We start from the raw sequence: 230,686 nt of genomic DNA on the forward strand, positions 1-230,686 counted from the left end.
CACACACAAATGACGATCTATTGCCAAAACAGTGATTTTTATTATAGACTGTTTTTTATCGGTTGTTCATCAAGGGGGAAATGCAATGCATCAAAACAGAAAACAAAAGTCAAACAAGTTAAAGATCCTCTCCAAAGTATTATTGATTATCATAGGGGGATTTATAACGGCATATGGCCTGGAAGCCATATTGATCCCGAATAATGTCTCAGATGGTGGTGTCACAGGTCTGAGTATCGTAGGATCACAGCTGTTCGGATTACCACTGGGGATGCTCATCGGGATTATTAACATTCCATTTGTGTGGCTCGGGTACAAGCAAATCGGAAAAAGCTTTGCGTTATATTCGATCATCGGTATTGCTTCACTCGCAATCAGCACCAGTCTGATGCACCATATACCAACCATCATTGAAGGTGATACCTTGCTTGTTACGGTTGTCGGCGGGATTATCATCGGTTTTGGTATGGGACTTGCATTACGTAATGGCGGGGCATTGGATGGGATAGATATGCTGGCTGTACTCCTTTCGCGAAAAGTACCTTTTGGAACCAGTGATCTCATCCTGTTCCTCAACATGTTTGTATTTATTGTCGTTTCTACCGTGTTTGGTCTGCAAGGAGCGATCTTGTCAGGACTTGCGTATTTTATTGCTTCTAAAGTAATACATATTGTTGAAGAGGGCTTGAGCGGCTCCAAAACGTTTAAAATTATTACGAATCAACCTGAGATTATGGTTGAAACCATTCGGGACCGCTTAGGCCGTGGAGCAACGTATACCGAGGCTTACGGTGGTTACTCTAATGAGCAATTCAAGGAAATTACTTGTGTCATTAACCGGATGGAAGAGAGTAAAATTAAAGATATCATTCACGAAATTGACCCAACTGCTTTTGTAGTCGTATACGATGTAGCTGAAGTGAGAGGCGGCAATTTCAAAAAGAAAGATATTCACTGATTCCGAAAAACAAAATTAACTTATACGTAGTTGGTCAACCAGGAACTTCTGGTTGGCTTTTTTTGTATGTCCACAGCGGAACTTAGAGTTTTAACAGGCGGATTTTCTTATTAGTTTGATACGAATATTTAAATTTGCAAATAAAATAAATATGGTTTATTATTATATCAAATGATACAAATTACTATCATTATTGAATGTGAATGTTGATTACAAAACAACAACATGAATGCAGAAGAGGAGAATGTTTTATGGCGTGGTTATTCCTTATTCTTGGAGGGATTTTAGAGGTAGGTTGGGCATTAGGTTTGTCATTCTCCGATGGTTTTTCGAAAATCGAGATCGTAATCCCCACGGTTATTTTAATGATTGGCAGCTTCTACTTCTTTGCAAAATCCACTAAAGTACTTCCTGTATCAACGGCTTATGCGGTGTTTACTGGACTTGGTTCATTTGGAACCGCAATTGTGGGAATGATTTTTTTGGGGGACTCCGTAAGTGCAATCAAAATCGTGCTGGTCATGATATTAATCAGTTGCATCATCGGTCTGAAATTTGTATCCAATGAACCTAAACCAAAGGCAGGTGTATAGAATATGAGTTGGCTTTTCTTGATCTTAGCTGGTTTATTTGAAGTTGGCGGTGTAATATTTCTGAAACTTTCAGATGGATTCACCAAATTGAAACATACATTGATGTTCGCTATGTTTCTGGGATTAAGTTTCATTTTTCTTTCCCTGTCTTTGAGAGAGATACCAATCAGCATTGGTTATGGAATCTGGACAGGTATTGGGGCATCGGGCAGTGTACTATTAGGGATGTATGTATTCAAAGAGCCCAAAAATGCAAAGAAATTGGCTATCGTTAGTGGGATTATTGTCAGTATTGTGGGATTGAAACTAGTCTCTTAACTGGATAAATTAGCTGTACTAACAACGGAACGATATCCATCTCATCTATATTCATGCATAAGTACAGCTCTCTTATGGAAAACTTCTGTAGTACGAATTAATTGCATGACTTCAAGTATGTATGGGAGGTTAGCATAGTGACAAAGCAGGACCCGCAAGAGCTTTTGAAGCAAAAACATGAACTGGATGAACAAAAAAGACAGTTCACTAATTTTTCCCGAAATATTTCAGGTCATGGTGAGGTTGAAGCTGGTCAAGAGTTCAGTGTTGACCGGGTACCAGATGATCAAAACCGTATGAAATCGGTTGAGAACAGACGCGGCGAAGTCTAAAGCGTTACAACATAAGCCGATCCTTTCATGGATCGGCTTATTCGTGCGTAGCATTTTATCGAATAGGAAGATATATGTTGTAGTTGAGAATGATTATCGATAGAATGGAGAAAAGTGAAAATATCCGCTGATTTTGCTGATGTTTTGCTAACTTAATGGGTTGTGGAAGGTGAAGGAAGAGATGCAGGTAGAAGAGCATGTGAAGTTATGGAATCTGGCCTCAATTAAAATATGGGATGTGCGTCACGTCGTCGTGCGCGCTGGCGAACCCATCCATGCCTATCGATTTCCAATTAGCGGTTTTATATATACAGTTCGTGGCAATGCAACGATTACGCTGGATGACACGATGTACGCGATCGATCAGATGCAAGTCTTACATGGAGGCAAGGGGGTATGGATGAATATCTCCCTGAACGAGGATTCATTCGAATTTTATTTGATGTTTTATCGAGCTAATTTGTCGTTATCCAATACTCGTGAGAATCAAGCTCTGCTCAGGCAACATGTCCCGTTTCATGTGCAATATGCTTTCGCCCCAAGCTATCCCATTGACTTATATGATAAAGTCCAAAGAATAGAGCAACATTGGGAACGGACGGATTCGTTCTCGAAATTTCAGGTGAAGACGTTATTTTATCAATTTATTAATGAATTAATGAGGCAGTTAAGTGCACAAGGGATTGAGACTGCCAAGCCCGATCTGGTAGCTCAAGCCGTTCGTTATCTTCAAGAGAACTACATGTTGCCCGTTATGGTCGATCCGCTCGCAGAACTTCTGGATTGCAGTGCAGGGCATCTGTCGAGAACGTTCAAGAAAGAGACAGGCAGCAGTCTGATTACCTATTTAACTCGGATACGGATGTACAAAGCCAAGGAGCTGCTGTTGCTCACAGATGCATCTCTTCAGAAGATTGCCGAGGCAATCGGCATTCCGGATGTGATCTATTTTAATCGTTTATTTAAAAAGTATGTTGGCCTTTCACCAGGTCGGTTCAAACAAAAATGTATCGCCCTGCCAACCGGTCAGAATAATGCTATCCAAGAATCAGAATTGTCCATTGTCAGTCCCATGCATCGCGGTTATGATCCTATTGATGATGATAATTATTATCAATACAACTCAAAAGGAGAATCACTTACATCTATGAGATCGAGAAAACCCGTTGCATTGCTTTTGATGCTCAGCCTTACATTATTAATATCAGCCTGTTCCCCTTCTCAGGGCAGTTCAGCAACAAGCAGTAATGGAACAAGCGGTAACAATGCTCCAACCACCGAAGTCGCGCAATCCAACGAATCAGCAGTACAGGAGCGTGTTGTTAAACATCCTTGGGGAGAAACTGTCATCAAAGGTGATCCTCAGCATATTATTTCGTTGTTCCCGGCTGCAACTGACTATTTGTTAGCACTCGGTATTGAACCCCAGGCAGCATCCAGTAATGAGGAGGGGAGTGATCAGTTTCCTACCTACCTGTCCGATCAACTACAAGGAAAAGAAAATCTGGGCTGGCAGGTTGATCCCAACTACGAAAGCATATTGGCGGCAGAGCCAGACCTGATTATCGGTCAGGATTTCATGAGTGATGCCTATGACAGCCTCAGCAAAATTGCCCCTACCTTGCTGGCAGAGAAGCTGCAGGACGAGCAAGGTATTATTCGTATGAAGACAAGCCTGTTACATATGGGAGATATGTTAGGGAAGACGGATCAGGCCAAACAGGTCATTGAAGAATACGAAAAGAAGGCCGCAGAAGCCCGTGAGAAAATCAAGCAATCCATCGGAGACGAGACCGTGATGTTCCTGCGTTTATCCGATAAAGAAGTGCGTTATTACAGTAAAAGAAACTATGAGGTTCTGTATGACGATCTAGGCCTGACACCTCCTGTATCCATACCTGACCCGACAGATTCAATGAAAGTAATCTCCATGGAGTCGTTACCATCGATTAATCCGGATCATATTTTCCTGTTGTCATCAGACGAAAATGAAACGACAGAATTGCAAAAAACAGCAGTGTGGAAAAGCCTGAATGCTGTTAAAAACAACAATGTCTACATCGTTGACTACGGCTTGTGGTTCCAAGGTCCGGGAGGACCCATTGGACAGAGCAAGATTATCGACGAAGCGGTAAATTTCCTTACCCAATAAATAAGGAAACTAGACAGGAGGATTAATGCATATGGAAACGTCCGTCGTAGAGAAGCTCATTCGTGAACGAAGAACCATTCGTCAGTTCAATGGCAAACCGCTGGCGAAAGAAACGATCATGCACTTGCTGGAAGCGGCCGTGTGGGCACCTGTTCATTCCCGTAAAGAGCCATGGCGCTTCATATTATTTGTAGAAGAAGGTCGGAAGCAATTTGCTGATGCGGTGCTACATACGTTTTCCAAAGATGAGCGGGAGCGCTGGACAGAGAAGTTGCAAAAGGACTATTGCGAATCTATCCAAGCCCATCTGCTAGTTGTGATTGAGGCTGATCCGAGACAACGGGTATGGGAAGATGCTGTGGGGGCTAGTGCTGCCCTTATTCAAAATATTCAACTCCTGGCATGGGAGCAGGATATCGGCGTAGTGTGGAAGACAAATGAATATAATTTCGATCCTGATTTCTACTTCAAGACCGGTGTGAGACCAGGGGAGAGAATTGTTGGCACACTTCATCTGGGGTATTTTGATACAAACAAGGTTCCCAAACCTCGTCCTCGCACACCCGTAGAAGAATTGATGACCTTTGTCTCCACGGCAAGAGCAGAAGTACAGTAGTAGCGATACTTCATACGGTTCCGAGCTGTGAAACGAACTCATTGTAAGCCGCGAACATAGCGGCTTCTTTGCATAATTGAATATCGATGTTGATTGGATGTCAGACATTGAGGAGTTCAAACTGTTTCTGATTAACGTTATCTCACACTGCCTGCCAAATTATGAACGAAATGAAATACAAATTCGGCGGTCAATAAATGGATGGTTGAGGCCATATAGGTGGTAGTCAATCGTTGTAAAAGGTCGTATATTAATAATATGTCGATTGTGGGAGTGAACATGTACCACATCGCAAAATGATAAACGATTTTACATAGAAGGACGGGAAAAAATGGACTTTAAACCGCTTGCTTCATTTATTGACCGCATTACATCCTGGCGTGTACCGTGGGCAGAGGTGCTGGTGATGCATCGAAATGATACCGTTTTCCATTATCGTAATGGATACGCCAATCTGGAAGAGAAAACACCTATCGGTGATGGAGCGATCTTCAATCTATACTCCATGACCAAAATTATGACCTGCGTGGCAGGATTGCAACTGGTTGAGAGAGGTGAAATGCTGCTAAGCGACCCACTGTCTGATTATCTGCCAGAGTATGCTGAGATGACGGTAAAGAAAACGATGGCGAACGGCGAGATCCGGCTGGAAAAGGCGACAAAAGCCATTACAGTACGTGATTTGTTCACCATGACCGCCGGGTTCTCGTATGACGTGGGTAGTCCAAGCATTCAAGAAGCTGTAAAAAGCACCGACGGAACATTACCAACACGTGACTTCGCGAGAGCGCTTGCGAAAGAACCACTGCTGTTTGAACCAGGGACACACTGGAATTACAGCATGTGCCATGATGTGTTAGGAGCCTTGGTGGAAGTGGTAAGTGGCAAACGCTTTGGTACGTATCTGCGGGACGAAATTACCGGACCCCTTGGCATGAACGATACAGCGTTTAATCTGAACGATGAGCAGCAGACACGCCTGATTCCACAGTATGCTTATAATGATGAGCTTGAAAAGGCTGTACGTTTGGACGGCAATGGATTCCGTGTGGGTACGGAGCTGGAAAGCGGCGGTGCAGGGTTGCTATCAACCGTTAGCGATTATGCACGTTTTCTGAACGCGCTTACTGGGCATGGTACGAGTCCCCAAGGCGTGCGCATTCTGTCACAAGCTTCAGTGGAACTGATGCGAACGGACCACCTGAACGAGATGACTCGTGCTGATTATTCCTGGGATCATATGTATGGATACGGCTATGGACTGGGGGTTCGCACACATATCTCCAAAGCAGCAAGCGGCTCACTGAGTCCAATTGGCGAATTTGGATGGAGCGGCGCTGCTGGTTGTATGGCTATTATTGATCCGGATTCAGAGCTTACAGTTATGTATGCACAGCACTTGCTGAACAGTCAGGAGCCATACGTTCAACGACGCTTACGTAATGTGGTTTACTCCTGTCTATAAATCATATCGTATTCGAAGTTACTTGAAGAGCCGCTAAATAGCGGCTTTTTTATGTTATATGGATCGAAATCTATTAATTAGATTGTTATTTCTTTATTAGAAAGGGTATGTTATCATTCTTAGGAAAATAGTACTAGTAGGAGGATATGCTTATTGAACATGAACTTAAATTCATTACATAGTTTGATCAAGATTACACGCTAGCAAGTACCTGTTTGAATGTTGAGATTGTGAACAATTCTTAATTAGAAAAAGCTGTTAGATTTTATTTTTTTACTCAAAGGAGATTCATCGATGATACACCCTAAACACAATGCAAAATGGGCTTCTCTGGCCGTACTTACCTTAATCGCCTATGTTCTGAGCGCATTGCTTCTGCTACCACCCAATGCTGCTGCCAAAGGAGAGCAAATCTCCGCCAAACAGCTCGAAAGTATGAGCCGGCTTTCATTTACGCTTCGTGATGCCAAACAAACGGCTTACACCGTTTATATTTTCGCTTATGATGAACAGAAGAGAACGCTGACCGAAGAAAATGGCTGGACCAACAATAAAAAAGGAGACAAGAGTTATTCAGGCACGTATCGTGCAGCCTTGCTGAAAAAAGGTGCAACATACGGAACTGTTCAGGCAGCAAAACTGGATCTGAATACGATTATTTTGCCTCAAACCTGGAACTTCGTTGTGAAAAGCAAAGAGGCTAGTACACCAGACATGCTGATGATCACCGATTGGGGAACTTCTAATTTTAATGAGGTGAAAACGTATATTGTTCGTTCCGGGGAATTGCGCCGTGTAACATATGTCGATAATAAGGGGAAAAAAATCGACGATTCCTACTCTGCAAGCAGAGATGATGGAATCCGTACTCTTTCAGGTGCCCGAGTGCAGTTCAAAAATTACAACAACCTTCAATTTGTCTATGGAGTTGATACGTTTAAGCTGAATGTGAACAAATTGGAATTACGCTTGGAAGATACGCGAAACCTTCGTTCAGAAGCTTGGCCAAACTCGGGTGTTGGCGATCGCGCTTACCTGAAAAGCCTAAAGGAAGCTGCTTTAAAGGGTGTGTTGCCAGGCCGGACGGACGTTAAGATTGGCATGACGCTTCAAAATGCGCAAAAAAAGCTGGGGAAACCCAATTCTCGTTCAAACGGGGAATGGGGAGCGTACTATTTTTATTCTAAATTCGGCGTCGGGTTTGATTCATACATGCACGAGCTAACCAATAAATCACGTATTGCCGTTTTTGATTTGTACAATGAAAAGCAGAATCTTTCACCACGGAATGTGAAAATATGGATGGGAAAACCTTCCTCAGAATATTACAATGAAGTCGTGGTTGGTTATGAGATGGTATACCAATTGGGTAATCACGCCATTGTATTCACTTATGAGGAAGAAGAGGACTTGATTGATTTTACGAGTATATATTAAGGTATAGCATTCATCGTAAAGAAATGAAAGCATAGCTTAATCACATTTACAAAAAAAGCCGCTGATTAGCGGCTTTTTTTGTTATCCATGGGAGTGGACGCGTAGTCTATTTCATTGGAGTGTTATTAGAGCTCTGCACAGAACGTACACGATTGACTAAATAAATGCCAACCGACACGAACAGTAATGCAGCCAGATTTTTAAGTTCCAGAATCGTTTCCCCCAGGAATAACGCTGATAATAAAGCTCCAAATACAGGGATTAGGAAGTTATAGACAGACACTCTTCCGACCTTGTTGTACTTGAGAAGCATATTCCATAGACAAAATGCGACAGATGACAGCAAAGCCAGGTAGATTAAGTTACTGGTGGATTCCAGGGTGAAATGGGTGACCCGACCGCCGAGTGATAGACCTAACAGCGTAAGTACCAGTCCCCCGACGAATAAGCTGACACCTGTTATGATCAGAACATCGATGGTGGCGGTGAGACGTTTTGCGTAAAGGGCCGTAACGGAAAAAACAAGTGCCGCTATAATAACGAAGCCTTCGCCTGTGAATGAAAAGGAAAAAGCAAGCAGATCCGTATGGAAGTTTACGATGATTACACCAACGAATCCAAGCAAGCAACCAACGATTTTATTTCTGCTTAATTTGTCGTTTTTATAGATGAAATGGGCCAGAACAACACTGAAAAAGGTCGTAGTTGCGTTCATAATAGAGCCTTTGACACCTGTCGTATTGGCTACGCCAACGTAGAAAAACATATATTGCAAACCGGTTTGCAATATACCTAACATGATGAGACCTGTCCACTGAGGCTTGGTTAATTGGAGCTTCTGTTTTCTAACGATACGAGACAGGAGCAAGAGCAGCATACCCGCCAGTGTAAACCGGTATCCTGCAAATACATACTTGGAAGCAATATCTTCCGGCAGAATGTTAAACGCGATATATCCAAGTTTGATGGATGGGTACGCACTTCCCCATAACAAGCAACACAGGCTTGCCACGAGCATGACAAAAATGGGATCACTAAATTTACTCGGTTTCTCAAGGGTATTTCTCTCTATCACTTTCGATCTTCTCCTCACATTTCATGTACATATGTATGTATGAATCTATTAATATCCTCACTGACCATATCACATATCGTTAATCTTTGTAATGATAATTAATAAACCGCTCTTCAATTGGTCTGATTAAAAGAAGGAACGGTTCATGAGGAGTCTATGTTATAGATTCCTTTCTAATAAAATCCCAACTTGTTCTGCGACAATGTGAGGTTGCCGGGGGAATCCATTTGTGAAATAGGATTCCACGATACCAACGATTGCTGTACCAAAGAACGTGAGAATCACTTCTTTTGTTAGTCCTTTATTTTTCCCCTCCGTCACATTCACCTCATCTTCCAGTTCTTCAATGACAAGAGCCAGGAAGCGATTGCGGAAAAAAGGGGCTCCTTTACTCAGTAACATAGCCGAGAAAAATGAATAATGAACTTCAAAATAGTCGAACCAAAGTACATTGCTTTCTATAAAATCCAGATCGGATGCTTCCTTGCACAATCTTCTTAGTTCATCGATATGTTCTTCAATTAATTTATCCAGCAAGTCAAATTTGTCCGAATAGTGATGGTATATCGTTCTGCGGCCGACATTTGCATGATCAGAGATATCTTGCATCGTAATGGTATCAAAAGGTTTCTCGTTCATGAGTTTGATAAAAGCGGATTTGATCGCTTCCTGAGACTTAAGTATTCTTCGATCTGTGACAGAAACGATAGTAATCACCATTCTTTCCAAAGAGTAATTGCACAAATGTTGTCTTCTTGCGCCATAAGGCACAGATCGAGTTCATTTGATCCTTGCAGAGGCAGTGCAATTACTTTATATTATACACGAATGTGCGATATCGCACGTATGTGTGTAATCATATTTAGGTCAACATAGGGGCAGGACGCATTAATCAATAAGATCACACTGGAGGAAATGAAATGGCTAAACATGAAGAAGTTAAAGATGGAGTGATATTCCCGGTAGGAGAAAAAAACGAAGCATTTTCGCAATATTTCATAGGGCAAAGTTATCTCCAATCCTTGGTTGCTGATCCCAAAGTGAATGTGGGTGTTGGGAATGTAACGTTTGAACCGGGATGCAGAAATAACTGGCATATCCATCGCGGTGGATTTCAGCTGTTGTTAGTGACTGGTGGGGAAGGTTGGTATCAGGAAGAAGGAAAACCTGCTCAATTCCTCAAAGCCGGCGATGTTATTGTGACTCATGATGGTGTAAAACACTGGCATGGGGCCGCTAAAGATAGTTGGTTTGAACACATTGCGATCACTGCAGGTACACCGGAATGGTTGGAACCCGTGACAGATGAAGTATACGAGAAGTTGTAAAATAAAAGCTTTGAATTGATTTTATCGGAAAGCTTACTCCTAATTTGTTAAATTAAAGCTAATTAAGTTCAGCGAGATTGCTGATTTTTATGTTGATCTGGGTGCCATCACTCTGAGTTTTAATCGAGTGATGGCCTCTTTAAGTCTATGAAGTATCGATCTCCCTGGCAGGAAGAAACCATGATATAGATGAATTCTAGTGCACTTTATGTATACTTGGAGAAATTTCCAGAATGAAAACGCTTGTCAAATTGAAAATAATATGATAATTTAATGTCTGTAACCGGTTACACATGGAGGAGAGCAACTTATGACAACAATTAAAGACGTAGCTCAACTGGCTGGCGTATCTGTAGCCACCGTATCCAGGGTCATTAATGATAGAGGTTATGTTCATGCGGACACACGCAAAAAAGTGGAAGATGCAGTGAAGGCGCTTAACTTTTCACCAAATGAAGTGGCCCGCTCATTATATAAACGCAAGTCCAAACTGATTGGCCTGTTGTTGCCGGATATTACGAACCCTTACTTCCCGCAGTTAGCCCGCGGCGTAGAGGATCGGATGCAGGAGCAGGATTACAGACTGATATTTGGAAATAGTGACGAGGAAGAACGGAAGGAGCAGGATTACATCCAGACGTTTATCCAGAACAACGTGGTTGGTGTGATCTCTTCAACGAACTACCCTCATTCTTCGATATATGAAAAACTAAAGATTCCCATTGTGTTTCTGGACAGAACTTCACTGGATCGTCCATCCGTGTATGCGGATGGCAGGGAAGGTGGAAGACTAGCTGCAAGGGAGATTATCAAACGCGGCAGTCGCCGGATCACAGTTATGCAGGGTCCGTCACAGATCAGACCCGCTCAAGATCGTTTTGAAGGGGCGATTGAAATCATCCGTGATGCTGGGTTAGACTACCGGGTGATCCAGACGACCTCATTTTCAATTAACGAGGCAGGTGTATGGGCTGAAGAATTATTCAGGAAATATGCGGACACAGACGGGGTCATTGCCAGCAATGACATCGCAGCCATGGCAGTACTGCATGAGGCATCACGAATCGGAAGAAAGGTTCCTGATGACGTACAAGTGATTGGTTTCGATGATATTCCGATGAGCAGCCTGTTATCGCCGGCATTGTCCACCATCCGTCAGCCAGCATACGAGATGGGAAGAGAAGCGGCGGGATTACTTATCCAGCTTGTGGAACAAGCTGCAATAGAGAATAAAAACATACAGTTGCCCGTAAGTTTCATCGAACGGGGCACTACGAGAAAGGTGAGATCAGATGGCTAAAATATGTGTAATTGGAAGCAGTTCAATGGATCTGGTTGTTACTTCGTCAAGACGGCCGGGAGCGGGGGAAACCGTTCTTGGTGATAGCTTCAAAACAGTTCCTGGTGGCAAAGGAGCCAATCAGGCTGTTGCCGCTGCACGACTGGGTGCCGAGGTTGCGATGATCGGCCGGGTAGGCGACGATGCTTTTGGCAAAGATATTGTAGAGAACTTTAGAGCAAATGCTGTAAATACGCAAAATGTGAAACCGGTTACACATTTAGAAAGTGGTACGGCTCATATCATTCTGGCAGAAGGTGATAATAGTATCGTAGTGGTTGAAGCGGCGAATCGGGAAGTCACTCCTGCATATGTCGATGAAGCAGCTGAAGTGATCCGCGATGCAGATATCGTATTAATTCAGCAGGAAATTCCGGAGGAAACGGTTGTGCATGTGAGTGCATTATGTGCAGAATTCGGAACACCGCTGCTGCTTAATCCCGCACCGGCGAGAACATTGCCGCAAGAAGTGATCGACAACGCTGCATATATCACACCGAACGAGCATGAAGCCGAGATTTTGTTTCAGGGCATGAGTCCTGCACAGGCATTACGTCAGTATCCTAACAAGTTGTTCATTACGGAGGGCAGTAAAGGTGTACGGTACTTTGATGGCACTGACGAAATTCTAGTCCCAACTTATAAAGTTGAGGCTGTTGATACTACGGGGGCAGGGGATACGTTCAACGCCGCATTTGCAGTCGCTTTGGCTGAAGGAAAAGCGTTACAAGAGAGTATACGCTTCGCCAATCGGGCTGCATCGTTGTCCGTCACCAAGTTCGGAGCGCAGGGCGGCATGCCGATGCGTGATGAAGTAGAGGAGAGCTTGTAATGAAAAGAAATGGCATGTTGAATAGTCACATTTCCAAGATTTTGTCTGATCTGGGCCATACGGACATGATTGCGATTGCGGATGCAGGTCTGCCGGTACCGGACGGGGTACTCAAAATTGATCTGGCCCTCAAACTGGGAACACCAAGTTTTCGCGAAGTGGTGGAAGCGATCGCTGAAGATATGGTCATTGAGAAAGTCATTGTGGCTGAAGAGATTTGCGAAGGCAATCCCGTAGCGATGCAATTCATCACAGAGAAATTTGGGGTAGAAGCAATCGATGCTTCCGTCAGCCACGAACAATTCAAAGAATTAACACGGCAGGTGAAAGTGGTCATCCGCACAGGTGAAGCCACACCTTATGCCAATTGCATTTTACAATCGGGAGTCCATTTCGGTTAAAAGGAGGTTGCGTAATGCACATTCAGATGCAAGACATTCATAAAGCGTTTGGAACGAATCAGGTGCTGAGCGGAGTGGATTTTGAACTAAAGGATGGTGAAGTTCATGCCCTGATGGGGGAGAATGGAGCCGGCAAATCCACACTGATGAACATCCTGATTGGTCTTCATCAGCGTGATCAGGGAACCATCACCATAGACGGAGAAGAAAACTATTTTGCAAGTCCGAAGGAAGCCGAGAAACTGGGTATCACATTCATACATCAGGAACTGAATGTATGGCCTGAAATGACGGTGCTGGATAATCTCTTTATTGGTAAGGAAATGACATCATCATTCGGATTGCTCAACACAAGACAAATGAAAGCGCTTGCCAAAGAACAGTTCGCCAAGCTTTCCGTAGACATACCACTGGAACGTCCTGCGGGAGAGTGCTCTGTCGGGCAGCAACAGATGATCGAGATTGCCAAAGCGCTAATGACAGATGCCAAGGTCATCATTATGGATGAGCCAACAGCAGCACTTACGGAGCGTGAGATCCAGAAGCTGTTTGGTGTAATCAGCTCGCTGAAGAAGGAAGGCGTATCCATCGTCTATATTTCTCACCGAATGGAGGAGATATTCACGATCTGTGACCGGATTACCATCATGCGTGACGGAAGAACGGTAGACACACAAGCTATTCCGCAGACAAGCTTTGATGAAGTGGTGCGGAAAATGGTAGGTCGTGAACTTACCGAGCGTTATCCTGTCCGGAATCCTTCTTATGGTGAAGTTGTCCTCGAAGTAAGGAATGCAAGTAGCAAAGGTCTATTCGAGAATATTAACTTCACCGTGAGAGCGGGGGAAATACTCGGTTTCTCAGGACTCATGGGTTCTGGACGAACAGAGATCATGAGAACCATCTTTGGTTTGGATACGTTGGATAGCGGTGAAATCTTCATCCGCGGCAAAAAAGCGAACATTCGTAAACCGGCAGATGCAGTGAAACATGGAATCGGGTTTATTACAGAAGACCGCAAGGATGAAGGGCTGGTATTAGACTTCTCTATTCGCGAGAATATGGCGTTGCCAAATCTGTTCAGTTTCTCAAGCAAAGGTTTCATCTCAACTTCAAAAGAACAAGACTTCGTAGATACACTGATCAAACGTCTACAGATCAAAACGCAATCCTCCGAGACGGCGGCAAGGAATCTATCCGGGGGTAACCAGCAGAAGGTGGTTATCGCGAAATGGGTTGGTATCGGACCGAGCGTGCTTATCCTGGATGAACCTACCCGCGGAGTGGATGTCGGGGCGAAGCGCGAAATCTATGAATTAATGAATGAACTGACTGACCGCGGCGTTGCAATCATCATGGTATCGTCGGAGCTGCCTGAAGTGCTTGGCATGAGCGATCGGATCGCGGTTGTGCATGAGGGACACATCAGTGGCGAGGTTGCAAGGGAAGTAGCAACACAAGAACACATTATGACATTGGCCACAGGGGGACAGTGATATGACAACAATGCAGGAAAACAAAACGGCTAAAAGCGGATTCCGTTTCTCAAACGTGATACAAAAATTGGGACCGCTGCTTGGCTTAATCATTCTTATTCTCATCGTATCGGTGTTGAATCCCAGTTTCTTGGAACCGCTCAATATCTTGAATTTATTGCGTCAAGTCTCGATTAATGCGCTGATTGCCTTTGGTATGACGTTTGTTATCCTGACGGGTGGAATTGATCTGTCGGTCGGCTCAATCCTGGCTTTATCCAGTGCTTTTGTAGCAAATATGATGTTGTCTGGTCTCGATCCGATCTTGTCCATCATTATTGGTGCAGCACTCGGTGGTGTCATGGGTATGGTGAACGGACTAATGATTACCAAAGGTAAAATGGCTCCGTTTATCGCTACATTGGCAACCATGACGATATTCAGAGGACTGACATTGGTGTACACCAATGGTAATCCAATTACAGGACTCGGGGATAACCTGTTGTTCCAACTGTTTGGCCGCGGTTACCTGCTGGGCATTCCGGTACCTGCAATTACGATGCTGATTACCTTCATGATTCTGTGGATTGTTTTGCATAAAACGGCTTTTGGTCGTAAAACGTACGCCATCGGCGGTAATGAGAAAGCTTCCATTATCTCGGGTATCAAAGTTAATCGCGTGAAAATTATGATCTACTCCCTGACAGGTATGCTCGCTGCTCTGGCAGGTGCAATTCTGACATCGCGTTTGAATTCAGCGCAACCAACGGCAGGTACATCCTACGAGCTGGATGCAATCGCAGCAGTTGTATTGGGTGGTACAAGTCTTGCTGGAGGACGCGGACGCATCGTTGGTACACTGATCGGTGTTCTGATTATCGGCGTGTTGAATAATGGATTGAACTTGCTTGAAGTAAACTCATTTTATCAAATGGTTGTAAAAGGTATCGTCATTGCCATTGCCGTCCTGCTGGACCGCAAGAAAACAGCATAAGGAGAGAAGCGAATATGAAAAAGTGGACTGTAACACTCATAAGTATGCTGATGATCATCGTTCTGGCCGGGTGCTCTCTGGAGCCACCGGAATGGGCGAAACCTAACCCAAACAAAAGTAATGGACAGAAGAAAATAGGTTTGTCGATATCTACACTAAACAATCCATTCTTTGTATCACTGAAGGATGGGGTAATGGCTGAAGCCAAAAAACAGGGAATACAGGTCATCGTGGTGGATGCGCAGAACGATTCGGCCAAACAAACCAATGATGTGGATGATCTCATTCAGCAAGGTGTTAGTGCACTTCTGATTAACCCCGCGGACTCTGCAGCGATCTCCACAGCGGTTCAATCCGCTAATAGTGTGGGCATTCCTGTGATCACGCTGGATCGCTCCGCAGATAAAGGCGAAGTGGCGGCACTAGTGGCATCTGATAACGTTAAAGGTGGACGCATGGCAGCTGAATATTTTGTGGAACAACTGGGTGAGGGAGCAAAAGTCATTGAACTTGAAGGTGTGCCTGGTGCTTCCGCAACAAGAGAACGGGGTAAAGGTTTCCATGAAGTGGCTGACAAGCAACTTGATGTGGTTTCCAAACAATCTGCTGATTTTGATCGGTCCAAAGGATTAAATGTCATGGAGAACTTGCTACAGGGTAATCCTGACGTGCAAGCGGTATTTGCCCATAATGACGAGATGGCACTTGGTGCAATTGAAGCGATTCAAAGCTCAGGTAAAGACATTCCGGTCATCGGATTCGATGGTAATGATGATGCAATCAAATCCATTCAGGATGGGAAATTGACGGCAACAGTCGCTCAGCAGCCTATACTGATTGGCCAACTGGCGCTGCAAGCAGCTCTGGATGTGCTCAGTGGCAAGCAGGTGGAGTCATCGATTCCCGCTGAATTGAAGCTGGTAACCAAGGAAAATGTGAATGAGTAAATCATCATAAAACATGTATTTTCGTTTTGGACATGAACATAGAACTAAACCAAGCCGCTAATTTAGCGGCTTTTTTCATTTTGGAAGAAGCGTGCGGGCATCACATCAATCAGATTATTGACTTTTAAAAGCGTATTAAAGGAACCCCAATTGAATTAATGTCTACTTTGTCGTTTTGGACTGTTCCAAAATAGCATTTTTGGATATGTATATCCAATCCATGCGTTGCTATACTAGCATGACGTTCCACACAGTCTTCACAATACATAAGGAGGAGCTAATCTCATTGATTCATTCCTGTTCGGAATAGAAAGAAGGTGGCTGACATGAAACATCTAGTAGAAGAAAATCTTCAATCTGTAAGACAGCAAATGGCATTGGCCTGCCAGGCTTCAGGTCGCAACATAGAGGACATCAAGTTGTTGCTCGCGACCAAAACGGTACCGCTAGAGAAATTACAAATAGCTATTCAAGCAGGTGAGGTCCTGTTTGGAGAAAACAAAGCTCAAGAACTCCGAGACAAATTCCCACTCATGGAACAAAGCAAGCAGGTGGAATGGCATTTTATCGGACATCTGCAAACAAATAAAGTAAAGGACGTAGTTAAATATGTTACTCTCATCCATTCCGTAGATCGTCTAAAACTGGGTCAAGCGTTACATAACCAGCTTCTCAAAGAGAATAAGACCTTAGACATTCTTGTGCAAATTAATACGTCCTACGAAGAAAGTAAATTTGGTGCCTCTCCAGAAACAGCCGTTGAGCTTGTAGAACAGTTGTCTCAATTCGAGACATTAAACGTGAAAGGTCTAATGACCATTGGAAAACTGAATGCGACAAACGAAGAAACACGACATTGTTTTCGATTGTTAAACCAGATCCGTACACAGATTAAAGAGAAAAATATTCCACGCGTAGAAATGGATATTTTATCGATGGGTATGTCTGGTGACTTCCAAGTCGCCATTGAAGAAGGAGCTACAATGATACGTGTAGGGACAAGTGTATTTGGTCAACGCTATTTACCGGACGAGTATTACTGGAATGAAAACACACGCATCGATGATTAAGTGAGAGGTAGTGTTAAATATGAAGACAGCATCCCCTTCGTTACGCGGCCGTGATTTGATATCTCCGGTGATCGCCGCTTTAATATCCGTAATTGTTAATTACGGGGGTACGTTTATCCTTGTTTTTCAAGCTGCAAAAGTGGCTGGTTTAAGCCCGGAAATGACCGCTTCCTGGATTTGGTCCATCTCGATTGGGGTAGGCGTAACGGGAATTTGGCTCAGTTATCGATATAAGGAACCGATTATTACAGCCTGGTCTACACCGGGTGTGGCGTTTCTCGTTTCAGCATTAGCGGTAACCCCTTATCCAGAAGCTATTGGCGCTTACATGATTTCAGCAGTCGGATTTATTATTTTAGGTTTGTCAGGCATGTTTGAACGTTTCGTTCGACTTATTCCCCCAGGCATCGCTTCCGGATTGTTAGCCGGTATTTTACTACAGTTTGGTATTTCGGCCTTTGGAGGGGCGAAGGTAGATCCTTTGCTTGTGATTGTACTGTTTGCAGGCTATATCGTGCTAAGAAGGTTTACTTCCCGTTACGCCATTGTTGGCATATTGGCAATCGGTTTGATTTATTTGATATGCATGGGGAAAACAGACTTCAGTACAATCCAATTGGCTGTAGCATCGCCTGTATTTGTTGTTCCAGCGTTTTCGTTAAACGCCTTACTTGGCGTTGCCTTACCGCTGTTCATTATTACCTTGACGGGGCAGTATATGCCCGGAATGCTTGTTCTGCGTAATGATGGATTCAAGACAAGTGCCAATCCTATTTTAGCTGTAACAGGTTTGGGTTCGCTTCTTGCAGCCCCATTCGGATCACATGCTTTTAATGTGGCAGCTATTACAGCAGCGATTTGTACAGGAAAGGATGCACATGAGGATTCAACGAAGCGGTATATTGCAGGTATTGCTTGTGGTGTTTTTTATATTTTTGTCGGCATTTTTGGCGTAACATTGGCTGCTCTGTTTTTGATTCTTCCTGCTACCTTTATTGCAACATTAGCGGGATTAGCCTTACTTGGAACGATCGGTGGCAGTCTTGCCAATGCATTAACGGACCCTAAGGGACGTGAAACTGCATTGATTACGTTTTTGGCGACAGCAGCGAATGTGACTTTGCTTGGTGTGGGTGGTGCATTTTGGGGACTGTTTGCAGGAATGATGGCACATCTACTGATGAATAGTAAATTTCCCAAAAAACAACTTGGAACGAATAAATAACCGTAATATGGAGAGGAAGATGTTCATGAAACATTTGGAGAAGCAAGATAAAGTAATAGGAATGGCTGTCCAGCAAGAGCTTGGAAGGCAGCGGGATAAGATAGAACTGATTGCATCAGAGAATTTTGTAAGTCAAGCTGTGATGGAAGCAACAGGTTCGGTATTGACCAATAAATATGCGGAGGGGTATCCGGGCAGAAGATATTATGGCGGGTGTGAGCATGTCGATACAGTCGAAGAGATAGCAAATAGCCGCCTTAAAGCACTTTTTGGCGCTGAACATGCGAATGTGCAGCCTCACTCCGGTTCTCAGGCCAACATGGCAGTATATTTTGCCTCGGTTGAGATTGGGGACACAATCCTTGGCATGAATCTATCCCAGGGTGGTCATCTAACACACGGAAGTACTGTTAATTTTTCAGGTAGGTTTTACAACTTTGTTTCATATGGTGTCGATGCACAGACGGGCCGCATTGACTTTGACGAAGTACGTAAACTTGCTTATAAGTATCGTCCACGCATGATTGTTGCAGGTGGAAGTGCATACCCGCGGACCATTGAGTTTGAATTATTTGCCCAGATTGCCGCCGAAGTGGGAGCTCTTTTCTTTGTAGATATGGCGCATATAGCAGGAATTGTTGCGGCAGGTTTACACCCTAACCCGGTACCACATGCCCATTTTGTTTCAACCACCACACACAAGACCTTACGAGGACCACGAGGGGGAGCCATTTTGTGCCGGGAGTCCTGGGCAAAGGCGATAGACAAAGCTGTATTCCCGGGGACTCAGGGCGGGCCATTCATGCACGTTATCGCGGGGAAAGCGGTGGCATTAGGCGAGGCATTGCAAACCGAGTTCACAACATATATTGAAGGTGTTCTGAATAACGCCAACGTATTGGCAGAAACTTTAATGAATGAAGGACTTACCCTTGTATCGGGAGGAACAGATAATCATATCGTGTTGGTTGACTTACGAACTATGGGCCTTACAGGCAAAGAAGCCGAAGCTTTACTGGATGAAGTAGGGATTACGGCGAATAAAAATGCAATTCCTCACGATACGGCAAGTCCTTTGGTTACAAGCGGTATTCGTTTTGGAACTCCGGCTATGACTTCAAGAGGGCTTGGAGCCAGGGAAATGAAAGAAATTGCTCAGCTGATAGGGCTTGCTTTTAAAAATCCAAAGAACTCGGATGTGAAAAATCAAATATTAGGTAGTGTCCGTGAAATCACTTCGCAATTTCCTCTATATGTAGGGCTTAAATAGCTCAACAGCAGACACAAATAGAGCCTGCAATTGTTCCTAATGGATAACAATTGCAGGCTCGTAATGTGCTTGTTTATATTGAAACTTAAGACAGCCCTAGTAGGCTATACCTACACGAGACTGTACATACTCATCAGACATTAATTGCTGATAAGCAAACTCCGCAGTATCGATTACAGATATAGAAGTTCCACCGTCAGGCAAATAGTCGCGCTCAACCCGGTACTTACCAAGAGATTCTCCATCAAATAAGTAGGTAGGACACACGATGGTCCATTCTAACTCTGAAGCCTTCAGAATGTTGTACATCTCCAGATGCTCTTCAGCTGCTCGCGTGGACTTACGTTTGGACTCAGGGGATTGAAAACGAAGCAAGCCAGGATCCGTTCGACTTTCCAATATTCCTGCGGTACCAATGGTAATGATTCTTTTGATACGCTCCTGAGCCATAGCCTCAACAATATGTCCCATGGATTGCGATAATGTAGTCGTTCCATCGGTACTTAAGGAACTAACAACGAGATCCACACCCTGTATGGCGTGATGAATATCCTCTTTGACTAAAGCGTTTCCTTGATGTAGAACGAAATTGTCATCGTTGATTTGTACCTTTTCCGGGCTTCTAACCAGTGCAGTTACATGATGATTGGAACGTAGGGCATTGGAGACGAAATGACCTCCAACCCGTCCGGTGGCTCCTAACACTAAAATTTTCATTACAAAAAACATCCTTTCGAATCCGATTGCAGAGCATGTTCTCCATCATAATACAATCTTTGCAAGCCGATGTATGCCTTCCTCAATCTGCTCCTCATCCACTTTCGCAAAACCTAATATCCATCCTTTTCGATGACTCTCCAAGCAATATCTACTAAGCGGATACACGCGTACACCTTGATCAAGAGCAGCATTTGTCACCGCTTCTTCGTCAAATGACGTTTCAGATTCTAGAAGCATATGTAATCCCGTTTCCACACCACTTAATGTAAATCGTGAGCCTAACCCAGAAGCAACAATGGCTTTGGTCATGACTTCGTGTCTGCGTCGATATATGTTCCGAACTCTTCTCATATGGCGCATAAAATGACCACGCTCAATAAAATGAGTTAGCGTTAATTGTTCCATAATCGGCAGATGACGATAGGTTAATTCATGAACTTGGGTAAGGCGATCGATGGCTATTTTGGGGCCGATGATAGCGGATAGTCGAATGCCAGGTGCAACCATTTTGGAAAAACTCATCATATAAAGCGTATTCTGAGGTTGCTGACTAAATATAGTTGGAAGTGGATCTCCACGGTACCTAAATTCGCTATCGTAGTCATCCTCAACAATCCAATATCGATGATGAGCTGCCAAGTGCATCAATTGTTGCCTGCGTGGCTCCGACATAATAACACCAACGGCGCATTGATGAGAAGGTGTGACAAATACGAGTTTCGTCTGTGGGTGAATATGATCTACACATAATCCATACTCATCAACCGGAACGGGATCGACTTGCATCCGCCGGTATTTCATCGCCATCCAAGCGGCAGGGAAGCCGGGATCTTCAACCGAAACTCTGTCTCCCTCACTTAAGAGAGCCTGGGCAATTAAATCAATGCTATGTTGTGCACCTGAGGTTAACAAGATTTGATCAACATCGATATGAATGCCTCGTTCAAGTGACAAATAACGTTGAATCTGCTCTCTTAACGCCAATAACCCTCTGGCATCACCATAAGCCCAAAGATCCAGATTGGGTTCAGTAGAAGCTTGTAAAAAAGATTGCCTCCAGGCTTTTGTGAAACTTTCATCCAGATAAGGCTCGTGGGGATTAAAATCAATTTCTATTTTGCGATTGTCTCTATTGCCAAACCAACTATGCAGATGACCAATCGATTCGTTTAGTGTAGGCAGATCGGGCGGAATAGGCCCTTGCATCGTGACGCCTTCTGATGAACGAGGTGCATATGTCCAATCACTAACTCTTGTCCCGGCTCGTCGGGAGGTTACCGTATACCCTCGGCTGAATAATTCCTCGTACACAATCTGTATGGTTGAGCGTGAAACACCAATTAATTGAGCAAGTTCACGTGAAGGGAGTAGCAGTTCGCCTGGTTGCCATTTCCCGGTTGTGATATTATGGATCGCTTGATCCAAAAGTTGCTGCCAGATCGGGCGTTGGTCATTCCGATTAACTTTTAGCATTGCTTCAACTCCATTACTCATGGTGAATTATGGATTGCATTTATTTATGTGCTTAGCCATCTTACTGGCACTCCATTGATTGATATACCATTATAGCAAAAGTTTAATTTGCAAACAAAACAAAGCTGAACTAAAGCGATTTTTACCGTGTGTCCAACCTATTTTGGTCGGTCCTGCTTGGTTCATACTCGATTCATATTCAAGCCACAGACAGTTCATCTTCTTCGGTTACACTACGGGAGTACGAACACAGAGATTCCTAATCCATAGACTAGACAGGAGAAGATGAGATTGACACGAAAGAAACGAACGTCTATCGCCGCCATAACTTTGGTGTTTGCAATGATGTCCCCAATGTCGGCCATGGCCACACCCGCTACCAGTAACGGTAGTAGCTCTACGTATGATCTAACTAAAAAGGCAGTAAGTGCAAAGGCCAAGGTACTCACTGAATCATACGCTACGACAAGTGTGCAGTACGCACTGATGGATGAGGGTGAGATTGTGATCTCCGGTCAGGCAGGAAAAAGCGACCTGATAAACAACATCCCGCTTTCTTCAGATACTATGTATGGCATTGGTTCAACCAGCAAAATGATGCTCACAACCGCCGTAATGAAGCTAGTGGACCAGGGCAAGATCGATCTTGATGAGCCTGTCGTGAAGTATATTCCGGACTTTAAAATGAAAGACAAGCGTTACCAACAGATTACACCACGCATGTTACTGAATCATTCATCCGGGCTTCTAGGAACGTCAAGTAACAGTGCAATACTGTTTGGAGATAATGATACCTATGCACATGATACGTTACTGGAACAATTGGCGACGCAACATCTGAAGGCCGATCCTGGCGCATACTCGGTGTATAGTAATGACGGTTTTACATTAGCTGAAATTTTGGTTGAGCGGGTCAGTGGCATGGACTTCACAACTTTCATGCACCGGTACATAACCGAGCCTCTTGGTATGGAGCATACCAAAACACCGCAGGATATTGTAGAGCTTAGCAAGATGGCAGCAACATATGCCCCTTCGGATGAGGAGAAACTTCCATTAGAGACTACAAATATGATTGCCTCGGGAGGCATCTATTCCACCGCTGAAGATCTGGTTCAGTTCTCGAAAATCTTTACAGGTGAGGTTGAAGGTGTTCTTTCGGAGGAATCCGTAGAGGCCATGGAGCAAGAAGAATACAAGAGAGGCATGTGGCCGGAAGAAGGCGATTCTTCTATTGGTTACGGCCTGGGCTGGGACAGCGTGAACCTGTTTCCTTTTAATGATTACGGCATCCAGGCAGTAAGCAAAGGTGGCAATACAATAACCTATCATTCCTCCTTGATTGTGTTACCGGAATATAATATGGCTGCTGCCGTAACCTCTTCGGGTGGTCATAGCTCAACGGATCAATTGCTGGCAACTGAGCTGTTGCTTGGCGCGCTTGAGGAGAAGAATATCATTCCAGAGCGTAAGCCGGAGAAGTCACATGATGCACCGGTGAAAACAAACATGCCGAAGGAACTTAAACAGCACACAGGCATGTACGCGGGTGGGGCAAACATGTTAATGAAGATGGACGTAAAAGATAATGGGCAATTAACGCTATCTAATCTGTCGTCTCCTAACAGTTCTGATCAGTCCTATACGTACACCGCTGATGGCTCATTTGTTAATGATGCGGCTACGGAAAAGCTGAAATTCGTTCAGGAAGTCAACGGGCACACATATTTGTGGTCTCGCTCGTATCAGTCTGTTCCTGGACTTGGACAAGTTGCTTCCTCGGAATATAAAGCAGAAAAGCTTGAAAACAATGAATTGTCTGCAGAAGTAAAGGCCGCATGGCAGAAACGGGAAGGCAAAGCCTACGTCTTGGTCAATGAAAAATACACATCAACACTGTACAACGCAGCGATGCCGATGATTCCCATTCATACTTTTAATGAGCTGCCGGGTTATGTCTACACGAATAAAATCGTTGGAGCTAACCAAGCTGTGAACCAATTGCAAATTCCTGGATTAGCGGGCCGTGACACGATGGAGTTTAATTTCTATGAGGAAAATGGCGTGGAATATGTTACAGCTGGAGGCAACGTTTATGCTGCTCAAGACATCATCAAACCGATCTATGCGGGAAAACAATCGAAGACAACGATTCAGGCAAATGGTCATGCCACATGGTATTCGATTCCTGCATCAGCTGCAGGTAAAGAAATGACGGTCAAGATGTCTGCAAACAGCGCATTTGCTGTATATAACCAAGCTGGCATAGGCATTAATCATACAGTGGTCAGTGGACAAAACGAAATTGTATTGCCTGAGAACGGAACTATTGTATTCGCGGGTGAAGCTGGTTCGAAGTTCGAGATTGTATTGACAACCAGAGCAAATTAATAGATTATAAAAAACTGTACAATAAAAAGTCGCGGAAATCGCGGCTTTTTTGAGTTTTAAATTTTAAATAATACGTTTTAAAGTAAATGTACCTTTTTTCAGATTCACAATGTAATATTGGGTTTCGCGAAGCTTACCTAAAGGGTAAGTATTAAAAGGACTTTTACTGGTTGGAAAAAAATGATGGAGGAAAATGTTGCAAGTGGAAAGGCAAAGCATTGATTGTTAATATACAGTAAATAATAACAATCAAATGGGCAGAAGATCGACAAAAAGCATAACCGTAATACCGATTCCAAAGAAAATAATGATTATTCGGACAATACCGAGACGGGGAGGACACATGAAAACAACGAAGATCTCATTTTTTATACTTTCACTGATGCTGCTCCTGGTGAGCGGTCTATCAGGATGGGTAGGGAACGCTGCCGCAACGTCCGATTCCGGTAAAACCTATGTTATCGGAACTGATGTCACATTTGCTCCATTCGAATATGAAGATGAGAATGGTGATTTTGTTGGTATCGACATGGATTTGCTGGATGCCATCGCCAAAGATCAAAATTTCAAGTATCAAATCAAATCCCTGGGATTTAACGCGGCTGTACAGGCACTTGAGGCCAATCAGGTCGATGGTGTAATCGCAGGGATGAGTATTACGGATGAGCGAAAAGCGAAATTTGATTTTTCAGAGCCATATTATGATTCAGGCGTTGTTATGGGGATTAGTTCCAATAATGATACCATTAAAAGTTACGAAGATCTTCGTGGTAAAAAGGTCGCTGTAAAAACGGGAACAGAAGGGTACAGCTTTGCTGAGTCCATCGCCTCAAAATATGGCTTTACCGTTGTCCCATTCGATGAATCATATCAAATGTATGATGATGTAAAGACCGGTAATTCGGTGGCCTGTTTTGAAGATGAACCCGTTCTAAGGTATGGGGTAAAGCAGAATAATGGTTTAAAAATCGTTACCGCCAAAGAAGACGGGGCTTCCTACGGATTTGCGGTAAGTAAGGGTAAAAATCAGGAACTTCTGGAGATGTTCAATGCTGGTCTTGTGAATATCAAAGCTAACGGTGAGTACAAGCGCATTATCGAAGAATATGTTGGAGAGAATGCCCAAGTCGCAAATCTGGGGCGTTGGGAGTTAATACAGAAATCTCTTCCTGCACTTTTTAAAGGTCTGGGAAAAACACTTTTATACACGATTGTGTCCCTGTTCTTCGCGTTTATCATCGGTCTGATTTTCGGATTTATGAAGGTGGGACAGAACAAATTCCTTCGTGGTGTTGCCACCGTATTTGTGGATATCTTCCGCGGTATTCCGCTGATCGTCCTGGCATTCTTTATCTATTTCGGGATTCCACAGGCGATGGGCTTCACGATGCCATTGTTCCTGGCGGCTATTCTGACACTTAGTCTGAATGCAGGGGCGTACGTAACCGAGATTATCCGAGGCGGAATTCAATCGATTGATCGTGGTCAGATGGAAGCTGCCCGTTCATTGGGCATTCCTTATCGCAAAGCGATGATAAAGATCGTTATTCCGCAGGCAGTGCGGGTTATGATTCCGTCCTTCATTAACCAGATGGTTATCACGTTGAAGGATACGTCAATCTTATCCGTTATTGGTCTCGTAGAGTTGACACAATCGGGTAAAATTGTTATTGCAAGAACGTTCTCCTCTTTTGACATTTGGTTAACGGTTGCGGTTATGTATCTGATTGTCATTATCACATTGACCAAAATTGCTGATTATCTGGAGGTGAAGGTTCGTCGTGGCTAAAATAAAAGTTGAAGGTTTGAAGAAAAGTTTCGGCTCGAATCAGGTCCTCAAGGGAATTGATGTGGCGGTCAACGAAGGAGAAGTTGTCTGTGTCATCGGGCCTTCCGGTTCGGGAAAAAGTACCTTCTTGCGCTGCATTAACCAATTAGATGTGATTACGGCAGGCCGGGTTATTGTGGATGATCAGGATCTGAATGACCCTAAAACCAACCTGAACAAAGCTCGCGAAAATATTGGAATGGTATTTCAACATTTTAACTTGTTCCCTCATTTTAGTGTGCTTAAAAACATCATGTTTGCGCCCAGAGAACTCGGGATATTAAATGCACAGCAGGCTCGTGATACAGCACTCAAATTACTTGAGCGTGTGGGTCTGTCTGATAAAGCAGAGAGCTTCCCAACACAACTGTCAGGTGGACAAAAACAACGTGTAGCTATCGCTCGTGCGCTTGCTATGAATCCGGATGTTATGTTATTTGATGAACCGACGTCGGCGCTTGACCCTGAGATGGTAGGAGAAGTCCTCGGTGTTATGAAGGACCTCGCGAGCGAAGGCATGACGATGATGATTGTTACCCATGAGATGGGTTTTGCTCGTGAAGTAGCTGATCGTGTGATCTTCATGGACGGTGGTTATATTGTCGAGCAGGGCACTCCTGAAGAGATATTTGGAAATCCGAAGAATGAACGGACGATCAGCTTTTTGGAAAAGGTACTCTAGCACTGAATCGAGAATGAATACATTGAAAGTCGCTATTTTAGCGGCTTTTTTTGTTATATTTATGAGGTGATTTAATAGAAAGACCGAACAAACTAAGCCAAGAAAGTGAGGTCTATACTCTATGGAAAACGTGTCACAAGAAGATCAACTGCAATCCATTAAAGCCTTTCAATCAACCATCCGCAAATCGGAAAATGCCTTAGTGAATATGACTCAGAAAAGGAATAACACAACATTGTTACAGAAACGTCTCCAAGCTTTATACATCGGCCTAGCACTGTTGGAAAAGGTATGGAATCAGAAATCTCATCCCTACACGGAGGAAGATATCGCAGAAGCTCGTCTTGTCTTGATGGGATTGTTCCCATCTCTAGAGAGCATGTATGCCAATTCCAAAGAAGGTAGCCCACAAAAGACTCTTCTAGAAAGAAGGATTAAAGCATTTCATCTGGCCGTTCAAGCCATGGATACATACTGATGAAATGAGAGAGAGGTCTGTCTAATGAACGACAGACCTCTCTTTTTCTTTTGCAAGCTTAGGAAAACCGATAGAGACGCACACCGTGCACAGGTACAGTAGTAACTAAGGAATTCTCTGTTAATTGAGCTGCTTCTTGGCTCCACAATTCGGTACCTTCGGTAATGCCGGACAGTCCAACCTCATCAATGGACAGATCCACAGGTAGAGCATTCTCGCCGATGTTAAACACAGCGACGTAAGAGGAACCATCCGTATGCTGGGCAGTCCACACAATAAGATCTTCTTTGTGTAAGGCTTCTCTGGCTCCGTAACTCTCGCGATGCATTCGCAGAACCTCACGATTAGTTAGCAGGGATAGTGTCCAGTCATCGTTATCTCGCAGTTCACCACCAAAGATGAGCGGGGAACGGAAGATGCTCCACAGTGACATCATCGTCAACTGCTCGTCAGGTGTGAACCGAGTCCAGCGATCTGCTCCACCACCGTCTACAGAACGGATACCGATATGACCCAAAGGCAACATATCACAGTCTGGCCAGCAGCCTGCTTTGGGAACGCTCTGCCACGTCCGGCAGCGGTCGAACATATCCAATAACAGTGGCCAGAGGTCCCAGAAGTCGTCCGTGACACGCCACATGTTGGCATGATCAGCCAAGAATTCTGAGTATTCTACTGGAGCAGGGCCAGGAGAGAGACTTAGTACCATGGGCCGACCGGAGCGCTCAATCGCTTTGGATATCATTTCGATCTCAGGCTGATGGGTGTCATAGAGCCTTGAAGCAGCAATATCGTCAACCTTCACCAAGTCAACGCCCCATTGTGCATACAGTTCAAAAAGCGAATCGTAGTAGGCTTGTGCGCCTTCTTTTGAGCTATCAACACCATACATATCTGTATTCCACGGACAGATGGAGTTAGGATGAGCAATATCGCGCGCAGTGGCGGTTGTTCCCAGAATCGGAGTAGCCTCATGTGCAGCTTGACGTGGAATACCACGCATGATGTGAATGCCGAATTGCAGCCCCAGACTATGAACGTAGTCGGATAATGGCTTGAATCCCTGTCCACCTGCAGCGGAGGGAAACCGATTCTCGGCAGGCATAAGTCGCGAATATTCATCCATGATGAGTGGAACGAACGGACGATATTGCGAAGAATTGGCCAAAGGCTCGTACCATTGAATGTCGACCGTAATATAGCTCCAGCCGAAGTCTTTAAGATGTTCTGCCATGTACTCGGCGTTGCCACGAATTTCGTCTTCCGTAACGGCTGCGCCGTAACAATCCCAGCTGTTCCAGCCAAGCGGTGGAGTTGATGCTGCAAGTGTATGATTCATGGGAATGCTCCTTTATGGATTAATTATTGCTCTCGCTCAATTCATCATAATAAAGGATTTTATTAATATCTATAGTAATGTTGAGTGTCGAATAGCAAAATATTGCGGTTAGTCGAAGAACAATTTACGGTACACAAGGCTTTCTCCTCCACTACGAAATTCACCTGGCGTAACGCCTGTTATGCTGCGAAAGGCTTTGATAAAATAACTTCCGCTGGAATACCCAACTTGCTCGGCGATGACTTCAATGCTAAGAGAAGTTCCGCGCAGCAGTTCCATTGCTTTCTCGGTACGTACACGGGTTAGATAAGAACCAGGCGTCAAGCCCGTACTGGAGGAAAAGCGACGTATAAAGTGATATTTGGAAAGGGAAATATGCTCCGCTAGGTGATCGATACTGATCATCTTGGAGTAGTTGTTTTCTATGTATTCAACGGCTATTTGAATGTTTTCAGACCAATTCTCCCTGTTGCGCAATGTTGTTCTCTGTAATCGCGTTAATTCTGTCATGAACTGATATACGCTGGATGATGCGATCAGAGGATCAGTTATTCTGCCTGTTGCCGCATCAGTCACGATCATCCGCAACAGTCGGATGGGTGTACAATCAGCGGGAAGATAGGGAACTTCTCCCGCTTCACGAAGAAATTTTCTCCAATGGGGCAGAATAAGAGTGGGTCTGAACAGCAGGAACAGAAACTCCCAAGGCTCTTTTGATGCTGAATGGTAGTAATAGCGATGTAGCCCTGGAATTTCTGCCAAAAAAGCTTGTCCTGCGGTAACATGATGGATGCGATTATTCGACTCAAATACACCTTCACCCGAGATTGTATATTGGAATAACAGGAGAGGCCCGTCCGAACGTTCGAGTCCATCCCAATGATAAGAAGGATCGGTTATTGAATCACATCCAGCCGCATACAGTACACACAGTTGGAGCTCCTTGTCTTCCGCGAATCGAAACCCATAGGTTCCTCTAGGGATATTCATGTCAGCTCTCCTTGTTGCCCTGAATTTTTACTGCGCTCCGCGAATGAAAATATCTACTAGCTTTTGGCCCAATGAAAGATTGGAACCATATTTATGCAGGTTATCTTCCCGGTTACCCATTAACATCAATGTCGAGAAAGTCTCTGCGAGGAAAAATGGATCGTCCGTTCGCAGTCTGTTTTCATCCATTGCCCGTTGGAAATGGGAGGCTAACACTTCATGAATCTGATGCTCCGCGTTGCGTATATCCTGAATTTGAGCTGGTTCAAGAAAAGGCTCAGCTTCTCTGAGCATGGTTTCAATCTCCGCATGTGGATTGCCCAGTCTGGCCTCTGCCAATCGCACAAGTCCCGACTCCAGATTCTCGGCCTGATCAAGGATATGCGAGGTTAAACGGCTCACATTGTGTAACATCGTTGTAAAGGCAACATTAAAAAGCTCTGGTTTGCTGGTGAAATGATAATAAATGGTTGGTTTTGATACGCTACATGTTTTGCCAATCTGCTGAAGCGTGACTGTTTCGTAGCCATACTCCATGAATAACTGTGAAGCAGTTTGAATAATGGTTTGCTGAATTGAGATATCGTCGTTGCCATGTTTGGGTCTTCCAGGCAATCGTTTGGGTGATTTTTCTGTCATTGGACTTCCCTCCATGAATATTTTATGACAAATAACGATAGTAAGCAAAATCATCTTGTAATTATACTTACCGGTAAGTATAATTATGAAGAGTTAAAAAAGGCATATCATTATCCTCATATTAAGGTGGTTATAAGGTTGAAAACAGCACAACGTACTAACAAATGGAAGAAAATAATTATGTGGACCATCTTGTCCATTGTTATCATCGTGGCCGGGGTTTACGTATATCTCAATTCGGTTACGTATAGTCCGACTGAGCGAGCTGAAACGGCGATGACAAGTGATGCTCAGGTTATTGTCGCCAAGATTAAGGACGGTTACCGATTCGAACCCGTGGGTACAGAGATAACCAAACCGAATATTATTTTTTATCCAGGTGGTCTGGTTGAACCTGAAAGTTATTCTCCACTTGCCAGAGAAATGGCAGAACAGGGTCACCGCGTATATATCGCGAACATGCCAATAAACTTGGCGATTTTCGGTCAGAACAAGGCTGATTCCTTTATCGAGGAACATCCTGACGAAGCGTTTGTTATTGGTGGCCATTCGTTGGGAGGGTCATTTGCATCACGGTATGCTACGGAGCACAATGAGAAGTTGGAAGGTGTCTTTTTCTTGGCTTCTTATGCAGATGAAGGAGGGAGCGTAAAGAATACGGACTTGTCTATCTTACAGATTACAGGCTCGGATGACGGAGTGCTTAACTGGGAAGACTGGGAGAACTCCAAAGCAAATCTTCCGGAAGACACGACATATGTGAGTATTGAGGGTGGAAATCACGGTCAATTTGGCTCATACGGCATGCAAAAAGGAGATAATCAGCCTGCCATTACGGAAGATAAGCAGTTGGAAGAGGTTGTTGTAGCCCTAGAGAACTGGATGGATACATTAAATTAAACTATTAAATGAATGTGTTGAATGGTAATGATCGTGGTACGATTAAAGTCGCTATTTTAGCGGCTTTTTTTGTTGTAGAATAAAAATAATGCTTCAATGGAGCAAGGCAACAGCTTTAATTGATTGAATTTCAACTCCATAATAGGCTTACAGAATTGCTTTAATTACCACAAATCGTTAACATTAGAAGCATTGTCATCGAAATAGCACCAAAACGGAAGACAGCAAGAGCAAGAACATCAAAAGGAGAAAAGATTATGTTTTTCAGAAAATTTGCTTACACGTTAGTGATCATCCTCGCTGCATTATTGTTCTCAGGTTGTACGTCAGAGTCTTTGCGTGATCTCGGATCACCTCAAGTTTCGGAGGATATGGGATTTGATGAGGTTGCCAATTATATCTCGGAACACAATGAACTCCCACCAAATTACATTACCAAGAAAGAGGCCAGAGATCTGGGATGGGAACCAAGCGAAGGTAACCTGCGAGAAGTCGCTCCAGGCAAAAGCATCGGCGGCGACGTGTTCAGGAACCGGGAAGGATTACTCCCCCAAAAAAAAGGCCGGATTTGGTACGAAGCCGATATAAATTACTCAGGAGGACGGCGCGGAAGCGACCGAATTCTATACTCGAATGACGGTCTAATCTACCAGACGACAGATCATTACAAGTCATTTGAACAGTTAAAATAAACGGAGGAAATGATATGAGCATCATTCAGATTAACGGAAACGACTTTCACAGCAAGGAAGAGCTTCATCAAATTTTGCAGAACCAGCTTGAGTTAGACGAAAGTTATGGAGGCAATTTGGACGCACTATGGGATGTCTTAACTGGGGCTGTAAGCATGCCGCTTACTTTTCAATGGATTGGCTTCGAGAAAAGTAAAGAAATTCTTGGAGAATACGCTGATCAAGTCATGGAATTGTTGCGGGAAGTTGAAGCAGAAATCCAAGGATTTACGTTAGAACTATATTATTGAAAAGTAGGTTTGGTTTTATGAGGCGATGGGCAACCATCGCTTTTTTGGTCTTCACATTTTTACTGAGACTCATGTCTAGATCATGCTATTTTCATGGCTTAATAATCAAGGTTGGGGTTATTAGACTTCCTTATACTTTAAACATGGAATAGGGTAGGCAGGGTTGTAGTCGTTTACTAACGGTTGAATATGTAAGCGTATACTATCTCAAAGTGAACCATCGTAATGTCTGGATTGGTTATTACGACTAACATCATTTAGGGGGCAGAAAAATAATGAGAGCCGTATCAAAAGTGCTAGGAGCATGTCTCGTAACAAGTGTTGTGTTAGTTTCCGCCGGTTGCGGAAATGCTGGAGAGAATTCCGAATCCAATACGAGTGACACCAACAGCCCGATCACATTTACCTTCTTCGGCGCAGATGCAAGTCCCAACTGGAACAAAATGCAGGATGCGGTAGGGAAAAAAATTACGGAAGAAACCGGTGTAAGCATTGATGCTGAATTCGATATTTCGAGCGGAGGCGGAAACGACCGTATTTCCTTGATGGCTGCAAGCGGTGATTATCCGGATTTGATTTTCCCCAAAGGTAACTTGACCAGACTCGTTGATGCCGGGGCAATGATTGATCTGACGGATCTGATCGAAGAACACGCCCCCAACTTGAAAAAGATCTACGGTGAGCACTTCAATCGGTTGAAATACAGCAATGACGATCCTTCAATCTATTGGATTCCAACGAATGGTGCGATCGATCAGGTCAGCTTTGATGCGACGAATGGTACTGCCATTCAACATCGTGTAGTCAAGGAACTCGGGTATCCTGAGATCAAAACCTTAAACGATTTCGAAAATGTGCTACGTGAATATTACGAGAAACATCCGACCACAGATGATGGCCAACCCACAATTCCGCTGACGCTTAGTGCAGATGGATGGCGGCGAATGATCACTGTTACTGATCCCGCTGTCATGTCTACTGGAGGACCTGGAGATGGTGAATATTTCATCAATCCGGACACCTACGAAGCCGTTCTGCATTACAAACGTCCCGAGGAGAAGGAATATTTCCGGTGGTTGAACAAGATGTACAATGAAGGCTTGCTGGATAAGGACAGTTTTGTTCAGAAGGATGACCAGTATAAGTCCAAAATCGCCAGTGGTCGCGTGTTATCCTTGCTTGATCCAAGCTGGGGATTCAGTGATGCGGAAAATGCTTTGAAAAGTGCAGGGAAAGACGACATGACCTACGGATTCTATCCGGTCACGCTAGATGACAACTTTCAGCGTAAAGATTTCCAGAATATTGGCTTTGACGGTTATGGCATTGGCATAACTGTAGATTGTGAAGATCCTGTCCGGGCTATTAAATTTTTGGACTGGATGTCTTCTGAAGAAGGGCAAGTATTGAGAAACTGGGGCGTTGAAGGCGAGCAATATAACGTGGAAGACGGTGTTCGCACCATCCCAGCCGATGTACAGGAACGTAAAAACAAAGACAATAACACATTCACCAAAGAAACCGGAGTAGGCTTGTATTACATTTTTGGTGCTCATTACGGGGATGGCGTCAAAGATTCAACGGATAACTACTATACAACGAATTATCCTGAACAGATTCAGCAAAGTTATTCCGATGAGGAAAAAGAAGCTTTGAAAGGTTATGGCATCACCACATGGAAGGACTTGTTCCCTTCCGAAAAGGAGTTTCCGGTGAAAGAGTGGGGTGCTGCTTACAATATGCCGATTCCTTCGGATAGCGGGGATTATAACGTTGTGTATCAGAAAACGCAGGATATTATTCAGAAACGGATCGCCGAAGCGATTACATCCTCTCCGAGTGCCTTTGAAGGCATATACGACAATATGATTACCGAACTTGATAATGCAGGTGCAGTAGCCATGGAACAGCAGTATACGGAGTGGATTAAAGATCGCGTTCGATTGTGGACGGGTAAAGAGATCAATTAACTGGCGTATAATAATAATGAGTTGTTTGCAGATCCGAAGTATATCAAGAACTAAAAAACATCAAGCCATGAAGGATGGCTTGATGTTTTTTAGTTTACATTGAATGAGCTTGTCATTATTTTGGCAAAGCTTCCATTGCATCACGTCTTTGTTTGATATATCTACCAGGGGAGATGCCGACCATTTTGGTGAAACTGCGAATAAAATTGGCATAGTCACTAAAGCCCGATTGAAAGCATGCATCCGTAATACTCATTCCTTCAGACAGGTGAAATTTGGCCCGTTCAATACGACGACCCAAAATGTAGGAACGGATGGTCAATCCAGTATGCTTTTTGAACTGGCGGCTGATATAAGTACTGTTCATGTAGAACACTTCGGCAAGTTTGCGAAGTGTAATGTCTTGATTTAGATGTGTTTCAATATAATCCATGGTTTCACGAACTAGTTCAGGCATAATGTCATTGGGAACAAAGGAATTGTTATGAAACCAGACGTTAATCATGACCAACAATTGGGCTACGGCTGCATTTATTTTGATATCGGTGCCATACGCATCGGAAGCAAGCAATCCTTCCAGTTCGTTTGTACATTGCAGCATCCGCTTCAAGTTATCGTCGTCTAAATGTACGATGTTGCCTGTTCCTTTGGGGCGATGATCAAAACATGACGATAGATTGGTTGATGGTGTGGAAAGCTGAAACAGATATGTTTTTTTGAGATTGATTGTAATTCGCTCATACTCAGATTCATCCAGAATAAAGGCTCGGTGCATCTCCTCGGGTGACATCACAAGCAGATCGCCAGGCTGTACATGGTAACATCGATTTTCTACATAAAAGTGAACGTTACCACGAAGAAACAGGTAGATCTCGTATGCATTATGGCGATGATAGATCGTTTCCAGCTTATACGTCGTTACGCTGTGTAGATATAAGAGCTCAGGCTGGATGGGATCATAAAAACACTCAGAGGATCCATTCATGAAGTACCTCCCGTCATTTCACGCAATAAATAGAGCGGTTAACGCAATGAAATTGTACTCAGCTTACCTTAAAATGTAATCATCCTATCATGTTACCTTTTGTATTGCAAACGCTTTCTCGTAAAAAAACACAACTAAAAACGATTATAGGGGGATTCTTTTGATGAATCATCATTCCACACCACAAGCTGGTGAGCAAAAGCAAGATCAAGTTGCCAATCTGGAGAGTATTCCAGGGGAGATTGGAAAGCTTCGTCCCAACGGTAACCCTCTGGTGGCCCACAAATTCGGAGCGGATCCCTATGCTTTGGTATTTAACAATCGAGTCTACTTATATATGACTAGTGATAAGCTGGAATATGATAAGGACGGTCTTCCTCAGAAAAACAGCTACAGTTCAATCAACCGGATTACGGTCATTTCTTCGGATGACTTAATCAACTGGACCGATCACGGGGAGATCAGAGTTGCTGGACCGCAAGGCGCAGCAACATGGGCTTCGCAATCCTGGGCCCCGGCAGCTGCTCATCGAAACTTGGAGGGCAAGGACTGTTTCTTTCTTTATTTCGCCAACAATGCCAGTGGAATAGGTGTACTGTCTGCACCCACACCTGTAGGTCCATGGATAGATCCTATAGGACAGGCACTTATTACAAGAGAGACTCCGGGAGTGGAGGAAGTAACCTGGCTATTTGATCCGGCTGTCATTGTAGATGATGATCAGCAGGCCTACATCTATTTCGGTGGTGGTATTCCACAGGGGAAAGCAGAAAGACCGGATACGGCAAGAGTTATGCGATTGGGAGACGATATGATCAGCGTTGTTGGCAAAGCGAAGGTTATTCAGGCGCCTTATATGTTTGAAGATTCAGGGATACATAAATATAATAATAGTTACTACTTTACGTATTGTTCCAATTTTATTGAGGGCGATCGGCCAGATGGCAGCCCACCACCTGGTGAGATTGCATATATGACCAGTGTTCAGCCAATGGGGCCATGGACATATCAGGGTACGTTACTCCAGAATCCTGGACACTTTTTTAATATTGGCGGCAACAATCACCATGCTATATTTCAACTATCGGATCAGTGGTACATTGCCTATCATGCCCAGACATTATGCCAAGCCATGAATATCCCAGAAGGTTACCGGTCAACACATCTTAATCGAGTCGAACATGATGAGGCCACGGGTAAGATCAAGAAGGTACATGCCGATTATCAGGGCGTAGATCAAATCAAGTGCTTCGATCCCTATGGGCGGGTAAGCGGTTCGACGATTGGATGGAGTAGCGGAGTATCAACAGAGCAATATTTTGACTCTGGTGAGATGTCTGCATCAGATTCGAATATGATCTCCGCTAAGCTGCATAATGACAGCTGGATAGCTATATCCAAGGTCGACTTTGAAAGTGAAGGACCTACAACCTTCACAGCCACGATTGCGAATCAAGGAACCGAAGGTACGTTAGAACTTCGACTTGATCGTACAGACGGACTGTTAATTGGAGAAATCATTGTTCCACCTGCAACCGAATCTCTTCAATGGATGGAACTAACAACTAATGTTACGGGTGCGAAAGGTGTGCAAGACTTGTATATTAAGCTTAAAAGTTCAACAGACAGCCCAACCATCCTTTTAAGAGAATGGAAGTTTAATAGACAAAATGAGGTGTAATTAAAGCATGTATCCGAATCCGATTATTTGGGCCGATTACCCGGATCTTGATGTTATTCGTGTAGATGACACATATTATATGGTCAGTACAACCATGCATATGATGCCGGGATGTGTCATCCTGCGTTCATATGATCTGATCCATTGGGAAGTAGCCACATATGTATACGACACATTGGACGATACACCTGCACAACGGCTGGTGGATGGTCATCACGTTTATAGTAAAGGCATGTGGGCTGCATCACTCCGCTATCATCAAGGAATGTTCTATGTGATCTTTGTTGCGAATGATACCCGTAAGACATACTTATATACGTCGACCTCCATCTCGGGAGTATGGAAGAAACAGATCGTGGAAGGGTTTTACCATGATTGCTCCTTATTTTTTGACGATGATGAACGAGCATATCTCGTGTACGGTAATACCGAGATCTATCTGACCGAATTAAGCTCTGATCTGTCCGGGCCCAAACCTGGTGGAGTGCATCGCTTGATTGTAAAAGACGAGCAACCTCATCACCTTGGTTATGAAGGAGCACATTTTTACAAGATCAATGGTAAATATATTGTGTTCCTGATTCATATCACGAAAGCTTCCGGACGTAGAACACAGGCGTTTTATATGGCAGATTCTCTGGAAGATGTCTTCACTGGTGGAGAAGTATTTAATGACGATATGGATTATTTCAATTCAGGTGTTGCTCAGGGCGGTATCGTGGATACGCCGGATGGAGACTGGTATGCAATGCTGTTTCAGGATCATGGGGCTGTTGGCCGGGTTCCTGTTTTGGTTCCGCTACACTTTGATCAAGGTATACCGGTCTTTGCAAACAAAGCGCCGAAGCAGATTGATATCCCGAGCACGAGACCAGAGCACCGTTATAACCCGTTAGTAGGTAGCGACAGTTTCAATTATGAACCCGAAGAAGATGGAAGCGTCCGCCTCCGTGATTTTTGGCAATGGAATCATACACCTAATCATGAACTCTGGTCCGTTACAGAGAAATCGGGGGTGTATCGTGTTCGAACGGGACAGATCAGCCCAAATCTGACGTTTGCGGTAAACACACTAACCCAGCGTTCAATGGGGCCCGCTTGCGAAGCAATAGTTACGCTTGACGGCAGTCGTCTGAATGATGGGGATTATGCCGGGTTGTGCTTTCTGATCGGTTCGTACGGTATGATCGCTCTCACGAAGCAGGATAGTAAGTTTTACTTGGTCATGCATGCCAGAGATAGTGAGGATTCCACCATATTTGGCAATCTGATCGACCAGAAGCCAGCCACTGAACATGAACGTATCCCGGTATCAGATCCAGTAGTTAAACTAAAAGCATTCGGAAATTTTGAGAACAATCTGGATGAGTGCTCTTTTGCCTATTTCGATGGAACTGAATGGAGAGATATAGGGATTGTCCACAAAATGATATATAAACTGGATCATTTTATGGGTTGTCGAACGGGGTTGTTTGTATATTCAACTGAGATAGCTGGAGGAACAGCTGACTTTTCGAATTTTGAATATCGCATGATCAATCCTGATGAGAAACAATAAAGATACGCAAAAGCCGCCCAATGGCGGCTTTTCGTATTCAATGAGTACAAGTTGTTGTACAATGATATGGATTAAAGTTGACAGAGAGAAGAGAGTTGTTCAAACCGAACTGGGGGCATGTCGTCATGTATAAGAGATGTCTGGACATAACAAGATGGACCTTCATTCTGTTCCTTGCTGTATCCATACCAGCAGGTCATACCGAAGGTAATAGCAAACAACATCATCCGCAGCAAGATGGGCAGCAGATTCAACTTCCCGCTACGTTTGAGAGGTATTCTCCTCCCATCGTGGTCTCTTTTGTCAGGGAAACGGGAGATGACCTTGAGCGCATGATTAGTCAGTTACCTGGTGAGACGATACTGGATAATCGCTGGACTCGTTTGTACGAGAAAGAGCTAGGTATTCAAATTCACTATGACTGGACTGCTAAGGGAGATGTATACAATCAGAAGTTGGGTGTATCCCTTGCTGCAGGACGTTTTCCAGATGTGGTGAAAGTTAATCCATATCAACTTAGACAACTGAGCAACGCTGGAATGATCGAAGATTTAACCCATGTGTACCAAGAGTATGCTTCCCCACTTACAAAGAGTATATTGGAGGCGGAGGGAAGAGGAGCATTTGATGCGGCAACCATTGATGGCAAACTCATGGCTATTCCCGAATCATCTTCCTCCATTGAGACAGCGCAGTACCTGTGGATTAGAAGCGATTGGTTGGAGCAACTGGGGCTACGGCCGCCTGAAACGATAGAAGAGCTTCTCCAGGTTTCGAAAGCGTTTACAGAGGAGGACCCCGACGGGAACGGAGAGCATGATACGTACGGACTTGCGCTAACGAACCATCTATGGGATCCAGTTATGGGAGCTGCAGGGTTCATGTCCGGCTACGGTGCCTACCCTAATATATGGGTTAAAGATGCAGAAGGAAACCTCACTTATGGAGGTATACAGCCTGAAGTTCGGGAGGCTCTGAAAGTACTGCAAACGTTGTATCGTGAAGGCCAACTTGATCCGGATTTTGGTTATAAAAGTGGAAACAAGGCGTTTCGTCTAGTTCAAGATGGAAAAATAGGGATGCTTTACGGCGAACAGTGGACATCCTTTATGCTTCAGAGCACCCGTGATAAAGATACAGGTATAGATGTAGAATGGCAGGCATATCCCATTGTTGCCAAGTCGTACCGGAGCCTGTTCGTACCGCTACGTTCCAACACTGGGCAATACTTTGCTGTAAAAAAGGGATTCTCTAATCCGGAAGTTGTTGTAAAGCTCATGAATCTGCATCTGGACATCAACTGGGGGGATCAGGCACAGTATGAAACATACTACAATGACGACTCCCGAGCTGTGTGGATGCTTTCACCGGTAACTCCTTTTCCCGGTAATAAAAATATAGATGCATACAAACAAATTCGTGATGCCAGAAGTACAGGAGACTTCTCGGCTCTGCAGAATGAAGCTCTCGCCATTCACAAACGCATTGTGGCCTATGAATTGGAAGATGTAGAGAGCGGCTGGGGTTGGAAACAAACCTATGGGCCTTCGGGTGCTTTTAGCATTGCAGATTCTTACGAGAAGAACGGCCAACTTCTCTATGATCAATTCACGGGCGGAATTACGGATACAATGGTTGATCGACAAATTATTCTTCGGGATCTTCAGCTTGAAGCCTATATGAACATTATTCTAGGCAGGTCGATAGATGAGTTTGATCAATTCGTTGAGAACTGGCGCAAGCTGGGGGGAGATCAGATCACATCGGAGGTTAACGCGTGGTTTCGCGCCAGCAAGCCAAAGGAGCGCTAATGTTCACTTTATTCTTACAAGGAACCCACTCAGCCTTTGGCATTGGAGGTGAATGTATTGATCAAGATCCCTGCTAAATCATGGTTTAACAGTATATTTGCGCGATTAATAATCACCTATCTGGTATTTGTACTCCCCCTTATTCTTCTTGGCGTGTATCTGTATCATTGGAGTTATGACAATGCAAGTCAGGAAATATCGTTGTCAACGGAAAGACGGTTGAACCAATATGTGGTGGAATTGAACAGAGAGATAGAATGGATGGAATTACAGCAGTTTGATATCGTTGAGGATCGAAAACTCAATCGTCTGGCCATTCTCTGGGACATGATGGATCAGGTTGAGCGGCGTGATACATTAAATTACCTGACTGAACGACTCGCTTCATTCAAGAACAGCACTGCTTATATCAAAAACGTTCATGTACATATCCCTTCTGTTGGCAAGAGTATATCCGCGATCCAAGGCATCGATGATTTCGATAAAAGTTCTTACCTATATTTCAGTTCAGGCATGCAAGGAAAAGGTACACGTTTCACGGTGAAAGAGGACGCCTTGAACTTAAGTGCTGTCAGATTGACAGGCACGAGAGGAGAACCCCCGCTTTTTGTCATTCAGGTGGAGCTGGATACATACCATTTTCAGAATGAACTCACACGGCTTAATTTGTACCCTGAGAGTTCAACGTTTCTGATTGAGGACAAAACGGGGTATGCCATCACAGATAAACATCAAGCTAGTGTTATTCTCGCGAATTACCGTGAGCACAGTGTAAAGGGTACACTTGATGGCTTTCGGATGAAGGTGGGTGACACCATGTACCATGTTAGTCAGTTGCATATGGACTCCCTGGGCTTATCCGTAGCTACATATCTACCCGAGGCAATTGTTACGAAGCCACTTAGCAAGTTCTATCATTGGGCTTGGCTGTTTGCAATTACATCATTTGTTGCCATCACGGCGTATCTCTATTCAAGTTACAAGTTGATTCATATCCCGTTGCTGTTGTTGGTGAAAAGATTCAAAAAAATGGAGGGAGGCATGCTTGATGTCCCCATTGCGCATAACCGAAAGGATGAATTCGGCTTCCTCTACACCCGTTTCAATCTAATGATTGAAAATCTTCAATCCCTTATCGATCGAGATTTTAAGAAAACATTGATGATGCAGCGGGCCGAGTTGAAACAGCTTCAATCGCAGATTAATCCTCATTTTCTGTACAATAGCTTCTTTATTCTGAATTCACTGGCAAGGACAGGAGAAACCGAACGTATTGAGCAATTCACCAACATGCTCGGAGAGTATTTCAGGTTCATTACGCGGAATGAAACAGATCATGTGAAGTTGAAAGTGGAAGTTGAGCATTCACGGATCTATACAGAGATTCAACAATTACGATTCTCCAGACGAATCAAAGTTGATTTTGGGTCACTACCTGCTGAGATGGAACATATTAAAGTTCCCAGACTCATTATTCAACCTATTATTGAGAATGCCTACGAACACAGCCTTGAAAAGAATACGGACTCCGGTCTTCTAATTATTGGGTTTAATATGGAAGGTTCATATGCCGAGATCACCGTAGAGGATAATGGTAATGAGTTGGAAGAGCAACACATTCAAACTCTTCAACAACGTTTGCATAAGGACGGAGGTACAGACGAAATGACGGCGTTAATAAATATTCATCGACGTCTGGTCCTGACGTATGGAGAAGGAAGTGGGCTTTTTCTATCCAGAAGTGAACTGCAAGGGTTAAAAGTCACAATTCGAATCCAGTGGAAAGAGGGGGAAAACGAATGTATCGACTTTTGATTGTAGATGACGAGGAGATTATTACGGATAGTCTCTATGAAACGTTCGCCAGACATATACCCGAACAGCTTGATGTATGTAAGGCCTACTCTGCAACAGAAGCATTGTCCTGGATGCAACGTTCGAGAATTGACATTGTTCTAACGGACATCCGTATGCCGGGTATGAGTGGGTTGGAACTGACAGAGCGGATTCAAGCCAGTTGGCCGAATTGTCGTGTCATTTTTCTGACAGGACATAGCGATTTTGATTATGCATATCAAGCTTTTCAGATGGCTAATGTGCGTTATTTGCTCAAAACGGAAGGTTATGACAAGGTGATGTCTGTTGTAGAAGATGTGATGGAAGAGATCCGGCAAAGTCACAGCATGGTTGAGTTGTTGGAACATTCTCATAAAGTTAATTCGCAGCTTGCACTGATACAGCAAAAAGAGTATTTACGGAAGTTACTTCAAGACTGTACAGCGGTTATAGATTCTACTATGCATATGCAGGACGAATTATCCAAACGAGATATAAGATTACAGATCAACTCGCCTGTTTATCTCATACTGGGTCGGTTCAATAATCTGCCAGAAAAGGGTTCGGACCTCACACAAGTCCAAGAATCTGTGCGCATTATCGGCTCTTCTCTGATGAATGAACGTACAGTGTGCGCAAGTGTAACGGACCATTATGGGGATACGATCTGGCTGCTTCAGCCGAAGCAGGAGGAAGAGATGACAAATGATAAACTTGTGCGATTTCTAGAAGGTACACTGGAACTGGTACAGGAAGCATGCATGGTCTCACTCGGCGTATCCATTGCTTTTTCATTAAGTAGTCGCAGTTGCAATTGGTCCGAGTTAACCAAACAATATGAACGTCTGAGATTACTCCAGTGGATGAAAATTGGGGATGGTGTATCCATGGTACTCACGGACCATCGTAATGATCTCTCATCTGATGTACCCAAAGAATCCATGCGGATCTCAAACCGGATCGAGATTATGTCAGGATATTTGGAAACGGGACGAATTCAGCCATTTTACGATATATTTGAGGAGCTTGCAGGAGAACTGATGCAACAGGATATTACGATGGAACGTGCCATGGAGACATACTACAATCTGGCCTTATTATTGCATTCAACGATCAATCGTTGGGGTCTTCAACAGAAGATCCCGGATCAAAGAAGCTTGCTGCACTTAGGGGAGTATACATGCATGAAGGATGCAGTACAGTTTCTATATCGTGCTGCCGATGAACTAGTCCGCTACAAAAGATCAAATGAACAGGAACGCGCTAACGTTGTCATTCATTCCTTATGCAGTTACGTCAAGGAGAATCTGGAGAAAGATCTTTCTCTGGTGAGACTGGCAGAACTTCATCATTTTAATCCATCCTATCTGTCGCGATTCTTTAAGCAGGAAATGGGAATAAACGTGTCAGAGTTCATTGACGACTGCCGGATACGGAAAGCTAAAGAATTGCTTCAGAACACAAATCTTATGGTACGTGAGGTCGCACTTCAAGTGGGGTACGAGGCTGCCCATTCATTTACCCGACTTTTTAAGAAAATAACGGGAATGACTCCCCAAGAATACCGGGAATCCCTTTTGGTACGTTAATGGTGAATACTCTGGAATTGACCAAATCCAAACAACCACAAAAAAACGCAGGAAGAAGAATATATCCTGCGTTTTTTTGTGGTTATTATCTAATTGATAAACAAACCGATTCGGCAATCCACCTTTAGGCCGTGTGGATTTTTTGTCTTCTATAAGCATTGGGACTCGATCCGGCATACGCTTTGAACTTTTTATAGAACCAATCAATATCTTTATAGCCTACCTCGATAGCAATCTCATATATTCGCAAATTCGTGGAAGACAACAACTGCTGTGCCTTTTCCATTCGTTGCTGGAGCATATAATCATTGAAAGACATCTTCTCTTCCAGCTTGAACTTCTGTCCCAGGTACGCACAGTTAAAATGAAGCATGTCAGAGATCTTCTTCAGCGTGATTTCATCACTCAGATGATCCCGTACATAGGCCTTGACGATACGAATAACATGACTGGAGTGCATGGGTTTACCGTTCATTTGAACGGGTGTTTTGAAGAACGACGACGTTTTGTGTGCCGGGTCGGTTTCAAGGTGGGATCTAAGTCCATGCAGACTGTTAAGTAAAGAAGAAGGACTAACAGGATACGGGAGATAATCATTTACCTGATACGTCAGGGCTTTGCGTACAAACCTGAAGTGATCTCTTCCACCCATCAGGAGGATAGGTATCTGACTTTTTTTTCGAATGTCATTGCATAACCAGAGCCCCGCGGTATCAAACCTCTCTGTATGTACCATAACAAGGGAAAAGTCTCGTTCTGACAATGCGGTCAAAGCCTCGGCCGATGAGAACACACAATTTGCGATAGTATATTGAGCTTTGCTCCGTAGCAACATCTGTTGCAACTCTCCGCACAAACGACGGCTGAAATCCACAAGTAAAATATCATACATGAAGCAATACCTCACCTTCTGCTGAATTGTAATGCGCTAGATTAACTGAAATTTGACTTAATTTCATTATGGTAATAAAAGAAAGCGCATACAATGTGCATATTTTTGTAGACAGTGCATTTCTTTACCAATTAAAACCTATAATGCACTTTGCTCGTGCAAAATTACGCAAATCTATATTCAGCCCGGGTAAACATCTGTATTTCGGCAGGTTGTTTGCGCTTTCATTTGAACGATACACTGTGATAGCAAACGACAATCAGGGGGGAAGACGATGAGAAAAAACAAGTTCATGCTACTGAGCCTGGTATTTGCGGTCTTGTTGGTAATTGCTGCATGCAGTTCTGCACCTACCGCTCAACCCGAGCCGGAAAAGACAACACCACAGGAGGAACAAAAACCCGCGGAAACCGAGCCAAAGAATGAAAACTCCACGCCAGAAATGGACTTTGACATGGGTGGCAGAACGATCAAGGTTGTTGCTTGGTGGGACATGGAAATACAGGGGAACAACCCGGACAACATTCAACGCCTTGAGAATCTCGAAGCGCTGAAGAAAAAACACAACTTTAATATTGAATATGTTTCCATCGATTTTGGTGAATATCAGGAAAAAGTAGTTGCTTCCCTGATGGCCGGTGAACCGCTTGGCGATCTGGTGAGACTGGGCAAAAACTATGCCATTCCGGCATTGACCAAACAGGATCTGTTATGGCCGGTGGATGATTATATTAAAAACGACAAGGTATTCAATCAGAAAACAACCAAAGAATACATGCAGTATGAAGGCAAAGGTTACGGCTTTACCGAGGACCAGTCCTCGTTTATCAACGGAATTTTCTATAATCGCACACTCATGCAAGAGCTCGGCTTGAAGCCACTTCAGGAGTATGTGGATGCCGATGAATGGAACTGGGATACGTTCATCAGCGTTGCCAAGCAAGCGAACAAAGATCGAAACAATGATGGCAAGCTAGACACTTGGGGACTCGCTCAAACGGGCTTGCTGGAACCGATTCTGTATTCCAACGAGGCTTCTCTGACCAAAGAAGATAAGCAGAACCTGGAAGATCCAAAAACAAAAGAAGCGTTGAACTTCCTGTCCAAACTGGCTACCGAGAAGGTCGGCAGAGCTTCTGAGGGCGGCGATTGGACAGAGCCATCCACGTTCTTCCGTCAAGGCAACACCTTGATGTATTCAGGTGCCATGTACGAAGTTGAAGGTATTATGACGGATATGAAGGACTACGATATTGGTTTTGTACCGTTTCCAAAAGGTCCAAGTGCAACAGCGTATCACTCCGGTGAGTCACGTTACCAAGCTATAACAATTCCAAAAGCGGTAGAGAATCCGGAACAACTGATGTACATCTGGGAGAAAATTAATGAGATCGAATCGATCTATGAGTATCCGGGACAATCCACACTGGAGACACATCTGACCGATGAAGCAGATATCAACAACGCCAGAGAGGTTGCGGAAGGTATGTTGGTTCTCGACCATAACACATTCCCGTCCTTGCCGTTCTGGGATTTTGATGGGGAACTCAAAGAAGGGGTATCCGTATCTACGCTGATCGAGAAATACAAGGCTCCTTTCCAGGCTGCGATTGATGAGGTTTACAAATAAGTATCACGTTACACGGGCAGAACGCACCAGTGAAGGTGCGGTCTGTCCGGGTTAGTCAATCGTTCAGTTCTCTCAACGCTTACAGGAAAGGGGATACATTCAAACATGCGGTCACGTAAGAAAAAGGGACTAATCCTGGTGCTTGTCCTGGCCTTGGTGCTCTCCATATGGACACTATATCCATCGCGGGATCGTAATCCGGGAACGGTACATGCGCTTGAGGACTTTGAGGCGGTATCGGGAACCGAGGATTCATTCAGTTATGAGCATTATCTGACTGCTCATGACAATACGGCCAAACCGGATGAAATTGTACGCATCGAAGGCGAATCTTATGTTCAGGCAGAGGATGGGGAATTTGAGGTTGTGCAAGGGTACGCCGGATTAGACGGAAATGCCGTAATTACGCCGGAAACTGGAACCATTCGCTGGGATGTTCCCGTTCAAGTGAGCGGTTTGTACAACATTCGCATTCACTATTATCCCGTAGAAGGCAAAAGTTCCGGGATCGAACGCAGGCTTGAGCTTAATGGTAAGGTCCCGTTCAGAGGGGCCGATATTCTTCTGTTTGACAGGGTATGGGGGAATCGCGAGGACAACGTCCGGCAGGACGATCGTGGCAACGAGCTTAGACCAAGACAAGTGGAACAGCCCGAATGGCAACTGACTTCCTTCAAGGACAGCGCAGGGTACTTTGAGGAACCGTTTCAGTTTTATTTTGAAAAAGGCAGTCAGAAGTTATCGCTCACTTCATTAAGAGAAAGCATGGCGATCGATTATATTGAGCTATATCAAGAAAGCGAAGTTCCTTCCTATGCAGAGCTGGAGCAAACCTACGCCTCACTTGGCTTGAAACAATCGGCTCCTGTCATGTTGAAAGTTCAGGGGGAGGAAGCTGTTAGCAAATCATCTCCTACACTGGCACCAATCTCGGACCGATCAAGTCCTTCACTCGAGCCTTATAATGTATCGAAAATTCGGATGAACGCCATCGGGGGCATTAACTGGAAACTGCCGGGCGAATGGATTGAATGGGAAATTGACGTGCCTGAAGACGGACTGTATCAACTGGCGCTTAAGGTAAAGCAGGATCAATTGCGTGGCATCTATGCCACCCGCAGTCTGACGATTAACGGCGAAGTTCCGTTTAAGGAAATGAAACGCATTCGATTTAACTACAGCCCGGCCTGGCAAACTCAGGTCTTGGGTGCGGGAGAAGATCAGCCATATCAGTTTCATCTGGAAAAAGGAAAACATCGAATCCGAATGACGGTTACACTTGGCGACATCGCTCCGCTGCTGCGGACCGTGGAATCCAGCGTGCTGGAACTGAATGAGATGTATCGTAAAATATTAATGATCACCTCCAACAGTCCGGACCCACTACGGGATTACCAGCTGGAACGGCGTATTCCAGAGATGACGGAGGTGTTTGAACGACAAGCTGACACCTTGCGTTCCGTTGCAGATTACCTGGAAAAGGCCACGGGTGAGCAAAGTGACAAAGTGGCCGTACTGCACGCTATGGTATTGCAGCTTGAAGATATGGCGGCCAGACCAGAGACGGTTCCCAAACGGCTGGATACGTTCAAAATTAACGTAGGTGGTCTCGGCACATGGATTCTATCGGTACGTGAACAGCCGATTACGTTGGATTACCTTGTTGTATCTCCGCCGGGTGAATCGTTGCCCAAAGCGGAAGCGAGCACCGTCCAGCAGGTGAAGCACGAACTGGGCGCATATGTTGCCTCGTATACCGAAGATTACGACAGCATTGGTAACGTGGAACAAAAAAAGGATGCCATCACCGTATGGATCACAACCGGACGAGATCAGGCCCAAGTACTGAAAGGCATGATCGACGATTCGTTTACCCCGGATACGGATGTATCTGTGCAGTTACGTCTCGTTCCGCCGAATATTTTGCTGCCCGCAACACTCTCGGGGGAAGGACCGGATGTTGCCATGCAGATGGGCGAAGACATTCCGGTGAACTATGCGATGAGGAATGCAACAGCGGATCTGAGCCAGTTCCCCGATTTCGAGGAAATTTCGGGCAGGTTCCGTGAAAGCGGATTGACGCCTTACCGCTACAACGACGGGGTATATGCCCTTCCGGAGCAACAGCATTTTCCAATGCTCTTTTACCGCAAAGATATCCTGAATGAACTGGGCCTCGAACCGCCAAAAACGTGGCAAGACGTATATAACGCCATCGCCGTGCTGCAGAAGCATAACATGGAGTTTTATCTGCCGATAGAGGATACGCTGAACAATGCCAACCTGGTTCCGAATTCAACCTTTGCGATGTTGTTATATCAGAATGACGGAACTTTCTACACCGAAGACCAGAAGAAAAGTGCACTGGATTCGGAGATTTCAATGGACGCGTTCAAGCGCTGGACGCAATTTTATACCAATTACAAGTTTCCGCTCAAAGCCGATTTTCCGAACCGCTTCCGTACCGGGGAAATGCCGATCGGAATTGCTGATTACACCACGTATAACATGCTGACGGTTATGGCTCCGGAAATCCGCAATCTCTGGGACTTTACGATTGTTCCGGGTACACAGCTTCCCGATGGGTCCATACGGCATGAAGTGGCCAGCGCTACGAGCGCGGTGATGATGCTCGAAAATGCTGACAACAAGGAAGCGGCGTGGAAGTTCATGAAGTGGTGGACTGCTGAGAAGACCCAGATTGAATACGGGAGAGAAATGGAAGGTCTTATGGGAGCGGCTGCCCGTTACCCGACGGCCAATATCGAAGCCTTGAAGCAATTGCCTTGGCCTGTGAAGGATTATCAAAATCTCGAGAAGCAATGGGAATGGGTACAGGGAATCCCGCAGCTTCCTGGAGGTTATTTCACGGGACGACATCTGGACAACGCCTTCCGCAAGGTGGTCAATGCAAATGAAAATCCGCGTGAAGCCTTATCGGACTATGTCTTGTACATTGATGATGAAATTGAGTTGAAACGCAAGGAATTTAATCTGAAATAGAGGAAAGGGAGGGTAACGGTTGCAAGCTAAAACTACCAAGACAGCCGCCGCTCCTGCCGTCCATACCCGCCAGGTCGGCTGGTGGTCCCTATTGAAGCGGGATCTGTATCTCAGCAGGCATTATTATGTATTGATGGCACCGTTTATGCTGATTTTTTTCATGTTTACTGTCATTCCGGTCGGCATTTCACTTGGGCTCAGCTTTTTTCACTTCAATATGCTGGAGCTGCCGCGATTTGTCGGCTGGCAGAACTATGCCCGGCTTTTCCTGAACGATGACGTCTTTCTGATCGCGCTCAAAAACACGCTGCTTTTTGCCGTAATTACAGGCCCTCTCAGTTATATTGCCTGCTTTTTGTTTGCGTGGATCATCAATGAGCTGTCTCCTAAAATTCGGGCGGTCATGACGCTGGTTTTCTATGCCCCATCCATATCGGGTAACGTCTTTTTCATCTGGCTGATCATCTTCTCGGGTGACAGCTACGGGTATATGAACGGCTTCCTGATGCGCCTTGGCGTCGTACTGGAACCAATCCAATGGCTCGCAGACGAGAAGTATGTACTGGCAATCGTCATTATTGTACAGCTGTGGCTGAGCCTGGGAACCAGCTTCCTGGCCTTTATTGCAGGACTGCAAACCATTGATCGTTCTCTGGTTGAAGCAGGAACCGTAGACGGGATCAAAAACCGCTGGCAGGAGCTCTGGTACATCACCTTGCCTTCGATGAGACCGCAGCTGATGTTTGGTGCGGTAATGCAGATTACCGCTTCCTTCGCCGTAGCTGAGATCTCCATCGCACTGGCAGGTTTCCCGAGCGTAAACTATGCGGCACACACAGTTGTCACACATCTGATGGACTTCGGAACCATTCGTTTCGAGATGGGCTATGCCTCGGCCATCGCAACGGTTCTGTTTGCCCTGATGCTGGGTACAAACGTTTTCACGCAAAAAATGCTTAGAAAGATAGGTGAATGACGATGACCAGCAAAGTACGTGCCGTGTTTGGCATGCCAAAAAGGCTTAATCGGTCATTTACCGTCAGCCTGATGTTATTTGCATTGCTGGGCGTGTTCGGCTCCTTTATGGTGCTTCCGCTCATCTATGCTGTCAACAATGCATTCAAGCCGCTGGATGAGCTGTTTATTTTCCCGCCGCGCTTCTGGGTGAACAATCCGACAACGGAGAATTTTGCCGATCTGATCAATCTCATGGGTAATTCGTGGGTGCCGTTATCCCGCTATATTGCCAACACATTGCTCATTACGATACTTGGCACAGCGGGGCATATCCTGCTTGCATCTGCAGCAGCTTATCCGCTGGCGAAGTATCGTTTTCCGGGTTCCAAAGTGTTGTTCACCATTGTCATTCTGTCCCTGATGTTCTCGCCGCATGTTACGGCGATTCCGAACTACATGGTCATGTCCTGGCTTGGCTGGATTAACACTCATGCCTCCATAATTGTGCCATCACTTGCGTTCTCGTTGGGACTTTTCCTGATGAAACAGTTCATGGAGCAGATTCCCGATGCTTTGCTGGAGGCAGCCAAAATCGATGGAGCCAATGAATACCGGATATTCTGGAGCATCGTGATGCCCAATGTGAAGCCGGCATGGCTCACGCTCATGATCCTGCAGTTTCCAGCGTTATGGGGAACGGATGGCGGGAGTTTCATCTACAGTGAAAATCTCAAAACGCTACATTATGCGCTCAGTCAGATTGTGCAGGGAGGGATTGCAAGGGCCGGTGTAGGTGCGGCTGTTGCCTTGCTGCTGATGATTGTACCGATCACTCTGTTTATCATCTCTCAGAGCAGTGTTATGCAGACGATGGCCACTTCGGGCATGAAAGAATAGAAAGGAGGCAGCGAGGTGCGGAGAAGCACATGGAAAAAACGTAAATCGATCATCATGGGCATGATCTGCCTCCTGTTGTTCGTTCAAGAGGCGCCCTATGTGAGTGCAGACGGTAAAACGGATGCGTATCATTATTCCTTCTGGGGTGACGCAGTTCCTTCACCCGCGGCATATGAGGCAACAACCATTATCACCGGCAAGAAGCTGAACACAACTCCTATGAAAGAGCCAAGCGACATGCATGTTACCGCCAATCAGCACGTTTTTGTGCTCGATTCGGGCAATGGCCGCATCATTGAGATGGATCGCAACTTCAAGCTGGTACGGACAATTGATTCATTTGAGCAGGAAGGCAAGAAAGATCATTTTAAAAATCCACAGGGATTGTACGTCACGGAAAAAGGCCATCTGCTGGTCGCTGATTCGGATAATCACCGGGTGGTGCATCTGGATGAACAGGGGAAGCTGGTCAAGATCGTGTCTGAACCAAAATCGGATCTGTTAAAAGCAGACTTCCAGTTTAAACCGATGCGGATTGTTATGGACAAGGGGGAGCGTATCTACGTCATGGCCGAAGGCGTATTTGATGGATTCATGGAGTTCAGCGCCGATGGTACGTTCTCTTCCTTCATTGGAGCGAACAGAGTTCAGGTGGACCCGGTGGAGTATCTGTGGAAACGGTTTGCAACACGGGAGCAGCGGAGCCAGATGGTGATGTTCACTCCAACGGAATTTACCAATCTGGATATGGATGAAGAGGGCTTCATCTACGCCACTAGCGGGGATCGCGGAAAAGATCCGGTCAAGAAGCTGAATGCCCAGGGTACAGACATTTTGCGCAGAGAAGGCTATCAGACTCCGCAGGGTGATTTGCTGTATACCCAGGAAGCAGGGCCATCCCGCCTGATTGATGTGGATGTGGGTGACAGTGACATGTATTCCGTACTGGATTCCAGCAAGGGCCGAATCTTTACCTACAATGGAGACGGATATCTGCTCCATATTTATGGGGGCATCGGGAACCGGCTGGGCCAATTTAATACACCTGTTGCCCTGGAACGTGCGGGAGACCGGATGTTAGTTCTGGATAAAGCGCTGGGTGAAATCACCGTCTTTCAAACAACTGAATACGGACGTACACTCCACGAAGCGGTGCGTAGCTACTATAACGGTGATGAAGATCAATCTTCGGTGCTGTTTGCCCAAGCTGCCGAGATGAACGCTAACTTGGAATATGCGTATGCGGGAATTGGCAAAGCATTGCTTCGTCAGAAGGAATACGCCGAGTCTGCGAAATATTTCAAGCGCAGCATGGAGCCCAAAGGGTATTCCAAAGCTTTTCTTTTGTACCGCAAAGAGCTGATGCGTGAGCATTTTTCATGGATGATGTCCGGTATATTCCTGGCTGTCGCTGCGATTGTCACCGTCATCATCGTTCGCAGGCAGAAAAGGAGGACTACGAATGCAGGCATCAAGTAAGCAACTATACCAGTACCCGCTGCATCTGATTTTTCATCCGTTTGACGGATACTGGGAACTGAAATATGAACGGAACCAGAGAAACTCACTGCTGATTGCTTTCATGATCCTGGTGCTTCTGGTCATCACCAAAATTTTGCATGCCCAGTACAGCGGTTTTCTCATTAATCTCAGTAATCCAAAGTACCTGAACAGTCTGCTCGAAATGTTATATGTCATTGTACCGGTACTGTTTTGGTGTGTGGCGAACTGGTCGTTAACCACATTGATGGACGGGGAAGGCAAGTTCTCCGAGATTTTCATGTCAACGTGTTTTGCACTGGTACCGTTGTTACTCATTCATTTTCCATGGATCTGGCTGAGTCTTGTGATCTCTGCGCAGGAAACTGCCTTTTATTATTTCTCCAATGCACTCGCCGTTGCGTGGACGGTATATCTGTTATTTGTGGGGAATATGACGGTTCATCAGTACACACCAGCCAAAACGGTGCTCACGATGCTGCTGACACTTGTAGCGATGGCGTTTATGGCATTTCTATGCCTGTTATTCTTCAGTCTTGTACAGCAGATTGTATCGTTTGTTGTAACCATCTATCAGGAATTAGTGCTTCGGGGCTAAGGGAGGAGGAAATTGTTATGAATTATACCGTAGCCAAAAAAATAACAGGAATGCTGCTCGCGGGCAGTCTGCTTCTGGGCGGTTGTCAATTCTCGCCAACACCGCTCGCTCACGAGACAGTGACTGCCGCAGATTCGACGGACTTTCCCTCCCTGCCTCCCGGAGAGAAACTGAAATCATCGTTCAGCGATGTCCGCCTTCCCGGCATGGTAGGCATTGCGCAGAATGCTGCGCTGCAATTGTTCATTAACGAAGAGACTGCCGAGATTGCAGTGATTCACACGCAGAGCGGCCAGATCTGGCGCAGCAATCCTGCAGATCGTGAGCAGGATGGGGTTGCAGCCGGGATAAACAAAGACCTATTGTCATCACAAACGAAGCTCAGCTTTTTCAACAGCCTCGGACAGAGCAGCACCGTGAATTCCTTCACGGATAGTGTTGCACACAAGCAAATAAGATACGAGGTGCTGCCAAGCGGCGTGCGGGTCCACTACCAGTTTGGAAGCACTGAGCGATCCATAGAAGACTTGCCGATGAAGATCAGCAAGGAGCGATTTGAACAAAGGCTGCTTGCACAGCTAGACAAGGCCGGGCAACGGGCCTTGAAGGTCGGCTATGCGGAAGACAAGGATGAAGGCGCTTACGTCCGGATTGATAAGGCGATGCAAGGATTGCAATTGTCCCGGGCCTTGAAGGCTTTTGACACAGCCGGTTACACATCGGAGGATCTGGCTCAGGATCATGCCGAGTTTGGCATTGAAGAGGAACGAAGTGGACCACGGCTGTTTATGCTTACGATGGAATACGAGCTGGATGGAGAGGATCTGCTCGTACGTGTTCCGTCCTCAGGCATTCATTTTCCGGAGGAGTATCCGATCAACAGCATATCTGTAATGGATTATTTCGGAGCTGGGGGTTCAGAAGAAGAGGGCTCCATACTGGTGCCGGACGGTTCGGGAGCGCTGATCCATTTTAACAATGGCAAGCTGCAGTATCCTGCCTATCAACAAGATATATACGGACCGGATATGACCATGAAACTACGGGAAGCAAGTTCGAATGAAGCCAGAGCCAGGTTGCCGGTATTTGGACTGATTCGGAAAGAGGGAGCATTCCTGGGCATTATTGAAGAAGGGGATGCCGTTGCAGTTGTGAATGCCGATATCAGCGGCAAACTGAACAGTTACAACAACGTATATCCAAGCTTCTATGTAGTGAACAAGAGTGATGTGACGCTTCAGGCAAGTGATATGGTTCGTACACTTCCGAAATTCCAGAAGAAACCGACCGCGTCTGATTTCGTCGTTCGATATGCTTTTGTGGGGGCGGATAAAGCCTCGTACTCGGGGCTTGCATCACTCTATCGGGATTATCTAATGCAAAACGGCGGACTTCCCGAGTTAAACGCCAGCAAGGAGCAGAGTAACGTTCCCTTTTATCTGCAACTGTTCGGCGGCATGACAACAAGGCAGCATATGCTGGGCATACCGTATGACTCAACGGAGGCTTTGACCACGTTTGATGAAGCCAAAAACATTCTCTCCGCCTTGACAGAGAAGAAGGTATCCAATATTCAGGTGCGCTATGCGGGATGGCTTAACGGCGGACTTCATCATCGACTGCCGGATTCCATCCAAGTAGATGGCGCGGTAGGCGGGAAAAAGGGATTGCGGGATTTCAGCGCATACACACAAGAAGCGGGCATCGGCTTCTATCCCGATATCGCTCTGCTGAATGTGCAATCCAAAAAAGGGTTTAAACCGTCCAAGGAAGCTTCACGCACATTAACTCAGGAACCGGCGGTCTTGTATCCGATGAACCAGGCCATCCAGCGGCGGGACCGGGATCGTTCACCATCCTATGTGCTTTCGCCCAACATGCTGGAGGACGTGACGGCAGACATGTTAGATGAGCTGAGGTCCCTTCAAAAGGATGGACTCTCACTAAGCCTGAATGATCTGGCAGCTCAGTTAAACAGCGATATGAATCCGAAAAAGCTGGTGGACCGAACACAAGTGCTTGGCTCCGTAAAGAAGGCACTTGAACAAATCGGGCAGCAGGCTGGCTCGCTTGTTGCTGAAGGCGGGAACGCTTATGCCCTGCCGTATGTAACTGGTCTGACAGATGCGCCGATGACCAGCAGTCGTTTCAAGCTGGAGGATGAAGAGATTCCGTTCTATCAGCTCGTTGTACACGGCAGCATCGGTTATACGGGGACGCCATACAATCTCTCCACATATACCAATGCAAGGCAATATGTGCTGAAGCTGATTGAATATGGAGCGAGTCCTTACTTTGCATGGTTCAATGCGCCAAACCATGTTGTGAAAGAAACGGATTATGATGATCTCTACGCGGCGAATTATGAACAATGGATCGATCTGGCTGCCGAGATCTACAACGAGGTGAACCAGGTGAACCAACCGTTTGCCGGACGTTCCATGATGTCCCATGAATCCCTGGAGGAGGGCGTCTTCCGGACAACATATGAAGGTGGCGGGTTCGTAATTGTCAATTATAACGACTTCCCTGTAGAAGTTGACAACGATACAGTGGAAGCCCAAAGCTATGTGACTGGTGGTGAGCAGCTCTGAAGACGCTCCTGAAATGGAAATGGGGAAGTCGTACGTATGCTCAGCAGAAAGCCATGTGGGGCGTAATCTACGTGCTTCCCTGGCTCATTGGTTTTGTGTTGTTTTTCTTCATTCCGCTGTTAGCCTCTCTGCGATACAGCATGAGTACAATTCAGGCTAACGCGGAAGGCATAGCAATTCAGTTCAACGGTGTTGCCAATTACATTCAGGCGCTGACCGTCAATACAAGCTTTAACCGTGCGTTAATTGAGGCGATCACAGACGTGCTCATCAACGTACCGCTTATCGTTATATTCAGTCTGTTCCTTGCCGTCATCCTGAATCAGAAGTTCAGGGGCCGGGCTGTTGCGCGGTCGATCTTTTTCCTGCCCGTTATTCTGGCATCGGGAGTGATTATGACACTGGAGAGCACCAGCCTGATTGAAGCGGTTAATCAGAGTAGCACAGGTGGAAGCTCACTCGGGACATTTGAACTCGAAAATCTGATGGTTAACGCCGGAGTGAGCGATTGGATCGTTACGTATCTGAGTAGCGCCGTAGATCGGATCTATCAGATCGTCAGTCAATCCGGTGTACAGATTTTGATCTTTTTGGCAGGGATCCAGACGATTTCCCCTCAACTGTATGAGGCTTCGAAGATGGAAGGGGCAACGGGTTATGAAGCCTTTTGGAAAATTACGTTCCCAATGGTCAGCCCGCTTATTTTTGTCAATGCGATCTATACAATCATTGATTCGTTTGCCAATAACGCCATGACGGAACTGATCCGGGATACCGGCTTCGTCAAATTTGACTTTGGATTAAGTTCTGCCATGGCATGGGTCTACTTTCTGGCCATTGCCATCATTCTGGTTATCGTAAACATCATTTTCTCGAAGCGAGTCTTCTATCAAGATTAGAAAGGAGGGTGTCCCACGTGACAACATCACGATTATTATCGCTGGAGCATTGGAAAGGCTGGCTGTGGGCCATGATCCGATTCGTTCTGATTACCGGGCTTTCCTTCGTTATCCTGTTTCCCATATTTCAGAAGGTTTCCACATCCATCAAAGCTAAAGGTGATCTGTATTCGGCAGTGGTGGTGTGGATTCCACAGAACTTCTCCATCGACAATTTCAAAGAGGCGATACGCGTAATGGATTACTGGGCAACGCTGTTTAATACGTTTGCCCTGTCTGCAACGACTACACTGCTGACCACAGCATCCTGTGCACTTGCAGGATACGGATTCGCCAGACTGAAATTCAGGGGAAGCAACTGGCTGTTTGCTGGTGTAATTCTGACGATTCTTGTACCGCCAACGACCATTCTCATTCCGGTATACCTGAATCTGAAAAGCTTTGATCTCATGGGGCTTATGACGCTTATAGCCGGCAAACCTGTTAATTTGCTTAATACCTATTGGCCGTTTATTCTGACGGCGATTACGGCCAATTCACTTAAGGCCGGTTTGTACATCTTTATCTTCCGGCAATTCTTCAGAGGTATTCCGAAGGAAGTGGAGGAGGCGGCCTATGTGGACGGCGCGGGCATCGGACGAACATTTTCAAGAATCATGCTGCCCAATGCCATTCCGTCCATGGTAACAGTCATGCTGTTTTCCTTCGTATGGCAGTGGAACGACAGCTTTTATACGACGACTTATCTGACTTCAAGTAAAGTCATGTCGACTCAGTTATCGTCCCTTCCGTATAATCTGGCCCAGCAGGTTACTGACGGTGCAGCTTCCCAGGCCGATCCGTTCTATTTGAGCATGATCCAAGATACAGGAATTCTTCTTGCCATTCTGCCTTTGATCATCATCTATTTGTTTGTGCAACGATATTTCGTAGAGAGTGTAGAGCGTACGGGAATCGTCGGTTAAGTTAAGTTCTTCTGTACGTTAGGAGTGGGATCAGACTGGAAGAGGGAGGAGGAACTTCATGCAACATTCCATCTGTGAAAAGGGGGCATGTAACGATCTCATGAACGTCTGCTCACAGCAGAACCGGGATCCTTCCCTGCGCAGGATCCCCCTGCTGGTGTGGAACGGGCTGCGGGAGCGGGCGCCGACCCTGAGCGATCTGTTTGATCAGAGATACTCTGACGGAACTTACCTCGCATTATTGCAAGGCAATATATCAGATCAGGAGGAATTAAAGTGAAGAAGTTCATGACATCTTGTAAACTTGTACTCATTCTGGCTTTATTGATCACAATTGCTCCATGGGGAGGCAGCCGTGCCGAAGCATGGGTGGGCATGCCGATGGGCAAGCTGCACGTAAACGGCAAAAACCTGGTGAACAGCAACAACCAGCCTGTGTTACTGAACGGTTGGCATCAACCCTCAGGTGCCTACTGGACATATCAGGACAGCAATTATTATCTCAATCTGCACGGCAATAACCGTCATGCAGCTACACTGGCTTATCTGAAAGACATTACCGATACTTTTGCTGACACCAGCGCGAAGTACGGAAGCAATCATGGCTGGAATATGAATCAGGTGCGTCTGTTCATCGATCGTCAGGACATGGGAGATGTGGCTGCTGGTACATATAACTTTGCCGGTGTGCAGACCGTTACGCAAAATGTAATTATTCCGTACATTCAATATGCCAAAACAAAAGGTGTCTATGTTGTCCTGGGACTGGACTTCACACTGAAGGATGATCAGGCAACAACACCTGCCAACCTGCAAAAATTCAACGAAATCTGGGGTTATCTCGCTTCACGCCCGGAGATCAAAAGTGCAGACAACGTTCACTTCGAACTGATCAACGAACCGGTGAAATCCTATGCCAATGGACATTGGGGTGGATACAACGGGGAAAATGACTTCGTGGATCACTGGAATGACTTGCGTAATTTCCAAAATTCCATGATTTCAACAATTCGTAGCAAAGGTGCGGACAACGTCATCTGGGCGGCAGGTCTGGGATACAACCAATTTTACAGCTTGACGGCAAGCCATCCATTGACTGATCCGCTCAATAACTATGGATATGCGGTTCACTGGTACCCTGGTTATGGCGCATATGACAACTTCTCTATCCTGCAAGACCAGTGGAATACCAACGTGAAGGCAGCTGCTGACAAATATCCGATTAATATTACCGAGGTAACCTGGTTCAAAAACAAACCTGGCGATTCGGCCTATTGGAACTTGTTTAATGGTAGCAATGAAGGTTTTGGCACCAATACCAAAACGATTTTCAACGCATCAGGTAATGTCAGCATTGCAGCTCATATGAACGGATTCATTCTAAGTGAAGGACCACGAAGCTCCTTTGCCGACCCAACGGCTGGACTGAAATGGGATGGAGATGCTTCACGGAGTGCCATGGGACGATTCCTGTTCAACTGGTACCATGAACGTGCTCAGACTTACCCGGGCAGTGGACAAGGCGGCGGACCGACAACGGGTCTTGTATCCGGTGCAACTTATAAAATCGTAGCCCGGCATTCCAACAAAGTTGTTGATGTTCCTGGTGGTCAAAATGAAAATAATCTTCAGCTCCAGCAGTGGAGTGATCTGGGCGGTAACCCTCAGAAGTGGGTTCTGACCTCGATCGGCAGCGGCAACTATACACTGACAAGTGTGAACTCACCGGACAAAGTCATCGATATTCGCAACGGTACCCTCACCAATGGGGAAGCGGTTCAACTCATGAGCAATCTGAACACAACCGCTCAGCATTTTAAGGTCAACGATCTTGGTAACGGGTACTGGAGTATCATCAACGTGAACAGCAATAAAGCGATTGAAGTGGCAAACGCTTCCACTTCGGATGGAGCCTTGCTGCAGCAGAACACCTACACAGGTGCTACAAACCAACAATGGAAATTTGTTGCCGTTAGCAATTAATAAGCACAATATTAAACAAAAACCTCCTCAAGTCATTCCATGTCTTGGGGAGGTTTTTTGCGTTTATTTTTGATACTTTGTGATGGATGTCATGCGAAGGTAAAATACAACTATATTTGTGCGCTAACCCGCAGACCAACAATTATTTTCATGCAAGCATTGTACGCTACAGTATGTAAATGTACCATAAGGAAGAAGTTGTACCTTCACCAGGAAGAAATGCCCGGTGTATCATTGAACAGCTACCTTAACACAGAGAAATGTAAGCGCTCGATAAAAAAAGGGAGGGTACATATGCAGCTCCTATGGTCCAAATTTTCACCCGTGTTCCGCCGATTCCTCATTTCGTATCTTGTCATTCTGATGATTCCTCAAATTGCGGGATATGCCTCTTACCGAGCTTCTATTGAAGCGGCCCGTTCCAGTTCCATTGAAAACAGCTTGAAGTCGCTGAGTCTCGGGAAAGAGATCATTGAGCGTAACCTTCTTCAAGTTGAAGCCTTTACCAGGCAGCTTGCCGTCAATCCCGATTTGCAAAATTTAATTGCTGGCCCAAAGCCGCATGATCTCTACAATGTCTACGGTATGAACCGTATGCAGCGGAGCCTCTCCATGTACAGCAGTACCAATGATTACTTGTCCCATTTCTTCATTCACATTCCGAACTACAATGCCATCATCACACCAAGAACTGTGTATTATCGTCCAGAGCATTATTATGCTGCCAATCAGCTGGACGGTATGTCGTTTGAACAATGGCATGACCAAATTCTCAAACAACCACACTTTAATGAAATCATACCGCTTCGAAACTATAAACGTGAAATACTCGGCACTGTGCTTGCAGACGTTCCTGCCATAACGTTTCTGCAATCTCTGCCTTTGAACAGCTTCAACAAACCGCAAGCGACGATTGGTGTCATGATTGATCAGGATCAGATGGCCAGCCTTACTCAAAATATTGTGGATCAATATGGCGGCTGGACTCTCGTCACTGATGCGGAAGGACAGATCATTTTCTCCCATGGCATTGAACAAGCCGAAGCCGAGCAAATGGCACAGAGTCACCAGAGAGAAGGTAACACTGCGGAAACGGAGCTGAACGTGCAGAATGTACAGCCTGGAAGTGATGGTCGGCTGCTGATATCGATGCAGTCCAGTCAAAATGGATGGAATTACATGGCAGGGATTCCGGAGAAAGCACTCATGACAAAAGCGGACCAAATCAAACAAGTCACGCTGGTCTTTACTTTGGCAACCATTGCCTTGGGACTGTTATTCGGGCTGGTTCTGGCCTATCGGAATAGTGCACCCGTTTACAGATTGTTGGCCTCTTTTAGGGAACAAATCACCGATTCCCCAGGCAGACGGGGCAATGAATATGATTTTTTGGCAAGCCATATTAACAATCTCATTGCTAATAATGACTCACTTAAAAACGCCATGAATGAGCAGATTCCGTTATTGAGAGACGGTTTTATCAAACGTTTGTTAACGGGAGAAGTCTATACCTCACTTGAGTTGGAGGTTATCTCATCCCAGGCGCACATTTCTCTTCATAGCAACAAGGGCTTGGCAGGCTTAGTGAAGGTAAACGGATATGCCAATCCGGACAGTGAAGAAACGATCCATGAACTGGGTGTGGCAAGGCTGCTCATCAAACAGGTACTTACAGAGTGGAATGCGCAGCTGCTGATCACGGATTGGGGAACAGACCAGATCGCTTTTGCCTGTCCATTGGATGAGAACTCACTGAATGAAGCTATAGGGAGATGTGAAAAAGAGCTGGACACCTTGATGGAAGTGATCTACCGGGAGCATCGGATATCCACAACAATTGGCACAGGTGCAGCTTACGAGGTCTGGAATGATGCAGGGCGTTCCTTTGACGAAGCCAAACAAGCTCTGGATTATGCCATTCATATGGGAACAGATCATCTGGTGAGATTTGAAGATACGATGAAGGAAAATGAAATGTTCTATTATCCGATTGAGTCTGAACAGCGCCTGCTGAACACAATCAAAGTCGGGGAGCCTGAAGAGGCGGTACGTATTCTGGAGCAATTGTTTCTTCGTAATTTAGAGGAGCGGGAACTGTCCTACGAGATGACACAGCAGTTCATCATGGAGCTGAAGGGGACTTTTCTGAAGCTGGACGAACCCAAATTCAAGTTGGATGCCTCCCTGCTGGAGGAATATAAAACCCGGGTGACATCCATTCAGATGACAGAAACGATTACTTCGCTGCGTGCAAAGTTCAAACGGTTAACGGAAGACATCTGCGGTGATTTCCAGAGAAGAAGAGCAGGAGCACATGCGGATACTGTAAGCGAAATGATTTGTTTTATCCAACAACATTATGGGGATGCAAACTTGACGATCTATCGGATTGCCGAGCACATGAGCAAGTCCGAGAAGTTTATATCCCAACTATTCAAAGAACATACGGGAGAGAATCTTTCCGATTATGTAGAACGGGTACGCATCGATGCTGCCTCGAACTTGTTGCACTCCACCGGTCAGACCATTGACGAGATAGCGGAGGCCACCGGGTATAATAGTGCACATTCATTCCGCCGAGCTTTCAAGCGGGTACGCGGCATTTCTCCGAGTGTGTTTCGGAAAATGGACGTTCATAGCGGTTAATGTAGGCTGTTTCACAGGAAATATATTCGCTTTTTGTACTTTCTCAGCGTAACTGTACCTTTACGCATCCCCAGCGCAATCTTATGATTACTCAAAAAGTAAGCGCTACCAAGTTGGGCTGAAGTTCAGCACGATTTGGAGCCAAGAATGGGGGGATGATTCTGAGAACCACAATGACCAGTGAATCAAAGTCCGTGGAGAAACCAAGTAAACCGTTTGCCTTGAAGCAAGCATTATCCAGAAGTTGGAGGCGACATTGGCAGTTATATCTGCTGATCCTGCCACCGATTGCTTACTTTATTATTTTCAAGTATGTACCCATGGTGAATGCGGTCCTAGCATTTAAAGATTACAACGTCATCAAGGGGATCTGGGGCAGTCCGTGGGCCGGAACCAAGTATTTCGAATTACTTTTCAAAAATCCGGCGTTTGTCATGCTGATCAAGAACACACTCTACATTTCGTTTTACAGCCTGATCGTTGGTTTCCCGATTCCTATATTACTGGCGCTCGCGCTGAACGAAATCAAAAACATACGATTCAAAAAAACAGTACAAATGGTGACGTATGCTCCATATTTCATCTCTACCGTTGTTATGGTCTCCATCATTATGCTCTTTCTGTCTCCTAGGCTGGGTATTGTCAACACGATTGCAGGCGCCCTTGGTTTCGAAGCAGTGAATTTTCTCGGTGAGCCTGGACTGTTTCGATCCATCTACGTATTCTCCGATGTGTGGCAGGGAATGGGGTACTCCGCTGTGATATATCTGGCTGCTCTGGCAGGTGTTGATCCATCCCTGTATGAAGCCGCCAAAGTGGACGGAGCCAACCGAATACAGAAAATCATCAATGTTGATCTGCCTGGACTACTTCCGGCAGCCGTCATCATTCTGATCCTGAGTGTAGGGAATATCATGGCTGTTGGGTTCGAAAAAATATATTTGCTGCAAAATCCGCTCAACCTGTCTGCTTCGGAGATCATCTCCACGTATGTCTATAAAATAGGATTGCTGAATGCCAATTACAGCTTCGCTACTGCGGTTGGCCTGTTCAACTCGGTGATTAACCTGATTCTGCTATTAATTGTAAACGCGGTTGCCAAGCGACTGTCCAATACAAGTTTATGGTAACGGGAGCGAAAGGAGGAGAATCAACCCATGCCTAACACACAGACAAATGCAGGTCGTTCGCGGATCAAGAGCAGCAGTACGATTCGTGAATCCTGGGGAGACCGCGTATTTATAACGGTTGTTTACTTCATGTTGACAGTGGTGCTGATTGCCGTGCTGTATCCCTTGATATATATTGTGAGTTCTTCGCTCAGCAGCCCTGCTGCCGTCTCCTCGGGAAAAGTCTGGTTGTGGCCCATTGACCTGACGTTTGACGGTTACAAGTCTGTATTGCGGAATGATCAAGTCCTTACCGGTTATGCCAATTCCCTTTTTTATACAGCCTGCGGCACCTTCATCAGCGTGGCACTGACCATTATGATTGCTTATCCATTATCCAAAAAAACGTTTGTTGGCCGTAGCTCGTTAATGATGTTTATTACCTTCACCATGTTGTTCTCAGGCGGTTTGATCCCTACCTATCTGGTGGTCAAAACCATGGGACTGATAGATACCCGCTGGGCGTTGCTGATTCCCAATGCCGTCTGGGTATGGCAAGTCATCATTGCCCGTACCTTTTTTCAGAATTCGATACCGGAAGAATTGTCCGAAGCAGCAGACATCGATGGCTGCAGTGACATCCGGTTTATCTTCAGTATTATCCTGCCACTCGCCAAACCGATTATCGCCGTGTTGTCACTTATGTACGCTGTCGGTCAGTGGAATGCATACTTTGACGCCCTCATCTATCTGAAATCACAGTCGCTCTATCCGCTACAGCTGATATTACGCAGCATTCTTATTCTGAACAGCAGTACGGGGAGCATGGATGCATCGGAAATGATCAAACAGCAGCAGATGGCTGAACTCATGAAGTACTCGTTAATTGTGATGGCCAGCTTGCCGGTGCTAATCATCTATCCTTTTGTTCAACGGTATTTCGTGCAAGGTATGCTGATTGGCTCAGTTAAAGGATAAGTTCATTTTTTCTATTATTCATGAAGGAGAGGATTATATTGAAAAAAGCGGGATTCATCATTCTTGCCTGTATGCTGTTTACCTCGTTGGTACTTGCCGGATGTTCAAGCTCTGATAAGGGGAACGGGGAAGGCAGCGATCCGTCAGGCAAGACGGCCATTAATGTGTTTGCTCACCAGGGTTCGGATACCAACCTGTCCACTAACAAATTCACGAAGAAAATGGAAGAGAAGTTTGATATTCAGTTCAACTGGACTACGGTTCCATTCGACGGTGCAGCGGAGAAAAGACAGATTTCACTGGCTTCCGGTGATTATCCGGACTTGTATCTGCTCATCCCTTGGGTAGATCGTTTCTCCCAGACAGACTTGTTGAAGTTTGGTCAGCAGGGGGTTATTTTGCCGCTGAATGATCTGATTGAGGAGCATGCTCCCAATATTAAAAAAGTACTTGAGAGCAATGACTATTATCGGGCCATGAACACTGCTCCTGACGGAAATATCTATGGTCTGACGGGTCTGAATGAATGTTTTCACTGTTCATACCCCAACAAGATGTGGGTCAACACCAAATGGATGGAACAACTGGGCCTGACCGAACCCACGACGACAGAAGAATTTAAGGAAATGCTTCGGGCATTTAAAACGAAAGACCCGAACGGGAACGGTAAAGCCGACGAAGTACCGCTAAGCGGTTCGACTGAAAATTTCGGTGTGCACATTATTCCGTACTTGATGAACGGTTTTATCTATGACGACGATCGGAATTATCTCATTGTCAATCAGGGGAAAGTGGAGACCGTAGTGAACAAACCGGAGTGGAAAGAAGGGCTTGCCTATATTAAATCCCTGTACGATGAAGGGTTGATTGATCCAGGGGCATTTACCCAAAACGTCGGGGCCTTCAAAAAAATTGGAGATAACGCTGATGCACAGCTTCTCGGTGCGGGAGCAGCGATGCATCCATCATTATTCGTAACCACTGCCGAAGGTTCTCCTTACGGGAATGATTACAATCCCATCCCTCCATTGAAGGGACCCCATGCTGCTTATGCTACGTACAACTATCCGATTGATCCCGGAGCGTCTTTTGTACTGACAAACAAAGCCAGTGAGGAAACACAGATCGCGGCCATAAAGCTGCTGGATTATCTCTATACCCAGGAAGGAACCATGGCATCATATCTCGGAGAAGAGGGCGTAAGCTGGCGCAAACCACAAGAAGGAGAAGTGGCGCTCAATGATCAGATTGAGCCGTTATATAAAGCCATTCCGCTTCCTTCTGGAGAAGAACCTCGTAATGACAGTTGGGCTGCATTAAGTCAGTACAATCATTATCAGGCATATCGGGACTCCGAAGTACAGGGGACAGACATCTATGCCAATGATGGTGGTGAGCGACGTCTCTATGAGGCGACATTGTTAATGGAGGGCAAGGAACCAAAAGAGATTTTCCCTCATTGGGCATTGTGGGTAGATCCGTCCCAAGCTGATGAAGCCAGCATGATGCAGACCAATCTCAAGGATTACATCGATCAGAACGCCCTGCAATTTATTACTGGCGCCAAAAGTCTGGATAAGGATTGGGATGAATATGTGAAAGGCCTGGAGGGATTGAACATTAATCGATATCTGGAGATTATGCAGTCTTCCTATGATACTTCTTCCGTTTCCAAATAATTAAAGTATCTGAATCATACAGAGCGGGAAAAGTTACTGCCTGTATTTGCACACCCAAAAGCGTTCCCGGTTGGCAGTCAACATATGCGAGCCGGGAACGTTTTTTATTGATATAGATTAAATCGTAATATCATTGCATCCTTCTTAAAATTCAGTGATTGGACCTGTCCTGCAAGCCAAACGTTCACAGGGCAGGTTCAACGGCTCGTGCACATTCTCTTAGTTTAGTATATGCGATATCTTCCGCTTAGAGCGAGCATGCTGAAAAAATACAGGCAATTGTCGTAATAACGTCGCTCTCCCTGACGCAAAGGTGTGTTCCAGAACTTGCGAACGAATGTGTCAGCATGTGGACCTTCCGCAGCCAGTGAAGCCATGGCATTGGTAGCCAGCAAACCTACAGGATGCAGTGAAGGTTCGTCGAAAGGTTCACCTTCTATTGTATAACGACGATAATCGGACATTTCAATATCACTGAAGAAGGATTGAATCCGATTGGATTGTTCGATCTGCCAGTGATCCTTGCGGAACCATTCCCAGTCCAACGCTATATTTGCAGCAACACGGTAGGCATCACTGTAAAAATGTCTGAAATCACCATACGGCTGTATTGGAGCCGGAGAGCCGTCATAGTTCGCATATTCAGGTGATAGTCCGGTTACGGGATGGCAGGCTGTATGAAGGTAAGATCTACTAGCGGCCGCCGCTTCTTTCCAGAAGCGCTGATCTTCTTCATCCGCATATTTCGCGAATAGCTCATAAAAATGAGGCAGATGGTAGGATGGGTCGCTAAACGGTGTTTCTGGTATGAATTTGATCAGTTTTGTTTCCGGGTCCCACATGGGATCGCCTTCGCCGTCTTCGCCTTGATGTATACATGCACGAAGGATTTTGCGGGCTTGTGCCTTGTAATCATAAGGTTCAGCGCCATCGCCCCAGCGGTTGGAGGCAAAAAAAAGCGCCATGGCAAAAAACTCCTCACCATCAGGAGCAGGACCTTGCGAGAGTCGGGTTCCGTCAGGCTTGCAATGCCAGGCAAAATAATCTTTATAACGACCCGCTTTATGTTGCATAAACGAGTGTGAGAAATTCCAGAGTCGATCAAATTCCTCCTTTTTGTCCATCTGAACAGCCATCATCATGCCATAGGACATGCCCTCGGAGCGAACATCGAGATTACCAGTGTCCAGCAAATAACCCTTGTCCTCACCCATGTGGTAATATATTCGAGTATTGTCATCACCGTAAAACAGCTCGTTCCATGTTTCTTCCAATCTGTTCGTGATCTCATTCTCATCGTAGCCTAGCTTCAAGAACAGATTTGTATATGTACCCGTATCCCACGCGCCTTGACCCGTGATATTCATGAGTATCCTCCTTCATCAATGCGGTTTTTCAAAATTATAACATGGAAATAGTATACAAAATAAAGCGTTTACATGAAAAATTATAGGTGTTCAGATCTGCATGTCATTGTACTCAAATTAAAATGATATATTGGTTAAAATCCTATACTTTGTCAGGTTGTTGTAAAATTATGTAAGGGATACACTTTGGGAGAAGGATCACATCTGATCTAATAATACAAGCTGTGATTCTTTATAAGTTGTTTGAGGATGGTCAGAATCTAAACCGGAAGGATGTGATGATGATTTATGCTCCAGGATTCAGGAGATGCAGGTGAAAACACGGAATTCACTGCACCGCGCGATCCAGTTGGAGTGACAGCGTCGGCAGTCAAGCCCGCAATTGATTTTGAGTCACCTAGATATCGCGACATGATTGGCCGATCTCTTCTGAACAAAGGGAATAATGTCAGATTAAAACGAGCCATTGAGAAGGCAAAAAACGGCGAACCTGTCGTTATCGCTTATATTGGAGGCTCCATTACCCATGGTGCTGGTGCAGTACCTATTCATCTCCAAAGTTACGCTTATCGGTCGTATGAGTCGTTCAAGTTTATGTTTGCGCTTTCAAAAGATAGTCCGATTCATCTGATTAAAGCAGGTGTGGGTGGAACTCCTTCAGAACTGGGGATTGTACGTTATGATCGTGATGTGCTGAGGGGAGGTGCCGTTCAGCCGGATATTGTCATAATCGAATTCGCAGTCAATGACGCAGATGATGAAACCCAAGGTAAATGTTACGAGAGTCTGGTACTCAAAGCACTTACTGCCGATAACAAGCCAGCGGTCATCTTGTTATTCAGTGTATTCGAAAATGACTGGAATCTACAGGATCGTCTCGCTCCGGTAGGCTGGCATTATGATCTTCCAATGGTAAGTGTGAAAGATGCTGTCGTAGATCAGTTCAGCAAGACAAAAGGTGAAGGCAACGTTATTTCCAAAAAGCAATTTTTCCATGATATATATCATCCAACGAACATAGGGCATCGAATTATGGCCGATTGTTTGGAATATTTGTTCGACGTGACGAATCGTTCTGAGTGGGATGAGAAAGATCATGATATTGAAAAAGCTCCGCTAATTGGAAATGAATTTGTTAATGTGAAGCTGTTGGATCGGAAAAACGGCAATCATATTGCCCGAATCGATGCAGGCTCTTTTTGTAAAACGGACACGGATCTGCAGATGGCTGAGATGGATGCTCATGACTATGGTACACCTCAGTTCCCCAACAACTGGATGCGTACAGGAGAGGGAAAAGAGGATCAGAGTAGCTTTCGGATAAGTTTGCAGTGCAAACGCCTCATTCTGATCTTCAAGGATTCTGGTAACGATGAATTCGGAACTGCACATATCAAGGTAGATGGGGTATTTGTCCAAAAAGTCGATCCGCGTCAAGTGAACTGGACCCATTGCCATGCCACACTTCTGCTTAACGAAGAGCATGTGGGGGAGCACTCCATCGAGATCGAAATGGCGGAAGGCCATGAACATAAATGCTTCACTATTCTGGGTTTTGGCTATGTGGATTAACTGAAGACTGATAGTCACTCATATGTTCGGAGGAAAAGAGAATGGAATTGATCTCACCAGCAGTAACGGGATATGACCAGTATCGGGAGAATATACCACGTGGAGTCATGGAGACGGTAGAGTATCCTTCCACCACGGTTGGCAATTCCCGTAAAGCGATGGTGTACACCCCACCAGAATTTTCTTCGACAACGATGTATCCTGTACTTTTTCTTTTGCATGGTATTGGCGGAGACGAAACCGAATGGCATACTCATGGATCTCCGCAAATTATTCTCGATAATCTGTACAACGATAATATGCTTGAACCGATGGTTATTGTTTTCCCCAACGGTCGCGCAATGTCGAATGATCGAGCCGTAGGAGACCTGTTTGAACCTGAGAAAATCAAAGCATTTAAACGGTTCGAATCCGATCTGCTCAACGATTTGATACCTTACATGGAGTCGAACTACCCTTTGCATAAAAGCCGGGATAAAAGGGCGATTGCTGGTTTATCCATGGGTGGAGGTCAATCCTTAAATATCGGATTAAATAATCTAGACCATTTTGCATGGATCGGTGCTTTCTCTGCAGCCCCAAACACCAGAAGTCCGGAGCTACTTGTCCCTGATCTTTCGAAAGCGCCTTCATTACTCTCGCTGTTATGGATCTCTTGCGGTGAACAGGACAATCTTATAGAGATTAGTCTTGGGGTTCACCAATATTTGGCGCAACACGGAGTACCTCACATTTGGCATGAGGAAAGTGGAGGACATGATTGGCCCGTGTGGAAGAACGATTTGTATCTGTTTTCGCAACGTCTTTTCAAATGAATTTGCTGAAGAACATTCATATCGGATTGTAGCATCAACCAAATCTATTAAAATATCAGGAGGTATAATCTATGTTTAAATTTAGCAAAAAATTGTTAACCGTTGTTCTTGCAGCTTCCATGAGTTTTGGTGTCTTCGCAGCCACATCGAGCGCAGCAACAGATTATTGGCAAAATTGGACAGATGGTGGAGGAACGGTCAACGCCGTGAATGGATCGGGCGGGAATTACAGCGTGAATTGGCAAAATACCGGGAACTTTGTTGTCGGGAAAGGGTGGACATACGGTACGCCTAATCGAGTGGTCAATTATAATGCCGGCGTATTCTCTCCTTCAGGTAACGGCTATCTCACCTTCTATGGTTGGACTAGAAACGCTCTAATTGAATATTACGTGGTGGATAGCTGGGGAACGTATCGTCCTACCGGAACGTATAAGGGCTCGATGACTAGTGATGGCGGCACATATGACATCTATACAACGATGAGATACAATGCACCTTCCATTGATGGTACTCAGACTTTCCCTCAGTATTGGAGTGTTAGACAGACCAAGAAACCAATCGGAGTCAATTCTACCATCACGTTCAGTAATCATGTGAATGCATGGGCGAGCAAAGGGATGTACTTAGGCAACAGCTGGTCCTATCAGGTGATGGCAACGGAAGGTTATCAAAGTAGCGGAAGCGCAAACGTGACGGTTTGGTAAAAATGATGTGATGCAGTTCAACTTCTGCACCTGCATTTGAAATTCAATTTTCCGGTAGCGTTGAGTAACGTTATTCTCCAGACTAACGGACCTCGACGTTGCCGGATTTAAGCTAGTAAAGGAGAATAATTGAATGAAGAAGCTGGTATGGTTAACTTTAATCACTATAGTTGTTAGTCTAAGTGCTTGTTCAGCAAGTAATACGAAATTAAGCGATGACTTGGTATTCGTCGAAGGAGGAGCCTTCAAGAGCAGTAAGCCGAGTCAGATCGATAGGAATGAAACGCTGGATTCCTTCTATATTGGCAAATACGAAGTAACTCAAAAAGAATGGATGGAGGTTATGGGGGAAAACCCTTCTGGCTTCAAGGGAGATGACCTGCCTGTTGAAATGGTCAGCTGGTATGACGCAGTGGAATACTGTAATCAAAAAAGTATAAAAGAAAACCTGAAACCTTATTACAATATAGATAAAGACAACCAGGACACGAATAATCACAATGAAAATGACACTATAAAATGGAATGTAACGATCAACGAGGACGCCAACGGTTACCGTTTACCCACAGAGGCAGAATGGGAATACGCTGCAAGCGGAGGTCAAAAGAGCTTAAATTACACATACAGCGGAAGTAACAATCCTGATGAAGTGGCTTGGTACTGGGTAAATGCCGGCGAGAACATTCTGACGGGTGACTGGAGCTGGCCCGCTATTGAGAGCAATCGTAATCAAACCAAAAAAGTCGGAACTCAGAAGGCGAATGAGTTAGGAATCTATGATATGTCTGGGAATGTGAGAGAATGGTGCTGGGACTGGTACAGCGATTCGGAGAGTCCAAATCAAACTTGGCGAGTTGTGAAAGGCGGAGGCTGGATCGGCGGTGTCAATAACAATGAAATATCATTTCGAGGCAAATTTGATGCAAATGGTTTTGGTCCCGATCAAGGATTCCGTATTGTGCGTGGAGAATGAAAACTCTTTTTCCTGGAAATAGATTACTTCTGAGCTAAACCTATACTTTGTCGGGTGAAAACCTATAGTTTAACAGGTTGTTGTACCAAAATGTAAGCGTTACACTTGAATTGTTATCCCGGCGCTTCGCTAAAATCGGAGCGTTCTTATAGTACAGTCCGATGGAACCATGTTCTATGTTATTGATAAATGACGATGAGACTGGTAGAAATTTTGTTCTCCAAAGTTGTGCGAGCAGACAACAATCCTGCTGTTGTTCTGCTGTTTAGCGTTTTCAGAACAACTGGAATCTACCTATTGATATAGATAAAATACATGCAGCTGATCAAGGATAAAAGTGAGGTGAGCTAATGTACAAGGTCATTGTCGCGGATGATGAGCCGTTTATGCTAGAAGGATGGAGAACAATGATTGACTGGCGAGCTTGTGGATATGAACTCTGCGGAACGGCAACAGATGGGGAGGAAGCACTTGCTTTATTCAACTCGGTTGAACCGGATCTTGTCGTCACGGATATTCAAATGCCTGTTATGGATGGTCTTGGTTTGATTCACACCTTGCGAGAAGATCTCGCCTATACCTCTAAAATTGTTATCGTCACAGGATACTCCGATTTTAATTACGCGAAGCAAGCCATACGGTATCAGGTCGATCAGTACGTGCTTAAACCTCTTGTTCCCGAGGAGATTCATCAAATCCTTATGGACATGATTGAACCTCTGGACAAACGCAGAAATGAGCAAAAACAGCAAAATGGAGTCATGGTTACAGATGAAGCCTATGAGAATCATCTTAATGAATATCTAATAAGCGAAGAATATGATTTAGAGCAAATGATGAACATCTCCAAAGAGATCTTGGCGTTGATTGAAGCAGAAAATACGTATTCTATCGATATTGCAGTGAGTGCACTATTAGAGAAAAGTGAGAAAGCAGAGGTTTCGTTGGAATGGATACATCATGTCATCCGATATATCCATGGGGAGTTGCTACGTAAATATGGAAAAAGAGAGGGTTGCAGAGAAATACTATGTGAAAAAGATTGGCATGAGGCTGCGAGTTGGTCTTCCGGCACATTGCAAGACCTGTGTGTTCGACTGTCCAAGCAACTTTCCCAGTCTGAATTGAAGCAAAAGACGGGTACGGGAGGGCTGGTTGCAGAAGCAGTGAATGAATTGAAGCAGCACTATCGAAGTAAAATTAAATTACAGGATGTAGCTAATCGTATTCACGTGAATTCTGCCTACCTGGGTCAACAGTTCAAGCGGGAGATGGGGGTCAGTTTCAGTGACTATGTGCACCAGCTTCGTGTTGAGGAGGCCCGTAAACTCCTGCGACGTACCAATATGAAGATCACTGACATTGCATTCAGGCTAGGATATCATGATGCTGAATATTTCACCCAAAAGTTCAGAGCGCATACAGGGGAGCTTCCGTCAGTCTATAAAAACAAAAACCAAGGGTGATTATATGCGTCATAAATTCTGGATGTTCAGTAAGGTTAATGATATTCCTCTCCGATCCAAATTTCTGCTTATTTATGTACTTAGTATTCTCCTTCCTGTAATAACGATTAATATCTTCTTTTATGAACGAACCTCTGCGGATATCAAGATTAGAGAACAGGAAAATCTACGTAAATCCATCGACAGGGCTGCGGGGGAACTGCTAGGCATGATTGATGAGAGCGTTGCCCTGAGCCGAATTATTGCAGCAGACGATTCGCTCTATGAGGCACTGGATCGGACCTATCACTCCCCCGTGGATTATTACAACGTCTACCACGCATTCCTGCGAGATAAATTAACACGGTACATGTCAGCGAATATTCTGGAGGTGCGTATCTATACGGATAACGATACCATTCAGACGGGCAGTCATTATATCGTGATGAAAGACAAGAATGTACTCCCTGGATTGAAACAGCTGAAATCCACCAGTGGAGGCATTCTTGTCGTTGATTATATTGAGCCATCCGGATTTAACGCGGGAAGAAGAATCAGTGTGATTGGCAAAATGGATACCTATACTTCCTATGCCAATTACAATAAGTATTCCAAGATTGATCTGGAACTTAGCCGGGTGTACAGCATTTTAAATCGTGAATCAGACAGTCTTCAGCTGCGACTGGTGGACAGCAACAATCGAACTGTCGTTTCAAGTGGGGAGTTCAGCGAAACCGACTTATCCCCCCTTGATAATGAATCAATGCTCAAGGAATCTGGAGATTCTGCTTACACGCTCGAAAAATCGTTGGGGAATCTAGCCTACCTAAAGGGTTGGAAATTGATTGGAGTTGCCGATACGCGTCACCTTGACCACCTTTTGCAAGAAGCCTTTAAATCAATTCTGGGGTTGCTCGCATTAAGTATCGTGGTCCCCTCTGTATTGATCTACATTATTTTGCGTTCCTACCACTATCGGATTCGCAAGTTATCCAGACATATGGAGAAGGTTCGTAACGAACGATTCGATCTGATTGAAATTCACGAAGGCCGCGACGAAATTGGCGGGCTTATTCGTACATTTAACATCATGATTGGTAAAATTCATACGCTGATTAATGACGTATATAAACTGGAAATCCGCCAAAAAGATCTGGAGCTGGATCAAGTGAGGACTGAATTGTCCATGCTCCAGAGTCAGATGAATCCCCATTTTTTATTTAACACATTGAATGCCTTGCTAGTCGTTAGTACAAAGAATGGATATACGGAAGTAATTGAGATTATCAAAAGTCTGTCCAAACTGATGAGACAGTTGCTCAGTCATTCTGACAATCTGATTCCTTTGCAAGAAGAGCTGCAATTTACGAATCTTTATCTCCAGATTGAGAAGTTTCGCTTTGGAGAGCTGTTTGATTACACCTTCGAGGTTGATCCTGATGCAGCTTCGTTGCTTATTCCCCGCATGAGTATTCAACCGCTCGTCGAAAATGCCTGCAAACACGGCTTGCAGGCGCGAAAAAATGGAAGACAGATCAAGATAACGGCGAGTCGAAACGCTTCTGAACTGGTTATTCAGGTGATCGATAATGGAATCGGTATGGATGCAGGGAGATTAACCGAGCTCCTGCGAGATATTCGTTCTGAAAGACCCAGGAACGGCGAGCATGTAGGACTCCGCAATGTCTACCGCAGGTTGGAACTCTTTTATGAAGGAAATGCGATATTTGATCTAAGCAGTGTACCTGGAAAGGAAACCATTGCAGGGTACCGTATACCGATCTCTAAGCTGGAACAGAGGAAATAGGAGGTGAACTCTCATGTATAAAGTGCTATTAGTCGATGATGAACCTTATGCCATTGAAGGGTTACAGCTTCTGATCAATTGGGAAAAGTATGGTTTTGAAATCAGAGGTGTGTGCGCCAACGGTGAGGAAGCCATTCGGATGATGGAACAAGATCGACCTGATCTCGTGGTGACAGACATTCGTATGCCTGTGATGAATGGGCTGCAACTTGTAGAAGAAGCACGACGATTGGAACATGAGTCTGTGCTGTTTGTCATCACGAGTGGATACAGTGACTTTAATTATGCCAGACAAGCTATTCGATTAGGTGTCTCCAACTATTTAACCAAACCGGTTGATAGTACAGAAGCAGAGGATATGTTGGTCCGTCTCCGTATGCAATTGCAGGAGCGTGAAACCCAGGAGCGTATAAGGGAACATGCAAATGAGCAAAGGATCAAAGCGTTTTTGTCCGCACTGATTAAGGATAAGCAAAATATATCGGAGGAGGAGATGTCAGAGATACTTCCTCGTTTAAACAAGTCCCATTGGGCATACCTGCGGATAGCCTTTCAGGGAGATATTCAGGAAGTCTGTTCAGTAGTCGAACAAACGGCTGAAGAAACAACTTGCTGTTATGTGATAGACAGAACAAGAGACTCATTGGGACTTGTATGGGGGGAGGAAACGAATGATAGAAATGAGACGTTTGAAGCAATTAAAGCTTTTACCCAGCGTTTAATGAATAATATGCAACATAACGGCTGCGGAGATATTCATATCGCGGTTGGATTAACGGTCAACAAACTGGAGCATTTATCTGAATCCTTCCGCTCCGCTCAGGAAGTTGGGCGTTATTTGTTTTTTAATCAAGAGCATCTTTTGTTTGCCGAAGATATTCAGCTGGAGAATTGGCAGTTTGATCCGGAAACGCTGTCAGAGGTGGACCATATTTGCGATTTGCTTGAAAACGGTTCTGTGGAGGAACTCTCGTCTGCGATTCGGAGTGCTTTTGAACTGTTTGTACAGATGAAGGCTGCGCCAGAGATTGTACATATTTTCTCTACCCATATTATATTCCGCGGACTGTCCCTGTGTAGAGAATTAGGAGGAGAACCTAATGCTCTAATGAATGAATTGGCGAGCGGAATTCTGGAGAAGGGCCATCGAAATATAGAAGAGGTTGCTAACAATCTGGAACATTTCTGTTTGCAATGCAAGTCAGCACTGGCAATTTTCCGGGAGAGGCAAATGGGTGGCATCCAGGCGACGGTTGCTGAATATGTGCAGATGCATTACAGGGAGACATTTACGATCCAGGAGCTCGCAGAACGATTCTACGTGAATCCTGTCCATTTAGGGCAATCCTTTTTGCGAAAGTATGGTAAGGGTGTAATCGAGGTAGTACATGATCTAAGAATGGAAGAAGCGAAGCGTCTGCTCCAGCAGACGAATCAAACATCCAGTGCGATTGCGGAGCAAGTAGGGTACCGCAGTTACCAGCATTTTCTCAGACACTTCGAAAAACGAACAGCCATGAAACCAGTAGAATACAGGCAAAAGTATGCGAATTGATCCATGAAATAGAAGAACCCCTCCTGAATAAGACCTACAATTACAGGGGGGTAGACCTTAAATGTATATATTTTGTAACCGCATACATTTCTTCATACTAAAAACAGTAAGACATACCACTTCCAAGGAGGGCAAGTACATGGGGGGACTTAAGAAAAAGAAGCTTTGGGGTTCCGTATCACTCGTTCTGGCTTTGAGTTTGGCACTGGCAGGATGCAGCGGTGACAATGAGAAAGCAACTACAAAGGATGGGAAAGAGGTACTGAACATCTCGGCCTTTATCGGAACGCCAAATCAGGCGCCAGCTAAAGATAACCGAATCTACAAGAAGATTCAGGATGAACTCGGCGTTAATCTTGAGATGGAGTTTCTAGTAGGTGATCTTCAACAGAAGTTGGGCGTTATGATTGCCGGGGGCGATTTCCCGGATCTGATCACAGCAGACACCAAGTTGGTCTCAGCGGGTGCGGTTATTCCGCTCGAAGATCTCATTGAAGAGCATGCACCTAATCTGAAGAAACATTTCGGTAAAGACTGGAACCGGATGAAAGATTCCAGTGACGGACATATTTACTGGTTGCCTAACTATGGAGTGTATACAGGAGAGTTCATTAGTAACTATTATTCTGGTCCTGCATTCTGGATCCAAAAGTCCATACTGAAGGATGCCGGGTACCCAACTCCTAAAACGTTGGATGATTTCACAAAGTTGGTCCGTGATTATGCAGCCAAGAATCCAACTATTGATGGTCAACCGACGATTGGTTTCACTACATTGGCTTCAGACTGGCGGACGTTCCCTTTGCTTAACCCACCTGAACATCTTACGGGTCACCCCAACGACGGGGGCGTAGTCGTAGATGATAGTGGAGTCGCAACCGTTTTTGCCGACAAAGATATCTCCAAACGGTATTATAAGGAACTAAACAATCTGTACAACGAGGGATTGCTGGATAAAGAAGCCTTTGTTCAGAACTACGATCAATATCTGGCCAAAATTTCTTCGGGACGTGTGCTTAGTATGTTCGACCAGCACTGGAATTTCCAAGCCGGCGAAGACCCACTCGTAGCACAGGGGAAAATTGGCCAGACATACGTAGGCTTCCCGCTTGTCTATGATACAAGTATCACAGATCATTATCTGGATCGTCCGGTCATTAACTTGAACAATGGTTTTGGTATCAGTAAAGATGCCGAAGACCCTGTCGCACTGATCAAATTCCTCGATAAGCTTATGGACGAGAAGTACCAGAAGCTCTTGTCATGGGGTGAAGAGGGTGTAGACTACCAAGTGAATGAAGAGGGAAGATTCTATCGTACACCAGAGCAACGGACAGAGCAGGATGATCCAGCATGGAGATTGGTTAACAAAGCTGAAGGTTTCTACGCTGCTGCACCGAAGCTCGAAGGAACATTTGAAGATGGCAATGCAATTGGAGCGATCAACCAACCTGAGGAATTCTATGACAACCTCAAACCGGAAGATAAAGAACTTCTGGATGCATACGGCTTCAAAACGTGGAGTGACTTCTTCTCTCCTGCACCAGAAAATCCAGTGTACTATCCAGCATGGCAGGTCGATCTGAAAGAAGGCTCTGATGCTGCGGTAGCGAACAAACAAATGACAGACACTTCATTGAAATTCTTGCCTAAAGCAATCATGTCAAAACCGAATGAGTTCGATAACATTTGGACTGAATATGTAGACGCTTACAAGAAGATCGATGTCAAATCCTATGAAGATCGAATTAATGATCAACTGAAATGGAGAATCGAGAACTGGTCTGTTAAATAAAAAAATGCGGCAATGATTCTCTCGGAAGGTATCAACCAAAGGATTACTCAGGCGAGTGCCTTCCGGGGACATCATGCTTAAAGTCGCTGCAAGCCAATAGGAGGAGTGAAAGATGGCGAACACGCCTGGAGCCATACCAGAGCAAACCACCCGTACAGTCGTTCCCAAAGCACCACTGTTAAAACGATTGCGCGGACAAAGACAACTCATGTTCATGTCATTGCCCATCGTTGCGTACATTCTCGTATTCTCGTATTATCCCATTTGGGGCTGGGTTATGGCCTTTCAGAATTACAGTCCTGCGAAGAGTTTCACGCAGCAGGAATGGGTCGGGCTCAAACACTTTAAGTTTTTGCTAACAGACGATGCATTTCTTAACGTGCTTCGTAATACCATTGCGATGAGCGTCATCAATATGGTGCTCGGATTTGCGACAGCAATTATATTTGCCATTTTACTTAATGAGATCAAACATAAGTTATATAAACGAACCATTCAAACAATATCGTATTTACCTCACTTTCTCTCATGGATTATTGTGACAGGTATCGTAGCAAGTTCACTATCTGTAGATGGTGGGATTGTGAATGTGGTACTCATGAAGCTGCATATCATTCAAGAACCTATCATGTGGCTTAGCGTTCCGGAATACTTCTGGGGCATTGTAGGCGCATCCCATGTATGGAAAGAAGTTGGCTGGAATGCCATTATTTATTTGGCGGCCATCACGTCTATCGATCCTTCCCTCTATGAAGCGGCAGAGATTGATGGTGCGAACCGATATAAGAAAATGCTGTATGTGACCTTACCCGGAATCAAATCCATTGTTATCATTTTGCTGATCATGAATATGGGCTGGATTTTGGAAGCTGGATTCGAGGTTCAGTATCTGTTAGGTAATGGTGTGGTTGTCGACTGGTCACAGACGATAGATATATTTGTCCTGAAGTACGGACTACAGATCGGGAATTATTCTTTGGCTACTGCGGCAGGTATCTTCAAAACAGTAGTTAGTATCACGCTGATCTTTGCGGCGAATTCAATTTCCAAACGGCTCGGGGAAGACCGATTAATATAAGGGGGACTAGAGATGGGAATCAATAAATCTCGGCTTGAACCGATTGTCTTCCATACGTTAAATGGTATACTGATGATCGCAATCGCGATTGTTACCCTGTATCCGTTTGTGAATACACTCGCCGTATCATTCAATGCCGGTAATGACACCATTCGGGGTGGGATTTATCTGTGGCCTCGGGTATGGACAGATCAAAACTACAGAGCAGTATTTGCAGGAGGGACCATCTTCAGCGCCTTTGGTATATCTGTGGCGAGAACGGTTTTGGGGACAGTTTTAAGTCTATTCTTAACCTCCATGCTGGCTTACACACTAAGCCGAAAAGATTATATATTACGAAAGCCCATTACCATTACAGTTGTTCTTACGATGTATTTTAGTGCAGGTCTTATTCCAACTTACTTCCTAATGAAAGATTTACATTTGTTAAACAACTTCCTGGTGTACATTATTCCTGGGCTGATCAGTGCCTTTAATATGATTGTTATTAGAACTTATATCCAGACACTACCCGAGGGATTGATCGAATCCGCCAAAATCGATGGTGCTGGAGATTTCAGAACATTCATTTCCATTATTCTACCGCTGTGCCAACCGGTTCTTGCTACTGTTGCACTGTTCATTGCAGTCGGTCAATGGAATTCTTGGTTTGATACGTTTCTGTATGCATCTTCCAAACAAAACCTAAGCACGCTGCAATATGAGTTGATGAAACTATTATCATCTTCTATGAATTCCAACAGCAGTGCAGCCGTTGCCAATGGTGCAGATCTTGGTGCTGCGCGTAACATGGTCACACCTGTATCTATTCGGGCAGCGATTACGATTGTTGCGGCATTACCCATCTTAGTCGTATATCCATTTTTGCAGAAGTATTTCGTTCATGGCTTGCAGCTTGGAGGGGTAAAAGAGTAAACTTAATGCAGTTCCAGATAACCGATCAAAAACGGTCACTAGGTGACCGTTTTTTTATGTTTTTTTAAACGGCGGGCCGTAGTATGTCAATTGCACACGAATCTAACTTATTCAATAATGTTGTTGACAATTAAATTAAAGTTACTATAATTTATATTTACTTGATTCACCAGTCAGTCTCTTTTCAGGGTGCCACTGCGCGCGAAAGCCCTATATCAAGAACTGTCCACAGCGCCTGACCATCCCGAGCCCTTACCACTTTATCAAGGAGACTGAAGAAAAAATGAAAGTATTAATCGTGGAAGACTCCATTTTCGTACAGAAATTACTTACAAAGCTGATTGTTGATCATATTCCAGAATGCGAGATTCAGATTGCTAATAATGGAGAGCAAGGATACAACCTATTCAAGGAATTTCAACCTGATTTTATAACCACCGACCTGCTAATGCCTGGTTTGAACGGACAAGAAATGCTTCGAATGATTCGAGAAACGGATAGCAATGTCAAAATTATTATCTTATCCGCAGATATTCAGAAGACAACTAGGGATGAAGTTGAAATGTTAGGCATTTCTGGTTTTTTGAATAAACCGTTAACCGCAGAGAAGGCAACTACCATGATTCAACTGATTCAGGCGGCCTATCATGCTGAATGATTTACAGAAGGATTTGCTTACTGAACTAGTGAACGTTTACGTGGGACAAGCGGCTAACATGTTGTCAGAGATTGTAGACAAGCGTATCGTTTTGAATATTCCGGAAGTGGAACTAATCTCCATATCCGATGTTGATCCTGGAGATCGAAGATACAATATTTTCTTTAGTGAAGGTCACCTGTTTAGGTCATCCTTACAGTTCGGATACGAATTTCAGGGAAAAGCATTTCTGATGTTTCCTGTTGAGCAGGCTAAAGTATTGGCAAACATCTGTCTTGGAGAACTGGGTGAGAGCGTTATACCGAACAATCCGAACCTGATGGATACGGATTTGGACGTTTTGAAGGAAGTTAGCAATGTCCTGCTTAACGCCATTATTGGAGAATTCGGTAATTTCCTCGAGATCAAACTGGAATACGTCCTGCCTGATATTGAACTGATCTATGTCACCAATTCCGATCAACAAATATTGCTTCAGAATGAAGTTTATGTCCTGGTTTTACATACCTCGTTTTTACTTGCCGATACGGATGTGACAGGTATCATTGTCATAGCACTGAGTATGAACTCCATATCGAGCCTGCTGGCCAAAATGGACGCTTTGTTGGAGGCGGGCAATGGATAATCTTATTTCACAAGCTTTGAACAAAGCCCATATGGGAATAATGATCGTGGACAGGCATTTGAAAATTGTTGTGTGGAATGCCTGGTTGGAGCGCTTTACTGGCAAGAATGTAGAAGAGGTAGTAGGCTTGAATCTGCTTGAGGTCTGCCCACGGTTTAAGTCGAACATGTATTTAAATATTTTGCAAAATGCGCTGTATCATGGACAGAGCAGATTTTGCTCAAGCGCGTTACATAAGGCATTCATTCTTCCTAATGAAGGAGAGGATGAACAATTATTCAGACAAAATATGCATGTTGAACCGCTCTATCATGAAGATCGGAGTTATGCCCTTATTCAGATTACTGACATGACTAACACCAATACCAGGGTATATAAACTTAAAAATCTGATCAAAGAACTGGAGACGGACTACGCCAAAATCAAAATCTCCGAGAAAATCAGCAAGCATTTGTCTTTGCATGATCCACTTACCGGTCTGCCTAATCGTCTTGCTTATAATGACCGTCTTGCCTGGGCCATCAGTAATGCCAAAAGAAACCATAATAAACTAGCCGTCATGTTTGTGGATGCTGATGGGTTTAAACAAGTGAATGATACATATGGACACCATGTTGGCGATCAAGTGTTGCTGGAAATGGCAAAGCGATTAAGTGAAACAATTCCAAGTGCGGACACTGTAGCTCGGCTTGGCGGGGACGAATTCATCATTTTAAGCCATCTGAAAGATGATCACGATGCTGAAGTCATCGCTAAAAGATTGGAAGCTGCATTCAGTACCCATTTCAAGATTGCCGGAAACTATATCAACCTTTCAATGAGTATTGGTATCAGCCTATTTCCCAAGCATGGACAGGAGCCTTCCGAACTTCTGAGACATGCGGATGGAGCTATGTACAAGATTAAAAAGAATGGCAAGAATGGTTACGGAATTTATGAACCTGAAAATGCTTAAGAAATCTAAAAATGTCTTTTAATAAAGTTGCTATAATAGCAACTTTATTTGTCTATACAATTAACATAAGAAAAAATATGTTTTTTCTATGAATAATATTTTTTACGTATGAAGATGAGAAAATAATTATTGAGTAAAGTAGTAATAAATCAGCCAGTGATACTTATAAAGGAGTGCACATATTGAATGTAATAGATGGATCGATAATCGTACTTTTGCTGTTCAGTTTCTATATTCTATTACTGTACGGAATGCCGATTATCTTAATTATAGTGGGGTATTTCATATTTAAAGGGTACAAGAAGCGCAGGGGTGTGAAGACGAACGATAAGTCGGTGGCTCCTGATGGTCAGCAAGCTAATATTAAACCATAGATTAATGTTGATACCACGATATTGAGCGGGACCAGAGTAAGGCCCGATGGAGAGCCGCTATATTAGCGGCTTTTTTGGATTTTATTAAATAAGAAGAAGTCTGAAAGAGGCGATAGTCAGAACAGTACCAAAAGCAAGGAGAAAAACGCCTCTAAACTTGATGCCCATCATATCGTATTCATGAAGTTCATCCTTCGTACGATTAAAAGGCCATGAATTGGGTCGTCTCAGTGCTCTAACTCCAAAGAATAAACCAATCATTCCAAGTGACAGAAAGAAAAAGAAGAAAAACATATCATCCCCCCTTTAACAAAGATAAGTAATATGGAAGCCTAGTTTAAGTTGTTTAGCCGTATTCTTTGCCAAAGTCCTCCATCTTTTCAAGGATCGGTAGTAACTTCATTCCCTTGTCTGTTAACGAATACTCAACTCGTGGAGGAACTTCCGGATATACATCACGTTGTATAACACCATCATTCTCCAACTCTTTAAGCTGCTTTGTGAGGGAGCCTTGAGACAGATCTCCAAGGAATTTTTTGATATCTGTATATCGCCGTGTTTCGTCTTTTAGGTACCATAAGATAAAATATTTCCAACGCCCAGAAAGGACATTCTGAGTAAAAGCTATGGCGTACATGTCACTTTTTCCATCTATAAACTCTTGTTCAAATCCTTCATTGCAAACTCTCATTCATATCACTCCTGATCCAAAGGTACAAAAAGATGTACTATGTTCATTTAAATTGCCCTCTTTGCTAATAAAACAAATACACCTATGATGGTGTCAACACCAAAACAATTTTAGTTTACCTAAAGTATGAAAGAATAATTAATGTTATCTCGATTGAATAGTTAGCAAGCTAAATAAATATATCATAGAAATGAGTGACTGATAAGGGCTGGAGCCAAACCGATATTCGATCATACTGTAAATTTTAACAAGGGAGATGTTTAACAATGAGTAAAAAAATTCGTACAGGTATCATAGGGGCATCCATTAATAACGGGTGGGCGAGTGGAACACATATTCCAGCTATTCAGCATTTGGATGAATTCGAGCTTACAGCGGTTGGGACAAGTAATATGGTGAGTGCAAAGAAAAGCGCAGAAGCTTTCTATGCAGATCACGGCTTTGATAATATGAAAGAGTTGGCTCAGCATCCTGATGTGGATATGGTCGTTGTCAGTATTAACGTCAAGGAACATTATAACGCCGTTAAAGCCGTTGTACCTGCTGGCAAACCAATCTATTGTGAATGGCCACTGGGTTCGAATACAGAGGAAGCCTTGGAAATGCAGGAATGGATAACGTCCGCACAACTGCCAAATGCGATTGGATTACAGGCTAGACAAGCCCCGGCCGTTCAATATGTTAAAGATTTATTGGCAGAAGGTTATGTCGGTAAAGTGTTGTCTGCCAACCTGAAGATCTCTATAGATGGCATGGGTGGCGTTGGTGACAAGTCGACTGCGTACTTGTATGACCGGAAAGTTGGAGGGAACTTGCTGACCATTGTAGGGGGCCATAATCTGGATGCCTTCACTTACATGCTTGGGGACTTTACAGAATTGTCTGCCACCACAGCTCAACAGTTTCCAGAAGTTGAATTGGTAGATATTCAGAAAGTCATCAAGAAAACAACGGATGATCAGATCATGATTACAGGAAAATTGACTAATGGTGCAGCAGGCATCGTTCATATTCAAGGTGGAGTCAAACATCAGACAGGACTCACACTTGAAATTTTCGGAGACAATGGCACGATTGTGCTGAGCGCCCCGGCATCCATTCAATTCGGATCACACCAATTACGCGGTGCAGGATCTACGGACAACGAGCTTAGTGAACTACCCATTCCCGATGCCTATTACTCGGCTCCACATTCTTTATATAACGACTCCGGAATTGTTCTGAACATGGCTCAGGCTTATCGTAAGTTTGCCAAAGATATTCAAGAAGGTACTACCTTAGCACCTAATTTCGCGGATGCGGTGAAACTACATCAGTTACTGGATGCCGTCGAGAAATCAGCCCAGACCGGTGAACGTCAATATCTATAACCCTCACTAAACGGAACAAAATCTGATCCATCCATATACTTAGCATGCTAAATATATTCACGCTATAGTAAGGGCACAAATATCTGTGCCTGTCCAGAACGAAGGAGAAAATCGTTATGAAAAAAAGAAGTGAAATGCAACTGGCTTTACAGATGGTTTCGGGTTATGGAGCCGAATTTAGCGCATGGAGAATGCCTGGCACGGATCCTGCAGCTTACACCAATATGGATAGTTATGTAGAACGGGCTAAATTAGCTGAACAAGGAAAATTTCAAATGATTTTCATCGCTGACACTCCAGGCTTATCCAATAATTTAGGCCCACAGACACCTATGTTTCCTATGGACCCCATGTTGGCACTGATGGCAGTAGCAAGAGAGACACAACACATCGGGCTTGTGGCTACCCTCTCTACAACATTTAATTATCCCTACAACATTGCACGTCAGTTCAAAGCACTGGATGTTATCAGTCATGGACGTGTGGGATGGAATGCGGTTACCACATCCGACCCCCTAGCGGCGGCTAATTTCGGTGCCCGGGTTGAAAATCGCCAAGAGCGCTATGACAAGGCACATGAAAGCATACAAATTGTTCAGGCCTTGTGGGGGAGTTGGGAACCAGACGCTTGGACGTTAGATGTAGAAGGAGGGGAATTTGCGGATATGGACAAAATCCAGCCTATTAACCTTCAGGGTCAATATTATGCATCTCGTGGTCCTTTGCCCATTCCGCCCTCTGAGCAAGGGCAGCCAGTGATTTTCCAGGCAGGGGGAGGAGGTGAAGGATTAGAATTAGCTGGGAAATATGCTTCGGGAGTGTACGCCAATCCTTATGATATTACGTCTGCCCGTGAACACAGACAAGCCATAAGGCAAAGTGCTGCCCGTTTCGGTCGAAACCCCGATGATATCAAAATGTTTGCAGGTTTTATGTTTTCTCTGGCTTCAACGGAGGAAGAAGCTCTGGATCGTCGGAAACAGCTTATGAGTTTTAATCCCCAGGAAATCCCTAGCAGGGTAAGTTACCTCGGCTCCATGGTTGGTTTACCCTTATCGGTAAACTCCGTAGATATAGATCAACCTTTAGCGCCAGACTTGTTGAAAAATGCATATGCCAACCCCATGGACCCACGTTCTCCGAGAGCCTTAAAGTTATTAAAAAAAGGACTCTCTGTAAGGGATGTTCTCGCTCACGGGGTCATCAACTATCATCCGGTTGTTGCAGGCACCCCGACACAGGTTGCTGACTTCTTGGAAGAATGGTTTTTGGCTGAAGCATGTGACGGATTCTCAGTCGTGCCCGATGTATCTTTTGATGGCGTTGCAGATTTTGTGAATCAGGTAGTACCTATCTTGCAGGAACGAGGTTTGTTCCATAAGGAATATGAAGGAAAAACACTACGCGAGAATATGGGCGTTCCTTACGAATACGGATTGCAGGAACATGGAATCAACGAATAAAGGAGAGTTTTTAATGAATAACACACTTGAATTGCTTCATAACCATACATCGTTTCGTTCTTACACATCTCAACCCCTAACTGAGGAACAAATAGATGCAATATTTCAGGCAGCAAACCAAACTTCATCGTTCAGTCTTCTGCAGGCGGTATCCATTATACGCATCACAGATCCAGTACTTCGAAAAAAACTCAGACATCTGTGTGTCGATCAACCCTATATTGAAGAAGCGGCCGAATTCTGGATCTTCTGTGCAGATTTCAACCGAAATCATGAAATCGCTCCGGATGTGGATATTGAATATATTGAATTTCTGTTGATTGGTTCATTCGATGCTGGCCTGATGGCACAAAATGCGTTAACCGCGGCTGAATCGCTGGGACTTGGCGGAGTGTTCATTGGTGCGGTCAGAGCTAATATTAGCGAACTATCTGACGTATTGAATTTACCTAAATTTGTTATCCCTCTGGTGGGGTTATGTATCGGTAATCCAGCTGGAGATAAGCCGGAACTGAAACCTCGACTCCCTCAATCCATGGTATTGCTTGATAATCAATACCAACCAATGGATCAAGAGAAATTAGCAATCTATGATGAGACCATGCTGAAGTATTATGAAAATCGTCCGACGAGAGCCCCTTTCACCGTAAAAAAAGTAAAAGGATGGAGTGACCATATCCAGGATCACCTCGAGAGAAGTATTCAACCGCAAATGATGACCTATTTGAACAAGCAAGGTTTTGCCAAAAAATAAGGACTAAACCAATCTTTCCGGTGAAACTTGGATAGGAAAAGGCCCTTAAAGACGACACTAAGGTGAATTGACACCTGTATATCTCCATGATACATTTAGTCTGCTAAATATAATTCGGATGTAGGGAGGGATCGTTCATGACAGATACAGTAGATTGTGAAATTCGACAGTCTTTAGATCGAATTTCCTCCCAAATGCGACGAAATTATAGTGAATCTCTTCGGGAACTTAATCTCTATGTAGGACAAGATAATCTGTTGTACCGGCTGTGGTTGGGTGATGGGGTAACACAGATGCAACTAAGTGAACATATGAAATGCGAACCACCAACGGTTACAAACATGGTCAAATCACTGGAGCAGAACGGATTTATATATCGCAAGCGTGATGTACAGGATGCAAGGATCATGCGTATCTTTCTAACCGATAAGGGCAAAGAATTAGAAAAACCGGTTGAGCATAAATGGAGAGAGCAACAAGAGAAACTACTTCAATCCATTTCTTCGGAAGATCGGCTAATATTGAGACAATTCATGCAACAAATGGAGCAAAATATCTTATAACTTATGCCAAGCTTCACGTAAGCTAACTAAATGAACGAAACAGAGCCGCTATTATAGCGGCTTTTTTTATTGCCAATAGCTAAACTTCCCTGTCCAGAACAAAGAATTTGTACTGTCAGTTTCGGAATTCACGATTACACCTCTAATGTTGGGATAAGATTGTGATAATTCAAGTTAATTTTGTTCATTTAGATGCTTAAGAGATTACAGTACACTGAAAGAACATACAAACGGAACACACTAAACATGAAAATGTGAGGAATTATAATTCGTTGGAGGTTTTAACGTGAAGACCAAAAATATCTGGTTTAATCAACCTGCTGGAAGATGGGAAGAGGCATTGCCTATCGGAAATGGAACTCTTGGAGGCATGATTTTTGGGAAAACACAGATCGAGAGAATTCAGCTTAATGAAGATAGTCTGTGGTATGGTGGTCCGATGCAGCGGAATAATTCTCAAGCACTTGAATCTTTATCTCAGATCAGAAGCCTGATTTTTGACGGTAAGATTAGGGAAGCAGAAGAACTCGCAGCAGATACTCTGGTAGGTGTTCCTGACGGGCAAAGACATTATGAGCCATTAGGAGACTTCTATATCGCTATGGATCACAGTGAACATGAACCAAATGGATATCAAAGACATCTCGATCTGGAACAAGGCAAGGTAAACGTGCATTATACCGCAGATCAATCCAATTACAGCCGTGATTATTTTGCTAGCTACCCGGATCAAGTGCTCGTTGTTCATCTCAAATCAAGCGTGCCTGGAAAGTTATCATTCTCCACTGTTTTTGGCAGGGGAGCTGTTCTGGAATCAACATCCTATTCAGATATTCTTAAGCATCCTGTTGGTTTCCAATCCTATCTGGACCGGATCGAGAAGCGTGGAACGAATGACTTGATCATCCGGGGAAGAAGTGGGGGAGAAGAAGGAATCCGATTTTGTTGTGCGATTCGCCTTATATCTGAAGGAGGGCAGGTTCATTATTCAAGCGGTCAGCTTTCTCTGAAGGATGGTAATTCAGCGACTATTCTAATCACGGCGTGCACGGATTTCCGAGTACCCAAGGAACAACTCGAAGTGGAGTGCCTCCGCAGAATTGATACTGCTTCCGCAAAACCATATAGCGAACTGCTCGCCGATCATGTCTCGGACTATCAATCCTTATTCGAAAAGATGGATATACATCTCGAAGATGAAAATAAAGATGTGATATGTTCCGAACTTCCAATCGATCAGCGCCTTGAGCGGCTTAGAGCTGGTCAGCATGATCCGGAACTGCTGAGTCTATACTTTCAATTTGGTCGCTATCTGCTTATCTCAAGCAGTCGTCCAGGTTCTTTACCGGCAAACCTTCAAGGGATATGGAATAAAGACATGCTTCCTGTATGGGACAGCAAATATACGATTAATATTAATACACAGATGAACTACTGGCCTGCAGAAAGCTGCAATCTGTCTGAATGTCACGTTCCATTGTTTGATTTTATAGATCGACTGCAAGTCCGGGGAAAGGAAACCGCTAGAACCATGTATGGATGCAAGGGGTTCGTTGCTCATCACAACTCGGATATCTGGGCAGACGCTGCTCCGCAGGATGTATGCATGACATCGACGTTTTGGACCATGGGAGGAGCATGGCTTTCATTACATCTATGGGACCACTACGAATATAATAAGGATGTTCAATTTCTCAAAAAAGCTTACTCCACGATGAAAGATGCGGCTATCTTTATTCTGGATTATCTAATAGAGGATCCTTCCGGCAATTGGGTGATATGTCCTTCGTCCTCACCGGAAAATCGCTATATATTAGATAATGGAGAGTCGGGGGCTTTATGTTTTGGTGCTTCAATGGACAATCAGATTATTAGAGAACTCTTCACGCGTTGCATTGAAAGTACCCGAATATTGCAAGAAGATCAGGAATTTGGAGAAGTACTCCGCAGTGCTTTAACCAAAATACCGGAGACCTCCATTGGAAAACATGGCCAGATCCAAGAGTGGAGTAACGATTATGATGAATTGGAACCTGGCCACAGACATATCTCCCATTTATTCGCTTTGCATCCTGGAACGCAAATTACGTTGCAATCAACGCCTGATCTGGCCAAGGCAGCTCGTGTAACACTCGACAGAAGACTGGAACACGGTGGTGGACACACAGGATGGAGCAGGGCGTGGATTCTCAACATGTGGGCACGATTAGAGGAGTCGGAACTTGCACACGATAACATCGTGGAACTTCTACGTTCCTCCACGTTACCCAATCTGTTTTGTGACCATCCTCCATTTCAAATTGATGGGAACTTTGGAGGTACTGCAGGGATAGCAGAGATGCTTCTCCAGAGTCATAACGAAGTAATCAGATTGTTACCTGCTTTACCAGCAGGGTGGCCAAAAGGATATATTCGTGGTATTCGGGCTCGTGGCGGATTTGAAATAGATCTGGAATGGGAAAATGGTCGTCTATTCAGTACCAGAATTCGCTCTACTGCAGAATCAAGAGTAACCTTATCCTATCTGGACCAAAAGATAGAATTAACCTTTTCTGGCCCCAACGCTATGATTGAATTAAAAGGGGATAAATGGAATAACAAATAAGAACTTACCGATTCCTGAGCGAATACCCGCTGACAAAATTGTCGGGCGAATTCGCTCTTTTTCTTTGCTGAGATAAGATATAGGCAAGAGTTGGCGTGTTTTTGCTCAATGCCATGTTTAAAGAAGACTTCCATATTTAACAAATTTACCAGGTGAAGTGCCGACCTGCTTGGTGAAGCTGCGAATAAAATTGGCATAATCTCCAAAACCGGATTGATAACAGGCCTCTGTAATACTTAAACCTTCGATTAAATAAGATTTCGACAGCTCTATACGGCGACTAAGAATGTATGCTCGAATCGTGAGTCCGGTATGTTTTTTGAATTGTCGACTAATATAGCTGCTATTCGTGAACATAGCCTCTGACAATTGTTTGAGCGTCAGTTGCCTCGTCAGATTACATTCAATGTAATCCATCGTGTTTCGAACTAGTTCAGGCATAATATCCATTGCAACAAAATCCGTATTTTGAAAAGTTAGATTCGTTAGAAGCAGTAGCTGTGTAATCAAAATATTCCCCAGAATATCCGCTCCATAGTCACTTGATGAGAGACACTGTTCAAGTTCGCCAGCTAATTGTAGCACTCGTTGAAGTTCGTCCTCTTCAAGATGTACGATATTACCCTTACCCTTGGGACGGTAGTCGAAACATGCGGATAAGTTGGTGCTTGAAGTAGACAAGCGGTTCAGATATGACTTTTTCAGATTTATGGTGATTCTCTCATATTCGTTTTTGTCCAAGGCAAAGGAACGGTGCATCTCCTCCGGGTTAAGAACGAGCAGATCTCCACGTTGCAAATGGTAACAACGGTTCTCAATATAGAAGTTTACATTGCCACGAAGAAATAAGTAGAGTTCGTATGCATTATGTCGATGATAAAACGTTCCCATATTATACGTGGTGGTGGTGCGATGAAGGTACAACAGCTCATTCTGGATTGGATCAAACAGGTATTCTGAAGTCTCATTCATATCAGATATATGACCTCCTTGTCGTTTCGCGCAATAAATATAGCCGTTTGTGCAATGAAATTGCAGACGTGAACCTATAAAATGTAACCATCCTAGCATGATGGATACATAATTGCAAGCGTTTCCACTCAGGTGTGTACAACGCGATTGGAGGAAAAGATGGATCTGATTTTCACGGCTAGAAGTAGAGTGCAGGACAACGTAGAGTACACGGCATTGAATAAGCATGCTCTCAAGGCTGACGTAAAAGTAACAAGCGGGAACGGCAGTGCAGAAGACCCATGGCAAGCCGACATTCAGATTTACAACGAGGGGCAGAATGCCTGGGCAGGGGTTATTCATGTGGAAATGCCGTTGGACAAACAGAATCCGAGGTTTTTTTGCCTGCATTTATGTATGGCCGCAACCGGGGCGAAGCACCTCAGAATGTTCCAAATGAGTTCCCCAGGCTAAGGGAGGGCAGTCCTTCTCGTCCTTCATCACCCTGGTGGATGGTAAGAAGTGATCGTCTGTCTCATCCAGCTGCACTTATCTATGATGAAGGTCGGATTGTTGGTCTAAGCGCAAGTCCCTACTGGATCAATACAGGAAACCAGAAGCAGCAATGGTATCCAGGAATGGAAGGAAACTTTGTGCAATATGGGGGATTCACATGTTCTATTGAAAAGGGTACGGTCGGATATACGTTGGGATATGAGAATGCTCCATTGTTATTTATCAAATCCAGACTTGTCCACGAGCGAGCTGCCCTTGGAGAAAACTGTTTTGAACTTGCGGCAGGTGAATCGGTCAGGCTCACACTTGAACTATATAACTACGAGTCTGAATCAGAACTGGGCATCAATCCAGCACTGGAAACAATCTATAAGAGGTATCACGAAAAACCAAGAGAAGGAAGTGACATTCAGACAACGGTAACGGATTTGTCCAATGCCATCTATGAGTATGCCTGGCTTCCGGAGGATCGTCATTATTCTACATTTGTATATGAAGATGCTGCTAAAACCGGTGGCTACCGATACAACAAAATTATCTCAATCAGTTGGACAAATGGTATGACCATAGCTGCACCAATGCTTATGGCCGCACTGCGCCTGAATAATGAGCCCATGCGACAGCAGGCGTTATCCTGTATTACCAATATTATCGAGAATGCCATGAATCCCGAATCCGGACTTCCGTATGACGCTTATCAGGATGGGATCTGGAGTGTTAAAGGCTGGTGGTTCGACGGCATGCGTACCCCAGGACATTCCTCTTACCTTGTAGCTCAAGCGATGTTCTACATTCTGAAAAGTTACGATTATGAGAAGCGCATTCGAAATGTGAGTCATGATGATTGGCTTGCTTACGTCAAGCAAGTACTTGATCGTCTGGAGTGCACGAAGAATACGGATGGAGAATATCCCACCATTTTGTCAGAGCGGACCGGAGCAGGTCTTGAATATGATGCCTTTAGTGGGGTCTGGTGTCTTGCTGCCAAGGCATATTACTGTTGGTTAACCCATGATGAATCTTCTCTGGATGAGCTCAGACGCAGTGAAGCCCACTATTACAACACCTATGTGCAACACATGGAATGTTACGGCGCTCCGCTGGATGCGGACAAGGCAGTGGATTCGGAAGGTATTCTGGCTTACATCAAAGCTGTTCGGTTTCTGCACGCGTTGACCGGTGACGAGCTATATCTAGATCACATGAGAGATGCGATCAGTTATGAATTCAGCTTCAAATTTTGTTACAACTCACCTATTAAGATTCCTCCACTCAGTACATTAGGCTGGTCCAGTTCCGGGGGAAGTGTTACTTCAGTAGCTAATCCGCATATTCACCCCATGTCCAGCAATCTAGTGGATGAGCTCTTGTATTATGTTGGACAGCGGGAAGAGAATTATGTTCGTCAACGTATGATGGACACCATCGGGTGGGGTTGTCAGACCTATAATCGTTATGATCAAGAATTCGGCTATGGCAAAAAAGGATGGATGTCTGAACGCTTCTGTCATTCGGAAGGACTGGTCACTGAAAAATATGCGGATGGTACGCCAGCCAGCACCTGGTTTTGCCTGATGCCATGGGCTAGTGGATCGATCATTGAAGGCCTCGTTGGCGACTATTGGGATTATGCACGACATGAATGAATGTATTATGCAATAACTACAACAGTCACCATATTAGATTCCGCCGATAGGGAGACACGCTACCGGCGGTTTATTTTCGTTGGAGGAAAGGGGACACACGGATGTTAAAAGTATTACTGGTAGATGACGAGATGTATATACGAAAGGGGCTGTATGAACTCATAAATTGGATGGATCTTAATATGGAGATTATCGGAGAGGCAGAGAACGGTGTAGAGGCATTAAATCTGATTGAAAGCCTGCAACCAGACGTGATTATTACAGATATCCGTATGCCAATCCTGGATGGACTGGAACTGATACGTGCCGTAGAGAAAATACCACATCTGGAACCTGTGTTCATTATCATCAGTGGTTATCATGACTTCAAATATGCACAGCAGGCAATCAGGTACGGTGTTCATGACTATATCCTGAAGCCTATTGATGATGAAGAACTGACGGCGACGTTGCAGAAGTCAGCTAATCTGATTTGCAATAAAAGAAAACATATTCTGTTGACTGAGGGACAGGCCAGTAACATCATGCTGGAGGATGTGATCAAAGGCCATGTACAGAAGGAGGATGAACATCGATATGCCGAGATGCTTGGCATCAATCGTAACTCCAGTCTGCTCATAACTTTGATTGAACTTCAGACCGGATTAGATGCAATTAAAATTACGATTGAACAGCTACGTGAAGCAGTACATTCTCTGGAGAGTAATTTATGTAAAATGTTCATCAGTGAGCAACAACGCGGCACGTTTGCTTTATTACTGTTGTGGCCTGATCATCATCAAGGAGACTCGGCGTTACAGGATAAACTGCATAATATTCATATAACACTGAGCAAAAGGTTTAACCTGGATATCGGTCTTTACGCAGGAACACTTGTCAAAGAAATTGGTGATGTCCCACAATCCCTTATGGCGGCTGAAGAAGCAGCCAAGCATAAATATGCTGAAACTGGTGGTGTCGTACGCTATACGGAGATCAAGGACAAACGGCTGTTTGTTTTTAATGTATATCAAGACGAGGTGGATCAATTAATTCTGACCCTGGAAGAGGGGAATAGGTCAGCTTATCACGAGATTGTAGAAGAGAAATTCAAATTGTTTCATATGAATCGATTTTCTTCTCAGGCTGTATCGGGTTCTCTTTTGCGTTATATAACGGGTATTCTCGCTGTGGTCCACGAAATGGGTGGTAATGATGAAGGGTTGCAACAACTGAAGGAGCTGGCACAACAAAGTCATGAAGGTTGGAATTTACGACTATTGAAAGATGCTTTTCTCATCGCGTTGGAGGAAGCCGAGGATTATGTCTCTCATCTGCGGATGGAGCGATCCAAAGGGGATATCAGCAAGATCAAACGATATATTGATGCAAATTATACTGAGAACATCAATCTCAAAAGCATTGCTGCGCTCTTCTATATGAATCCCGTTTATCTTGGGCGATTATTCCGCAAAAGCTACAATCAATATTTCAATGACTATCTGCTGAACCTGCGGATTCATGAGGCGAAGAAGTTACTGCGCCAAACGGATCTGAGAATGTACGAGGTCGCTGCACGCGTAGGATTTCAGAATGCGGATTATTTTGTAACCCAGTTTGAGAAATTGGTTAAGTTATCGCCTACAGAGTATCGCAATCTCCTTATGGCAAATGAGCAGCGAGGTGCACAATGCCAAGATGGAACCTGAATTACATGAAGCTTCGAGATAAGCTACTGCTTATGTATGTCTTATCTGTGTTTATTCCCATCGTTGTTACCAATGTGGTGTTCTACAATGTCACATCCGCCAATATTCGTAGTCAGAAAACTCGTGATGCTGGCATGGCCTTGAACAATCTGAAGAACGACCTGCGGGTAACCATTGATCAGGGCGTCGGTCTCTCTTATTCGTTATATACTGACCCTGTATTCAATGACACCATCTCCCGTTCATTTGAAAGTCATTTTGAGTATATTGACGCTTATAATTCCTATCTAAAAGGGCAATTCTCCGGTCAAATGAATCAGGGAATTCGCTGGTATCAAGTGTATACCGATAATTCTACCATTTTATCTTCCGGTTATATTGATCGTTTAACTGACGATGTCCGCAACTCGGACTGGTACGTTCAATTTCAGGCATACTCCGCCCCTTATCCGGCATTGATCTCATCGGATCAGATGTTAAGTCTGGTTCAAAGGCTCGACAATCTGGACACTGGGGGGAGAGAGCAGTTACTTAAAATTGACCTGAATATGGATATGATCAAGCAGTATTTCCACAACAGCGGATTTGATGGAAAAGTGTATCTTCTTGATCCGGGGGGACACATCCAATTTTCAAATGATCCTACAGCAGAAGAAGCTCAGATAGGGAAACGTTACAGCGAGATCCAGTTTCCGAACAAAATGATTCCCTTTGAACTTACGTATACAGGTATTAACTATCTGGAAGGGTGGTCCCTGCATGGAGTGATGGATGAAGAAATTGTGTTGAAGGAGGTGCGGAAGTCCCGTTCTTTCGTCGTATGGCTGGCTTGCATTAATTTTGTCCTGCCTTCTATTATCATCGCGGCTATGTCCAGATCCATCCATGTCAGGCTGGTGCGTATTCTAAAACATATGAAAAAAGTAAAAACACAGAATTTCCAGACGATTCCGCCTGAAGATGCAAGAGATGAAATAGGTCAACTCACGATGGAATTTAATCGAATGACCGAGACGATCCATAACCTGATTCATGAAGTATATCTCGCCGACATCCAAAAGAAAGACTTGGAGTTGAAGCAGCAGCAAGCACAACTTCATGCGCTCCATAGTCAGATCAACCCACATTTTTTGTTTAATACGCTGGAGTCGGTACGTATGCGGAGCCTCATCAAAGGTGAGAAAGAGACTGCCAAAATCGTGCATAACATGGCCAAGATGTTTCGCAAGTCGATTAGTTGGAATCAGAATGATGTGACAGTGAAGGAAGAATTGGAACTCATCGAGAGTTTTTTGCAAATTCAAAAATACCGCTTTGGAGAAAAACTCCAATATACCATTGAGGCAGATCCTGCGGTACTGATGTACCGAATCCCCAAGATGGTTATCCTTCCCTTTGTTGAGAATGCAAGTATTCATGGAATTGAGTCATCTCCGGGTGTAGGCATCATTCAACTCTTTGTTTCAATGGAAAATGAACAGCTCCATATCAGACTAACGGATAACGGTATAGGGATGTCACAAGCAAAATTGGAAGAGTTGTTAAGTTACCTGGATCAAAACACCGATATGGGAGAGCATGTTGGCATGAAAAATGCGTATAGTCGCTTAAAACTTTGTTATAAAAATGACTTTACATTCGACATCCAGACATGGGAAGGAGAAGGTACGCATATCCAAATTAAGCTCCCACTTGATCCATCAGCCATGCCAGGCGACTAAATACGAGGGATATACTTTTCAAAGTAGGAGGTACACTTTCATGGGTAACTTTGAAAGCGCTATCTTGATATATTGAGAAGGCTTAAAGACACAAACAATACTTTAAGGGGGCATTTGCTACATGTTTAGAAAAAAAAACATTATAACAGGTCTGGCCATTTTACTGGCTGTAACCCTGGCAGGTTGTAATAAAGCCAGCCCGGAAGCCTCCTATCCTGACAGTAATGACAACACCCCGGTCACCTTTAAATATTTCACGTTTGGCGGTGGCAAGAAGGACATTCTGGCAAGCAGCACGACCATTGGCAAGAAGCTACAGGAACAAACAGGCGTTGACTGGAAGATGGAATATCTGGTCGGTGACGGTGCAACCAAGGCAGGTGTAATGATTGCGAGTGGGGATTACCCCGACATCATCGACTCCAGTGGTGAAATGGCCAAATTGATGGATGCAGGATCTTTTATCCCGCTGGATGAACTGATCGATCAATACGGGCCTAACATCAAGCGGGTATACGGGTCTTATATGGACAAATTCAGACAGGAGGATGGAAAGATATACTTCTTGCCATACACTGCCAACATCGGTTATGTGTCAGAGCCTAATTTTCAGACCGGCTTTTATATTCAGCGTGCTGTGTTAAAAGAGTTTAACTATCCCAAGATCAAAACGCTGGACGAATATTTTGACTTGATTGAGCAATACAAGCAAAAGCATCCGCAGATCGATGGAAAAGAAACCATCGGCTTCGCCACACTTGCTGGTGAATCGGGCAGCTTTTTCACCCTGCTAAATCCGGCTATGCATCTGGCAGGTTATCCAAACGATGGCAGTGTGATGGTGGATATGCAGAGTCATGAAGCCAAACTGGTAGCCGGATCTGATTATCAGAAACAATGGATTCAGAAGCTGAACGAGGTTAACGCACAGGGGATGTTTGATCCAGAATCCTTCACAATGAACCAGGATCAGTATCTCGCCAAGTTGACGTCCGGTCGGGTGCTGGGATATTTCAGTTACTCCTGGCAAGTTGGAGATGCAACGAACAACCTCAAGAAGGCTGGTATTGACGATAAACGATACGTATCTCTCCCGATCGTATTTGATGACAGTGTCAAAGACCAGTATGTGGACCCGCCAGGTTTTGTGAACAACTACGGTGTCGGAATTACCGTAAATGCTAAAGATCCCGTGCGAATTATTAAATATTTTGATAATTTGCTCAAGGAAGAAAACCAGATTCTGGTTCAATGGGGTGTTGAGAACGAGACGTATAGTGTGAATGATGAGGGTCGCTTTTACTTTGAAAATGATGACCAACGCAAGGCACATGAAGATCCAGAATTAAGTCGTAAATTCGGCTTTGACTATTTTAATTACAGCTGGCCTCGTTACGGGAATAACTCCGTGCTGGAGGATGGCAACGCCTATGGACCGGGCAACCAACCAGAAGTGGCTACCTTTAGTTACACGGACGGTGACAAGCTGTTGTTAGAGAAATATGGTGTGGAGACATTCACAGAACTATTCAGCACACCGGATGAGCGTCCTTGGTCTCCTGCTTGGTCTATTGCACTGGAGCAGGGCTCTCCTGAACAGATTTTTATCACCAAGGCAGAAGACCTCCAGAAGAAATATTTACCCAAAATGATTATGGATTCGCCTTCCACTTTCGAGAACACATGGAATGAATATATGAGTCAATTGAATCAACTCGACAAGAAAACATACGAAGCTACGATAACACAGGCAGTTAAGGATCGTGTAGCTGGCAAATGGTGAGTGTAATCCACGAGAGAAAACACGGAACGGGGGAATATTCACATGTTAAAACCAAAATTTAGAACAGCGGGTTTAGCTGTATTACTAACAGCTTTGCTGGCTGGGTGCAGTCAAAACAGTTCGTCATCAGCGCCTTCAGCCACAGGTGATGATGAGAACAGTCCAGTCACGTTCTCGTATTACATGTTCTCTCCAGGCAAGAAGGATGTTCTGGCAAGCGAAACAACAATCGGTAAAGCGTTGCAAGAGCAGACGGGTGTGGACTGGAAGATGGAATATCTGGTAGGTGATAGTGCTACAAAAGCCGGTGTCATGATTGCCAGTGGAGACTATCCTGATGTCATTAGCTCCAGTGGTGAGATGTCCAAGTTACTGGATGCAGGTGCCTATATTCCGCTGGATGATCTGATTGAGGAATACGGTCCTAATATCAAAAGGGTGTATGGACCATATTTCGATAAAATGAAAAATGCCGAAGACGGTAAAATCTATGCCCTGCCTTATACGGCTAATCAGGGTGAGTATTCAGGTAGTCCAAATGTGGGCGGAGGAGCTTTCTGGATTCAACGATCTGTGCTCAAAGAGTTTGATTATCCCAAGATCACTACACTGGATGAATATTTTGATCTAATTCAGGATTATAAGGAAAAACATCCAACTGTCGACGGTGCAGAGACGATCGGATTTGTGTCACTTGCGGGTGTGGCTAATAACTTCTTCACACTGCAAAATCCAGCGATGCATCTTGCCGGTTATCCGAACGATGGCAGTGTCATGGTCGACATGACTACCCATGAGGCAAAAGTTGTCGCCGGAACAGATGCCCAGAAAAAATGGATTCAGAAGTTGAATGAAATCAATGCTCAAGGCATGCTTGATCCGGAATCCTTTACGATGAACAAAGACCAGTACTTGGCCAAGCTGACTTCGGGTCGTGTGTTAGGATACTTCAATTATGGCTGGCAGATTGGGGATGCATCGAAAAACTTGCTCTCTGCAGGCATTGATGAGAAGCGCTACGCTCCACTTCCGATTGTGTTTGATGAAGGAATCAAGGATCAGTATGTGGATCCTCCCGGCTTTGTCAACAACTATGCAACAGGTATCTCGGTGAATGCCAAAGACCCTGTTCGTATCATCAAATATTTTGATAATTTGCTGAAGGAAGAGAATCAGGTTCTGGTGCAATGGGGAATCAAGGATGAGACGTACAGTGTGGATGAAAAGGGCCGATTCTATTATGCAAATGAAGATCAACGCAAGGCTCATGATGATCTGGAGCTCAGCCGTAAATTCGGGTTCACCTACTTTGGGACAGACTGGCCGAAATATGGCGGTGAATCTACACTAACCGATGGTAACGCTTATAGCCCTGGCAACCAGCCGGAAGTGGCCGCTGCATCTTACACCGAGGGAGATAAGAAATTCCTTGAAGCCTACGGTATCCAAACCTTTAGTGAATTGTTTAACAAACCGGAAGAGCGGCCTTGGTTCCCGGCATGGTCCATCGCATTGGAGCAAGGATCACCTGAACAGATCTTCACGACCAAATCGGATGATTTGCAACGTAAATACTTGCCGGAGATGATCTTGGGAGCGCCATCGAATTTTGATAAATTGTGGGATGCCTACATGGCTGAACTGAACAAATTGGATAAAGCTGGTTATGAAGCGACCATTACCAAAGTTGTGAAGGATCGTGTTGCAGGAAAATGGTAATACGAACACTTTAAGTGCGTGTTCAATAAGACCGGTTTTCAGTACCAAGAAGATGGGATGAAGCTAGAAATGGAGTAGCGGAGCGTAGGGAAAACTACGTGAGCAACGGACATTTCGGCTGAATTCCATATTCGATGCTGATGATGCCGCAAGGCGTCTTTCGTAATCAAAAGAGGACTTTTTGAACAACCTCTTTAAAACAAACTGTTATATGCGCAGGAGAAGACGAAAGAGCATAAACTCCGGCTTCTCCTCGCATGAATAACAGCACAGGAAAGGAGCAGGTTCACCGTGGAGAAACCTAATGTCTCCCTTAACTCGATGCCTCCGGCCTCGAGTCCGAAGGGAACCAGAGCACACTCGTTCTTTAAGCGACTTGTGCAGCAACGAACGCTTGCCTGGATGTGTATTCCTTTTGTCATCTGGGCTTTTATCTTCAAGTACCTGCCGTTATGGGGATGGACCATGGCTTTTCAGAATTTCAAACCGGCAAGGTCCTTCTCGGATCAGCAATGGGTAGGTTGGCAACATTTTAGTACGTTATTTGAAGACAATACCTTCTACCGGGTGCTGCGAAATACACTCGTTATGAGTTCCATTAAACTGGTGTTGGGATTTGTGACAGCAATTACGCTGGCTCTCTTGTTGAATGAGCTGAAAAATGTCATATTTAAACGTTTTGTGCAAACCGTCAGTTATCTGCCTCACTTTATCTCGTGGGTTGTTGCTTCCAGCATTGTATTAACAGTCCTGTCACCAGACGGAATTATCAATCTGCTGCTGATGAAGCTTCACCTGATTGACAGTCCGGTACTATGGATGGGGAAAGGAGAATACTTCTGGGGTATTCTGGGGGCAACTGAGGTCTGGAAAGATGTCGGTTGGAACACCATTATCTATCTGGCAGCAATTACGGCAATTGATCCGGCGCAATATGAGGCTGCCGAGATTGATGGAGCCAGTCGCTTCAAACGGATGTTATATATCACCCTGCCTGGCTTGAAACCGGTTATTGTGATCTTGTTGATCATGAACATGGGAAGTATTCTTGAATCCGGATTCGAACCGCAATATCTGCTGGGTAACGGGATGAATATGGACTATTCGGAGAATCTGGACATCTTTGTACTCAAATATGGATTAGGGATGGGGAACTTTTCCTTAGGTACAGCAGCTGGCATATTCAAAACGGTGGTCAGCTTCATCTTCCTTTTCTCAGCGAACTATATAGCGAAAAAAATGGGAGAGAGCAGACTATTCTAAAAGGAGGCCTATGCCATGCGTAAAGGAAACACATCCCGCTTGCGGAATAGCAGCACCGGGGATCGAGCGTTTGACACTTTTAACATCATCTTCATGGTATGTCTGATGATTGTGACGATCTATCCCTTTGTTAATATGATTGCCGTATCTTTCAATAATGCAAATGATGCCATTCGGGGTGGAATATATCTATGGCCTCGTGTATGGACACTGGACAACTACAAATACATTTTTGGCGAATCCGATATTTATCACGCAACTCTGATCTCGGCGTTGCGTACGATCATTGGAACCGTGGTGTCCGTCTTCTGTACAGCCATGCTCGCGTATACGGTTAGTCGTCAGGAATTTGTGCTACGCAAGTTTGTTACGATGTTTTTTGTATTCACCATGTATTTCAGCGGGGGGTTGATCCCCGGTTATCTGCTGATTCGAGACCTTGGATTGATCGGTTCCTTCTGGGTATATATCATTCCGGGTGTAATTGGTGTCTTCAATATGATTGTCATTCGCTCTTTTATTGAAGGTCTTCCTGAAGGCATTCTGGAGTCAGCCCGTATTGACGGGGCAGGGGAGTTCACGACATTTATCCGCGTTGTCCTGCCGCTAACGATTCCCGCAATGGCAACCGTATCACTCTTTGTAGCTGTGGGACAATGGAATTCCTGGTTCGATGTATTCCTGTACAACTCTTCCAATAAAGAATTAAGCACATTGCAATATGAGTTGATGAAGATTCTACAAACTTCAACGACCTCAGCGACTTCATCAGCAAGTGATGCTTATCAGTCTGCCGAAAGCAATGCAACGGCGGTCACACCAACCTCGATTCGAGCGACCATGACCATTATTGCAAGTGTTCCTATTCTGATGGTGTATCCGTTCTTACAGAAATACTTTGTCCAGGGTATGACGATTGGCGGTGTAAAGGGTTAGTCATGACCTGAATATAATTTCATTGAACTTATGAAAACGCAACAAACTATACCGTAGTAACGTCTATTCATCCGTAGAATACAACAGGAGTGAAACAAATGCATGTAAAATGGATGACGATTATTGGTGCCGTTGTTGGCTCTATGCTTATAGGGGTGGGAACGGCAGCTGCGGAAGAAACGTTTGTTGATCTAAAGTATTCAAAGTGGGCAGAGGATGGCATCACGTATATGGCGAAACGGGGAACAGTAGCCGGATACGGCAATGGGAACTTCAAGCCAGAGGCACTTGTGACAAGGGCACAAGCTGTCACTTTTATGGTGCGCGAGCTCTATTCAGATCAGCTTCAAAGAGCAGTGGAAGGCACAACTTATTCCGATGTTCCAACTACACATCCTTTCCATCGAGAAATCATGATAGCTGCTAAAAATGGACTTGCAAGTGGTTTTCCTAACGGAACTTTCCGTCCGGACGCACCACTTAGCCGCGCAGAGACTGCGGCCTTCCTTACACGGGCATATGCACTCGTGGAAGGTAAGAACGCCGCAAAATGGACAGACACGGACAGGCATTGGGCAGCAGCACCCATTCTTATTATGAGTTCAAACGGCTTGGTCGGCGGTTATTCAGATGCCACCTTCCGTCCGAATCAAGCTGTCACGCGTGCTGAATATACCGTATTTATGGCGAGAGTAATTCGCTTCGAACGTGAAGCGGCCATTCGGACACAAGATTGGGACAAACTGATATCCTATATGACGGTAAGCGAGCAAGTTGGTCAGATGCTTATGCCTGACATTAGGCAATGGAATGGTAAAGCGACAACGACCGTTAATGAGGGGCTGAAACGCACGATCCATGATCAGGACTTGGGCGGACTTATTCTTTTTGACAAAAATATTGTAGACATGACGCAGCTTACAACGTTCACACATGAAATACAAAGAGAAGCAGATGACATTCCTCTATTTCTTAGCATCGACCAAGAAGGTGGCGTTATTAAGCGAATACCAGGCGGTACGAACCTGCCAGGTCAGATGGCGCTTGGTGCAACTGGAGATGCAAGACTAGCCGAAGCAGCTGGTCAGCTGACAGGAGAGGAGCTGAAGGCACTGGGATTGCAGATCAATTTTGCGCCAGTGCTGGACATCAACAGCAATCCAGATAACCCCATCATCGGTATACGGTCGTTTGGCTCGAAGGCGGACTTGGTAACACGGCTTGGTCTGGCAACGATAAAAGGGCTACAGCAATCAGGGGTGATGGCGGCAGTTAAGCATTTTCCGGGACATGGAGATACAACGGTAGATTCCCATCTTGGTATGCCTGTGCTTGCCCATAACCGAGAACGGCTTGATGCGGTCGAATTAAAACCGTTTCGGGCTGCAATCAAAAATGGTGTAGAGATGATTATGACCGCGCATATTGCTTTCCCTGCCATAGACAACGAACATGTCACATCGCTCAAAGACGGTGAACGTGTGCCGATTCCTACCACCTTATCGAAAAAGGTACTGACAGGACTTCTTCGCGGAGAGCTTGGATATGAAGGACTCATCGTGTCGGATGCCTTTACCATGAATGCAATTGCGGAGCATTTTGGGGAGAATCAATCGGTAGAACGCGCCGTTTCCGCAGGGGTTGATATCATCCTTATGCCAAAAAATTCAGCTGCGGCCCATCAATCGCTGGTGAAAGCAGTGAACAATGGAACGATCAAGGATGAAACCATACATGCATCTGTGAAACGAATCTTGGAGATGAAAGCGAAATATGGTTTATTTGAACGCAGTCAAACTCTTGCGCAAAAGCTAACTCAGCTTAACGGTATCATCGGATCGAAGGCGCACCGAGCAGTGGAGCAGACAATCGCAGAGCGAGCGGTCACTGTACTCGGCAGTCGCGAAGGTGTGCTTCCTGATCCAATTCAGCAAGGCGACCGGGTTGTTATTGTCGCAGCCGAGCAGGAACAGGCGAAACAGCTTGAGAAACAACTGTTGCAAGCCGCTAATAACCTGTCGTTAAAGACTGAAATATCACTTGTTGGACAAGGCAACATGAATGAAACGCTCCAGGCGATTGGCAAAGCCAATTATGTCATTCTTGCTTCTTACCAATTCCGCAATGTGGCCAGCCAGTTCGGGTGGAGTGATTATCAAACCTTGATTAATGCAATGAACAAGAGTAATCAGCGATACACGCTGTTGTCTCTTGGTAACCCTTACGAAACGATCTATTTGCAGAACGTGCGCTCAGGAATTGCTGTGTATGGAAAGCAGGAGCCAAATACGTCTGCCGGGATCAAAGTATTGCTTGGTCAACTGAAAGCTGGAGGACAATTACCCGTACTAACGGATTAACGCTTAATTAATGAAGAAAAAACGGATTCCAGCATACGGAATCCGTTTTTTATTTCAAACTTTTGTTTTATCGATCCATGTACCATGCCATCACTCGGGTATTTCTTCGCTACAAACAAAATGAAGCAGCATCTTCACAAATTGCTCCGTCATCCGCACATCCAATGAATTATCATGAGCACCACGAATAGTTACCATGCGCTGGAGCATGCCCATCATCGTTGTGAAGATAAACTGAGCCAGATCCAGCGGAGGGGACGGATTCTTAATACTGCCGTCAACAACACCTTGGGATAAAGCGTCCATCAGGAAATGATTTTCTTTCCCGTTCTGGTTGAACTTATCATACTCTTCTCTTAATTCAGGGCTAAAATCATACATCTCATAGTTGATATCAAACAATTGAATAAACCGGATGTAGTCTGGATGATTCTCGGCATAAACAACCCATGCATTCAACATAACCGTGAGTTGTTCCCGCCCGTTTAAGTCCTTCGTTGAAGCACGGCTAACCTCATCCGTTAAATGTTCGATCAGTTGCATCTGAATGGCTAGAAGAAGTTCATCCATTGACTGGAAATGTTTATAAAAGGTCACTCTACTAAGTTCAGCTTTTGTACATACATCCTTAATCTTCACCTGGAGCAATCCATATTTCAAAAAAAGCTCCTTACCTGCTGCAATCAAATCATCACGATGTTTATTTCCCAATTGTTGATGCCAGTTTTCATTCACTTGTATACAATTGTCCTTTCTTCGAACGAAATGCGTTCAAGGTCAGTCCGAGAGAAGCGAGTAGCATAATTGCACCAAAAATATACGGGAAGTTTATGTTTTTGTCAAACAATAGTCCTGCGATCAGCGGCCCAATCACCGTGCCGAGACTGGAAAATGTAGTATTCAGACCCGATGCATAACCTTGCCGATCTCCTGCATTTTTGGATATTAACGTGCTGACCGAAGGTCGTAAAAACGAATTAAAGGCAAAGAATAACGCAGAAGCGAACAACAGAAACACAAGGTTGACCTTAATTAACATTAACAATAAAGCTATGGGTGTGATTATTAAGGAGAGACGGATCAACTTAACTTCACCTATTCTCTGTACGAACCAATCCAAAAGCCAGATCTGCACAACGATACCGATAATCGCGCCCAAAGTAATAATGATGGAGATTGTTGCAGCGTCGAACCCGTATTTTTGCTCTGCGAAAAGCGCGAATACTGTCTCATAACTCATGAGACCAAAGGTCATGACAAGCAACACAATCAAGTATTTGAAATAGGGGACTTTAAAAGAACTCCAGATTTTCTTGCCCAAGTGATCTCCTTTTTGAAGACGGATGGAGACCGTTCTTTTCTCGGGGGGAAGTGTCTCAGGCAATAGCAGCGTCATCAGGGCCGCAATCAGTCCCAGACCCGCTGCGAAGAAATAGGGCATGCGAATGCCCATCTCGGCGATGAGACCGCCCAGACCAGGTCCGAGAACCATCCCCAAATTCATAGCTGCGCCGAAATAGCCCATACCTTTTGCACGTGTCTCTGGCGTTGTAATATCGGCGACATATGCGAGGTTGGCAGGAACCATTAAACCAAGACTGATTCCACCGATAAACCGTGCGACATAGAGGAACGGCAATGACGTTGACAGCGCAAATATGATATCTGAAATGACAGACAGAAACATACCCGCAATGATCAACTTTTTGCGTCCAAATCGATCAGACAGTTGTCCCCCGAGAGGGGAAAAGAAGAATTGAGCGGCACCGAAGGCTGCAACTAAAAATCCTGCTACTGTGCCTCCCGCATGAAAAAGCTTCAAATACTCCGGCAATATGGGGATGAGCATCCCTTGCCCCAATAAAGCAATAAACAGATTTAACATCAGAATGAACAGTGGAAAGCGAACTGATTTTGGTAATGTACTCATGTACGTCATTAACCCCTTCGTTTACAACTTGTTAACCTTTACATTGTGTAAACCATTTTAGATGATTTGAAGGAAATATGTAAATCTTTTTTTTAGCGAGTAGAGTTATAATTGAATACATATGGAGGTGGGAACACGTGAAATTAGAGGAATTGTTTACGGTACATGTGAACATCGAAGAATCATTTGATTTGCAGAATAGCGAAGATGATTCGGTTGTCATGATTACTTTTACAGGCAGCGTAACCGGAAAGTACTTTGAGGGAATTGTGTTGGGTGGAGGAGTAGATACGCAGATCATCGGGAAGAATGGTGGTCCGCATACGCTATCGGCAAGATACATGCTCCAAGGAACCGACAACGCAGGCCATTCCTGCAAAATTTATATCGAAAATAACGGAAATATTGATAAAACGCTGAAAACTGCTTTATTTCGTACTTCCCCCAAAATGATTACAGACAGCAAAGCCTTATCCTTCTTGAACCGTGAGGCACTTATTGGAGAAGGTCATCCGACGGAGTCAGGGATAGATATAAAAATATATAGGGCGCTATGATAGTGCGAGACATGTGATAACTATTTTGTTCATGTGTCTCGGAGCAAGATAGCCGGTTATGCAGATCGAGAGTCGCTAAGGAGCGGCTCTTTTTGTCGTATGAGACTTTACGTCAATATTTATATGTACTCTTTTACAATGAATTAACATAGGATGGGTACGGCGCAGACACTTCTCACCTATAGTATGATGAGCGAAAATAAACCCATATCAGGCGGAATAAGGAGAAAACTAATCAATATGATGATCAAAAAAATCGGGATTTCAGTAGCATCACTCGCCATCTTAACGTCCGTAAGTGTGTTTGACGTCTATGGTGCAGGCTCCAAACGCATGATCGAAGTTTCTGAACAATCGGCTAATGTGGTTGTGAACGGACAAAGGGTGGAAGGCGAATCATTTCTCTACAATGGGGTCACTTATGTACCTGCAAGAGCGATTGGTGAAGCCTTGGGGCAAGAGGTAGACTGGGATAACAACACCCAATCGGTTTTTGTTGGACAAAAAATGGATGATCAGCAGCAGGGATACCGCGGTACCAAAACGCCATATCCTTTTAAGGAAACAAGTTATACAAAAGCTCCTAGTGGATATGAACCCATATTTATTAACTACATAGGGAGACATGGCTCCAGACATCTATCCAGTTCCAAGTACGACAAGACGTTATTTGAACTGCTCGACATCGCTGAAATGGACGGGCAGATCACTAATCTGGGCAAAGAGCTGAAGAAGGAAATTGGCAATCTGATGAAGGTTGAAAAAGATCATTATGGATTGTTATCCACTACGGGTGGAGAAGAACTGAAAGGAATAGGGGCCAGAGTTGGGCAGAATTTCAAAGAACTTTTTACATCTGATAAAAAAGTGATTGCACAAGCAACCTTCAAAGATCGAACGCCGCAGAGCAGAGATCAGTTTATTGACGGGTTAAAGGGAAGCTTGGGAGATAACAAATTAGACATTCTGGCTTCAGCTTTTGAAGAAGGGAAAGACCCCTATCTACGGCCCTACGACTTGGCTACGAAGTATAACGAGTACGTAGAAGACGGAGACTGGGTTAAGTTATACGAGGATTATGTCACACAGAACACTGGAACGCGTTATGCAAAAGAGGTCCTTTTGCAATTTTTCTCTGAAGACTTCTATCAACGGCTGGACGCTGGAGAGTTTGAACTGAAAGATGAGAAGGGAAAAGTGAAGCTCAGCAACCCAACCGAGGCTGCTTCTAATCTATATGAACTCTATATCATATCTTCGAATATAAAAGGAGAAGGTGACTTCGAATTCGGGCGGTATTTCACGGCTAATCAGTTGAAATGGTACGAGAGTATTGACAATATCAATGATTTCTATGAAAAAGGTCCATCTTTAACGTCAACGGATTTGCCGCAGAATATCATTGCACCTCTGGTCAAAGAATTGATCGTGTCTACCGACCAGTCCATTCAGCAAAAAGACACGGCTGGTATATTTCGTTTTGCTCACGCAGAAACCATCATTCCACTATCTTCATTCCTGGATATCGCCGGAGCTAATGTGAGTATCGACAAACCGCAGGACGTGACCCAAAACTGGAATGGCTCGGTTATCTCACCAATGGGAGCAAATATTCAATGGATTCTGTATTCCAATGGTAAGGATGTTCTCGTGAAAATGCTTAGAAATGAAGAAGAGATCGCGTTCCCGATTGAAACAAAGACCTATCCGTACTATAAATGGGAAGATGTAAAAGCATATTACCAAAACAAACTGCAGAAGGTAGGCGTAAGCTTGGACAGCAGTTTGGAAGACAACATTGAGCTTTTACAGAAGAAATTCTAATCGGTGAAACGATATGCATTTTATATGAAAATAAAGACGAAGATGAAGAAAGCAACTCCTCTCCATGGGGCTGCTTTCTTTTTTTGCATTTTGAATGAAATGGACCAGTAAAAAAATCCTAAAACAAAATGTGACCAAATGCCGTCCGTAAGAGTGTTAGAGGTATAAAGGAGGGCATACCAACCATGCAGCGATCAGTGCCCCAGCTGGGCGATCATGTGATGAAAGTCTATGAGACATACGCGGATACGCTGTTCCGGATTGCCATGGTGCACCTCGGCAGACGAGAAGACGCGGAGGAAGCCACTCAGGATACCTTCATCAAACTAATAGAAAAAGCCCCTACGTTCAACGATGCGGAGCATCAAAAAGCATGGTTGATTCGGGTCATCACCAATCATTGCAAATCCTTATTAGGCAGAGGCTGGCGCAAACGGGAGGTCAAGCTGGAGGGAGTCGATCCTCTTACAACAGACAACCCTGAAGATCACGCGCTGATCGAACTTGTGCTGTCACTGCCCGTCAAGTATAGATCGGTGGTTCATCTGTATTATTACGAAGATTATCCGATCCGAGAAATCAGCGAGATCCTGGAGATTAGCGAATCAGCAGTGAAAATGAGATTAAAACGAGGAAGACAGCTGTTAAAACTGGAGCTGGAAGGAGAGGGACTGTAATGAACGAAGAACAATTCAAACAAAACTACAAGAAAGCGGTGGATCATATGAAAACAAACGAGCAAATGAAAAAACGGGTAGAGCAATCCTTAAACACGCAACATCAGGGACCAAAACGTCAACGTAAACCACTATACATTGCAGCAAGTGTTGTTATCGCTGCTAGCATTGGATTGGCTGCGCCAAGTGTATGGCAACAATTCAATGGGCCGGCCGTACCAACACCACAGGTGGCAGCGGTGACTCCAGGCGCGTCGGTTGACCCGATCGTGATTCCGAAGATGGAGTTGCCGAGTTCACAGGGCAAAGGCGCGATGGCTGATATGATGCAACTGGTTGTATATGGAGGAAGCGTATATACACAGTCCCCAACATTGCTTGAAGGCGCCAATGCGCTCAGCCTGCGGGGGGATAAACTGGGTACCACCACTGGCGGCATTGATGAGCTGAGCGGCCAGGATAAATATACGGAGCTTGCTTCCAACATTGGCGAAGCTGACATCTATGCTGTTAATGGCTACGATAAGGACTTCCGCATCATGTCCTACACCGAGATCGATGGTCAGGTGTATGCTCAGTTATTCGACAAGAACAACGGGATCACCATTGGTACTGGTGCCGACCTGATCGGCAAGCTTCATATCGAAGGCAACATCGCCTCGGCGCAATGGGAGACGTTCGACAGCTGGAACAACGGATTGCAGCAACTTCAACCGTTAGCAGCGGATGAAGCACTGGACAGCTTTATCTCATCGCTAAATGCTGCCAAACCGATCGCAACGAGCCCGGAATTGGAAGAGAACCTCTACGGCAAGGAAGATCGCAAGATCATCTATCTCACACTGGAAGACAAAACGCAGGTCCCACTGGTTCTGTTTGGTGAAGAAGGTCTAGTTCGTTATGGTAATGTTCCGGCATTCCTGGAAGTGGAGAAAGGCGCGTTCCAATCATTCTGGGACAGCTTGAGCAAGTAAGGCGAAGACAGTAATATGGCTGCACCAAGAAGAGCGAACAGGGCACGCAAGTGCTTTGTTCGCTTTTTTCATCAACAAACAATCACTTGATAGGATTAGGCAATAAAATGATATGAATAGGATATGGATTCTTTCCTCTTTCAATGTAAAATGGGTACACCTAGTTTTAACTAAAAAGAAACAGGAGGTTAGATGAATATGAATCGAATCGAAAAGAGCCAGGAAACATATAAAAGGTTATTCGGCGAGGGAGTTCCAGCGGCATATGCTACAGATCCTGAATTTCAGGACATATTAAGTCGCTTCATATTTGGTGAAATTTTTGATCAAGGTACTCTTGACGATAAGCAACGAGAGCTTATTACTTTGGTCGTACTGGCTACTAATCAAACGTTGCCACAGCTCAAAGCACATACTCGTGCAGCGCTAAATGTTGGGTTGACTCCAACGGAGATCCAAGAAGCAATCTATCAATGCGCACCTTATTTGGGATTCCCCAAAACCTTAAATGCCATATCGGAAATGAATGAAGTGTTCAAAGAGCGAAATGTTGCACTGCCTCTTGAAAGTCAGAAACGGGTTGAAGAAGATAATCGCTTTGACAAAGGACTTGGTATTCAAAAAGAGATTTTTGGCGATATTATTGAGAAAAACCGGGAAAATGCCCCGTCAAATCAGAAGCATATACAGGACTATCTTTCAGCATTTTGTTTTGGAGACTTCTATACCCGCGGAGGTCTGGATCTGAAAACACGAGAGCTCCTTACCCTTTGTATACTAAGTGCACTCGGAGGTGCGGATAGTCAAGTCAAAGCACACGTTCAGGGTAACATCAATGTTGGCAATAATAAAGAAACCATGATCACCGCTCTAACTCACTGCCTTCCCTACATGGGATTTCCTAGAACACTAAATGCTTTAGCCTGCGTTAATGAGATCATTCCAGAGAAATAATCTTCTTTATTTGAAACAACAGACAGTTGATTATCCCAATCAACTGTCTTCTTCTGGTTAACAGGAAGGTATAGTAAAGAAAGAATGATTCAGTAGATACTTAAATGAATGTAAATCAGGAGGAATTATGGAGTTAAGAGTACTTCGATATTTTTTGACAGTAGCTCGAGTAGAAAATATCACACATGCTGCAACGATCTTACATGTGACACAGCCAACGTTAAGCAGACAGTTGGCTGATCTGGAAAAAAATTTAGAAACTCAATTGTTTATACGCGGGAAAAGTAAAATAACACTTACAGATGCAGGCATGCTTCTACGTCAAAGAGCAGAAGAAATTCTCACACTTGCGGATAAAACAGAGAAAGAGTTTAAAGATCAAAACAACCTGGTTGGAGGAACCATATCGATCGGGAGTGTTGAATCATTAACGTCCAATGTTATTTTACAATTATTAAAAGACTTCAATATGGAGTATCCGCAGGTTAAATATCACATCTATAGTGGAACGGGGGATGACATAAAGGAGCGAATCGATAAAGGACTGCTCGATGTGGGCATTTTGTTAGAGCCCATTCACATTGAGAAATACGATTTCATCAGACTGCCCCAGAAGGAACGCTGGGGAGTCCTTATGAAGACCTCATCACCTCTTGCCCAGAAAGAATATGTCACTTCAACCGATTTAGCCGGAGTGCCTCTGCTCATATCCAGCCGATCTGTCGTACAGAATGAGATTGCAAGCTGGTTTGCCGATGAGTATGCACATTTAAACTTTGTTGCGACCTATAATTTAATATCTAACATACTTAACCTCGTAGAGGAGGGGTTAGGGACGGCCATCTGTATTGAGGGTGCGCTTGCAATGAAGCAGTCTGACACATTATGCTTCAGACCTTTTCAACCGGAACTTCAGTTTCCAACAGTGATTGTCTGGAAAAAACATAAGGTATTCAGTCAAACGGAGGTACGTTTTTTGGAACATATCAGGCATGCCTTTCAGGCATAATAAAGTATGAATTATAGGTATTGGCTATAGCTGTTTATCAGATGATATTTTAAAGGTGTAATGAATGCAGCCTTTATGTATTTCAGATAAATAGCTTTTTTTATTGCAAAGAGAAGTTATTTAGAGCGCTTTTGGTCTCATTCATTTAGATGGCAACAACAAGAGGGGGCATTATTGGATGAGCAAGAAATACGAGAAGTTGGCTCAAGATATTGTAGAGAAAGTGGGCGGTAGTGAGAATGTATCCACTCTGACTCACTGTATGACTAGGCTTAGATTTGCACTGAATGATACTAATAAAGCAGATCAAAAAGCGCTTAAATCGTTGGACGGTGTTATTGATGCGCTTGAGAGCGGCGGACAATTTCAAGTCGTCATCGGCACACATGTTGAAGACGTTTACAAAGAAGTGATCAAGCATCTTCAACCTAACGCGAGTTCATCGGGTGAACCAACTCAGGCTAGGAAAGTTAGTATTTTGGGGAAATTAATCGATTTCGTCTCGGGGACATTTAGTCCGATTGTTCCTGCTATAGCTGGGGCTGGTATGATCAAGGCATTACTCGCTCTACTTATTTTGTTCAACTGGATTTCAAAAGATTCCCAAACCTACTATGTCGTAAGTCTTATGTCAGATGCTATTTTCTACTTTTTACCATTCTTGTTAGCGTTTTCGGCTGCAAACAAACTAAAATGTAGTCCCGTCTTAGCACTCGTTTTAGCCGGTGTTTTACTCCATCCCAACTTGACACAATTGCGTTTGGATGGGACTGACGTAAGTGTTTTGGAATCCCGCTAACTCTTGTATCGTATAATTCTTCTGTAGTTCCAATTCTCTTAATAGTTTGGTCACAATCATATATTGAATCGTTGTTTAAAAGGATCATTCCGAATGCAGTGAAAGTTATTTTTGTTCCCATGTGCACTATTTTAGTAACGGGAATTCTGGCCTTAACCGTATTGGGGCCGCTGGGGTCATTTTTTGGAACGTATTTAGCGATGGGCTTTGAATTCTTGGGCGCACATGGTAGCTGGCTGGTTATTTTCCTGGTAGCAACCTTCTGGCCAATACTGGTTATGTTTGGACTGCACCATAATATTGTTCCTCTATCCATTGCTCAAATCACCACATCAGGTTATGAGAATATCCTCGGTCCTGGGGCGATGATCAATTGTATAGGTCAAGGTGTTGCGGCATTAGTTGTAGGGATGAGAACCAAGGATAAAGCATTAAAACAAATTTCAGCTTCCAGTGGGATCACCGCGTTGATGGGAATCACGGAACCAGCTCTTTACGGCGTAAATTTACCGAAGAGATACCCACTTGTCGCGGGTATGATTGGAGCTGCCAGTGGGGGACTATTTGCAGGGCTAATGGATGTTTCCCGTTACGCAACAGGCGCTTCAGGAATCCCGGCGATTCCTCTGTACATTGGTGAAAATATCTGGAATCTATATAACATTTTGATCGCACTTGTTATAACAACTGTCGTAACTGCTGTACTTACCTATTTGCTCAGTTTGAAATATGAAAAAGATGCACCTTCACAGAACACTGTTTCAAATGCGAACGAAGGGAGTGGGGTTGCGGATGAAGTCATTACAATTAAAGATTCTGTTATTGCAACTCCACTTAAAGGTCAGCTTATCCAACTTCAGGATGTACAAGATGCAGCGTTTGCCTCAGAGGCAATGGGTAAAGGAATTGCTATTGAACCTAGCGAGGGGAAAGTCATTGCTCCATTTGATGGCATGATTGTATCTCTATTTCCTAAGAAACATGCTATTGGACTATTATCCGATGAAGGAGTCGAAATTCTTATTCATGTCGGCTTAAATACGGTAAAGCTGAACGGAAAATATTTTGAAGCGTTCGTTGAAGAAGGTCAGAGAATTACAAAAGGGCAGACCTTGCTGACTTTTGATCTGGACAAAATCAGACAAGAAGGATATGTCACTCAAACGCCCGTTATTGTAACCAATTCGTATAGTTACTCGGATGTGATCGCAGAGACTAGTCCCCAAAATATTGATTTTAACAATACATTGTTGGTTGTCAAAGCTTAACAAAACTACAGGTTAGGAGTGTGTTTTAATGACTTTAAGAAAAGACTTTTTGTGGGGTGGGGCAGTTGCTGCTAACCAATGTGAAGGTGGATATGCAGAAGGCAACAAGGGACTATCCACAGTTGATGTAATCCCGGCAGGGAAAGATCGTGTTCCTGTCATGCGAGGACAGTTAAAAATGTTGGAGTGTGATCAAGAACATTTTTATCCGAGTCATGAGGCTATTGATTTTTATCATCGGTATAAAGAAGACATTGCTTTATTTGCAGAGATGGGCTTTACGTGTTTCCGTTTATCTTTGGCATGGACTCGGATCTACCCTAATGGAGATGACGAGTTACCCAACGAAGAGGGTTTGAAATTCTATGAAAATGTATTTGACGAATGTTTGAAGTATGGCATTGAGCCGTTAGTCACCATTACCCATTTTGATGTCCCTATTCATTTGGTGAAAACTATTGGATCGTGGAGAAGTCGAAAAATGGTGGATTATTATGAGAGACTGTGTGAAACGATCTTCACCCGTTATAAAGATAAAGTGAAGTATTGGCTTACCTTTAATGAAATTAACATGCTGTTGCATCTACCTTTTGGTAGCTCAGGCCTAGTGTTTGAAGAAGGTGAGAATGAGGATGCTGTGAAGTATCAGGCGGCTCATCATCAATTGATCGCAAGTGCAAAAGCAACTGAAATTGCGCGTAGAATTAACCCGGAAATTAAGATTGGCTGTATGTTAGCAGGTGCCAACACTTACCCGTATACATGTGCACCAGATGATGTCTGGAAAGCCATGACAAGAGATCGCGAGCACTACTTCTTCGTCGATGTACAGTCCCGAGGAGAATACCCAAACTATGCCAAGAAAATGTTAGAACGAATGAATATTAATTTAGCCATGGAAGACGGGGACGAGGAATGTTTGAAAAATAATACGGTTGATTTCGTTTCGTTCAGTTATTATGGTTCACGATTAACCAGTGCAGACCCGGAAGTAAACACACAAACGGCAGCTAACCTGTTTCCGACACTGCGCAATCCTCATTTGAAAACGAGTGAATGGGGATGGCAAATCGATCCTGAAGGTCTAAGAATTACAATGAATTCCTTGTATGACCGATATCAAAAGCCACTATTCATCGTTGAAAATGGCTTAGGAGCGATAGATACTCCTGATGAGACGGGATATATTGCGGATGATTATAGAATCGAGTATTTGCGTCAACACATCCAAGCTTTCATAACAGCAGTGGAAGAAGATGGCGTAGAGTTGTTGGGTTACACGTCCTGGGGTTGCATTGATCTAGTAAGCTCAAGTTCTGGAGAGATGAGTAAACGATACGGTTTCATACATGTCGACAAAGATGACGCTGGAAATGGTACGTTGAAACGTAGCAAGAAAAAATCCTTTGAATGGTTCAAAAAAGTTATTCAAAGTAACGGCAAAGAACTCTAATCGACTGAGCAGTAACGTATGAAGTCATCGACTTATGCGTTACTGCTTTATCCATTTATCGCAGCATCAAGGCTAACTATTGGCCATATGGAGCAAATACAAACATTAGGAGTTGGTTTTTTATAATATCCATGGAGAAGCTTAAAACATATTCGTTATTGTCCGTTGCGTTATTAATTTCTTCAGGTCCAGTGATTGCCGCTAACATTCCTGCGATAACCAATGATTTTCCAGAGATATCGGTAACACATGTAGGATTATTAACGACCATACCTTCATTATTTGTCATTCTTGGTGTGTTAATTGCTAATCGACTTGAACTTCTTATTGGGAAGAAAGCAACTATACTAACTGGATTAGGACTTGTTCTCATTGCGGGAGTATTCCCTGCATTGTATCATGACCTTTTTTCGTTGCTGTTCATTTCTCGCTGTTTGTTTGGGTTAGGTGTAGGTTTATTTAACCGGCTCATCATTCAGATGATCAGTGATATGTATCATAAGAATCCAGCTAAACAAGCAACCGTAATTGGCTTAGAAAGTGCCTTTGAGGGATTAGGAGGCATTTGTCTAACACTACTCGTTGGTCAACTATTGAAAATGGGCTGGCACACATCATTTTATGTCTACGCCCTGGCACTTCCTATTTTCATTGCATTCCTGATTTTCGTTCCTTCTGATAAAAAAGAGCTTAATAGAAGAGAAGAGGTCACCACGAATCCAAGCCACACAAATAATAAAAAAGCCCTTCAAGTCATGATTGGCTATGGTCTCTTATTATTTGTAATAGTAGCTATTTTCATCAATTATAATTTACAGATTACTCCTTTGATTTTGGAAAAAAATATCGGAACTGCGACAAATGGAAGCAACATGATTGCATTTATAGGTTTGGGAGCTTTTGTTGCCGGTTTTTCTTTTGGGAAAGTATACAAAACACTCGGTAACTATATCGTTCCATTATCGATTCTGTTACTTGGAAGCTCGATGTTCGTTACGACGATCTCGCAAAGTATTATTCTTACTACCGTGTGCTCAATGATCATCGGGTTTTCATTCCGCTGTATAATGCCCTATTTATTGCATACTTTTGCACAACAAATCGCCATAATGGCAAAGCTGGGTACGACCATTGTTCTGATCGCGTATAACTTGGGAGCCACACTTTCACCGTATGAAGGAAGGTTAATTACGCAATTATTACAACTAGATACAGTGCAATCATTAGTCTCAAGTAATGCAATGATTCTATTATGGATTTCAGTAGTTAGTTTGGGAATAGTAACCCTTCATCGCAAAAAGAAGAATATTCAACAAACATAGAAAACAGGGAACTTCTTGATATGGAGTTCCCTTGTTTTAGAGTAAGTTGTATGAACCATTTAAATAGAATTTTTGTAATACACCAAGTGATCGGTCCATTCATTATTTTCGTGTATAAACCCTTTACGTAGACATTCGAATTCCATACCAACACTCTCTGCCAGTTTCATGAAAGGGGTGTTATCCACATTAATATGAGCCTCTATGCGGTGGAATTTCAGATGTTCGAATGGACTCCTCTGGATTGAATTTATGCTCATGGCATAGCACTGAAATAGTCCATAACCACGCTGCGAAACTCTAAAGCGGCTTTGGAAATATACCTGTTTTTGTGCGAAAGTAGAGCGATTTCCCGAACGAGCTGGTGTTCCTCTACCTGAAGATATCTAATGCGCTCATGCGGGTTTCTGGCTGTGCTAGGTATAAACGCGAGACCGATCTCTGCCTCCACAAGGGCTGTTAATCTTGCAGGCTCATCCCCTTCATATACATACTTTGGTAGGAAACCAGCGGATTGACATACGGAATCTACCATATCACGAACCCCATACCCTTGCTTCACCCCAACAAACCGCTCGTCCTTAAGCTCGGTTAATTGAATGCTGCTTCGGTCGGCATATTGATGACCCATAGGAACAGCGACTACAATCGGGTCGTCATATAGTATCTGACATTCGATATCGTCACCTTCAATCGGAGGGGAGGAGAGACAAAAGTCTACCTCGCCCCGATGCAGAAGTCTGGACATGTTTTCTAACGAAACCATTTGCACATGGAACTGAATATCCGGCTTGTTTTTCCGGAATTCCCCCAGTATACCTGGCAATGTGCTCGCCGTAGTCACTGCCAATTGCAGTGTACCCTGATCCGGATTGGAGAGGTCAGCAATTTCCCGCTTTCCTTGTTCCAATTCAAATAAGGCTTTTTCAGTTCGCTGAAGAAATGTTCTTCCAAAGTCGTTTAGTCGCAGCTTTCTCCCGATTCGATCAAATAAAGGGACTCCAAGGTCGTCCTCTAATCGTTGTATCGTTTTGCTCAGGGAGGATTGCGTGACATGCAGCTTTCCCGCAGCTTCCGTAACATGCTCGCATCGGGCCACCGTCAGGAAATATTTTAGTTGAAGAAGCTCCATTTGCACCATTCCTTCATTCCTTCTAGTTCATCAAATCATAACATATAATGCGTTGGAATAAATGAATACGTTCAAGTAAAATAACAGCAGAAGAGAGAGAGGTGCACCAATGAACGTTCGAAATAAAGGATTGATGTTAGCTGTTGGACTCGGAATTATGTTGAATCCGTTGAATTCCTCCATGATTTCGGTGGCAATCTCCAGGCTACAACAAGTGTATCAACTTAATTTTACAGCCGTTTCGTGGATTATTTTATCATTTTACATTGCCAGTGCTGTCGCTCAACCCGTCATGGGCAAGTGTAGTGATTTGTTTGGCCGCAGGAAGATCTTCCTCATGGGTCTTGTTATTGTTTTTGTATCGTCCATGCTAGCTCCGTGGTCTCCCAGTTTTTCGTGGCTCATCGTATTCCGGATTGTTCAATCAATTGGCACAAGCATGATGGTGGCCGTCGGAATGGCGATTGTCAGAATGAACGTGACTGAAAAACAAGCCTCCGCCTTGTCCACCTTGGCTATATTCCTTTCTGGAGCGGCTGCAATTGGACCTTTTATTGGTGGAGTATTGATTCATTGGTGGGACTGGCACAGCATATTCTTCGTTAATATTCCGTTTGTCTTGGCGAGTTTTTGGTTCGCCTGGAAAACAATCCCGAAGGACGAGCAATCCCCGTCTATCTCTGGTCACATGTCCATTCGGCAATGGCTTGCGTTAATTGACGCACCAGGTATCCTGATGTTTACGGTAGCTTTGGTGACTCTGCTCATCGGTTTGCTTTCAGTAAATTCCACAGGAGATATTTCAACATGGCATCTGCTGACAGGGGGGATCGGGTTAATCGCATTCGTCATGTTCTTCCGACATGAATTAAAAGCAGCCACGCCTTTTATCCCTCTGCGAACGTTTGCCTCATATCCGGAGATGACTTGGGTGAATGTGCAATACATGCTGGTGAACATCCTGTTTTACGCACTTTTTTTTGGAGTTCCTACGTATTTGAAGCAGGTACGTCATCTCAACGAAGTTCATACAGGAATGAGCATGCTAGCTTTAGGGTTATGTTCAGTCATTATTGCTCCGATCGCAGGGCGCTGGATTGACAGATCAGGATCACGGCCAGCTCTGATCGTATCCGCTTCTTTAATGACATTTGGCTCTATATTAATCGTTGTTATGAATGAAACTTCTCCAATCTTCATAATCATTGTTGCCTTAGCTTTATTTGGCATAAGTAACGGCCTAAACGCGGTCGGTATGCAAGCAGCTCTGTACAAAAGCACACCCAAAGAAATGATTGGAGTCGCATCGGGTATTTTTAATACATCACGCTACTTGGGGACCATTTTATCGTCGTTATTGATTGGAATTGTTATGGGGGATACATTCAATGTGACAGGATTTCAGATGCTTGGAATCATCCTTACGGTATTAGCTGCATCACTGATCATCATGAGCATACGTCGCGAGGCAGGTGCGGTGAGTCCGGAGAAAGTAAAATAGAAAATCTTCCGTGCAATAACACGTTTACACCCAATGAATCAATAGCTCCATTGGGTGTATTTTTTGATTTTCACCAAGTTGTCAGAAAGAGTTGATCCTTTCTTGAACGTTTAGGGTAGAAGACGTGTCTTTGATTGAATTAGGTAAAAATAAAGATATAATAATTTTGATTAATAGGTTTCGTTAGTACTTTAAGTGCATCAATATCAGATTTTAATAGGCATCCAATGATTGTTATTATCGGAGGCCTACAGGAGTAAACGCATTATAGGTGTGGCAAGATATCGTCATACCTAACTTTGTGAAATTTTTCGCAACTCTGCATTGAGCTTGGCCAAATCTGATATTGAATGTTTCTAAATTGAACAGAGTTTGAAAGGAGGCAACACAAAGAATGGCTATTGATACGGTTTTATGGAGCAGGCTAGTGACTGGTTTGACGCTCGGGTTCCACGTGATTTTTGCAACGCTTGGTGTCGGCGTACCTTTGATGATTGCTATTGCAGAGTTCATCGGCATTCGGAAGAAGGATCACCATTACATACTTATGGCAAAGAGGTGGTCCAGAGGGTTTGTCATTTCTGTAGCGGTTGGTGTCGTGACAGGCACAGCGATCTCACTACAGTTGGCCTTGGTATGGCCGAATTTTATGAAACTTGCCGGGAATGTCATTGCACTGCCACTATTTATGGAAATATTTGCATTCTTTTTTGAAGCAATATTCCTGGGCATTTATCTGTACACGTGGGATCGGTTCAAAAATCCGTATATCCACTGGTTGCTGACTATTCCGATTGTCGCCGGGGCAGGCATGTCTGCTGTTTTTATTACAACAGTGAACGGATTCATGAACCAGCCTGAAGGTTTTGTCATGGAAGCAGGTCAATTCATGGCAGTGAACCCCGTGCAAGCGATGCTGAATACAGCGACGTTCTCCAAAGTGTTCCATGTATTAAGCTCGGCTTATCTGACAGGAGCTGCTCTGTTAGCAGGAGTAGCAGCCTTTGCGATGCTGAGAAAAGGAGTGTCGGCCTACCACAAAAAAGGCTTGAATCTCATGATGGCCGTTGTGCTGGTATTCAGTTTGTTAAATTCTTTAGCTGGAGATGTGTCTGCCAAGTTTTTGGCTGAGCATCAGCCGGAGAAGCTCGCAGCTGCCGAGTGGCATTTCGAGACGGAAAGCGGCGCGGATTTGATTTTTTTGGGATGGCTGAATGCAGAACATGAAATTATAGGCGCTCTTCATTTGCCGAAACTGCTCAGTTTCCTTGCCTTTGGAGACTTTAACGCCGAGGTAACCGGGCTGAACGAATTTCCACCAGATGAACACCCGCCCTTACTTGTGCATTATTTGTTTGATCTAATGGCTGGTATTGGATTCGCTCTGCTTGCTATATCAAGTCTGTACTTCCTGTTTGTATTCTGGAAGAAACGTAATCAGTTTAACAAGTGGATGCTACGTATGGTTGCACTGAGTGCACCGCTTGCTTTTCTGGCCGTTGAGATGGGTTGGTTCTATGCAGAGATCGGGCGGCAACCATGGATCATCCGAGGTTATATGCGGGTAGAAGAGGCCGCTACTTCTTCACCGAGTGTGAGAATTTTATTTTTCGTCTTCTTGCTTCTCTACATTCTGCTAGGCGTTATGTGTGTCGTCGTACTGAGACGGTTGTTCAATAACAATCCTGCTGAACTCGAGATGGAGAAATGGTTGAAGGAGAAGCATGATCAATCAGCCGAGAAAGGGGGCCAGGCATAATGAGTTATGAATTAATTGGTATTTCGGTACTCTGGCTGTTCTTGTACGGCTATCTTATTGTAGCTTCCATTGATTTTGGAGCAGGTTTCTTCGCCTTTTATGCACGCCTGACAAAGCAGGATCACCTGATTAATCGTCTGATCTCCCGTTATCTATCACCGGTCTGGGAGATCACCAATGTATTTTTTGTCTTTTTCTATATTGGCATCGTTGGATTCTTTCCGGATACTGCTTACTATTATGGCTCCGCGCTACTTGTTCCGGGAAGTATTGCCGTCATTTTACTTGCCATTCGTGGTTCATTCTATGCTTTCGAAAATTATGGTTCCAAAAAAAGTATCGTGTATTTGTTCTTATACGGAGCTACGGGTCTACTTATTCCAGCGTCATTGTCAGTGGCACTGACCCTGTCTGAAGGTGGCTTTATTTTGAAGCAGGGAGATACCGTTTCCCTGGATTACTGGGCACTATTTACGAATCCATTATCGTGGAGCATCGTTGGACTGGCGATCGTGTCCGTATTGTTCATTAGTGGGTCATTTCTCACATTTTACGCTTCTCGCGCAGAGGACCATTCGGCATTGAAGCTCATGCGGAACTATGCTTTGTTCTGGAGCACACCGACCATTATTCTCGCGCTGACTGCATTTATATATTTGGGTCAACACAATGAGCGTCATTTTCAAAATATGATGGATTTATGGTGGCTGCTGGCGCTTTCCGTTGCGTTTTTCATGATTGCCATGTGGCTGTTATATAACGGACGCCGTTACGGATTAGCTTTTATATGCATCATGCTGCAATTTTTCACAGCCTTTTTCGCCTACGGAATTGGTCAATATCCTTACATTCTTGATCCATTCATCACCATTCAGAGTAGCGCGACACCACCAGCGATGGGTTTTGCACTCGTCGTTGTGTTTATCGGTGGTCTGTGCCTGTTAATTCCTTCTCTTATTCTGGTCTTCAAACTGTTCCTGTTTGATGCGGATTATGTGAAAGGGAAAAAATAAAGGAGGAGCGTTCAATGAAAAGGAGAGGCAAATCCAATCTGATCTCGCAGCAAATGTCTTTACAACGAAAAAACAGACTTCTCCTTGCGATCATTTCGCTGGCCCTTGGTGTAGCTATTATAAGCCAGGCCACCTTGGTGGCTGAAGCAGTCCAGCGAATCTTTGTAGAGAAAGCTTCCTTTTCATCAGTGATCCTGTTGCTTGTCCTATTATTGGCTGTTATGGCCGTACGCTCACTGTTGTCGTATGGTAATGGGAAAGTGGGCTTGCATATGGCAGCACGCGCCAAGACAAATATGCGAGCATCTGTGTTGCAGAACCTGACCCGCGCTTCCATGCCTTCAACCCTGAGTGGACAGACGGGAGGAAAGGTCAGTGTTGCTTTGGATGCTGTGGATGAGGCCGACAGTTATTTCAGTCAGTACATGCCGCGTATGATGGAAGCTGCGATGATCCCGATTCTGATTCTGGTTGTTACGTTTACGCAGCACTCTAACACAGGCTGGATTATGTTGTTTACGGCACCGTTTATCCCGCTGTTCATGATCTTGGTTGGGCTCAAGACAAAGAACAAATCAGAAGAAAAATACGCGCAACTGGCTGAATTTTCCGGTACATTTCTGGATTCGCTTCAAGGGCTGGTTACGTTGAAAATATTCGGACGGGCTAAACGTCAACAGCAGGAGATTGAACGCAGCAGTCTGGGGTATCGTGATGCCACCATGGGCATTTTGAAGATTGCATTTACAAATACGTTTATGCTGGAATCGATCGTGATGTTAAGCATTGGTATTGTCGCGCTTGAACTGGCTATTCAATTACTGGTTTTCAAATCGATGAGCTTCCACACAGCCTTTCTCGTGTTGTTACTCGTCCCTGAGTTTTACAGTCTGTTGAAGAATACAGGAACGGCTTTTCACAGCGGGCGAACCAGTATGGGGGCCATTCGCAAGGTGGAACAGATGCTCGCGGACACTAGTGTCAAGAGCACACAAACGAAGCCTGAAGAAGGACCGGATCAAAGCGAATTAACCGATGTCGATGCAATTGCAAAGACGGAAGAGCTTCGTACAGCTCGTGCCGAGTTGATTCCAATGCCACCAACCATTGAACTGAACGATGTCCGATTCCAGTACACACCTGATTCCTTTGGACTTGAGACAGGACAGATCTCGATTGGACCGGGAGAACAGATTGCTATTGTAGGCAAAAGTGGCTCAGGTAAAACCACGCTGCTTCATCTCATTGCCGGTTTACTGAAACCAGATTCGGGAGCGGTTCTGGTTAACGGAAGCCAGCTTTCGCAACATGATGAGGCTGCATGGTTTGAACGTGTTAGCTATATTACACAGCATCCGTATATTTTTGCAGGTACATTTGCCGAAAATATCGCGATTGGCGCGGGTCGGAACGTCTCCAGAGCTGAAATTGAGCAGGCGGCAGAGGAAGCAGGGCTTGCTAGCGTTGTTGCACAATTGGAGCAGGGCTTGGATACGTTTGTTGGTGAAGGTGGCCGGGGGCTGTCTGGTGGGGAAAAGCAAAGACTTGCTTTGGCACGTGCTTTTCTGAAGCGACCAGCTGTTATTTTGTTCGACGAACCCACCGTTGGTCTGGATCTACACACCGAGCGGGTATTGCAACAATCCATTGCGGCATTAGCCAAAACGGCAACGATGATTACGGTGGCACACCGTTTATATACAATTCAACATGCGGACAACATTTTGTTTATGGATAGTGGGGTATTAGTGGATTCAGGACATCATGAAGCACTTCTGGCGCGCCTGCCTCAATATGCGGAGATGGTTGATGTACAACGGAAAGGAGGGTTAGCATGAATGAGCTGACGATTCTGTCAAAAGCGATGATTCAGGAGCGCAAGGATATCTTGCTTTCGATATTGGGCGGATTTATCGCCGGCATAGCAGGGGTAGCTCTCTTTTCCGCGAGTGGCTATATGATATCTCAAACAGTATTTGCGCCACCGCTGTACACCTTAATTGTACTCACCTCCATGGTCAAACTACTTGGTTTCCTTCGAGCGGCAAGTCGCTACGGGGAACGCTTATATTCGCACAGGGCGACATTCTCCATGCTGAGCCGTTTGCGGACGTCTTTTTTTGCCAAACTGATCCCGGTAACGCCAGGTATATTGAACAAAAACCGAAGCGGGGATCTGCTTGCGCGGATCGTGGGTGATGTGGAAAGTTTGCAAAATTACTTTTTGCGGGTCGCGTATCCACCCATCATGGTCGTTATGGTGTTTTTGGCTACCATGCTGTTCACTTCGGCCTTTTCGATCTGGATTGCGTGTTTGTTAGTACTAGGTATGCTGATTACGGCATTTGTTGTACCAGGTATTGTCTTGTTAGGTCAGCGAAAAATAAACGGACGTGTCCGCCAGCAACGGGCCTTGCTGTCCACGGAAGTAACCGAAGTGTTGTATGGTTTCAGGGATCTGAAAGTATACGGCCAATTGGAACAGCGTGAGCAACAGCTTCAGCAGGCTTCTGCTGCATTGGCAACGGAACAGAGGCAAGCCGCTTCGCAATTGCTGCGCGGGCAATCCATGCACGTTTTTGTGACGTATCTTGTTACATGGGGAGTGCTGGCACTGAGCGCCTTTTTAATTGTGAATGGAGCGTTTGCAGGTGTATTCCTCGCCATGTTGATCCTGGCCACGCAGACCGTGTTCGAAGAAGCTGCCGCAATGGCTATATTGCCTCTATATAAGCAGGACAGCGAACACGCCGCTCAGCGACTGGCGGAAACAGTGCCAACCTCCGATGTACAACTTGTACAGCCAAGCGGTGAAGTTTCAGCCGATCAGGCGGTTTCGATTGACCTATCCGGTGTTAACTTCCAATATGAAGGGGAATGGAGACCGGCGCTGAGGGAGCTATCCCTGCAACTTGCAGCAGGCTCCAAAACAGCGATTGTCGGGCCGAGCGGGTCAGGCAAGTCAACGATTATTGATTTGTTACTCAAGCTACGCGCACCAACGTCTGGCGATATACGATTAAACGATGTTTCGGTGAAGGAACTGAATGAAGAGAGCATTTGGCAAGGGACGAATGTCGTGTTGCAGCAAAGCCACTTCTTCCGGGGAACCATCCGGGACAACCTGTTGCTGAATGGAGAAGAACATTCGGATGAACAACTGTCGGCTGTGCTGGATAAAGTCCAACTGCCGAATAAGTTGTTGACCGACATGGTCTATGAAAAAGGGGAGAACCTGTCGGATGGTGAGAAGCAGCGGCTGGCTCTCGCACGGGCCATGCTGCGCAAAGGACGGTTATGGCTTCTGGACGAACCAACTTCTTCGTTGGATTACGTCACAGAGAAACATGTGCTCCAGCATCTTCTTGCACAAGCATCCGAAGATACATTTCTTCTGATCTGCCATCGGCTGACGGGATTGGAAGAGATGGATCGGATTGTGGTCATGGACCAAGGCAAGATCGTGGAATCAGGTTCTTTCTGTGAGCTGATGGAGCAAAAAGGCTATTTTTATGAAATGAAACAAATTGAACGACAAATGATTGGAGACGCCGGGGCGTGAGAATCTAGTCTATTGAGTTGATAATACTGTCGGTTGTCGTTAATGAAGAAAATTTCAATAAATCAATTTTTATAAATCTAACTAAACCCCAAAGGATGCAGTGCATATACTCCTTGGGGTTTGTTTTGATATAATAGTTTTTTTATGTCTATGAAGGAGATGGAGATGGAGATGGGAAAGTATAAGTGGGATATTGTTTTTTATTTGGCCGTATTTTTATTTGTTGTGTACATGAAGATGAATGACCAATCTCTGTTTTGGATACTTGGAGTTGTTCTCACCGCTACTCTGATCATGTTTACCATTCGTATTTTTTATCCTCTGGGTTGGGAAACACGCATGGAGCGCGTCGAGGCTTTTCTACGCAGACAGGAGAATACCCCAAAGCTTTATATCTATTACGCTCTTGCAAACAGACTTGATGATGAATTGGAACACACAATAGAGCGCATCAGAAATGAGGACACCAATAAAAGGACCCAAGCAGTCTATAATGCAGCTTACGGCTCCTATCGCAACGACTTGGTAGCTGTTCGTACTGCGGTGCAGAATATGCGTAGATCGGATTATCGTACATATTATGAAACGTATTTGCTTATGGAAGAAGGAAGAAGTGAGCAGGCGAGGGAACACTTAAAATCCATTAACAAGGTCTGGATGAGATCTTCGCTTCTTGCAGCGATTGAACTAAAAGCGGGACAACGCGAAACTGCGATTCAGCTAATACAAGAAGCAATGCATGCTGTCAGAGGTGTCCATCGTTATATGATATTCAAGGAATCAGAAAGATACTAGGGCGTGTCTCAAACGATGAACAACAATCTTTCTTGGCATATAGTACAATTGACACGGACAAAAGCTTGTTCCACATAGGAGCAAGCTTTTATCTTTGGTATTAAAGGAAGGACAGGAAGGACAGGAAGGACAAGAGTATACAGAGGCGCTAAACTGTTCGGCATAGTGGAGAACACCCGAATTAAAATGCTCTCCAACCAGTAAGCCTATATGATGAGAATCTTAAAGACTTTAATTTACCTTTACATAACAACAGATGATTTAGCCGTTTTATTTTTCTTCGCAAGCGGCTTTTTCCTTAGTGTCCTATCATACAAATATGGTTTTCCGTGATAATCCCGTGCATGCTTTTGTTTCTGCTTTTTATGTATATCAACCTTGATCTCCAGATTGGCAACGTTATTCTGGAATTCAGAAGCAATTCGTTTGCACCATTTCAAACCACTTTCTTCAGATGCACTGAAATGAACACGTAATAGATATCCGTTCACCGTTAATTCAAACTTGTATAAATTCATGATATGTATCCTTTCCAGACGGGCATGTTATGTTACACCAAATACGATAATCTGATTATAACAGGAACGTATGTTCTGTAAAAGTCTTATTTATGATACCCGCAATTCAATAAGGTTCGCTAGACATCTTTGCAACAGTTCGTTTAATGGTAAAATATCTAAAAATGGTTCATGTTGGGGGATACGCATGTATAAACTGATGATCGTAGATGATGAATTGCTCATGCGGGTTGGAATTCGTTCCATGCTGAATTGGGAAGAGTATAATTTCTATGTTGTGGGTGAGGCGGGAAATGGAAAAGAGGCATTAAGCCTTGCGCTTGAAGTGATGCCTGATCTAATTATTACAGATATCAAGATGCCGATTATGGATGGGCTACAGCTTATACAGGAGGCCTCCTGCGTACTGAAAACCTGTAAGTATGTCATCCTGAGTAATTTTGACGAATTTCATTATGTGAAAGAGGCGCTAAAACTTGGCGCCTCAGATTACTTGATTAAAAGTGAGATCTCCGAATCCTCCCTTATTGACCTCCTGAGCACTGTTGGACAGAAACTGCAAAGTGAACATGTTCACCCAACCAACACAGCCTCTATAACACAGGACTATTCCAAGAGCCTAAGATATCTAAAGGATAGTTTCTTCCAAGATATTGTAAGCGGATTCATTAGTGAGGAGGATATCGTCACCAAAGCGGAAGAACTACATTTTCGTATACGTTCGGACCAGTTGGTTGTTATTAAGTTCATCGTGAATTATTACGAGGATGCAAAGCGGAAATATGTTGAGAAGGGGGAAAAGCTGCTCCGATTTTCGATTCTTAATATTATGGAAGAGATCATTCCATCGAAGTGGGAGAAAGAGATTTTTGTTGAAAGTTCCTCTGAATATTGGGTGATCGTCAATGTACTTCCTGAGAGCCAATCTGTACACGCCGACTTGAATAAACTATGTAATAAATTGCTGTCTTCGATCAAGGATTTTATGAATCTATCGCTCACGGCTGGAGTAAGTAGAATGACTTCCGGTTTCCTTCACATCAGGAAGGCCTGCCAAGAGGCAGAAACGGCTCTACAACAGAGTTTCTTCACAGGAAGCAACCAGGTGTTGTATTACGATGATATGGTTCAATCCCCAGATCGACATGAAGTTAAGGGGGCTTTAAGCCCGCAACAAGAACGAGATTTGTTGAAGTTATGGGTAAGCAAAGACAACCAAATGGCGGAAGAGTTCCTTGAAGGAATCCAATCCAATCTGGAACAGCTACGAGCGGATGAGAATAGCATTCGCAAGCAATATATCATGGTAATGGAAACGATACATTCCCATCTATCCCGAGCTACAGAAAGAGGTGCACCTTCTTTAACAGAAAAATCACCCTATGAAATCGTTCTAAAGGGGGAGTATTGGGAGGATATCCACCAAGATATGCTTGCTCATATTGCATATTACTTCCAAACCGATTCCCAAATCAAACAGGAAAGCACTTACACCGATCTCGCCACCGAATTGATCGACAAGTATTATGCGGAAGATATCTCACTGCAAAGTATCGCTAGCCAAATTAGTGTGAATCCGTCGTATCTCAGCCGTGTGTTCAAACAGGAACGAGGAGAGAACTTTATCACGTACTTGACCCGAGTTCGAATTGAACATGCCAAGGCGTATCTATTGAGCAGAGGAATGAGAGTGTATGAAATCGCAGAAAAGGTGGGTTACCATAATTACACGTACTTCAGTAAGATTTTCAAAAAATCGGTAGGTGTCACTCCTGAGGAATATCGAGAATTACAGCAGGGATGAATGTAATCGGTGAATAGAGGTGCAGCATATGAAGCATGTTCGGCCCTTCCGAATCAAGTACAAAATTATGGTGATCTGTATGACGGTCATTATCCTTCCGGTATTGGTGATGACAATCAATTCGTATTACTCCTCAGAGCGGTTGTTGACACAGAACTATACAACGTTGCTAAACGATCTGGCCAAACAGACGAATATTCGCATTGACGAGTTCCTCAAGGAGATTGAGAAAATTTCGCTGCTCGCCAGCAATGGCCTTAGTGACAATCTGTCTGCGACTCATGAAGGGAGTTTTCCGATCCAGGATTTCCTGCGAGAGGGTGATGAACAACATGAGATTGCCGCATACAATATTCTGATGAATTATATCATGATGAAAGATCGCGTATTCTCCATCTACCTCTACAATATGAACGGGGGGCAAGACCTTTTTGTCAGTCCACATCAACCCATTGATCCAAACTTCAAAGTAGCAAACGAATTGTGGTTTAAAAAGTTCATGCATGATAAGGATCGAACCATTACCCTCACAACACGAATTGATGAGCAATTGGAGAATAAAATACTGGCAGTGTCACACGCTCGCAAAATTCATGATGTGACTAGTGGAAAACTGCTTGGCGTGATTGTTGTCAGCATTGATATCAAATTCATTGAAATCGTCAACCGCAACTTGCAGGAAGGACTGCGCTCCAGATTCATGATCGTTGATGAGAATGATAAGATCGTATATAACGTGAACGAACGATTAATCGGGACACTGTTTCGAGATAACGTTCGTCCGCCTGAATCACTAAATGTCGTGGTGACCAGTCCCCTTAGTCAGCAAAAATGGACAACTTACTTATATATGCCTTTGGATGAGTTGACTGCTGATGGCAAAATATTGGGCCGTAATCTGGTGACGCTTGCCATTGTCATTGTTCTTTTTGCTGCCGTCATATCCATCTTTTTATCTCACGTGATCACAACTCCCATTAAAAAACTGCTACGGAATATTGCTTTAGTCGAGAAAGGTCAGTTTGAACAAGTTGAACCTATTGGCTCCAGAGATGAGATTGGACATTTATCCATTCGATTTAACAGAATGTCGCATGAATTGAAGCGGTTGGTCGAACGGATGCAGCAAGAAGAAATAGAGAAAGCCAAGGCCGAGATGCGTGCGCTCCATGACCAGATCAAGCCACATTTTCTGTATAACACCCTTGGGTCGGTGAAATGGATTGCCTCGATGCAGCAGGCTGATAAAATCGTGGAAATGACCGATGCCTTAATCTCGATGCTCCGCTATGCAACAAAATCCGATGGAACCCTCGTAACCATTCGTGAGGAACTTGATAATATAACGAATTACGTAACGATCCAGAATGTCAGGTACTACGATTGTATTCAAATGAGATATGAGGTTGAGGATAGACTGCTGGATTATCGCATGCCCAAAATGATCCTGCAGCCGATTGTGGAGAATGCGATTTTTCATGGTCTGGCCGAACTTGAAGAAGACGGAATCATCACCATTCGAATTCAATCACAACTGGATGAAGTTGTGATCGAGGTCTGCGATAATGGTGTTGGTATGGATCATCATACGATGCAGAATTTAATGGAAGAGAAGTCCGGTGCAGGTACGGGAACGAATGGGATTGGATTGCATAATGTGCAACGGCGGATTCAACTTCATTTTGGTAAACCTTATGGAATTCAGGTGGAGAGTAAAATAGGTGAAGGTACCATTTTCTCCATTCTGCTGCCTGCGATCCTAGAACCCAAATAGTCATACATGCTTTCATTTATGCATCTCATAATGCGGTACAGCGATCATAAAAATAAGTTTAGATATAAACAAAGGGCTCGCAGTATGAACTGCAAGCCCTTTTGTTCACCCTTTGACGCTACCTAGCACCAAACCTTTGGTGAAATATTTCTGTAAAAACGGATACACAAGTAAAATCGGAATGGCACCCAAGAACATCTGAGCGGCGCGCCCCGTTCTGGCGTTCATCATGGACAACAGCTGCGTATAATCTGACCCAGATTTCAGCATTATTTGCTCAAAACTTTGCAGGAGGGTCTGGAGGTAACTTTGTAATGGATAATTGGCTGGATTGTTCATATAGATAATGCCATCGAACCACGAATTCCAGTGGGCAACGATACTGAACAAACCAACCGTAGCGAGAGCGGGCTTGAGAAGTGGGAGTAGAATACGAAGTAATACCTGTACAGGCCCAGCACCATCGATAATGGCTGATTCTTCAATCTCCTCGGGCAGCCCCCGAATGAAATTCATGAGGATAATCATACTGAATACGGGGAGGGCCCCAGGCAGGATCAGAGACCAGATTGAATCGATTAGTCCCATTTTGACGACCACGAGATAGGTTGGAATTAGTCCTCCGCTGAATAACATGGTTATTATGAAAAATCCCATATAGATATTACGCCCCATTAATTTTTGTTTGGATTTGGAGAGGGGATAAGCCGTGAGTACGATCAGAACCAGATTCACCACCGTTCCGATAACGGTTCGTTGAATGGCTACCCAGAGAGAGGAGAAAAATGATCCTCCAGTTAATGCAAATTCATAGGCTTTTGTCGTAAATTCCACAGGCCAGAACGTAACACTTCCCGCAGATACAGCCGCGCTGCTGCTGAATGAAACAGCCAGCAGGTTGATAAACGGCAGGATACATAGGAGAGAGATTAGAAGCAATATGGTGTAGTTTATGATAAGAAATACACGTCTGCTCATACTTTTATCATAGATCATAATGTAAGTTCCTCCTTCTTAGAAGATACGATAGCCAGCCACTCTGTAAGCCAGGATGTACGATACAGCAACGAGAACACTGGAAATGATCGATTTGAATAACCCGACAGCGGTACCAATTGAATACTGTGCTTGTTGAATTCCTAAACGGTAGACATAGGTATCAATAATATCACCCGTCTGATAGACAACAGGGGAGTAGAGATTATAGATTTGGTCAAAGCCAGCATTGAGTACGTTCCCAAGTGAAAGTACGGTCATTAAAACAATGGTTGGCATGAGTAGAGGCAACGTAATGTAGATGGTTTGTTTCCACCGTTTCGCTCCGTCGATCACCGCGGCTTCGTAAAGTCCCGGATCAATACTGGTTAGGGCTGCCAAATAAACAACCGTGCCAAACCCAAAACCTTTCCATATGTCACTCACAATCATCGTCCAAGGAAAAATAGAGGGTGTGCCAAGAAAGGAGATCGGTGCAATCCCAAATACACTTAGAAATGTATTGATAATGCCGTCGGAGCTAAGGATATCCAGCATGATTCCAGCCATAATGACCCAAGAGAGGAAGTTCGGAATGTAGACAAGTGTTTGAAATGTACGTTTAATTCCACTGTGTAGTACCTCATTAAGCAGTAATGCGAAAATTACGGGCACGATTATACCACCGATAATCTTAAAGACAGACATGTACAATGTATTCCAGATCGTTCTTACGAAGTTCGGCTGATTAAATATGTGGGTAAAATTATCCCACCCTACCCATGGCGAGTTGAAGCCGAGACCCGGATTGTACTTCTGAAACGCAATAATAAGTCCATAGAAAGGGATGTAACAAAAGATGAAGACCAAGACCAGGCTTGGGATCAACATGAGATGGTAAGGACTCTGCTGCTTCCATTTTCTCAACATACATATTCCTCCGTTCCTTGTACGCCAAATGTAATCGCTATCAAATAAAGGGGAGAGATGACCCTCATCCCCTCTTTGTGACAAACGAGATTATTTCTTCCCGTAGGCTTCATTAACTGCCTGAGTTGCGTCATCGCCCCCGGCTGCACGCCAATTCTGGACAATAACATCGAAATAATCGATACTTTCGCTACCCATAATGATCTTGGTGAAGCCTTCGGTCAGGATATCATCCAAGGTTGTGCCGTAGCTTGAAAGTATTTCTGGCGTAACACCCCATAAGGCCGTCTTTGTATAGTTCTCGCTGTCCAGTACTTTCTTGGCAAGACCATACGCATTCTTTGGAGCCCCTTGTTGCAAATAATCACCAACTGCTCCTGGGGTTGCATTCTCCATGAATTCAACACTGTTGTTATATTTTTGCCACATACCCGAAGTTGTGAGCCCACTGGTATCCTTGGATTGAAGGGCAGCTGATACCGCCTCAAATTGCTCGTAATCGGAATTCGGATTAAGTACACGGAACGCTCCAACCACATGGGCAATATCGTTGTCCAGCAAGGCGGATAACGTTTCTGTGGATTCCTTGCCATTGCCTTCATCCACAATATAAGCGTAGTCGTTCAAAATTTTGATCACTTCTTCAGGGCTCTTAAATCCCTTTTTCATAACGATATAATTGTTGTTGGCGAAGAAAATGGATTGTTTGGCTTCTTTTCCATCAACGGTAGGGATGATATAAGGGTAGAAGATAGCGTCCTTACCCAGATTGGATACTGTGTCGACACCCGGATTATAACCCCACCATTGGTAATAAGGTTGCATTCCCACTTTGCCGGCTACGATATCCGCGTTCATCGCATTAAAGTCTTTGATTGCAAATTCCGGATCAATGATGCCTCGCTTGTACCATTCTGACCACTCAGCCAGCGCATTTTTCATCTCAGGCTGCACGGAGCCGTACACGAGTTTTCCAGTGCTATCCTCCATCCACATATCCGGATGCGCATTCCATGCAATGGCGAGCAGGTTGAGGTAATCCAACGATTGGTCTACCGCTATACCATAACCACCGTGCTTTTCCATGAATTTTAGTGCGATATTTTTGATGTCTTCCACAGATTTCGGATCTTGGACTCCCAATTCTTCTTTCCAGTCGTTCCGGATCCAGATGAAGTCTGGTTGTTCAATTAATCCCCAGTGCATCTGTGGTATCCCGTATAGCTTACCGTCCTTCTTTCCAGATTCGTAACTGTCTGCATCTGCTTCCATGTAACCTTTGAGACGATCTGAAGCGTGTTGATCAAATACCTCGGAAAGGTCCATGACCATATCTGCTTCGACTAACTGTCTCAGTTGTGATGGATTAACTCTGAATACGTCAGGAAGATCGTTCGATGCGATAGCCAAATTGAGTTTTGTATCGTACTCATCGCTGACCCAGTCTGTTTTGACATTGATATTAAACTTCTCTTTGTATCGCTTAATCCATACATTGTTGGTGATATCGTCGCCCTTTGGATATTTTGCAGAAGAGTATTCTGATGTTACGGTATGAATGGTTGTTGTTCCAGCCTCGTTGGAATCCGTGTCCGTCGTTGAACCTTTATCAGCACCGTTTCCATTGCTACAGGCTGCGAGTAATAAGGTTGACATGCACACAGACAAGACTAAGGCTTTCGTTTTCTTGTTCATTTCTTTTCCCCCTTATCAGTCATATTTCAATAACGCTTACTTGAAAATATTCTAAACGAGAAAGGGGGAACGGGATATAAAGGTTATTGACGAGAACCGGTATCTTTTTTTACTTTTGAGTTGTAGCGGAGAAAAGAATAATGAGCTTTGTGCACTTTTTTTACTTTGTGCTCCTTCTTTTTTTACTCATGACTCCAAAAATTGCTTTAGATGACGATCGATAACGAGTGAATCCTCTTCGTTTGCTCCGATTCCAAAGCAGTGTCCCCACTTGGACTCTACAGGTTGATACACCGCGTTTGGCATATGCTGAGCATCATACGCACTATCTTCTGGCGTGAAAAACAAGTCACTTGATCCTGGCATAACGAGTGCAGGAGAAGTGATCTTGCTTAACGCCTGTTCGAAGTTGCCGTCATCTACGGGATTATCGCTAATGTCTCCATAGATTCCTGTACGCAACATGGTAATCAAGTCGTTAGCATCGAAGGGAAGAAATACCTGATCCCAGTAATCTTCTACATAAGATTTCAAGGAGTCGTACCCCTCAGATTGATACAATTTCTCCAAATAGTACGCCTGCGAAAACCCCCATGGAGCATAAGCTCTTCCCATCGCTGCGAGACCGGCAACCGGAGGGCGCTCATATCTACCATTTTTATAATTCGAATCTGCCTGTAACGCCGCGATCATTGCTTCGAATACCAACTGTGTATGGGGTCTGCTCTTTGCCGTTCCGCCAAAGGGGGCAATACGCTCAACCATCTCAGGATAACTGGTTCCCCATTGATAAACCTGCATGGCTCCCAGAGACCACCCCACAACAAGTTTGATTTTGGAGATACCGAATTTTTGAGTGATGAGTTGATGTTGGGCACGCACATTGTCATACATGGAGATGAGAGGGAAGTTGTTCTTATCATATGGGGCAGGGGTATTACTTGGAGAGGAAGATAACCCGTTACCCAACATATTGGGCACAACGATAAAATAACGACTGGGGTCCAGTGCTTTGTCCGTTCCAATTAACCATTCATTATCTGTGTGAATTCCAGCAAACCATGTTGGGACAACAATAACATTGTCCTTTGCCGCGTTTAAGTTTCCATAGGTCTTGTAAGCGATAAAGGCTTGAGGGAGCTGTTGCCCCGATTGAAGTAATGTATCTCCTAGGTTATATGTTTCATAATTGTTCATAGATTGATTCTCCTTATAAAATAGTAATAACTTGATTTCACTCTACATTACGTCTATTATCAATTCAACGAAACGTTATCGAACATATCATTCATTTATTTTGAACTTAGGAGGTGCCTGACTCATGGAAATACGCCAGCTAAAAACCTTTTGGACACTTGCATCGACCTGCAGCTTTAGTCAAACTGCTGAATTATTGAGCTATGTACCGTCTACCATAACCATGCAAATCAAATCGCTGGAAGAAGAGCTTGGGGTGAAATTGCTGGATCGATTAGGCAAAAAGGTTGTGTTAACAGATGCTGGCCAACAGTTTCTGCCGTACGCCACTAAGATTTTAAACGATGTAGAGGAAGCAAAGTGCATATCTAGTCAGCACGGAGAATTGGCGGGAACGGTTGTGATCGGAGCAGACGAAGTGCTGTGTGCATATCTTCTTCCAGCCTTGTTCAAACGCTTCCGAGCGGACTATCCTGGTGTGCGGTTATTGTTCCGCCCCTTGTCTGGGCAAGAGCTCAAATCGAGTCTGAGAGAAGGGCATGCCGATGTCGTTTTTGTATTGGATGAGCCTATTAATTCTAAAGACCTTCAGTCAGAGTTATTAAAGGATGAGACCTTTCAAATGGTGGTTTCTCCCGATCATATGTTAGCATCGCGTTCCGCGTTGGTCATTGATGACTTCCACAAACAGCATTTTTTGCTGACCGAAAAGAACTGTTCGTATCGCACTTATTTTGACCAATCCATAACGAAGAAAGGTGTGGATGCTCTGACAGAGCTGGAGTTTCATAGTGTAGAAGCCATTAAACAATGTGTTGCGGCTGGTCTAGGGATCGCTTTATTACCTGAAATGGCTTTGAAGAAAGAGTTGAGCGATGGGGAAGTGGTTGCACTACCGTGGGATTTATCAGATGTATCCTTTTCTGCGCAAATGCTCTGGCATCGGGAAAAATGGATCTCTCCGTCTATGGCTGCTTTCATGGAGGTCGCCAAGAGTGAGTTGATTTGATTGTTCAGAATTTGTTTAGATGTATGTGTTAAAATATTCTTCATGGAGATCGTGAGGTTAAATGGAATCAACCTTCAACAACATGATACAGATATATATGGGGGATTAGCAATGGAGAGAAAGATTAGAAATTCTGCAAAAGCATTGATCATTAAAGACGGGAGAATGCTTGCAATGAAGCAGGATGATAATGATGAAGTCATCTACATTCTGCCTGGTGGGAGCCAGAATGCAGGTGAAACCCTGACGGATGCGGTGAAGCGTGAAGTTGCGGAAGAAATCGGAATAGATGTAGAACCGTTATCACTGGAATTCGTAATTGAAGGGGTATACGGTGAAGCTCTTCATCGTGTAGATTTTGTTTTTTTATGCGAGTACATAGGTTTGATAGACCAAGATAGTTCTATTCTGCCAAGTGACGAAAACCAAGCGGAATATGAATGGCTCGAAATTAAAGATATATACGAACTACCTTTATTTCCTTCAAAATTACGAAAGCAGATCATTAGATTGGTTGAGGGAGAAAAAACGGTTATGTATTTAGGAAATGAGGAAGATGACGACCTGAATAGTTAGATGTGTACACGTCGTAAACAAGTGACCGTCTTGTATTTATAAAGGAAAGGCTATTTCAAAGGACACGATGATCCAGTGAAATAGCCTTTTTGTCGTTGAACAAAGTGTACAGAGCGATTCAAAAATGAACATCTATGATAAGGGGTTACACTAGGCCAGGAGTTATAGTTCTTGTTGCTTCACGCCTGCTGTCATATTTTTCTGACCCCATATTACCATGGATTCAATTAAAGGAACCAATTCCTTGCCTGATTCTGTGAGCGAATACTCCACTCTCGGTGGCACCTCGTTATATTGCTCCCGATGCACGATGCCGGAATGAATCAAATCTTTCAAACAGTTCGTTAACATCGTTCCGGTAATGCCAGGCAGTCTTCTTTTTAATTCATTGTAACGTATACAGTCATTTTCACTGAGGATTGCCAGGATCGGAAGATTCCACTTGCCTCCAATGACCTGAAATGCATAAGTCGCTGGACATAACTGATCAAAATTAAACTCGTATTTCACTTGATACCCTCCAATAGTATACTTTTTGATACTAAGTCAGAAAAAGAATCGTACTTGTTCAGAAGATTGTAGACATTATAATCAAACTAACACAAGAAAATCAATTCATAAGACAATATAAAGGCGGGATACACGTGAGTAACGAATCTATGATGTGTGATCTGGAAACAGGCGTATGTGGTGTGAATGAGGAAGAGGCGATGCAAGAAATCAATCTGAATCAAGTTGAGAAAAGGATAACTCTATATTACGCAACAGATCCGATCTGCTCTCACTGCTGGGCGCTTGAGCCTGTGCTTCATCGGTTTATTGAGGAATACGGCCATTATTTTACGTTGCAAATCAAAATGGGTGGGCTATTGGCTAACTGGAATGGTTTCTCGGATGGCGCTAACGGGATTCAGAAACCTTCGGACGTTGCAGAGCATTGGAAGGAAGTGGGTGAACATTCACGCATGCCCATCGACGGTTCCTTATGGCATGATAATCCAATACTTTCTTCCTATCCGCCATCTCGCGTATTTAAGGTCATTCAGAGTACACACCCTGGTAAAGAGCAGGACTTTTTAAGACGTGCGCGTGAAGCCGTGTTTGCATTTAATCGAAATATTGGAGAAGATGATGTGCTGACGGATATCGTCAATCAACTGGGCTTGAATGGAAAAGAAGTGGTTGAGGCGGCTGCACAGCAATCTGCACAAGATTTATTAGAGGAAGACTTTGAGAGTGTCGCTAGTTTGGGAGTTAGAGGTTTCCCATCTATTATCATTGTGAATGAAGAGAACCAGGGTATAAAAATTGTCGGAGCCCGTTCTCTTGAAACATATGTGCAAGCACTTCAGCAGGTACTCGGTGGTGATCTGAAACCCAAACAGATAACCTCATTGGAGCAGAAAATCAATGAGGGACACCTTCTTTTTTCTAAAGAACTGGAGGTCTTGTACAATATCGAAAAGAGTGATATTGAATCATATGTGAAATCTGAATTGGCAGAGCACACATATCGTATGGGTCATATTTTGAATGAGATGTATATTGAACATATCTGAGACAGGAGCTATGTAAGAATCTTCCTGCTTTCGGCACACGGATGTGTTATTCGCACAGGCAAGTCGTCCACCCATTGCGTAGACTGAAGTAGATCAAGTCAAGTGAGGTGAATTCCATGGCTAAAACCAATGAAATACACGTCCGGGTGAAACGGCTCAAGGATCGCCCAGTCTGCGTGACTCTTCATAATGGCGAGACGTACGTCGGGTACATCTCTGGTGTTAACAGCGAAGGCGTAGTGCTTACCGGGGGCGGAAAGCTTACTCAGACCGCAATCACAGCACCCTCATCTGAAGGCAGTGCTCGCAAAACCAAACCTAAAGCAGGGGCTACGAGAAAAACAGCATCCTCTCGAAACCGTAAACGGGTGAACAGCACACGTAAGTCGCAAGTACGATCCCGGTCGATGTCTCGCTCAACGTCTAGGCAAGCCCAGGTATCATCTTTCATGCCTATGCTAGGCTCACTGTTAGGTGGCTTTGGCGGTGCAGGCTCGATTGGAGGTATGTTAGGCGGGGGTATGCGGTTGTTTGGCATGATCCAGCGGTTTACACCTGTGGTCAAAATGGGGTATGGCATGATTAAGCAGATTCAGCCATTTATGGGGGCAGTTCAAGGGCTGATGACTCCAGCAAGCCAAGCAGCTCAGGCTGAAACCGAAGTTGAAGAGGAAGCACAACAAGGATAATACTTGAAATGAAAATCGTGAAATAGAACACAACCTTCGTTGCATTTGGGAAGGAAGTATCGCTAGTATGTTGGGTGATTTGATCTCTTTCTGGTCTGGTCTGTTCCTTATCTTCTTCTCTGTTCTGTTTCAGCTTCTTCGCTAGATGCTTCACTGCAAGCTGCTCTCCGTACGCCAAACGGAGGGTGGCTTATTTGCTTGTGCTGTATATGAGGTTCGAACCAGCTCAATATAGCATGCTTGCTCAGCGCTAACGAACTCAGAAACCGTATTCGAGTCAATATCAAGCCATTAAAATTCTAACGAATATGACAAACCCTATTTGCTGCAAAATGTAGGATATAGTATGAAAAAGGGGCTGATTCTGTAGCATAACTTCTCCTGTGTTCGTTAGAATTAAAATCCGCCCGAAACGGGTTAAATAAGACTCCCTGTGTTCGTTAAATTTGTTCGTTGCGAGGAATAAAAACTGAGGTTTCAAATACGCGTCTAACATCTAACTTTGGAACTGTGTAGTTCGGCCGACTACCCACATACAACAAAAAGCACCGCGCGCAGGGAGCCGCACGCGGTGTGAAAAACAATGCTGATGTTGCAGAGTAGGAGAAAACTCTATCCCGCTCTTATTAAGCCTGTTTGGTTTTGAGGCGAATCACGTTCCATGATGCTTTGTTCAAGACTGCTTGCACTTTACCCTGGTCAACCGTTGTATATCCGCCGTTGTGAGGAACAACGTTACGTGGGTTTTCTTTGGTATTGGTGGCTTTCAAGTCGTTGTTCTCCAATACAATATGCTCCACAAATGTCGTTTCTCCGAAGGAACGCAGATCCACATTCAGTTCCAACTTCTCATCCAGATGTCTGTTCACCGCAAAGATTGTGATCGTGCCGTTTTCTTCATCATGCACACTGATCGCTTCGAGATAAGGCACATCTGTAAAGTCTTTGGAATCATATTTAGGTGAAGAGGTGATGGATCGCAACACCGTACCACGACCAAAGTTGGATGCGTGCATGAATGGGAAATACGTCGTCTGGAACCAGATTGCTCCGTTATTTTCCGTCATGATTGGTGCAATGGTGTTAATCAACTGAGCAAGGCAAGCCATTTTTACACGGTCGGCATGCTTGAGTATGGTAATCAGGTAACAGCCCACAGCTAGAGCATCTTCATGTGTATACACATCTTCAAACTCTGGAGGCGCAATCTGCCACCGTTCTTCCATACGGCTCGTGCCGATGGATTTCCAGACATTCCATTCATCCAGAGACAGCATTAATTTCTTTTTGCTGCGTTTCTTGGCTTGTACAAAATCACAGATCGAAGCCACACTATCAATAAATTGATCCAGATCCAGCGATGTCGCCAGGAAGTCATACGTGTTGTCTTTATTATTGTTGTAGTACTGATGCAGGGACAAGTAGTCCACATTTTCATAGGTGAGATCCAGCACGGTTGCTTCCCAATCTGCAAATGTACTCATGTCACGGCTGGAACTGCCGCAAGCCACAAGCTCGATATCCGGGTCTACCCATTTCATCGCTTTAGCGGTCTCATTGGCAATACGCCCATATTCATATGCAGTCATTGCACCAATCTGCCAAGGGCCGTCCATTTCGTTGCCTAGACACCAGGTTTTGAATTTATGCGGGTCTTTGTAACCGTGAGAGATACGCAGATCACTCCAGTATGTGCCAGATGGGTGGTTGCAGTATTCGATCAGGTTTCTGGCCGCATCAATGCCGCGAGTACCCAGATTTACAGCCATCATGACTTCGGTTCCAACCAGTTTGGCCCAATCTGCAAATTCGTTTGTTCCTACCGCATTTGTTTCAATCGTCCACCAAGCGAGTTCAAGTCTGCGTTTACGCTCCGATACCGGACCAACGCCGTCCTCCCAATTGTAACCGGATACGAAATTGCCGCCCGGATAACGAACGATGGGCACATTCAAAGCTTTAATCGCTTCAATGGCATCCTGACGGAAACCTTGAGCATCTGCCGTAGGATGACCTGGATCATATATGCCGCCGTATACGGCCCGTCCCAGATGTTCTATAAATGAACCATAGACACGCGGATCTACTTCAGCAATCTGAAAGTCTTTATCGATAAGCATTTTGGATGTAAGCATGGTAAGTACCTCCATTGGATGAATTCATATTTTTGAAAGAAGTAACTGTGACATTGAATTCGCTTAAAAGCAAAATCAAATCATTGATTTGTTATCTAATATGTATCATAATGCTTATATATTGAGCAAGTTCATTTTTATGAGTTCGCTAAATAACGAATCCTGAGATTGAAATAGATCGTTTTACTCAAAAAGGAAGTGGACATCATGATGCTTGGAACAGATGTAGCTTCATTGCTAATTTACGAGGCACTGGCAAGTGAAGCCCGTTTAAACATTGTGCGCCTGCTGCTACAAAACAGGGAAATGCACATCAATGCGCTTGCCCAAGAGCTTTTTCTGAGCAAAGCTATTGTAAGTACACATGTAAGCAAGCTGCAAAAAGCAGGAATTGTCGGTAGCCGAATGAAACGGGAGAACGGTGGAACCTATAAATACTGTTTTATCGTACGAGAGTTCATGACTATTAACCTGTCACCAGAGCCTGTTGACGCTCCTTACTATGAAATATCCATACCGGTAGGTCAGTATACAGATTATGAAGCGTGGCCGACCTGCGGGATTGCGACAACTACGCAAATGATTGGACAGTACGACACACCGGCCTGCTTTATGGACCCGGATCGGGTGAACGCGGGAATCCTTTGGATGGCACGAGGTTTTCTTGAATATAAGATTCCCAATTATCTGTACAATGATCAGCATCTTCGAGAGATTGAAATTTCCCTTGAATTAAGCTCGGAAGCACCAAAGGTGAACGAAAACTGGCCGTCAGATATTCGCTTTACCCTTAACGGCAATGACCTCGGTACTTGGACAAGCCCAGGTGATTTCGGGGATCGGAAAGGTAAACATACGCCACTATGGTGGAAGCTGGATGTCAACCAGTATGGTGTATTGAAAATGCTGCGTATTAACGGGGAAGGCACGTTTATTGATGGTCAGCGCATCTCGGATGTGCGCGTTCAAGACCTGAATCTGGGTGCATCCACCTATTGGACCTTTGGATTGAAGCCGGAAGAGGGAGTAGCTGGCCGAGGCGGACTCACCCTGTTTGGCAAAGGTTTTGGCAACTATGATCAGGATATTCTGATTCGATACTATTATGATGCTCAGTAAAATAAGACTCCAGACGAATAGGATTTTCGTTTTGATGTCAGTTTATAGAGGGAAAGTTCCACGATGAACCACCTGCAGAACAATTCCAGAGTAATGGTATTGACAACGATTACATAGCTGATATAAGATACAGCTATATAAGGAGTGTCACTGATTCGATCAGGCACCACCAAAGTCTGGATTCCAAGTTTGTTTATTACTTGTGAATTGGACATTGGTGGTGCTTTTTGCATACTGGGGGTGATTGCATCATGAGGTTTAAAAAATCGTTAAATAACAACATTGCACTGGCGGAAGACGCCGAAGGCTGCGAAGTCATTGTCATCGGAACGGGTGTTGGCTTCAAAAAAGTAAAAGGACAGCCGATTGAGCAGAGCCAAATCCAGAAAATGTTCCGAATTGGCTCGAATGATAAATATCAGCGAGTTGAGCAATTTCTCAGCGATATCCCACTGCAAGTCATCGATATTACGGATCAGATTATTGAAGAAGGCAAGACGATGATCGGAAAAAAGCTGAATGACTCGATCCTGTTAACACTGGCGGACCATATTCATTTTGCGCTGGATCGTTTCAAAAAAGGAGTGGATGTGCAAAATCCGCTTCATTGGGACATTCGCCATCTATATCCTGCCGAATACCGTGCCGGAGAATGGGCAGTTCAAAAAATCAATGATGCTTTTCAAGTCTCATTGCCATCTGGTGAATCAAGCTCTATTGCCCTTCATTTCGTGAACTCACAATTCGACTCGGGCAGTATGAACCAAACGATTAAAATTACACAGATGATTAATGACATTTTAGGTATCATGACAGAACATTTTGGAATGGCACTGAATCAGGAATCTGCTGATTTTTCCAGGTTCATCACCCATCTGAGATACTTCATTGTTCGTCAGTTGAACCGGGAAGTGCTCTCGTTCAAAGATCAGCAATTTCTATATGATGTATTGTCGGAGCGATATCCTGTCAGCTTCCAATGCGCACTCAAAATAAAGGAGGCGATGGAGCAGCAACGCGGATTCGTGATTACTCCCGATGAGATGGTATATCTCATGATCCACATCGAGAGAGTGACATCCCGTACCGATACGGATTAATCTCCATACAATCTGTTTGAAGTTATACCATCATCAATATGAATTGAATATGGAGTGTCACTGATTCGATCAGGCACCACCAAATGTTTCCGACTCCGCATCTGCGGCGGGCCGGTATTACATTTGGTTTTTTTTTCGCCAAAAAAGGAGGAAGCAACATGAATCATCGGGAGTTGTCCAAAGAAATTATCCAGTTAACAGGAGGGCAAGAGAATATTACCCAAGCCTGGCATTGCATCACACGGCTTCGTTTCAACGTTCGAGAGCAAAACAAAGTTCAATTGGAACAGATCAAAGCGCTTGATGGTGTGCTCGGCGCACAGTTTCAGAACGATCAGTTTCAGGTGGTCATTGGCAACCAGGTTGCAGCCGTATATGAGCAGATCGAGGATCAGATGAAGCAGAGTGGCATATCGAAACCCGAAACAGACGCGCCACGCTCTAAAGGGATTAATGCTCTTTTGGATGCGATCTCCGGCATTTTCACCCCGATTCTGCCTGCCATCGTAGGTACCGGGATGTTAAAGGGGATTCTGGCACTGCTCGTTACACTTGGAGCGATACAGGAGAACAGCGGTGAGTATCAAGTTCTGTCTTCCATCGCAAATGCGGCCTTTTATTTCTTGCCTTTCCTTCTGGCTCTATCATCAGCCCGAAAGTTCAAAGTGAATGAATATATCGCCCTGACGCTTGCAGGTACTTTATTGTATCCTACGATTCTGAACGCGTATCTGGCAAACCAGCTTGAACCGATTCGTTTTCTCTCGCTGCCCGTGTCCATTGTGAATTACACCCAGTCCGTTATTCCCATTATTCTGGGTGTGTGGCTTCTGAGTTATGTACATCGCTGGGTGGATCGTTTTATTCCCGGTCCGGTCAAAGTCATCTTTACCTCGATGATTGTGCTAGTCATCACGGTGCCGATTCTATTAATTGCGATTGGCCCCCTAGGCAATTACATGGGCATCTATCTGGAAATGGGCACTTCCTGGCTCTTTGCCCATTCGGGTCCGTTAACCGGCATTATTCTTGGCGGCCTCATGCCTCTGATTGTTATGACGGGAATGCATTATGCGTTCTTCCCGGGCACATTGCAGAATCTGAGCAAACTCGGATATGACGTACTTTTGCTGCCGATCAACCTGATAACCAATATGAGTCAGGCTGGTGCAGTCACGGCTGTTTTCCTCAAGACCAAAGATAAAAGAATGAGATCCATTGCTTTATCCAGTGGCATATCTGCCTTGCTTGGCATTACTGAACCTGCACTGTACGGTGTCACCTTGAAGCTGAAAAAACCATTTTACGCTTCACTCATCGGTGGAGCAGCAGGGGGTGGCTTTATTACCGCAGTGGGTCTGAAATGCTTCGGTTTTGCTGTACCAGGATTGCTGTCACTTCCGTTATACATTGGCCCGAATGGTGGCATGTCCAATTTCTGGTATGCATTAATCGGAATTGGCATCAGCTTTACTGTTTCCTTCGTGGTGACTTTGCTTCTCAAGTGGGATGAGACAAATGTACACAATTCTGCCATGTCCGACTCAGCACAAACATTAACCGAACAGAAACAGGATACAACCACTGCCTTTTCTCAAGAAACGGTGACACCTGTCACAGTACATTCCATTGAGGATAAAAAAGGGGAGGTCTTCAGCCCGCTCACTGGTGAATTGGTGCCGCTCGCAGAGCTTCCGGATCAAACGTTTGCCGAGGAAATGACCGGGAAAGGTATTGCCATTCGTCCGCAGGATGGACGTGTTAAAGCTCCTTTTGACGGAACCGTCACGTTGGTTGCCAAAAGTAAACATGCGATTATGCTGACCTCATCCAGTGGAATCGACATTCTCATTCATGTTGGACTAAACAGTGTGTCGCTCAAAGGGAAATATTTTGACGTGAAGGTTGTTGCCGGACAAGAAGTGAAGAAGGGCGATTTGCTTCTGGAATTTGATATGGAAGGCATCCAGGGTGCGGGTATTGATCTTGTGACACCAGTCATTGTAACCAATACGCCGGATTACCTCGATGTAGTACCTGTTCAGGTGAAGGGGGTGATTCCAATGAATGAATTGCTTCTCCTCACCGTTCGTTGACAGCTTCATGCATACCACATACAAAAAAAAGGAGAGAAATAACATGACAAAAACAATTAAACACTCATTTCCTGAAGGATTTTTATGGGGCGGAGCTACCGCTGCCAATCAGCTCGAAGGTGCATATGACGCAGACGGCAAAGGACTCTCTACCTCAGACATGGCTCCATTCGTTCCTCACGAGGAGCGCGATGGCAAGGATTTTACCTTCGACGTGGATTCTGTTCAATTGGAAGAATATCTGAGCGGTAACACCAACGTATATTTCCCGAAACGGAACGGCGTGGATTTCTATCATCGCTACAAAGAAGACATTGCCTTGTTTGCAGAGATGGGTTTCAAAGTGTTTCGTCTTTCGATCGCGTGGACACGGATCTTCCCAACAGGAGAAGAAGCAGTTCCCAATGAAGCTGGACTTGCCTTCTATGATAACGTGCTCGACGAACTCTTGAAATACGGCATTGAGCCGCTCGTAACGATCTCTCACTACGAGATGCCCGTTGAGTTAACCCGCAAATACAACGGCTGGGAAAGCCGCGAGATGATCGATCTGTATCTAAAATTTGCCAATACGCTGTTTGACCGTTACAAAGACAAAGTGAAATACTGGATCACCTTCAATGAAATGAACATGATGCTGACAAGTCTGTATACTGGCGGCGGCATTCTGGAAGATAAAATCAAGGGAAACCCGGAGCAAGTAGCTTATCAGGCAACGCATCATCAGTTTGTAGCTAGTGCGCTGGCTGTCAAAAGCGGAAAAGAGAAAATGCCGAATGCACAAATCGGCTGTATGATCTGCCGTCTGGAAACGTATGCTGCTTCTAGTAAACCGGAGGACGTTCTGCAGACGCTGAAGGAAGATCAGATGAACCTGTTCTACCCAGAGGTGCAGGCACGAGGCGAATACCCATCCTATATGCAAAGATATTTTGAGGAAAACGGCATTGAACTGGCTAAAGCTCCTGAGGACGATGCCATTATCCGGGACAATACCGTGGACTTTATTGCTTTCAGTTATTACATGACGTATATCGGAAAATATGATCCCAATGACAACAGCAACTCTGGTATGCTGGTCAGTCAGATCAAAAACCCGCATCTGAAAGCTACCGAATGGGGATGGCCTATCGATCCAATTGGTCTTCGCGTCGCGCTGAACCGATTGTATGATCGTTACCGGATGCCGCTCTTCATCGTTGAGAACGGGCTGGGTGCTATCGACACACCGGAAGAGGACGGGGCAGTGCATGACCCTTATCGCATCAATTACTTGCGCAGCCACATTGAACAGATGAAAGAAGCTGTCGCTGACGGCGTTGAATTGATGGGTTTCACTAGCTGGGGACCTATCGATATTATTAGTTGCTCGACTTCTGAAATGGGCAAACGTTATGGTTTCATTTATGTAGATCAAGACAATGCCGGCAATGGTTCATTGGAAAGAACCCGCAAGGATTCCTTCTACTGGTACAAACAAGTTATTGAAACGAACGGAGAAATCCTGTAATTATACAAAATTCTTACACGCCGCCCGTATGGGCGGTTCTTTATTTTACACTAGTAAAATCAGGGATAATTATGTAAACTTGTGATATTCAAACAAGAGGAGTGAATTCAATGTCTAACAAGGTGATTTTGCTTTAGGTTCACAGAAGGATATTTGGGTTACAGGGATTCCTTTTGTGGACATTGCAGTGCGGGAAACCGTCCAAACAATGTTTACTGGAGGAGATTATTATTAATTTTAACGAAGCTGTTAACATCAGCAATACACATGTACTGACGCTGGTACCCGAGTTGTTTGACCTGGAGGGTTACAATATTCAGCTTATTCCGCCTCATGAGGGTGGACGTAATGTGGTTTACACTTGCGAGCAAGAGGGGCGTGAATCGCTAATTCTACGGGTGTCTTTTTTGCCTGACAGAAAGCGGGAAGATTACATTGCCGAACTGGAGTATGTCCGGTATCTGTTTGAGCACGGTGCAAGTGTCTCGAATGTAGTCAGCTCGAAAAAGGGCGATCTGTTAGAAGAGGTCACTTATGGTGAGCATACGTTCTTTATCTGTATGTTTGTGAAGGCCACAGGGAAGTTGCTGGTAGAGAACCATTATCAGTACCGGGAAGGCGTTCCACTTAGCGAATACTATTATAATAGCGGTAAAGTTCTGGGCAGAATGCATCAGCTATCGAAAGGGTACACTCCCGTCCATCGCCGGCATCATTTGATTGACAATTACAGCGGTGAATATATCGATAACCTAGTACCTGAATCATTTCCTCTACTTAAGGAGAAGATGGTTGAGCTTCTGAATACCTTAGAAGGTTTGGATACAAACCAAGAGACATTCGGCATGATCCATTTTGATTATAACGATGGGAATTACTCAATCGATTTTGATACCGGTCAGATCACCGTGTATGATTTTGATAATTCATGCTTCGGTTGGTATATGTATGATCTGGCAGATCTATGGACACATGGCGTCGGCTGGATTCAATTTGAGCCGAATGCGGATAAACGCAAACAGTTCATGGATGACTATTTCCAAACCGCCCTCGCTGGATATACTTCCGAGACCAAGATCGAAGATTCGATGCTGGAGAAGCTGCCTTTATTTATTCAAGTCACTCTCTTGGAGAATATTCTAGGTCAATTTGAGGAAATGCAACGTGCTGGCGAAGAACCGGAAGCTAACGAAGAACTGTTGTATCTCATTAAATGTCTGGAAGAGGATATACCGTATAGAGGATTTTTCCATGAGATGTATTCCACTGAAGCTCCTTTTGAGTATGAGGGACGCTGAAGGGACCTGTACGTAAACTAAACCCTGAATAACCAAGGATTCATCAAGTGGGGAGGCAGCCGGATTGATCGGTTGCCTCTTTGTTTGTCTGCTGTATTTTATTCAAATTTGGAAGGGGGCACGTTGTAGAATTTTTTGAATGCTTTGGAGAACGTAAAGGGATCGGGATAACCCAGAAATCCGGCAATTTGCTGGATCGTATATTTTTTCTCATACAGATAGTCTCTGGCCCGGTTCATTTTGATCTGATTGATATACTGCCCCGGTGTGATACCGAGAATTTTTTTAAACAACGAAATAAAATATTTCTCAGAGACGCCGGCAATATCTGCAAGTTCGTTAATTCGGATGGCACGATGCAGATTCGCATCCACGTATGGGAAGACATTCTGCAGAACTTCCAGACTTCCTTCGATCTTCCTCGGTTTTCGGTCTTTCAGAAACTCACCCTGATACAGCCCTTTCCTATGTAATTCCAAAATTTTGGCGATGACGAGAAGTAGAGAGGCTTTCAAATAAAGTGGACTGGCGGAAGCGCCGCTACTCTGCTTGAATCTTCGATAGGACGAGGTGAAGAGTGTTGATTCCTCATGAATCAGATTGCCAAGTACGATGCCCGGGAGCTGAAACTCGCCGAGAATCCGCTTCTGCTCAGCGATGCTGAAATCAAAGTGCATGTATACGAATCGGCACAACTCTCCGGTCGTGGAAGCAGTGTAGGGCATATCCGGATAAAAAAACACGACGTCACCCGGGTTCGCCATATGCTCGATTCCATCGATGGTAATTAGCACGGAGCCAGCTGTAATGAACCACAGATCATAATCAGAATGAGACTTGTGCTCCGTCCAATTACTGTCGTGTGTTTGTTCCAAATAAGAGCTCATGCGAAGTGTGATATACTCCGAAAGTTCGTCGATTATACTCATATTTACAGTTCCTGTATGCATCTAATCCAACTCATTCCTCTCTACTTTATGACATCCTTCATTTTTGACTATCATAACAAAGGATTTATCTCTTGTTAACTATCGTACGATATGACATGTTTTGAAAACTATCACACATTCCGATTCCATCCCACTCACCTATAATGAACTTATACCGTTAAAAGGAGGGGTTATTAATGAATGCTACAAGTACTCAGCATCCAAAAGTAGTTGTTATTGGGGCTGGCAGTCTGTTTTTTGGTCGGCAGTCCATCTGGCAGATGGTACACTCCCCATATTTGAATCAGGGAACGCTGGCTTTGGTGGATACGGACGAGGAACGGCTTTCGAAAATGGTGAAATTAGCGGAAATGGTCGCCAAGGAGAACAACGTATCCCTAAAGATTGAGGGTTCAGTGGACCGAAGACAGGTACTACCGGGAGCCGACTTCGTTGTGCTCAGCTTTGCGGAAGAATCGGTGAAATATCGGGGCATTGACTGCCAGGTTTCTCTAAAGTATGGAATTCGTATGTGTTCCGGCGATACAATTGGCCCTGGTGGAATCTTTCGCGCGATGCGGGAACTGCCGGTTATTATGGAATGTGCCAAGGACATTGAGGAGTTATGTCCGGATGCTTGGGTGATCAATTATATTAACCCTTCTACCGTGCACGGTATCGCTTTACATCGTTATGCACCCAATCTCAAATCATTTGCACTGTGCGATAGTCATCATATGCCGCATAAAAAAGCCTATTATGCCGTAAGAGCTGGTATCATAGGAGACAATAGCCAGTTCACTGAGGAGATCAATCAGAAATTCGATTTTTGTATCGCTGGTGTCAATCATTTCACTTGGCTGCTCAAAGCCGAGTATGAAGGAAACAATGTGATGCCCACAATTGCAGAAGCCATGCGCAAAATGGCAGGTGAGGAGAATAATGGCGGTGATCGCGGCGCAAAAGCACTGTATAACGATGCAATTACCTATGAACTATATGATATTTTCGGAATCATTCCCACTTGTACAGCGCATACAAAAGAATACGTTCGGTATTGGCAGGGTCTTGGCAAAACTGCGGACACCATCCCGCCATTATCGATCTGGGAGACAGAGGACAGATATGAGCGTCATGATGAAATGTGGCGTCAGGTGGATGACTTTCTTGCAGGGAACATCCTGATTGCCGATTATATGAGCACCTTCGGACCAGATCATGCGACTGACATCATCGAGAATATGGTGGGTAACTTGGGCAAAAAGTTCTTCATCAATACGCTCAATCAAGGCGCGGTAACTAATATGAATAACGATTCGTTCCTGGAACTACTGTGCGATGTAGATATGGATGGAGTGAAGCCACTCCATGTAGGCGAGATGCCACGTGGAATTAGAGGTATGCAAGAACTTGTACTGGATACGCATGAGCTCACAGTTGAAGCTGTTCTGGAACAGAGCTACGAGAAGCTGAGAAGGGCGATGCTCACCGACCCGCTCGTGAGTTCCATCAGTGACGCGGACAAGATCATCCATGAATTGTTGGAGCTGGAGCGTAAGATGATTCCGGACATTTGGTATAAGGACAGACTGCAGTATAACTAAGAACGATAACGATCAAAGACCACGTCGGTTCCTTCCATGGGACTAACGTGGTCTTTGTTTTTATCTTTTGTCATGTATCAAGAAATCCTACTCCACTTTAAACAAGCTAGCATGGTCTTCATAGTACGAAGTAATAAAATCACGAAATTCTCGAACAATAGGAGATAACCATTTTTGTTTGACCCAGGATAGGCTAATGGGATATATGGCTGAATCATCAGCAATTTTTACATAACGTAACCCCAGTGCTCTACATACGGAGATCGGAATTAATGCAACACCTTGATTAAGGCTGATAATTTCAAGCAGGGTATGAGAATCGACCTCAAATGCATGATTGGGGAGGAAACCTGCTTTTTCACAGAGCATAGTTGTAAAGCGGCTGTACTCCTTATTATCGGCAAGGGAAATAAAGGGCTCATTTGCAACAACACTTAATGAAATGCTTGTTTCTCCGCCGTATGCATGATCCGTGGGCACAACAAGAACAATGTCTTCCTCAACAAGAACAACACTCTCAATCTCCTCATCCTGAATCGGATGCCCCGTAATGCCCAGATGCATGTCACCTTTCTTCAAACCTGTAATAATTTCACTGCGGGTCCCAATACCCTGATGAAGCTTAGTTTCGGGGGAACCGTTGATATAGTCACTAATGAGACCTGTGAGGAACCGAGTATTCGTAATCGAGATCCTGATTGTATTGGATATTTGCTGTTCCTCCGCTTTAATCTCCATCTCTGCATTTTCAATTTCAATAAAAATCTGGTTTACATGCTTCAATAAAATCTCACCTGAGGAATTCAATTGAATATTTCGTCCTCTCCTATGAAATAGGGGGGTACCGAGTTCATCCTCAAGTCTTTTAATCGTTAAGCTCAGGGAGGGTTGAGCGATATTCAATTGTGCAGCTGCCTTGGAAATATGTTCAGTATAGGCAACGGTCTGAAAGTATTTTAGCTGAAGCAATTCCATTCACATGCACTCCTTATTTATTCTGATAAATATATATAGTACTTATTATGTATTATATTAAATTTAAATATTGATGTAGAATTTTTTTATGAGATACAGATCAAATTTTAAATACCAAAATTCAACTAAATTTATAAGGTAGGTGTCTTTGATGAAAATCGATGTGAATAACATAGCTAAAAATCTGAATACACCCCTAACAGCTCCGGCATATCCAATGCCACCGTACAAATTCGTGAATCGTGAATATTTGAATATTATTTACCGGACCGATGAAAAAGCGTTGCGGGCAGCCGTACCAGAACCTCTCGAAATTACTGAACCACTGGTTAAATTCGAAGTGATGTGGATGCCAGATGTTTCTGGACTGGGTGCATATACAGAAGCTGGACAAGTTATCCCTGTACAATTCAATGGGGAGGAAGGCGATTATGTGCATTCGATGTACGTAGACAATTTCCCCGCGATTGCGAGTGGTCGAGAGCTCACCGCCTATCCGAAAAAGCTGGGTGCGCCCAAGCTGTATACCGATTCAGATACACTTGTCGGCACACTTGATTATGGAACGCTGCGTGTAGCCACGGCAACGATGGGATATAAACATGTGGAGATGGATAAAGAGTTCGCCAAACGTGAAATATGCCGACCTAATTTTATGATTAAGATTGCTACCGACTATACCGGGAATTTAAGAATATGTGATCTGATCCGTACTCAAATTACGGACATCGAAGTGAAGGAAGCTTGGACAGGACCTGCCCGACTTCAACTGTTCGAACATGCGTTGGCTCCTCTTGCAGATCTGCCTGTATTGGAAGTGGTGTCCGCTTCTCATATCCTTACCAACCTAACCTTAAACGCTGCACAACCTGTATATAACTACCTGGAAGAAAAATAAGGAGGAAAAATAAAATGAGAATTGCAATTGTAGGAGCAGGATCTTTGGGAACCATCGTAGGCGCATATCTTGCGGATGGTGGACTGGACGTTGAGTTAATTGATGCATATCAAGAACATGTAGATGCTTTAAATCAGACAGGTGCTAAAGTGACGGGTACCACAGAGTTTCAGGCAAAAGTAAAAGCCATTACTCCTGATCAGAAATCAGGACAATATGACCTCGTGTTACTTTTAACCAAACAACTCTACAACGATTCCATCCTTCAGGAATTAATTCCATTCTTGAATGAAGACAGTATGGTGTGTTCCTTGCAGAACGGGATTCCGGAAGAAAAAGTGGCGTCCATCGTGGGTGAAAAACGTGTTATTGCTGGCTCCGTTGAATTCGGCGCTACGTTCATTGAACCAGGTGTATCAAGTCTGACTAGCGAGTGCACTCAATTTAAGCAGTATGCTTTTCAGATTGGTGAATTAAATGGTGCAATCACCGAACGAATTCAGCGCGTGAAATCGGTGTTGGACCTTGTGGGTGGAACACATATTTCCGATAACCTGGTTGGAACCAAATGGTCCAAATTGCTGATCAACAATGCCTTCAGTGGTTTATCGGCTGCATTGAATGGTGAATATGGGGACATTATTGATCATGAAGCCGGCATTGTGAGTGCAGCCCATATTGCGGACGAGACAATTAAAGTTGCTCGCGCCAATGGGGTTACCTTGGTTAAAATGAATGGATTCGACATCGCCTCACTCGAAGTGAACAGCAAAGAAGATATTTCTGAACGGGTGAAAACATTACGTTACGTGATGGAGCCCTCCAGACTGCTCAAAGCAAGCATGCTTCAAGATCTGGAGAAGAACCGCAAAACGGAGATTGATTATATTAATGGGGTTGTTCCAAGTAGAGCAGAAGGTACCGGAATTGCGACACCTTATAATGATTTAGTTGTAAAACTGGTCAAATCTGCTGAAGAAACTCAAACCGTTCCTGATTTTGACACGAACATAAAAGCTTTTGAAGAACTATTAAGTGCACAACACTGAAGGGGCTTTCTCCAAAGGGATTTCCTTTCTACTCAAGGCTAACGAATCTACCGCATATTAAAAGGCTGATCATCAACGTATACAAAATTTAACGAACCTCAGTAACGCTATTCCGTCATAAAACGGTGTCAAGATCTAAAAAATCGACCGAATTGACCGAATAACGTCTCTGTGATTCGTTAGATTTTGGAACTAGGCCAATGGGAGCGAATAGCGTGTGTCAGATTCATTAGAACAAAATCACGTTAAGTAGGGATGTCCTCCGTCATATTTATGACTTGTGGGACATCCCCTGTTTGTTTTATTGGTAAATCTAGTTAGACTTGATTTTAGGACGGCATAGAGTAGTTCTTCACGGTTTATTCTTTTCAATCTACAGGTGCCCCATCATTGAATAACCGTGATCAAAAACAGCTTGCTGTATAAGGAATTAATAACCGTTGGATAATAATGACATTGACAACTGCAGGTTTTTCCAAAATAATAGTATGTAATTGAATACTGGTACCTTTAATTCAGTCCAGAGAGGCTGGCAAGGGCAGCGGATTTCATAATCACGCGAGAATCAGGGCTTATCCCGTCATGGGATGCTCTGTGTCTTCGCGCGGATTATGATGCAAAAAGAGGCTACTTGTCAGTGTATAACTTGACGAGTAGCCTCTTTTTTCTGCTTTTTTTGGTATCAGATACACTTTACGTTGGGGGTATTCTGATGAGCAAACAAGATCAAGAGTTTTCATGGCAAGCTGTGCCGAAATCACAAAGAAACCACTTTTGGAAGACGTTATCCGTCATGCTCGGTTTCACATTTTTCTCAGCAAGCATGCTGGCAGGAGGCACGTTGGGAGTAAGCTTGACGTTCATGGAGTTCATTGGCATCGTGCTTGCGGGTAATCTGGTGCTCGGTATCTACACAGGGGCACTGGCACATATCGCTGCCAAAACGGGCCTGTCAACACATTTGCTCGCTAAATATGCGTTCGGCGCAAAAGGGTCGTATCTGCCTTCATTCCTGCTAGGCTTCACACAAGTCGGATGGTTCGGAGTAGGCGTAGCCATGTTCGCGATTCCAGTCGCCAAAGCCATGGATTGGAACGTGTACCTGCTAATTATCGTGTTCGGACTTGCCATGACGGCATCAGCCATCTTTGGCATGAAGTCACTCGTCATTCTCGGATATATCGCGGTTCCTGCGATTGCCATTCTCGGTGGTTACTCCATGTTCGAAGGTGCAGGTTCGCTGGGTGGTCTGCAAGGGTTGCTTGATTACATGCCGACTCAATCGCTTACCGCGGCGGCAGCATTAACGATCTGTATCGGATCATTCATAAGCGGCGGAACGCTGACACCCGATTTTGCCCGGTTTTCCCGGACATCGAAACAGGCAGTTACCGCAACAGTGATTGCATTCTTCCTGGGTAACTCACTCATGTTTCTGTTTGGTGCAGTTGGTGCAATGGCATATAACTTGGCCGATATCTCGGAGGTCATGTTCCTGCAAGGATTGATCATCCCGGCAATCATCGTTCTAGGCTTGAATATCTGGACAACCAACGATAATGCACTGTACGCTTCGGGTCTTGGTTTTGCGAACATCACCAAAATCTCAAAGAAATTCTTCGTCGTCGTAAACGGTATCGTGGGTACCGTATTCGCCATGTGGATGTACAACAACTTCGTCAGTTTTCTGAACGTACTGGGCGCGGCGGTACCATCGATCGGGGCTATTATTATCGCAGATTACTTCATTGTGAAACGTAGAAACTATAAGCCATTTGCCGACATGTCATTCAAAAATGTAAACTGGGTAGCGATGGTGGCTTGGGCCATCGGCGTGGCATTTGCCCAACTGGCTCCTGGCGTAACACCATTGAACGCACTGCTTGGTACAGCAGTGGCCTATATCGTCTTGATGCTGATTGTTCCTGCGAAAGAATCTAAAGAAATGGGGAAAATAAATGATTATACAGAACGCAAAATTGCGGGGTAAAGAAGGACTATGGAATATCGTTGTGAAAGACGGAAAGTTTGAACGAATTACACAATCGCTGGAAGTGACCGAGAATGAAGAGATCCTGGATGTCAACGGATCGCTTGTGCTGCCACCGTTCATTGAGCCGCATATTCATCTCGATACAACGCTCACCGCAGGCGAGCCGGAATGGAATCTAAGCGGAACGCTGTTCGAAGGCATCCAACGCTGGTCAGAGCGCAAGGCTTTCTTAACACATGAGGATGTTAAAACACGTTCCAAAACGGCACTCAAGTGGCAATTGGCACAGGGTATCCAGCATGTACGGACTCATGTGGACGTTACCGATCCAAGCTTGATCGCAGTTAAAGCGATGCTTGAAGTCAAAGAAGAAATGGCTCCATATATGGACATTCAGCTTGTTGCTTTCCCACAAGAAGGCATTCACTCTTATCCAAACGGGGCAGAATTGCTGGAAGAGTCACTGAAAATGGGCGTTGACGTGGTCGGCGGCATTCCACACTTCGAATTCACACGGGAATACGGCGTTGATTCAATGAAAGTTGCCTTTGATCTGGCCGAAAAATACGACCGTCTGATCGACATCCATTGTGATGAAATCGATGACGAGCAATCCCGTTTTGTTGAAGTCGTTGCCAAGGAAGCTTACGAACGTGGACTGGGTTCACGCACAACGGCAAGCCACACAACAGCGATGGGGTCATATAATGACGCTTATACGTACAAATTGTTCCGTTTGCTGAAGATGGCTGATCTGAACTTTGTCTCTAATCCACTGGTTAACATTCACCTGCAAGGACGCTTCGACACGTATCCGAAGAGAAGAGGGCTGACGCGTGTCAAAGAGTTGCAGGAAGCAGGTCTGAATGTGTGCTTTGGTCACGATGACATCTTCGATCCATGGTATCCGCTCGGTACAGGCAACATGCTGCAAGTACTGCACATGGGGATTCACGCTTCCCAATTGCTTGGTTATGACCAGATCGTGAATTCAATTGACCTCATTACGAAAAACAGCGCAAGAACGTTACACATTGAGGATGTATACGGTATTGAAGAAGGTAAACCTGCTAACTTCATCGTACTTGAAGCAGAGAACGAATATGAGGCTGTTCGCAAACAAGCCGGCGTGCTTTATTCCTACAGAGGCGGCCGTAAAATTGCGGAATCGAAGCCGCGGGACACATCCATCATTTTTGAAGGCGGTACAGAAAAGGTTACTTTTAATAAATAATGAAGAAAATATAATCCCATTAAAGTCGCTATTTAAGCGGCTTTTTTTCTTTTTTGTACTGTCTACACACAATAAGAACCAAACATTCAGCTTGTCTTAAGTGCTTCACTAGAAGCCTGCTTCCCGCCTTTTTTACGAACAAAACTAATGATCAGCAGCAGCAATGGTAACAAGCCAAATAAAAAAATGGACATATTGCCAAGAAAATCACCCAAAGCTAACGTTTCCTCCAGGTTTTTAGGCAAGTAAGCAATTACATACAAGACTGGCAACATGGCGAATTGTATGCTCGTAATATTTTTGAGACGAAACAAATCTCGGATCCCGATTGCCGCAAAATAGTGTTTAAAAGCATAGGTTGCAAAGATCTGCATCAACCAAAACACAATGAACAGTGATTCATAACGCTCAAAAAGAAACCCCTCAATTTCAAAACTTCGAACCATGTCGAACGTTGGCCACATTCGTGTTTGAATTCCTGGCAAAGATAAATTCCCTACAACGGTGACAATCGTGATCAAATAGATAATCGTGCAAATAAGTATGCTGTATATAGCAGCTTTATTGCTTGCTTTCACGTCCACCATGTAAGCTGTGATGATGAGTAAAACTTCATACCCAGAATAGGAGAGACACGAAGGTTTAAGACCCTTCAACACAGGCATGAATCCATCGCCCAGGAGTGGTCTGAGGTTATTAAGTTCAAACATCTTGGTGCTTAAAAGGAAAACCAGCGCTAGCAACACAAGCGTAACGGGCAATACGATTGAAAAGACCCGGATGATGACCTTAAGACCACCCGTTAACATATAAATACCAATCCACAGACTGACCATAATAGTGACCCAAGTAGGCGTGCGCTCAAGGATATACATACTTGTAATTTCGGCCATGACTCTAACTTCGAATGAACAAAGAACAACAAAATACACGATAATTAAAAGTCCCAATAGATAAGCAATCCATTGACCTGTGATTTCGGGTATAAATTCGAACACCGTTTTACCGGGGAATCTACGACACAAGGTTACAAGGAGAATGCTGATTGTGGTTACAATTAATCCTGATAAAATGACAGCAATCCATACATCTGGTGTTCCTACTGCTTTACTAATTGTGCGAGGGAGTGTTAGAATTCCAGCTCCGAGTATTGAATTGATAACTACAATAATTACCTCGGAGGTATTAATATTAGTTGTGGATTGCTTCATTGGCCTTCGCTCCAAACCGGAGTATATTTTTCTAGGTAGTATCGCCCAACGAAGTTGTTTTATGTAAAATATGCTGTACTGATATAATGTAGAGATATCCAATAATGAACTGAAGATGAGGATGCAGGTTATGCCAAAGAACGATAATATGTTAGCCATTCTATGGATGCTGAATTCAGGCACCAAAGTAACTGCAAAACAGATGTCCGAAAAGTTAGAAATCAATATAAGAACCGTATATCGATATATTGATGCATTGTGTGCCAGTGGAGTACCGATCATTTCCGATACAGGTCACAACGGAGGGTATAGCTTGCTGAATCAGCATATCAAAGCACCTCTGTTATTTGATATTGATGAAAAAAAGGCACTTCTCCAAGCTGCTGTGTTTGCAAAAGAAGCTGGATACCCTTTGAGTGAGGCATTGGACAATGCGACATCCAAATTGAAAATGTATACAAATCAGGATCAGGAAAACACACTTCGCCGTCATTTAGCCGGGTTTAACGTTATCAATCGCATGGGAGATCCATCCGTTCAGCCGATCTTGGCGGAATTGGAGCAAGCCGTGGCTAATGATTGCTCTGTCGAAATTGATTATCGCAGAAGCCGTGATGAACAACCCAAGAATAGAGTAATAGACCCGTATGGAATGGTTTACTGGAATAATAAATGGTATACCATTGCGTTTTGCCACTTGAGGAATGAATTCCGCAGTTTTCGAGCAGATCGTATTCTGCGAATCAAGCTTACTCCGCTCCGCTTTAAGCGTTCGGAAGCCTTTTCAGCCCGTGAATTTTTTCTGCAAAATTTATTACCTGATGTAGGGGGCAAAGAGGGGTTAATCTCCTTGGTTATCGAAGGCCGATCAGAGGCATTGGATGACTTGGGGCTACATTGGTTTATGGGACATTATCTGAAAGAGCGGACTTCTAATCAAGCCATCTTTTTATTTGATGAAAAATCAATTGATACATACGTCCCCTATTTTCTCCTATCCTATGGGAAGTCCATTCAAGTCATCGAACCACAGCGTTTGAAGGACAGACTTGTTGCTGTTGTATCCGAGTTAATGGAATACTATCAACTTTAACAACTTCACTGACAGTAGATGTCAGTGAAGTTGTTTTATAATGTTGACAATCTCGGATTACTGAAAAGGAAGGCGGAGTAAACATATGAGTGAACAGACAAAACACAAGGCAGTATCAGGAAAATATACAAACAAGGGTACACCTAACGGCGTTACATCGATTACCCCATTTATAACAGTGAAACACCCTTCTGAAGCAATAGAGTTCTACAAAGTTGTTTTCAATGCAAGGGTGAAAGATATCACTGAGCATCCGGATGGAAAGGGTAACACAATGATCGTTCATGCCGAATTGGATTTTGGAAATGGGTTTTTACAGCTGGGGGCTGCAAACCCGGCATATCAATTGGCTTTGCCCCCAGATCAAGATCATGCATGTTATTCTTTAGGGATTTATGTCATTAATGTGGATGAAACCATTGCAACCGCCGTATCCAGAGGGGCGAAAGTAAGAGAAGAAATTATTAACTTTGCGTCTGGTGATCGATTCGGAAGTATACTAGACCCTTTTGGCGTACGGTGGTCTATTCTGACTCGGATTGAAGATCTATCGGAAGAAGAAAGTAGTCGAAGAGTCGCTGAATGGGCCAAAAGCGATTTTTCCATGAACAGCTAGTTCAGATATTTCTTGCGAAACTGGAGGGGAGATATTCCAACACTTCGCTTGAAGCAGGTAGAAAAGTAAGGGGAATATTGAAAACCCACTTCAGCAGCAATACGATCTATCGACCATTCCGTCGAAACCAGAAGCTGCTTGGCCCGCTCAATCCTGAATTGTAGTAAGTAATGAACCGGTGTGACACCGTATTTCATTTTCATACAGCGAACGATGTAGCTAGGGTGGAAGTGTAGTACCGACGAGATTGTTTCATTGGTGATCTCTTCTTGGTAGTGTTGCTGGATGAAAACAGCTACTTTCTCGGCAAGCCGTGAAGCAGGCGTTTTGGCCATATCGGAGATGCCATTTTCGAGTATAGCCAGAAAACGGAACAGCAATTGTTGCTTCTCCCAGAAGGAATCACCTACCGGCAGTTCCAAAAGCTGTTGCATTAGATCAAATGCGAGCTGGGGACTTAGTACCGTGGATTTCTTAGGTATTCGTATTGATTTTGGCTTATCGAATGGCGATAACGGAATTATCGCTTCCGATTCTTCTATTATGGGACTCTGATGCCAGTTCACATGCTCAAAATGAACCCAGTAAAACGTTGTTTCCTGTTCGCAGGGCCTGAACGAGTAATGCTCACCTTCAGGTAGTAATACCAGTGCATCACCTATGCCAAGTGTCCATTCCGTCCCGTTCTCACCGATATGTAGTTCCCCATCAAACACAAACAGTACATCAAACAGGCCGAAATTTCTTCGATTAGGATGACGGTCGCCTACACGGAACGTTGAACGGCCAGATTCCCAGTAATAAGGAAGAGGTGGGGTTTGTAACGAAACGATTATTTCTTCATTCAATGAATTGCCCTCATTTTTAGTGTCATTTTGTATAGAAAAATGCTCATTCCATTAGTACTCTCACGTTAAGAAAAAGCATATACTCGACTTTGGAAAGAGTCAAATTTTATACTTTTGAGGTGTGTTTAATGGGACAAAACCAGATCCAAATTCAAGACCAATTTTGGAATACATATTCCGATCTTGTACGAGAAACGGTTATTCCCTATCAATGGGAAGCTCTGAACGATAGGGTAGAAGATGCAGAGCCGAGTCATGCCATTCGAAATTTCCGTATTGCTGCAGGCTTGGAGCAAGGTGAGTTTGGCGGATGGGTATTTCAGGACAGTGATCTCTACAAGTGGTTAGAGGCCGTTGCTTATTCGCTCCGTCATCATCCAGATCAGAGGTTAGAGAAGATCGCTGATGAATCCATCGAATTGATTGGCCAAGCCCAACATGACGATGGTTATCTGAATACCTACTTCACGATCAAAGAACCTGGGAAGCAATGGACCAATCTGTATGAAGCGCATGAGCTGTATTGTGCGGGTCATTTAATTGAAGCGGCAGTTGCGTATTACCAGGCGACAGGCAAGCATAAATTGCTAGACATCTCTTGCCGATTCGCTGATCTGATTGATAGTATGTTCGGAACTAAACCGGGACAGATAAGGGCTTACTGCGGTCATCAGGAGATTGAATTGGCTCTGGTTAAGCTATATGGTGTTACGGGAGAAGAGCGTTATTTGAACCTTAGCCGATACTTCATAGATGAACGGGGAAAGCAGCCCAATTATTTCATCGAGGAATGGGAACGCGGAAGCCGGACAAACATCTGGTCCCAGGGAGCGCCTAATCTTGAGGTCTATCAATCTCATCTTCCTGTTCGTGAGCAAAAGGTAGCTGTTGGACACTCCGTTCGGGCAGTTTACATGTACACGGCGATGGCTGATCTTGCGAGACTAACAGGTGACGATGGGCTGAAGGAGGCGTGTGAACGACTCTGGTCGAACACAACAGGCAAACAAATGTATATTACCGGGGGCATTGGTTCAACACATCTCGGGGAAGCCTTTACGTTTGACTACGATCTTCCGAATGATTCCGTTTACGCGGAGACCTGCGCCTCGATTGGTTTGATTTTCTGGGCACGTCGCATGCTTCAATTGGAAGTTAAAAGTGAATATGCGGATGTGTTGGAGAGAGCGCTGTACAACAATGTACTGGGCAGCATCTCTATGGATGGGAAACACTTCTTTTATGTCAATCCACTTGAGGTATGGCCAGAAGCAAGTCACAAAAATCCAGATAAACATCACGTAAAGCCCGTCCGACAAAAATGGTTCGGTTGCTCCTGTTGTCCTCCAAATGTTGCACGGTTGCTAGGTTCGTTAGACGAGTATATTTACGACGTGTCTGAGGATGGCAGAACGATCTATACCCATTTGTATATTGGAAGTAAAGCCTCGTTCGAGCTTGCCGACACCACAATAATATTGCATCAACGCTCTGATTTGCCTTGGAACGGCCGCGTTGAATTCTCGGTTCAGCTCCCCAAAGACAGCGAATTTGCCGAGTTCGAGCTTGCGCTGCGTATACCAAATTGGTTCCAAAACGGACAGCCCACCTTGAAAGTAAATGGTGAACAGCAAGATATTCATGTTGAGAACGGTTACGCTAAAATAAAACGAAGCTGGTCAGATGAAAATACAGTGGAGTGGCTGCTTCCGATCGAGTCGAAGTTAGTTGCTGCGCACCCTTTAATTCGGGCAGATGCAGGAAAGGTGGCGATTCAACGCGGCCCGCTCGTTTATTGCGTAGAAGAAGCAGACAACGGGGCACCGCTCACTTCGCTCGCGTTGGCTACGGAGCCACAATTAACCGCGTATGCTGATCCAGATTTGCTAGGTGGTTGTATCGTTGTAGAAGGGGATGGTCTCTTGACTGACGACAGCGATTTATGGTCAGATGAGAAGCCGTACCGTTCTTATATTAAGCAGACAAAGGCTCTACGTTTCAAGGCCATTCCCTATTATCTTTGGGGTAATCGGCTGGCTGGTGAGATGAGCGTGTGGCTACGCTATTAAAGAGGAAATAAGGACGTACTTTTACAATTCCACAAAAAGAACCACCAAAAAAACGAGCGCACCCTGAACATGGATGCGCTCGTTTTCTACTATCCGTAATCCTATTCGTCTGTATCGGTCGAAGTATCCTCATTGAGCTTCTTATAATCTATTCCCCATGTTTCCATCACACTAATGATGGGCCTCAGCATGTTACCTAAATCACTCAAGCTGTATTCAACTCTGGGCAGTACCTCCGCATAAAAAAGTTGCGAAGCTTTGCTGCTTTGGATATGATTATCTAATGTGCAATCAAAGATAACACTTATGTAATCAATTAATGATAAAAGATAGTGAGGTAAGAAAAAATGATCGCAAGAACAGAAGAAGATTTTAATGGCTTGAAGGAAATTGGCAAAATTGTAGCTTCTATTCGAGATGAATTGGTTCAAAGAACCATCCCAGGCATAACGACTAAAGAACTTGATGATTTGGCAGGAGAGCTTTTTGAGAAAGCTGGCGCAGTTTCTGCTCCAAAAAGTGAATATAATTTCCCGGGATTTACTTGTATTAGTGTTAATGAAGAAGTGGCACATGGTATTCCGGGAGATCGGGTTATTCAAGAAGGGGACATCGTCAATATTGATGTGTCTGGCTCCAAGAACAGTTATTTTGCAGATACGGGACTCTCGTTTGTCGTAGGCGAAGGTGAAGAAGTGTTAACGAAAATATGCGACGTTGTTAAACTGGCATTTGAAGCAGGTCTAAAAAAAGCAAAACCAGGCTCCAAAAAAAGCGGAATCGGGAAAGCCGTATTCCAAACTGCTAGACAGCATGAATTAACGGTTATCAAAAACCTTACAGGACATGGTGTTGGACGTGGAATACACGAAGCACCTGACCACATCTATAATTATAATGATCCATCGGATGATGAATTGTTAAAAGAAGGTATGGTTATCGCATTCGAGCCATTTATTTCAACTTCAGAAGAAGAAGTAGTCCAAACTGGAGATGGCTGGACCTTTGTTACTAAAAACAGCTATGTAGCTCAAATAGAACATACCATTATCCTTACTAAAAATGGTCCGATTATTGTCACTCTTTAAGGTGTTCAAACTGAAAGTCGCTAAATTTAGCGACTTTTTTTGTTTTTGTTTTATTGGTACGTCAAAGTAAATCAAAATATAAACGTTCGCTTATTAATTTATGTTGAAATTATGGAAGGATTTAACGTATATTTAGATCTGATCTTTATGTTATAGACAGAGGTGATTGATTGAGCACATCAAAAAAGCGCGTTCAAGTCATTGATGGACTGCGTGGATTCAGTTTGGTCGGCATTGTGCTGGCGAATATGCTGGCTTTCCAATATGGAATGTATGGCCAGAGCAAACCCCAACTGTTCGGGATTGGCGGAGCAGATCAGGCTTTCCTCTCATTCCTGCTGATCACTGTGGTGGGAAGTTTTATGCCGATTTTTGCATTTATGTTTGGCTTTGGAATGGTTAAGCTCTCGGAAAGCCTAAAATCACGAGATTTACGACCAAAGTGTCATCTGGCACGCCGTTTTCTACTACTGTTTGGAATCGGATTACTGCACATCATCTATCTGTGGGAAGGGGATATCCTTACATTTTATGGTGTACTCGGTTTCTTCTTGCTCATGTTCCTTAATCGGAAGCCCAAAACGCTGCTCATATGGGCGGTACTGCTACTCATGGGAGCGGGCATACTTGGTCTCCCGGCATCTAATCCGATGAACCCGCTGGCGATTGAGTCCATTCATATGGAGAACTACATCATTCAAAGTCAGGATGTATACGGCAACGGCACATACGCGGAAATCAGGAATTTCAGTAATAACGGCGATCCATTCGGCGGGGATTTGGAGCTGTCATTTGCCCTGATAGCCCTGATGTTAGCACCACTCATGACGGTGCCGATGTTCCTGCTCGGCATGCACGCTGCCAGAATAGGCACGTTTAGCGATCCCCAAACGATGCGAGCTATATATCTTCGCCGGGCATCATTATTGATTCCGGTAGGTTTGATACTCAAAGCATATGGTGTATTGGCGCCACAATTGGGTGCGGAAGGTTGGCTCGGAATCGGAATCGGGGGGACGCTTGGAGGAGCGTTGCTTGCACTCGGATACATATACGCATTCGCGCTGTTGTATGCTGGAAACCGCCGTTTCAGCCTGATGGGCAGGTTCGAGGCGGTCGGCCGTCTCTCGTTGACGAATTATCTGATGCAGAGCGTAATCTGTACGACAATATTCTATGGATATGGCCTGGGACTGTTTGGAAGTGTTGGCGTGTTTATCGGAGCGATTATTGCATTTGCAGTCTACGGCATTCAATTGTGGCTCAGTCCGCTATATCTTAAGAAATTTAGCACTGGGCCTGTCGAGTACCTGCTACGGATTTGGACATATCTGTCCTGGAAAGGGCAGCCAAGAAAGAAGAAAAGATCGAACTTAACTACGAATGAAAACGCGCCTGGTGTTCAGTGAAATTAATCGCTATCGCGAAACGCACAAAGAAGCCCGTTCTGATAAAGAAAAGGCTTCTTTTTTTGTAAGATACTAATTTGTAACAGATAAGATACGCCAGTCGGATCCATACTTTTTCATAAAGTACAGCTTATCTGTTTCGTCTGCTACTAAGGGGAATCACTGAAATATACATTTTGTTGCTTCGCAAAAACCTCAATAATACCATCTGGAAGCAAGCTAAACCACGGATCATCGATGTATTGAAACTTGTTAATTCCCGCGCAGCTGTGATTTCTTCTTTACTGGAATAGGTGACAAGTTGCCGTTCAGGTAACTCCTGGCTTGAAGTATTAAGTAAGGGCTTCAAGTCGAAAATTAAAGTACTGCCAGTATAGGAACTTTCAATTGTAATAAGTATATCAAAATGTATATTTAGATAATAAGAGTCTCAAATAGCTTGATGTTCTGTATACAAAAATAGGGACGCCAGTTAAGTTTAGCCGCATTTTTTAACAAGAACATATGTTTGTTTTTTCCTTTTCTTTTGAGTAAATATTTTGTATGATACAAGAGACGTAATGATAGAGGAGGAGTTTGGATGTATCGACAAGTGGATGATTTTTTAAAGGAATGGGCAGTGGCTGTGAAAGGGACATTGCAAGTATTACAAGCCGTAACAGATGACAAATTAGGACAAAGTATTTTTGAAGGGCATAGTACACTAGGTTGGTTAGGCTGGCATTTAGTAGAAACAACAGGTTATTTTAGTCATTTAGCAGGTTTAACTGTACCAATGATTGGTCAAGATGAGCCAGTTCCAGCGACAGCAAGAGAAATTGTAGCAGCTTACGAAAAAGCAGCAGAGGCGGTCAAGGAAGAGGTAGCCAAGCTATCAAATAAGGACTTGCTAACAGAAACAGGCTTAGAAAGTCTTGCAACAAAAGGTTCATTATTACGTTTCTTAATTGACCACCAAACACATCACCGCGGCCAAATGACGGTGCTATTACGTCAAGCAGGCTTACCAGTACCACCCGTGATGGGTCCAACAAAAGAAATGCAATAACGAATAGATGTCTTTCTTGGTAGTGGCTCCTCAAAGTTAGAGTCTTTCATAGGCGGCTGATTGGTTGGTTTGAGTTCGGTATTGCATTTAAATTAGAGGTAGGTGCAAACATGATCCAATTAACAAACCGCCAGGCACGGCAATTTCTATTGCTGAAGCATGGACTTTTGGGCGAATATAAATTTAGTGAAAAGAAGGGCGTATTGGACTTTGCTCGGCAGGTCAGCTGCATTCAATACGACCCCATCGATGTTTGTGGAAAAAACGCCGAATTGGTGCTACAGTCGCGAATCAAGGGATTTACCAAGGGAATGCTTGCCGAGTTGCTGTATGAGGATAGAAGCCTTGTCGATTATCCCGACAAGAACCTAGCCATTATCTCTGTCGAGGACTGGCCGTATTTTGAGCGATACAGGCAAGCCGCAAGGCAACATGCCGAACGTTATCCCGAAATGGAAGCGTTGACTACGCAAGTACGGGCTCATATCCAAAATCACGGTGCACTAAGTTCGGATGATTTAAAATTGGATGGGGATTTCTCATGGCAATCGGCCATCCACTGGAGCGGTGGAAACAATTCATCTCGATCGGTGTTGGAACAGATGTATTCGACGGGTGAGTTGATTATCCATCATAAAAAAGGAACGCGTAAATATTACGATATGGCCAAGAAGTACATACAACCAAATCTGCTGAATGCATCAGAGCCGCTGGAGGATGAGCTTGAGCATCATAAGTGGCGGGTACTGCGTCGAATCGGCTCTGTTGGTCTCTTATGGAATCGTGCGTCAGATGCATGGCTGAATATATGGGGGCTGAAAGCAGCACAGCGCACCGAGGTTTTTCGCCAGCTATTACACGAATATCGCATTGTTGCTGTTGCTGTGGAACAAATGAAAGACATGCTGTACTGCCTCGCGGAGGATTTACCGCTTATTGAAGCCGTTCTGAGAAATCAGGAGCAGAAATTGCGTTGTGAGCTTATTGCCCCGCTGGATAATTTCATATGGGACAGAAAACTGATCAACACATTGTTTGGCTTCGATTACACCTGGGAGATTTACACGCCTGCAATCAAACGAAAATTCGGCTATTATGTGCTGCCTCTATTATATGGAGAAAGCTTCATTGGACGGGCCGAGATAATCGTGGAGCGAAAAACTGGAACGCTCGTTCTTAAAAATATCTGGTACGAGAACGGTGTGAAGCAAACAATGCAATTGCGAACAGCCTTGAACAGTTGTTTCCAAAAGTTTGCGGTATTCAACGGGTGTAAGACGATTTCGGCAGAGTCTATAAACTGATATTTGCCTGTATTTGTATATAGGTAATGAATTTGGATACCGTTCTGAATCGACATCCTCACCAACCATAAATTAAAAGAGGTCATTCCGCTAACGGATAGCGTTAGTTTAACAAACAGGCCGCAATTAGTACATTTATCACCCATAAAAGAACTCTCCAGACTAGGAGGGTTCTTGAATTTTTATCCATATGTTTGTGGGTGGTGTCAGTTACGCTGGTATTGCTTCTAAGAGTAGGTGGTTTGTTCTAGCACGAAGAATGACCATAATTAATTTTGTATGCTTATATTACCTTTATTTGTTATACTCACTGAAGAATAAGAAATATCCCTAATGTTTCCTGTTACAATTTGTAGTTTTATAGATTCAACATATCAACTCTAATACATAAGCTAACTATTATAGTGCGGGCAGTGGTAAGGTAATGTGAAATGATAGATGAAGCATATACATTCAACTTTTTCCACTCAGGCTTGAAAGGATCGTTATTGTGCTAAAAATAATTAATTTTCTTCTTTTCTTGCTGATCATTTGGGTAGTCATCTTTTATCCTTTTCGTTTTGCTTGGTTTGAAGGTTTGAAACAAATTCCTGCAGATCTTCATGGTGTTTATTTACTTTTCTTGTTCTTTGGATATCTGATCTGTTCATCGGCTATGGGACTTATGGTTGGCAAGATGTTTTTTAAACGAAAAGAACAGTGAGTATGTGTAGGTAGGAAGTAGGGAGCTTGGAGAATGGACAAAGGTATTTTAATCAATCAATTCTTAGAACTTTTTCCTGAATTCCACGATTGTTATATAGAACATTTGGATTCATATCAAGAGTTTCTAGGACATGTGTTTTTTGGTGATGAAGTGGCTACTTATGTTGAAGGATTGCTTCGTGAAAATGATGATACAGAACAAATTGAAAAGTTTTTCAATTTTTTTGAATGGATGGCAACTCAAACGAGCCTTTATATTGTACAAGTGTTATCTACTACAATCTTGTATGATCTAGGCGGGCATACAGATATTTTGCAAAAAGCTCAATGTTATATGAAGTTACATACTAAAAGACTTTCTCAAGAAATAGAAGATCTGCACTCAGGGAAATATTTTTCATAGAATACTCTGCTGGAGATGAGATATTCAAGAGTTTGAGTCATTGGTTCTATAATATCATTCAAAGTCGCTAAAGCAGCGGCTTTTTTTGTTTATTCATGTAATTGCCTATCTCAAAGGTTGAGGGGAAAGAACTTATTCCAATGATCGATTAGATAATTATGCATAACTTTTTGCTTTGGATAGGCCTCCATTCGCATCAACCAGTGGGGTGGAAGCAATGAAGGAGTTTGCTACATAATAGCCTTACGCTGATAAATAAACGGAAAGTGCTATCCAGAGAAGAACCACTCCTTTGCCGGAGTGGCTTCTTTGGATCATACGGAATAAGTGAATTAGTAGACAGTTATATAACCCGAAAATAGTTCGATTACCGACAGGTAATCCATCTCCAATCGTTAGACTACCGCCGACATTAGATAATCGCCTTGCTTCACTTCCTGCTCGGTAGTTTTTAACACGTCCAAGTAGTTGGCAGAGTTGGTAACGATGACTGAGGTGGCAGTGATGTAACCCGCTGTCCGGATTTGCTCCGCGTCAAACTCTACAAGCAGTTGCCCGCAAGAAACCCGATCGCCCTCTTTAACTTTTTTCTCAAAAAACTGTCCTTTTAGCTTTACCGTATTCACTCCAATATGGATCAGAAGCTCCATGCCACTGTCCGTGGTCAGACCGAGCGCATGACCGGTAGGGAATACGGTGGTTACGACACCATTGATTGGCGATACCAAAATTCCATCAGTGGGTTCAATGACAAGCCCTTGTCCCATGGCACCTGAAGAGAAGGCGGGATCAGGCAAATCTTCAAGTAGCTGAACACTGCCTTTCAGCGGACTCACAATAATTTCCTTGTTTAACCGATATTCACTTGGCTCAATCGCTTGTTTTTCCTGTCCAGAAGTTTCAATCTGCGGCTCCTCAACAGTAGCCTCAAGATCCTTGAATCCAAGCAGCAACGTGAGTAGAAAAGCCAGGACAAAAGATACGGAAACACCGATCACAACCGAGGCGAACCCCGTTGTTACGTAAGTAGGAAAAGCGAGCAGGCTGGGAAGTGAGTAAGCGACTGCCCGACCACCCCCGACTCCGATAATTGCGCCCCCGATCGCTGCGGAAATACATGCGTAAATGAACGGTTTTTTCAATCGTAAAGTAACTCCGTAAATGCCTGGTTCCGTAATTCCGAAAATCGCAGTAATCGTAGCAGATCCGGAAAGGGTTTTAAGCTGTGAATTGCGGGTTTTCAGCATAACGGCGAGCAAAGCACCGGCTTGAGCCAGCACGGCTGCGGTCAACATCGGGCGCATTAAATCATAGCCTATTGTCGCCAGATTATTAAGTGTAATTGGAAGGAAAGCCCAGTGAAGTCCAAAGATAACAATGACCTGCCAGAAACCACCAGTGACTGCTCCTGCCAACATTGGGCTGAATTGCATGAGTGAGGTAAAACCGCTAGCTAACCCCTGACTAACACTGTTGCCGATCGGTCCAAAAGCAAGAATGGTAAGCGGGACGACAATTAGAAGCGACAGCATCGGCACAAGAATATTGCGGATAGACTGGTGAATAATCGAGTTGAACCATTTTTCTATATGAGATTGAACCCACACCGCCAGAAGGATTGGAAACACGGTGGAAGTGTACATCACAAGCACAATGGGGATGCCTAAGAAATCATAAGTTTGACCGCTATTAAACGCAGCGGAAATGGTCGGAAAGACCAGGGCTCCTGCAATAGCCAAGGATACGTTCATATTAGCTTTGAATTTCCTTGCGGCAGTAACTGCCAAAAATATGGGCAAAAAGGTGAATACACTGCTTGATGCCGCGTTTAAAATTAGATAAGTTCCTGAGGTGTCATCTAGCCAGCCGAGCGCCACAGACAAAACAACCAGACCTTTGAGCAATCCAGCTCCAGCTAGCGCACTGAGCAGCGGGGAAAAAACACTGGAAATAAGATCTACGGTTTTTCCGAATATTCCTGTTTTTTCTGCATTCTCTTTAGTATCCGTTTTGCTGCCGCCATCTTGAAGGTTGGTGTGCTCCATGATTCCTTCATAAACTTTGGACACGTTATTGCCGATGACGACTTGAAATTGACCGCCGCTTTTCACAACGGTGATGACTCCAGCTATATTTTTCAACGCCTGTTCATTCGCTTTTGTATGATCTTTCAGGGTGAATCTAAGCCTGGTTGCACAGTGATATACATCATTCACATTAGATTCACCGCCAACAAGTTCAATAACACGTATGGACAGTTCTTTGTCTTTATTACTCATAGCATATTGCCTCCTTCATGATGGGTAATTGATCTCAGGTTGTGAGCTGTTCGTTCCTGATGTGCCGGCTTACATCGTTTCACTTCCAAAAAGCAGCAAAACCTGAACTCGTGGCAAAATAAAAAGAAAAATCATTTTGCCATCAGTCCAGGTTTTGCCTGCTTTACCAGTCACAATCCTTTATCTAATGTGTTGTATATGAAGTTTTAGCTTGAAAGAAATAGGGCTATAAAGTGCTTCGTTCAGTAAGCCGCTGGATATGAATGGTTAAGTAAACGAATTCATCTTTGTTTAAGGACTGTACATACGTTTTTTCTAAGTACTCGTTGATCTTGCAAGTGCAAGAAAAGGCTCTGACATAAGTCTTTTTCACCTGCTGATATAAAAAATCTTCGCCGCTTTGGTGAATCTCGTGGCGCAATAAGCGCATGGCGAAATATTGAAGGTGTGTTAAGAAACGCGAATAATTTAAGCTCGATTCATCAAGAACAGTGCCGTAATGGTACGTGACGATTTTCAAAATCTCGTTGACAATTTCAGTCATCTTTATCGTCATTTTCATTTCAGTGCCGTCAAGTCGGGCATTGACGACATGTAAGGCGATAAAACCAGCCTCATCTTCCCCGAGCGAAACTCCAATCATGTCGCTGATTAACTGCAGAGCATCCAATCCGATACTGAATTCCGTTTTATAGAAACGTTTAATTTCGAACAGCATGGCATTTTTAATCTCCATACCGTTGTTCTTACGTTGGATGGCAAAACTAATATGGTCGGTTAACGACAGATAAATATTGTCGCTGAGTTCAGTACCAAGTACATGGTTGGCGTGTTTTACGATCTCGTTCACAACTTCGAAATGAACGGCGGGTAATTCATGTATCAGTTCAGCCATTTTTACAGCAAATGCATGCTCGGCTAAATGGAAGATTTTATCGATCTTGTGTTCATCGACCACATCACCTGCACTTTTTTGGAAGGAGATGCCTTTACCCATAACGATGACTTCCTTCCCCTTTGTATTGCGGGTCAGCAGAAGGTTATTGTTTAATACTTTTTCAATAATCATGTGCATCGGCTCCTTGTTTTCTGCAATATGCATAAAAAAAACCTAAGATAGTTCAAACGCCGCCAATTGGTTAACGGCATTCAAACTTTCTTAGGTATTGCCCGAATCAACGGTCACAATCCTTATTTGAGGTAACTATAGCACAAGTGATAAAGCGGTTTCAAGTTACAAATTAATCCCATTTAATCCCATAAAAAAAGTTCTTGACATGTAATGCATTACACAAGATAGAGTCCAAATTGAGAACACAATAGAACAAGGAGGACTTCAAAATGAAAAAGGGATTAAAAATTGTGACGATTGGCGGCGGATCGAGTTACACCCCAGAATTGATCGAAGGTTTTATCAAACGGCATCATGAACTTCCAATACGTGAATTGTGGCTTGTAGATATTGAAGCAGGAAGAGAGAAACTTGAAATTGTAGGAGCCATGGCTAAACGGATGGTAAAAGCGGCGGGAATCGACTGTGATATTCACTTGACGCTTAATCGAAGAGAAGCGTTGGCCGATGCCGATTTTGTCACCACCCAATTCCGGGTCGGCCTTTTGGAAGCCCGTATTAAGGACGAAACGATTCCGATTAGCCATGGGATGATTGGTCAGGAAACCAACGGAGCAGGTGGGATGTTCAAAGCATTCCGTACCATTCCGGTTGTTCTTGGAATTGTTGAGGACATGAAGGAACTTTGCCCAGATGCTTGGTTAATCAATTTCACGAACCCTGCGGGAATGGTAACGGAAGCTGTGCTCCAATATGGTAAATGGGAGAAGGTCATTGGTTTGTGCAATGTTCCGATTATTTCCTCCAAGAATGAAGCTGCTGTTCTGGAAAAAAATGAAGAGGAACTGTTCTTCAAATTTGCCGGTATTAATCACCTTCACTGGCACAAAATTTATGACCGAGATGGTAAAGAGCTAACTAAACAGGCCATCGAAAAGCTCTACGGTCCTGATGCCGAGCCAGAAAAAATGGTAGAAAATATAAAAAGCATGCGTTTCTTGTATGAGCAAATTCTCCAACTGGGTATGCTGCCTTGTCCTTATCACCGGTACTATTACATGACCGACAGCATGCTTGAAGAGGAAGTAGAAGCGGTCAATGGCGAAGGAACTCGCGGGCAGGTTGTGAAACGCCTGGAGGAAAGTTTGTTTGAACTTTATAAAGATCCTAACCTGAATTACAAGCCCAAGGAATTGGAAAAACGCGGAGGAGCTTATTACAGCGACGCAGCTTGTGAAGTTATTAATTCTGTATATAACAACAAGGGAACGCATATGGTAGTCAACACACAGAACCGCGGAGCAATTAGCGATCTACCATATAACAGTGCCATCGAAGTTACAAGTATCATTACAGCCCATGGTGCAGAGCCTGTTCACTTTGGCGCATTCCCGTCTGCACAAAAAGGGCTATTGCAGGTGATGAAGGCAATGGAGGAACTGACGATCGAAGCAGCGGTCACAGGAGATTATGCAACCGCTCTACAAGCATTCACACTTAATCCGCTCGTTACCAGCGGTGACATTGCTAAGGTAGTTTTAGATGAAATGTTGGAAGCGCATAAAGAACATCTTCCGCAATTTCACAAATAATTTATTTAGAGATTGAAGTCATTCAGGCCTGTCCCTCATATAGGGACAGGCCTGAATGTTGTTCGTTCATGAAGTTTAACGGGATGGAAGAGAAAAGAACTCATGATCTCAAATGGGCTCTTTTCTTCTTTTAAAAGGATGGATGTTGTTTTATGTAGATTTTCGTTCAATCAGTCTAAACTGAAGAGGATGAGGATTGGATGCCGAATTTTCCAGCATACTCATAATAATATTAAAGGCATTCTCTGCTTGTTTATCCACGGGGTAATGGATCGTTGTCAGATCCAGCAGGTGAGCGCTGTCTGTATTATCAAATCCCATGATTCCCACATCATCCGGAACCGAAAACCCCGAGCGTTGAATCTCCGTTAAAATACCTGCTGCTACCTCATCAGTCGAACAGGAAATGGCATCCGGCTTGTCCGTTTGTTCTATCCACCATCGCGCTATTTCCTCACCATCATGAATGGTGACTTTATTATGAAATTGCGGAAAGCCAGTGTTCTTCAACCCATACTTCTGTACAAAATCCTCATAAGCTCTTATACGCTCCAAGGTATTCTGTCCTTTGGACGAATACACGTTCAAAATTTTACGATAACCTCTGGCATACAGATATTCGAGACCCAGCGTATAACCTTGATATTGGTCCATAAATACGGACGGTATGGTGTCGCTGGTAAGACGCTGCCATGTTACAATTGGCCCATATTTCGTATAGGATTCGATGATTTCCCACTCAATCGTCCGTACCAGACAAAGAAGGGCATCCACCTGTTTACTGCGTAACATTTCAAGCGCTACAAGCTCCTTATCACGATCTCCGTCTGTCATAAAAAGCATAATGTTGAATCCGTATTTTTGGGATATCATGTGGAATGAACGGACAAGTGACATCAAAAGGGGATTGTAAGTAACACCCATAACACCGATGACTTTTGTCGCTCCATTTTTTAAGGACTTTGCATTTGAATTAGGAACATAATCCAATTGCTCAATGATGTTCAAGACTTTTTCTCTTGTTAAATCGCTTACATAAGGATGTCGATTAATTACCCTTGAAACGGTTGCTGTAGAAACGCCTGCAAGACGTGCAATCTCTTGAATATTTGCCATCTGATCCACCTCATCATTAAGGATAGCACGATTTTAATTGTTTACAAGGTAGAGGCCATCATCTCGATTTGTGACCAGATAATGGCATGTTAGATGTTGAAAACAAAAACTTAAATCCTCACAAAGTGACACGTATTTTTCGTATACCTTCTACGTTGGTTGACAAACCAAAACCACGTTTGTTAGAAGCTCACCTTTAACAAACGTGGTCGAGACGGCGGCTAGATAAGACGCTAAGAGCTTGAGTTTGTCCTTTCCGCCAGTTTAGTAATCAACTCGATATCTTGTTCGGTTAATTGTTCAAAAAAATGTTTGCGTATTGCCTTGGAGAGGTAGGGACGGGCATCATCTAACATTGATTTTCCAGAAGAAGTGATACTGACTTGTACTCCACGATCGTTGTCTAATGGTTTCTTCATCACGAGTCCACGTTTTTCCATACGCTTCAGATGATGAGATAATCGACTTTTATCCCAGTCCATAGAGTCGGCTAATTCCTGTTGGCGAAGACTACCATCCCCAAAAAGGACTAATCGGTCCAATACTCCAAAATCACCCTCTGACAATCCTGAGTGATCGGCCATATCTTTGACGATACGACCGAAGATGGTCTGAAAGGAACCTTTCCACATATGCCATATTCGCATTTCTTCTTCGTTAAGTTCATTTTTATCCATAGGAGCATAATAACATGGTTGACGCGTCAACTTCAATGTGCTAAATTTGATCCAAGGTTGACGCGTCAACTTAGTTCATATGGACCCACCAATCACAAAAAAAGGAGATTATAACTATGCAAGATAAACCTGTCGCTCTGGTCACCGGGGCTAATAAAGGTATCGGCCTTCAAATTGCGAAGGATCTCACGAAACAAGGATTCACCGTGCTCGTTGGATCTCGTAGCCTCGAGAATGGAGAAACTGCCTCAAAAAGCATCGGTTCAGATTCACACGCTCTCCAGCTCGACGTTACAGATGAAAACTCCATCGCTGCTGCTGCAGAACGTATTCGGAACGAATTTGGTCGTCTCGATGTACTCGTGAACAATGCGGGGATCTCGCACGCAGGCAGATCGGGTGAACCATTTCCGAACGGTGGCGCAGCGAGTGGTCTTTTGACCGTTGCTTCGCTTGAAGATATTCGTACAGTTTATGAGACTAATGTTTTTGGAGTTATTGCTGTTACGCAGGCGATGTTGCCACTTTTGCGGGAGGCCCCGGCAGCACGTATCGTCAACATAGGCAGTACCGGCGGCTCCCTTAGCTGGAACTCTATTCCCGAAAATTCGCATCGTGCGATGTTTGGTGCCTATTCGGCATCAAAATCAGCTGTTCATGCGGTGACACTTGCCTTTGCATTTGCGCTTGAATCAACAAACATCAAGGTCAATGCGGCATGTCCAGGCTTCACATCCACTGCGCTTAATAATTTTGCTGGTACTCGTAGTGTTGAACAAGGGGCTCGTGAAGCGGTCCGGCTGGCGATGATTGGAGCGGATGGCCCAACAGGAACATTCTCAGATGAGGATGGACCCATTGCTTGGTGATCATAGTTATACAATGAGGGTGAGTAACTTAAGGAGGATTTCATGATGCGCGTTTTCGTAACAGGAGCAACAGGCTACATCGGTTCCGCTGTCACCAGCGAACTTATTGAAAGGGGGCATCAGGTCATCGGTCTCGTGCGTTCAGACAGTAGTGCTGCGAAACTAAAAGAGTCCGGGGCCGAAGTACACCGCGGTGACATCAACGATCTTGACAGCCTCCGTAGTGGTGCAGCTGCTGCGGATGGCGTCATTCATCTGGCATTCCATCACGACTTCTCGAACTTCGCTGGAGCACTCACAACAGATCTGCATGCCGTAGAAGCGATGGGGGTGGCACTTGAAGGATCTGGCAAGCCGTTCGTAATCACCACACATGTGAATGGAGTGGCAACGGAGAACATGGTGTTAGCGCTGGCAGGGCGTGGAGTGCGTACATCGATTGTAGAGCTTTGTCCATCGGTACACGGTGAGGGTGACACAGGATTTGTGCCGAGCCTGATCAATATTGCCAAGATTAAGGGCTTCTCAGCCTATGTGGGAGAGGGGAACAACCGCTGGCCGGCTGTGCATCGCCTTGATGCCGCGCATCTATATTGCCTGGCGTTAGAAAAGGCACCCGCTGGTTCACGACTAGATGGGGTCGCAGATGAAGGAGTGCCATTTTGCGACATCGCGAGTGCTATTGGTGAACAGCTGAACGTACCTGTAGTAAGCATTTCACGCGAAGAGGCAGATGCCCATTTTGGCTTTCTCAGTACACTTGCATCGCTCGATATCCCGAGATCAAGCATTGCAACTCAGGAACTTATGGGATGGCGGCCAGTGCAACCTGCACTGATTCCCGACCTTAAACAGTCTCATTACTTCAACAACTGATTGGAATTTTCACGCCTTTTTAAAAAAATAACAACCATTAATAGAAGACACTCCATTCGTCAGGGGTGGCTTCTTCTTTTGCTAATGTATTCTTAAGACATGGAAAAAATAGGTTCTTGAATTTCTTTCCCGATGTACAGCCGAATCCGAGATTGTGATAGGCTGTATCTACAAAAGTATTACACATTCTAAATGGAAGGGGATGATTTACCTGGATCAGGAACTTGCGACCACGATTGCTATCGAATTTAAGAACAATCAGAAGGTGTTGAATGCGATCGGTGACGAAACCCGGCAAGCCATCCTCATAGCCTTGATTCAAGGGCCGCAAAAACCCGGCATGCGCGTAGGAGAGATCAGGATGAAAACTCATCTTTCCCGACCGACCGTATCACATCATCTGAAAATATTGAAAGAATCACAGATAATAAGTGTTCGTAAAGAAGGAACTCTCAACTATTACAGCCTTGACTCCGGTAGCAAGTTGAAATTGTTGAAAAACCTGGTGAACGAGATAGAAAAGTTGCTAACGCAATGTGAAGAACAAGGATCGGAACAACAATTAGAAAAAACGGGGAGGGGGAGTTGCGAATGAATCAGACAGTCGCAGCGGCAAACGGAGTGGACATTCCTCAACTCGGGTTCGGCCTATATAAGATCAAAGACGGGGGGACCTTCGAGAGGACTGTCGAGGAGGCTATTCGAATGGGTTATCGCCATTTCGATACGGCCAAAATTTACGGTAATGAAGCGGCGCTAGGTCGGGTCATCCAAAACAGCGGCATTCCCAGGGAGGAGTTCTTCATTACCTCCAAGGTATGGACGACAGACCTGGGGTACCGTGCGACGAAAAAGGCGTTCGAGAAGACTTGCCAGAAGCTGAACGTAACATATCTCGATATGTATTTGATTCATTTTGCCGGTCCTCAATACGTGAACGCCTGGAAGGCGATGGAAGAGTTATACGACGCAGGTAAAATCAAAGTTATAGGTGTAGCCAATTTCGAGATCCGGCATCTTGAGCATCTGAAGAAACATTCCCGGATTTCGCCGATGGTAAATCAGATCGAGACCCATCCGGAATTTCCGCAACACGAATTGCATGATTACATGGTTCGACATCGGATTCTGCATGAGGCTTGGGGACCGTTGGGGCAGGGAAGCAAAGCGTTGCTGGAGCATCCGAAGCTGGCGGAAATTGCCCTTTGCCATCAGAAATCGGTTGCGCAAGTCATTTTGCGCTGGCATCTGCAACGCGGAATTATTGTCATCCCCAAATCATCGAATCCTCAACGGATAAAAGAGAACAAAGAAACATTCGACTTTGAGTTGAATGAGAAGGAAATGGAACAAATACGACGGTTGGACACGGGTAAGAGATATTCCGTAAGTCCAAATGGCTACATGGTCAACCCGTTTTATATCAATTTGATGAAATTATTTATTCGTTCTCATTGATGGATCATAATTCGATTTTGAACAACAACCGGATACTCAAATCTGGTGGTCATTCCCCAAAAGCTTCTTTCTTCCCGAACATGAAGCGACACTTCGATTCCCGAAGTCCAGTTGAGTATATAAAAAGGTGTCTATACGTAATTATTTTCTTGGGGCTGTCCTGTGAGTCATGAGCATGACCGGGTACAGCCCTTTGTCAGGATTATACAGTTCTAACGGACCTAGCACACGCTATTTGCTCTCATTTGCATAGGTTTGAATTCTAACGAATCATAGAGACGTTATTTCATCGAGTTGGTCCATTTATTTGATGTTTAGGCGGTTTACGATGAAATTAAGTTAATGAGGTTCGTTAGCGCTTGAAGCGAAGGGAATTCCTTTTGAGATAGTCCCAGCTTTACATTCGATGAGTTGTTCTTCAGCAATCGCTTTTGAAATATTGTAAATCCATGTAGAGACATGATAATATGAGAAGAGATCCATTTGAATGAGGTTACCTAAATCAAAATGAAGGAGCGTCATTATATTGAACAATAATAAGGTTAAAGTTGGTGTCGCTAATAAAGAAGGGCAGTTAGGTTTTGTCTTTTCGAGAGGTGGTCTGCGAGAAGGTTCCGGGAGAAAGAGTATAGGTGTGACTAAAAAAATATCTTTAACTCTAACAGAGGACATGTGGGGGGAAATCGAAAACCATTGCACAGAGCATAAACTTTCTCGTTCGGAGGCTATACGTAACATCATTGAGTCCTTCTATACAAAATAATTTTTTTATTCGAGGTAGGTGAGGTCTTTGCTGGTAGAGATAACAAAAAATTCTCTTATGAATGCCATACAATATGTGATAAAGGCAGTAGCAGCAAATAGTTCAATACCTATTCTTCAAGGAATACATATTCAAGCAGGTGCAGATGGCGTTACTTTTACGGCAAGTAATACAAGTATGACGATACAGTCTATGATTGCTCAAGATGGTGTTTCTCTGACTGTAAAAAGAACAGGGGCTATTGTTATACCATCGCGTTATTTTTACGATATTATTCGTAAATTTAATGGTGACAAAGTTATACTTGAAATTAAAGGGCCAATGATTCTTTCGATTGTATCCGGTCATTCTCAATTACGTTTATGCGGCATGGACCCTACAGAATTCCCTTCCATTGATGATGGACAGGCGTTCCCTTCTACTAAACTACGCATTAATACTTCCTTACTTCGTTCGACTATTAAACAGCTAGCAATCGTAGCATCAACGTCCGAGACGAGCCCCATATTAACAGGAGTTTCTTTGGAATGCAGTAATGATCGTCTAAACCTAATTGCTACAGATGGAGTGCGGCTTGCATACCGCGCTTTGCATTTAGAAGATGCTACCCACAACAGTTTGAACGCTATTATTCCAGCGAAGAATCTATATGAATTATCGAAAATATTAAACAAAACAGATGACACAACTGAAATTGAAGTGAGTAATAATCGAGTTAAATTCATGACAACTAGACTGAAAGTGGAGTCTGTTCTTATTGAAGGAACGTTCCCATCCATAAAGAATGTAATCCCTCAATCTTATTTGTGTGAAATCGCAGTTGATACAGCATGTTTGTTGAGAGCAGTTGAATGCGTAACTGTAATGGCTAGTGAACAAGTGATTAGATTAGTAGCTAATGCAGATACATTAAAACTATTGTCCAAAACAGCCGATGTTGGAGATATTCACAATGAAATTCCACTATTAGAGATGTGTGGGGAAGAATTTGTGGTATCACTAAATGGAAAGTTTTTTATCGATATACTTCGCAATATGGATTGCGCTAGCGTCCTATTAAGATACGCCGGGAAAACAAGTCCCATCGTCGTACTTCCAGATGATTCGCTCATGTCTACTCTGTTTTTGATTACTCCAGTGATGACCCGGTGAACCGTATCATAAATAACGGCAAGTTTTTTACTGACTTTTTCGTGCAGAAATTGCAAGGTATTCATTATTTATTTCCCATAAAATTACCTTGAAGGGAGGGAGTACGATGGATTGGTTGGTCAGGATGAATAGTGCCATGGAATATATCGAAACAAATTTAGCGGACACTATTTCATATGATGAAATAGCACATAGAGCCTGTTGCTCTACCTATCATTTTCAAAGAATGTTTCCATTTATTACTGGCGTAACGTTATCGGAATACATTCGACGTCGACGGTTGACATTGGCGGCATTCGAACTGCAGACAACAGGCTCAAAGGTTATTGATGTAGCTATGAAATATGGATATGATTCGCCGGAGGCGTTTGCACGCGCCTTTAAGAATCTTCATGGTATTATGCCTATATCCGCGCGTGATACAGGCGTTTCTCTAAAAGCCTATCCTCGAATGTCCTTTCATATTTCAATAAAAGGGGATGTCGAAATGAATTACCGTATTGAGCAAAGAGATTCTTTTGAGATGTTTGGAGTATATGGAATTATAAATGCAGACCAGAAAACAGCGTTCTCTGAAGTTCCTCTATTCCGTATAAAATGTGATGATGATGGCAGCGTTGATATGATGAACGACTTACTGGGACGTTTTGGTGACACCATGTTACACGCCGCCCTTTATGATCACACTAAAGAATCTTTCAAATACATGATCTGTTATCATGTACCTAAGGGGCTTGAGATTCCGGAGAGATTCACAAAACTTGCTATCCCAACATTAACGTGGGCGGTCTTCCCGGAGCCGCAGTGTGATATGCAAAAACTATGGGAACGAATCTATTCTGAGTGGTTTCCGACATCTGAATACGAACAGGTTGAGGGCCCTACTTTCGAAATGTATTATGGAATGGCACGGCATGGGGATGGTTCAGGAGAAATCTGGATACCGGTGAAGAAAAAATAACCCTCTTATGCGAGCGAATTGCAGGCGTTAACGAAGATGAAAACTGAACAAATTTAGATTAATAAAGGGTCATCCCGACAAAGGATGGTCCTATAACTTGCCGTTGCAAATAGCGCGGAGAACCTTAACACAATTAGAGGGATAGGGGATAAGATGATCGACCTAACCCAAGATTAAACGAATATTCACTCACCTCCACAGCGTCTTAAACAAATAAAACAAAAATCGCTACGTCATTCATTAAAGTTTCTTATATATTAATTGCACTACAAAGACCCAACTCACTCTTTAAACTGAAGAGTGGAAGTTGGGCTTTTTCGGTACTGCATTGGATATATCATTTATGTAACAAATTCAACTGAAGTCATTGATGGATCATAATTCTGCGGTACTGGTAGGGCGTAACTCCGTATTCCACTTTGAACAACTGGATAAAATATTGATTTTTTCGGTAACCAACCATCTGCGCTATATCGGCTACACGGAGTTCCGAATCTTGAAGCAATTGAGAAGCCTTCTCCAACCTCTTCCTGGAAATGTAGTTTGACACATTTTCTCCTGTCTCCTGTTTAAACAGTTTGGAAAAGTAGACGGGATGGAGATGTGCAACTTTCCCCAGTTCGTCCAGGCTAAGGCCATGTGACAGATGGTCATCGATATACGTTTGCACTTTGTCAACGATGGTTTGAATGGACATCTGTTTGTTGTTTCTGATCCGACTGACCCGATCCATGAGAGTTGAGGATAGTTCATCAGGATAGCGTAACTGGTTGAATATCCACTCCACGGTTTCAGAGGGATCGCGATCCTTATCCGTCAGATATACATATAGAATGGTCTCCATGAGAAAGATTGTTTTTTGCTTATGGAGATGGATTTGATCATATTTTTTAATGATATTTCCCGCCGACTCCCAATCACCGCATGACGGAGAATGGTTGAATATGCCATTGAAGTCTTCTGAGTGTACGTCCTCATTAAGAAAGAACCTGTAGAACATCTGTCGGGTCACATTTCGATCAGTCAACAAAAATGGAGGAGACGCGACCGATTGCTCCAGTTGGATGGTCAGTTCCCCAGCAGCTTCTTCCGGAAGCAGACCGAACAGTCCCGTTCCCGCATTCCAAACGAGACGATCCAATTTGTCTCCGACAGCATGTTTTATAGCATCCTCATGTTCCTGTGTAAAACCCTCTAGCTTGAAGCAGCACATACGACGACACCCTAAAAATTCAGTATAAACATCATATTGCTTCCTTAATGTCTCGTTATGACCAAGAAGTGAAAGCAGATACTCCAATCCATCGAAGTTCTCCCATGCAACAGATTGAGCGGGCCGTGTCTTTGCAATATTATTGATGGCTTTGGACATGGCTTTCTCCACATCATCTTTGTCGACAGGTTTGAGCAAGTAGTCGAGCGCACCTAAACGAATTCCTTGTTGCGCGTATTCGAACTCAGAGTAGCCGGAAAGGATGATCACTTTGGTTGGCAAGTTATGTTGCTGGATATGTTGAAGCAGATCAATACCGGAAACCTCAGGCATTCGGATGTCAGTGATCAGAATATCGATGTGGTGCTGAGTCAACATGTCTCGGGCTTCAATCGAATTGGTCATCGTCTCGATCTGATCAATGCCAAAGGTGTTCCAATCGAGCAAGTGCTTCATATATTCAACGACATAATGTCCGTCATCCACAATTAATAATCGCATTAGTTATCTCCTTTCACCACGGGAATGCTGATGAGCAGCAGAACGGACAAGCCGCCCCAATCATTAGTAGTAAAATGTAACCCGCTATGTTCGCCGTACGTATTTTTCAGACGTTGATTTACATTCCAGAGCCCTACGCCTTTAATTCCTTCAGGCGGGGTATCACTCTCAAGCCGGGCCTCCAGGCTACGGATATCATCCAGTGAAAGACCTTTGCCATCATCGGAGACCTTGATCGTTATCGCAACCTCCGTCTGTTTTACTTCAATCGTCACCCGATGGGCACCTTGTTGTCCTTCAATGCCATGTTGAATCGCATTTTCAACCACTGGCTGGATGATCAGCGGCATGAGGGGCAGGGAGGACAGTTCTGGCGGCAGATCAATGCTGTACTCCATTTTTTTGCTAAGAGCCATAATGATCAAGAAATGTTCCGCAAACTGAAGCTCGCTTTCCAGCGTGACTTCATGCCGGTCCAACTTGGTTAAATAACGATAATATTCAGCTAGATGTTTGCTCATGCGCATGACAGAATCAGGTGAGAATTGAGCCACCGACATGATGAAAAACAAACTGTTGTACAAAAAATGGGGATTGATCTGAGCCTGGAGTTGTTGAAGTTCCGCACTTCGTCTTAGTTCCGTTTCAGTCTTCAAGGATACGAACAGATCCTGGATCTCGGTAACCATATGATTAAAACTTCTGAACAGGCTGTAAAACTCTCTATCCGTATTTTCGGTAATACGAGTATTATGATTGCCTTGTTCGACCTGTGAAAACTTCCGCTCCAACAAACGAATATTACGGTAATAGTTCCGGTAAAACGTAAAGATCACAACCAGACCAAGCGTGAAAACGGCTAAAATGCTAGCAAAAAAAACTTTACGGTTGCGGTCAATCGGTTGCAGAAAATCATTCGTCTGTGTATATGTAATCAGGTAGGCGTCGATTGATTCAATATATCGGGAAAGAACATAGTAATCGTCCGACTTGGTGTGATAATCATATTTCAAAGTGATCTCCGGCTGTGGAGCAAGCATATCAGTAACCGCTTTCAATAGATCGTTGTCGACTTCTTTCTCACTCCATAACTGATGGGAATTAAACCAAAAAAAAGCGTTTGAGCTGTCGTTGTTCACAGCCTTTTTCAGCAGATTTTTCAAATAATCGGTATTCAGCTTTACACCAACGACGTACTGAGTCGGTTCATTTTGTCCGGATTTTTGGATGTAAGGGTAGAGGGCAAAATAATACAAGCTATTGCCGACGATTTGCCATCCCCGTTGATGAACATCCTTGAACGGAAGTCTCGCCTCCGGCGTACTGTTGGTGGACAGAAACGTTTCTTCAGACTTCCAGTAAATGCCGATCGATTCAATCGATCGACTGGAGAGGAGTGTTTGCCGCAAGCGATCAACAATCTCGTTTTTCTTCATTTGGGAATCGTAATTGCTCAGCTCGATAACATGCCTCTGATAAAATCGGACATCACTGTCTGCCGCATACTGAACCCCGTACATGTTAGCTTCGTATATAATCCCGTCTAATATGCCTTTCACATAATCAAGCTGGTTTTTGGAAGCGCCAATCAGATTTTCTTCAAGTGTCTTGGAGCTTAATCGGTTCATCACGAAAAACAAACTTAACGTCAGTAGCAGAAAAAAAACAAAGAAATAGATAAATCGCTTCATATACATTTTTCTGATCATATGTGTTTCCTTTCATATCGCCAAACGCAGAAGTTTAAACTCCAGATCGGATTAACTTTAATATAAGCCAAACCTTAGAAAAGCGGAAGGGTAGCAACGGCGATAAATGAAAGCGGTTTTAAAGTGCTTCAGGGTGGGGTGATGATCTTGAAATTTTGGCATTTTGGAGTGAAAGCGCTTTTGTTAAGCTTATCTTCAAGGATCGCTTTTGAAGAACCATCATAGAGGAGGTATGCAACATTAACGAGATTGTACCCGCCAGATCCGCGAAAAAAACAAAAACAAAGCTATCCCAGCGGACTTCATTCAAAAAGGAAATCAAGAAAAGCTGGCCTTTGTACGTACTGTGTATTCCCGCATTTGTGTTTGTCTGCATCTTTTCTTATGGCCCGATGGTAGGTTTACTCATGGCATTTCAGGACTACAAACCATGGCTGGGCATCACAGGTTCACGGTGGATCGGGTTAGATAATTTCGAACGAATTTTCCAGTATAAAGAAGCCACACAAGCGATCGTTAATACGTTAATTATTGCCGTTTCTAAAATTATCGTTGGTATTATCGTTCCGATCGTTATGGCTATCTTGCTGAGTGAGATCCGAAATATGGGCATTAAGAAAAGTGTACAGACACTGGTGTATCTGCCGCATTTCTTGTCCTGGGTAACGGTCGCGGGGTTGATGATCGACATTCTGGGATTAGACGGAGGAATCAATCACATCTTGACACGTATTTTCGGGAACGATCCCATTTACTTCTTGGGTGATCCTGATCTGTTTCGATTTACGGTTGTGATCAGCGATGTGTGGAAGAGCTTTGGCTTTGGCATGATTGTTTATCTGGCGACCATTGCGGGAATTAATCCATCTTATTACGAAGCGGCCGAGATCGATGGTGCCACACGCCGGCAGCAAATTCGATACGTAACTTTGCCTAGCATGTTGCCCATGATTATCGTCATTTCTACGCTGAGTCTGGGCAATATTCTGGACGCGGGCTTTGATCAGGTTTTCAATCTGTACAATCCGCTTGTCTACAGTACGGGAGATATCATTGACACCTATGTCTACCGTTCATCCTTGTTAAACGGGCAATACGGCTTCGGGACCGCTGTAGGACTGTTCAAATCGGGAATTAGCTTGATCTTGATCGTTGTCTCTTACAGGCTGGCCTATAAGTATGCCAATTACAAAATATTCTAACAAGGAGGGAGAGGAATCATGTACCATAAAACGACAGGTTATAGAGTATTCTCCTATTTTAATTACGCGTTCATGATACTGGCGGGTCTGGCGTGTTTTCTTCCACTGCTTCATCTGTTGGCGCAATCTCTAAGCAGTAAAGCGGCCATTAGCGGTAATATGGTTTCATTTTGGCCGGTGGGGTTCAACGTGGATGCCTATGTAAAAACGTTCAACAATTCTAATTTCAATGGTGCCATGCTGACATCCATCACTCGAACCGTTTTGGGTACAACCATCAGCATGTTTATTCTTACCTGTGCAGGATATGCCCTGTCCAAGGAATTCCGGGGACGTAACGTGCTCATGTGGTTTTTTATCTTTACCATGCTCTTCTCGGGGGGATTGATACCTTCTTACATATTGATCACAGCCCTTGGATTAAAGGACACCATCTGGGCTCTTGTGTTACCGGGCGCTTTTGGTGCTTATAATTTGATTCTTCTCGTCAATTTTTTCAAAACGATTCCCAAAGCCCTGGAAGAAGCAGCTTTCATTGACGGAGCGTCCTTCTTCGTAATTCTCAGCAAAATATATTTACCATTATCTCTGCCTGGCATCGCGACCGTATCCTTGTTCATTATGGTAGGGCACTGGAACTCCTGGTTTGACGGGATTTTGTACATGTCGGATGCAAGTAAGTACCCGTTGGCTTCGTTTTTACAGACGGTCGTCGTGCAGAGCAATATGCAGAATATGGCGATGAGCCAGTCTGAGGTTGCCGCAATGTCTGAACAGAGCATCAAGGCAGCGCAAATTTTTGTAAGCACGCTCCCGATCATTTTGGTCTATCCATTTTTACAACGTTATTTCGTGAAGGGAATTGTACTAGGAGCCGTAAAAGAATAGTTAGGATGACGACAAATTGGATCGTTATATAAGTTTAACTAAAATTTACACGATAACGGAGAGGACAGAACAAGCCTGAAGAAGCGGAGCGTTCGCCTTTATTACCAGAATTTCACCTTTGTAAAAGTGAATCAAAAATTCTGGGAATAACAGCGATCGGAAGGTTGTTCTGTCATCGGAGTGCCAGTGTAAATATGAACTTATATAGAAAACAAATTGAGTATGAGTGAAGGGGGCATGTTTCCATGAAGAAAAGAACTGATTTATGGAAAATGGTAAGTATGGTTATGCTGTCGGCTGTTCTTGTGGCTGGCTGTAGCAAAGGGGAGAGTGCTTCTGAGACCGCACCGGCATCGGTGCTTAAAGACGGAAAATATGATCCACCGTTTACGATCACCATCGCCAAACAACAGGATGAAAATGCTGGAAAGTACATCAACGGTGAGACGTTGAATGACAATGTATTGACTCGCTGGGGCGAACAAAATCTGGGTATCAAAATCCAAACCACCCTGCTGGGAGGTGATGCTTCACAATATAATACCAAGCTACGGTTGGCGTTGACAGGTTCCGAGAAGTTGCCCGACGTTCTGCCCGTCTATGATACCATGCTGGTCAATGATCTGATTGATTCGGGGCAGGTCAAGGAGATAACGGAAGACATCTCAACCTACATGCCTGACCGGATAAAAGAAATATACAAACAATACCCGACCACCTTCAATCCAGTGGTTAGGGAGGGCAAGGTCTACGGGATGGCGATTGCGCCGAATCTGACTGAAGGCGAGGTCATGTTGATCCGCCAGGACTGGTTAGACAGGTTGAATTTGAAAGCGCCAACAACGATTGATGAGTTTGAACAAGTCATCGCGGCGTTCACCAATGAGGACCCAGATGGGAACGGCAAGAAAGACACATACGGCTTTACTTTTTCAGGTAAAGATTCCTACAATACGGGCTGGGTCAGCGATCCGGTCATGATTTTCAGCGCATACACGGGCAAACATCTTCCAAGGCAATGGCATAACGACAATGGCAAACTCACCTATGGATCTGTGGCTCCTGGCAACAAAGAGGCACTTGCCAAGTTACGCGATTGGTATGCAAAAGGGTACTTGAACAAAGAATTGGCCACCCAAGGGGCTTGGGACGCACTATCCGATTTTACGGAGGGGAAAGCTGGCATCATCATTGGTCGTCCTTGGCTTTACGACAGTGTGAAGGACGTAGAGAAAAATGTGGAGGGTGCCAAAATTAGTGCTTATCCGACCATTCAAGGTGTGAACGGTGATAAGACCTACCAATCCGCCCAATTGAACGATGGTGTGTTCATGTTTAACAAGGATTTTCAGAACATGGAAGCCTTCTTCCTGTACTACGATAAAATGTACGACGCAGCGTTCAGCACGGGAGAGTTCAAATACGGCTACGCTCAAGGATACGATTACGATATCGTTAACGATGAAGTCACTTTTGATCCAACAAAATTCAATACACCATTAGAGGCTGTGCAGGGCGTTGGGAAAATGGCATTTACCAAAAATACACCGAGTGTTGATGGTCCCGGCCAATCCTACTACGATCTGGCGAATGGAGTTAAAGCCGACACGGGCGTCCTCATTCAGAGTGCTTCAAAAGATCAAACAACGCAGGACGGATATCGGATTTCGTATGAAAACAGAGATGTTTTACTGCCAAATGAGTTTAACGGTCCACCAACACCAACGATGCAAAATGTGTGGGAACAGTTGACCACCATGGAACAAGAGACGTTCACCAAAATCATATATGGCAATGAGCCGCTTGAAGCATTTGATACCTTTGTGAAACAGTGGCATGAAAAAGGCGGAGACACCGTGATCGAAGAAGTTAACGAATGGTACAACCAAGCCAGCGAGACGGATGTAATGACACTGATGAATTTGAAATAAAGTCAAGTTTCACCTGGATCAGCCTTCCGGCAACAGGAAAGTTGGTCTTCTAAAAAAGGAGATGATGAGACATGATCAAAGGTAAATCGTGGATGGCTATCGTCATTGCATTGATGTTGTTAACAGTTCATTTAACGTCCTCAGCTCAAACCGTTCACGCTGCTGGTGAAGAGACCCATATTGCTGCAACACTGTTTGTGCTGAAGAATGAATCCGAAGTATCCAATGCCAAAATCCATTGGGCACCTGTCCAGGGAGCGACTGCATACGAGTTGTATAGATCCGAGAACGATGCGCCTTATTCGTTATTACAGGCCTTAACCGGTACAACGACGGATGATTATGAACTCAACATAGGGAACACATACAAGTATCAAGTGAAGGCATATGGCGGAACTTCCTTGTTAACCTCCGCTGTCTCGCCAGAATATACCCCTTACAGCCTTCCAGAGAACCTCACAACTTTTAATAACACAACGCAATCAACGCTTATGCTCCCGAATGAACTTAAAGTTGGAGACACCTACTACAGATTCAATTTCGTGCAAAAGTCATCAGGCGGTTTTGGCGAAATGATTCAACAGACGTCAACGGATGACATCAATTATGGTAACGATAAAGTGGTCCTTTCCTACACAGATCATCCCGATCTGGCGAATTCTAAGTTTGAGGGGATTAATATCCTCTACCATGCACCCACGAACAAATTTGTTTTTTGGGCTCACTATGAGAACAGTACAGACTACACACTTGCCAGAGTATCGGTGGCTTCAGCCACGCCTGGAGAAGACTTTACATTTCACAAAAGCTTTCGACCGGAAGGGAACCAATCCCGGGATATCTCCATTTTCAAAGATGATGATGATTCGGCATATCTGATCTCTACGGCCAATAATAATTCGGACACCATCTTATATAAGTTAACCTCCGATTGGTTGGATGTGGATCATCAAGTTTCTGTTATTTATCAAAATCAACACAGGGAACTGCCTAAAATGATCAAAAAAGATGGTATTTATTATTTGTTCTCTTCCCAAGCGGCAGGTTGGTACCCCAGTATCCCCCTGTATTCATCAGCAACAAGCATAGACGGAGATTGGTCTGAATTGCGGACGATTGGCAACACGTCAACCTTCTCGGCGCAGTCGGGTTCCGTCATGCGGGTGAAGCCAGATACGGGCAACAACGTGGTTATGGTTGCGTATCGCTGGATGTTCGGCTGGGCAGGTACGCAAAATGGAACAACAGAGGAACGACTGCTTCCCGTTTGGTTCTCTGATGGTTACGCATTTTATGATTATTTTGATCAAGTCCTTTATAACACAAGCGATGATGTTGTCGTTCCCGTTCAGAATGGAAAACTGCTGTCACAAGGTAAACCGGCAACAGCCCAAACGGTTACTGGAACAAATCCGGCAAGTTATGCTAATGATGGCAACTATCAAACCGAATGGGTAGGCACAGGCAGTTCCTGGCCACATTGGTGGAAGGTCGACCTCGGCTCTGTTCAGCAATTGAATAATGTGCAAATCTCCTGGTGGATGCAAAAAGGCTCCGAAGGTTATTACAAATATAAAATCGAGACCAGTACGGATAATGTAAACTGGACCGTGGCATTGGATCGAACCAATAATACATCTTACGGTTTCACATCAGATACGCTATCGAGCACTGCTGCCAGGTATGTACGAATTAATATGCAAAATGCGGCACTTCATAACAATCCCAACAATTGGTACACGCCAAGACTATGGGAAGTGAAGGTATTTGGATCGGACACCAATTAATGTTGTTCTTAAAAGAAGAGAGGTAACGGTGTGAATAATCAATTAACCAATGGTGGCATCTGGAATGATTCAAGCGGTAATCCGATCCATGCCCATGGTGGACATATGTTATTCCATGACGACTATTATTACTGGTATGGCGAAGATCGGAGGGACGATATATATGTTAGTTGTTATCGTTCCAAAGATCTATTCAACTGGGAGTTTCGAAACCATATCTTGACCACCTCTACACCAGCTGCACCCATTCGAGTTCGGACAAATCTGGCATTAGCGAACGATAAAGGTGGAAAGGTAAATCTCGAACGGCCTAAAGTACTTTTCAACGCGGTGACAAAAAAGTTTGTCCTCTGGGCTCACTATGAGAATGGTAACCATTACAACGATGCCGCATGCGCCATTGCCACATCGGATTCTCCGGATAGTCATTTCGTGTATCATGGCAGCTTTAATCCGTACGGGTATATGTCGCGTGACTGCACGCTCTTTCAGGACGATGACGGAACGGCTTATTTTATTTCGGCTGCCAGAGACAATGCGGACCTGCACATCTATCGTCTGCAGGAGGATTATCTCAATGTGGAAAGTCTTATCGGAAAGGTGTGGCAGGGGGAGTATCGGGAGGCGCCAGCCGTCTTCAAACGGAAAGGGAAGTATTATATGGTGACCTCATTTTGCACGGGTTGGGCTCCCAATCAAGGGAAATACGCGATGGCTAATACGATGGATGGTCCATGGGGGATGCTCAGCGATTTTGGCGATGAAACGACGTACCAAACGCAACCAGCGTTTGTGCTGAAACGATCAGCGGAGGAGTATCTGTATTTTGCAGATCGCTGGAACGGATCGGATTATTTTCAGTCCAGCTATGTGGTACTGCCCATTGAATTCAATGGGGACATTCCGATTCTAAATGATTATTCCACATTATCTTTGCGAGAGGACGCACATCGGATTCATTTTGAACGATAATTTGAACGATAAAACGACTGATGAGAAAAGACTTTGATCCTACAGCGAATGCAGGTTCAAAGTCTTTTTGGATGAATTTTATAATTTCAAATCTAACGAATAGCGATCGCGAAGTACTGAACAATGGTGGAGCTCATGCCCAGCCATAACAAATGCAATCGATCGAGCTGAAGCAGGATTATCACTGACGATCCCTTTACAGAGCCATGCTTCCGGGGTGAGGTGACGGAGCATAAGAATGGTTGAGCGACGTGTGACAGCATATTCTTCGCTCAAATCGGCCAGGGTATACGCATTGAAAGGGTGGGTCTGCATAAGCACGTCCTGATCGTAGCCGGGATGGTTCGCTTGGTCACCTCTGGCGATGCGAAGCAATCGGCTGCTCATGATGCGTTCGTTATCCAAAAGGTGACCGATTACCTCTTTCACGCTCCATTTGTCTTCGGCGTACCGATAATTAGCTTGCTCCTCTGTCAATGAAGAGAGCAAAGTTGGTACGATGTTGGCTTGCAGCTCTAAGCGTTCGATGATGTTCCCTTCAGGAACAAGCTGGATGTACCCTTTATAATAAGCTGCATATTCCTCTGTAGTTGGTCTTTCAACCATAGTAATGCCTCCTTTGGGATTCGTAGATCTGGAATATATTGTAGCATAAATCCTACAGCATGAAATTAGCCCCTCCGCTTTATGAGCGGAAGGGCCGTTTCATGTGATTTGAACAGTTTATAGCGTTTGGGTGTACCACTTCTAATCCGTTCGTCGTATCCCCTTAGTTTGAACAAACTTCTCTAAAACCTCCAACTCCTCAGTCACTTTTTTGAAAGGCAACGTGTCCAGCACCTGTTCCCGATAATTCTTTTTAGCCGCTGCGCTGAGACGGGAGTCAAGTATGCTGAGTATGCCAAGGTCCGTTTCACTGCGGATCAAGCGTCCCGTTCCTTGCCGTAACCGAAGAAGCATGTCCGGTACAAACACCTCCATGAACGGATTCTCTGTTACAGATGCCTTATATTCATAAACAGGATCCGATGGAACAGGGAAGGGCAGCCGGAAAATAATGACCTGTGACAGGTCAGACCCCTCGATATTCACACCTTCCCAGAATACACCAGTACCCAGGAGGACACCTTTGCTTTTCCTGAAATCAGCGATGACACTGTCCTGTGATGCTCCCTCTTTTTGAACATGGAGTGCCCATGTGTATTCATTAGCCTTTGAGATCAAATTTTTGTGAATGTATTTCATGTCCTCTTTTGCTGAAAAAAGAACGATTGTTCTTCCCTGAGTTAGATTACAGAGTTGAACCACTTCGTTGTACGCTGCTTCAAGATAGTTTTCGCGCTGATCGTGGTGGTAATAGGGAACTTTGTTCGAAATATACATCATGGCATGGTTGGTGTAGTCAAAAGGGGAGGGTTGGCGCTCTAAGAAACCTCCCTTATAACCAAGGGAGTGCGTCATATAAGAATATTGTTCCTCCAGCGTATCCCCGCCTTGGCACAGCGTTGCTGATGTTAGGATTACAGGTACCTTACCATTAAATAAAGCGTATTTCAGAAATTGGCTTATATCATTGGGACAGATGCTGATTGTGGTTACTCTAAGGGGACTGCTTGCCCAAAAAAGATAGTTGTCCTCTATTTCAGATAAGACACTAATAAGGGTAATTAGCCCGTTGATGGCTTCAAAAGCGTCATCGATCTCCCGCTCGTGGCGTGAGGTCAAAATGGAAAGGCGCAGACTGAGATCTTTTAAATTGTTTAAGACTTGGTTTAACGGTATTCCTTTGATCTCCGACACTTTGATTCGGTCGTTATCCTGCTTGGCATGGTGGAGCAGATCCGCGTTTACCTGTTTGAAGATGCGCTCAGCGCAGTTTTTGATGAACTTAGATTGTGAGAAGAGACTTTTATCCCCGGACTGCTTCGTTAGAAGCTGCACCGTGTTATCCAGAATGCGGCAGATTCCCCGATAAGTGAACTCGAGTGTTCTGGCATCCCGAACTTTTGCTTCCAGATTATGCGCTTCATCAATGACGATCAGAGCAGGCTGTTCTGAGATGATGCTCTTGGTTCCTTCTTTTTTCTTCATCAAATCTCGTATGAGCAAGTCCTGGTTTACGATAATAAAATCAATCTCGTGAGCTTTTGCATTTAATTTCGCTCTCATATCGTAAAACAAACATGCAGTTTTATGATGACAACGTTCAAATTTGCAATCATTCACGGAAACGTGGGACCATTCGGCATCACTAACCCCAGCTTTAATATCGGCTCTTTCATCAATTTCATAATCTAATATGCGCTGCGCAAGGGTAGACACGGAGGAGTTAGCATCATCAAGACTGATCCATTCAGCTGCTCTACTTCGGCAGGCATACTGCCCCATGCCTTTTCCCACCACGGAGCGAACCGTTGAGAATCCCAACCGGCTACCAATAATCCTTAAATCTTTATGTATCTGTTCCGAGAGCTGAATGGAGGATGTCGCTATAATGACTGGTTTCTGAGACATTTGATTCGTGAGCAGACTTGGGATCAGGTACGCAAAAGACTTACCGATTCCGACACCAGCTTCAATCATGGCGTTATGCCCATGGATATAAGCATCTGCGATATCGAGAGACATTTCTTGCTGTCCGATCCGCTCTCTAAGGCCAATTCGGTGGAACCGGTCATATATTCGGAAGATGGCGTTAACCAAAGAACGTTCGATTTCCTTGTCCGGTTCCTGCTTATTCATTTTATAAAGTTCATTTAACCAATTCATAACGATCGCCCCTCTTCCGAATGATGATCTTCTTGTACTCACTTTGGAGACGATTTACCTCACAATGCAGTTGTAACGGCATTTTTCAATCTGGATACGCCTTCCTGTAATTGTTCATCTGACAAATGTGCAAAAGACAAATAGATACCATACTTCATACCAACAGCCGTTGAACTGCTGACTTCTGAGTATACCACACCTTGTGACCGAGCTGATTCCCTAAAGGCCTCATAAGTGGTCACATTACCTCGCCACCAACCAAACACGTGTAGACCCGCTTCATTCTCCACCCAATCAAACCATGTAGAGAGCTGCTTGTTCAAAAGTTTGAGTAACAGATGGAATTTCCGACTGTATAATCGATTCATTCTGCGCAGATGACGTTCATATTGACCACTTGTCATGAATGCAGCTAATGCCCGTTGTTCGATCAGGTTGACGGGTCTTGGCTCGTATAATGCCTGTGCCTTTCTAAAGGTATCTGCCAAGGTAGGGGGAAGAACCACATAACCAAGTCGTACTTCTAAAGGCAAGGTTTTGGTAAAGCTACCCAGGTAGATTACGCGTCCTACTTTATCGAGTGTTTTCAGTGGTTCAACATGCATTCCGCGATATCGGAATTCACTATCATAATCATCTTCAACAATCATGGCATCATTTCGCTGTGCCCAGTCCAGCAAGGTTTGTCTGCGTTCCAGACTGAGCATTTCACCAGTAGGAAACTGTCGTGACGGCGTGACAAACAACATACGTGCTTCCCAGTCTTGGGGCACAACGCCCTGACCATCGAGATTGGCTTCAATCAACTTTGCACCCGCAGCCAATATGGCTTTAGAAATCCCGACGTAACAAGGACTCTCTGTCACTACATAATCCCCAGGATCTGCAAGTAATTGAGTGAGTAGAGCTATAGCTTGCATGGAGCCTGCAGTTACTGCAATATGATCCGGATCGACTTGAATGCCCCGCATCCTCCGCAGATAGGCAGCAATGGCTTCTCTCAATTTTGGATCCCCGGTTGAACTAACCATGGCAGAGGTTGTTTTCAGGTGATGCTCACGGTGTCTTATCTCTGCATACAATCGATTATTCCATTCATCGTAAGGAAACTTGGAAAAATCAGGTTGATATTTGCTGAAGTCGATCACTTCGTCGCTATTCATTCTGGAATCATGTGTATGAGCATTGGCTGGTGTATTTCTTTGAATCGACTGCTGTTCAAACTGCTGAATACGATTCCCCCAGGCGGATAAGTGATGCGTACAAGCTTTCTCGGTGGACGCATTATTGTTCAAATCCAACTGGTAAGCAACAAAGGTTCCTCTTCCATGCTCTGAATGAATGTAACCTTGTGCAGTCAACGTATCATAGACCTGATTCACGGTTCCTCTGGAAATGTGATACGTCGCGGCTAACTCTCGAGTAGAGGGTAACTTCTCGCCATGTATAAGATTACCTTCATGAATTGCATCACGAATGGCATGATAGAGAGCCTTCATCTTCGTATATTTTCGGTTCAAATATGAACTGTAAGCTACATGAAACTGCATAGGACCTCCAGATTTATAAATGAAGTGGTACAATAAAAACCAAAAATATTGGATCTTTTTATATGACCATTCTCATTCTATACTAAATCATAGATTAGAGCGATGCCTTTATTGAAAACCACCAAAAGTTACTTAGGAGGACTACAATCATGCAAACAGGTACAGATCGTGTAAAAAGAGGAATGGCTGAGATGCAAAAAGGTGGCGTCATCATGGACGTTATGAATGCAGAGCAAGCTAAAATTGCTGAGGCGGCAGGGGCAACAGCTGTTATGGCTCTTGAACGGGTACCTTCCGATATTCGCGCTGCTGGCGGTGTAGCTCGTATGGCAGATCCAACCATCGTTGAAGAGGTTATGAAGGTTGTATCTATCCCAGTTATGGCCAAAGCACGTATCGGTCATTACATAGAAGCCAAAGTGCTTGAATCCCTAGGTGTGGACTATCTCGATGAAAGTGAAGTTCTTACGCCTGCAGACGAAGTGTTCCATATCGATAAACATGAGTTTACTGTACCATTTGTATGTGGAGCCAAAGATTTGGGAGAAGCTCTTCGCCGTATTGGTGAGGGTGCATCGATGATTCGTACAAAAGGTGAGCCTGGAACGGGCAACATTGTTGAGGCAGTTCGTCATATGCGTCTAATTAACAGCCAGCTCCGCAAAGTGCAAAATATGTCCAAAGACGAGCTGTACGCTGAAGCCAAAAATCTGGGTGTAGCTTATGAGTTGCTGCGCGAAGTTCATGAAAATGGAAAACTTCCTGTCGTTAACTTTGCAGCAGGCGGTGTAGCTACTCCGGCGGACGCAGCATTAATGATGCACCTGGGAGCAGACGGTGTGTTTGTAGGATCAGGTATCTTCAAATCCGATAGCCCTGAGAAATTCGCTCGTGCAATCGTTGAAGCTACAACACATTACACCGATTACAAACTGATTGCTGAAGTATCCAAAAACTTGGGCGCCCCGATGAAAGGGATCGAAATTTCTAAATTGGCTCCAGAAGAGCGCATGTCCAACCGCGGTTGGTAAGAGCAGATAGAACAACTGGAGTATGAATAGTGTCAAGCAAAGCCGATCATAAATTGGATCGGCTTTTTTGTTATTGTTGACGAAAGCACAAGAAAAAAACGGAGAGGAGAATGTCCTTTTTTTTCATCAATTGAGAATGATTATAATTATCATTTACGAGATTCGACATTTGCTGTATACTGACAATAACTATTTTACATAATGCATAAATAGAAAATTAAGGATTCAAAAGGGAGAGAATTAAATGTCTACACGCTTTAAAAAAGGAATGTTATTTTGTTTTATTGCTGCACTTGTTGTTGTACTTGTAGCCTGCTCCAATAATAGTGATGTTAGCGATCAGGCAAACAATAACTCGCAGCAAGCAGCGAAAAATGTTGCAACAGATGAGAAGACATCGGATGCAGAGACTTCAGCACCTGCTGAAACAACTTACCCGGTAACCGTTTCAAACTATACAACAGAGAACGGCACATGGGTGAAGAAGGATCAAACGTTTGACAAGGCACCTGAACGAGTAGTTGCCAATACCCAAGGTGCAGCCGAGCTGATGATTCGCCTTGGTTTGACAGACAAACTTGTAGGTGTAGCTGCGTTGTTTGGTAGTGTACCTGAAGATATTGCGGACGAGTTTAAACAAATTCCTGTGCTAGCTGAAGGCTATGTAGGCAAGGAAGTGACAATAGGGGCTACGCCTGACCTGGTTGTTGGTCGTGGTGGATTGTTTGAGGATGCGGACTGGGGTGTTGGTACAGTAAGCAGCTTGAATGATATGGGGATCAAAACATATGTACAAAGCACCAGTGTTCCTGATGCATCGTTAGATAGTCTGTATCAGGATATTACTGAATTAGGTGAGATATTCAACGTACAAGCCAATGCAGCGGCATATATTGAGACGCTTAAAGCACGCGAGAATGCCTTGTCGGCCCGAGCTAGCGCTGAGACGATCAATTATGCATCATTTTCGGATAATGGTGATGGAACCATTGGAATTTACAACGGAAATGGTGATACGTTTATTGAAAGTGCAATGTCATTAATCAATATGCATAATATGCTGATTAATGAAACTGGCACACTCAGCCTGGAGAAGTTAATCGAGATTAATCCGGATGCAATGATTATTTCGAGGTATGCTGGTGGCATTGATCCTGAGCAGACGATTGAAAAGCTGCTTGCCAACAAACAGGTACAAAACATTAACGCAGTTAAAAACAAAAAAATCTACATTATTGATTTCAACAACTTCTGGGGTTACGGGGATTCCATCTTCACAGGTGTTGAAGGACTCGCTGATGATCTCGGGTTGTAATGGAAATTTCGGCTTAGTGACCATTCGTGCCTCAAGATCGTTTCATGGGCCAAGAGCATAGTACCAATGAAAGTCGCTATTTTAGCGGCTTTTTTTTGTTATAAAAGAACCAAATTCCTGTCTAAAGCTGATCAAACTTTTATTGGAACATAACGTTACTATTGTAAGATTAAAAATTACATGAAGTGGGTGAATCGCTGTGAGAATGAAGCATTTGAAAAAAGTAGTTGTCGTTGCATTAGTGATGTCGGTGTTATTACCATTGGGGGCGCAAAAATCTGAAGCAGCATCCAAATATGTTGATTTGGAAATTCAGTGGGCAGACGGTCGTATTAACCATGTTCAGACGTTAATCAAGGATGGAGTCACTTACGGAAGTTTTTTCTCACTCGGTATTAAGGCAGGCCTAGTGTGGGGGATGGAAGATGATAATACGGCCGTACTGAAGAACAGTCAGAAGCATATTGTTGTGCACTTGGGAAGCAGCATTGCCGAGGTAGATGGTCAAAAAGTAGATATGGGCACAGAACCTGTGTCGTATATTAGTCACCTTTATGTGCCCATTAGATTTCTTGCATCTGCTTTGGACGGGGAAGTGACTCATCGAGATACGAAGACGAATACGATAACCGTGACTGGGCTGAGCAATTATACCGATACTTTTTATGGTAGCGACATGGGTTACACCTATGTCATTCGCACTGCAAAAGGAGACCTTGAGATTACGAATGCTTCTACTGGACAAAAGAGTTTGATACCCTTAGGGATCAAGGACATGAATGTGAATACTCATGATCTTAAGATAAATTTCAAGAGGAGCCCCCAAAATCTACTTATTGTCATCATTGAACACACTAATCGTAAAACGGAAGACTACGATCTGTACACCTTGGTATTCAAAAATAAAGGTCTGATTCGCAAATCCATTGCTCACGGGGTAACGGACCAGCAGGAAATTTTGAATTCAGATAGTACCATTCAACTCATCGATGACAACAGTATACGTATTATTGAAGATGGAAGTGGTAAAGTACTTGAAGTCCTTTCTCGTTGAATAGATATCTGATCCGATATTCATGAATTTCATCCCTCACCAACTGATTTTAATACAAACATCTCAAAGAGCCGCTGATCAGAGTGATCAGCGGCTCTTGCATATTTCTTCCCGAATCTTTTCACAAACCAGTTGATTTGTGAATGAATTATCGGTATAGTGTGAATCAATTCACACTTCAAATTAAGGAGTAATCTATGCCAAAAAATACTTTCTTTCGTTTAGACGAAGCAAGGCGCGAGGAAATATCGAATAGCGCTATGCATCTTTTTGTTGATAATCTTTACGAGGATATAACTATGAAGATGGTTTTGGATAGTTTGTCCATGCACCCCGGAACATTTTATCGGTATTTTGAAGACAAAGATGACCTTTATTGTCACTTAATACGTAATGTGACCCAGAAAAGAGCTGCATACTTCAGTAACAGTAATGAAGATTCCCTTTACAGCTATTTCCTTACTGGCTTATTTGGTAACGTTAATGGCATGGTGACCGAGCCACTGAATGAGTTGGAAATCAAACTGACTAAAACATTTTCATATATTCCTGAGGACATTTTGCTGAAAGTATATGTGAATGTGTTAAAGGGCGAGTCATTCCCCATGATCAAGGACATTTTACGCCGAATGAGGGTTGATGGATATCTCCGACCGGATGTTGACGACGACCTGATTTCTTTTATGTTTGAGTCAATGCAGCTTAATTTAATCTTGTTTTTTAGGGAATTCGATATTAAGGACTCTAAGCTGCAACATAAGATCAGCAAGTACTTTGCTGAATTTATGGGCCATGGGCTGCTTGAAGATCATAAATATTCTGAAATGGTTAGCGATCTCAAGGGGGAAAGAAAATGAAAACCTATAATGCATTTCCAGAACCAATTGGCGGCTATACTGTCGGTCGAACCCAGATGGATTTTGAGTACACGGCATCAGATTACTCCAAAAGAGAACTGACCGCTTTTGTGTACTATCCGTCTGACAGTAGCGAAGGTAAGACTACATCAACGTACATGTTTCCTGAAGTCTACGAGATGTTTAATGAGCAGCCACTTGTCACCGCGTTGAAGGATGTTTTCTCTATAGATATCAAGACCCAGTGTTACGACGACCTTGCTCTTTCCGGGAAGGAAAAGCGCTATCCAGTGTTATTCTATGTTTGCGGCGGGGGCGGATCTCCAGAATGGGGGACAGTGCTCTGTACAGACTTGGCAAGCATGGGGTATGTTGTGGTAAGCATCGGCCATCAGAATAGCACGATGTATAAACGTAAAGATGGGCGCCTGTTTAATGTATCAAAGGACTTTTCGGATGTCATTACAGCCTTTGGTGAAGATCCGGAGATGCTGGCGTTAGCTGGTAAGATGGAGATGCGGCCTGACGATGAAACTGCCATTGAGATGTGCCGTAACGTGCTTGCACTGCCGATACTTTCCAAGATAACAGAGTATAGTGAATCACAGGCAGAAGATGTAAGGTATGTAGCCGATTATCTTTACAAACTGGACTCTGGAGAGCTGAATTCCATCTTTAAGGGCAGATTGTTGCTTGACATCGGCATGGGTATAGTCGGACATTCCTATGGAGGGCCTACGACGGCGATGGTTTGCCGTGATGATGACCGGTTCACCTGCGGGATTGGTTTGGATAGCGGTGCGTTTGGACTTCTTGACAGCGATCTTAAGAAACCTTTCTTGTTCCTGTTTTGTGAACCTAACTATAATATGAATGCGATTATTGGCGCTAACAATAGCATGGAAACCTATTATTTCTCAGTTGATCGTGTTGCACATTTGGATTACTGTGACATCGTGTTTACCAGTGTTAATGAGGAACTCAGAGGTGAACGGGATGTTATGGAGATGCGAAATATTGTTACAGACTATGCGAAGAACTTTTTTGATCATTACATACTGCAGAAGGCAGCAAGTGTGGAAATTCTGGCATACGATGGTGTGGAATTGATCAGGAAGACCAGCAACAAGTGACATAACCGAGAGTTTGCTGATTAATGTATGTCGAAGAGCTAGCCTTACAGACGCAGAGCCGATAACCCCATTACGGGGTTATCGGCTCTCTGATATTGCAAATTAACTTCCTGGTTCCAATAACTGACACTTATTCGGCCTTAGTCCCGCCAGTGTTTACTTCGCTTCCAGGCTCCATCAACATGATATGACATTCCTTTTCGGCGGAAGGTTTGATCTCGACTCCCTTAGGGACAATATACATCTCGCCCTTGGAAATCTTCACTTGCCCATCACGAAAATCAATTATCATTTCCCCTTCGAGCACAAAAAATAACTTGTCAGTCTCCTCATGAACATGCCACTCAAAATCTCCAGCAATCTTAACGATCTTAAATTGATAGTCATTCATTTCACCAATGAGTTTCGGAGACCAAAGATCGTTTAATTTCGAAAATTCCTCATTTAATTTAATTGCTTGATAGTGCATCGTCATTCCTCCTGTGTATTAATCCTATATGTTCAGTATACTAATCTAAGCTTTTGTATAACATGGATGCCTATTGAAATCAGGATGGATTATTGATGAACTTCAGACGATACTCCGTAGGAGAAATACCATATTGTTTCTTGAACACTCTGCTAAAATAAAAGGGGTCAGCAATACCAACGGTCTCGGCAATCTGTTGTACAGACGCATCACTTGCCAATAACATTTGCTGTGCCATGTTTATACGATATTTCAATACATATTCTGCTGGACCCATACCTGCATGTCTTCTAAACACATAGGAAAGTCGATTTCGATTAACATTATTTTGTTCTGCAAGTGATGCGACAGTCAGACTTTGATCATAGTGTTCTTGGATATAGGTAGAGACCCGTTCGAATAAAGTATCTGATTCACAACTATTTTGCCTATGATCAACACATATTAAGGTCTCATTCAGTACATCGCGAAACAGCATTTCGGTCTGAAACTTTGAAATACCTCCGCGCTGATTATACACATGCCAAAGACGCGTGATTAATTCGATCAGACGTGGGGATTGACCCGTTGATAATTCAAAATGCTGATGGGAAAAGCTTGTCTCTTCGAGGTCCGAACTACATATCCGGTATAAAACGAGGATATATTCCCAGTCCGTTCTATGAAACACGGTTTGATCCAGTTTCATTTTTGCGCCCCCATGTACAACTTTTCCTGGTGAAAAAATATAGGGTGTACCATCAAATTGAAATTGTATTTTTCCTGTAAGAGGAAATACAAATCCAGGAAAAGAATCGGTATAGTCAGCCTGGGGAACCCCTGGATTTCTAGCATATCGATATACTCCTTCAACTTGAAAAGGAATGTGTGCAAAATGGGCTGCTAACTGATTAACGTCTACTTTCACATTACGTACCTCATTTCAAAAGTGTTTGCCAGTCATTCTAAGATAAATCGTTGTGCACCTTACTCCAACATTATTGATAACGATTATCACTGTCAACATATATAATGAAAAAGAAAGCTCTTTTTTACATATGGGCAATAGAATCCATCTTGTGTTAACATGTGCACTAACTAATCCAATTGTTTGCTTGAGAAGGGGAACCCATGTCAATTCGAATAAAAATGCTGCTGTCCTTTACGGGCATGCTTGTTATAAGTCTACTGTTCATCCTGCTTACGGCAAGTCTGTATACGATTGCGGCCACAGGGGATCTACAGAGTTTCCGTGATATATACAAGGTACATTATCAGATCAACCCCCTGACTGAACAGGGAGAATCGATCTTTCAAGAGATGAAGTTTCTGGCCAAAAATGACCCTGATGACCTGCAGAACAAGGTTTTGCTGCGTGAATATGATATGAAGCTTCGAGCTGAGAAGTCAGGGCTCTACATCAGACGAGAGAATAGTCAGATCTTCGAATCACTGACCTTCAACCAGCCAGAACTGAAGCAAGCACTGCCTGCCTATGATCTTAACAATTATCAGATTCGGAGCACCTTCAATATTGGTGAGCGATTTTACGCGTATGCAAAATTTGATTTTCAATATTCAGATGGGGAACGGGGGAGTATCTTTGTCATTCGTGAGAGAAGCCCCTTTGCGGAGCTTACTCGCAAGTTGCTGCCTGTGATGTCATTTCTGCTTATTGGCGTTCTCATCATTGCAAATCTGCTCTTGTTCCGCTGGATCACGCGCAGCTTCATTAAACCATTGAATCAACTACGAAGTTCAGCCGAACATATTAAAGATGGCAATCTATCCTTTAAACTTCAGCTAAACTCCAATGACGAGGTTGGTCAACTTAGCGAAGCGTTTGAGAGCATGCGGAATCAATTACAGCTCTCCTATGCGTTACGTCAGCAGGACGAAGTGAACCGCAAAGAGCTTATCTCCAACATTTCGCATGATCTCCGTACGCCGATTACCAATATCAAAGGTTACATTGAGGGTATTCGTGACGGCGTGGCTAATACTCCGGAGAAAATGGAGAGTTATGTTAATATCATTCACTCCAAAGCAGTTAGCATGGATAAACTGGTGGATGAACTGTTTTTGTATTCCAAGCTCGACTTGAACCAAGAGCCTTTCCTGTTCAAGACAGTTGATCTCGCTGATTTCCTTGAAGATAGCATTGAAGAGCTGAGATATGATCTGGAGGATAAAGGTGTTGCCCTGGATTGGAATAACCAGGTGTCTGGTCCCGCTATGGCTGCTGTGGATCCGGAGAAGTTAAAACGTACCGTTGTTAATGTGGTGGATAATGCACTCAAATACATGGAGAATGAACATAAACGATTCGAGATTACACTTCAAGATGATGAGAAATGGATTACGATGGGCTTTAAAGATAATGGCAGGGGAATACCTGAAGAGGCACTGCCTTATATATTTGAACGCTTCTATCGTGCAGAACAATCCCGGAATTCCTCAACGGGCGGAAGTGGGCTCGGGCTAGCAATTGCCCGCCAAATCATTGATGGACATGGGGGCTTTATCTGGGCAGAAAGCCAGCCCAATGATGGCACGAGTATATATATCAAACTGAAACGGCTGAATGAAGAGAGGAACTAATGAGTAATGGCAAACATTTTGATCATTGAAGACGAAACAACGATTGCGGAACTGGAACGGGATTATTTTGAGCTCAACGGATTTTCCGTGGATCTCTGCCATACTGGAGATGAAGGTCTGAAGCAGGCACTGGAGGGGGACTATAATCTGATCATTGTTGATCTGATGCTTCCGGGACTTGACGGATTCGAATGTTGCAGGCGCATTCGCGAGGTAAAAGAGGTGCCCATCCTTGTCGTTTCCGCGAAAAAGGAAGAAATCGATAAGATCCGGACATTTAATCTGGGAGTGGATGATTTTATTACAAAACCGTTTAGCCCAAGTGAGTTGGTTGCACGAGCAAAGGCTCATTTGACCCGATACGAGAGACTACTTGGCAAAAACAAACCAGCTGAGCAGGATGAAATCCACATTCGCGGGCTTCACATTGATAAAGGATCACGCCGCGTTTTTGTTAATGGAGAAGAGGTGGCGATTACAACCAAGGAATTCGAGTTACTTGTATTTCTTGCGAGTCATCCCAACCGTGTATTCAGCAAATCAGATCTGTTCGAGCGGATATGGGGCATGGATTCCACCGGAGACATTGCAACGGTTACCGTCCATATTCGCAAACTGCGGGGGAAGCTGGAGACAGACCCAAAAAATCCGGAGTATATTGAAACCGTCTGGGGTGCAGGTTACCGGTTTACTGCATAAGTTTCGTGAAAATTTAGAGCCAGTTTATATTTTGTTAATAACTTTAGCCTTGGGAGTTTCTTTTTGTCCTCTATTCTATAGATACAGGCAACTACAACCTATAGAGGAGGAATTCAACCATGAATTCTACAACCCGCAAAATCGCTACATTTCTAACCATAACTGCATTAGGTACAGCAGTGTTCCCGTTAACTGCGAATCAAGTACATGCAGCTACATACGTTACTAACATTGCGGCAACAACCACACAGCTTAATCAACAACAGATTGAAGCTGCTATCAAGGATCTCAATAGCTTGGGGATCATGAACGGGTATGCAGATCAATCTATGGGTGAACATCGAGCAATTACCCGTGCGGAGTTAGCTTCATTGGTTTTCAAAACGTTTAATTTGGAGAGCAAGACGGGAGAAACCGTAGAATTGACGGATGTGAATCCGAATGCATGGTATGCGCCATATGCGTCAAAGCTTGTTGAACTTGGCATCATGCAGGCTAACGATGGACAATTCAATCCGCAAACTCAAGTGTCGGATGCTGAACTCGAACAGGTCGTATCCAAAGCGATGCAACGTGATGTAAAGTCCGTTCACCATTGGATGAGCGAGTTCTACTCCGAGAACGGTACAGCAACGCGCGGCGAAACAGCAGTGCTGTTGCAAACTGCACACCAAGCTATTCCTTCGGAGCAAGCTCAAATCAAGAGCGTTAGATCACTGAATGCCATTACGTTAATTGTAACTTTTGACAAGCCGCTGACAGCAGCGAATGAAGCTTTTGCCAAGGCACAAACGGACTTTGCGTTTAGTGGCGGGTTGACGTTAACCAATATGCCCCGTTTGAAAACAGGGTCAATCACGACTTACATCGTTCCAACGTCCGTACAAGATGCTAGTGAAGTGTACAACCTGACTTACAAAGGCCAAGACGCTGGTTCCTTTGAAGGCAGTGGTACGAAAATAAACATGACAACGGTTAGTCAAGTAACGAATGATACATTCGAGATTGAAGCATTGCAAGTGAACAGTGTCGTGGATTATGGTTACATCATTTCGGCTTACAGCGGTGGTCGAGGAGCTAATGCATTTGTGCTGAATGATCAAGAGCAAGCAGGAGGCAAAACGTATCAAATCATCTCTTCCATGCAGGCAAGACAAGTTGTAATTACGCCAGAAGGTGGCGAGCCTATCGTTGCCAGATATGTTCCGTTCACGCAATCCACAGACGGTAAACAAGAACCGAAGTTCCGTTTGCCTGAGGGACAAACGCTGAAATCAGGCGTCACATATACGGTTTCTTCGGATTGGGCCAACATCGAAAATGCTTCATTTACGGCGAAATCGTTTGATCCACTAGTGGTTGCAAGTGCTCAAGCAGTGAGCGAAACCTCCATTGAAGTTACACTTGACCAGGACCCTGGGGATGAACTGTTCTCTGGTCGAAGTGTAACGTTAACTTCACCTAGCGGGGATGTTCTGACGGCCACTTATAAATATTCAAGTCGAAAAGGTGCGACGGGTGTATTCGACCTAACAAATGATGGAAAGTTGACTCCGGGTACTACGTATACAATAAACCCAGTTGGGGATTGGAGTATCGCTTCTTCGGTCACCTTGACACTGGAGTAAAGGAGGCAGTATGAGTAAAACGCTGATTATCGTTGTCCTGATAAGCAGTATGTTAATCGTTCAAGGTTGCGTGCCTGAAATGAGAAACGACTCCAACGTGGAGGAAAAGGCCATGACTTCAGCAGATGAACAGCTGTTCAAGGCAGTAGAGGACAGCGATACTGAACGCATCGAAAAAATGATTCAAGCAGGTGCCAATATCAATGCTCAAGATCAGAGTGGACGAACCGCTACAATGATTGCAACTTACAATAATGATCTAACATCGGCTAAAGTGTTAATTGAAGCGGGGGCAGATGTGAATATACAGGACGATATGAAAAATACCCCGTTTCTGTATGCTGGCGCTGAAGGATACTTGGATATTTTGAAGCTGACAATCGAGGCGGGAGCGGACCCAGCGATAACAAATCGATATGGAGGGACAGCACTTATTCCAGCTTCGGAGCATGGATATGTGGATGTAGTGCAAGAACTACTGACTCAAACTTCGATGGATGTGGACCATGTGAATCAATTGGGATGGACAGCACTACTCGAAGCGATCATTCTTAACGATGGCAATGCTCGGCAGCAGGAGACGATACAATTACTCATTGACCACGGAGCAGACGTAAACATATCGGACCGTGATGGGGTGTCACCACTCAGTCATGCGAAGAATAATGGCTTCAAAGAAATTGAAGACATTTTGGTACGAGCTGGTGCGAAATAGAACCCTTTTAGGGTGAATAAAGAAACAAACATGTTGAGATATATGTAAAAATGGTTTTCATGGAGCGCCTGATTCCTTCTATGCTGAAGGGCAGGCGCTTCATTCAATCCATCTTACGTGTATGAAACTGGCATAGTCTTAACATAACATGATTAGATACAAGAACGAAGATCTTAAAAATTGAATATCTCTGCTTTAAAGTTTGCTATAGTTTACCACCATGCTTCCGGATAAAATGGAAATACCAACCATGTAAGCGCTATCTATTATTGCGCTGATTATACATGTTGGAATCATTCATGGAGGTGTATGATGAAGAGGAAGTCTTGGTATACTTTGGCGGTAACTGGTGTCATCTCTTTGTTTTTTTCGGTAAGCGCTTTCGCGGGTTATGTGTTCTGGGAACCTCTAACCTATTTTAACGCAAGTACGTGGCAAAAAGCGGATGGGTATTCCAATGGGAACATGTTTAACTGTACGTGGAGGGCTAACAATGTTAATTTTACAAGTGACGGCAAGCTTAAGCTTGGTTTGACCAGCTCTGCACAGAACAAGTTTGATTGCGGAGAGTATCGTACCACGAATACGTATGGGTACGGCTTGTATGAAGTCAGTATGAAACCTGCCAAGAACACAGGTGTAGTTTCCTCATTTTTCACATACACAGGTCCTGCACATGGCACCCAATGGGATGAGATTGATATCGAATTTTTAGGAAAAGACACAACCAAAGTTCAGTTTAATTATTATACCAATGGGGTTGGTAATCATGAGAAGATTATCAATCTAGGGTTTGATGCATCCCAGGGCTTCCATACTTACGCATTTGACTGGCAGCCGGGACATATCAAATGGTATGTTGATGGTGTATTGAAACATACGGCAACCAGCAATATTCCTAAAACACCGGGAAAAATCATGATGAACCTGTGGAATGGAACAGGAGTAGATAGCTGGCTCGGTCCTTATAATGGGGCCAATCCGCTCTATGCAGAGTACGATTGGGTCAAATATACGAGTAATTAAGCAGACTGAAGCAGCCGTTAGCGGCTGCTTTTTTCTATATTCTGGCATTGTATTTATTCAATATATGTATTCAATATCCAATATCCTAAATTAATGCAATAAATGTTGCAATATTAGTATGGGCATAAATATCAAAAATTCATTATGATTAACCTGTAAGCAACATTACATAGACTGGGGGAACGAAGTTGGACACAAGTAAAAAGAGACGAGTAGGCAGTTTGGTCATGATCGGTGTATTGGCCCTATCTGCAGCCTTGAGTGGGTGTAGTAACGGGAGCGATAAGAAAACAGAATCGAGTACACCAGCGACAACGTTGGAGCTCAAAAATGGGAAGTATGATCCACCAGTATCCATTACGTATTTACGACCATGGGGTCCAGACGTGAAGTTTAAGTCAGGCGAGGATCAGGATAACAACGTCCATACAAAATGGGCCAAGGAGAAACTCGGAATTGAGTTGAAAAACCAGTGGATATCTCCATCCACCAATAATGCATTTGAGACAAAACTGCGTCTATCGCTTGCTTCCAATGCGGACATGCCGGACATTATTTCGTATCGCGGCGAATTCAATCTGGTGCGTGAATTGATTGAGTCCGGAAAATTTGTCGATGCGGGCGAGTTGTTTGACAAATATGCCAGCGACACATGGAAAGCAGCCGTAAACGAAGATCCTTCCGTATGGTATCCATACATGCAAGATGGCAAAAAGATCGGTATTCCGATTCTGGACTATTCCTATAATGGTGATCCTGTCATGTGGATCCGTGAAGACTGGATGAAGAAATTCAATCTGGAAGCACCTAAAACTATAGATGATCTTGAAGTCATTATGGAAACGTTTACGAATCAAGATCCAGATGGCAATGGGAAGCAGGACACTTACGGACTCACCATTGGCTTCAAGAACTGGCTGAACACATGGATGTCTGAAGCTGGGTGGGTATTTGGTGCTTATGGTACAATGCCAAACCAATGGAATCTGACGGCAGACGGAAAACTTGAATACGGTTCCGTTACACCTGGTGCAAAACAGGCTTTGGCCAAATTACAGAGCTGGATGAGCAAAGGGTATATCCCGGAAGAAGCCGGTGTGTATGACGAGACAAAAGCAGCTGAAGAATTCACTGCCGGAAAAGCAGGTATTGTGGTTGGTCCTCACTGGATGCCATCCTGGCCGCTGGAGGATGTGAAGAAAAACAATCCTGAGGCTGAATACAAGGCGTATCCAATTCCTTCTGGTCCAAATGGTCAAGCAGGAAGACATGGTACGTCAAACGGAAATGGCGTAGTTCTAATTAACAAAGACATGAAAAATCCGGAAGCCTTTTTCACCTATCAGAACTATCTCTTTGATCACTATGCAAATCCTAAAGAGGGCGATGAGTTTGAGCATGGATTTGCGGAAGGATACGATTGGGTTATGGTAGATGGGAAACCATCAACCGATGCAAGTCTTACGGGTGGTTATGCTCCCGAGAAGTACACGTTGACTTTTGATGGAGCGCGTATTCCCAATCTAAGTATGACAACACTTGCCAAGCTGGCAAGTGGTGAAGAAGCAACTACACCGTTTGAGAAAAAAATCAAATCAGGTGTACCAGTACCTATGCTTGATGCAGCCAAGATTGTTTTGGATCAAAAGGATATCGTGTTCAATCAAATGTTTACCGGTGCACCTTCAATGACGATGCAGATGAACAATGACATTTTGACAAAGATGGAGAAAGACACCTTCTCTCAAATTGTGTATGGCAAAACCTCTGTGGACGCGTTCGACTCATTTGTTGAGAAGTGGAAGTCTTCAGGTGGAGATCAGATTACGAAAGAAGTTAACGAGTGGTATGATTCCGTGAAAAGCGGAAAATAGGATGACAAAGGGCTGGCTGAAATGATTCATCCCGGCCACATAAGCACCAAAAAGGCATTGCAGGAGAAGATCTCCGGCAATGCCTTTTTGTATTTGATATTGAGTAGGGGAAACCGGAGAGATTACTAGAACGTCAAGTCTGGCCTGAGTATCTTAAACCGGCAGATTTTCCCGATATTCTTGCGGTGTAAGATCATAAAATTTCTTGAAAACTCGAATGAAATATGCGGTATTGTTGTAACCGACAAGTTCTGCAATCTCAAACACTTTGGCGGTTGATGTTCGCAAATGATAGGCTGCTTTCTCCATTCTTAACCGGTACACATAGGCAGTAAGTGCTTCACCTGTCTCCGCCTTGTATACCTTGGACAAGTAGACTGGGTGCAGATGCACATGGTCGGCAATTGCAGGCAGTGATACATCTCCAGCCAGATGAAGGTCGACAAAACTTTTGACGCTGCGCACAATGGTGCTGTGATTGTCTCTAAGCTCTTGTTCAGCATCATCTCGTATGTAATGAAGTGTACGCACGGACCAGTCCTGTAGCTGCTGTGCAGTGGAATAGCTGGGAGCTTGAAAGTAACGATAGGACTCTGCTGGTATCAAAGAAGAGATTTGTTTGCCATTTTTATGAATGATGTACGCAAACGCACCCGCAATAGCAAAATACACCTCAAAGGTTGACTCGGCAATATCATGATGTTCATTGGAATGCAGCAGTTCCTCAAAAATGTGCTCGATTTTCTGTTCCACATCCTCAAAGCGACCAGCTTCGAGCAGGCTAATCAACGTTGGTGGCTGATACAGCGACCTGATCGTATGTAGAGGGTTGGCATCCGTTTCATCGGAAGCGGTGACAAACAAACCTTGCACCTGACCCATCCGTTTACGCATGGACATAACCGTTCGCTCATAGAGTTCTCCAATTTCGTGGGGAAACTTGCCCCAACTGGAGACGGAAATGGAGATTGCACCTTTCAGGTATAACTGAACATTGGTTTGAATCTGGGCAGCATACTGCTCAAGCAATGTCTGAGGCGTCTCACTCCTGCTATAACTCATCGTTGTGGAATGTTTCATGCTTACCAGAACAACAATGTAATCATGAACGTCTCGTGTGTGCCAGATATGAAAATGATTATGCATCACTTCACTTATGATATTACATATCGCATATTCCATTAGGGCCAGGTCGCCGTGCGCCATATCGGATAGATGTTTCTCCATACGGATAATCAACATGCCGAGATCTTCTCCTACGGAGTAGGGAAGCTCCAGCAGATCAAGCTTGTCTGCCAGCGTCTTCTGATCATAGACTTTTCCAGTCAGCAACTCATGCAGCATCGTGGATTGAAGCAATGGCAGATGATCCTGAAAGGCGTGTAAGGCTCTTTGATGAGATGCTGCGGTTTCCCACTTTTCTTTAATTCGATGAACAAGACGTTGCACGGATTCGATCAGATCTTCATCACTAACGGGTTTCAGTAAGTAATCAAAGCTTTCCTGCGCAATGGCCTGTTTCGCATATTCAAAGTCGGCGTGACCTGATAACAGAATCGTCTGCACATGAGGCCACTTTTCATGAATCGCTGTAATCAGTGCAATGCCTGACATTTCGGGCATACGTATATCCGTAATTACAATGTCAATGTCGTGGTTGTCCATAATTTCCAGCGCTACTGCACCGGATAATGCTTCATGAACTGTACCGATCCCGCAGCTTTCCCACGGAATGGTCTCTGCCAGCGTTTCCACGACGGAACGTTCATCGTCAACTAATAATATTTGCAGCATGGGTCGTTCACCTACTTGTCTGTATTGTCGTGCCACGTGATGTTAACTTTAATCCCACCCATTGAAGAATGATCATAAGATAGTCCAGATCCTTCACCGTACAGAAAAGATAAACGCTGATGGACATTCCATGTACCACATCCCATATTCTCATCCAGCGGTTTAAGAAGATTATCTCTCAGATGATCAAGTTGTTTCTCAGACATGCCAAGCCCGCTGTCCTCCACGATAATTGTGTACACATCATCCTCGCAGTCCGCATAGATTTTAATCTCACCATCTACCGATTTGGGCTCCAGACCATGAATAATAGCGTTCTCAATAATAGGCTGGAGGGTTAGTCTGGGAACTGTTTTATCTAAAATATCATGGGGCACGTCGATTGTAAAATGCATTCGTTCCAGACGAAGTGACTGGATTTCCAAATAATTTTTGACCATTGTCAGCTCTTCACGAAGCGTGGCTTGATCCTTTTCGGACCTGGTTATGTATCGGTAATACTCTCCCAGATTCAGTGCCATGGCTACTACGGCCTTTTCATTTTTCATTCGGGCCATGTTCTTGATATAGAACAGACAGTTATATAGAAAATGCGGATTAATCTGCGATTGCAACTGTTTGAGCGTGGCTTCCCGACTTCTTAATTTCTCCTCATATACATTCTCGATTAATTCTTGAATTCGTTGAGCCATGATGTTGAAACGTGCAAATAACAAGCTGAACTCATTGCGTGCAGAATGATGAAGCCGAACGGAAAAGTCCCCGGTGGACAAGCGATTTGTCCCTTTCACCAACTGTAAGAGTGGAAGCTGCACACTTCGGTAGAGTGTATATAATACAACAACGCTCATCACGATCAGAACGGCAATTGAAGCGTAAAAAAGATTCCGGCTGCTCGTAATCGGTTTCAAAATTTGCTGCATAGGCACATAGTCAATATAATACCAGCCGAGGCTCTTGGATTGAATGTAGGAGACGTAATATTCCGTTTTGTTCAATGTTGTACTGAAGCCACCGCTGGCCTGCAGTTTTGCTTCTTTCAGGGAAGGCAGGATTGCGTTCAAGGTCTCCTTTCCAGAACTATTGCTGATTAATCCATAATCGGGATGGAACATGAACGGGTCGCCTTTATTATTTAACTTGTTTTGATTAAGAAGTGCAGTTAAGTGATGAACTGGAAAACTGATTTTGGTAATCAATCTGGCTTTGCCAGGTCTCGCCATCGCTGTCGTTGGATCGGTAGTGTACCAGATAAACTGATTGTCGGCATAGGTCCAGGATTGCGAGAGAGGCTCTTTAAATTCATCATCCCTGTACGGAATGTAAGCATAATAATCCGTTGATATCACTTTTTGCATCCTTGGGAAGTATAGTGTGATGGTCGAATGCCATTTGCTTGCTGCATTGTACAGATTCATCTTTTCCAGAATGGCGCTTCCAACTTTCACACGTTCATAGGGAATATCCTTGTAGTCGGGACGTTGATATTCCTGAATACTCGAATCTTGCCCAATAGACATCCCATACAATGACAGTTGGTAAATATTGGATTCTACTGAATCAGCAAATGTCGAGAGATGATTCATCGTATTGTTCTGAATCTCGTGTTCGATAACACGCACGCTTTCCCGGTTCGAGTATGTATAGAGAAACAGCACCAGAATAAGCAGCATCACAAACAACAGTGTAATTTTGGTAAAGACATTCAAGCGTGTGAACAAAGTCCAACCTCCTTAATCTTATTAAAATATTGATATCGTTGTTGCAATATTAGGATATAGATCACAAATTTCCATTGCTATAATTTTAATATACAAGTTCACGATGACTTGTAAAATACAAAATTTAGAACATGGGGGATGCAGGAGTGAAGGAACATACGTTAGAAACGCCGCATAAACGGCGCTCCACCAGGGTTAAACAGCGCTGGAATATGCAACGGAACTGGACCTTGCATATGATGCTCATTCCAGCTGTATTGCTGGCACTGGTGTTTCAGTACATACCGATGGGCGGCATTGTAATTGCTTTTCAGGATTTCAAACCATACTTGGGATTTTCTGAATCCAAATGGGTGGGTTGGGACAATTTCCGATATTTATTCTTATATCCGGACGTAGGTCAGGTGATCTGGAATACGCTGGTCATTGCATTTTTCAAAATCATCGCAGGACTATTCGCTCCATTCCTGTTTGCCATTTTGCTCAATGAAGTACGCTTGACGGCATTCAAGAGAGTAAGTCAAACGCTTGTGTATCTACCGCATTTCCTATCATGGGTTATTCTCGGTGGTATTCTGCTCGATATCCTGTCTCCTCAGGGCGGCATGGTCAACCAGCTTGTCGTAGCCTTTGGAGGAGAACCGATCTTCTTCCTGGGAGACGGTACATGGTTCCGGATAACGCTGATCCTCAGTGATGTGTGGAAAGAATTTGGTTTTGGTACGATCGTATTTCTGGCTTCTCTCTCAGGAATTAATCCTGCGCTCTACGAGGCTGCCGAGGTGGATGGGGCCAACCGATTTAAACAGACGCTGCACATTACGATTCCGGCATTAATGCCGATTACAATCGTACTGATGACACTCTCTATCGGCAATATCCTGAACGCCGGTTTTGATCAGGTGTTCAACTTGTACAATCCGCTTGTGTATGACAAAGGCGACATCATTGACACCTTTGTATATCGACTCGGGATTCTGAACGGGAAGATGAGTTTTGCCACAGCAGTAGGGTTGTTCAAATCTGTGGTTGCTACCATTTTGATTGTTATATCTTACAGAATGGCTTACAAACTAGCTAATTATCGAGTTTTCTAGAGAGGAGAAAAGGGCTTGTATTATAAAACAAAAGGATACCGCATATTCAGCATCGCTAACTATACTTTTCTTGGGATATTATCGATACTCTGCATTTTACCAATTATTCATATATTGGCTGTTTCATTCAGCAGTATGGCGCCAGCATCATCTAACCTGGTTACCTTCTGGCCCATCGGGTTCACAACCGACGCATATGTAAAAACATTCGGGAATTCAAACTTCATCAACTCCTTGATCGTATCACTTAAACGGACTGTAATTGCGACGATCATTGGTATGGTCATCATGCTCTTAACCGCATTTCCGTTGTCGAAGGAAGACATCAGTTTTAAAGGTCGCTCCTTATATACGTGGTTTTTCGTATTTACCATTTTGTTCAGCGGCGGTTTGATTCCAAGTTACATTCTGATCCAGAAGCTTGGCTTGATGAATACAATCTGGGCGCTTATTCTGCCTGGCGCACTGTCCGTGTGGAACGTTATTCTCATGATGAACTTCTTCCGCGGTCTGCCCAAAGAACTTGAGGAAGCAGCTTATTTGGATGGAGCAGGTCATATCAAAACGTTGATTCTGGTCTACGTGCCGCTTTCACTTCCAGCTATCGCAACCTTGTCCTTATTTACGATGGTGTATCAGTGGAACTCCTGGTTCGACGGCATGATCTATATGTCTGATATTAAAAATTATCCACTTGCTTCTCTATTACAGACCATTATTGTTCAGCAAGATCTCAGCAAAATCAACGTCGATCCTTCCATGTTGGAGAATATCTCGCAGCGAACCGTACGCGCAGCACAGATCTTTATCGGCGCGCTTCCGATCCTGATGGTATACCCGTTTTTACAACGTTTCTTCGTTAAGGGGATCGTTATTGGAGCAGTTAAGGAATAGGCTATGCAAATGCAAGGATAACTGAGCTGAGGGAGGAAGAAGGATGAGAAAAGGACTGGCATGTATGGTGGCATGGAGTTTAATGGCTTCTCTCGTTTATCCAGCAACTGCTGGAGCAGAAAGTGTACAGGGTCAAGCGGAGGTGGGAAATGTGCAGGCGAAAAGCCTGCACTTCTCTGTTCCCTATACAGACCTGACGGGGCATTGGTCACAATCTGCAGTTACACGTTTGCAAGACTTGAATTTATTGAAAGGTTATACGGACGGTACGTTCAAGCCCAGTCAGGTAATTAGCCGAGCTGAATTCGTGATGATTCTGGATCGGGCCTTTGGTTTCACCGGTAATGCGGCGACTGGTTCATATGCGGATATGACTTCAGACGATTGGTACTATGACGTCATGGTACGAGCGAATGGTTCTGGCATCATCGAAGGGACAGACCGTGAACATCTGTCACCACAACAACCGATTACACGCCAAGATGCATCGGTTATGGTAGATCGAGCTTTTCAACTTTCAGCGGTTACAAATGAAGATAGTGAACAATTGAAATTTCAGGATGCAGATGATATTTCCGGTTATGCAAAGAAAGCGCTTACCTATCTGGTGAACGAAAATATTCTTAAAGGTTTCCAAGGCAAATTAAATCCCAAAGCCCCGATTACACGAGCGGAGACGGCAGAGTTACTGTCAGCGATGATTGCAGATGTAAAAAGCACTCCTGGAACATATGAGTCCCGGGTAGATGGCAACTTGATTATTAAATCAACGGATATCACGTTGAAAAATATGGTTGTCAATGGAAATCTGCTGCTGGCAGAAGGCATAGGCGAGGGATCTGTTGTTCTTCAGGGCGTAACTGTTACAGGAAGTGTCATCATTAAAGGCGGAGGCAGTCATTCCATCAACATTAACAACTCCAAGCTCAAGCGAGTAGTCGTTGACAAACGTGGGGAACCCGTCAGAATTGCCATTACGGAAGAAAGCAACATTCAGGAGATGCATGTAAAGCAGAAATCCATTCTGGAGATCTCTTCAAACAGCCTGATTGATTCCATGAATATTCATGCAGAAGCGAGTCAGACTCGAATGGATACCAAAGGTACGATCCAAAAATTGAGTGTAGATGCCGATGATGTTGTGATCAACGGAGAGAAAGTAAAACAAGGATTGCGCACATCCATGGTGGATGAAGCCCAACAACCTGCTTCATCGCAGCCTGGTGGTTCAACAAATGTGACAAGTACACCCACACCATCTTCTCCAGACGGGCAATCACCGTCTACACCATCAACACCAAGCAATCCGGCTGGCGAAAAACCGGTTCCAGCAACAACGATTCCGCATGATCAATGGGAGCTGGTCTGGAATGATGAGTTTAACGGGCCTTCGATTGATGCTTCCAAATGGACCGTGCAGGATACAGGACTCGTTTATAACAATGAAATGCAATATTACAGCCCCGATAACACTCGCATTACAAAAGATCAGAATCGAAGCGTGTTGCAGATTGAAGCAAAAAAGGGTCCGAAAAACGGTAAAGATTACAGCTCTGGCAAACTGATCTCCATGGGAAAAGGCGACTGGACCTACGGTAAAGTAGTTGTACGTGCAAAGCTTCCGATTGAAAAAGGCATGTGGCCTGCCATATGGATGATGCCAACAGATGAAGCACATTATGGTGGATGGCCTGCCTCTGGAGAAATCGATATTATGGAGCTAATTGGTGGCAAAGAGAGTAATAACAAGGTATATAGCACATTGCATTATGACAGTGTGAAGCCTGACGGCTCCCATGGACATGATCAGGGAAGTCTTACTCTTCCGAAGGGAGAAACTTTCGCTGACGATTATCACGATTTCCAGGTGGAATGGTTGCCGGGTATGATTCGTTTCTATGTGGATGGAAAGCTGCATCATGAAGTGACCAACTGGCAAACGAAGGCCGCCGGCCAACCCGAGTATTATACGTTCCCTGCACCATTTGATCGTCCATTCTATCTGATTCTGAATCTGGCAGTTGGAGGAGACTGGCCGGGGGCACCTGAAAGCAACTTCACTTCCGAAAAGATGAATGTTGATTTTGTGCGAGTATATTCTTACAAAAATCTAGACACATGGCCTGATGTAACAACAAATCCCATCGAGCCTGTGCAACAGCGTGACCCACAAGCCGATGGCAATCAAATCTACAATGATCGTTTTGCGGAAGGGTCTGAAGACAATGGAGTGCCTCTTCAGTGGAAATTCATCACAAATGCTGATGGAGCTGGCAGTGTCAAAGTTGTAACGGATGAGCAGAAAGGGAAAGCAGCAGAAGTTACCATTGATGCATCGGGTACTGAAAACTACTCGGTTCAACTCACTCAGATGCCGATGTACATCAAGAAAAACAAAAAGTACAAGATACAATTTGATGCGAAAGCATCTGCTAACCGTACGATCATGTCCAAACTGAACCAATTCGAAAAAAGTTGGACCAATTATTCGGGTGATAACACCTTTGCACTCACGACAGATTGGCAATCCTATGACTATACCTTCAATATGCGGGATGGCACGGATAACAATGCCAGATTCGAATTTAATCTGGGGTTGGATGATACAACCGTTTGGTTTGCCAATGTCAGACTGATCGAGGTGGGTGAAGCTGATCCGTTAACTGTCGAACGAAACGCGCTACCTGATGGAAACTTTATTTACAATGGCACATTCGATCAGGGCAAGGAGCGTCTGGGATTCTGGTCAAGCAGCATTAAGGACAGTTCGGCAGCCAATATAAGTGTAAATAACTTTTCGAAATTCCCAATTATGGAGCGTCAGCTGGTTGTTGATGTTACTCAAACGAATAATGACCCACAACAAGTTTCGGTGAACCAACCGGATTTGAAACTGGAAGCGAATACAACGTATGGTTTCTCCTTAGATGCCAAGGCAGACACACCGCGAAGTATCGACATTGATGTTGTCAGCAGTAATGGGCATACGGTACAGGTTCATCAAGGACAAAACCTCTCCTTGAACCAAGAAATGAAAACATTCACCGGAGAAATCATCATTGGAGATGGAGCATCAATCGCACAATCCGAGCTAAAACTGTTATTCGGCAGTTCTAAAGGTAAGGTATATGTGGACAATGTTCGTCTGACGAAACGCGGCAAACCTCTGTCAGTGAATGGCTACGCACATGTTCCTGCAACCGAAGCCTGGATGATGCAGGGCTTACAACTGGAGGACTCCGTAGAAGGAGGAAAACATGTCAGTTACATGGATCAGGGAGATCTGCTGCAATATAAAATCGATGTAGCTCACGACGGAGTATATGTTCTGTCTGCCCGAATGGCCAGTGGAAAAAGTGATTCCAAGGTTCAGTTCAGCATTCAGGATGAACAAGGTACAACCGTTGCACAATCAGACCTGAGTCTCGGAGACACGGGTGGATGGCAAGCATATCAAACGGTGTATTTTCCAGGGGTCAACTTGACAGCAGGCAAACCCTATTATGTGAATTTTGAAGGAGCAGATTATAATACACGTTGGGTGGATATTTCACAAAACAAAATTCAGAACAGTGAGCTAACAGCTGATCTGAATCATTGGGAGCTAATTCCTAATGATCTGACAACCTCACATGACGAGGGCGCAGGATTAACGATTAAATTGCCTGGTACAAGTGAACATTGGTGGGACACTTTGTTGCAACAAGGTCAGATCAAACTGGATGCAAACAAAACGTACCGACTTACCTTCGAGGCATCTGCTTCAAGTCCTAAATCCATGCAAGCGGTTCTTTCTCAGAATGCAGGCGATTTTGTGAAGTATTTTGAAGAAGAAGTGGAATTAACCGCAGATCAAAAGTCATATACTTACACCTTCACTATGGGGGATAGCTCCGATTCGGCAGCTATGCTTGCATTTGGATTAGGATATCCGCTCTCTACAGGTGAACACTCGATTCACATCAATAACGTCCAATTATATGAAGTGAATCCGAATGCAGATCAAGGAGGGCAGCCTGCTCATGTTAATCTTATTCCTAATGGAGACTTCTCCAAAGGTAAGGAAGGTTGGTTTACCCATGCGGATGGTAATGCAGCGGACCTTGAGATGCAAGTTAGCAATCAACAGCTTCAAGCCAAGATTGGTCATGCAGGACAGCATCCATGGGATCGTCAAGTCATCAATGAAGGATTTGGCATACAGCAAGGTTTTAAATATAAATTAACGTTTAAAGCCAAAGCGGAGAAGTCCAGAAAATTGGGTTTGGGAGTTGGATGGGTCGATGCCGCTGCCAACTATGAATGGCATGGGTTCTTTGGGGCACGAGTTGATTTGACTCCAGAAGAACAGGAGTTCACGTTTACATTTGATGCAACAGAAGACAGCTATGCGAATACTCGAATTTCATTTGATCTGGGTAACATTGATGGTGAGCAAGATGGCAACACAACCGTCTCATTATCCGAGGTCAGCTTGATTAATCTGGGTCCTGCCAATTAACTTCTGAATTCTCTATATTATTGAGGCTACAATAAATGAAGAATCCGATTCCGTGATGCCGGAATCGGATTTTTTGACCTCTCCGTGAAGAGAAGGATTAGATTGTTATTGGATAGATAGGATTAAATATCTAGTTTGCGAGTACTAATCCATTTCACCATTTCAGGATCGTTATGGGAGAAGAATAAGCTCTGTTTGGTATCTAGCGCAGTAATCGACTCAATATCTGCTTGGCTTAATTCAAAATCAAAAATATTGAAGTTCTCAATAATTCTTTCTTTACGAACCGATTTTGGAATAACAACGACTTCACGTTGGGTCAACCAACGTAAAACCACTTGAGCAACCGATTTGTTGTACTTTTCACCTATAGATACCAATACCTCATTCTGGAACAAGTCATTTTTCCCTTCAGCAAAAGGTGCCCAAGATTCGATCTGAACATTATTTTCTTTCATGAATTGACCAGTTAAGATCTGCTGGTTGAAGGGATGTGTTTCGACCTGGTTTACAGCAGGGGTTACTTCGTTTTGCAGAATCAAATCGATCAGACGATCCGGCTGGAAGTTACTTACTCCGATTGCACGTATTTTTCCTTCACGATACAACTCCTCCATTGCACGCCAAGAGCCATGTACGTCTCCAAAAGGTTGATGAATTAAATATAAATCCAAATAGTCCAATTGCAATCGTTCCAAAGATTTTTCAAATGCTTGTTTGGTACGTTCATAACCCGTATCCTGAACCCAAAGTTTTGTTGTGACAAATAATTCTTCTCTGGCCACGCCACTACGTTTGATCGCTCTGCCCACAGCTTCCTCGTTTAGATAAGAGGCAGCTGTATCAATGAGACGATACCCAGCGGATATGGCATCCATAACACTTTGTTCACATTCGTTTGCATCTGCAATCTGAAACACACCAAAGCCGAGAATAGGCATCTCAACACCATTATTTAAAATTACTTTATTCATATATTAACCTCCAATTGTGGCATGTCTATATTATTGCATTGCTGCTCTAAAAACCGATATCTCATTTGTCTTATATGCTTGCCTAATTCTCTTATTACCTATGCATGCAGAATAAAGTTGTCCAGGAATGACAGCATCCCCATGGCAAAATCAAATCGCTAAAAGAATTATCCAGCGAATATGAAGAGAAACCTACTACGAATTAAGCAAGAGACTGTCAGTGAACATTGCTGGCAGTCTTTTCTTCATATATCGCAGACATTGAGCGATACGTACTTACTCTATTCTAAAAACGAATGAACAAAAGAGATAATGTCTGTATAGTTCGTAAATAACTGTGAACAAATCGTTAATTCATTGACATTGCATGTAATTTTAATTAGAATACGAAATGGACTTCAGGTTGAAAACAGATATGAGTATCTTTATGTTTAGTTTAGAGCTTAGCTGTTGAATCTTTTAATCCTAACAACGAATATAGGAGCGACAATATTACAATCCTATATGAAGATTAGGATTTTTTGTTTTTAGCTTTGGAGTATAATTTGAAAGTTGGAGGCTGGCTTTACCATGGACAAATGGTTCAAACTTAAAGAACGAGGCACGACCATCCCCACAGAAATTATCGCAGGGGTTACAACATTTTTCACAATGGTATACATAGTTATCGTAAACCCAGGAATACTCAGCAGCACAGGCATGGACTTTAACGGAGTATTCATAGCAACGGTACTGGCAAGTATTGTGGGAACTCTGATTATGGGAATATGGTCCAATTATCCAATCGTCATTGCGCCGGGTATGGGCCTGAATGCATTCTTTGCCTATAGCGTAGTTTCCGGGTATGGCGTATCTTGGCAGGTTGCACTGGGAGCCGTATTTATAGCAGGGATTTTGTTTATTATTTTATCACTGACTTCATTCCGTTACATGTTGTTAGATGCAATTCCTGCTAGCTTAAAACATGCCATAACCGCAGGGATCGGATTGTTTATTACAACGGTAGGTTTGCAAAATGCCGGGATTATTGCCGATTCAGAATCGAATTTGATTACGATCGGAAACTTGGCTGAGCCAATGGCTTATCTGACCATTATCGGATTGATTATTACCGTTGTGCTGATGGCTTATAATGTGAAAGGTTACCTGTTCATCGGAATGGTGGTAACAGCGATACTTGCCTGGATCATGGGACTATTCCAAATGCCGGAATCGATTGTATCCATGCCGCAAGGCCTCGCGTCAACGGCTTTGCAACTGGATCTGGCAGGGGTATTCTCGAATGGTTTATATACAATCATATTTACCTTCTTGTTGATCACGCTGTTTGATACGACAGGCACGATGCTCGGCGTTGCTGAACAAGCAGGATTGCTTAAGGATGGTAAATTCCCACGCTCGCGTGGCGCATTATTGGCAGATGCCGTAGGAACAACCTCAGGTGCTTTGCTCGGAACAAGTCCAACATCGGCTTACATCGAATCCAGCACAGGGGTAGCTGCAGGAGGAAGAACGGGACTGACAGCGGTAACGGTAAGTGTGCTGCTTGCGCTGACCTTGTTCTTCACACCGATCGTAAGTGTAATATCAAGCATCCCGGCGATCACTTCTCCGGCACTGATCATTGTTGGATACTTTATGATTAACGTTATCAGCAAAATCAAATGGGATGATCTCGAAGAAGCATTTCCTGCCTTCCTGATTATCATTCTTACTCCATTGACGCATAGTATTGCAACAGGCATCGGCGTAGGTTTCATCTTTTATCCGGTACTCAAGCTGCTTCGTGGAAAAGGTAAAGATGTTCATCCAATCTTCTACATTTTTGCGGTATTGTTCTTCATTCAGCTTGTGTTCCTGGACCACTAAAACTGTCTTATCCTATGGAGAACTGCTTTCAACAAGCAGCTCTCTTTTTTTTGTAGTTCATACTCCGTTCATATTCCCGTCACGAAGGGGACATCTTCCATGGTTACACTATACCTATGTCGCAAGAGCGGCTCTACAGATATAAAGGACAGGAGAAGATGGAAATGGCAGAAGCAGTGGATGTAACAACAACGGGGACTAAGGGCCGTAAAAAACGGTACTTATGGTTGAAAATAATAGGTGGTATTGTCGGCGCGCTGGTGCTGTTCATGGGCATCACGTTTGTCGTTCATACGATAAGTAATGGGGCAGAGAAAAAGAAAATCGAATCGTACGGCCAATATGTCAATGTTGATGGGAAGAATATGAATGTATCCATTCAAGGTAGCGGCGAACAAACCATCGTGTTACTTCCCGGACAAGGAACACCGTCACCAGTACTTGATTTCAAATTGTTAATCGATGAATTAACTTCCGATTACAAAGTTGTGGCGATTGAGCCTTTCGGTTATGGGTTAAGTGACCAAACCGAAACGGAGAGAACCACCGAGAATATTGTTAGTGAAATTCATGAAGCTGTACAGCAGCTCGGTATAGATCGTTATATTCTGATGGGGCATTCCATCACGGGACTGTACGCGGCGACTTATGTGAACACGTATCCGGATGAAGTCTCTGCTTTTGTCGGGATCGATAGCAGTGTTCCGAATCAACCTGGCATGGATGTTAAATTACCTTTGAACTTAATGAAATTCTTTCAAAAATCAGGCTTAATGAGAGTACTCAATAAAGTGAGTGGTGATTCATATGCATCACTTGACTATGATGAACATACCAAAGAACAGATGAAGTTGATTTCGAATCAAGTCTCGACAAATCCGACATTAGTAAATGAGCTTAAACATCTGGGTTCCAATTTCAAAAATGGAGAAAAACTCACGTATCCTAGTGATCTGCCAGTGCTTCTCTTTGTTCAATCCAATAACGAGAAAAACCCGCAGTGGATTCCGTTACATGAAGCACAAGCCAAACAATCCGCGCAGGGCAAAATGATCCCAATGGAAGGTTCACATTACCTGCATCATACGAAATACAAAGAAATTGCCGAGGAATTCAAATCTTACATGAAACAAATCCAATAGGATGATTGATTAATAAACTGCGGTACCGAATCTGGTGCCGTGGTTTTTTTGTTATCAGGAGAGGCTAAAATAAAGACTTGACCTTAGGTCAGACCTAAGGTTTATGCTTGTAATATGAAAAACAGCAAAGGTGGTGAATTGGTTGAGTGATGAAATTACGATTAGTGAGCTGGCAAAGCTGATGAAAGTCTCTGTACATCAAATTCGATACTTCGAAGAAAAAGGGGTGTTGGCCCCTGCTTATATTGCAGAAAACCAATACAGGATGTATGGGGTAGATGAAATTTACCGTCTATCTCATATTTTGTTGCTTCGCAAAATGGGACTGTCTGTTCAAATGATCAAGGAATGTTTGAGTAATCTGACAACCATTCAAATCACATCATTATTTCGCCAAGCGTTAGCAGACACGGAAGCAGCCATCACTCAGCTTCAGCAAACAAAGCACCTTTATCAGCAAGTTGCTGCAGGAGAAAGATCATATTCCACGTGATGAAGAACAAGTAACTTATTCTATTGTTACTCGTGAGGAGGTTCACTTATCCCTGTGGTTCCATATGGAAGCGCAAGGATATTTGCATGCAAGGAGACTGATCCAACACAACGGAAATATTCCCGATTTATTTGAAGCCGACATCCTTTATGCGTACGATGAGACGGACACCCTAGGAATTTATACACAAAAGGAGGGAGCGAACGATTTAGTTTTGCCTAGAGGAAAATATCTTTCTCGTCATGTATATGTACAAACTGAAGCTGAACTCAAAGAACATATCAACGAATTCTATGCTTATGCAGAACACCAGGGCTATCCGTATCACGGTCCACTTATTATGGTAGAAAAATCTTATTTATCTTTATTCACACCAGAAAAGCTTCATTATGAGCTATTGTTACAAATGATCGAGTAGGGGGAGGCACACAGTGACAACTTCCATTCAGATAGAACCCGTTTGTCCCCAGTTTCATCAAGCTGTTGCTGAACTCATGGCTTATGGTTTTGGACACAAATTTCAAAAGATCACTTCATTGTCCATAACTGATCTGGCTTATGTATTTGAACAGTTGCTCAATCATCCGCCCATAGAACAGAGTACTCTTCGAGTCATTGCTCGTGAAAATGAGGAGATTGTTGGCACCATGTGCTTGAAATGGAAGGAAGCAGATAACAGAGTAGCAATAACAAGCGTTCGTGCCAATCCTCATTGGTGGAGCCAGTGCAATAGAGTTGGCATGTGGAAACTGCTTCAGTTAATAACTGGTTTACATCTGCTGAAGCATACTCCTACATTAGGCGAATGTTATGTGGAAGATCTGGTTGTACATCCACAGCACCAAGGCAAGGGAATTGGTACGCAGTTGCTTCAATGGGCACAGAAATATATGTTGCAATCCAAATCAATGTCATCTCTTAGCTTGCATGTGGCAAGTCAGAATCATCAAGCGATACAGTTATATGAACGCTATCAATTTCGCAAGCAGTATAGCACAAACAGCTTTCTGACCGGCCTGCTCTTAGGCGAAAACCAATGGCATTACATGATTTACAAAGGAGATAGTTATGTTTAATTGGAAAAAACGATACATCTCAGTTATTGTGGCAATCTTACTGATGGTTGGTGCAGGACTGTACATAGTCGATCAAAGTGATTTTGACATGGAGGAACAAACCATTGAAATTCAATCTCCACAGGGTAAGTTAACAGGTACGCTCACGTTACCCAGAAACCATTCAGGCAAGTTAGGTCTAGTACTGTTTATTCACGGTGACGGTCCGATAGACTCTACTCATGGTGAGGGATACAAACCGTTATGGGAGCGACTGGCATCGATTGGGTATGCATCCTTGTCGCTAGATAAACGGGGAATCGGGGGTTCAGAGGGAAACTGGCTAGATCAAAGCATGGATGATCGTGTTGTGGAGGCACAACACGCAATTGCATGGGCGAAAGAACAATCCATCATTGATGATTCCAAAATAGGCGTATGGGGTGCCAGCCAAGCAGGCTGGGTGATTCCTAAGCTTGCTGGGAAAGAACATCTCGCCTTCAGTATCTTGGTATCACCAGCGATAAACTGGTTGGAACAGGGAGAATACAACACACGTAGCCAAATGGCGAAAGACGGTCATTCCACGGAGGAGATTCAAAATCAGGTCGATTATGAAAACCAGATTAAAGAGATTTTACAGAAACATGGCACATATGAAGAGTACACCAAGATTGCTCGAGAGGATGATCTGATTTCCAAAGAACGCTGGAACTTCATAAAGAAAAATTTTGCTTCAGATGCCACGGCGGATTTGCATCATTTCAAAACCCCGGTACTACTTCTGCTTGGAGAAGATGATGTGAATGTGGACATTGTTGATACAGAGCAAGCATACCGTAAAGGAATTCAGCCATCTTCCTTGCTTCATGTGAAAATCTTCTCTAATACAGAACATTCGATGTTACCAACCTCTATTGCAGGCTCGGAATGGAAACAATTACTACGATTTCTGTTTGCTCCGAGAAGCATTACAGTGGATGGGTATATGGATGAAATAGAACATATGTTGACCGCTTTTTCCTTATAACAGAGGGTTTACGATCTCTTCGTATCACCAGATAGATAATTGTCATTTCGAAATGAAAGAGCAGGGTCAGGGAGCGCCCTTATCCTGCCTTTTTGCGTGTTATACGTTAACTACTGTACCAAATGTTCCAGATCCGGCTGCAATTTGGTCCGCAAAACATATAACATAATGGCCCCAACTAGGAACGCCACGGCATCCGCAATAACGAGCGACCAGATCACTCCATGAAAGCCATTCATTTGATTAGCGATATACAATACAGGAATTAACGTAACTCCTTGAATTATGGACATAACAAACGCGGCGGTTCCTTGGGCTGTTGCTTGGAAGATCCCCATAAACAAAGAAGTCATTCCTGTAATAAACAAGGATAAGAAGGTTACATGCAGAATGTAGCTACCCATTTCAATTAATTGCGGGTCAGTCGTAAATAAACCAATCAAGTGGTCAGAGATCAGATAAACGATAACACCGAACATGACGGCTAAGCCCAAAATAGCTTTGATCGTGAATCCAATCGTTTGTTTCATACGTAATTTGTTCGCTGTGAATGAGAAGGCAATCAACGGCACAACTCCCTCGCACAAGCCCATCAGAATAAATTCAGGAAATTGCAGTAAACGTGATGAGATTCCATACCCCGCAACGGCCTGATCCCCATATTCGACAAGAAAAAGGTTAAGAATAAGCGACATTGCACCCAAGAAGACACTCATAACAAAGACGGGAACACCGATTTTGAACACATTGCTAAGGATGTCCTTGGTCACCTTGAACCATTTCAGGGAGACGGTTAAGAATTGACTCTTATAACTCATATGGTAAGCGTAAAATGCACTCGCAACCAAGTTGGAGATGACGGTAGCAGATGCAACGCCAATCACGCCCCAATGGAAGACAAAAATGAATAGTGCATCGAGGATAATATTTATAACAACACTGAGAATCATACCGGTCATAGAAGTCATTGCTGAACCTTCTGAGCGCACGATATTCTCCAGGGTGAAGAATAAGATGACGAAGGGTGAACCCATAAGCATAATCGTGACATACTCTTTCGTAAATCCGAAGGACTCTGGCGTTGCCCCCAGCCCATGAACGATTGGTTCAATCAGCGGGAGCCCAACGGCCATCACAATAATCCCGAGAACTAAACTGCTGTAAAAGGCAAATGAAGATACATGCTTCAGATCATCGACTTTTTTCTCTCCCAGCAAACGAGAGATGAATGTACCGCTGCCTATACCAATTAAATTACCAAGGGCCATGATGACCGCGAATAAAGGTAAAGTTAATGCGAGTGCGGTTAACATTGCCGTATTACCCAGTGTGCCAAGGAAATAGGCATTCAAGATGGAGTAAATAACACTCATTGACGTGCCTAGCATCATTGGGACAGCAAAATGAGCTACGGCTTTGGCGATTGGTGCTTTTTCAAAGTAATGGAGGTTTTCTGCATCCATGTGGGTCACTACTTTCTTCGTTAATATTGATCTAATCTAACACCGTTAGATTGAACCTTACAGTGTTAGATGTTATCATGAACTTATGAACCTGTAAAGCATAAACTTACACTGTTAGATAAAAGGGCGGATACTGATGAAAAAACAACAGCCTCAGATTTCGGAAGATAAGATTTTGGAAATTTCGTGGGAGCTTCTCGGGGAAGAGGGCATCGAGAAATTCAGCATGAGACGCTTGGCAGACAAGTTGGGGATTCAGGCTCCATCTCTATACTGGTACTTCAAGAGCAAGCAGACGCTCTACCAGCGTCTGGCCAACCAGATATCGAAAATTATTCTGGACGAGTTTCATACTGAAGGGGACTGGAAGGAGCAGATGGAGGGGCTTGCGGTGACGGTACGGAGTGTGCTCAGCAGATACCCGTGCTCCACACAGCTCATGATGATGACGTTGCCCCATGAACCGGACATGATCCGCTTCACCAACCGCATGTTGCTCTGCATGGAATCAACACCGCTAGAGCAAGAGCAGAAATTACAGGCCGTTCTTACACTGGTCAACTATGTATTCTACTTCGTTCTGGATGATTATCAGCATCAGCGCAATATCTCTGCTGTTATTAAGGACCAGGAAGCACTTCAGGGTGAAGAGATGATCCACCTTCTGGACTCTATGAGTGAGAAGGAAGCGGGACTTTTCAGCAGGATGTATAAGAACGGTCTGTTTGAGGTGATGGGAACCGACGGAGCTTTCGAGTTCGGCTTGAAGCTTATTTTGCTCGGGATCAAACAAGTGATTAAGGAACATGAGAAGTAGACGTGTGAAGAAACGGAGAAAGTAACGAGGATTACCAGGTGGTGAATGAATATGTAAAATAACAAATAATGATAACAAAACTAGCCATTATTATAGACAGATTGTTGTTATCATTATTTGTTGTTGGAGGATCAGGAAAATGATTTTATCGGAAGCTTCAGCGCCAGTGACTTTAAACAAGGACCGGCGTTTACATATTAGTTCTTAGGCATTCTGCTCTCATCCATATACAACAGGTTCCAGCGGTGACCGTCCAGGTCGGCAAATCCAGCGCCGTACATCCAGCCGTCTATTTCACCAGGCTTGCCAAAGATGGTTCCTCCAGCTAACTCGACTTTTTTAATAAAAGCATCAACTTCTTCTCTGCTGTCAGCACCAATGGAAAATATCACTTCTGCGCTATGGGAAGTATCTGCGGTTTTGGAGCCTGTAAATTTCTCAAACGTTGCA

190 protein-coding genes and 1 pseudogene (1 of these 191 running past the window's edge) are annotated in these 230,686 nt (G+C 44.0%); 147 read left to right on the forward strand and 44 right to left on the reverse strand.

Annotated features, from left to right (window positions below; all coding sequences use genetic code 11):
* Positions 1-85: 85 nt before the first annotated feature.
* The 8 genes from MKY01_RS15000 to MKY01_RS15035 all read left to right on the forward strand — a co-directional run bounded on the left by MKY01_RS15000 (position 86) and on the right by MKY01_RS15035 (position 7,871).
* Positions 86-958 carry a YitT family protein gene (locus MKY01_RS15000; protein WP_017688526.1) on the forward strand — a complete coding sequence of 291 codons (873 nt, stop codon included), beginning with the start codon at positions 86-88 and terminating at the stop codon, positions 956-958.
* A gap of 251 nt (positions 959-1,209) precedes the next feature.
* Positions 1,210-1,551, forward strand: coding sequence for a multidrug efflux SMR transporter (locus MKY01_RS15005; protein WP_076327622.1), 342 nt, complete (start codon positions 1,210-1,212; stop codon positions 1,549-1,551).
* A gap of 3 nt (positions 1,552-1,554) precedes the next feature.
* Positions 1,555-1,869: a multidrug efflux SMR transporter gene (locus MKY01_RS15010; RefSeq protein WP_076327621.1), complete on the forward strand. Its 315-nt coding sequence runs from the start codon at positions 1,555-1,557 to the stop codon at positions 1,867-1,869.
* Positions 1,870-2,006: 137 nt separating this feature from the next.
* Positions 2,007-2,201, forward strand: a complete 195-nt coding sequence (locus MKY01_RS15015) for a hypothetical protein (RefSeq protein ID WP_017688524.1) — start codon at positions 2,007-2,009, stop codon at positions 2,199-2,201.
* 181 nt (positions 2,202-2,382) lie between these two features.
* Entirely contained in the window at positions 2,383-4,353 is a 1,971-nt protein-coding gene (locus tag MKY01_RS15020; protein WP_339286851.1) for an AraC family transcriptional regulator, read from the forward strand.
* Between the two features lie 31 nt (positions 4,354-4,384).
* On the forward strand, positions 4,385-4,969 hold the full coding sequence (locus MKY01_RS15025; protein WP_047842928.1) for a nitroreductase: 585 nt from the start codon (positions 4,385-4,387) through the stop codon (positions 4,967-4,969).
* Positions 4,970-5,300: 331 nt separating this feature from the next.
* Positions 5,301-6,434: a serine hydrolase domain-containing protein gene (locus tag MKY01_RS15030; RefSeq protein ID WP_076327619.1), complete on the forward strand. Its 1,134-nt coding sequence runs from the start codon at positions 5,301-5,303 to the stop codon at positions 6,432-6,434.
* Positions 6,435-6,728: 294 nt separating this feature from the next.
* A complete protein-coding gene (locus MKY01_RS15035; protein WP_339286853.1) occupies positions 6,729-7,871 on the forward strand; it encodes a DUF4309 domain-containing protein in 1,143 nt (380 codons plus the stop codon).
* Between the two features lie 106 nt (positions 7,872-7,977).
* On the opposite strand, the gene MKY01_RS15040 is transcribed toward MKY01_RS15035, so the two are convergent.
* On the reverse strand, positions 7,978-8,946 hold the full coding sequence (locus tag MKY01_RS15040; protein ID WP_253508370.1) for a DMT family transporter: 969 nt from the start codon (positions 8,944-8,946) through the stop codon (positions 7,978-7,980).
* A 159-nt stretch (positions 8,947-9,105) separates the two neighbouring features.
* Positions 9,106-9,666, reverse strand: coding sequence for a TetR/AcrR family transcriptional regulator (locus MKY01_RS15045; protein ID WP_076253025.1), 561 nt, complete (start codon positions 9,664-9,666; stop codon positions 9,106-9,108).
* A gap of 200 nt (positions 9,667-9,866) precedes the next feature.
* Here MKY01_RS15045 and MKY01_RS15050 point away from each other — a divergent pair, with 200 nt between their 5' ends.
* From MKY01_RS15050 to glyA, 10 genes are all read left to right on the forward strand, one after another.
* Positions 9,867-10,274: a cupin domain-containing protein gene (locus MKY01_RS15050; protein WP_249910718.1), complete on the forward strand. Its 408-nt coding sequence runs from the start codon at positions 9,867-9,869 to the stop codon at positions 10,272-10,274.
* Between the two features lie 310 nt (positions 10,275-10,584).
* Positions 10,585-11,574 (forward strand): LacI family DNA-binding transcriptional regulator, encoded by a 990-nt coding sequence (locus tag MKY01_RS15055; RefSeq protein WP_339286855.1) that lies wholly within the window; start codon positions 10,585-10,587, stop codon positions 11,572-11,574.
* Entirely contained in the window at positions 11,567-12,445 is an 879-nt protein-coding gene (gene rbsK / locus MKY01_RS15060; RefSeq protein WP_282321455.1) for a ribokinase, read from the forward strand. The genes MKY01_RS15055 and rbsK overlap by 8 nt, the downstream gene beginning before the upstream one ends.
* Positions 12,445-12,846, forward strand: coding sequence for a D-ribose pyranase (rbsD, locus tag MKY01_RS15065; RefSeq protein WP_339286857.1), 402 nt, complete (start codon positions 12,445-12,447; stop codon positions 12,844-12,846). Before rbsK ends, rbsD begins: the two co-directional genes overlap by 1 nt.
* A gap of 14 nt (positions 12,847-12,860) precedes the next feature.
* The gene (locus MKY01_RS15070; RefSeq protein WP_127548486.1) at positions 12,861-14,342 is read left to right on the forward strand and encodes a sugar ABC transporter ATP-binding protein; all 1,482 of its coding nucleotides are present in this window, start codon (positions 12,861-12,863) and stop codon (positions 14,340-14,342) included.
* A 1-nt stretch (position 14,343) separates the two neighbouring features.
* Positions 14,344-15,315, forward strand: coding sequence for a ribose ABC transporter permease (rbsC, locus tag MKY01_RS15075; RefSeq protein WP_339286858.1), 972 nt, complete (start codon positions 14,344-14,346; stop codon positions 15,313-15,315).
* 14 nt (positions 15,316-15,329) lie between these two features.
* Positions 15,330-16,262 (forward strand): ribose ABC transporter substrate-binding protein RbsB, encoded by a 933-nt coding sequence (gene rbsB / locus MKY01_RS15080; RefSeq protein WP_036615972.1) that lies wholly within the window; start codon positions 15,330-15,332, stop codon positions 16,260-16,262.
* 326 nt (positions 16,263-16,588) lie between these two features.
* Positions 16,589-17,332, forward strand: coding sequence for a YggS family pyridoxal phosphate-dependent enzyme (locus MKY01_RS15085; protein WP_315371800.1), 744 nt, complete (start codon positions 16,589-16,591; stop codon positions 17,330-17,332).
* 19 nt (positions 17,333-17,351) lie between these two features.
* A complete protein-coding gene (locus MKY01_RS15090; protein WP_101313745.1) occupies positions 17,352-18,557 on the forward strand; it encodes a benzoate/H(+) symporter BenE family transporter in 1,206 nt (401 codons plus the stop codon).
* Between the two features lie 25 nt (positions 18,558-18,582).
* Complete coding sequence (gene glyA, locus MKY01_RS15095) at positions 18,583-19,827, forward strand: serine hydroxymethyltransferase (RefSeq protein ID WP_339286861.1); 1,245 nt, start codon at positions 18,583-18,585, stop codon at positions 19,825-19,827.
* Between the two features lie 96 nt (positions 19,828-19,923).
* Here the strand turns inward: glyA and MKY01_RS15100 are convergent, their stop codons facing one another.
* On the reverse strand, positions 19,924-20,544 hold the full coding sequence (locus tag MKY01_RS15100) for an SDR family oxidoreductase (protein ID WP_127548490.1): 621 nt from the start codon (positions 20,542-20,544) through the stop codon (positions 19,924-19,926).
* Positions 20,545-20,589: 45 nt separating this feature from the next.
* Positions 20,590-22,020 carry a PLP-dependent aminotransferase family protein gene (locus tag MKY01_RS15105; RefSeq protein WP_339286863.1) on the reverse strand — a complete coding sequence of 477 codons (1,431 nt, stop codon included), beginning with the start codon at positions 22,018-22,020 and terminating at the stop codon, positions 20,590-20,592.
* Positions 22,021-22,305: 285 nt separating this feature from the next.
* On the opposite strand from MKY01_RS15105, the gene MKY01_RS15110 reads away from it, so the two are divergent.
* The 4 genes from MKY01_RS15110 to MKY01_RS15125 all read left to right on the forward strand — a co-directional run bounded on the left by MKY01_RS15110 (position 22,306) and on the right by MKY01_RS15125 (position 27,399).
* On the forward strand, positions 22,306-24,411 hold the full coding sequence (locus tag MKY01_RS15110) for a serine hydrolase domain-containing protein (protein ID WP_315372604.1): 2,106 nt from the start codon (positions 22,306-22,308) through the stop codon (positions 24,409-24,411).
* A 343-nt stretch (positions 24,412-24,754) separates the two neighbouring features.
* The gene (locus MKY01_RS15115) at positions 24,755-26,200 is read left to right on the forward strand and encodes an amino acid ABC transporter substrate-binding protein/permease (protein ID WP_315372603.1); all 1,446 of its coding nucleotides are present in this window, start codon (positions 24,755-24,757) and stop codon (positions 26,198-26,200) included.
* A complete protein-coding gene (locus tag MKY01_RS15120; protein ID WP_036615952.1) occupies positions 26,193-26,921 on the forward strand; it encodes an amino acid ABC transporter ATP-binding protein in 729 nt (242 codons plus the stop codon). Before MKY01_RS15115 ends, MKY01_RS15120 begins: the two co-directional genes overlap by 8 nt.
* A 121-nt stretch (positions 26,922-27,042) precedes the next feature.
* Entirely contained in the window at positions 27,043-27,399 is a 357-nt protein-coding gene (locus tag MKY01_RS15125) for a hypothetical protein (protein ID WP_101313750.1), read from the forward strand.
* A gap of 58 nt (positions 27,400-27,457) precedes the next feature.
* On the opposite strand, the gene MKY01_RS15130 is transcribed toward MKY01_RS15125, so the two are convergent.
* The 3 genes from MKY01_RS15130 to MKY01_RS15140 all read right to left on the reverse strand — a co-directional run bounded on the left by MKY01_RS15130 (position 27,458) and on the right by MKY01_RS15140 (position 30,367).
* Positions 27,458-28,738, reverse strand: a complete 1,281-nt coding sequence (locus MKY01_RS15130; protein ID WP_339286867.1) for a glycoside hydrolase family 27 protein — start codon at positions 28,736-28,738, stop codon at positions 27,458-27,460.
* Between the two features lie 108 nt (positions 28,739-28,846).
* Positions 28,847-29,728, reverse strand: a complete 882-nt coding sequence (locus MKY01_RS15135; RefSeq protein ID WP_339286869.1) for an AraC family transcriptional regulator — start codon at positions 29,726-29,728, stop codon at positions 28,847-28,849.
* A 27-nt stretch (positions 29,729-29,755) separates the two neighbouring features.
* Positions 29,756-30,367 carry a TetR/AcrR family transcriptional regulator gene (locus tag MKY01_RS15140; protein WP_339286871.1) on the reverse strand — a complete coding sequence of 204 codons (612 nt, stop codon included), beginning with the start codon at positions 30,365-30,367 and terminating at the stop codon, positions 29,756-29,758.
* Between the two features lie 138 nt (positions 30,368-30,505).
* Here MKY01_RS15140 and MKY01_RS15145 point away from each other — a divergent pair, with 138 nt between their 5' ends.
* From MKY01_RS15145 to MKY01_RS15160, 4 genes are all read left to right on the forward strand, one after another.
* Positions 30,506-31,267, forward strand: coding sequence for an alpha/beta hydrolase (locus tag MKY01_RS15145; protein WP_282321443.1), 762 nt, complete (start codon positions 30,506-30,508; stop codon positions 31,265-31,267).
* A gap of 257 nt (positions 31,268-31,524) precedes the next feature.
* The gene (locus tag MKY01_RS15150) at positions 31,525-31,959 is read left to right on the forward strand and encodes a ribonuclease domain-containing protein (RefSeq protein WP_339286874.1); all 435 of its coding nucleotides are present in this window, start codon (positions 31,525-31,527) and stop codon (positions 31,957-31,959) included.
* 14 nt (positions 31,960-31,973) lie between these two features.
* Positions 31,974-32,249 carry a barstar family protein gene (locus MKY01_RS15155; RefSeq protein WP_076327603.1) on the forward strand — a complete coding sequence of 92 codons (276 nt, stop codon included), beginning with the start codon at positions 31,974-31,976 and terminating at the stop codon, positions 32,247-32,249.
* Positions 32,250-32,524: 275 nt separating this feature from the next.
* Positions 32,525-34,219, forward strand: coding sequence for an ABC transporter substrate-binding protein (locus MKY01_RS15160; RefSeq protein ID WP_339286877.1), 1,695 nt, complete (start codon positions 32,525-32,527; stop codon positions 34,217-34,219).
* 115 nt (positions 34,220-34,334) lie between these two features.
* Here MKY01_RS15160 and MKY01_RS15165 read toward each other — a convergent pair whose 3' ends face one another.
* Positions 34,335-35,204, reverse strand: coding sequence for an AraC family transcriptional regulator (locus MKY01_RS15165; protein ID WP_339286879.1), 870 nt, complete (start codon positions 35,202-35,204; stop codon positions 34,335-34,337).
* Between the two features lie 163 nt (positions 35,205-35,367).
* Between MKY01_RS15165 and MKY01_RS15170 the strand changes: the two genes are divergently transcribed.
* From MKY01_RS15170 to MKY01_RS15190, 5 genes are all read left to right on the forward strand, one after another.
* Positions 35,368-36,885: a glycoside hydrolase family 43 protein gene (locus MKY01_RS15170; protein ID WP_339286880.1), complete on the forward strand. Its 1,518-nt coding sequence runs from the start codon at positions 35,368-35,370 to the stop codon at positions 36,883-36,885.
* 7 nt (positions 36,886-36,892) lie between these two features.
* Positions 36,893-38,443, forward strand: coding sequence for a glycoside hydrolase 43 family protein (locus MKY01_RS15175; RefSeq protein WP_339286882.1), 1,551 nt, complete (start codon positions 36,893-36,895; stop codon positions 38,441-38,443).
* 125 nt (positions 38,444-38,568) lie between these two features.
* A complete protein-coding gene (locus MKY01_RS15180; protein WP_315371793.1) occupies positions 38,569-40,254 on the forward strand; it encodes an extracellular solute-binding protein in 1,686 nt (561 codons plus the stop codon).
* Between the two features lie 57 nt (positions 40,255-40,311).
* The gene (locus MKY01_RS15185; RefSeq protein WP_315371792.1) at positions 40,312-42,069 is read left to right on the forward strand and encodes a histidine kinase; all 1,758 of its coding nucleotides are present in this window, start codon (positions 40,312-40,314) and stop codon (positions 42,067-42,069) included.
* On the forward strand, positions 42,054-43,679 hold the full coding sequence (locus MKY01_RS15190) for a response regulator (RefSeq protein ID WP_127548518.1): 1,626 nt from the start codon (positions 42,054-42,056) through the stop codon (positions 43,677-43,679). The genes MKY01_RS15185 and MKY01_RS15190 overlap by 16 nt, the downstream gene beginning before the upstream one ends.
* Before the next feature lie 124 nt (positions 43,680-43,803).
* Here MKY01_RS15190 and MKY01_RS15195 read toward each other — a convergent pair whose 3' ends face one another.
* Positions 43,804-44,571 (reverse strand): helix-turn-helix domain-containing protein, encoded by a 768-nt coding sequence (locus MKY01_RS15195; protein ID WP_047842955.1) that lies wholly within the window; start codon positions 44,569-44,571, stop codon positions 43,804-43,806.
* Between the two features lie 274 nt (positions 44,572-44,845).
* Here MKY01_RS15195 and MKY01_RS15200 point away from each other — a divergent pair, with 274 nt between their 5' ends.
* The 15 genes from MKY01_RS15200 (at position 44,846) to MKY01_RS15270 (ending at position 66,009) form a co-directional block, all read left to right on the forward strand.
* A complete protein-coding gene (locus MKY01_RS15200; protein ID WP_074095065.1) occupies positions 44,846-46,201 on the forward strand; it encodes an extracellular solute-binding protein in 1,356 nt (451 codons plus the stop codon).
* 105 nt (positions 46,202-46,306) lie between these two features.
* Entirely contained in the window at positions 46,307-49,204 is a 2,898-nt protein-coding gene (locus tag MKY01_RS15205; protein ID WP_315372264.1) for an extracellular solute-binding protein, read from the forward strand.
* Positions 49,205-49,223: 19 nt separating this feature from the next.
* Positions 49,224-50,180: a sugar ABC transporter permease gene (locus MKY01_RS15210; protein ID WP_315372265.1), complete on the forward strand. Its 957-nt coding sequence runs from the start codon at positions 49,224-49,226 to the stop codon at positions 50,178-50,180.
* Between the two features lie 2 nt (positions 50,181-50,182).
* On the forward strand, positions 50,183-51,058 hold the full coding sequence (locus MKY01_RS15215) for a carbohydrate ABC transporter permease (RefSeq protein ID WP_026081082.1): 876 nt from the start codon (positions 50,183-50,185) through the stop codon (positions 51,056-51,058).
* A gap of 15 nt (positions 51,059-51,073) precedes the next feature.
* Entirely contained in the window at positions 51,074-52,537 is a 1,464-nt protein-coding gene (locus MKY01_RS15220) for a hypothetical protein (protein ID WP_282321437.1), read from the forward strand.
* Positions 52,521-53,156, forward strand: a complete 636-nt coding sequence (locus MKY01_RS15225; protein ID WP_101313763.1) for a YIP1 family protein — start codon at positions 52,521-52,523, stop codon at positions 53,154-53,156. The genes MKY01_RS15220 and MKY01_RS15225 overlap by 17 nt, the downstream gene beginning before the upstream one ends.
* A gap of 17 nt (positions 53,157-53,173) precedes the next feature.
* Entirely contained in the window at positions 53,174-55,750 is a 2,577-nt protein-coding gene (locus MKY01_RS15230) for a DUF5696 domain-containing protein (RefSeq protein WP_282321434.1), read from the forward strand.
* A gap of 53 nt (positions 55,751-55,803) precedes the next feature.
* A complete protein-coding gene (locus MKY01_RS15235; RefSeq protein ID WP_082219083.1) occupies positions 55,804-56,649 on the forward strand; it encodes a sugar ABC transporter permease in 846 nt (281 codons plus the stop codon).
* A gap of 17 nt (positions 56,650-56,666) precedes the next feature.
* A complete protein-coding gene (locus MKY01_RS15240) occupies positions 56,667-57,614 on the forward strand; it encodes a carbohydrate ABC transporter permease (RefSeq protein WP_036615897.1) in 948 nt (315 codons plus the stop codon).
* Between the two features lie 58 nt (positions 57,615-57,672).
* Positions 57,673-57,894: a hypothetical protein gene (locus tag MKY01_RS15245; protein ID WP_076253039.1), complete on the forward strand. Its 222-nt coding sequence runs from the start codon at positions 57,673-57,675 to the stop codon at positions 57,892-57,894.
* A complete protein-coding gene (locus MKY01_RS15250; protein WP_047842959.1) occupies positions 57,891-59,597 on the forward strand; it encodes an RICIN domain-containing protein in 1,707 nt (568 codons plus the stop codon). Before MKY01_RS15245 ends, MKY01_RS15250 begins: the two co-directional genes overlap by 4 nt.
* 294 nt (positions 59,598-59,891) lie before the next feature.
* Entirely contained in the window at positions 59,892-62,243 is a 2,352-nt protein-coding gene (locus MKY01_RS15255) for a helix-turn-helix domain-containing protein (RefSeq protein ID WP_282321432.1), read from the forward strand.
* 275 nt (positions 62,244-62,518) lie between these two features.
* Positions 62,519-63,373, forward strand: coding sequence for an ABC transporter permease subunit (locus tag MKY01_RS15260; RefSeq protein WP_036671100.1), 855 nt, complete (start codon positions 62,519-62,521; stop codon positions 63,371-63,373).
* Between the two features lie 27 nt (positions 63,374-63,400).
* Positions 63,401-64,330 carry a carbohydrate ABC transporter permease gene (locus MKY01_RS15265; RefSeq protein WP_036615892.1) on the forward strand — a complete coding sequence of 310 codons (930 nt, stop codon included), beginning with the start codon at positions 63,401-63,403 and terminating at the stop codon, positions 64,328-64,330.
* A gap of 38 nt (positions 64,331-64,368) precedes the next feature.
* On the forward strand, positions 64,369-66,009 hold the full coding sequence (locus MKY01_RS15270; RefSeq protein WP_036615889.1) for an ABC transporter substrate-binding protein: 1,641 nt from the start codon (positions 64,369-64,371) through the stop codon (positions 66,007-66,009).
* A 224-nt stretch (positions 66,010-66,233) separates the two neighbouring features.
* On the opposite strand, the gene MKY01_RS15275 is transcribed toward MKY01_RS15270, so the two are convergent.
* Positions 66,234-67,376: a glycosyl hydrolase family 8 gene (locus MKY01_RS15275; protein ID WP_339286888.1), complete on the reverse strand. Its 1,143-nt coding sequence runs from the start codon at positions 67,374-67,376 to the stop codon at positions 66,234-66,236.
* A 288-nt stretch (positions 67,377-67,664) separates the two neighbouring features.
* Here MKY01_RS15275 and MKY01_RS15280 point away from each other — a divergent pair, with 288 nt between their 5' ends.
* The 13 genes from MKY01_RS15280 (at position 67,665) to MKY01_RS15340 (ending at position 82,276) form a co-directional block, all read left to right on the forward strand.
* A complete protein-coding gene (locus MKY01_RS15280) occupies positions 67,665-68,948 on the forward strand; it encodes an SGNH/GDSL hydrolase family protein (protein ID WP_339286889.1) in 1,284 nt (427 codons plus the stop codon).
* A 41-nt stretch (positions 68,949-68,989) separates the two neighbouring features.
* Positions 68,990-69,763 (forward strand): alpha/beta hydrolase-fold protein, encoded by a 774-nt coding sequence (locus MKY01_RS15285; protein WP_076253046.1) that lies wholly within the window; start codon positions 68,990-68,992, stop codon positions 69,761-69,763.
* Positions 69,764-69,834: 71 nt separating this feature from the next.
* Positions 69,835-70,470: a glycoside hydrolase family 11 protein gene (locus MKY01_RS15290; RefSeq protein ID WP_036615877.1), complete on the forward strand. Its 636-nt coding sequence runs from the start codon at positions 69,835-69,837 to the stop codon at positions 70,468-70,470.
* A gap of 133 nt (positions 70,471-70,603) precedes the next feature.
* Entirely contained in the window at positions 70,604-71,443 is an 840-nt protein-coding gene (locus MKY01_RS15295; protein ID WP_339286890.1) for an SUMF1/EgtB/PvdO family nonheme iron enzyme, read from the forward strand.
* A 350-nt stretch (positions 71,444-71,793) separates the two neighbouring features.
* Complete coding sequence (locus MKY01_RS15300; RefSeq protein WP_101313769.1) at positions 71,794-72,909, forward strand: response regulator; 1,116 nt, start codon at positions 71,794-71,796, stop codon at positions 72,907-72,909.
* Between the two features lie 4 nt (positions 72,910-72,913).
* On the forward strand, positions 72,914-74,695 hold the full coding sequence (locus MKY01_RS15305) for a sensor histidine kinase (protein WP_076253048.1): 1,782 nt from the start codon (positions 72,914-72,916) through the stop codon (positions 74,693-74,695).
* Positions 74,696-74,708: 13 nt separating this feature from the next.
* A complete protein-coding gene (locus MKY01_RS15310; RefSeq protein ID WP_282321426.1) occupies positions 74,709-76,250 on the forward strand; it encodes a response regulator in 1,542 nt (513 codons plus the stop codon).
* Positions 76,251-76,389: 139 nt separating this feature from the next.
* Positions 76,390-78,045, forward strand: coding sequence for an extracellular solute-binding protein (locus MKY01_RS15315; RefSeq protein ID WP_036671131.1), 1,656 nt, complete (start codon positions 76,390-76,392; stop codon positions 78,043-78,045).
* A 112-nt stretch (positions 78,046-78,157) separates the two neighbouring features.
* A complete protein-coding gene (locus MKY01_RS15320; protein ID WP_017688458.1) occupies positions 78,158-79,123 on the forward strand; it encodes an ABC transporter permease subunit in 966 nt (321 codons plus the stop codon).
* Between the two features lie 12 nt (positions 79,124-79,135).
* Positions 79,136-80,038 (forward strand): carbohydrate ABC transporter permease, encoded by a 903-nt coding sequence (locus MKY01_RS15325; RefSeq protein WP_017688457.1) that lies wholly within the window; start codon positions 79,136-79,138, stop codon positions 80,036-80,038.
* 283 nt (positions 80,039-80,321) lie between these two features.
* Positions 80,322-80,696 carry a response regulator gene (locus tag MKY01_RS15330; protein ID WP_036615858.1) on the forward strand — a complete coding sequence of 125 codons (375 nt, stop codon included), beginning with the start codon at positions 80,322-80,324 and terminating at the stop codon, positions 80,694-80,696.
* Positions 80,686-81,321 (forward strand): chemotaxis protein CheC, encoded by a 636-nt coding sequence (locus tag MKY01_RS15335; RefSeq protein ID WP_339286892.1) that lies wholly within the window; start codon positions 80,686-80,688, stop codon positions 81,319-81,321. The genes MKY01_RS15330 and MKY01_RS15335 overlap by 11 nt, the downstream gene beginning before the upstream one ends.
* The gene (locus MKY01_RS15340; RefSeq protein ID WP_339286894.1) at positions 81,314-82,276 is read left to right on the forward strand and encodes a sensor domain-containing diguanylate cyclase; all 963 of its coding nucleotides are present in this window, start codon (positions 81,314-81,316) and stop codon (positions 82,274-82,276) included. Before MKY01_RS15335 ends, MKY01_RS15340 begins: the two co-directional genes overlap by 8 nt.
* Positions 82,277-82,996: 720 nt before the next feature.
* Here the strand turns inward: MKY01_RS15340 and MKY01_RS15345 are convergent.
* Positions 82,997-83,341 (reverse strand): helix-turn-helix domain-containing protein, encoded by a 345-nt coding sequence (locus tag MKY01_RS15345; protein ID WP_074095086.1) that lies wholly within the window; start codon positions 83,339-83,341, stop codon positions 82,997-82,999.
* 266 nt (positions 83,342-83,607) lie between these two features.
* Here MKY01_RS15345 and MKY01_RS15350 point away from each other — a divergent pair, with 266 nt between their 5' ends.
* From MKY01_RS15350 to MKY01_RS15370, 5 genes are all read left to right on the forward strand, one after another.
* Complete coding sequence (locus tag MKY01_RS15350) at positions 83,608-84,711, forward strand: Gfo/Idh/MocA family oxidoreductase (protein WP_339286896.1); 1,104 nt, start codon at positions 83,608-83,610, stop codon at positions 84,709-84,711.
* A 116-nt stretch (positions 84,712-84,827) separates the two neighbouring features.
* On the forward strand, positions 84,828-86,174 hold the full coding sequence (locus tag MKY01_RS15355) for an NtaA/DmoA family FMN-dependent monooxygenase (RefSeq protein ID WP_339286898.1): 1,347 nt from the start codon (positions 84,828-84,830) through the stop codon (positions 86,172-86,174).
* 13 nt (positions 86,175-86,187) lie between these two features.
* Positions 86,188-86,928, forward strand: coding sequence for an oxygen-insensitive NADPH nitroreductase (gene nfsA / locus MKY01_RS15360; protein WP_127548542.1), 741 nt, complete (start codon positions 86,188-86,190; stop codon positions 86,926-86,928).
* A 137-nt stretch (positions 86,929-87,065) separates the two neighbouring features.
* Positions 87,066-87,491 carry a MarR family transcriptional regulator gene (locus MKY01_RS15365; RefSeq protein ID WP_127548544.1) on the forward strand — a complete coding sequence of 142 codons (426 nt, stop codon included), beginning with the start codon at positions 87,066-87,068 and terminating at the stop codon, positions 87,489-87,491.
* 286 nt (positions 87,492-87,777) lie between these two features.
* Positions 87,778-90,096, forward strand: coding sequence for a glycoside hydrolase family 95 protein (locus MKY01_RS15370; RefSeq protein WP_282321420.1), 2,319 nt, complete (start codon positions 87,778-87,780; stop codon positions 90,094-90,096).
* Between the two features lie 117 nt (positions 90,097-90,213).
* On the opposite strand, the gene MKY01_RS15375 is transcribed toward MKY01_RS15370, so the two are convergent.
* Positions 90,214-91,068: an AraC family transcriptional regulator gene (locus MKY01_RS15375; RefSeq protein WP_282321419.1), complete on the reverse strand. Its 855-nt coding sequence runs from the start codon at positions 91,066-91,068 to the stop codon at positions 90,214-90,216.
* A 159-nt stretch (positions 91,069-91,227) separates the two neighbouring features.
* Between MKY01_RS15375 and MKY01_RS15380 the strand changes: the two genes are divergently transcribed.
* The 9 genes from MKY01_RS15380 (at position 91,228) to MKY01_RS15420 (ending at position 104,679) form a co-directional block, all read left to right on the forward strand.
* Complete coding sequence (locus MKY01_RS15380; RefSeq protein ID WP_339286902.1) at positions 91,228-91,521, forward strand: hypothetical protein; 294 nt, start codon at positions 91,228-91,230, stop codon at positions 91,519-91,521.
* A gap of 38 nt (positions 91,522-91,559) precedes the next feature.
* The gene (locus tag MKY01_RS15385; RefSeq protein ID WP_339286904.1) at positions 91,560-93,209 is read left to right on the forward strand and encodes a hypothetical protein; all 1,650 of its coding nucleotides are present in this window, start codon (positions 91,560-91,562) and stop codon (positions 93,207-93,209) included.
* 101 nt (positions 93,210-93,310) lie between these two features.
* Positions 93,311-94,897 (forward strand): response regulator, encoded by a 1,587-nt coding sequence (locus MKY01_RS15390; protein ID WP_339286906.1) that lies wholly within the window; start codon positions 93,311-93,313, stop codon positions 94,895-94,897.
* Complete coding sequence (locus MKY01_RS15395) at positions 94,879-96,618, forward strand: sensor histidine kinase (RefSeq protein WP_339286908.1); 1,740 nt, start codon at positions 94,879-94,881, stop codon at positions 96,616-96,618. Before MKY01_RS15390 ends, MKY01_RS15395 begins: the two co-directional genes overlap by 19 nt.
* Positions 96,619-96,739: 121 nt before the next feature.
* The gene (locus tag MKY01_RS15400; RefSeq protein ID WP_282321415.1) at positions 96,740-98,401 is read left to right on the forward strand and encodes an ABC transporter substrate-binding protein; all 1,662 of its coding nucleotides are present in this window, start codon (positions 96,740-96,742) and stop codon (positions 98,399-98,401) included.
* 42 nt (positions 98,402-98,443) lie between these two features.
* Positions 98,444-100,120, forward strand: a complete 1,677-nt coding sequence (locus MKY01_RS15405) for an ABC transporter substrate-binding protein (RefSeq protein WP_036671156.1) — start codon at positions 98,444-98,446, stop codon at positions 100,118-100,120.
* 321 nt (positions 100,121-100,441) lie between these two features.
* Complete coding sequence (locus tag MKY01_RS15410) at positions 100,442-101,383, forward strand: ABC transporter permease subunit (protein ID WP_047844314.1); 942 nt, start codon at positions 100,442-100,444, stop codon at positions 101,381-101,383.
* A 15-nt stretch (positions 101,384-101,398) separates the two neighbouring features.
* Positions 101,399-102,319, forward strand: coding sequence for a carbohydrate ABC transporter permease (locus tag MKY01_RS15415; protein ID WP_036615816.1), 921 nt, complete (start codon positions 101,399-101,401; stop codon positions 102,317-102,319).
* Positions 102,320-102,417: 98 nt separating this feature from the next.
* Positions 102,418-104,679, forward strand: coding sequence for a glycoside hydrolase family 3 N-terminal domain-containing protein (locus MKY01_RS15420; protein ID WP_339286911.1), 2,262 nt, complete (start codon positions 102,418-102,420; stop codon positions 104,677-104,679).
* Between the two features lie 90 nt (positions 104,680-104,769).
* On the opposite strand, the gene MKY01_RS15425 is transcribed toward MKY01_RS15420, so the two are convergent.
* Together MKY01_RS15425 and MKY01_RS15430 are read right to left on the reverse strand one after the other, a co-directional pair.
* Positions 104,770-105,414 (reverse strand): TetR/AcrR family transcriptional regulator, encoded by a 645-nt coding sequence (locus MKY01_RS15425; protein WP_282321411.1) that lies wholly within the window; start codon positions 105,412-105,414, stop codon positions 104,770-104,772.
* Entirely contained in the window at positions 105,407-106,609 is a 1,203-nt protein-coding gene (locus MKY01_RS15430) for a tetracycline resistance MFS efflux pump (protein WP_036671164.1), read from the reverse strand. Before MKY01_RS15430 ends, MKY01_RS15425 begins: the two co-directional genes overlap by 8 nt.
* A 137-nt stretch (positions 106,610-106,746) precedes the next feature.
* On the opposite strand from MKY01_RS15430, the gene MKY01_RS15435 reads away from it, so the two are divergent.
* The 10 genes from MKY01_RS15435 (at position 106,747) to MKY01_RS15480 (ending at position 117,446) form a co-directional block, all read left to right on the forward strand.
* Positions 106,747-107,166, forward strand: a complete 420-nt coding sequence (locus tag MKY01_RS15435) for a DUF3237 domain-containing protein (protein ID WP_127548556.1) — start codon at positions 106,747-106,749, stop codon at positions 107,164-107,166.
* Positions 107,167-107,406: 240 nt separating this feature from the next.
* On the forward strand, positions 107,407-108,990 hold the full coding sequence (locus tag MKY01_RS15440) for a histidine-type phosphatase (protein WP_282321410.1): 1,584 nt from the start codon (positions 107,407-107,409) through the stop codon (positions 108,988-108,990).
* A 185-nt stretch (positions 108,991-109,175) separates the two neighbouring features.
* Positions 109,176-109,667: a sigma-70 family RNA polymerase sigma factor gene (locus tag MKY01_RS15445; protein ID WP_282321409.1), complete on the forward strand. Its 492-nt coding sequence runs from the start codon at positions 109,176-109,178 to the stop codon at positions 109,665-109,667.
* A complete protein-coding gene (locus MKY01_RS15450) occupies positions 109,667-110,641 on the forward strand; it encodes a hypothetical protein (RefSeq protein WP_282321408.1) in 975 nt (324 codons plus the stop codon). Before MKY01_RS15445 ends, MKY01_RS15450 begins: the two co-directional genes overlap by 1 nt.
* Positions 110,642-110,839: 198 nt before the next feature.
* A complete protein-coding gene (locus tag MKY01_RS15455) occupies positions 110,840-111,595 on the forward strand; it encodes a carboxymuconolactone decarboxylase family protein (RefSeq protein ID WP_282321407.1) in 756 nt (251 codons plus the stop codon).
* A 127-nt stretch (positions 111,596-111,722) separates the two neighbouring features.
* Positions 111,723-112,604 carry a LysR family transcriptional regulator gene (locus tag MKY01_RS15460; protein WP_036615799.1) on the forward strand — a complete coding sequence of 294 codons (882 nt, stop codon included), beginning with the start codon at positions 111,723-111,725 and terminating at the stop codon, positions 112,602-112,604.
* A 178-nt stretch (positions 112,605-112,782) separates the two neighbouring features.
* A complete protein-coding gene (locus tag MKY01_RS15465) occupies positions 112,783-113,403 on the forward strand; it encodes a PTS transporter subunit EIIB (protein ID WP_339286912.1) in 621 nt (206 codons plus the stop codon).
* Positions 113,404-113,444: 41 nt separating this feature from the next.
* The gene (locus MKY01_RS15470; RefSeq protein ID WP_339287176.1) at positions 113,445-114,671 is read left to right on the forward strand and encodes a glucose PTS transporter subunit IIA; all 1,227 of its coding nucleotides are present in this window, start codon (positions 113,445-113,447) and stop codon (positions 114,669-114,671) included.
* Positions 114,672-114,699: 28 nt separating this feature from the next.
* Positions 114,700-116,124 (forward strand): 6-phospho-beta-glucosidase, encoded by a 1,425-nt coding sequence (locus MKY01_RS15475; RefSeq protein ID WP_282321405.1) that lies wholly within the window; start codon positions 114,700-114,702, stop codon positions 116,122-116,124.
* A 131-nt stretch (positions 116,125-116,255) separates the two neighbouring features.
* A complete protein-coding gene (locus tag MKY01_RS15480; RefSeq protein WP_282321404.1) occupies positions 116,256-117,446 on the forward strand; it encodes an MFS transporter in 1,191 nt (396 codons plus the stop codon).
* A 59-nt stretch (positions 117,447-117,505) separates the two neighbouring features.
* On the opposite strand, the pseudogene MKY01_RS15485 reads toward MKY01_RS15480, so the two are convergent.
* Positions 117,506-117,676, reverse strand: a pseudogene (locus MKY01_RS15485) (GNAT family protein); the annotation flags it as partial.
* A gap of 26 nt (positions 117,677-117,702) precedes the next feature.
* Positions 117,703-118,578 (reverse strand): LysR family transcriptional regulator, encoded by an 876-nt coding sequence (locus tag MKY01_RS15490; RefSeq protein WP_339287178.1) that lies wholly within the window; start codon positions 118,576-118,578, stop codon positions 117,703-117,705.
* A gap of 109 nt (positions 118,579-118,687) precedes the next feature.
* On the opposite strand from MKY01_RS15490, the gene MKY01_RS15495 reads away from it, so the two are divergent.
* From MKY01_RS15495 to MKY01_RS15520, 6 genes are all read left to right on the forward strand, one after another.
* Positions 118,688-120,079: an MFS transporter gene (locus MKY01_RS15495; protein WP_339286914.1), complete on the forward strand. Its 1,392-nt coding sequence runs from the start codon at positions 118,688-118,690 to the stop codon at positions 120,077-120,079.
* Positions 120,080-120,473: 394 nt separating this feature from the next.
* Positions 120,474-121,838 (forward strand): cytochrome ubiquinol oxidase subunit I, encoded by a 1,365-nt coding sequence (locus MKY01_RS15500; protein ID WP_339286915.1) that lies wholly within the window; start codon positions 120,474-120,476, stop codon positions 121,836-121,838.
* Positions 121,838-122,851 (forward strand): cytochrome d ubiquinol oxidase subunit II, encoded by a 1,014-nt coding sequence (locus MKY01_RS15505; protein WP_315371970.1) that lies wholly within the window; start codon positions 121,838-121,840, stop codon positions 122,849-122,851. Before MKY01_RS15500 ends, MKY01_RS15505 begins: the two co-directional genes overlap by 1 nt.
* Before the next feature lie 14 nt (positions 122,852-122,865).
* Complete coding sequence (cydD, locus tag MKY01_RS15510; protein WP_315371969.1) at positions 122,866-124,689, forward strand: thiol reductant ABC exporter subunit CydD; 1,824 nt, start codon at positions 122,866-122,868, stop codon at positions 124,687-124,689.
* Complete coding sequence (gene cydC / locus MKY01_RS15515; protein ID WP_339286916.1) at positions 124,686-126,413, forward strand: thiol reductant ABC exporter subunit CydC; 1,728 nt, start codon at positions 124,686-124,688, stop codon at positions 126,411-126,413. The genes cydD and cydC overlap by 4 nt, the downstream gene beginning before the upstream one ends.
* 171 nt (positions 126,414-126,584) lie before the next feature.
* A complete protein-coding gene (locus tag MKY01_RS15520; RefSeq protein WP_339286918.1) occupies positions 126,585-127,208 on the forward strand; it encodes a hypothetical protein in 624 nt (207 codons plus the stop codon).
* 242 nt (positions 127,209-127,450) lie between these two features.
* Here MKY01_RS15520 and MKY01_RS15525 read toward each other — a convergent pair whose 3' ends face one another.
* Complete coding sequence (locus MKY01_RS15525; protein WP_282321399.1) at positions 127,451-127,726, reverse strand: hypothetical protein; 276 nt, start codon at positions 127,724-127,726, stop codon at positions 127,451-127,453.
* Positions 127,727-127,913: 187 nt separating this feature from the next.
* On the opposite strand from MKY01_RS15525, the gene MKY01_RS15530 reads away from it, so the two are divergent.
* Both MKY01_RS15530 and MKY01_RS15535 read left to right on the forward strand, forming a co-directional pair.
* Positions 127,914-129,530: a helix-turn-helix domain-containing protein gene (locus MKY01_RS15530; protein WP_282321398.1), complete on the forward strand. Its 1,617-nt coding sequence runs from the start codon at positions 127,914-127,916 to the stop codon at positions 129,528-129,530.
* Between the two features lie 28 nt (positions 129,531-129,558).
* Positions 129,559-131,304, forward strand: coding sequence for a sensor histidine kinase (locus MKY01_RS15535; protein WP_339286921.1), 1,746 nt, complete (start codon positions 129,559-129,561; stop codon positions 131,302-131,304).
* A 105-nt stretch (positions 131,305-131,409) separates the two neighbouring features.
* Here the strand turns inward: MKY01_RS15535 and MKY01_RS15540 are convergent, their stop codons facing one another.
* The 4 genes from MKY01_RS15540 to MKY01_RS15555 form a co-directional block, all read right to left on the reverse strand.
* Positions 131,410-132,300: a carbohydrate ABC transporter permease gene (locus MKY01_RS15540; RefSeq protein WP_047842997.1), complete on the reverse strand. Its 891-nt coding sequence runs from the start codon at positions 132,298-132,300 to the stop codon at positions 131,410-131,412.
* 18 nt (positions 132,301-132,318) lie between these two features.
* Complete coding sequence (locus MKY01_RS15545; RefSeq protein ID WP_036615758.1) at positions 132,319-133,209, reverse strand: ABC transporter permease subunit; 891 nt, start codon at positions 133,207-133,209, stop codon at positions 132,319-132,321.
* A 90-nt stretch (positions 133,210-133,299) separates the two neighbouring features.
* Entirely contained in the window at positions 133,300-134,904 is a 1,605-nt protein-coding gene (locus tag MKY01_RS15550; protein WP_339286923.1) for a hypothetical protein, read from the reverse strand.
* A 186-nt stretch (positions 134,905-135,090) separates the two neighbouring features.
* The gene (locus tag MKY01_RS15555) at positions 135,091-136,101 is read right to left on the reverse strand and encodes an alpha/beta fold hydrolase (RefSeq protein WP_339286925.1); all 1,011 of its coding nucleotides are present in this window, start codon (positions 136,099-136,101) and stop codon (positions 135,091-135,093) included.
* Between the two features lie 124 nt (positions 136,102-136,225).
* Between MKY01_RS15555 and MKY01_RS15560 the strand changes: the two genes are divergently transcribed.
* Both MKY01_RS15560 and MKY01_RS15565 read left to right on the forward strand, forming a co-directional pair.
* Positions 136,226-137,110 carry a LysR family transcriptional regulator gene (locus MKY01_RS15560; RefSeq protein WP_339286927.1) on the forward strand — a complete coding sequence of 295 codons (885 nt, stop codon included), beginning with the start codon at positions 136,226-136,228 and terminating at the stop codon, positions 137,108-137,110.
* Between the two features lie 111 nt (positions 137,111-137,221).
* On the forward strand, positions 137,222-137,686 hold the full coding sequence (locus MKY01_RS15565) for an NUDIX domain-containing protein (RefSeq protein WP_036671529.1): 465 nt from the start codon (positions 137,222-137,224) through the stop codon (positions 137,684-137,686).
* 162 nt (positions 137,687-137,848) lie between these two features.
* On the opposite strand, the gene MKY01_RS15570 is transcribed toward MKY01_RS15565, so the two are convergent.
* A complete protein-coding gene (locus tag MKY01_RS15570; protein WP_076210744.1) occupies positions 137,849-138,196 on the reverse strand; it encodes a helix-turn-helix domain-containing protein in 348 nt (115 codons plus the stop codon).
* A gap of 134 nt (positions 138,197-138,330) precedes the next feature.
* On the opposite strand from MKY01_RS15570, the gene MKY01_RS15575 reads away from it, so the two are divergent.
* Both MKY01_RS15575 and MKY01_RS15580 read left to right on the forward strand, forming a co-directional pair.
* Positions 138,331-139,245: a DsbA family protein gene (locus MKY01_RS15575; protein ID WP_339286929.1), complete on the forward strand. Its 915-nt coding sequence runs from the start codon at positions 138,331-138,333 to the stop codon at positions 139,243-139,245.
* Between the two features lie 116 nt (positions 139,246-139,361).
* The gene (locus tag MKY01_RS15580) at positions 139,362-139,934 is read left to right on the forward strand and encodes a hypothetical protein (protein WP_282321392.1); all 573 of its coding nucleotides are present in this window, start codon (positions 139,362-139,364) and stop codon (positions 139,932-139,934) included.
* Positions 139,935-140,560: 626 nt separating this feature from the next.
* Here the strand turns inward: MKY01_RS15580 and MKY01_RS15585 are convergent.
* Complete coding sequence (locus MKY01_RS15585; protein WP_127548598.1) at positions 140,561-142,069, reverse strand: alpha-N-arabinofuranosidase; 1,509 nt, start codon at positions 142,067-142,069, stop codon at positions 140,561-140,563.
* Between the two features lie 207 nt (positions 142,070-142,276).
* Here MKY01_RS15585 and MKY01_RS15590 point away from each other — a divergent pair, with 207 nt between their 5' ends.
* The 5 genes from MKY01_RS15590 (at position 142,277) to MKY01_RS15610 (ending at position 149,192) form a co-directional block, all read left to right on the forward strand.
* A complete protein-coding gene (locus tag MKY01_RS15590; protein ID WP_339286931.1) occupies positions 142,277-143,188 on the forward strand; it encodes an ArsR family transcriptional regulator in 912 nt (303 codons plus the stop codon).
* Between the two features lie 251 nt (positions 143,189-143,439).
* On the forward strand, positions 143,440-144,288 hold the full coding sequence (locus MKY01_RS15595) for a PRD domain-containing protein (protein ID WP_145326057.1): 849 nt from the start codon (positions 143,440-143,442) through the stop codon (positions 144,286-144,288).
* Positions 144,289-144,446: 158 nt separating this feature from the next.
* On the forward strand, positions 144,447-146,384 hold the full coding sequence (locus MKY01_RS15600) for a beta-glucoside-specific PTS transporter subunit IIABC (RefSeq protein ID WP_339286933.1): 1,938 nt from the start codon (positions 144,447-144,449) through the stop codon (positions 146,382-146,384).
* A 43-nt stretch (positions 146,385-146,427) separates the two neighbouring features.
* Positions 146,428-147,894: a 6-phospho-beta-glucosidase gene (gene ascB / locus MKY01_RS15605; RefSeq protein ID WP_339286935.1), complete on the forward strand. Its 1,467-nt coding sequence runs from the start codon at positions 146,428-146,430 to the stop codon at positions 147,892-147,894.
* Between the two features lie 173 nt (positions 147,895-148,067).
* Positions 148,068-149,192, forward strand: coding sequence for a phosphotransferase (locus MKY01_RS15610; protein WP_339286937.1), 1,125 nt, complete (start codon positions 148,068-148,070; stop codon positions 149,190-149,192).
* 98 nt (positions 149,193-149,290) lie between these two features.
* Here the strand turns inward: MKY01_RS15610 and MKY01_RS15615 are convergent, their stop codons facing one another.
* Positions 149,291-150,142 (reverse strand): AraC family transcriptional regulator, encoded by an 852-nt coding sequence (locus MKY01_RS15615; protein WP_339286939.1) that lies wholly within the window; start codon positions 150,140-150,142, stop codon positions 149,291-149,293.
* A gap of 176 nt (positions 150,143-150,318) precedes the next feature.
* Between MKY01_RS15615 and MKY01_RS15620 the strand changes: the two genes are divergently transcribed.
* Positions 150,319-151,725 (forward strand): glycoside hydrolase family 4, encoded by a 1,407-nt coding sequence (locus MKY01_RS15620; RefSeq protein WP_339286941.1) that lies wholly within the window; start codon positions 150,319-150,321, stop codon positions 151,723-151,725.
* Between the two features lie 87 nt (positions 151,726-151,812).
* Here the strand turns inward: MKY01_RS15620 and MKY01_RS15625 are convergent, their stop codons facing one another.
* The gene (locus MKY01_RS15625; protein WP_339286943.1) at positions 151,813-152,700 is read right to left on the reverse strand and encodes a LysR family transcriptional regulator; all 888 of its coding nucleotides are present in this window, start codon (positions 152,698-152,700) and stop codon (positions 151,813-151,815) included.
* A 151-nt stretch (positions 152,701-152,851) separates the two neighbouring features.
* Between MKY01_RS15625 and MKY01_RS15630 the strand changes: the two genes are divergently transcribed.
* The 4 genes from MKY01_RS15630 to MKY01_RS15645 all read left to right on the forward strand — a co-directional run bounded on the left by MKY01_RS15630 (position 152,852) and on the right by MKY01_RS15645 (position 157,874).
* A complete protein-coding gene (locus MKY01_RS15630; RefSeq protein WP_082704226.1) occupies positions 152,852-153,598 on the forward strand; it encodes an acetoacetate decarboxylase in 747 nt (248 codons plus the stop codon).
* Between the two features lie 14 nt (positions 153,599-153,612).
* On the forward strand, positions 153,613-154,647 hold the full coding sequence (locus tag MKY01_RS15635; protein WP_339286947.1) for a 2-dehydropantoate 2-reductase: 1,035 nt from the start codon (positions 153,613-153,615) through the stop codon (positions 154,645-154,647).
* Positions 154,648-155,359: 712 nt separating this feature from the next.
* Entirely contained in the window at positions 155,360-156,637 is a 1,278-nt protein-coding gene (gene codB / locus MKY01_RS15640) for a cytosine permease (protein WP_127548615.1), read from the forward strand.
* Positions 156,606-157,874: a cytosine deaminase gene (locus tag MKY01_RS15645; RefSeq protein WP_076253096.1), complete on the forward strand. Its 1,269-nt coding sequence runs from the start codon at positions 156,606-156,608 to the stop codon at positions 157,872-157,874. Before codB ends, MKY01_RS15645 begins: the two co-directional genes overlap by 32 nt.
* 86 nt (positions 157,875-157,960) lie before the next feature.
* On the opposite strand, the gene MKY01_RS15650 is transcribed toward MKY01_RS15645, so the two are convergent.
* Positions 157,961-159,085: a GerAB/ArcD/ProY family transporter gene (locus tag MKY01_RS15650; RefSeq protein ID WP_339286950.1), complete on the reverse strand. Its 1,125-nt coding sequence runs from the start codon at positions 159,083-159,085 to the stop codon at positions 157,961-157,963.
* 130 nt (positions 159,086-159,215) lie between these two features.
* Here MKY01_RS15650 and MKY01_RS15655 point away from each other — a divergent pair, with 130 nt between their 5' ends.
* Together MKY01_RS15655 and MKY01_RS15660 are read left to right on the forward strand one after the other, a co-directional pair.
* Positions 159,216-160,178 carry a WYL domain-containing protein gene (locus MKY01_RS15655; protein ID WP_127548619.1) on the forward strand — a complete coding sequence of 321 codons (963 nt, stop codon included), beginning with the start codon at positions 159,216-159,218 and terminating at the stop codon, positions 160,176-160,178.
* An 85-nt stretch (positions 160,179-160,263) separates the two neighbouring features.
* Positions 160,264-160,794 carry a VOC family protein gene (locus tag MKY01_RS15660; protein ID WP_282321386.1) on the forward strand — a complete coding sequence of 177 codons (531 nt, stop codon included), beginning with the start codon at positions 160,264-160,266 and terminating at the stop codon, positions 160,792-160,794.
* Here the strand turns inward: MKY01_RS15660 and MKY01_RS15665 are convergent.
* Positions 160,791-161,642 carry an AraC family transcriptional regulator gene (locus MKY01_RS15665; RefSeq protein ID WP_282321385.1) on the reverse strand — a complete coding sequence of 284 codons (852 nt, stop codon included), beginning with the start codon at positions 161,640-161,642 and terminating at the stop codon, positions 160,791-160,793. The two genes, MKY01_RS15660 and MKY01_RS15665, sit on opposite strands and share 4 nt — an antisense overlap.
* A gap of 128 nt (positions 161,643-161,770) precedes the next feature.
* Here MKY01_RS15665 and MKY01_RS15670 point away from each other — a divergent pair, with 128 nt between their 5' ends.
* Positions 161,771-163,711, forward strand: a complete 1,941-nt coding sequence (locus MKY01_RS15670) for a beta-L-arabinofuranosidase domain-containing protein (RefSeq protein ID WP_282321384.1) — start codon at positions 161,771-161,773, stop codon at positions 163,709-163,711.
* A 101-nt stretch (positions 163,712-163,812) separates the two neighbouring features.
* On the opposite strand, the gene MKY01_RS15675 is transcribed toward MKY01_RS15670, so the two are convergent.
* Positions 163,813-164,142, reverse strand: a complete 330-nt coding sequence (locus MKY01_RS15675) for a winged helix-turn-helix transcriptional regulator (protein ID WP_339286954.1) — start codon at positions 164,140-164,142, stop codon at positions 163,813-163,815.
* Between MKY01_RS15675 and map the strand changes: the two genes are divergently transcribed.
* From map to MKY01_RS15700, 5 genes are all read left to right on the forward strand, one after another.
* Complete coding sequence (map, locus tag MKY01_RS15680) at positions 164,059-164,799, forward strand: type I methionyl aminopeptidase (protein ID WP_282321382.1); 741 nt, start codon at positions 164,059-164,061, stop codon at positions 164,797-164,799. The genes MKY01_RS15675 and map overlap by 84 nt on opposite strands.
* Positions 164,800-164,969: 170 nt before the next feature.
* Positions 164,970-166,208: a DUF418 domain-containing protein gene (locus tag MKY01_RS15685; RefSeq protein WP_282321381.1), complete on the forward strand. Its 1,239-nt coding sequence runs from the start codon at positions 164,970-164,972 to the stop codon at positions 166,206-166,208.
* A 580-nt stretch (positions 166,209-166,788) separates the two neighbouring features.
* A complete protein-coding gene (locus tag MKY01_RS15690; RefSeq protein ID WP_282321380.1) occupies positions 166,789-167,256 on the forward strand; it encodes a DinB family protein in 468 nt (155 codons plus the stop codon).
* Between the two features lie 110 nt (positions 167,257-167,366).
* Positions 167,367-168,560 (forward strand): crosslink repair DNA glycosylase YcaQ family protein, encoded by a 1,194-nt coding sequence (locus tag MKY01_RS15695; protein ID WP_282321379.1) that lies wholly within the window; start codon positions 167,367-167,369, stop codon positions 168,558-168,560.
* 736 nt (positions 168,561-169,296) lie between these two features.
* Positions 169,297-169,668, forward strand: a complete 372-nt coding sequence (locus MKY01_RS15700) for a hypothetical protein (RefSeq protein ID WP_282321378.1) — start codon at positions 169,297-169,299, stop codon at positions 169,666-169,668.
* Positions 169,669-170,063: 395 nt separating this feature from the next.
* On the opposite strand, the gene MKY01_RS15705 is transcribed toward MKY01_RS15700, so the two are convergent.
* Entirely contained in the window at positions 170,064-171,947 is a 1,884-nt protein-coding gene (locus tag MKY01_RS15705; RefSeq protein ID WP_282321377.1) for a beta-glucoside-specific PTS transporter subunit IIABC, read from the reverse strand.
* Between the two features lie 226 nt (positions 171,948-172,173).
* Positions 172,174-173,016 (reverse strand): PRD domain-containing protein, encoded by an 843-nt coding sequence (locus MKY01_RS15710; RefSeq protein WP_339286960.1) that lies wholly within the window; start codon positions 173,014-173,016, stop codon positions 172,174-172,176.
* A 272-nt stretch (positions 173,017-173,288) separates the two neighbouring features.
* Here MKY01_RS15710 and MKY01_RS15715 point away from each other — a divergent pair, with 272 nt between their 5' ends.
* The gene (locus MKY01_RS15715; RefSeq protein WP_076253107.1) at positions 173,289-174,611 is read left to right on the forward strand and encodes a 6-phospho-beta-glucosidase; all 1,323 of its coding nucleotides are present in this window, start codon (positions 173,289-173,291) and stop codon (positions 174,609-174,611) included.
* Between the two features lie 150 nt (positions 174,612-174,761).
* On the opposite strand, the gene MKY01_RS15720 is transcribed toward MKY01_RS15715, so the two are convergent.
* Positions 174,762-175,727 (reverse strand): LacI family DNA-binding transcriptional regulator, encoded by a 966-nt coding sequence (locus MKY01_RS15720; protein ID WP_339187247.1) that lies wholly within the window; start codon positions 175,725-175,727, stop codon positions 174,762-174,764.
* A gap of 233 nt (positions 175,728-175,960) precedes the next feature.
* The gene (locus tag MKY01_RS15725; protein ID WP_076253214.1) at positions 175,961-176,404 is read right to left on the reverse strand and encodes a MarR family transcriptional regulator; all 444 of its coding nucleotides are present in this window, start codon (positions 176,402-176,404) and stop codon (positions 175,961-175,963) included.
* 116 nt (positions 176,405-176,520) lie between these two features.
* Between MKY01_RS15725 and MKY01_RS15730 the strand changes: the two genes are divergently transcribed.
* The 7 genes from MKY01_RS15730 (at position 176,521) to MKY01_RS15760 (ending at position 182,483) form a co-directional block, all read left to right on the forward strand.
* On the forward strand, positions 176,521-177,273 hold the full coding sequence (locus MKY01_RS15730; RefSeq protein WP_338706027.1) for an SDR family oxidoreductase: 753 nt from the start codon (positions 176,521-176,523) through the stop codon (positions 177,271-177,273).
* Positions 177,274-177,318: 45 nt separating this feature from the next.
* Positions 177,319-178,149 (forward strand): SDR family oxidoreductase, encoded by an 831-nt coding sequence (locus MKY01_RS15735; RefSeq protein ID WP_339287179.1) that lies wholly within the window; start codon positions 177,319-177,321, stop codon positions 178,147-178,149.
* A 202-nt stretch (positions 178,150-178,351) separates the two neighbouring features.
* Positions 178,352-178,744: a metalloregulator ArsR/SmtB family transcription factor gene (locus MKY01_RS15740; protein WP_339286962.1), complete on the forward strand. Its 393-nt coding sequence runs from the start codon at positions 178,352-178,354 to the stop codon at positions 178,742-178,744.
* Positions 178,741-179,607 (forward strand): aldo/keto reductase, encoded by an 867-nt coding sequence (locus MKY01_RS15745; RefSeq protein ID WP_339286964.1) that lies wholly within the window; start codon positions 178,741-178,743, stop codon positions 179,605-179,607. The genes MKY01_RS15740 and MKY01_RS15745 overlap by 4 nt, the downstream gene beginning before the upstream one ends.
* A 526-nt stretch (positions 179,608-180,133) precedes the next feature.
* Entirely contained in the window at positions 180,134-180,370 is a 237-nt protein-coding gene (locus MKY01_RS15750) for a ribbon-helix-helix protein, CopG family (RefSeq protein ID WP_076317852.1), read from the forward strand.
* 27 nt (positions 180,371-180,397) lie between these two features.
* Positions 180,398-181,522 (forward strand): DNA polymerase III subunit beta, encoded by a 1,125-nt coding sequence (dnaN, locus tag MKY01_RS15755; protein WP_339286966.1) that lies wholly within the window; start codon positions 180,398-180,400, stop codon positions 181,520-181,522.
* Between the two features lie 106 nt (positions 181,523-181,628).
* A complete protein-coding gene (locus MKY01_RS15760; RefSeq protein ID WP_339286968.1) occupies positions 181,629-182,483 on the forward strand; it encodes an AraC family transcriptional regulator in 855 nt (284 codons plus the stop codon).
* Between the two features lie 364 nt (positions 182,484-182,847).
* On the opposite strand, the gene MKY01_RS15765 is transcribed toward MKY01_RS15760, so the two are convergent.
* Both MKY01_RS15765 and MKY01_RS15770 read right to left on the reverse strand, forming a co-directional pair.
* Positions 182,848-184,197, reverse strand: coding sequence for a response regulator (locus MKY01_RS15765; protein ID WP_339286969.1), 1,350 nt, complete (start codon positions 184,195-184,197; stop codon positions 182,848-182,850).
* Complete coding sequence (locus tag MKY01_RS15770; RefSeq protein ID WP_339286971.1) at positions 184,197-185,906, reverse strand: histidine kinase; 1,710 nt, start codon at positions 185,904-185,906, stop codon at positions 184,197-184,199. Before MKY01_RS15770 ends, MKY01_RS15765 begins: the two co-directional genes overlap by 1 nt.
* A gap of 317 nt (positions 185,907-186,223) precedes the next feature.
* Between MKY01_RS15770 and MKY01_RS15775 the strand changes: the two genes are divergently transcribed.
* From MKY01_RS15775 to MKY01_RS15795, 5 genes are all read left to right on the forward strand, one after another.
* Complete coding sequence (locus MKY01_RS15775; protein ID WP_036616097.1) at positions 186,224-187,108, forward strand: ABC transporter permease subunit; 885 nt, start codon at positions 186,224-186,226, stop codon at positions 187,106-187,108.
* Between the two features lie 18 nt (positions 187,109-187,126).
* Positions 187,127-187,996, forward strand: a complete 870-nt coding sequence (locus MKY01_RS15780) for a carbohydrate ABC transporter permease (RefSeq protein ID WP_017688372.1) — start codon at positions 187,127-187,129, stop codon at positions 187,994-187,996.
* A gap of 245 nt (positions 187,997-188,241) precedes the next feature.
* A complete protein-coding gene (locus tag MKY01_RS15785) occupies positions 188,242-189,927 on the forward strand; it encodes a hypothetical protein (RefSeq protein ID WP_339286973.1) in 1,686 nt (561 codons plus the stop codon).
* A 71-nt stretch (positions 189,928-189,998) separates the two neighbouring features.
* Positions 189,999-191,714, forward strand: coding sequence for a discoidin domain-containing protein (locus MKY01_RS15790; protein WP_339286975.1), 1,716 nt, complete (start codon positions 189,999-190,001; stop codon positions 191,712-191,714).
* A 30-nt stretch (positions 191,715-191,744) separates the two neighbouring features.
* Complete coding sequence (locus tag MKY01_RS15795; RefSeq protein ID WP_339286976.1) at positions 191,745-192,686, forward strand: family 43 glycosylhydrolase; 942 nt, start codon at positions 191,745-191,747, stop codon at positions 192,684-192,686.
* 78 nt (positions 192,687-192,764) lie between these two features.
* Here MKY01_RS15795 and MKY01_RS15800 read toward each other — a convergent pair whose 3' ends face one another.
* The 3 genes from MKY01_RS15800 to MKY01_RS15810 all read right to left on the reverse strand — a co-directional run bounded on the left by MKY01_RS15800 (position 192,765) and on the right by MKY01_RS15810 (position 197,005).
* Entirely contained in the window at positions 192,765-193,292 is a 528-nt protein-coding gene (locus MKY01_RS15800) for a DinB family protein (RefSeq protein ID WP_339286978.1), read from the reverse strand.
* Between the two features lie 141 nt (positions 193,293-193,433).
* Positions 193,434-195,455, reverse strand: a complete 2,022-nt coding sequence (locus MKY01_RS15805; RefSeq protein ID WP_339286980.1) for an ATP-dependent DNA helicase — start codon at positions 195,453-195,455, stop codon at positions 193,434-193,436.
* A 59-nt stretch (positions 195,456-195,514) separates the two neighbouring features.
* Positions 195,515-197,005: a PLP-dependent aminotransferase family protein gene (locus MKY01_RS15810; protein ID WP_339286982.1), complete on the reverse strand. Its 1,491-nt coding sequence runs from the start codon at positions 197,003-197,005 to the stop codon at positions 195,515-195,517.
* Between the two features lie 146 nt (positions 197,006-197,151).
* On the opposite strand from MKY01_RS15810, the gene pdxS reads away from it, so the two are divergent.
* The 5 genes from pdxS (at position 197,152) to MKY01_RS15835 (ending at position 202,395) form a co-directional block, all read left to right on the forward strand.
* Positions 197,152-198,036 (forward strand): pyridoxal 5'-phosphate synthase lyase subunit PdxS, encoded by an 885-nt coding sequence (pdxS, locus tag MKY01_RS15815; RefSeq protein ID WP_200869424.1) that lies wholly within the window; start codon positions 197,152-197,154, stop codon positions 198,034-198,036.
* A 244-nt stretch (positions 198,037-198,280) separates the two neighbouring features.
* Complete coding sequence (locus MKY01_RS15820) at positions 198,281-199,351, forward strand: ABC transporter substrate-binding protein (RefSeq protein ID WP_339286984.1); 1,071 nt, start codon at positions 198,281-198,283, stop codon at positions 199,349-199,351.
* A 205-nt stretch (positions 199,352-199,556) separates the two neighbouring features.
* Positions 199,557-200,405 (forward strand): copper amine oxidase N-terminal domain-containing protein, encoded by an 849-nt coding sequence (locus tag MKY01_RS15825; protein WP_339286986.1) that lies wholly within the window; start codon positions 199,557-199,559, stop codon positions 200,403-200,405.
* 197 nt (positions 200,406-200,602) lie between these two features.
* Positions 200,603-201,262, forward strand: a complete 660-nt coding sequence (locus MKY01_RS15830) for a TetR/AcrR family transcriptional regulator (RefSeq protein WP_100527874.1) — start codon at positions 200,603-200,605, stop codon at positions 201,260-201,262.
* Positions 201,259-202,395 (forward strand): choline esterase, encoded by a 1,137-nt coding sequence (locus tag MKY01_RS15835; RefSeq protein WP_339286988.1) that lies wholly within the window; start codon positions 201,259-201,261, stop codon positions 202,393-202,395. The genes MKY01_RS15830 and MKY01_RS15835 overlap by 4 nt, the downstream gene beginning before the upstream one ends.
* 130 nt (positions 202,396-202,525) lie before the next feature.
* Here the strand turns inward: MKY01_RS15835 and MKY01_RS15840 are convergent, their stop codons facing one another.
* Both MKY01_RS15840 and MKY01_RS15845 read right to left on the reverse strand, forming a co-directional pair.
* A complete protein-coding gene (locus tag MKY01_RS15840) occupies positions 202,526-202,864 on the reverse strand; it encodes a cupin domain-containing protein (protein WP_074095159.1) in 339 nt (112 codons plus the stop codon).
* A gap of 79 nt (positions 202,865-202,943) precedes the next feature.
* Positions 202,944-203,771 (reverse strand): AraC family transcriptional regulator, encoded by an 828-nt coding sequence (locus tag MKY01_RS15845; RefSeq protein WP_339286990.1) that lies wholly within the window; start codon positions 203,769-203,771, stop codon positions 202,944-202,946.
* A 203-nt stretch (positions 203,772-203,974) separates the two neighbouring features.
* On the opposite strand from MKY01_RS15845, the gene MKY01_RS15850 reads away from it, so the two are divergent.
* The 6 genes from MKY01_RS15850 to MKY01_RS15875 all read left to right on the forward strand — a co-directional run bounded on the left by MKY01_RS15850 (position 203,975) and on the right by MKY01_RS15875 (position 211,386).
* Complete coding sequence (locus MKY01_RS15850; protein WP_339187207.1) at positions 203,975-205,444, forward strand: HAMP domain-containing sensor histidine kinase; 1,470 nt, start codon at positions 203,975-203,977, stop codon at positions 205,442-205,444.
* A 6-nt stretch (positions 205,445-205,450) separates the two neighbouring features.
* Complete coding sequence (locus tag MKY01_RS15855; RefSeq protein ID WP_047843050.1) at positions 205,451-206,143, forward strand: response regulator transcription factor; 693 nt, start codon at positions 205,451-205,453, stop codon at positions 206,141-206,143.
* Positions 206,144-206,262: 119 nt separating this feature from the next.
* The gene (locus MKY01_RS15860; RefSeq protein WP_282321357.1) at positions 206,263-207,771 is read left to right on the forward strand and encodes an S-layer homology domain-containing protein; all 1,509 of its coding nucleotides are present in this window, start codon (positions 206,263-206,265) and stop codon (positions 207,769-207,771) included.
* A gap of 10 nt (positions 207,772-207,781) precedes the next feature.
* Positions 207,782-208,486 carry an ankyrin repeat domain-containing protein gene (locus MKY01_RS15865; protein WP_339187201.1) on the forward strand — a complete coding sequence of 235 codons (705 nt, stop codon included), beginning with the start codon at positions 207,782-207,784 and terminating at the stop codon, positions 208,484-208,486.
* 312 nt (positions 208,487-208,798) lie between these two features.
* A complete protein-coding gene (locus tag MKY01_RS15870; protein ID WP_036615630.1) occupies positions 208,799-209,512 on the forward strand; it encodes a glycoside hydrolase family 16 protein in 714 nt (237 codons plus the stop codon).
* Between the two features lie 188 nt (positions 209,513-209,700).
* Positions 209,701-211,386: an extracellular solute-binding protein gene (locus MKY01_RS15875; protein ID WP_036615629.1), complete on the forward strand. Its 1,686-nt coding sequence runs from the start codon at positions 209,701-209,703 to the stop codon at positions 211,384-211,386.
* A 153-nt stretch (positions 211,387-211,539) separates the two neighbouring features.
* Here the strand turns inward: MKY01_RS15875 and MKY01_RS15880 are convergent, their stop codons facing one another.
* Entirely contained in the window at positions 211,540-213,180 is a 1,641-nt protein-coding gene (locus MKY01_RS15880; protein WP_017688357.1) for a response regulator, read from the reverse strand.
* An 11-nt stretch (positions 213,181-213,191) separates the two neighbouring features.
* Complete coding sequence (locus MKY01_RS15885; RefSeq protein WP_036615626.1) at positions 213,192-214,901, reverse strand: sensor histidine kinase; 1,710 nt, start codon at positions 214,899-214,901, stop codon at positions 213,192-213,194.
* A 212-nt stretch (positions 214,902-215,113) separates the two neighbouring features.
* On the opposite strand from MKY01_RS15885, the gene MKY01_RS15890 reads away from it, so the two are divergent.
* The 3 genes from MKY01_RS15890 to MKY01_RS15900 are packed head-to-tail and all read left to right on the forward strand — an operon-like array spanning position 215,114 to position 221,393.
* Positions 215,114-215,998, forward strand: a complete 885-nt coding sequence (locus tag MKY01_RS15890; RefSeq protein WP_100527900.1) for an ABC transporter permease subunit — start codon at positions 215,114-215,116, stop codon at positions 215,996-215,998.
* Positions 215,999-216,013: 15 nt separating this feature from the next.
* Entirely contained in the window at positions 216,014-216,892 is an 879-nt protein-coding gene (locus MKY01_RS15895; protein ID WP_017688354.1) for a carbohydrate ABC transporter permease, read from the forward strand.
* A gap of 43 nt (positions 216,893-216,935) precedes the next feature.
* Entirely contained in the window at positions 216,936-221,393 is a 4,458-nt protein-coding gene (locus MKY01_RS15900) for a carbohydrate binding domain-containing protein (RefSeq protein ID WP_339286993.1), read from the forward strand.
* Positions 221,394-221,515: 122 nt separating this feature from the next.
* Here MKY01_RS15900 and MKY01_RS15905 read toward each other — a convergent pair whose 3' ends face one another.
* On the reverse strand, positions 221,516-222,367 hold the full coding sequence (locus MKY01_RS15905) for an aldo/keto reductase (protein ID WP_339286995.1): 852 nt from the start codon (positions 222,365-222,367) through the stop codon (positions 221,516-221,518).
* A gap of 570 nt (positions 222,368-222,937) precedes the next feature.
* Here MKY01_RS15905 and MKY01_RS15910 point away from each other — a divergent pair.
* From MKY01_RS15910 to MKY01_RS15935, 6 genes are all read left to right on the forward strand, one after another.
* The gene (locus tag MKY01_RS15910) at positions 222,938-224,236 is read left to right on the forward strand and encodes an NCS2 family permease (protein WP_339286996.1); all 1,299 of its coding nucleotides are present in this window, start codon (positions 222,938-222,940) and stop codon (positions 224,234-224,236) included.
* A 164-nt stretch (positions 224,237-224,400) separates the two neighbouring features.
* Positions 224,401-225,378 (forward strand): alpha/beta hydrolase, encoded by a 978-nt coding sequence (locus tag MKY01_RS15915; protein WP_036615620.1) that lies wholly within the window; start codon positions 224,401-224,403, stop codon positions 225,376-225,378.
* A 142-nt stretch (positions 225,379-225,520) separates the two neighbouring features.
* The gene (locus tag MKY01_RS15920) at positions 225,521-225,871 is read left to right on the forward strand and encodes a MerR family transcriptional regulator (RefSeq protein WP_339286998.1); all 351 of its coding nucleotides are present in this window, start codon (positions 225,521-225,523) and stop codon (positions 225,869-225,871) included.
* On the forward strand, positions 225,840-226,289 hold the full coding sequence (locus tag MKY01_RS15925) for a hypothetical protein (protein WP_339287000.1): 450 nt from the start codon (positions 225,840-225,842) through the stop codon (positions 226,287-226,289). Before MKY01_RS15920 ends, MKY01_RS15925 begins: the two co-directional genes overlap by 32 nt.
* A gap of 13 nt (positions 226,290-226,302) precedes the next feature.
* Entirely contained in the window at positions 226,303-226,947 is a 645-nt protein-coding gene (locus MKY01_RS15930; RefSeq protein ID WP_339287002.1) for a GNAT family N-acetyltransferase, read from the forward strand.
* A complete protein-coding gene (locus tag MKY01_RS15935) occupies positions 226,940-227,956 on the forward strand; it encodes an alpha/beta hydrolase (RefSeq protein ID WP_339287004.1) in 1,017 nt (338 codons plus the stop codon). The genes MKY01_RS15930 and MKY01_RS15935 overlap by 8 nt, the downstream gene beginning before the upstream one ends.
* Positions 227,957-228,066: 110 nt before the next feature.
* On the opposite strand, the gene MKY01_RS15940 is transcribed toward MKY01_RS15935, so the two are convergent.
* Positions 228,067-229,419, reverse strand: coding sequence for an MATE family efflux transporter (locus MKY01_RS15940; protein ID WP_339287006.1), 1,353 nt, complete (start codon positions 229,417-229,419; stop codon positions 228,067-228,069).
* A 136-nt stretch (positions 229,420-229,555) separates the two neighbouring features.
* Between MKY01_RS15940 and MKY01_RS15945 the strand changes: the two genes are divergently transcribed.
* Positions 229,556-230,236 carry a TetR/AcrR family transcriptional regulator C-terminal domain-containing protein gene (locus tag MKY01_RS15945; RefSeq protein WP_339287008.1) on the forward strand — a complete coding sequence of 227 codons (681 nt, stop codon included), beginning with the start codon at positions 229,556-229,558 and terminating at the stop codon, positions 230,234-230,236.
* 197 nt (positions 230,237-230,433) lie between these two features.
* On the opposite strand, the gene MKY01_RS15950 is transcribed toward MKY01_RS15945, so the two are convergent.
* Positions 230,434-230,686, reverse strand: partial view of a VOC family protein gene (locus MKY01_RS15950; protein ID WP_339287010.1) — the 3' portion only. It continues 149 nt past the right edge of the window; 253 of the gene's 402 nt are visible here — the last part of the coding sequence; the start codon falls outside the window, past its right edge — the gene reads right to left on this strand; the stop codon is at positions 230,434-230,436.

Source organism: Paenibacillus sp. FSL R5-0486, from assembly GCF_037975155.1.
In the GTDB taxonomy this organism is placed as follows: domain Bacteria; phylum Bacillota; class Bacilli; order Paenibacillales; family Paenibacillaceae; genus Paenibacillus; species Paenibacillus amylolyticus.

Coding starts and splice junctions, on each gene's coding strand:
- MKY01_RS15000 (WP_017688526.1), top strand. CDS start 86: ATGCATCAAAACAGAAAACAAAAGTCAAACAAGTTAAAGATCCTCTCC.
- MKY01_RS15005 (WP_076327622.1), top strand. CDS start 1,210: ATGGCGTGGTTATTCCTTATTCTTGGAGGGATTTTAGAGGTAGGTTGG.
- MKY01_RS15010 (WP_076327621.1), top strand. CDS start 1,555: ATGAGTTGGCTTTTCTTGATCTTAGCTGGTTTATTTGAAGTTGGCGGT.
- MKY01_RS15020 (WP_339286851.1), top strand. CDS start 2,383: ATGCAGGTAGAAGAGCATGTGAAGTTATGGAATCTGGCCTCAATTAAA.
- MKY01_RS15025 (WP_047842928.1), top strand. CDS start 4,385: ATGGAAACGTCCGTCGTAGAGAAGCTCATTCGTGAACGAAGAACCATT.
- MKY01_RS15030 (WP_076327619.1), top strand. CDS start 5,301: ATGGACTTTAAACCGCTTGCTTCATTTATTGACCGCATTACATCCTGG.
- MKY01_RS15035 (WP_339286853.1), top strand. CDS start 6,729: ATGATACACCCTAAACACAATGCAAAATGGGCTTCTCTGGCCGTACTT.
- MKY01_RS15045 (WP_076253025.1), bottom strand. CDS start 9,666: ATGGTGATTACTATCGTTTCTGTCACAGATCGAAGAATACTTAAGTCT.
- MKY01_RS15050 (WP_249910718.1), top strand. CDS start 9,867: ATGGCTAAACATGAAGAAGTTAAAGATGGAGTGATATTCCCGGTAGGA.
- MKY01_RS15055 (WP_339286855.1), top strand. CDS start 10,585: ATGACAACAATTAAAGACGTAGCTCAACTGGCTGGCGTATCTGTAGCC.
- rbsK (WP_282321455.1), top strand. CDS start 11,567: ATGGCTAAAATATGTGTAATTGGAAGCAGTTCAATGGATCTGGTTGTT.
- rbsD (WP_339286857.1), top strand. CDS start 12,445: ATGAAAAGAAATGGCATGTTGAATAGTCACATTTCCAAGATTTTGTCT.
- MKY01_RS15070 (WP_127548486.1), top strand. CDS start 12,861: ATGCACATTCAGATGCAAGACATTCATAAAGCGTTTGGAACGAATCAG.
- rbsC (WP_339286858.1), top strand. CDS start 14,344: ATGACAACAATGCAGGAAAACAAAACGGCTAAAAGCGGATTCCGTTTC.
- rbsB (WP_036615972.1), top strand. CDS start 15,330: ATGAAAAAGTGGACTGTAACACTCATAAGTATGCTGATGATCATCGTT.
- MKY01_RS15085 (WP_315371800.1), top strand. CDS start 16,589: ATGAAACATCTAGTAGAAGAAAATCTTCAATCTGTAAGACAGCAAATG.
- MKY01_RS15090 (WP_101313745.1), top strand. CDS start 17,352: ATGAAGACAGCATCCCCTTCGTTACGCGGCCGTGATTTGATATCTCCG.
- glyA (WP_339286861.1), top strand. CDS start 18,583: ATGAAACATTTGGAGAAGCAAGATAAAGTAATAGGAATGGCTGTCCAG.
- MKY01_RS15100 (WP_127548490.1), bottom strand. CDS start 20,544: ATGAAAATTTTAGTGTTAGGAGCCACCGGACGGGTTGGAGGTCATTTC.
- MKY01_RS15105 (WP_339286863.1), bottom strand. CDS start 22,020: ATGCTAAAAGTTAATCGGAATGACCAACGCCCGATCTGGCAGCAACTT.
- MKY01_RS15110 (WP_315372604.1), top strand. CDS start 22,306: ATGAGATTGACACGAAAGAAACGAACGTCTATCGCCGCCATAACTTTG.
- MKY01_RS15115 (WP_315372603.1), top strand. CDS start 24,755: ATGAAAACAACGAAGATCTCATTTTTTATACTTTCACTGATGCTGCTC.
- MKY01_RS15125 (WP_101313750.1), top strand. CDS start 27,043: ATGGAAAACGTGTCACAAGAAGATCAACTGCAATCCATTAAAGCCTTT.
- MKY01_RS15130 (WP_339286867.1), bottom strand. CDS start 28,738: ATGAATCATACACTTGCAGCATCAACTCCACCGCTTGGCTGGAACAGC.
- MKY01_RS15135 (WP_339286869.1), bottom strand. CDS start 29,728: ATGAATATCCCTAGAGGAACCTATGGGTTTCGATTCGCGGAAGACAAG.
- MKY01_RS15140 (WP_339286871.1), bottom strand. CDS start 30,367: ATGACAGAAAAATCACCCAAACGATTGCCTGGAAGACCCAAACATGGC.
- MKY01_RS15150 (WP_339286874.1), top strand. CDS start 31,525: ATGTTTTTCAGAAAATTTGCTTACACGTTAGTGATCATCCTCGCTGCA.
- MKY01_RS15155 (WP_076327603.1), top strand. CDS start 31,974: ATGAGCATCATTCAGATTAACGGAAACGACTTTCACAGCAAGGAAGAG.
- MKY01_RS15160 (WP_339286877.1), top strand. CDS start 32,525: ATGAGAGCCGTATCAAAAGTGCTAGGAGCATGTCTCGTAACAAGTGTT.
- MKY01_RS15165 (WP_339286879.1), bottom strand. CDS start 35,204: ATGAATGGATCCTCTGAGTGTTTTTATGATCCCATCCAGCCTGAGCTC.
- MKY01_RS15170 (WP_339286880.1), top strand. CDS start 35,368: ATGAATCATCATTCCACACCACAAGCTGGTGAGCAAAAGCAAGATCAA.
- MKY01_RS15175 (WP_339286882.1), top strand. CDS start 36,893: ATGTATCCGAATCCGATTATTTGGGCCGATTACCCGGATCTTGATGTT.
- MKY01_RS15180 (WP_315371793.1), top strand. CDS start 38,569: ATGTATAAGAGATGTCTGGACATAACAAGATGGACCTTCATTCTGTTC.
- MKY01_RS15190 (WP_127548518.1), top strand. CDS start 42,054: ATGTATCGACTTTTGATTGTAGATGACGAGGAGATTATTACGGATAGT.
- MKY01_RS15195 (WP_047842955.1), bottom strand. CDS start 44,571: ATGTATGATATTTTACTTGTGGATTTCAGCCGTCGTTTGTGCGGAGAG.
- MKY01_RS15200 (WP_074095065.1), top strand. CDS start 44,846: ATGAGAAAAAACAAGTTCATGCTACTGAGCCTGGTATTTGCGGTCTTG.
- MKY01_RS15205 (WP_315372264.1), top strand. CDS start 46,307: ATGCGGTCACGTAAGAAAAAGGGACTAATCCTGGTGCTTGTCCTGGCC.
- MKY01_RS15215 (WP_026081082.1), top strand. CDS start 50,183: ATGACCAGCAAAGTACGTGCCGTGTTTGGCATGCCAAAAAGGCTTAAT.
- MKY01_RS15225 (WP_101313763.1), top strand. CDS start 52,521: ATGCAGGCATCAAGTAAGCAACTATACCAGTACCCGCTGCATCTGATT.
- MKY01_RS15230 (WP_282321434.1), top strand. CDS start 53,174: ATGAATTATACCGTAGCCAAAAAAATAACAGGAATGCTGCTCGCGGGC.
- MKY01_RS15235 (WP_082219083.1), top strand. CDS start 55,804: ATGTGGGGCGTAATCTACGTGCTTCCCTGGCTCATTGGTTTTGTGTTG.
- MKY01_RS15245 (WP_076253039.1), top strand. CDS start 57,673: ATGCAACATTCCATCTGTGAAAAGGGGGCATGTAACGATCTCATGAAC.
- MKY01_RS15255 (WP_282321432.1), top strand. CDS start 59,892: ATGCAGCTCCTATGGTCCAAATTTTCACCCGTGTTCCGCCGATTCCTC.
- MKY01_RS15265 (WP_036615892.1), top strand. CDS start 63,401: ATGCCTAACACACAGACAAATGCAGGTCGTTCGCGGATCAAGAGCAGC.
- MKY01_RS15275 (WP_339286888.1), bottom strand. CDS start 67,376: ATGAATATCACGGGTCAAGGCGCGTGGGATACGGGTACATATACAAAT.
- MKY01_RS15280 (WP_339286889.1), top strand. CDS start 67,665: ATGCTCCAGGATTCAGGAGATGCAGGTGAAAACACGGAATTCACTGCA.
- MKY01_RS15285 (WP_076253046.1), top strand. CDS start 68,990: ATGGAATTGATCTCACCAGCAGTAACGGGATATGACCAGTATCGGGAG.
- MKY01_RS15290 (WP_036615877.1), top strand. CDS start 69,835: ATGTTTAAATTTAGCAAAAAATTGTTAACCGTTGTTCTTGCAGCTTCC.
- MKY01_RS15295 (WP_339286890.1), top strand. CDS start 70,604: ATGAAGAAGCTGGTATGGTTAACTTTAATCACTATAGTTGTTAGTCTA.
- MKY01_RS15300 (WP_101313769.1), top strand. CDS start 71,794: ATGTACAAGGTCATTGTCGCGGATGATGAGCCGTTTATGCTAGAAGGA.
- MKY01_RS15305 (WP_076253048.1), top strand. CDS start 72,914: ATGCGTCATAAATTCTGGATGTTCAGTAAGGTTAATGATATTCCTCTC.
- MKY01_RS15310 (WP_282321426.1), top strand. CDS start 74,709: ATGTATAAAGTGCTATTAGTCGATGATGAACCTTATGCCATTGAAGGG.
- MKY01_RS15315 (WP_036671131.1), top strand. CDS start 76,390: ATGGGGGGACTTAAGAAAAAGAAGCTTTGGGGTTCCGTATCACTCGTT.
- MKY01_RS15320 (WP_017688458.1), top strand. CDS start 78,158: ATGGCGAACACGCCTGGAGCCATACCAGAGCAAACCACCCGTACAGTC.
- MKY01_RS15325 (WP_017688457.1), top strand. CDS start 79,136: ATGGGAATCAATAAATCTCGGCTTGAACCGATTGTCTTCCATACGTTA.
- MKY01_RS15330 (WP_036615858.1), top strand. CDS start 80,322: ATGAAAGTATTAATCGTGGAAGACTCCATTTTCGTACAGAAATTACTT.
- MKY01_RS15335 (WP_339286892.1), top strand. CDS start 80,686: ATGCTGAATGATTTACAGAAGGATTTGCTTACTGAACTAGTGAACGTT.
- MKY01_RS15340 (WP_339286894.1), top strand. CDS start 81,314: ATGGATAATCTTATTTCACAAGCTTTGAACAAAGCCCATATGGGAATA.
- MKY01_RS15345 (WP_074095086.1), bottom strand. CDS start 83,341: ATGAGAGTTTGCAATGAAGGATTTGAACAAGAGTTTATAGATGGAAAA.
- MKY01_RS15350 (WP_339286896.1), top strand. CDS start 83,608: ATGAGTAAAAAAATTCGTACAGGTATCATAGGGGCATCCATTAATAAC.
- MKY01_RS15355 (WP_339286898.1), top strand. CDS start 84,828: ATGAAAAAAAGAAGTGAAATGCAACTGGCTTTACAGATGGTTTCGGGT.
- nfsA (WP_127548542.1), top strand. CDS start 86,188: ATGAATAACACACTTGAATTGCTTCATAACCATACATCGTTTCGTTCT.
- MKY01_RS15365 (WP_127548544.1), top strand. CDS start 87,066: ATGACAGATACAGTAGATTGTGAAATTCGACAGTCTTTAGATCGAATT.
- MKY01_RS15375 (WP_282321419.1), bottom strand. CDS start 91,068: ATGAATGAGACTTCAGAATACCTGTTTGATCCAATCCAGAATGAGCTG.
- MKY01_RS15380 (WP_339286902.1), top strand. CDS start 91,228: ATGGATCTGATTTTCACGGCTAGAAGTAGAGTGCAGGACAACGTAGAG.
- MKY01_RS15385 (WP_339286904.1), top strand. CDS start 91,560: ATGGTAAGAAGTGATCGTCTGTCTCATCCAGCTGCACTTATCTATGAT.
- MKY01_RS15390 (WP_339286906.1), top strand. CDS start 93,311: ATGTTAAAAGTATTACTGGTAGATGACGAGATGTATATACGAAAGGGG.
- MKY01_RS15395 (WP_339286908.1), top strand. CDS start 94,879: ATGCCAAGATGGAACCTGAATTACATGAAGCTTCGAGATAAGCTACTG.
- MKY01_RS15400 (WP_282321415.1), top strand. CDS start 96,740: ATGTTTAGAAAAAAAAACATTATAACAGGTCTGGCCATTTTACTGGCT.
- MKY01_RS15405 (WP_036671156.1), top strand. CDS start 98,444: ATGTTAAAACCAAAATTTAGAACAGCGGGTTTAGCTGTATTACTAACA.
- MKY01_RS15410 (WP_047844314.1), top strand. CDS start 100,442: ATGCCTCCGGCCTCGAGTCCGAAGGGAACCAGAGCACACTCGTTCTTT.
- MKY01_RS15415 (WP_036615816.1), top strand. CDS start 101,399: ATGCGTAAAGGAAACACATCCCGCTTGCGGAATAGCAGCACCGGGGAT.
- MKY01_RS15420 (WP_339286911.1), top strand. CDS start 102,418: ATGCATGTAAAATGGATGACGATTATTGGTGCCGTTGTTGGCTCTATG.
- MKY01_RS15430 (WP_036671164.1), bottom strand. CDS start 106,609: ATGAGTACATTACCAAAATCAGTTCGCTTTCCACTGTTCATTCTGATG.
- MKY01_RS15440 (WP_282321410.1), top strand. CDS start 107,407: ATGATGATCAAAAAAATCGGGATTTCAGTAGCATCACTCGCCATCTTA.
- MKY01_RS15445 (WP_282321409.1), top strand. CDS start 109,176: ATGCAGCGATCAGTGCCCCAGCTGGGCGATCATGTGATGAAAGTCTAT.
- MKY01_RS15450 (WP_282321408.1), top strand. CDS start 109,667: ATGAACGAAGAACAATTCAAACAAAACTACAAGAAAGCGGTGGATCAT.
- MKY01_RS15455 (WP_282321407.1), top strand. CDS start 110,840: ATGAATCGAATCGAAAAGAGCCAGGAAACATATAAAAGGTTATTCGGC.
- MKY01_RS15460 (WP_036615799.1), top strand. CDS start 111,723: ATGGAGTTAAGAGTACTTCGATATTTTTTGACAGTAGCTCGAGTAGAA.
- MKY01_RS15465 (WP_339286912.1), top strand. CDS start 112,783: ATGAGCAAGAAATACGAGAAGTTGGCTCAAGATATTGTAGAGAAAGTG.
- MKY01_RS15475 (WP_282321405.1), top strand. CDS start 114,700: ATGACTTTAAGAAAAGACTTTTTGTGGGGTGGGGCAGTTGCTGCTAAC.
- MKY01_RS15480 (WP_282321404.1), top strand. CDS start 116,256: ATGGAGAAGCTTAAAACATATTCGTTATTGTCCGTTGCGTTATTAATT.
- MKY01_RS15490 (WP_339287178.1), bottom strand. CDS start 118,578: ATGGAGCTTCTTCAACTAAAATATTTCCTGACGGTGGCCCGATGCGAG.
- MKY01_RS15495 (WP_339286914.1), top strand. CDS start 118,688: ATGAACGTTCGAAATAAAGGATTGATGTTAGCTGTTGGACTCGGAATT.
- MKY01_RS15500 (WP_339286915.1), top strand. CDS start 120,474: ATGGCTATTGATACGGTTTTATGGAGCAGGCTAGTGACTGGTTTGACG.
- MKY01_RS15505 (WP_315371970.1), top strand. CDS start 121,838: ATGAGTTATGAATTAATTGGTATTTCGGTACTCTGGCTGTTCTTGTAC.
- cydD (WP_315371969.1), top strand. CDS start 122,866: ATGAAAAGGAGAGGCAAATCCAATCTGATCTCGCAGCAAATGTCTTTA.
- cydC (WP_339286916.1), top strand. CDS start 124,686: ATGAATGAGCTGACGATTCTGTCAAAAGCGATGATTCAGGAGCGCAAG.
- MKY01_RS15520 (WP_339286918.1), top strand. CDS start 126,585: ATGGGAAAGTATAAGTGGGATATTGTTTTTTATTTGGCCGTATTTTTA.
- MKY01_RS15525 (WP_282321399.1), bottom strand. CDS start 127,726: ATGAATTTATACAAGTTTGAATTAACGGTGAACGGATATCTATTACGT.
- MKY01_RS15530 (WP_282321398.1), top strand. CDS start 127,914: ATGTATAAACTGATGATCGTAGATGATGAATTGCTCATGCGGGTTGGA.
- MKY01_RS15535 (WP_339286921.1), top strand. CDS start 129,559: ATGAAGCATGTTCGGCCCTTCCGAATCAAGTACAAAATTATGGTGATC.
- MKY01_RS15540 (WP_047842997.1), bottom strand. CDS start 132,300: ATGATCTATGATAAAAGTATGAGCAGACGTGTATTTCTTATCATAAAC.
- MKY01_RS15545 (WP_036615758.1), bottom strand. CDS start 133,209: ATGTTGAGAAAATGGAAGCAGCAGAGTCCTTACCATCTCATGTTGATC.
- MKY01_RS15550 (WP_339286923.1), bottom strand. CDS start 134,904: ATGAACAAGAAAACGAAAGCCTTAGTCTTGTCTGTGTGCATGTCAACC.
- MKY01_RS15555 (WP_339286925.1), bottom strand. CDS start 136,101: ATGAACAATTATGAAACATATAACCTAGGAGATACATTACTTCAATCG.
- MKY01_RS15560 (WP_339286927.1), top strand. CDS start 136,226: ATGGAAATACGCCAGCTAAAAACCTTTTGGACACTTGCATCGACCTGC.
- MKY01_RS15565 (WP_036671529.1), top strand. CDS start 137,222: ATGGAGAGAAAGATTAGAAATTCTGCAAAAGCATTGATCATTAAAGAC.
- MKY01_RS15580 (WP_282321392.1), top strand. CDS start 139,362: ATGGCTAAAACCAATGAAATACACGTCCGGGTGAAACGGCTCAAGGAT.
- MKY01_RS15585 (WP_127548598.1), bottom strand. CDS start 142,069: ATGCTTACATCCAAAATGCTTATCGATAAAGACTTTCAGATTGCTGAA.
- MKY01_RS15590 (WP_339286931.1), top strand. CDS start 142,277: ATGATGCTTGGAACAGATGTAGCTTCATTGCTAATTTACGAGGCACTG.
- MKY01_RS15595 (WP_145326057.1), top strand. CDS start 143,440: ATGAGGTTTAAAAAATCGTTAAATAACAACATTGCACTGGCGGAAGAC.
- MKY01_RS15600 (WP_339286933.1), top strand. CDS start 144,447: ATGAATCATCGGGAGTTGTCCAAAGAAATTATCCAGTTAACAGGAGGG.
- ascB (WP_339286935.1), top strand. CDS start 146,428: ATGACAAAAACAATTAAACACTCATTTCCTGAAGGATTTTTATGGGGC.
- MKY01_RS15615 (WP_339286939.1), bottom strand. CDS start 150,142: ATGCATACAGGAACTGTAAATATGAGTATAATCGACGAACTTTCGGAG.
- MKY01_RS15620 (WP_339286941.1), top strand. CDS start 150,319: ATGAATGCTACAAGTACTCAGCATCCAAAAGTAGTTGTTATTGGGGCT.
- MKY01_RS15625 (WP_339286943.1), bottom strand. CDS start 152,700: ATGGAATTGCTTCAGCTAAAATACTTTCAGACCGTTGCCTATACTGAA.
- MKY01_RS15630 (WP_082704226.1), top strand. CDS start 152,852: ATGAAAATCGATGTGAATAACATAGCTAAAAATCTGAATACACCCCTA.
- MKY01_RS15635 (WP_339286947.1), top strand. CDS start 153,613: ATGAGAATTGCAATTGTAGGAGCAGGATCTTTGGGAACCATCGTAGGC.
- codB (WP_127548615.1), top strand. CDS start 155,360: ATGAGCAAACAAGATCAAGAGTTTTCATGGCAAGCTGTGCCGAAATCA.
- MKY01_RS15645 (WP_076253096.1), top strand. CDS start 156,606: ATGATTATACAGAACGCAAAATTGCGGGGTAAAGAAGGACTATGGAAT.
- MKY01_RS15650 (WP_339286950.1), bottom strand. CDS start 159,085: ATGAAGCAATCCACAACTAATATTAATACCTCCGAGGTAATTATTGTA.
- MKY01_RS15655 (WP_127548619.1), top strand. CDS start 159,216: ATGCCAAAGAACGATAATATGTTAGCCATTCTATGGATGCTGAATTCA.
- MKY01_RS15660 (WP_282321386.1), top strand. CDS start 160,264: ATGAGTGAACAGACAAAACACAAGGCAGTATCAGGAAAATATACAAAC.
- MKY01_RS15670 (WP_282321384.1), top strand. CDS start 161,771: ATGGGACAAAACCAGATCCAAATTCAAGACCAATTTTGGAATACATAT.
- map (WP_282321382.1), top strand. CDS start 164,059: ATGATCGCAAGAACAGAAGAAGATTTTAATGGCTTGAAGGAAATTGGC.
- MKY01_RS15690 (WP_282321380.1), top strand. CDS start 166,789: ATGTATCGACAAGTGGATGATTTTTTAAAGGAATGGGCAGTGGCTGTG.
- MKY01_RS15695 (WP_282321379.1), top strand. CDS start 167,367: ATGATCCAATTAACAAACCGCCAGGCACGGCAATTTCTATTGCTGAAG.
- MKY01_RS15700 (WP_282321378.1), top strand. CDS start 169,297: ATGGACAAAGGTATTTTAATCAATCAATTCTTAGAACTTTTTCCTGAA.
- MKY01_RS15705 (WP_282321377.1), bottom strand. CDS start 171,947: ATGAGTAATAAAGACAAAGAACTGTCCATACGTGTTATTGAACTTGTT.
- MKY01_RS15710 (WP_339286960.1), bottom strand. CDS start 173,016: ATGATTATTGAAAAAGTATTAAACAATAACCTTCTGCTGACCCGCAAT.
- MKY01_RS15715 (WP_076253107.1), top strand. CDS start 173,289: ATGAAAAAGGGATTAAAAATTGTGACGATTGGCGGCGGATCGAGTTAC.
- MKY01_RS15720 (WP_339187247.1), bottom strand. CDS start 175,727: ATGGCAAATATTCAAGAGATTGCACGTCTTGCAGGCGTTTCTACAGCA.
- MKY01_RS15725 (WP_076253214.1), bottom strand. CDS start 176,404: ATGGATAAAAATGAACTTAACGAAGAAGAAATGCGAATATGGCATATG.
- MKY01_RS15730 (WP_338706027.1), top strand. CDS start 176,521: ATGCAAGATAAACCTGTCGCTCTGGTCACCGGGGCTAATAAAGGTATC.
- MKY01_RS15735 (WP_339287179.1), top strand. CDS start 177,319: ATGCGCGTTTTCGTAACAGGAGCAACAGGCTACATCGGTTCCGCTGTC.
- MKY01_RS15740 (WP_339286962.1), top strand. CDS start 178,352: ATGATTTACCTGGATCAGGAACTTGCGACCACGATTGCTATCGAATTT.
- MKY01_RS15745 (WP_339286964.1), top strand. CDS start 178,741: ATGAATCAGACAGTCGCAGCGGCAAACGGAGTGGACATTCCTCAACTC.
- MKY01_RS15760 (WP_339286968.1), top strand. CDS start 181,629: ATGGATTGGTTGGTCAGGATGAATAGTGCCATGGAATATATCGAAACA.
- MKY01_RS15765 (WP_339286969.1), bottom strand. CDS start 184,197: ATGCGATTATTAATTGTGGATGACGGACATTATGTCGTTGAATATATG.
- MKY01_RS15770 (WP_339286971.1), bottom strand. CDS start 185,906: ATGATCAGAAAAATGTATATGAAGCGATTTATCTATTTCTTTGTTTTT.
- MKY01_RS15780 (WP_017688372.1), top strand. CDS start 187,127: ATGTACCATAAAACGACAGGTTATAGAGTATTCTCCTATTTTAATTAC.
- MKY01_RS15785 (WP_339286973.1), top strand. CDS start 188,242: ATGAAGAAAAGAACTGATTTATGGAAAATGGTAAGTATGGTTATGCTG.
- MKY01_RS15790 (WP_339286975.1), top strand. CDS start 189,999: ATGATCAAAGGTAAATCGTGGATGGCTATCGTCATTGCATTGATGTTG.
- MKY01_RS15800 (WP_339286978.1), bottom strand. CDS start 193,292: ATGGTTGAAAGACCAACTACAGAGGAATATGCAGCTTATTATAAAGGG.
- MKY01_RS15805 (WP_339286980.1), bottom strand. CDS start 195,455: ATGAATTGGTTAAATGAACTTTATAAAATGAATAAGCAGGAACCGGAC.
- MKY01_RS15810 (WP_339286982.1), bottom strand. CDS start 197,005: ATGCAGTTTCATGTAGCTTACAGTTCATATTTGAACCGAAAATATACG.
- MKY01_RS15820 (WP_339286984.1), top strand. CDS start 198,281: ATGTCTACACGCTTTAAAAAAGGAATGTTATTTTGTTTTATTGCTGCA.
- MKY01_RS15825 (WP_339286986.1), top strand. CDS start 199,557: ATGAAGCATTTGAAAAAAGTAGTTGTCGTTGCATTAGTGATGTCGGTG.
- MKY01_RS15830 (WP_100527874.1), top strand. CDS start 200,603: ATGCCAAAAAATACTTTCTTTCGTTTAGACGAAGCAAGGCGCGAGGAA.
- MKY01_RS15835 (WP_339286988.1), top strand. CDS start 201,259: ATGAAAACCTATAATGCATTTCCAGAACCAATTGGCGGCTATACTGTC.
- MKY01_RS15840 (WP_074095159.1), bottom strand. CDS start 202,864: ATGCACTATCAAGCAATTAAATTAAATGAGGAATTTTCGAAATTAAAC.
- MKY01_RS15850 (WP_339187207.1), top strand. CDS start 203,975: ATGTCAATTCGAATAAAAATGCTGCTGTCCTTTACGGGCATGCTTGTT.
- MKY01_RS15855 (WP_047843050.1), top strand. CDS start 205,451: ATGGCAAACATTTTGATCATTGAAGACGAAACAACGATTGCGGAACTG.
- MKY01_RS15860 (WP_282321357.1), top strand. CDS start 206,263: ATGAATTCTACAACCCGCAAAATCGCTACATTTCTAACCATAACTGCA.
- MKY01_RS15865 (WP_339187201.1), top strand. CDS start 207,782: ATGAGTAAAACGCTGATTATCGTTGTCCTGATAAGCAGTATGTTAATC.
- MKY01_RS15870 (WP_036615630.1), top strand. CDS start 208,799: ATGAAGAGGAAGTCTTGGTATACTTTGGCGGTAACTGGTGTCATCTCT.
- MKY01_RS15880 (WP_017688357.1), bottom strand. CDS start 213,180: ATGCTGCAAATATTATTAGTTGACGATGAACGTTCCGTCGTGGAAACG.
- MKY01_RS15890 (WP_100527900.1), top strand. CDS start 215,114: ATGCAACGGAACTGGACCTTGCATATGATGCTCATTCCAGCTGTATTG.
- MKY01_RS15900 (WP_339286993.1), top strand. CDS start 216,936: ATGAGAAAAGGACTGGCATGTATGGTGGCATGGAGTTTAATGGCTTCT.
- MKY01_RS15905 (WP_339286995.1), bottom strand. CDS start 222,367: ATGAATAAAGTAATTTTAAATAATGGTGTTGAGATGCCTATTCTCGGC.
- MKY01_RS15910 (WP_339286996.1), top strand. CDS start 222,938: ATGGACAAATGGTTCAAACTTAAAGAACGAGGCACGACCATCCCCACA.
- MKY01_RS15915 (WP_036615620.1), top strand. CDS start 224,401: ATGGCAGAAGCAGTGGATGTAACAACAACGGGGACTAAGGGCCGTAAA.
- MKY01_RS15935 (WP_339287004.1), top strand. CDS start 226,940: ATGTTTAATTGGAAAAAACGATACATCTCAGTTATTGTGGCAATCTTA.
- MKY01_RS15940 (WP_339287006.1), bottom strand. CDS start 229,419: ATGGATGCAGAAAACCTCCATTACTTTGAAAAAGCACCAATCGCCAAA.
- MKY01_RS15945 (WP_339287008.1), top strand. CDS start 229,556: ATGAAAAAACAACAGCCTCAGATTTCGGAAGATAAGATTTTGGAAATT.